This is a genomic window from Gimesia chilikensis (assembly GCF_007744075.1).
GTDB classification, from domain to species: Bacteria; Planctomycetota; Planctomycetia; order Planctomycetales; family Planctomycetaceae; genus Gimesia; species Gimesia chilikensis_A.
In genome coordinates, this window is the sequence record NZ_CP036266.1 from 4,080,547 (window position 1) to 4,311,232 (window position 230,686).

Genomic DNA, 230,686 nt, shown 5'->3' on the forward strand with positions numbered 1-230,686 from the left:
GGCCATAATTTAGGTCTTGGGTGTTTCGCTCTGGGGAGCAAGGGTGACAAACTCAAAAAGATAGTTCGTAACAGATTCGGCCTGTCAGGAACTGAAATTGGGTATTGATCTAGAAATATTTGCCGTTTTAGAGCTGCAGATTGAAATCTGCTTTGACTGTTGGTAGTTTGATTCTTTGGCTGTGCACGATTGTATTTCAGTGTAAATTTGAGAACACGGCTGAAGACTCAACAACAATTGCAGTTAGAGCAACAACTTATGGGCCAAGTAGCTGAGAAGTTAACCCCTGGTCAGATCGCTCGCGTCAGGCAGCGAACTTACCTGGTCGAGGAAATAGTCAAACCCAAACGCGTCGCTGATAGTACTCTGGTTCGCCTTTCTTGTGTCGATGATGATAACCAGGGGCAGCCTCTCGAAGTTCTTTGGGAGAAAGAACTGGATCCCGAAATTCTAACGGGGGAGGCTTGGGAAGAAGTCGCTTCGAAAGGCTTTGACGATACCAGACTCTTCTCCGCCTATCTGAATACGTTGAAGTGGAACTGCGTGACTTCCACTGATCCGAAGCTGTTTCAATCCCCTTTCCGGGCTGGAATTCGGCTCGACGCATATCAGCTGGAGCCCCTCCGCAAAGCACTGCTGCTGCCCCGCGTCAATCTGTTTATTGCTGATGATGTCGGTCTGGGGAAAACGATCGAAGCCGGGCTGATCGCCCGCGAGATGCTGTTGCGCAAGAAGGTCAAAGAAATCTTCGTATCCTGCCCCCCTTCCATGCTCCTGCAATGGAAGGAAGAACTGGAGGCCCGCTTCGGTCTGACTTTTGAAATTCTTGATAAAGAGTACATGAAACGAGTCCGGCGCGAACGGGGCTTCAGCGTCAATCCCTGGGGGACACACACGCGATTTCTGGTCTCGCATCGGTTACTGATTGATGAGACTTATGCCGGCCCGCTACGCGATCATTTGGGAACATTCCGAAGTGGATCACTGTTTATCCTGGATGAAGCGCATCATGCCGCTCCTTCCAGTGGTGCTAAATATGCGATTGACTCCCAGATTACCCGTGCCGTCCGCGACCTGGCTCCTCGGTTTGAGCATCGTCTTTTCCTTTCGGCGACGCCTCATAACGGGCACTCCAACAGTTTCTCTGCGCTGTTGGAAATTCTCGACCCCCAGCGATTCTGTCGAGGAGTTCCTGTCACGGCAAAACATCGAGATGAAGTAATTGTACGTCGTATTAAGGAAGACATCCGCGAAATTCAGGGTGGTTTTCCGAAAAGGAATGTCGTACAGATCAGTATCGACGGCCTCTTGGCTGATGCGCCGGAACTGCGACTTTCACGCTTACTCCAGGAATACCGTCAAACACGCGAGGAACGGCTGAAAAATGAAACAAAACGCAAGCAGGCGGCTTCAGGATTATTAATCACCGGCCTGCAGCAACGTCTGCTCTCCTCGATCGAAGCATTTGCTCGCACCTTGAAAGTTCATCGGAAAACCGTCAAACGGCAGTGGGAGAAACTTCAGGAAGATTCGGCTGCGGATGAGCATGACCTCAGAACATTGGACCTGCTAACGGGAATTGTAGATTCCGATGATGATCGGGCCACTCTCGAAGAAGACCTGCTCCAGGCTGAGGAAGATGCCCAGTTTGAAGCTGTTTCCTCTGCCACGATGGGGCCGCTGGAAGACATGTCGGCAAAAGACCTGTTTGAGCATGAACAGAAACTTTTGGATGAAATGACTGAAGTCGCGGAGCAGTCCCGTGGAAAGTCAGATGCCCGTACTGAGAAGCTGATCGAGTGGGTTCGAGAGAATATGTGTCCGGAACTGGGGAGGCCCGGGGCCGAATGGAATGAAACGCGTGCTCTGATCTTTACAGAATACGATGATACCAAGCGGTACCTGGTTAGCCGCCTGGAAGCAGCAATTAATGGGAGCGATCGGGCTGAGCAGCGAATCCAGATCTTTCACGGTCCTACTCCCCCTCAAAAGCGAGAAGAGATCAAAAAGGCGTTTAATACGGACCCGCGCAAGCATCCGGTTCGCATCCTGATTGCCACCGATGCCGCCCGTGAAGGCCTCAACCTGCAGGCCTACTGTCACAATCTGTTCCATTTCGACGTTCCCTGGAACCCCAGTCGTATGGAGCAACGGAATGGACGTATTGACCGCAAATTGCAATCCAGCCCGGAAGTCTTCTGTCATTATTTTGTCTATCAGCAACGTCCGGAAGATCGCATTTTGCAGGTGTTGGTTCGCAAGACGGAAACGATTAAGGAAGAATTGGGAAGCCTCTCCCAGGTAATCGACTCGAATCTGGCGAAAACGTTGACTCAGGGGATCAGGCATGAATTTCTGGACTCGCTTGAAAGTGAAATCGAATCTGCCGACCTGGATGACTCCCGACGTTCGGCGATCGAGCAGGATTTGGAGTCAGCTCGTCAGCGTCAACAGGACCTGCGCGAACAGATCGACCATTTAAGGACACTGCTGGAAAAATCTCGCAAGAGTATTGGACTGAGTGAAGAGCATTTTCAGGCAGCAATTACCAGTTCCCTGCAACTGCTGGATGTAGAGGGCTTACAGCAGACTCAGGACGAAAATGGACTTGCCTGTTTTGAGTTTCCTGCCATTGATGAAAGATCCGGCGCGGATCCGACCTGGGCAGAGACGATGGACACCCTGCGTGTCCCCCGCAAAAGGGATCAGAAGCTCTGGGACTGGCGGCATTCTTCCCCTATCAGGCCCGTCGTTTTCGAAGATCCGGGCCTGGTAGGAGATGATTATGTCCATATGCATCTCGAACAGCGCGTCGTTCAACGGCTGCTCGGTCGCTTCACGGCCCAGGGTTTTGTCCTGCATGACCTCTCACGTGCCTGTTTCGCGCAGGCGAAAGACTCGATTCCACGCGTGATTCTGCTGGGGCGTTTGTGCCTGTACGGCATGGGAGCAGCCCGCCTGCATGAAGAGCTGATTCCCGTTACCGCCCGCTGGACTGATCCGGAAATACGCAAAAAACCCCTGACTCCTTATGGGAAAGACACGGAAACGAAGACCCTTTCTCTGCTGGATGATTCACTGTTGAAAGCCGGGGGCATGCAGCTGACGCAGGAAATCATCAGCCAACTGCAACAGGCCGCGGCTGGCGATATTCACGATCTCCTGCCCCACTTGGAAACGCGTGGTGCTGAATATGCTGCGGAAGCAGAACAGAAACTGGCCTCCCGTGGAGAAGCGGAAGCAAAAGCCATGCGGGAAATTCTGCAGACCCAACAGAAGCACATCGACTCAACAATCAAACGTATCTCCAAACTGAACCCCAAGCAGATGCAGCTGGATTTCGGCGATGAAGAAGATGAAATCCAGCAGCTGAATGCCAACAAGCGTTATTGGGGTAAACGTCTGGAAGAAATAAAAGAAGAACTGAAGACCGAACCTGCGCGAATCCAGGAACTCTACACGGTCAAAGCCCGTCGCGTTGAACCGGTGGGATTGGTTTATCTCTGGCCGGTGACGGGATGAAGTGATGGCAAAAATATCAATACCCAGGAAGGATGCTACGGAAGAACTGGAGTTCGACTCTTTAGTGATTGTCGGCGCCAATGGATCAGGGAAAAGTAGACTGGGAATTCAAATTGAAGAAAACCATGAAAACGTACACCGAATAAGTGCTCAAAGATCATTAGTATTTAAGGATGAAATCGATGTCCGTTCTGCCAGTGCCGCAGAATCATTGTATCGTTACGGATACTATGGCGATAACACTTCAGCAAGTGAAGCAGATCGATTAAATATCGCAAAACAGCAACGCAGAAATAGACGCTGGAAGAACCGACCTGCATCACATTTGCTGGATGATTTTGATCATTTACTTAGCTTGTTGATAGCGAATGAATACCTTCAAAGTGCCATATTTAAACAACAATATAAAGCTGGCCAACGTCCCGATGAGTATCCAGAATCGCAATTAGATCGAGTTTTGAAAATCTGGCATACAATAATGCCCCATCGGCATTTAAATGTTGCCGATAATCGGCTTCAGGCAACTAATAAGGATGATTCATATCATGGACTAGATATGAGTGATGGTGAAAGAGTTGCATTCTATCTGATAGCTCAGGCGATGTGTGCTCCAGAAAACTGCATCATAATTATTGATGAGCCGGAGTTGCATCTTCATAAAGCTATACAGTCTAAATTATGGGACGCAATAGAAGCTGAGAGGTCTGATTGTTCTATTGTGTATGTGACCCATGATTTGGAGTTTGCCGCATCACGAGTAAATTCTTCGATCATCTGGGTTAAAGAATTCGATGGGAAAGAATGGGACTGGGAGGCGGTTTCAGATGTTGATGGCTTTCCACGAGAGATGATGCTTGAAATTCTCGGGAGTCGTAAGCCCGTGCTTTTTGTGGAAGGAACCAGATCTAGTATCGATACTCAACTCTATAGGAGAATCTATCCTGATTTTCATGTGATTGCACGAGAAGGTTGTACGAAAGTAATTGAATCCACTCGTGCATTACGTAGAGCAGAAGGTTTTCATTCACAAGAAGTATTCGGGATTATTGATCGAGACTTTCGTGCTGAAGAAGATATCGCTGGCTTGTTAAAAGATTGGGTTTACGTAACTTCAGTCGCAGAAGCTGAAAATGGAATCTGTTTACCGATCGTGATTAAGTGTGCTGCAAGACATTTTAGAAAGGTTGATGATGCAGAAGTTATGAGATCTGTTGTTGATGCTGCTTTCGTGCGATTATCGCAACAGCTTAATCATCAGGTCAAAGAAAAGGCTAGCCAGGAAATTCGTCACGCGTTTTCTAAATTTTCATCCAAAAATATTACTGATCGTGAAGGATTTGAAGCTTCAGTCACAGATTTTAAAGTCAGCATTGATGCTATTAAATTTTATGACGAAGCATACCACGAATACAAAAAAGTTATCGATGCAAAAGACTATAGTGGTCTGCTAAGAATATTTAACAATAAAGGACTCGAAGATGTTGTGGCTCGTGAAATCGGATTCAGCAATAAACAAAACTACCGTGAATGGGTAATTGCAGAAATTGACCTTGCTAATATTTCCGAAAACCCTTCTGAACTTGGCAAAGAAATATTAGAAGGCCTTCGAGAAGAGTTTCCTGAGATAGTCATGGAATCTACTCAAGAAACAGGGGGAATCAATGTCTAAATCCCCTGAAGAATACGCTCACATTGAATGGCTTGGCTATGTCCAGCCGGTGGGGCTGGTGGTCTCTGTGCCGGCGCTACTGGAAGCGCAGTGTTATATCAACCAGAACGTCATGGGCCGGCATGCGCAGTTTCTGAACTGCCTGCCCCGCGAAGATGCGGGTGAGATCATTCCCGAAATTCGCGATCTGTCGGAATTCACACAGAAAGTACTCGAGTGGGAAGCAGAAGACCTGCAGGAGATCCCTGCCCGCGGGGAACTGACGGGCACGATGGCGGCTCTGGAAGTGGTCCTGCCGCAATATCATGAGACTCTCCGGCCCACGCGCGCCGTTCCGAAATTCAAACCCGCGGAAGATGAAAATCCGTGGATGATGCTGATCTCGGAACTGCCCACGGGAACCGACCTGGATGATCCGGGGGAAGCGGACAGCAGTCGGCACTGGCACGCGGCCCCGCAGGCGAAATTTGAGCGGCTGCTCCGTGAGACGCAGGTTCCCATCGGCCTGCTCTCCAACGGGCGTCAGTTGCGTCTGGTCTATGCACCACGCGGGGAGACCAGCGGGTATGCCACGTTTAATGTCGATGAAATGATCCAGGTCGCGGGCCGACCAATGTTTGCCGCCTTGTATATGCTGCTCTGCAGCGAGCGGCTGTTTACGCTGGGGGAGAACCAGCGTCTGCCGGCCATTCTGGAAAACAGCCGCAAGTATCAGAATACGGTGTCGACCAAGCTGGCGGAACAGGTGCTGGCGGCGCTGTATGAACTGATGCGGGGTTTTCAGGCTGCCAACGATGCCCGCAAGGGGGAACTGCTCCATGACATCCTGGAAGAGGACCCGAACCACGTCTACGCGGGACTGCTGACCGTCCTGCTGCGGCTGGTGTTTGTTTTGTATGCGGAAGATCGGGATCTGCTCTCCAGCGATCCGCTGTATTCCAATTATTATTCGGTGAGTGGCCTGTTCGATCGGCTGCGCGAGGACGCCGGCCGCTTCCCCGATTCGATGAACCAGCGGCACGGCGCCTGGTCGCAACTGCTCACCCTGTTCCGCCTGATCTACGAAGGGGGACAGCACCACGATTTCAAACTCCCCCCTCGCAAAGGCTACCTCTTCGACCCGGACCGCTACCCCTTCTTAGAAGGCAGATCACTAACAACTAAAAACCAGCAACTAACGACTATCCCAAGAATTTCCGACGGCGTCGTCTTCAACGTGCTGCAGAACCTGCTGATTCTGGACGGGGAACGGCTCAGTTACCGGACGCTGGACGTGGAACAGATCGGCAGCGTGTATGAAACGGTGATGGGCTTTAACCTGGAAGTCGCGACCGGAAAATCGATTGCCATTAAACCGGTCAAAACGCATGGTGCGCCGGCGACGATCGACCTGGAAGCCCTGCTGGAGACCCCGGGCAAAGACCGGGCGAAATGGCTCAAAGACCAGGCCGATCAGAAGCTGGGGGCTGCGGATGCTAAAGCCCTCAAGGCTGCTGCCTCGATCGATGAATTGCTGCTGGCCCTCGATAAGAAGATTGCCAAAAAGGTGACGCCGCGTGTGGTCCCTGCCGAGGCGATTGTGCTGCAGCCCTCCGATGAACGCCGCCGCAGCGGTTCGCATTACACGCCCCGCTCGCTGACCGAACCGATTGTCCGCACTACGCTGGAACCGATTCTGAAACAGCTGTGCGAACCGAATGCGGAACTGCCGGAAGTTTATGAGCCGACGCGGGCCGATAAGAAACGCTTTACGAAAGGTCAACTGGAAGAGCGTGTGCGACAGTCGGAGAAAGCGATTGAACTGGTGCAGGCGGCCCGCGCCGTCGGCACGCCTCACCCTTCCCAGATCCTGGAGCTGAAAGTCTGTGATCCGGCGATGGGGAGTGGTGCGTTTCTGGTGGAGACCTGCCGTCAGCTGGGGGATGAACTGGTCAAGGCCTGGTACGCCCACGATCTGCTGCCGACCGACATTCCCCCTGATGAAGACGAACTGCTGTATGCCCGCCGCCTGGTGGCCCAGCGGTGTCTGTACGGCGTGGATAAAAACGTGATGGCCGTCGACCTGGCCAAACTGTCGCTCTGGCTGGTGACGCTGGCCAAGGATCATCCCTTCACTTTCCTGGACCACTGCCTGCGGGCCGGCGATTCTCTGGTCGGCCTGACCCGCGAACAGATCATCGGCTTCCACTGGGAACCGAAATTACAGAAGCAGTTCGGCGAAGGCCTGATCCAGAAACGGCTTGACCGGGCGACCGCCGAGCGGGCCAAAATTCTGAATGCCCGCGAAGACGCCCCCTATCGCGACCAGGAAGACCGGATGGCGCTGGCGGAAGAGGCGCTGAACGTCGTCCGCCTGACTGGCGATGCCTGTGTAAGCGCCTTTTTTGCGGGCAAGAAAAAGAAGGACCGCGAAACCCGCTGCGACGAACTGTTCGCGCAGGTCTCCGACTGGTACGAAAGCGGCCACGACATCAACAAACGCCCGCCGGTCGCCGCCGCGGCAGCAGAGCTACGACGCGGCGAACACCCACTCTCCCCCTTTCACTGGGAAATTGAATTTCCGGAAGTGTTTTCGCGGGTGAATCCCGGTTTTGATGCATTTGTGGGGAATCCGCCGTTCATTGGCGGAAAGAAAATAAAGACCGTGTTGGGAGCGGTGTTTCGAGATTGGCTTGTTAACTCCAACGAAAAGTCGAATGCCAATTCTGACATAGTTGCACACTTCTTTCGTCGCTGTTTTGACCAACTGCGAAGCGACGGAACCTTCGGCCTTATTGCGACAAATACAATTGCCCAAGGCGACACGCGCACGACTGCGCTATATTGGATACGTACACACTCTGGTACCATCTACTGTGCCAAGACACGTTACAAGTGGCCCGGAGATGCAGCGGTAATGGTTAACATCATCCATGTTGTAAAAGGCACTCCTCAACTGCAGTGCATCCTCAATGAAAAAGATGTTCCGAAGATAACTGCGTTTCTTGTGCCTACCGGAAGCGACGACAACCCGAAAACACTCAACAGCAATCTGGACATCGCGTTTGTTGGATGCTTCCTTCGAGGTCAGGGCTTCACGTTTGACGATTCCAAGTCTGACTCGGATGCCAGCCCCATCGAAGTCATGCACCGCTTACTTGAAAATGATGAAAAGAACCGTGAACGCATTTTCCCTTATATCGGTGGAGAAGAGGTTAATGACGATCCCGCACACTTGCACCATCGCTACGTCATAAACTTTGGTTCGTTAACGAAGGAGCAAGCAAACGCTTGGCCGGATTTGCTTGGACTGCTTGAGGAAACAGTAAAACCTGGTCGTGACAAACTCGGATCCAGCTCAATCGACAAATCCCACAAAAAGAATTGGTGGCGTTTTGCAAACGACCGCCCCGAGATGCACAAAGCGATTTCCAACTTAGACCGCGCGATCGTGATGGCACGAGTGACGCAGCATATGGGCTTTACATTCTTGCCAACCTCGACAGTCTTTTCTGAACAACTCGTTGTGTTTGCAAGAGACTGCTACGGATTGTTCTCGGTTTTGCAGTCGCGAACCCATGAAACGTGGGCGAGATTTTTTGCGTCTTCTCTGGAAGATCGGCTTCGCTACAACCCTAGCGACTGTTTTGACAATTACGCCCGTCCGGACCTTGGCCCCCTGTCTTCAGTCGGAGAAAACTATTTTACTCATCGAAAATCTATCATGGTAAACAACGATGAAGGTCTGACGAAGACTTACAACCGTTTTCATTCTCCTGACGAGCGTGATGAGGGCATCATTGAGCTTCGTCGTCTTCATGACGAGATGGACCGTGCGGTGCTGCGGGCGTATGGCTGGGATGATCTGGCGGCCTCAGCCACGTGTGAATTTCTGCTGGACTACGTGGAAGAAGAGGACGAGGTAGAGGTTAGTTCTCAGTTGTCAGGGGTTAGTAAAAGTAAGAAGTCGAAGAAGAAAAAGCCGTGGCGGCTGCGCTGGCCCGACGAATTCCGCGACGAAGTTCTCGCCCGCCTGTTGGAACTCAACGAACAACGCCACCAGGAAGAACTCCTCGCCGGCGTCGGCACCGCCGAGAAAAAGAAACCCAAACCGAAAACTCCATCTACACGCAAAAAGAAAACAACATCGACAGATCTTTTCCAGCAGGAAACAGAGCGGCAATATCGATATGTTTTACTCATCCTGCGAGCATGGGGAGAGAAGCCATTCACACGCTATGCTCTGAATGCGGCAATGATTCTGATGCTGGACGACAATCTCCGAAACTCGTTGCTTGACCATAAAACCAACAAACGACGCAAACAGGTTAAAAGTGATATTGGCTTAAACCAGATTCTGACAGAGATGCAAATCCAGAACTATGTGGAAATCTGGAAGACTGACTTTCAGCAATTCATCAAAATCGGTTCAAAAAGTCCGGCAATGAAAGGTGTCTCGGAAGAAGACATAGGCCGAGTAAATGCTGTTAAAGAGTTTTTCAGGCGTGAGGCTGAGAAAGGTAACGTCACTCACATTGAGGATGCAATCCATGCCGAATTCGACTTTATTTCAGTTTGAGCGGGAACAGATGCAACCAGCCACAGACCGCAGTGAGCCAACACTGTGGTTGAAACGGCTTGTCATATTATCCACGCTCAATTCAGATTCTATCATCCGAGATATCAAATTTCGTCGTGGATTGAACATCATCCAGACTCATCATATGCAAGTCCAGGGAGGACCAGTCGCCGGCCACAGTGTTGGTAAAACTCTGATGATGAGGTTGATCCGCTATACCTTGGGCGAAAACCAATTCGGAACAGAAGAGACTCAAAATAATATCGCTGCTGTGTTGAAAACTGCCTGGGTTGTGGGGCACTGGTCGATTGCTGGCGCTGATTGGATCGTGGTTCGGCCAATGAAAGAAGCGGATGCAAAAGAATCATTCGCTGCAGACAGTGATGACTGGCAACAGGTTGTGGATTCACAACTAAAAGAATATTCTCATCGCCAGTTTGTTCAGAAGGTAAGCGATGCTGTTCTCTCAGATCTTCCAAAATTCATTCTTCCCCGTGGACGAGAGGCAAAATGGCTGGACGTGCTGGCATGGCTTTCCCGGGATTATCAATGTGGATATCGGAAAGCCAATGAATGGCGTCATGAAGACGCAAATTCCGGTCCCAGCCTCAATCTGGAAGATAACAGCCTGATCATGCAATGGGTGATGGGATTGATGAATACAGATGAGATTGAACAACGGGTAAACCACCACGAACTCTTGAATAACTGCAAGGGGCAAAAGCAGACTCATGACCGAGAACAGAAAAGAATGGATACTCTTTGGCCGGCTCTACGTGACAAGCTGGAGCTGAAAGCAGATATTGAAGTTACTGGAATTCAGAAGACCATGAATTCGGTAGATCCTGTTGATATTGTCAAAGAAAAAATTGCGTCATTGGAGAGACTAAGAACAGAGCGTCTTGCTGAATCACGCATAAAGGAGTTGGAATCAGAACAGCATACCGTACAAGATCAGATCGCTGACACTGAAGCTACTGTTCGGACTTGTAAGAATATGGTTCAGTATATCGAAAAACAGATCGAGGAAATCGAGCGCGATCCCCTACATCCCTATAGGTTGTGTAAGGCAGAACCAGAATGCTGGATGAAAAAGCAGGCTGAAACGATGGCGCATGATCCTGGAGCAGCGGAACATGTGGCCGATCTCAGAAACCAGATTGATGAACAACAAAAAACGTGTGCTTTTTCTCAAAACGAAAAGAAAACACTTCAGAAATCACTCGAAGTGGTAAATAAGCAACTTAAGGAAGAACGTAGCCGCCTGGCTACTGAAATTTCCGGCATCGATGAAAAGATAGGACTTTTAAAAGGCCTTGAGGATGATTCAATTAAAATTCAGGCACTTGCTATATCAGTCGAACGAAGCACGAAGGATGCACTCAAAGCGGAACGCGAAATTGAAGGATCTTTAAAAAAACAGGAAGCCATCCGCCAAAAGCATCGAAATGAGGTCCGTCAGCTTTCTGATGTTTACCAAGGAATCCTTCAGGAAATATTTGGTGTTGAAGATGAAAGTACAGTTCGAATCGATGGAAACGGTCTTCATCCTGTTCCCAACAGGAAATTAGCTCCCGGTGGTGCAGCTCTTTCCGTCATGACATCCGTCCTGTCCTTTGATATTGCCTGCCTCGCCGGAAGCATCTATGGAATCGGCCAGCACCCTCGCTTCCTCATGCACGACAGCCCCCGAGAAGGTGATATGGAAGGTCCTTTGTTTCAGAGGCTCTTCGAGATCGTGCACGAGCTCGAAGCAAAATTCACAAACCCAGACCATATTTCGTTCCAGTATATTATCACCACCACTTCTGCTCCCCCCCAAGCCTTGGCCGATGAAAATGGACCGTATGTTCGACTTACTTTAGATGCCAGAAGCGAGGATGGTAAGCTGCTTGGAATTACATTCTAACTGCTGGGTGGTAGTAAATTACTCTCGAAAGACTAGCTGCTGCTTAATTATGAAGTTGAGCTTATAAAAGATGAAGTTTTACCAGCATATCGACAACGAGGATATCTTAAGGTAAAAATAGCACTAATTGAGAATATCGTATTCTGCAGTTCAACACTTCGTATCGTATTCTGGTTTCAAATGGGGTAACCACTCAATATTGAAAGAGCATGGTATAGCAATGAGTAATTTAGAGAATAATATTGATAAAAAACAGGATGACTCGCTAGCCCCACCCGACATTGGCGAACTAGAAGGTTTAGACGAAGATAGTGACCTCGGTGACTTTCCGATTGATACTCTATTAATTCGAAACGAGACACGATCAACATTTGAAGTTATGCGAAGAATTGAAGCAGGAGGTTATATTATGAATCCTGATTTTCAACGCGATTTCATTTGGGACAAGGTAAAACAAAGTAAGCTGATCGAGTCGGTCATAATGCGTATTCCGCTTCCAGTATTCTATCTAGCAGAGAACTTGGAAGGTAAGGTTATTGTCGTTGATGGACTCCAACGATTATCAACCTTTAAGAGTTTTTTGGATAACGAGTTTCCTCTCAAGCTTCCAGAGCAAGAATTATTGGATGGTAAGCGATTCAAGGACCTGTCAAACAAACTTCAGAATCGAATCGAAGATAGCCAGTTGATTCTATATATTCTAGATGCAGATGTTCCAGATCATGCGAAGTTTCAAATATTTGAAAGAGTAAATGGAGGAGTTCCTCTCACTCGTCAGCAGATGCGAAATTGCCTTTACAACGGTCCAGCGACAGTTTGGTTAAAAGAAGAAGCAAAAACCGAACTCTTTCTGGAAGCTACAGGTAACAGTTTAGATTCAAAGAAAATGCGAGACCGCGAGTTTATCAACAGGTTTTGTGCTTTTCACCTACTCGGATATGATAACTATAACAAGAGCGATATGGATGGATTTCTTGCACGTGCGCTGCAACAGATGAATGAAATGTCAGATGAAGAATTAAAAGAACTCTCAATTAAATTTAGACTCAGCATGCGTAATAACTTGTCTTTGTTTGGGCGTCATGCATTCCGAAAGCATACTTTGGGCTCTGAAAGTCGAAGTGTCATTAATGCTTCTCTATGGGATGTGATGTCCACAACGTTAGCACGTTATTCATTGAAGCAGGTTGATAACAAGGCTGACATAATTCACAAAGATTTCTACCCACTCCTTTCAAATGATAAGTTCAACGACGCGATTACTTATAGCCCAAACAGTACTATAAAAGTGAAAAGGAGATTTGCATTGGTAGAAATGTTATTCAAGGAGGCGCTTGGTGATTACACAAATTGAATTAGAATGTTTTAAATGTTTTGAAGTACTAAAATTGCCGCTTGCACCACTAACTTTGCTGTCCGGCACCAATGCGTCAGGTAAATCAAGTATTCTGCAATCAATGGTTCTCCTGCACCAGACCATTCTCAATCATGAATGGTCTACCCGTTTGCAATTGAATGGTCCAGAGTTACAACTCGGAACTGTTCACGATGTGGTAGACAAAGTACATGGTCGTCGTGAATTTAAGATTGCACTTTCCGATGAAAATTGTTACGTCAAATGGGCTTTTTCCTACGAAGAAGAAGAAGACAAACAAGCAATGTCGGCTGCAGTAGGTTCGGTTGGTGTGAATGGGGATTTTGTTCAATCTCCTGATAAATTACGATTCCTTTTTCCAGCACCATTGAAGACTGCAGAAAACCTCGCAAATAGACTCAAAGAGCTTACGTATCTTACCGCTGAACGTGTAGGACCGCGTGATAGCTATCGTTTACAAGATCCAACTGCAACACAATTTGTAGGTTCGCGAGGCGAAAATACTGTTGGGTTACTATATCAAAGACGAGAAAAACAGGTGTTGTCAGCATTGGTTCTTGATTCTTTCACTCATACCCTGCTACATCAGGTGGAAGCTCGGATGGAGCTTTTTTTTCCAGGTACATCTCTTAAAGTGCAGCCGGTTCCAGAGGCAAATATGGTCACTTTGGGAATAACGAATTCTGGTGAAACCGGTTTTCATCGTCCAATGAATGTGGGGTTCGGGCTAACTCAAGTGCTACCGATCATTGTTGCTGCACTTTCTGCAAAAGAAGGTGATTTACTTTTGATTGAAAATCCGGAAGTACATCTCCACCCAGCTGGACAAGCAATGATGGGTGAGTTTTTGTCAGAGGTGGCTGCTGCGGGGATACAAGTAATTGTAGAGTCGCACAGTGATCACGTCTTGAATGGTATTCGACGTGCTGTTAAGGGGCAAAAGCTGAGTGATGAGAAGGTATCACTCCATTTTTTTAATTCAAGGAAAGATGGACAGCAACAATTCACGAGTCCAACAATTGATGCTTCAGGAAACATAGACCAGTGGCCATCAGGCTTTTTCGATCAATATGATAAAGATCTAAATTATTTTGCCGGATGGGGAGAATGAAATGGATTTTCTTATGAATGACTTGTCCATTCATGGGCAGTTCAACTCGAAATCTGAGTTTTTCAACTCTATTGAAACTGTTATGAAAATTCGAAATTCCATTCGGAAATATGGTCGAGAATTATTTTGCAACAAATCAATGTCTTTTGCACAAGTGACTAGAGATTGTGTGATGCAGCAGTCTATTCAATCGATGCATATTGATAAAAGGCGAGCTTTAATGCAATGGCTTACCCATATTGGTCCCTTTTGGATTGATGAGCGATTACACAAAGAGGATGAGTGGCTTGAAGCACGTGAAGATAGAGACGTTGCAAATTCTGCTGTTGGAGAAGCCGCTTACCGCCGAATACATGGATCTGATTGTGAATTGGTAAGTATGAATCCGTCGGAATGGGTTGAAGAATATGTAAGAGTAAAATGGCTAAAGAATTATGAAGAAACTCACGATATTGAAATTCCAAATCATACCTCGATAGATACTGTATCTAAAACTCTAGAGGAATTACCAGCTACATTCTACGATTGGGACTCTTTGGAGCAATATGCCAAAATTAGATGTGATAAGCTTCATTTTGCTAAAGAGGCATTCACTCCTTTTCGTGGTCATCCTTATGCACAAGGAGTTGCTGAACAAATCATGATCCGGTTGCAGGTCCTGAATCGAATGTGTGAATGTTTTGATAAAAATGGAAATCGAACTAAGGAAGGAGACTTCCTTTATGAACAGCATTTCACCGGCGAGAAAGCCTGGTTTTCCGATTCTGGTAGAGATGAAAAAATCGATTTTAAAAACGATCTTACTTTTCCCCATCCAGAGAAAGCGGGAGAAGTCTTATTTTGTACCTGGCATGGAAAAGTCAAAACTCCACAAATAAGAATCCATTTCTCTTGGCCGATTGCATACAAAACAACTCTTTATGTTGTCTATGTGGGACCGAAGATTACAAAACGTTAATTCAAAAAATAAGGGGCGTTGATGGAAACCGAATCTTCACCTATCGAAGTTCGAGCTGAACTCGTTGACGCATTGCAACTGGACCTCATCGGGCCAACAGAAGGATTGGGTGATCCGCAGGAAATGCTGCCGCAGTCCCCTTCCCGCTGGTATCTGACCGGCTTTCTGGTCCCCACAGAAGCGGATGAAAAGCAGCGGTGCGATCCCACCAGCAATGATGATCTTGACCAGGCGGCAGAACCGGCCGGGCTGGATGATGATAGCACACCGGAGAAAACCGCTGCGCGGCTCTCATTTCTCCCCAGCAGTATGGGAATGAGTGTATTGATTCCCCCACAGGTTGAGAACCTCGAAACTCTGGTGCGTTATGGCGAGTACACACGAGTTGAGCAGGATGAAGGGTATACCGGGCCTCACGAGTGGAGACGGATTCCACGGGAAGAGCATGTCTCTCTCAATGTTGGCGACAGTACGCCCGGGAATGGAAAAGTTGCGGTTCCCAACAGCCGTGGTGTCGAGCTGGTCTGGTCTGTCAGACGTGTTCCCGATACGGGGTTTGAAGGCGGGCTTCCCGACGGGACGCGAAGTCTGTCTGTATTTGTGGTCAATCGCCGTAAACCTGCTCCTGATGAGATTCGCGATGAGGGTTTCATCTTCCAGGTGGATCTGGGGCTGCAAAGCGAAGTTTCTTTCGTCGCCCGACCGAATCTGCACAGCCTGGAAAGTGATGACTGGGACGAGCGCGTGGCTGATCTGCAATATCGCGATGCGTTTGAGTTTTCTGTGGGACACAGCGTTTCCACCGAATCGATGGTCGAACAGGGCGAGTGCAGGAAGGTCAAAACCACCTGGCTGCCCACGGCGGAAGTTGAACGCGTCGCGCCGGCCAAAAAAGAGGGGGTGACCCTCGATATGGGGTTGCTCTCCGTGTTGCGCGATGCCGCGGATGCCCAGGACCAACTGGGGCAGTTCGTTACTTCCTATAAGGAATGGATCAAGAATCAGGGAACATCCCTCGACAGGTTGTCGACGCGCCGCAGGGAAACGGCCCAAGAACTGCTCCATCGTGCGAATCTGGCGGCGGATCGAATTCAATCGGGAATTGACCTCCTGGCAGATCCGCAATGCCTGGAAGCGTTTCGCATCGCGAATAAAGCCATGGCAGCCCAGGGGCGTCGTCGACTGGCTTTACAGTGGAATAAAAAGCCGGAAGAGATCACTCCTGAATGGCGTCCTTTTCAGCTGGCGTTTATTCTGATGAACCTCCGCGGGATTGCCGATCCTACCAGTGACGACCGCGAACTGGTTGATTTGCTGTTCTTCCCAACTGGTGGTGGAAAGACCGAAGCTTACCTGGGGCTGGCAGCGTTCACGCTCGTCTTGAGGCGGCTTCGGAATCCGGGGCTTTCATCCGCAGGATTGAGTGTGCTGATGCGTTATACGCTGCGTCTGCTGACGCTCGATCAGCTGGGACGCGCAGCAGCGTTGATCTGCGCATTGGAACTGGAGCGTCAACAGGATGTAGAAAAGCTGGGCGAGTGGCCCTTTGAGATCGGTTTGTGGGTCGGGAAAGCAGCAACACCCAACCGGATGGGCTCTAAAGGAGATACCGATCCCCATTCAGCGCGCAGGAAAACAATCGCGTTCCAGAACAACGACAAAAAGCCGTCTCCGATTCCCCTGGAAGAGTGCCCCTGGTGCGGTACGAAGTTCAAAGCGACTTCATTTCAACTGCTGCCCTATGCAGACGAACCAACCGATTTGCGCGTTACCTGTGCCAATCGCCGCTGTGACTTTTCGCAGGGGAACAGTCTGCCGATCCTGTCTGTAGATGAGCCAATTTACCGACGTCTGCCCTGCTTCATGATCGCTACCGTGGACAAATTTGCTGCCATGCCCTGGACCGGAGAAGTGGGAGGCTTCTTCGGACGCGTCGACCGGGCTGATTCAGCCGGTTTTTATGGTCCCTGTCATCCTACGGAGGGTGTGCCCCTGCCTGTCGATCGTCTTCCTCCGCCGGATCTGGTGATCCAGGACGAGTTGCATCTGATCTCAGGGCCCCTGGGAACCGTGGTAGGGCTTTATGAGACTGCTCTGGATGAATTATCGGCAATCGATATCGATGGCAAAACGGTTCATCCCAAGATCATCGCTTCGACAGCCACGGTCCGCCGTGCTCAGAGCCAGATCCGCGCTTTGTTTAATCGACGTGATGTGGATGTGTTTCCTCCGCCGGGGCCGGATATTCGCGATTCCTTTTTCGCAGAAACCCATTCGACGGAGGAAAGCAATGCACGAAAATATGTGGGGGTCGCCGCTCAGGGGCGGAGTCCCAAGGTGATTCTCCTGCGAGTCTATATGGCTTTGCTGGGGGCGGCTCAGAAAGCGTACGCTGAAGCCGGTGGTAAGAAGAACACTGAGAATCCCGCAGATCCCTATATGACACTGTTAGGTTACTTTAACAGTTTGCGTGAGCTGGGAGGGGCACGGAGGTTGATTGAAGATGATGTCAGAACGCAGTTGACGGGACGTGGTTCGCGGAAACGGATTGGGGAAACAGAAGGTTTGTTCCTTGATAGAACCATCGCTTATGAGCCAGTCGAACTGACCAGTCGCGTTTCAACAGATAAGGTATCAGAGGCGAAACGCAGACTGTCCCAGCTGTTTAAAGAAAAGGATCATGTCGATGTGGCCATCGCAACGAACATGATTTCCGTCGGGTTGGATATTACTCGACTTGGACTGATGGTCTGTTTCGGGCAGCCGAAAACAAGTGCGGAATATATCCAGGCGACCAGTCGTGTGGGACGTGATGCTGATCGGCCTGGTCTGGTGGTGACCATTCTCAATATCCACCGACCTCGAGACCGTTCGCATTACGAACGATTCACTGCATTCCATAATACGTTTTATCGTAGCGTTGAGGCGACCAGTGTGACCCCCTTCTCTCCTCGTGCGCTGGACAGGGGACTGGCGGGGACCTTGATTGCGCTGGCACGTCTGGGGAATTCAGTAATGACTCCACCGCGCGGTGCCCTCGAAATTCTCAATGAACGGGCCCGATTAGACTCTGCTGTGGATTTGCTGGCTGAACGTGCCCTGGAGACACACGATAAAAGATCATCAGAGGATGCAAAACAGTTAAAGCTAAAAGTACATAAGCAGTGTAATGGTTTACTTGATGCGTGGTATACGATCGCCAAAGAGCTTCATGATGTGGGAGGAGCATTGCAGTACCAGACCGAAACCGGGGGAGCGCAGAGACTGCTCTATGAGTTTTTAAATACTGAATTGAAAACGTTACCAGCGCGCCATAAAAAGTTTCGGGCTAATCGTTCCATGCGTGACGTCGAGCCCAGTGTGAACCTGTGGTTAAAGACCATTGATGGTGTCGATATTGATGAAGAGGAGAAAGATACATGAGTCGACGCCAGCAGAAGAAAGCACCTGGCCAAGTACGTCAGAGCCAACTGATCACGTCCTTTGGCCCCGGAGCGATGATGGATTTGCCTGATCATTCGGTGCTGATCAGTGGCCTGGATGCCTGGTCCTCGGGGGGCGAAGAGATCATTGAACCCCGGCTGACAGACAAGTTGAAAGAATTGTTTGATCCACCTCTGCAAATTTTGCGACTTTTCACCCCTCCCCCAGATTCGGAAGACCCTACAGCGCCCCAGACCGGGATCACAGCCTGGCAGTTTCCGGAATGGTTCATTACACAAGATGTTGACCGAGAGGCCAGCCAGGGGGCTGTCAGAGCCAGGATGCTGGTTCCTCGTCGCATGTTGACGAAGGGGAAATTTGTCGATGATAACAGAAAAAAACGCAGTGTGGTTCCGGTCCGTTTCGTAAGAGCATGTCGAAGTGGACATATCGGCGATATTGACTGGTACACCTTCTCTCACTTTCACGAAACTGATTGTCGTCGTCCTCTATGGATCGAGGAAGTCGGAACGAGTGGGGACATCGCAGAAGTCTATGTGCGCTGTGAATGTGGGAGTCGCAGGCCACTGGCTGAAGCCGTTGGGTTTTCGGCAGGGGCACTCGGACACTGTGATGGTGCCCGTCCCTGGTTGGGACCTTACGCGTGGGAACAGTGTAATGAACTGAACCGTTTGCTGATTCGCCAGGCAAGTAATGCCTATTTTTCCCAGCTGATGAGTGTGATTTCATTGCCTGATCGCAATGAGAATCTGCATGAAGCTGTCAAGTCGGCCTGGGACTTTATTGGTGAAGTCGAAGATACAGAGATGCTCAAATACGAGCGAAAAAAGTCGAAGGTCCATGCGTTGTTGGAAGATTTTCGGGATGAGGAAGTCTTTGCAGAGGTTAAGGTGATCAGGGGAGAGACGCCTCAGATTCCCAAATCAGTCAAGCAGGCTGAGATGGAAACGCTGATTGCCAGTAAAGACGAATTGGGGGATGACAAACCGGACGGTAATTTCTTTGCCAGAACTTTACCACGCGAAGTCTGGGGTCAACCATGGATGAACAGCGTGGAACGCGTCGTGTTGGTTCATCGACTGCGAGAGGTTATGGCTCAGGTTGGATTTACCCGATTTGAAGCTGTATCGCCTGATATTGATGGAGAGCTGGAAATAGGAGTCCGCAGGGCAGCCCTGGCTCGAGAGATTACCTGGTTACCAGCTGTTGAAAACCGGGGAGAAGGCGTATTTATCCAATTCAGTTCAGACGCGGTTGAAAAATGGGTGGCCCGTGAGGATGTGATCGCGAGAGGGACTCGTCTGCTGGCCGGTTACGATGCCTGGAAAGCAGAGCATCATGGCGCGACAAAGAAATTTGTTGAGACGGGAGGTTTACTTCCCTATGTATTATTCCATTCATTTTCTCATATGCTGGTGACGGCGGTTTCGCTGGAGTGTGGTTATCCAGCCAGTTCCATTAGAGAACGCATCTATACGATTCCCGATGTGGGTTATGGAATCCTGCTTTATACAGGAACCTCTGATGCGGAAGGAACCCTGGGAGGCCTGGTTCAAGTGGGCAGGAGAATCCACGAGCATGTTCGAAATGCACTTGAAATGGGAGAGCTCTGCTCTAATGATCCCGTGTGTGCCCAGCATGAGCCTGCCAATATGCATGAACGACGCTTTCTCCACGGCGCGGCCTGCCATGGGTGTCTGTTGATTTCAGAAACTTCGTGTGAACAGCACAATGAGTTTCTGGATCGTGCCTTAGTCGTACCGACAGTGGACAACCTGGGAACCGAATTTTTCAAGATGGCTGCTGAATGAATAATGCCTTTATTAAGCTCGGTAACACGGACCTTGAGACGCTGGCTGCTTATCTGCGTTCTGGTCGTGTGGCGGCCCCTTATACGAGCCTGCAGTTGATGCGTATTCTACCGGCGGGTTTAAGCAGTGAGGTGCTGGAAGGACTGGTTTATTATGACAGTCTCGGGTTTTCCGCAGCTCAAATAGCGACTATTCTGGAACTGGTCGAACAGGATCGAAGAAATGGCCGTTCGGACGAACCGCCGATCGATCTGGTTACTTCCGGACCAGAAGCGCCCGGAATTACAAATCGGGATACCTCTGTTGTTGTTCGTGAACTATTTGCACATGCCAGGAAGTCCGTTCTGGTAGTGGGGTATGCAGTATATCAGGGGCAACGGGTGTTTGAGGCACTGGCGAAACGAATGGAGGAACATCCTGATCTGGACGTCAATTTTTTCCTGAACATCCCCAGGCCAGATCGTGACGAAACGTCCTCTGAGATAATTGTATCTCAGTTCAAACAGCGGTTTAAGCAAACACAATGGCCTGATAGTTCCCGCCTGCCTAATGTGTATTACGACCCGCGTTCTGTGGCGGATGACGCACCAGTCCGCTCTTCTCTGCATGCAAAATGTGTTGTTGTCGATCTGGAACATGTCTTCGTTTCATCTGCTAACTTCACAGAAGCCGGCCAGCAGCGAAATATCGAAGTGGGACTGAATATCAAAAGCGAGTGGTTGGCAGAACGGCTGGTAAAGCATTTCCGCCATTTGCAGGCGGAGGGGCTTTTGGTCAAAGCGTTTTGAGACGGTGGGCTCTAATAAGTATTCATCAACTTTTGGAGTTCGTGTTCATTCCGAAAGCGTCCGAATACACGTTGAATATTCCAATATGGTTCTCTTTTTCTTCGACGTAGTCAGTAATCCTTCCTGAGTTGCCCCCTTATGGCTACCCCAGAAGTCCCTGGTCTTCCCCGGTATGTTGACAGTCCAGCAATTCATTCCTCGGTCAGTTCCACAATCCGATCTACCTCTTCGTCACTGGCCCGGGTATTGCCAGCATGTTCTACCGGGGAAAAGAGAATCCTGGCCTACCGGTCCCCCAGATGGCCGGTCTGGCCCAGAGCCTTGATGACCCGACAAGCGGTCTGGAGATGACATCGGTGGAATGGCTCAAGACCCCGAGTCACCACGTCCGATTCTGGACCACGCCCCGCGAAATTCGTCTACGTCGTATGCGTTAGGTTGGAGCCAGAAAGAAACACGCCCTTCCTTTTCCCCACGATGTGCAAGTTGCCGAACTTTGTCGGGCGTAAGTATGAACGCTGTCGGATCAATTGAAACCTTGTTGACGATTACCCAAAAGTCGCCCATTACTTTATCGAGCGTTTTCCCAAGGGGCACGGGAGCACGCTTGCTGAGTGCCTTCACCTGCACACCAATGTATTTCTTGCCGTCTCCGCTATACGCCACGACATCGATGCCTCTTGCGTTTCTGGCTGTCGGCATCACATTCCAACCGAGGAGGGATAATTGGTAACACGTGAAGTACAATCCTGCATTGCCTACAATTTGGCCGTCTAGTTTCATGCCGTGTTTTCCTTTTCTGATTCTTCGTGGCAGATTTCAGCCAGGCGTTTCCACTATCAACCATTGCGTTATCGAGGTTTACAGAACAAAAGAATGCATGTCGATTGCAATTCAAGATTTTAGTGGTGAGTTTACTCCTGATTTAAAGTTAGCCAATCCAAGATTCAACCAATTTAGCGGCAACTCAACAATTCTGTATCCCTTATTGATATATGAACTTACATCTTTTCAATCATAAATCAGACTATTATTTCGAATATTTCACTAGTTACGTTTATTTCGTTTGCACGATATAATTCTCTAACGACAAGGAGAAATGAAATATGTCAATGCAAACACTAAATGAACCCATTATCCCATCAGTGAGTGAAGTAGGTCTAGCGAAAGCCTCAAGCAGGCGTCTTACACCGTTCGTTAATAAGAATCTAAAAGTACGTATTGCTGAAACAGATGAGCAAATTGAGTTACCAGCCGGTGCTGTTCGGCTACTTGTAGATCTACTTTCAGCAATGGCTGAGGGTAATGCAGTAACGCTCATTCCCATCCATGCTGAATTGACAACACAGCAGGCAGCAGACTTGCTTAATGTTTCAAGGCCATTTCTGATTCGGGAACTGGAATCAGGTGTGATTCCTTTTCGTAAAGTAGGTACTCACCGTCGCGTATTATTTAGCGACCTCATGGAGTACAAACACGAAATTGACAAAAAACGGCATGAAATTCTGGACGAATTGGCGGAACAGACACAAGAGCTAGACATGGGCTACTAATACTTGATTGGTCATGGACGATGGCAACATTCACAGCACTGTACGATGCTTGCGTATTATATCCAGCGCCATTACGTGATTTACTCATGAGACTTGCTTTGACCGATCTTTTCCGCGCAAGATGGACTGATCAGATTCATGATGAGTGGATTCGTAATGTGCTAAAAGATCGGACAGACATCACACCAGATCAGTTGGAACGCACTCGAAGTCTGATGAACTTTCATGTTCGTGATAGTCTGGTACCCTACTGTGGGTCAATCACTTTCACTGCGTTACGAAATCCAGGGAAATCTGATTCGTATCATACCCCTCAATCTTGACACGAACTGGCAAGAAATCCGTCAGCAGTTACTAGATCTTTTAGATCTAAATTCACTGAACGTGGCCCCAATATCATAGATTAAGTTTAATTTTGACTTTCATCTGAGTGCGGATGAATAAATAAACCAACGTCTTCTACATTTAATTAACATTCGCTGCTGAATGCACGAGACCGTCGATGCCCGGACTTTTCAACCTTTTCTCATCTCGATCAAAGAACGTTCAGGAAATATATCCTGGACTTCAAACGGCAAATCAAAGTCATCCATGCGTCTTGATCTGGCAGCGTGTTCCTCCGACGGAGTGCCAGCCCTGGGGACTGGTGGTCGTCTCTGATCTCGGTTATAATTAACGAGGTGTGGTGCAAGAATCTATCGGCCGGCGAGCTGTTGGCTTCCATGTTGCTATTGCCCCTGCTAAGTCAAGTAACAGCAACAACCGTGTAGTAACGGGATAGACGGCCCATAGATATGCACCTGCTTCAAAGCCTAGAAATTCTGTCAATTCAAAAGGGGCGTACTGCATTCACGACATGACAAAGTTGTTCCGTTTGAAATCAGCAAAGAATTTGTTTAATAAAGTAGGCTCACTTCTTCGGCAAGGATCACCGGCCAACTGGCACTGGACGTTTAACTACAATATTAGAGTCGTGCGGGAGAGCAATTATGGAGAATCCCTATGGACCTACCATACCACCACAAGGCCACTCTCATTTGAACCATTGGCTCATGCACACGGCCTCATATCACGAAGCGGCACACGCAGTCGCAGCATACCACTTTCGCTATCCCTTCCATTTCGTAGAGTTGCAGCCAATTACGGATGGCCTAATAGGAGAAAAGGCTCATTTCGTACAGGACACTGATGCCGTAAAGCTCGCCTACGCATACCTTGACGCGAGATCACTTTCATCTATCCAAGCCATTATTAGGCAGTTTGCTGCATTGGAAATTGCAAAAGCAACCAATGTGATGCTTAACGGAATCAATCAGTCACAAGCAGAAATGCACGCCCAGAAAGATCGAGAACATCAAGAGGAGATGTTCACTCTCAATCCCCATCTGGCATCGCATCGACAGAACATTACCAATTTAGCGTATCAAGAGTGCATCCGTCTGTTGAATGACGAAGACTATCAAATTGCAGTGCGTGCTGTTGCAGAACTGCTGATTAATAACCACAAATTGTCGGACAGCGAAGTTAGCCGGGCAATCGAACGGTCAACATCACAAGCATTTATACCAATCGGTGAAGAACCACAACATCGGGATGTCCAAACCGAAGCATTTTTTCTCTCGAAGCGCAGAACTCCCAATGAAGGACCGCTCGGCGATTGGCTTTCTGCGGAAAGAGGCCTTAAGTTCGCTCTTTCGTTTACATCGGAGAATAGGTGAAGGACTTGAGAAACTGCTACATGAATTATTCGGAAGAGCAAATTGCCTCTGAATTACAACAGCATTAATTCAGTCACTGCAGTTTTACCTTCCAAGATTGCTCCCATATCAAGGTATCGTTTTGCCCCCCCAAGCCTCCCAAACCACCATTTTCTGCAAGTGGAGAGTTGGAATGCCACGCCTGCCGGACCTGAAATCGGCCACCCATGCGGCAAGTGGTCTGATCGCGCCTTTGCCGACCCTGCTCACCGAGAAAAACGAGCGAATGAAGCCGATATATCGTGAGGCTCCGGACAGTTTCGTAGCCTCCTCTAGCTCTATCCAAGACCTTCACATACATCAGAATACGGGTTAGAGGCATCTCACCCCCACTAAGCCCCCATGTCTGATGTGTCTGATTTTTACAATTTTTGAGAAAACCCAAAAAACCGTGATTCACACAACACCCTTCCATAATGAAACTTACGGAGACACGTCATCCACAAAACTACTTTCCCGCCGCATCCAATCAATGGCCACTTACCAAAATCAATAAGAGGCCAATTTTATTTATCTTACTGCCCCGTCCCCTGGAAGAGCAGGATCTGCCGGTCTGTCTGAGCATTCTCCGACGCCGACTGGAAGCCAAACTTAGCGAGGCCTGATCCAACTCCCCCAACTGAAGTCAGTCAACCTCACCAGCTGTCAGGTTTCAGAGGAGCAGATCCAACGGCTACAGAAGTCCCGTCCCGACTACAATGTCATCCGGTAAAGACGGTTCTTCTCAGATTCAGAGTTAGACTTTCCCGGAAGGTCTACCTATTATTGTAGAGTCTAAATTTCTGTCCGATAAATTGCCTGAGGAGACATGTATTGCCACAAGTAACCATTTTGAAGAATTTAAATAACACTATTTAAAAGCTCTATCCATCAGGCTGCTCCAGTGCCTTAAAAACGTCTTTTACACCCAGCTCGTCCCCCAACCACAATACAGCCTCATTCAGCAGATCCTGAGGGACCGTGGTGTAGTGCCGATCAGCCATACTAAGGGGTGCGTGATCCAGGAACAGTGACTCCAGTCCCTGGTAGTGGCGGTTATTCCTGATCAGGGAGGCCGATGTTTTCTTGAGCATTTTGAGGGTGAAGTCGATCTCGGCATTCTTGGCTAAGCGTCGAATTGACGATCTGACAGCATCTGTCTTCTGAATTTTATTACTTGCATCAAGGAACTCAGTCTTTAATGCTTTCCCAGTGTTGGTCAGCAGTACTCGCTCTTTATCAGAGCTCTTTTCCTTTTTTAGCAGCTCAAAAGTTGGCTCCCACAATGGATAGCTGACTGTAGGGACTGAGTCATACTTATTCGTCTTACTGCGTTTCCTGGTAATAATACCAGCAGTCCAGTCCACCTCATCCGGATGGAGATCAGACATATCCTGCTGCGTCATAGCACAATTGAGTCCCAGCAACAGATAGAGCTTTGTGCGTTTTGTTGCCTGCTTCAGTATCTCTTGAACCTTCGCAATCTCCAGTACTTTGGTCTGCCCTTTTTTCTTGGCGATCCGCATTTTTTTGTCATCAATATTTTTCGGCAGATGTTCTAATTTATCAGTATTGTTCGCCAGCCAACGCAGGAACGACTTAAAGCTGGAAAGAATGTCATGCGCGTAGCTATTCGAGAACTTGTCTGCAGCAATTTGTTGAAGCAAATGATTACGAAATCCAGAAAGTGTCGCAGCATCAACTTTACATACTGAAGTAGTTCGTCCAGTAAACTGCATGACGATGTCTAAGTGAACGCGTAAAGAATCAGCACGTGCGGCAGTCAGTTGACCTGCGGATACTTCAGTTCGTTTCTCACTCAGGAACGTTTCTACATTTGACGTGAAAGTATCATCAACACCGGTTTGAGAAGTCCTTTTGTTCTGAGCTTCGATGCGGTCCTGCCAGAGAGTCTGCTCGAAAGGAACTGGCCCTTCGACCATTCGCACTGGTTCAAGTCCCTGTTTCACATATTCCGCTTTGAGGTGCTCATCCATCTCGACTGGTGCAGGTCCTGCGAAAAAACGATCTGCCCAACAGAGTGCTGGAGGGACGCGATTGTCCAGTCGTTCAGTGAGATCTTGAAGCTTATCTCTGGCGAGTACTGCAGTAACCTCATCACCGTGATCTACGGACCAGGACAGGACCGTGTTCCATTCTGCTATCACAGCCTCGTATTCTAGCCTGTGAGGCTTATTTCTGATGGCCTCGTGATCAAGCTCAGCTTTGAGACGCTTCCACTCAGACTCAGCATGTCTCTTGGCTTCGCGATCACTTTTTCCCAAGCCTCCATCGAAGCGATATTTCTTACCCCGATATTCGATCTTCCACTTTCCGCGGGCACTCTCCCAGTTCAATTTTGGTTGCCGAGCCATCTGGTAATCCCCTCTGGTCCGTTAAATGGTCCGTTATTCTGTGGTTTTCATTGTAATAACGGATCAGGTGCATTCGCAACCCATTGATATGAAATCACTTATTTTTCGGTACGCATGTTCGGGACGCAGAGGTCGCAAGTTCAAATCTTGTCATCCCGACTCTTAAGTCAAACACAAAAGACCACTTATCGAAACAGGTTCTGTTTCAGTAAGTGGTCTTATTTGTTGTAGATTGAATCCCATTATCAAACCGCTCCGGGCTGTTTAAAAGCGCCCCCCCAAAACGCCCCCCAGTGACCGGCATCCTTTATCTGCATGTCCTCAATTTGTATCCCGAGACTGTATGCGCTATGATTGAATCTGCGTCATTGAGCTTTCCCAGATAACGAGAGATAAACCCCATGGCTAATCGGCCCGTCAGAGAATTAGAAGTCATTCGCACAAGCAGAATCACCGAGCATATGTTGCGAATCACTTTAGGGGGCGCTGCGATGGCTGATTACCCCAGCAATCAGGAAAGTGCTTACGTGAAACTGATGTTTCCGCAAGCAGGTGATAAGCCTTCTCAAAAGCGATCCTACACCATCAGACAACAAAGGCCGATGGAAATCGACCTCGACTTTGTGCTGCATGATCCCCTGGGGCCCGCATCCTCCTGGGCGAAACAGGCGCAACCGGGAGACCGGATTCAGGTCGGCGATCCCGGTCCCAAAAAATTGATCAATCATGACGCTGACTGGTTTCTACTGGTCGGTGACATGGCCGCGTTACCAGCGATCAGCGTCAACCTTGAGCAGTTGCCTGACGATGCCAGCGGACATGTCGTCATCGAGATTCCCAGCGAAACTGAGATCCAGACCCTGAAAGCACCAGCTGGTCTGAAATTCCACTGGGAAGTCAATCCCCAGCCGGATCCTGAGGGAGGTTTTCTGATTTCAAAGGTCAAAGCCTTGCCCTGGCAGGCAGGCCAACCAGCCGTCTGGTCCGCCTGCGAATTCAACAGTATGCGGCAACTCAGGCATTTCTTCAAGGAAGAGCATCAGCTTCCCAACAGTCACTTATATCTGTCGAGCTATTGGAAACTCGGGCAATCCGATGAAGGACATAAGCAGGCGAAAAAACTCGACAACGAGCAGTCTACGGGTGAGTGATATACCGTAGAACTCGGGACATGTCATGAGTCTGTGCTGCTGATTCATTCTTTTCTGATTTAGTATTTCAGTCCTGCATAAGTGTCTGTTTCTTGAAAACGCTAAGAATGCATCCTCCGAATTCTCTCTTAAAACGCTCTGTTTTAATCTTAGAACTAAAAACAAACACTGTCCCTGCCTGTTGACCTTGCAACTTCCCTTCAGTTACGATTCGTCTACGCGGCGAATTGGTCTCTCCAGTGTAGTGTCAGGCAGCTCCGCATAGAAACTCTTTTTGAGGAACAGGACTTAATATGGCTGAAGGCACGATCAAAGTGGTAATGCAGAAGGGCTTTGGATTTATCGATACTGGAACTGGCAAAGACCTGTTCTTCCACTCATCGAATCTCGAAGGAATACCATTCGACCAGCTCCAGACCGGACAGCGAGTGTCATACACTGAAGGACGTGGTCCCAAAGGACCGTGTGCCGAGAACGTGAGACCAATCTGAGGAAACTGAGAACAACTTCGTTTTTAATCTCAGCAACACGAACAGGAGCAAACAGGGCCTTCATCTTGAAGGTCCTGCTGGATCCAAGGTTAACCCGGATTACGAAAACTCGAAATAGAACAGACAGATACACGCTTTTGCCTGTCAGGCGGCTACCTTGAAACGTAAAGAAAGCCGCTCTTCTATGAAACCTCAGTTCTATAAGATACTCGCCTGTCTGCCCACGGATTTCGGCATGCTTTGCTTACGGCAATACGAGTTGTTCTGCAAACCGGGAACGATCGTGACTAGAGTCACATTCAATTATTAGTTCCTGGTGAGTAATTACCTGACGACCTCCGAAAATGCGATGTTGGAGAACGGACTGAGCCCACGTCTCTACTGGATTATTTGCTGTGTCATTAGTGGATATTGAAATTTCAGATCACGGTTTGTCCTTGCCCGAAGAGATTGATATTTTTCTTCGTGAAGCCGATTTACGAGTTAACCAGTTTCTTGAGAATAGCTCACGCCGCACCACTGGCTTTGTCCCCAGTGATTTCAAAACGGTCTATCACGCTCTGCAAGCCATCATCGATGAGAATCTTGCCTCCGGAAATTTGATGTGCGAATGGGGAAGCGGTTTCGGAGTGGTGGCGTCCTTAGCTTCGATGCTTGAGTTTACCGCCTGTGGCATTGAAGTTGACCAGGCCCTGGTTGAAGCATCCCGCAGACTGGCAGATGATTTTGATCTCCCGGTAGAGTTCGCTTTGGGTAGTTTTATCCCCTCGGGCGCCGAATTCCTTGCTGAGGAGGCGTATGTCGACAACAACGCCGCTTATTCCTGGCTCATCACAGATGCGGAAGATGGATACGATGAGCTCCAATGTAGCCTCGAAGATTTTGATGTTGTCTTTGCCTACCCCTGGCCCGGCGAAGACTATCTGATCTCAAATTTATTCGAGAAATATGCCGCTGAGGGAGCACTGCTACTGACGTACGACTACCCTGAAACAATGCGTCTGAGACGTAAGGTGAGCGAACTGCCCTAACCCCTCTAACGGGTTCGAATTCCTGTCTCCCCTACGACAGTCCCCATTTCTGGTCTCGATTTCTGCATCAGCCCCTTTTCCGCCAGGCAAGGGCGCATCACTGCTCCCATTCACCCACTCCCGACTCTGAGCCTGTAGACGTCTGGAGCATCACCTGCCTGGGACGATCTCACACAGAACCCTGAGCCGGTCGAATCATAGCCAGCTCTCAACATCATCTTAATACACACATTTCTTTTATGCAATAGCATTGCATTTGCATCTAAGTGTGATTATATTCGATTCTCACCCATCAGACACAAACAGTACTTGAAGTGAGATTCTACATGGATTACCTGAACCAGATCGTGCCGTCTGCGGGAAACAGTTCCGAGATGGCCCTGCTGCTTGTACTGTATATCGTCGCCTGGGGCAGCCAGTCTGCAGGTCTGGTTGTCTCACGTCAGTGGTACCTGGTTCCTTTTACTGTAGGGCTGGTGGGACTCACAGGCTTTCTGCTGAATCCGATTGCCGATTCCAGAACACTCTTCGATATTAAAACCGCCCTGCTGTCCCGTGATTCGCTGCTCCTGCTCTGTGGGGGACAGCTATTCCTGACAGCAAGCTGCCTGGTGGCCGCTCTTCACTCCGTTTCCAGTTCCTGTCCCGAGCGCTGGCGAACAGCCCTGGGGTTTCTCAGCTGTATTCCCTCACCTGCTGTAATCGTCTTTGCACTCCTGCTGGAATTGCAATGGCTGTCCTCTCAAGCAGGTGCCCGGCCTGAACTGGCAGGTATCGGCGTTGGCGTATTTCTGGCATTGAGCATGTCTCTGCTCTGCTTGTTGGGAGCCTGGTTGAAACAGATCTTCGTATTACGCTTTCACCTTGTCTGCTGTCTGACAACTTGCATTCTCGCAGGATTACTCACCACTCTCGGCCAATCCCTGCCTGCTGTCCAGACGACTCAAACGTTCCGACAGTTAATTCAGGAATCCGGACTGGCGGTGCTGATTACCATGGCTTTAGTTGCAGTTGGCTTCCTGCTGGAACGAAACCAGCAGACGCGTCAGTTTCAAGCTCCGTCAGACGGTAAATCATCCTAGTTTTTCACTCAACACATCCAAAGTTTTAATACCATGAATCAAATCACACATGTATTTTATATCTTGTCCAATGCTCTGCTGATCCCGGTCATGCTGCTGCTGTTATATTCGCTGGTCAGAGTCCTGACCCAATGCGGGCGGACTCTACAGGAATTTCTGAGTCGCAATCAGCATCGCGAGCAGCGTCAGACCGTCGAGCTGGCCATCCAACAAAACCAGGCAGAATGGCCAGAAACCTCAGGTAATGAAGAATTTCTCAGGACGTTGCAACAGATTCGTAATGCAGGCGATGATCTACCGCGGATCGCTTACAGTATTTCCCAAGCTGAAATGCACTGGCAACGGAAAGTAGACCTGCTTCGGGGAATGGTGAAACTCGGCCCCAGCCTGGGTCTGATGGGCACCTTGATTCCACTCGGGCCAGCCCTGGTTGGCCTGGCAGTCGGCGATATTCAGACGATGAGCAATAACCTGGTCATTGCCTTCTCCACCACCGTACTGGGTCTATTCGTCGGTATGCTCGCTGGTTACCTGGTTACGATCCACAAACACTGGTACCAGGCTGATCTCTCTTTACTCAATTTCGCTGCAGAACGACTCTGCGGGCTGTCAGAGCCATCTGAACATCAACAGCAACAGGAAGAAAAGCCGATCAACACTCGGACTCGAGATGCAGGAGACCGGATCCATGTCTGAACAGAGTCATCTCGTCTCCACAAATCAGTCACAGCAGGGGAACCGACTGCAGCAGTTTCGTACCCTGCGAACAGGAACATCTTCCCGGTTGTCAGACGACACAGAGGATGACCCGTTGACAGCCCTGGCCAACCTCTTTGATGTCGCCATGGTTTTCGCGGTTGCCCTGATGGTCTCGCTGATTTCCTATCTGCAGGTCCCCGCCCTGCTCAAGGATAAGGATTACACCATCATCACAGACCCTGGCACACCCGAGATGGAAATCATCGTCAAAGAGGGGCAGGAAATTAAACAGTATGAGGCCTCCCAATCGAAGGGAGCGGGCAAAGGTCAACTGCTGGGACAGGCGTACCAGTTACCAGACGGGCGTGTGATCTATGTGCCTGCAGAGGGTGAGCCGACTGGTACCCCGTAGTTTCTACTGACATTCCATATGGTTGAAGATTAACGATGTTCAAGAAATATTTAACCTCTGTTGTACTGTTGGCCCTTTGTTTTTCAGGCGGACTCTGGGCGTACTATGAATATCTCCGCCCCTTTCGGATTGCCACTATCGGTTTTTCCGACACCGACTGGGCAAACTGGGAAAACGCTTTGCAGCAGACTCCCTATTCGCTGCACCGTTATCCCGATGCAGGCATCGATACTGCCAACCTTCAGAATTACAATCTGGTTTTCATTCGCGGGCAGGGTCTGAATCTCACCCCCGAACAGGTAGCACGAATCGCACGTGCCCGTGCAGCGGGAACGCACTTTTATATCCGAACCGCAACCAATGCCCTGTCTAACCAGCAGAACAGTCTGCCGGAAACACATTGTCAGCATATAGCCGACTATTTAAAGCATGGCGGAGAAGACAACCTCATCGGCATGGCTCATTATGCAGCCCATCACCTGGGGGGCCGGGAAGTCGAAGTCCCCGCGCTGATTGAAGTTCCTCAGTATGGATTTTTCCACCTGGACGGAAAAATCTTTGAGTCACTGGCAGACTATGAAGCGTTTGCTTCGTCCAGAGTATCAGCCAGAGATACTGAAGCACCTCGAGTGGCTCTGTTAGCGGGTTTCATGGATCCACAGGACAAAATGAACCGGGAACCCGTGGATGTCATCATTCGAAAGTTGGAAGCAGGCGGTGCGAAGGTCTATCCCATTTTTGGTCGTACGGAAGCATTCCCTCTTCTGCAGGCTGTCCAACCCGATCTGATACTGACTTTCCCACACGGTCGCTTCTCGTATGGGGGACAGGGAGACCAACTGCTCCGCGAGCTGAACTGCCCGATCGTCAGCGCGCTTCCGTTACTCTCGAACCGTGAACGCTGGCTCAACGACGAACGCGGAATGGAAGGAGGCTTCATGGGTCAGTCGATCACGGCCCCAGAGCTGGATGGCATCATCGAACCGATCGTCGTCTCCTCCATGGAACCTAATGCACGCGGGCTCAATGTTCGGGCTCCCATGGACGATCAGATCGAAAATCGCGTTAATCTGCTTCTGAACTGGCTTAAGTTACGAAAAAAACCAAATTCAGAGAAACGGATTGTCATTGTCTATTACAAGTCTCCAGGCATGGCAGCACTGTCTGCCGGCGGACTGGAAGTCGCTCCTGCGCTCTGGAACACATTACAGCGTCTACAATCTGAAGGTTATGACCTCGGCGGTCCCCTCCCGGAATCACCCGACGCTTTGTTCGCACTCATCCAGGCGAGAGGCAAAACACTCGGTCAGTGGGCCCTGGGTGCCTTCGAGACTTTTCTCAAAGAAGCTGATCCGGAACTGGTTCCAGCCACCCGCTATGCGGATTGGTTCCAAAAGGCACTCTCTCCGAAGCGGCAACAGGAGACCATCAAGCTCTGGGGAGAATTACCCGGCGAAAAAATGGTCACCAGCGTTGATGGCCAACCCCATCTGGTCATCAGCCGCATTCAGTTGGGGAATATCGTGATTATGCCCCAGCCAACCGTAGGTGGAGGCGGCGAGACGGAAGACGAGATCAGCTCAATCCATGGGACAGACCAGGCTGCCCCACACTTTTATCTTGGTGCCTACCTTTGGGCTCGTTATGGATTCCAGGCCGATGCGATCATGCACTTTGGCACGCATGGCTCCCTCGAATTTACGTATGGGAAATCAAACTGCCTGAGCCGAGACTGCTGGCCGCATATTCTTATCGGCGATGTCCCCCATATTTATCCCTATGTGATCAATAACGTCGGCGAAGCCCTGGTTGCCAAGCGGCGTTCCAATGCTGTAATTGTCTCCCATCTGACGCCCCCTTTCATGGAGGCGGGACTCTACGGCGATCTCTCTCTGCTGCACGATAAAATTCATGACTGGGAACAGGTAGAAGATCCGCTGTTGCGCGAAGAGACACTCCGTTCGGTCACGGAACTGGTGAATGAACTCAACCTGGCAGAAGATCTGGGTCTGAATGGTGAAGAACTGACCAATCGATTATTAACCGAAGCAGAACTGACTGAAGTCCACAACTATATTCACCAGTTGAAAGATCAGAGCATCACCGACGGGCTCCATGTCATCGGACGTAACCTGGGAGAGAAACAGATTGAGCAGACGGCGACCGCGATGCTCGGGGAACAAGGCGTCGACCAGTTACTAACGGCATTGGGGAAACCGGTGAACGATGACTCCATGGAATATCGACAGGATCTGGCCCGACAATTCGTCTCCGAAGTACTCACAGACAAACTGAAAACAGATTTACTCTTCAGTGCAGACGAACAGGCGAAAATCAAAGCAGCAGTTGCAGCCGAAAAACAGAGAACGTCTCCCACCGCGGGACAGAAACCAGATGGACTCTCCGGGGCCACTCAGAAAAGCAAAGCAAAACACAAACAACAGACATCCCCCGGAAAAAGCAGTACCCCATCTCATCCGAGAGATCCACAGCAGAAACAAGGGACTCAACCAGCAGGCGCAGAGCCAGTTGATTCTAAACAGCCCCCATTAAACGACTCACCAGCAGATGATCAAAGTTCGCGTTCATTCTCTGCTGCACAACTGATCTTCGTAAGCGCTGATGCTCAGTCCACCGACGATCAACAACTCGCTCCAAGAGTGAAGCTCACAACAGACTCTCCCGTAGCCGCAAGAAAACCCCGGGAGGAGCCTGAAACAAAACGACTCTGGAACTCTGTGGACGAGTTCAAAGCGATGATTGTCAAGTCGCCTCTGCAGCAACAGAAACTGATCGAGCTCATCGAAGCCTCCCAACTGAATGTCCGGAATCTGCAAATCTCTCCGGAACGCGAACTGGAGCAGATTACCGCTGCTCTCAATGCCAGTTTTATCGCCCCATCCAGTGGCGGAGACCCGCTGGTCAATTCTGATGCCATTCCCACCGGACGGAATCTGTATTCGATCAATGCAGAACAGACACCCACGCCGGAAGCCTGGCGGGTTGGTGTCAGACTGACAGATGAGATGCTGGCAGCGCATCAAGCCTCACACGCTGGAAATTATCCCCGTCAGGTTGCGATCTCACTTTGGGGAGGTGAATTTATTCGAGGCAAAGGCACCGCAATCGCTCAGATTCTGTATCTCATGGGGATGCGTCCTGTCTGGAATTCGCGTGGTGTCGTCTACGATGTCGAAGTCATTCCTTCAGACGAACTCCAAAGGCCACGCGTCGATGTGCTGGTCCAGACGTCAGGTCAATTTCGCGACGCTGCCGCTTCCCGGATAAAACTGATTGATGATGCCGTTCAGATTGCCAGTAATCTGGAACAGGAAAAATTCCCGAACTTCGTACGCGAAGGAACTGAACAGACAGAGCAGGCCCTGAAAAAAGGTGGCGTATCAGCTAAAGATGCCCGGGATTTTGCTACGGCCCGAATCTTTGGCTCCGCCTCTAACAGCAGTTATGGTACCCAGATCATGGGCATGGTCGAACGGGGAGATACCTGGGAGTCTGAAAGTCAGGTCGCGAAACGCTACATTCAGAACATGTCGGGAGTCTATCGGGACGGAGACCGCTGGGGCACAGTTCTGCCGGGACTGCTGGAAGCACAAATGCAGGGAGTCGAAGCGGTCGTACATCCCCGCTCATCGAATACGTGGGGGCCACTTTCACTCGATCACGTTTATGAATTTATGGGGGGGATTACCCTGGCTGTTCGCGATACAACGGGGACTGATCCTACAGGCTACTTCAGCGACTTGAGACAACCTGGTCGTGCAAAAGTCACCACATCCATTGGCGCTATCCGCGAAGAAGCCCGTACCGCCTTGTGGAATCCTCGCTTTATTCAGAGCATGCAGCGTGAGGGTCCTTCCGCTGCTGCTTCACTTACTGAAAATGTACGCAATATGTATGGCTGGAATGTCATGCAGCCAGCGGCTATCAGCCAGGATATGTGGGACGAAACGTTTCAGGTTTATATTGAAGACAAACATAACCTGAAGATGCGCGAATACTTTGAAGAGAAAAACCCGTATGCACTGCAGGACATGACTGCGGTGATGTTGGAAACAGCCCGTAAAGGATACTGGACTCCCAACAAAGAAACCCTGCAGAAACTGGCTGCAGTGCATACCGAACTGGTAGCCGAACATGGTGCTGCCTGTTCTTACGAAACGTGTGGCAATCAGGCATTTCATGATTTTTTGAATCAGCAGTTAAATGCCCCAGGCAACGAAACCAGTCCCACTACCCTCTCTGACTATCAGCTCGCATTGTCAGCGGCTCTCCAGCCGACACTGTCATTGCCCGAAGTCGAAGGGATTGAAATGAGTGAAGTTCAGCAAGAGTCCACGGAAGCGGATGTAATTCCCGAACAGAGCCCGGCACTGATGATCCTCGTTTGTTTTGGAGTGATCTGTTTCGTCCTGGGTTCCAGTATTCTGCGTAGAGAAAAACGACAGATCTCATGAATCAATAGTCTGCTCAATTACAACAACGACAGATTCATCAGTTCCTGATATGTATCCGAGGGGAGGCTTCTCTCGGATACAACGCTCTTTGTACGCCCTCCCTTCATAGCTTTCCAGCCCACATTTCCTCTGCGCGTATTAATGTCTAAGGCATTTTTATAAAAAACGCATTATTGCAATTGTTTTGCATTTGCATTATTACGTATATTAATTGTATTGTGCGTAAACAGTCACAGATTCAGGCAAGCCGCCGCCTAACGCCGGATTCGATTCCTCTTTTTCAAAATCCGTTGGAGTATAGAACATGAAACGCAAACATCGTGGTTTCACACTGATCGAATTACTGGTGGTGATTGCCATCATCGCCATTCTCATTGCCCTGCTGCTGCCTGCAGTCCAGATGGCACGTGAAGCAGCCAGACGAACTCAGTGCAAAAATAATTTGAAACAACTTGGTTTGGCGCTCCATAATTACTATTCCACACATTCGCGTCTCCCATTGATGGCCGCCGACTCGCTGTATGGCTACTCCCCTTCAGCTCAGTTGCTGCCTTACATCGATCAGGCTAATCTGCACAACCTGATCGATTTCAGTGAGCCACTGTTATCAGGTCCTCCCTGGGCTGCCACTCTCAACCCGGGTCTGGTGGATGTCGTTAAACAGACAATTCCGATCTTTATGTGCCCCAGTGATGCGGGAAATGTATTCTACACCGATTCAAATGGAGCTGTCTGGGCTGGATCAAACTACCTTGTCAATGGGGGTACCGGGCTCAACCTGGAGTATTGCACAACAGCCAATGATGGCCTCTTCTGGCGTGGTTCCTCGACGCGACTGCGCGATATTACTGATGGAACCACGAATACGATCTTCATGGCGGAAACTCTGTTTGGGGCCAGAGGACCTGACACAGGAACACTCCTGGATCCGAATCGGCAGATGAAACGCGTCTCTGGCGGGGGAGCCTGTAGTGTGAATTCCGATGCTCTCGTTTCCCAAGCTGCTTCGGCCTACGATGGAGGCCGTGCCGGGATGTGGATTCGGGGGCTTGGCTACACCACGCTTGTCCACGGATACTACTCCCCTAATTCACAATCACCTGATGTGGTTCATCATGGGGAGGTCGTTTCAGGAGCCCGCAGCCTGCATGTTGGTGGTGCCAATGTCCTGCTCTGTGACGGAAGCGTGCGGTTTCTGGGGGAGAACATCCATCTGGAGACGCTGCGTAACCTGTTCAGTCGCGCTGATGGTCAGGTCCTGGGTGAATTTTGACCGTTCGCATATCCTTGCTCCCCAGACAGTCTGTTTAGAAACGATGTTTTAACTCCCCGATGAATGCTGTGAACTCTCCCATGCCTGTTAACTCTCATTTTCTTGTTCGACGACACCTTGCAGTGCTTTTGCTGACAGCCCCAGCTCTGTGGACCGCCTGTTCCGGTGAGGAAACAGACCAGAAGAGCCCCACAATTGTCGACCCGCCTGCGGTTCTGGAAATTAATGGGGGGCATTGGCAAAGAGAGACTTCGATTGGCAAGTCAGATGGTGACCTCCTGGCACACTATTTCAAAGCTAACCCAAGTATGGTTGGTAGCCCGGAACTGCAGGGCCCCCCGGAAGTCTATCATGGTACGCAGAGAAAAAGGCGTTTTTACTGGATTAAACACCAGATAAATCAGACCGTCTGGACTTGTGTGGAATATCAGGCCGGATCGTTTCACTTATCACAGGGACAGGGAAGTCCCTTTAAATAATCATCAATATCATTTCTCCGGGCATATGAGGTGAACTATGCATGAACCAGATAAACTGAATGTTCATAAGCAGTCAGAGACTGCTTATTCGTGGTTAGACACCGTCAACACGATGCTCCATTACGATTTCTGCCCCCAGCTCAATCAATGGGTCGACTGGGTCAGAAACCCGTCCTGGTGCCTGGCGATCAGCATTCTGACCGCCTTCATTTGCGGGCTGCTGGTCAATACGGCGATTCTGTATATCGCGGCTGCCCTGGCAATGATCATTCTGGTCGGCGTCTTGTGGCCCTGGGTCAGTGTGCAGGGACTTTCTGCAGAACTCTCCTTTAATAAAGTTCGTACCCGCTGTGGGGAATCTGTCGGTGCCAGACTGGTCGTCAAAAACAGCTGGCCCTGGCCCGCCTGGGGTGTTTACCTGCGACATCCCTTCTCAGAACATGATGACCACCTGTGTGAAGTTGCCATCGACTGCATTCCCGGCTGGAAAACCAGTGAGTATATCTGGGATTTCAGTCCCCGGAAACGAGGTATTTATTCAACCAGCACTGCTTTCCTGGAGACTGCCTTCCCGTTCGGGTTATATAAGAAGAAGATTCCTCTAGCCGTCGATTCCGTATTGATCGTCTGGCCGGAGATCTCCAAGCTGGCCTTTATGCCTGAGTTGAGAGAGGTCACTTCCAGCGAAGACCGCTTTGCTTCGCATCGTGCGGGTGATTACGGTGATGTGATTGGCACCCGCGCTTTCCGACTGGGCGACTCCCTGCGGCGCGTGCACTGGTCGCAATCCGCCAGACAGGGCCAGATGATTGTCACCGAACGCCAGGCAGCGGCGGTTTGTGCTCTGCGTGTGATTCCTGATCTCCAGAGAGCGCATTACCGGCATGGTAATGACGATTCCCTGGAAGCGGTGATTCGCATCACAGCCAGTATCTGTCACTCACTGTTAAATCAGCATGCTTCAGTGGAATGCCTCGTGGGCGACCAGTTGTTTCGCTGCGATGGAAATCAGAGAGACCTGCAGAAACTGCTCGATGAACTGGCTTCCATCCCCAACGGGGGACTCGAGTATTCCGTACGAAAGCACGCTGCTTCTCCCCTGCCTGAATTCATTGTTACGAACAGCAGTGGCTTCGCGCAACGGGTCAATCAGGGAGCGAACCGTCTTCGTTCACGGATGATCGTCGTTCAGGATGCCCCTGCCCGTCAATCGGGGAAAGAACCGAGGTGCGAATGCGAACCCTGGTTACACCTGGACAGCCCGGAAGAGAGTCGCCAAAAAGTATTTACCGACAGTTGGAAGAAAGCGTGCTATGCAGGCTGAACGAACCAAATCTGTGGAGAGCCGGATCCTGCATTACGTCAGCATCGCGATGGTCCTGACGGGGGCATTAGCGCTCTGTATTTCTGACTCTCATGGCAGATATTCCCGCACCTGGATCGTGGTCAACACGCTCATCGAAGTGGCTGTGGCTTTTCTAGGGGCCAGGTACTTCCTCGCGCTCAAAAAACGGGGAGGTACAGAATCGACGGTGAATCTGATCCTGCTGGCCGTCATGTTGCTCAGTCTGGCCTGGGAGCCTGTCCAGCGTATCTCTTTCGGTACTGGCAGACCGTTTGAATTGATCCTGATGTTTGCGGTCAAGAATACCATGCTGGTGATGGCTGCAGCCGGTTGCTGGGGAAAATATCAGCGTTTTGCCACCTGGGGATCGATCTTTCTGATGATCTGTGCCACCACAACTTATTCCGGCCCGGACATGATTGCACTCGCAGGTCTGGAACTAGTACTCGGCTTTTTCTGGCTGTTTTATTCCCACTGGAACAGCCTGAGAATTGCCCTGTTACCGGCAGTCAAAAAACAGAATCTGAGTAAATATCTGCTGCTGTCCGCAATGGCAGTGTTGCTCTTTCTGATCGTCTCGTTTTCCGGTGAGAACCCGATAGTCCATGCGTTCAAGGGAATCATCCCCAGTTCCGGTGGTGACAGCCGAGGCGATCTTCATGCACGAGATGGACTCGGTGATGGCGAGTTGCTGGTGGCCGGCAAGTACGATATTCGCAGCTTTGCTCCCATCGAAAACGCCCCTTTCATGTCATCGGATGACCCGAGCCTCTACGACATCATGTCTGATACGTATGACGAACCAGGGGAAATCTCGAAGAACATTGATCGGGCAATCGGGTTGAAAATGCAGGATCAGAAAATTGAGGAAAAAGAGCTGCCTGATGCCGAGAATATCAATCGTCATTTTTCGACTGCAAGAAATCAGAAACCAGCAGTTGAAAAATCGTCAGCTGGTATTTCATCCGATGCGTTACTGCATGTGTCGGGCAGGACTCCCCTGCACCTGCGCATGGAGACGTACGATATTTTCGACGGAGTGAACTGGTTCAGCGAACCATTAAAAACAGACTTTAAGAAGAGCATTACTCTCAAAGAGCGCTTTGAAAAACCCTGGATCGTTGTGAATGGTAAAGCCCATACGCTGTCCCAGGAGTGCAGGAACGAACTGCACGTGATTACCAATAACCATCTGAAATCGAATCAGCTGCCGGCTCCCCTGCACCTGCGCGAGATCCATATCGACCTGGTTGATCGCATTGACCTGTTTGGCTGGTATCAGGACAGCATTGTGAAACTCGAACGCAAAGAGCTACCCCGTCTGGTCCCCATGCATTTGATCAGTCATTTTCCGGATCAAAAACAGATTCAGTATCGCGATGCCCGCTTCGCTGCCCTGTCACATCAGCAGAAGCATTACATCGCGCTACCTGAAGTACCGCTGATTCCCAAAATTCGCGGACTGGCAAATCAGCTGGTCGCTGACATGGATAATGACTGGGATCGAATTAAGAAGATTGAGCAGTATCACCGCGAACATTTCGAGCAAGATCGCTCAGTCGCTTTTGATGGAAAACAACAGTTGCCCCTGGATGAATTCCTGTTCGAAAGCAAGGTGGGCCCTGATTACCTGATTGCCTCATCCGCCGCCCTGATGTTGCGCTCCCTGGGATACTCGACCAGGCTGGTCAGTGGCTTCTACGCCAGCCCGGACGACTATGATTTGAAATCGGACCACACTCCGGTCTGTGCAGACGATGTCCATTTCTGGGTAGAGGTGAAAGTCGGACCGGGGCCTGACGACTGGTGTACCATCGAGCCCACAGCCGGTTATGCGGTGCTGGGCCCCCCCCTGTCTTTATACGAGAGAACGGTCGAAGCGATTCTGGTCGCTACCTACTGGATTGGTAATCACTTCGTTTTCTGTTGCAGCGCACTCGGAAGCATCATCGGCGCCTGCCTCTTCCGGTATCAGATCAGTGCCTGCCTGATCACGGGCTGGCTCAGACTCTATCGCCCCCGCGATACCCGCCGGTTGATTTTCAGAACCCTCTGGCTGCTCGAATTACGCATCAGAGGCCAGGGACAGAAGCGACCACTGACAATGTCTCTCAACCAGTGGTTCAGGCAGCAAGCAGAACACTTATCGGTCAACGCAAACTGTCTGGCGGAACTGGCTTACTATGTGAACTGGGCCGCTTTTGCTCCCAGCACTGCTGACCATACTCAGATCCCTGGTGGGGAACGGATCAGCGACTGTTGCAATCGAATCATTAACGAAGCCCGCTGGGTTAAACGGACGCCCTGACAGACGCATTTATTCATTTTTATAAGCAGGCACGCATGGCATCATTATTAGAAAAAAATATCCGGATGGATTTACAACAGGAATATTCCAGAGTCGATCAACTGAGAGACAAACTGAATCAGGTGCTCAAGGGGAAAGCGGATGTCATCGACAATGTGATCATCTGCCTGCTTTCCCGCGGTCATCTGCTGCTGGAAGATCACCCCGGTCTGGGCAAGACGATGCTGGCCAAAGCACTCGCCACACTGATTGGGGGCCGGTTTGCCAGAGTGCAGTGCACGCCTGACTTACTGCCCAGTGATATTACCGGCTTCAATATTTTCAATCAGAAGACACATGAATTTGAATTTCGCCAGGGCCCCGTCTTTTCCGACATCATGCTGGCAGATGAGATCAATCGAGCGACTCCCCGCACACAGAGTGCGCTACTGGAAGCGATGGCAGAGCGGCAGGTGACCGTGGATGCGGTTCGCTACCAGTTATCACAGGATTATTTTGTAATCGCCACACAGAACCCGATCGATCAGCATGGTACTTACCCCCTGCCGGAAGCGCAGCTCGACCGGTTTGCGATGAAGTTAACGATCGGGTATCCGGAAGAAAACGATGAAATCCGCATGCTGGCTGCGGCCATCGATCAGAATGCCGATGTTGTTGCTGAACTGGAACCAGTCTTTGGCGAACAGGAACTACTGGAAATGCAACGCAAGCTTGTGGCGATTCCCGTAGCAGAGTCAGTACAACGCTATCTGGTTCAGATCGGAAATGTGACCCGTAAACACGCACAGGTCAGTCTGGGATTGAGTCCGCGCGGTTTACTGACCTGGCAGCGGGTTGCTCAGGCACACGCTTTTCTCCAGCAGAGAAATTATGTCATCCCTGACGATCTGCTGGAAACGGCCCTGCCCGTGCTCAGTGTTCGCCTGGGCGTAAATCAGTCTGAAAACCGGGCACTGATTGAGGAGATACTCAAATCGGTGAAGCTGCCCGAATATACATTGCCGTCCGTTAACTGAATTCATTAGTCAAAGGTTTCTTCTCTTTCGTAATCACAGGCAGACCAATGCAACATCAGTCTCTTTTCAAAAGTCGATTTCCGGTTATTACCATACTGTGTCTGAGTAGTCTCCTCGGTACATTTCAGGCCGGATGTACTCAGACTGGGGAATCAACTGCGGAAGAAGATCATCTGGAACATCATATTCCGGACCATAAGCCTAAAACTTATACCGAGACTGTGAGAGAACTGGACACCCGGATGAGAACTCTGCTGAATCAGAGCCCGACCGAGCTAAAACCGGAAGAAAAACAGCAACTGGAGGAAATCATTGACTGGATCCCCGAACTGGCAGCGGACAGCGAATTGAAACACAAAGACTGGAATGAAGTCAAACAGCTTTCCACTGAGATTAAATCGGTCTTTCAACAGACGGATTTCTCCCAGGTCGACGCCACTCTGGTCGGCCGCTACTTTCTCCTGGTCGACAAATTAAAACAGTATACGGGACGCTCAGAAACAAAGAAGTTTCAAAGTTAACCGACGCAGGGCTCATTTTTTCTGACTTCCCTTTCTGATTCGGAACTTCGTCATGATTCAATACTATCTCTGGGGCTTCGCACTCCGCTTCGTACAGTGCCTGCTGGAAGCCGCTCCCTTCATTTTGGCAGGCTTGTTTATTGCTGCTATCTTTCAGCGATTCTTTGGTTCCGTAGAAACCAGAAGGCTGTTTGGTGAAGGCACCCGATCCTCTCTGTTCCGGGCCTGGGTGATCGGGATGCTGCTTCCGGTCTGTTCGCTGGGCGTCATCCCCGTTGCCCGAGAGTTAAAGAAGGCAGGACTGGCAGGAGGCACGATTATTGCCTTTGCCATGTCCGCCCCGCTGTTTAACCCGCTTTCGCTGCTCTACGGTCTGACCCTTTCCGAGCCGGTCACGATCCTGACTTTCGCACTGTTTTCGCTGGTCATCGTCACCCTGGTGGGAACCATCTGGGATCGGCTGTTCCCTGAGAAAACAGAACAACCAGCCGATGACCAGGCAATCCCCTACGGAATCAAACGCGTCTTATCTGTCGGTTACAGTGCAGCGAAAGAAGCATCAGGGGCCAGCCTGGTATATATCCTGATCGGCCTCTCTGGGGTCGCTCTACTGGGAGCATTTCTGCCACAAGCCAGTCTGCAGAGGTCAGTCAACTACGATAATTCATACGCCCCCCTGCTGATGACCGGTGTGGCGATTCCCGTCTATGCGACTCCCATGCTGGCAATGTCTCAGTTGGGATCAATGTTTCAGCATGCCAACTCGGTCGGTGCCGCCTTCATTCTGCTGGTACTCGGTGCGGGTGTAAATCTGGGCCTGGTGGCCTGGATTGTTCGCAATTACAACTGGAAAAAAACGATGGTCTGGTTTGCCCTGCTGCTGCTGGTCATCGTCGGACTGGCCTATGGAGTGGAGAAACCGCTCTTTCCGACCAATATTGAACCGGCAGATCACACGCATGCGTTCGACATTTATTGCCAGCCGTTCAGTCCGGATACGACCAGCTTCTATCAAAAAGCGAAACAGAAGCTGGGGCATGTCATTGATCCCTATGAAATCTATTCGGCAGGCATTCTAGGGGGCGTGATCCTGATCGGTTTTCTTCTGAGGTTAGTGGATCGCCGTGGACGAATCGAAGACTGGCTGAAAAAAGTGGAACCCGTGAAGTCCGGAAAATATGACATTGTGCTTCCCGGTCCCGTCCTGGGGATTTTGATTCTGGTCGGCCTGATCGTTGCCAGTGGTGTGGGCTGTTTTTCTTATTACCCCTCACCGGATGTGGTGTGCGAAGAGATGACGATTGCCAAGACGGAAGCGCTTTCCGGCGCCCTCTCCGGAAATGTCTCCCACTCGAAATACTGGATTGATATCTATGATGACTGGACCCGCAAACTGGAAGTCGGCGTCTATTTACGAAACCTGAATCTCAGTGAATACCATCACTGGAAGGCTCAATTGCTGCGGGAAAAGCTGGAACTGCTGGCCCACGAGATTGAGGATGAAGAACATGAAGAGATACGTCGTCTGGTCGCTGATATACAACATACACATCGCCGCATGGTGGACGCTTATCTCAGGGACATGAACTAAGTTCGTCGTCTCCAGTCCCGCATCACTACCCTCAGCATGCGCACACCAGGCTTCGTCACGAAGTCACTGATTGATCGCTGCTTGAAATCCTTCCTCTCTGTCAGGTCTCTGACAGCACGGGAATCAATAATACGAATCACATTTTACAGAATGGAGTTTACCCATGATTCAGAGTTCCGAAAACGTTCCTCGCAAACTGCCCGTGACCGTGCTCTCCGGTTTCCTGGGAGCGGGAAAAACCACACTGCTCAATCACGTTCTGGCCAATCGGGCCGGGCTGAAAGTGGCTGTGATCGTCAACGACATGAGTGAGATCAATATCGACGCCGCATTGGTGAAAGAGGGTAATCAGGCTCTGAGCCGTACGGAAGAAAAGCTGGTGGAAATGTCCAATGGCTGCATCTGCTGCACCCTTAGAGAAGATCTGATGGTGGAAGTCAGTCGCCTGGCACAGGAACAGCGGTTCGATTATCTACTGATTGAATCGACGGGCATTTCAGAACCGATGCCAGTCGCCGAGACCTTCACGTTTGCAGATGAAGAGGGCAGAAGCCTCTCGGATTTCGCGCAGCTGGATACTCTTGTAACCGTCATTGATGCCGCTAATTTTCAGCGTGATTATCAGTCCCACGAAGATCTGGTTGACCGGGAGCTGGGACTGAGCGAAGACGATCGACGGAACATTGTGGACCTGCTCATCGATCAGGTCGAATTTGCGAATATCATTCTGATCAATAAAGCAGACCTTGTCAGCAGACAGGAACTCGAACAACTGCATGCTGTCATTCAGCACCTGAATCCCAAGGCTCAAATTCTCGAATCCTCATTCGGAAAGGTCGATTTAAAACAAGTGCTCGGAACAGGCCTGTTTGATATGGATTCGGCATCTGCGCATACAGGCTGGCTCGAAACACCGCGGGGTGAGATTCATTCAGAAGTCGACGAGTATGGAGTGCAGAGTTTCACTTACCAGGCCCGTCGCCCCTTTCATCCGGAACGTCTCTGGCGGGCACTGGACAGAGACGATTCCTGGCTGGAGCATGTTCTCCGCAGTAAAGGCTTTGCCTGGCTCGCTTCGCAGCATAATATTGCCAATCTCTGGTCACACGCCGGTATCTCCATGCGATTTGATCCCGCTGGTTACTGGTGGGCCGCCACAAAGTCTGAGGAGTGGAACATTGATCAAAACCAGAAGAGGGAGATTCTGTCGCGATATGATGGACAGTACGGGGATCGTCGTCAGGAACTGGTCTTTATTGGCCGAGACATGGATGAGACCTTGATTCGTAAAGTCCTGGATCGTTGCCTGCTCCAAGACTCTGAATGGGGTGATGGTCCCGAAGTCTGGTCGACCTATCCCAATCCATTTCAAGTGACTGAGGAGACTCCGATATCGTCATATGAATAAAAAATGAGGCTGGTGTATTTATCTTAGTCAGGATATTACAACTAGAAGAAACAATATTCCGGATCCAGCCCCGAATTGGGGAGCCAGATCCTGGATCCGGATATATTGAATCCCATTTTAACCAGCGCTCATTATCGATTAACGTCTACGTCTTTTGGGTGGCTGGTCCAGAATCTGGTCCAGCTCGTTGGAAGCAAATACTTGATCAAGCACAAGATTACCGGGCTCCCTTGCATCCCCCCTTACCTTTCGAACGGGCTCCTGTCTGGGATGGTGATTGTCTCGCTTTGCCATGAGATGATCCTGCTCTCCTCTCCTCTTATGATGTCGATCGCGATCCTGGTGATCAAGAATGTTGACATCTACTTCTAACCCACCGGCAACCGCGATCGTATCATTCGCGTCCATCCCCTTAAGCACAATCCGCTCCAGTCCTGTATACTCAATCTGAAGGCCGGAAATTTCTACAGAACTTGCATTCACCACAATCGAATCACTCTGATTTGTCCCATTCAAGACTAAAGTATCGGAATGGCTTCTGCCTGATTCTACAACCATTCCCCCCGGCAAGATGGCACTGCTCAGATTGGCAATGGTGATTTGCTGTGGTTCGTGATGACTGCCGGTCAACATTAAACGCTCAATCCCTTCCAGTGACTGACTGCTGATCACGGTTCTGGTTCTGTTGTCAACCACTTCCAGATTTCCGTTTCGTTCGCGAATGGTAACATCATTACTCCCGAGATCTGCAAGGTCGATCTGAAGCACAGACGGTGCAAAGAATACGTTTTCCTGCAGACCGGATACCCCTGAATTGCGTTCGATTACATCGGCGAGTGTCGTATCATGTATTTCTTTCAATACATCACCAGAAAAGATATTCTGATACCAGAAACGATCGCCGTCCCGCAGTCTCTGGAACTGATCGACGATGATAGAGGTGAACGTCTCCCCCATACTCGAGCCCGGTAGATGATCTTCAGCCAGTCCCCCTACCCAGAGATCGATATTATCAACCGTACCGTACAGGGCCTCCAGTTTTGCTGCCACTTCTGGATCTGAACTGATATCTGAGAAACTCTGCACTGCTTCCAGGCCCAAAGCAACCCTGGTCGCGTTATAGTCAGCCAGCCCGTGGTCTCGCCCACGCTGAATATTTAACGATGCCAGATCAAAACCACCGGATCCGGGAGGCCCAAACAAAAAGTTTCGCACATCATCCACCAGTTGATTGTCAATTTCCTGTGCCAGGTTGACTGAGGCGCCTCGTAACAGGGAATCAATCCCATTGGCTTCCAGTTCTCCCGGGTTAAAGAAGGCATTGACCAGCGAGATATTACCTTCGGCAGCAACATCTCCATTTGCATCCAACCGGAGTAGTTCAGACGACAGCATTGTGTGACCGTAACGATAGGCGGCATTGGAAAACTCGTTCGCGATACTGGGATCAACACCGGAATCGTATCCCATGTATTTACTGATAGCATCTTCTCCGAATAACGCAGGTAGATACTCATTAAACGTGATCGCCTGCAATTCACCGATTACAATCTGTCGCGCCTGCTGATAAAGTTCTTCATCGGTCAGGTCGGGATTTTCCAGCGACAGTTCACTTGCGACTCGATTGTGTTCACGTACCCAGAGAGTATGCATTGACGTCAGGGCCACGTTTTCATTAGCCCGAATATCACCTGCCAGAAAGAATCCATCATCTCCGTAAGGCAATAGATCTCCATCGCTGGTTTTCAGCTGTCCCCCACTGAAAGTTCTCAACTGGTCGGCCCGTTCTGCGTCGGACCCGTAGATCATGGACCCGTCAATAAAAGCTGTAATCTGATTGATCTGCTGACGTACGCCGTTTTCGTCCTCTTCAAAGGCACTCCGATTCAGACTGATCACATCATCTCCAGAGCCGTCCGGATCAAAGTAGGGATCACCTGTCGGAACCTCGATTGGAAATGATTCCAACGGGTCACCATATTCATCATGAGCGGCTTCAGTCAGAGTGATATCGTGATCAACAAACTGTCCCCAAACCCAGAACAGATCGGTCAGATAGCGGGAATTTGTCTGTGATGAGTCTGCCGCTGCGATCGCATTACTGATTTCCCGAGCGCTCGGCCTGTCTTCTCCCGCGGGAGTTGACAGGCCATCACTGTAAGCGGCTTCAGCCAGTCGGATCAGCAGCGTCCCGGTACTGCCCAGTTCCGGGTTGTCGATATTATTTCCCGTTCCGTCGATCGACGCATATTCGGGAGTTGTATCTGACATCGAATTTTGATGATTGACTGGCTCTGTAATGAGTGAATTCGCCGCGGACAAAAGTTGACGGGTTTCAAGGTTCTCGACGACTGCGGCATGAGAAGATTTACGAGAAGCCTTGCGTTGATGATTGGTTTTGCGAAAGAGCATGATGGGATCTCCTGAGGCGCGAGGCCACTGGCGCACAGTTCGAACGAACGGCGCTACACCAGTCACCAGGCGCTTGGTTGATTTTTGTATTGACGAAGGCCCGCCCTACAAAATAGTTGATCAACCGGACGGCTCAAGACCTCGAGTCGTCCTTTCAGAGTCTCTAAGAAATAAACGTAAACCCGTCGCGGAAATCCACCGCTTTTGACAATATTTTTTTGTTGCCTGGAATTCGAGTCATAGAGAAATCTGAAGTAACTGATTGAGGCTGTTTTACTCGACGATGACATTCATCAGAGAAATTCAGTCTGTTCACAGAAATTTCACACATGGTCACTGCGATGTTCTGGAACCGGTCGTTTATAATTTGATTACAGACAGGCACACTTCTCATTGCAGATGATGTCTGTTGTGAATACTTCTGATTCTCCCGCCCACCTGTTAACTCGCTCACTCATTAGGATTTCCTCTCCATGGACCTGTCCCGTCATAAAGCATTCATTCTATTAACCGCCTGCATCACAGCCATTTTTACCTGCGAACTCCTCTCCGCTGAACCGCCTCTTGTCATTGATGCTAAGTCGCATCAGGTTGAAGGGAAAAAGGCTTATGAGACAGCTTTCTCTGCTAACGCCAATCAAACCGAATTTACTTTGCTGTTCGACCTGAAGCTACAGAAACAAAGCTCCGGTAGATACTGGAACGTCTTCATCAATGACCAGGACCTGGGGCGTCTTGAAGCAAACACCCGCCAGGTTGGGGCTGATAAACAGTCAGACGGTTTTCAGCGGGTCGGTTTTAAGATTCCTGCAGAAGTTCTCAAAACAGGTGAAAACACCCTGGCAATTACTGGTCGAGGACAACCTGCCGTTCTACGTAATATCGTTTTAGATCCTCGACCTCTGAAGCAGGCGTTGCAGTTGGGGGCCGTGACCGTAAAGGTCCAGACACCGGAAGGTCAGCCTGTCCCCGCACGACTGACAATTGTGAATGCATCAGGTGAACTGTCCCACCTCTATAATGCCAGTCAGCCGAGGACCGCTGTCCGTCCCGGGATTCTATATACGCTGGGCACCGGGGATACATTTGAGTTACCCCCGGGAAAGTATACGCTGTACGCCACGCGAGGGATGGAATGGGGATACGATGAACAGTCGATCGTCGTAAATTACGATCAGCCCCAGTCACATACTATTGTCATTTCACGTGAAGTAGACACCACTGGATTTATTGCCTGTGACAGCCATATCCATACCTTACCCGGCAGCGGTCACGGTAATGCCACATTCGAAGAACGCATGATCACAATCGCCGGCGAAGGAATCGAAGTCGCTGTAGCCACCGATCACAATCATATTTCGGACTACCGTCCGTTTCAGAAATCGACGGGAACACAGTCACACTTCCATGCGATTTCGGGTGATGAAGTCACAACCCGCAATGGACATTTTACGGCATTTCCCTTCGATCCGGACAAGGCCGTCCCCGGTGGCGTAAAGGGACGTAATCCCCTGTTTCTGGAGAATGATAGCTGGAGTGAGCTGATTGCCGACATGCGTCTCAAAGGAGCCGAGGTCATTATCCTGAACCACCCCTACTGGCCCAGTATTCCGGATGGTCCATTCGGTCGGTTTCGTTTCAATCGACGCACGGGGAACCGGGGTGAGGGACCTGAATTCAACTTCAACGGTTATGAAGTTGTTCAGCCTGCAAATAAAATCCCCGATTTTTTCTACGCCCTGGAAGACTGGATGTCACTGCTGAACCGTGGTTCCAGACTGACCGCTGTCGGCGCCACTGATTCCCACACCGTGAATGATCCGGTAGGACAGGCTCGGACATACCTGAAAAGTACAACTGACAAAGTCTCTGAGATCGTTCCCCGAGAGGTGTATGATGCTTTCACACAGGGTCGGGCCGTTGCATCAGCAGGAATCTTTGCAGACCTCAAACTGCAAGGACTGTATCAGATGGGAGACCTGGTACCTGTGAATGCCATCCACGCTGATAAAAAAACAGGTTCAAAGCTGACCGCAACGTTACGAGTCGCTTCCCCATCATGGGTTCAGCCGCGCGAAGCAATGATCTATGTGAATGGAAAACAGGTTGCTCACCAGACCATCAAGGCGAAATCAAACCAGCCTACTGATCAGACGCTGACCTTTTCACTGGAACTCCCTCCTCATGACGCTTATGTCGTTGCGTTTGTATTGGGAGATGGCATTACCCTGCCCGGCTGGACAACTTATGGCAAGGCTTCTCAGGCAATCACTAATCCCATTTTCCTGGATGTGGACGGTGATGGAAGATACAGCGCACCACGCGAGACGGCCCAAAGACTGATTGCAAAATCTCAAAAAGAGGACGGTTCCTTCTCTCCGGCTCAACGAAAAGCGCTGCTTGATTCCGCTGCGGTTAAGGCTGATGCAGCCGTCCTGCTGCATGTCGAGGACCTGCTCAATCAAACGACAACCAGCGATAAGAATGAGTAATTCGCAGACCTGATAGATTTACTCAGACTTTCCGGGCGCTGGCCAGTTGAGCTGCTGGTGCAGGAAATCATAGGCACCCTGTTCGTGGATCGCATGTGGACCTTTGATCCATTCAATGGTGGTTCGATCACCGATCCCCAATTGGGCCTGATACAAGAAGCGTACCTTGGCGAATTCCTGGGCGACCCGGTCATCTGGTTCGACGCCGTCAAAGTGGCCGCGTTCAACCATGAAGGGCCGAGGACAGATCAAGGCTGCCATTTCCGCATAGTTGAAGGTCCCCCCCAGATTCCATTCGAAGATTTCATATTCCCCTTTGTTGACATAGCTGTACCGCAGGGACCGTTGATCGGTGGCTGCATTCTTCCAGACCCATTCTCCAAAATCAGCTGAACAGATCGAAAGTGCATAATTTTCAACGAGTGGCGGTATCCGCATGGCAGATTTTCCACCATAGGAAATCCCATAAAAGCCGATTCGGTTGCCGTCGACGAAGGGCTGTGTTTTCAGCCAGTCTGTAATCTGCTGATGCTGCGGAACCGCAATGGAGAACAGAGTCCGACCAATCGACTGCGCCTTGAACTGCAGGGTCCGAAATCGATCGAACAGGATATACGGGTTCTGGGGAGCGAACGTAATAAAGCCCCGTTCCGCCAGGTGGGTTGAGAAGGATTTATAAGCGGCATATTTTTCTTCCCCCACCGTGTGCCGGGGGCGTCCTTCCAGACCATGCTGGGTAACGACGACTGGACGTTTCTCAGAACCATCCAGCTTGAGATCTTTGGGAAGTGTGAGAATTCCATATGCGGTCACATCAGGAAACACATCCATTTCGACCTGATAGCTGACGGTCTGCGGTCCTTCCTGATACTTGCGAGTCCGGGCGTTGGCGGGCAGCAGCTTTAGAGCAAATTCGCCCACGACATCTTTCTTGAAAATATCACGATATGGTTCGACCGTTTTCTTAAATTCATCTAAAGAGCCAGTCTTGAGATTCTTCATGAATTCGATACGTGACTCATAAGCCAGTTGCAGCAGCCGCTGATTGTGTCTCTCGATTTCTGCCAGTTGCCCGGCATGTCGCTGTGCCGCGTACGAGCGCGTTTTCAACTCGACTGGTTTCACTTCAGTAGAGAGTGTCGCATCATCATCCAGGCTGGAAATCAATGCCTGCAGCGTTTTGTCACCAACAGCCTCATTCGCTTCAATCAATGTGAGACAGGGAGTTCCTGTTTTCAAATCAGCCACAAACTGACGGGCACATGCGAATTCATCCCGGACCTCTTGTTTGTTTGGGACAAGTAGTTTGCCTGGTTTTCCCTTCAGTTTGGGATAGTGATCGTCTATGACCTCCAGATTCCCCTCTGCGGTCGTGCGATAACCGTATTCAGGAAAAGTTCCATTCTCGATAATCAAGGAGCGAGGTGCCACCAGACTGGCAATCTCTGCATCGCCCAGCGAATTGAGTAAACCGAATACATTGCGGTCCGCTGGCTCCTGCCAGAGATTTTCCCGGGGACCAAAATAACCACAGACGGCAGCGACATCAATTTCGGAGTCCAACGCAGCTGCGTAGAGAGCCAGTCGCCCTCCTTCTCCCCAGCCGATAATTCCCACTGGACGAGAGGAATCCCCGCTGGTCTGCTGGAGCAGTTTCACGCCGGCCTGGATTTTCTGAACTTCATAACCCGCCAGGGTTCGTCCCAGTTCGAACGCAGCCCGATGCAGCCATTCCCGCTGACTCAGATTCCATTTGTTGAGTTCACGATTGATTAAAGTCGGAATCAGCACGCGGAATCCAGAGCGAGCCAGTTGCTGAGCGTAGCTGCCTCCAGGCTGTTTTGAGTAAATCAGGTCTTCCGGTGTCTGAGACGCTTCAGGTACCGCAATAATGTCTCCGCGGATCTTCCCCGAGGGAACCAGCAGTAACCCGGCCCCTTGCAGATCATCGAGAACCGGCCAGGTCACCTCATAAACAGCAAAGTCATTTGTAATTTTTTGAGGAGCAGACTCCAGATAAGCAAAACGTCCTGGAACCAGCGGATCTGACAGTCCCAGAATACTAGCCAGTTCCTGCTTCTGAGGGACGATGGACTTTTCGTATGCGGCGGGTGAACTTAAATCGCGATTCCAGTTTTGAGCTCGATTCTCTGCGGCCAAAGCGATTTGTGTTAACAGAAACTGATCGATGCCCTGTATCATTTTTGAACTCAGATCACTCTGATCGGTTAACTGCTGCGTGCCCGGTAAGGGACTTTGATCGGGAGCCGCTTTCAGAACTGCCCAAGGTGGTACATCCTCCGCTTGAAGTACCAATTGACTCGAATTCAACATCAGACTGACCTGCAGGGCCAGTACCAGGAAAGCAGACAGGTTCAGTCGATTCATGATCGTCCTTTGTTGAGAGTCAGAGTGGTCTATCTCAAGATATTTTCATTCAGCAATCGCATGTGTAGCTACAGACGGTCTTCGAGAAGGATGATCCGCCACAATGCACTGGTATTCTAGGCAGGTTGTTTTTCGGTCATGCGATAAACGCGTGCCGCCCCATCTGAGTGGGCAACAGCCAGGTGCCTGCCATCCTGAAACAGGTCCAGCCCCCGGGCTGCCGTTGAAAGCTTCATGGTGTGGAAGAACTCTTCTTCACCCGGCTTTCTGAACCAGAGTTCGCCTTTACCGCTCCTGTTGGCTCCAGCGCCAATCAGGAAGTTCTCCGGATGGAAACGAACCCCCCAGGCGATTCCCTGGAATGTTTTATCTGGCTTGAGTTGTGCTTTGGCTTTTCCAGACTTCCAGTCGAACAACACGATGATGGGATCCTGGACTCCAGCAAAGGAGTTCACGACTTTTGTAATCCCTGCACTGGCCAGTTCGCTGCCATCGGTACTAAACTTGAAATCGCGGGCGCCGCCCATATCTGCGGCAAATTTGTTGTCGTAACCGGTCATGACGCCGGCATCGATGCTGCGTACCTTCTTACCGGTCTGTAAATCCCAGACGTGAATGGTGCCCATCAGATCCTGAGAGGCCAGCTGTTGACCATCCGGATGGAAATCGACCGCATAGACGTGTCGTTCGTGTCCATTAAAGGAATGCAGTAATTTGCCATCACTGACGTTCCAGACTTTCACGAGCAGATCATTGCCACAGGTCGCCAGTTTCGTCTGGTCGGGCGATATCCGAACCCAGCGAGCCGAGCCCTGATGTGCCTGTATGCTCAAGGTAGGTTTGGGTTCTGCATCCGCCAGATTCCAGGCTTTAATCTCTCCTCCCCAACAGGCCGAGTAGAGAGTTTTTCCATCTCGGGAAAAATCAAAACAGCGCACCCAACTGGTATGTCCTTTGAGTGTTCTCTGTGCTTTGGTCTTTAAGTTCCAAACCTGAATTTCCAGTTCTTCAGCTCCCGCCACCAGATGTGTTCCGGTGGGATCGACCTTGCAGGAAGTCAGAGGGAATTTATGTTTGAACTCAGCTGTCTGGTGCGTCAACACCGGATCGACGGCGTTGTAGTCAATGACGGGTTTGGTGGCAACAAGTGGTTCGGTGGTCTGTTGCGGCTTCATGCTAACAACTCCTTAATGGGTTGTGTGGTAGGATCACCGATGGGAATTGAACGTCCGCCGATCTCATGGTCGCGGGTCGAATCAATGCCCAGTGCCTGCAGATAGGTATGAAACAGGTGACCGGCGTCGACTTCTCGATCTGCGACGGCAGTCCCTTTTTCGTTGGTCTTACCAATAATGGCTCCCGGCTGAACACCACAACCTCCCAAGGCGATCGACCACGCAGTTCCCCAGTGATCGCGTCCGTAGCGGACATTGATTTTCGGGGTTCGGCCGAATTCGGAATAGACCATCACCAGCGTACTCTCCAGCATGCCTCGCTCATGCAGATCATCGAGCAGCATGGAAAATGTTTTGTCGAATTCCCCGAGCTGCTCAAGATGGAAATTAAAATTCTCGGCATGAGAATCGTACCCGTGATGGGTCACTTTAACGCAGGTAGCATTATTCTCCAGAAGCTTTCTCGCCAAAAGGCAGTTCCGACCGAAATCATGTTTGCCGTAGCGTTCGAGGTCTTTAGCGTCAGGTGTTTTCTCGAAGAACGACTTACGGGCCATCAATTTGGAGGCCTGCTGAAACGAAGCATCGAAGGTTTCTGTCTGTGCCTTACGGCGTCCCTGTCGAAACTGCTGGTTGAACTGCTGCCGGAGTTGCAGGCGGCGTGTGTTTGCGGTCGCATTCAGGTTTTTGGGTAATCCCAGGTTCTGAGGCGGTTTGACCCCTTCAAATTTCAACTGGGCATGCTGCGCTCCGAGAAATGCTGCCGTCGCGTCGCTGAGTCCTCTTGTCGAGATATGAATATAGCCCGGTAGTTCGCTGTTTGCAGGAGCCAGATACTTTGAGGCGATCGAACCGATATAGGGATACTCGCCAGCCCGTCTCCCTTTCTCCATAAACAGGCGTCCCTGCGAATGGTCGTTCGTCTTAATATTAATGCTGCGAACGATTGAGAGCAGATGCATTCTCTGAGCAGTATGAGGCAGCAACTCAGAAATATGCATGCCTGGAACTGAGGTCGGAATCGCACGAAACGGTCCACCAAATTCAGTTCCCGGTTTCGGATCCCAGGATTCCAATTGGCTGACGCCCCCCTGGAGATACACCTGCAGAATCCGTTTATGCTGGCTCTTCACCGTCTCTGCGTGTGCAGACAGATCCGAGAGCCCCAGGCAGACTGCTCCACCAGCGGCCCCCGCCAGGAACTGTCGCCGGGCAATCTGGTGATCCAGAGAATGGCATCCTTGATTGCGTTTCATACTATGTCCTTTTGCCTCTCAGTGAGAAACTCAGGTGATGGGTTTAATGATTGAAACGAAACTCGTCAGAAGAGAGTGCCGCCCAGATAAGTTGTTGCAGATCCTGGTCGGCAGGCTTCGGGTCGCCTTCCAGAAACAGGGCCACCTGTTTGATTTCTGTTTCGGTGGGGAACCGTGAAAATACGGAAAGATACAACTCCTCTGCGATAGCGGTCGGCTGATCCAGCTTCTTCAGACGGGCCGTCAATTGATTACCAGAGGGAGCGAGCCAGGCCTGGATCGTGTTACCGTTTAACAGAAACAGGGCCTGATCAGCCGAGGCGTCGAAACGTGTGGTCTGTGCGCCGACAATCCCAAATGTCCGGACAAAGGCAGCCACGTTCCCCTTCAAGGCGTCGTGTAATGCCTCTTCCTGCCAGAGAGGGGCATCAGCTTTTTTGGTATTCTGTTTCTCATCGACTTTGCGTTGTTTCGCCTGCAGACGTTCCAAGGTCGCCGAGGTCACTCCGGTGGCCTGCATCATGGACCAGGCGAGTTGTTCGGGGGTCAATGGTTTGAGCAGGCCCATCTGGTAAGCTGATCGCTCGGGGATCTCAGTTTCAGCTGAAACATGACTGCTGCGCTGGTAGGTCTGGGTCAGTGCCAGCTCACGAATCACGTACCGCAGATTAAACTCATGATTCGCTAGCTCTTCACTCAGAAGCGATACGATTTTCGGATGGGTGGGGGGATTGTCCGAGTGCCACATATCCAGTGGCTCGACCAGGCCCTGGCCCATCATCATTGCCCAGAGACGGTTCACAATGTTCTTCCGGAACGCTTCGTTATGCTGACTGGTCAGTGCATCCGCCAGTTGCAAACGTCGACTGTAAACCGGGACCGAACGTACATTTTTCGCAGGTTTGACTTTATAGGCTTTTTTCGCGTCCGCCGGATCCGGAATTTCGGGAAGATCCAGTACCCGGGGGGCGGTCATCCCCTCTTCTTTGGTAAACACGGATGTAAAGGAGACCTGGCCTTCGGCTTTTTCACCGATCGAGGCCTGCTTGGTCTTGGGATCCTTAAAGAGATAACTGCGGCTCAGGAAGGCATCGAGACCATGGTAGTGTCGCTGCAGGTAATCATTCACATTGGGATGATCATGGCACTGGGCACATTGCAGATCGCGTCCCAGAAAGATGCGGCCCAGATCGCGCGTCACGACTTCGGATTTTAATTCCCGATCCAACAGAAAACGGGCCGCGGGTCGTGTTGTCTTATCTGTTCCGTCGACAGTCAGAATTTCATGAACCAGTTCATCCCAGGGACGGTTCTCCAGAAAAGACTGACGCAGGTATTCTTCCCACTCGGCTGTCTTCACATATTTGCCCGGTCGACGCTCCATCAGCATCGTGTCGAACAGATACTGTAACCTTCGGGCGTGTTCTGGTGAGGCAAGTAACTGGTTGATCCGCTGGCTGCGTTTGTCCGGAGACGAATCTGCCACAAAAGTTCGAACTTCATCGGCCGTGGGAATGGTCCCTGACAGGTCCAGGGTCACCCGCCTCAGGAACGTGGCATCATCGGCCAGAGGAGCAGCCTGTTGTTCGAACTGCTGCTTTCCTTCAGCAATGAGCTGATCGATCTGCTGATGCAGTGGAGTCTGGGCAGACACAGTCGATGTGATTCCTGACAGAACCAACACCAGACACGCTACCATTGTGTGGAAGGAACGTAATCTCATAGGGTCACGCTATTTGGGTAGGATGATGCGAGCAGGGACCGACGCATGAACATATCTTGATCGGTAGTCTGATTCTAGCCGATGAATTCGATCAATTCAATCTTTTCTTATGAATCCTAACTTTTTTCAGCAGATCCACTCCAAGTGTGAGATCATCACTCAATACAGGCATTCTGGAGAGAATAATAAGACTCATGAATCAGTTAGCAGCCTTTGCCTTTCCTGTCTTGGCAGGTTTCTTTTTCGGCCGCCAGTTGGGATCTCCGGCGTCTGCAGGAAGACCAGAATTCCATTCGATGACCGCCTGCTGCAAGCGTTTAACCAAATCCGGATGTTGTGCCGCCTGGTTTCGGGTTTCAGAGACATCCTGTTCGAGATCGTAGAGCTGAATGCCTGTCTGATCGTAGTTCATGTAAAACTTCCATTTTCCCGCACGAGCGGCCAGATCCGGATTCGGTTCTTCCCTGGTTCCCGGCCGATCGGGAGGGCGCCTCCAGAACAGCGGTGCCTGCCTGCTCTGTTTTGCTTTTCCCAGCAATGTGTCAGCCAGATCCTCACCATCAAGTTGAACTCTCTGTGGGAGTTCCGTTCCCGTCAGTGAATACAGCGAACGGTTTAAATCCAGGGCGCTGAGTACGGACGTATTGTTTGTTGTGCCAGCAGCTTTCGGATTGATGAGCGACGGCCCCCAGACGATTAGCGGCGAACGCACACCGCCTTCATACAGCCAGGTCTTAGCTCCCCGCAATGGATTGGCAAGACCAGCACCGGTCTCCGGACCATTGTCGGACGCGATCAGAATCAACGTATTGTTTTTCAGTTTCGCGTCATTTCGAATGCGATCAAACAATGCCCCCAACTGTTGATCCATGGCTTTGAGAACCGCGTAATAGAGGGCCCGTTTACTTCCGTCCGTCGCATCGCGCATGACTTCGGGCGGAAAGAACGGAGAATGCACATCATCGGGCCAGAGATTCAGATAGAAAGGCTGGCCTGTCGCTTCAGCCTGATCGATAAAGTTCAGAGCGTCTTTTACAAAAGCGGCCGTTACGACGGAACGATCTTCCCAGCGAATGGGACCGTGTCCGAGGTTGGCGGAACCGAGATCATGTTTCTGGGGAGGCTTTCCATCATAGGCGTCCTTCAGAGGCAAAACACGTGGGCCGAGGCCTTCGAAGTTCGTCAGGCTCTGATCAAAACCGTAGCGGGTGATCAAAGGCGCTTCTCCCACATCCCGCTGGCCGCCCATGTGCCATTTTCCAAAGTGCCCTGTTGCATACCCCGCATGCTTCAGTTCCCGTGCCAGCACAGGTGCCTTGGGATCCAGCCATTGCGCCAGCCCGCGTTCCCGGTTCTTTTTGCGTTGCGCCAGATAAGAATTGATTCGCCAGCGCTGAGGATATTGTCCGGTGGTCAAAGCGACCCGCGACGGTGAGCAGATGGGTGAATTCACATAGAAATTCGTAAAGCGGATTCCCTCGTCTGCCAGTCGATCAATATTTTCTGTTTTGACAGCAGTTCCCTGAAAACAGGAGAGATCCGACCAGCCCATGTCGTCAATGAAGACCATGATCACATTCGGTTTCTCTTGAGCTGCAATCCGCTGTGGTCTGCCGTAGACATTTTTCTGGTCTCCCGTTTCCGCCAGCCAGTCATCGACCTGTTGTCGCAGCATGCGCAGACGTTCCGCCTGTTCAGGTTCATTGACCCGGTTCTGCTGCTCATAGGGATCAGTATTGACCTGGTACAATTCTTCATCCGGTCGTTCGAGATAACGTCGTACTTTCTGTCGTGCCTGGGGATTGGTAATTGCTTTTTGAACCCAACTGTCCCAGTAACCGTTTTTAGCACGTGCATTCGTCACGTGACTGGTAAACCGGAACTCGGGATGCAGATTACGGATGTACTTCCAGCCATCCAGCGTTCGAGCAGCCCGCATCGGGTAGACGTTGTTATCGCCGTCCCCCGAATGCGTGGTGAAGATAACCTCGCGATGTTTGCTTGTTTCCCCTTTCAGGACGGGGAGCAAGCTGCGGCCGTCAATGGAGTCAGGAGGCGTGCCTCCGGCGACATCGATCAGTGTCGGTAGAATATCAATCCACGATGCCATCGCGTCTGTACGAACTCCAGGTTTGATCTGTCCCGGCCAGCTCACAATCAGCGGGGTACGAATCCCTTCGTCATACAGATTCCATTTTCCAAACGGCCACTGTGCGCCATGATCGCTGGTATGCAGAAAGAAGACATCCTCTCCCAGCTTCTGTCGAGCCACGTCATAGACTTGCCCCAGTTCGCGATCCATAGTCTGAATGGCGGCCATGTATTTCGCCCGCCACTCTCGCGTGACCGGCGTATCCACATGATGGGGAGGTACCTGCAATGCTGCGGGATCGATGTCGCCAATCTCTTCCGGCCAGGGAACGTGAGGCCAGTTCGTACCGACAAACAGGCAGAGTGGCCGATTACTGTCGCGCTGCTGGAGCCATTCAATGGCCTTGTGAATGGCGACGTCTTCGTGATAGCGAAAATGACGGGCGATATCGAACCCGTATTCAGGCGTCTGTTTATAATGGCCGACCTTGCCGAATGAGACGACCTCGTATCCCAGTTCCTGCAGGTACGCGGGCAACTTCTTGATTTCAGGCCGCGGCCGGGAGTGATTCGGTTCCGCTCCGTTATTGGCAGGATACAATCCTGTGAGCAACGCGGCGCGACTGGGGGCACAACTGGGAGAAGCCACAAACGCGTTGTTGAACGTCATCCCCCGGGCCGCCAGGCGATCCATATTGGGAGTTTTGATATCGGGAGAGCCATAGACCGAGGAATCACGCCAGGTATGATCGTCTGAGAGAAAGATGACCATATCCGGTCGAGGCGTTTCTGCTGAGACAGCTGATACAAACAGCTGTACCAGGATAAGACAGGTAATTCCAGATAAGCGCATCTGTTAACTCCCCTGATGTGGCACTTTGATGATGTTAAACAGTCAATAGAATGGATTGAATCAGACTGGATACTCTTTTGATAGAAAGTGAATTATAGCCTTCATGCTACGCATATCACAAATATAGAACTGACTCTCAATAGCGATTTCAATATCGGGTCCTCTTACAGCGGGACATCAATCACACTGGACTTGAGTGAAAGTGAGCTGTTAGGATGAAGCTATATCCATCTTACCCCAGCATCCCACCTGCCAGAACGGAAACTTCCGTGAAGTCATTTATTCTCAGCCTGGTCATTATCCTGAGCGTCATTGGTAACGAAGGCCTGGCCCAGAAACCCTATCGCGTATTGCCTCCCCATTTTAATACTGACAAAACACAGCAGATGATGCGCAGCTGGTTGCGTGAACAGAGCCATCAGGCACTTGATCAACGCCGAGCAGAATTCGAGCAGGCACTAAGCTCTCCAGAACGCTTCGCCGCATATCAGCAGAAACGGCGAAAGACATTACGTATGTGTCTGGGAGAGATGCCGCCACGGACTCCTCTGAATCCCATGGTTACCGACACGATCGAAGCCGATGGATTCACGATCGAAAAACTCTACTTTGAGAGCCAGCCCGGTTTTTATGTGACCGCGAATCTGTATCGTCCTGAAGGTCCCGGCCCTTTCCCGGCGATTCTGCATCCTCTGGGACATAGTGAAAACGGGAAAGCATACGAATCTTACCAGAAAGCGAACCAGTTACTGGTCAAACAGGGATTCGTAGTGCTCTGCTTTGATCCCATCGGTCAGGGTGAACGTAAACAGATCATCGATTCTGATGGCGAACCAGCACATCGCGCCAGTCATGAACACCAGGAACTGGGAGTCGCGCCGATTCTGCTGGGACGCAGCCTCGGCGGTTACATGGTCTGGGACGCGGTCCGTGCTCTCGATTATCTCTGCAGTCGCCCCGATGTCGACGCGCAACGTATTGGCTGCACCGGAAATTCGGGGGGAGGTAACCTCACCAGTTTTCTGATGGCCTATGATGAACGCATCCAGGCTGCTGCGCCTGGTTGTTTCATGACCACCCATCGTGAGAAAAATGAGAGCCCCGGCCCTGGTGATGCCGAGCAGAATCTCTATGCGCAAATCCGCGAAGGTTTTGATCACCCGGATTTTATCCTCAGTCGAGCCCCGAAACCAACGCTCATTTTGGCTGCGACGCGTGATTTTGTGCCGATTGAAGGCACCTGGGATGCTTTCAGACAGGCTAAGCGGGCCTACACCCTGCTCGGATATCCGGAACGGATTTCACTGATCGAAGCCAATGAAAAACATGGTTTCAGCCAACGACTCAGAGAAGGAGCCGCCCGTTTCTTTGCACGCTGGTTGCATGGACGTCAGATTAACGTATTCGAGGAGGCCCCCGTCAAGATCTACACAGATCGGGAATTGCAGGTCACACCCAGCGGCCAGGTACAACAACTGCCTCTGGCCCGTTCGCTGCTCGAAGTAAATCAGGCTGAAGAACGGCGACTGGCCCTGAAGCGGCCTCCCCTGACGCGCGACCTGGTCCGCCAGGTAACTGGAATTCGAAAATTGACGCAACTGCCAGAGCCGCGAGTCGAACTCATCGGTTCAAATGGCAGACCTGCGAAATCACAGCAGTTTCAGCCTGGCTCGAACCATGATGAACCTCTGCGACTGATCATCCACCCTGAACCCGGAATTGTCCTCCCTGCGTTGTACTGGCCCGGAGGATCCGCCCCGCCTGTCCTGCTGGCTCCCGCAGCGGGAATGAACAGCGCAGTCATAGAAGCGCGGCAACTGCATCGCCAGGGGCATCCGGTACTCATCGTCGAAGTTCGTGACACAGGCGAAACCACAACCCGCAACTGGCGGTTCTTCGGAGCCGATTATTACATCGCTTACATGCTGGGACGTTCCTGGTTGAGTCTGCGGACAGAAGATATGCTGGTCTGTGCCCGGTGGTTGAAAACCCAACAACAGGCGGAGTCGCTGCGTCTCGTTACCGGGGGAGAACTTACCCCGGCGGGACTTCATGCTGCCGCTCTTGAGCCAGCGCTGATTTCTGAATTAACTGCCAGGGGCGGAATTCCGTCCTGGAGATCGTTAATGAAGACACCGGATGCACACCAGCACATCCACAACGCGGTTCATGCTGGATTGCGTTATTATGATTTACCCGATCTGAAAGCATTGATATCTACTACCCCCTGAGGAGTTTCCCCATGCCTGCCCTGAAGTTTGTTTATACACTGGCGTTCGCGCTGCTGTTCATTTCCCCGGCTGTCCTGTCTGCTGCTGAGTCCCAACCCAACATTCTGCTGATTATGGCAGATGATGTGGGCAGTGACGCCATCGGCTGTTACGGGGGACAGAGCTATCCGACTCCCCACATTGATAAGCTGGCCCAGGGAGGTCTTAAATTTACCCAGGCATACTCAATGCCCGTCTGTCACCCCTCTCGCGTCTGCCTGATGACAGGCCGATATCCGTTCCGGTTTGGTAAAGCTGGCTCGAAATGGGGAGACTTTCCAGACGCTGCCGAGGGGATCTGCATTGGCGATCGCATGCAGCAGGCCGGCTATGCGACTGCTGTTGCTGGAAAATGGCAGCTGTGTTTCATGAAAAACGATCTGGATCACCCCAGTCGCGTCGGCTTTGATAAGTGGTGTCTGTTTGGCTGGCATGAAGGAGGCCGCTATCATGATCCACTGATTTACCAGAATGGCAAGTTGCTGAAAAACACCGAGGGCAAATATGGGCCGGATATTTACACCGATTTTCTGATTGACTTCATGAAAGAGAGCCATAAAGAGGGGAAGCCGTTTTTCGCCTATTACCCGATGGCCCTCTGTCATGATGTAACTGATGACCTGAAAGGAAAGCATGTCGCTTACGCACATGACGGGCACTGGCTGACTTTTGCTGAGATGATGACATCCATGGATGACATGGTCGGTCGCCTAGTGGCTTCCCTGGATGAAATGGGAGTCCGCGATAATACCCTGATCCTCTTCACCACCGATAACGGGACCCCCGCCGCGAGCTACCTGTACGTCAATGAACAGGGGAAGATGGTGCGTCCTAAAGTGGTTTCGGTACAAAACAACACAATCGTCCCGGGCGGCAAGGGTAAACTGGATGATACAGGAACCCGGGTTCCCCTGATCGCAAACTGGCCGGGACACATTAAAGCAGGCCAGGAAGTTAACACCATGGTTGACCTGACCGATTACCTGCCAACGGTCGCGGATGTCGCCGGCCTCAAGGATGATGGCGTTCCCCGGGATGGAGTCAGTTTTGCTGAAGTTCTCGAGGGTGCTTCCGGAAAAGATCGTCGCGATTGGATCTTTATTGAACACCGGGGTAAACGGTGTGTCCGTTCTCTGAACTGGAAACTCTACGATGACGGACGCTTCTTCGATCTCAAACAGGACCCACTGGAGAAGTCTCCCCTGAAAACAGATGCGTTATCAGGAAAAGCAAAACGCAACTATGCTTCCTTACAAGACACGCTTGAGAAGATGCAGGGACCTTTGAAGCCGACCCATTAATCACTTTAGAATCAGGGTGCCCCCAGTTGTTTGAGTTGTTCCTCAGCCTGCTGACGGTGTCCTGAAGATGAGGTCTTGTCCTGCAACACACTCTGGTAAATCTGCTGCGCGGCCTGCTTTTTACCCGCAGCAGCCAGCGTGTGCCCCTTCGCGAGTTGCATTTCATGACGCCAGAAACCTTTGAGTTGATCGATCTCGGCTTTTTCCAGCGCCTGTAATGCGTCGTCGTATTTCCCCTGTTTCGTGAGAATCCGGGCCGCTCCCTCAATTGAGCGGAACTGATCTGCTGAACCTACTCGTCCTGCGCCCTCGTAGTTCTGACGATACGCCTTCAGAGCCCCAGCTTCATCCGCCAGATTGTGTTCTCTGTTTTCTCCCAGCAACAGGAGGATCTGAGATTGGATGCGTGGATCCGGGGTATAATTCAACGCCAGTGTCAGATCGGTCTCAGCAGCCTCTCCCTGCTTCATTCGTAAACGGGCCATTCCCCGCGCCAGAGCGGCTTCTCCGACTTGACTGAATGGCCAGGTCTGAAAATCCTCTGATTGGAACTGCTGAATCAACTCAGTATAGTTTCGCTGTGCCAGCAGGTTCTGCATACGCACTGTCTTCGCCACGGTATCGAGTGGAATTTTTTCAGCCAGCGATTCCGCTTGTGATTCCTGTTTCAGGTGACGGGCACATTCCACCGCCTGCTGGAGTGCCACGGACTTCTGCAGGTCCGTGATCTGTTTTTCTGCAGCCAGGGACAGGAACAGATCTTGAGCAGACTGATACTTGCGGCGCCGCATCAGTGTTTCTGCTTTTTTGCTCGTAATCAGGTAATCTGTCACGCTCGGATCGGCTTCGAACTGGTGAGACAGTCCTCGATAAAAGTAGGCGAATTTCATCGGCTGATGAAAACCGGAAGATCCTGTGGGCGCGAATGCCGAGTATTCAGAACCATTGTCACGAATTCGTTGACGACAGACATTAATGTGCCAGGGAAGGCTCACTGTAGGACGATGTCCGATTACCTGATGCAGAGGATCGTTTTCATCCTGGACAACGGGAATCCGCACTTCAGCAGTCCAGTAGCCGTCTTTAATCTGGGTAGCGACCTCAGCCTGTGAATCCCAGCGGAACCAGTCCTTTTTATCGGCCCCTCGATCCAGATCAATCAGCGCCCCGGCTGGATTGATGGCCAGTTGATAATAACTATGCGACTCTGTGCTGAGCAGAATTTCGATCGCATCACCAAACCAGATTGCCTGATCTTCATTTTTTGTTGAGGTGCTGCGAGGCCGTTCGCCCGGTGCTTCCTCACAACGGATCGCAAAATAGAGATCACGGCCTACCCAGCGTGATTTGATTGATGTGCCATAAACGGGCAAGCGTCCGGTCTGCAGTTCACGCAGACTCCCCGTCGAGGCGGTGGGACAGTTTTCCCAGAGGGGGTCATCGAGTTGCCCATCGATTACAATTTCACCTCGGGGATCACCCACCAGCCTTAAAACTGGAACCGGTCCCCGTTTCTGTGCCAGTTGAACACTTTTATTCCGCAGTCCGTTGAGGAAATTGTCGATGAGTGCCATTCGCCGACCATAAACGGAGTCACTTTGCACTTTCGCTTTCGCGACAGAAAACAGTTCCAGTGCGCGACTGGCCTTCTCAGCCTCTTTCTCCATCTCGCGCCAGTGTTCTTCACAGTAAAGAAAGAAGGTGCGCATCTCCTGAGCAGCGGGTCCGTAAAACAGGTCACAGTACTCGTTGAACAGGGCATCCACATTCTGGTCTTTCCCCCCCCAGTACATCCGCGCGGTGAAGTAAATCAGAAAGTGGTTATAGCCAATCGCATTCTCGCCGAAATCCATCGTGAGCCAGATGTCTTCTCCCTTCGAGATCCCTTTAGTCTCGTTGATGCTCTCGCCCAGTACGTGAGGAATAAAGGCCGGCAGATAGAAGCCACGTCCGGTAAAGGGATAGTTTTCGAAGATAATGATCGGGTTTGCTGTTTTTTTCACCCAGGCGTCACGCAACTGGCGGAGTTCTTCCCGGTCTGCAGACGTCGGTCTTCTTCCCCCCACAATAATCACCTGCACGTTGGGTTCGAGACGGTCGATCTTTTCAGGAGGTTGCGTATAAGTTCCATAGGCACAGTTCGAGATTTTGTGGTCCGGGTGCGTTTTACGAACCTCTTTAGCCACTCGATTCACAAACTCCCAGACATAATCGGAAAACGCGCCGCGGTAACCTCGTTCGGGAGTATCCTTACCTGCACAATGCTCACATTGACAGATCGCGGTATAACCATCGGGGGGCATCACCGACACGACATCCATATCGAAATGATCAAACTGGGCTCGCACATAGCGCACGGTCTGCTGAAACAGTTCCTCATTCGAGTAGCACAGCTGATTCAGGCGTTTCCCCGATTGGGTATCACGTTTTCCACCATAAAGGGCAAACCATTCAGGATGCTTTTCGAGTGTCTCTGTATTGTGCGTCATATGATCAAGACCATGGGCGGCCTGCCGACCGTAGGGTTGTCTTACCCCCAGCCGCATGGCCCACATGGCAGCATCGCGACCATACACTCCGAGACGGAAATTAATCGTCCGCAGCGAAAAATCGGGTTGTACCGTTTCATCGATTACCGGTAATGGAATCGTATTCTGCCGGGGAATGACTTCTCCCAGTTCCCCCGGTAGATACCAGCGCACACCCAGTCCCCGTAAATATCCGCAGACCGCGTTGAAGGAACCCCTTTCGTCAAAGCCCCACACATTGACCTGGCCTGTTTTGTCGACCAGTTGCTCGTTCGGTGTTCCAAACAGACCCGTTGAACCCGTGTAATGCTTGTAAAGCTGAGAATGGGGGTAGCCCCAGTGCTCACCGGTAATCGCATTCCAGGCCGCCTGTACTTTACCACTGGCCAGATCGCGATGATTACGGGGCCAAGGTTCGATCGGTACGAAATTAGTATCGTCGCCGAGCATAGCAAGCCAGTTGTCGCCGGCTACAATCCGGTAGGCTCCTGCTTTCAGTCCGGCAGTCGTGACTCCCCGCTTTTCTGCTTCTTTACTCGCCCCGATCAAAACTTTGACTGGCACAGTAGCCGTCGTCTCAGTGACGATTTCCAGTTTTGCTCCTGAAATCTTTTTAAGGTACTGCTGAAGTTCCCGGGCAGCCAGTCGCGTGCTGCGCTGGGCCGCAGGATCAATCACGATTTCTGCTTCTGCCCGTCCCTCCCTGACCAGATACTGTTCCGCAGCAGTTACCGTATCCAGCACGAAAGTGAAACACCACAGAACGCCAGCCAGCAGAAGTGAAATCCGCATTTTGAACTCCGTCACTGTCTAAGGTGAAATCAGTTGTCAAACTGTAGCGAGCGTACTTTCAGCACCAGCCGGCGGCCGATTACTGTTTGCCGTAAATCGGCGGCTTCCAGTTTTTGGGCAGGCGTCCCTGGGGACGAACACCGTAAGCATCTGCAGAAATCGGATGATCCTCAGCCTGTTCTAAAGGCAGATCGTCTGGCAGATGCTTGATTTTGAAATCCTTGTATTGAATTTTCATCTTCGGTCCAACGTGTACCTGAACGGCCAGCACACCTTCCAGTGCCCGACCTTTGGGATCGAGGTCGATCAGGTCCGCAGTCTTGTGACCGTCAATCCAGTGTTCATGATGATTGCCACGCACCAGCACCCGGAAATCATGCCATTCGTCAGGGGCGAATGTTTTGACGGGCATCTTACCAACCACCCAGGGCTGACCATCGGATGCGATGATGACTTTCTCACCGGTGTGCGAGAGAATTCGACGTCCCTTCTCCTCATACAGCATACCATTGTAATTCGGATTATTGGCCACCACATCACATTGATAGCCGGTTACGATATCCAGTCCGAGATCGGGGCGAGAGGTTCCCCTATACTGAATCCCGCTGTTGCCCCCTTCTGTCACTTTCACTTTGACTCGTAAGTCAAAGTTACGAATTGTGGAATCTTTCCAGGTAATGAAACGATTCATCTTCAGAGAACCATCCGTTTTCCCCGTCAGAGCCCCTGCTTCAACAGACCAGTATTGTGGATCGCCGGTCCAGTGCCGTAGGGTTTTGCCGTCGAAGACACTGACAAAACCATCGTTGTCCGCGCGGGCGCCAACGGCTGCAGAAGCGACCGGATACGGAACCGTGGAATCTCGGAATCCACCGCGCAGTGGATCCAAAGGGCCTCCCAGTTCTTTAACTCGCTCTGTCGTGCGATCTCTGAGCGCCTGAAGCTGCTCTGCATACCTGGGATTTCCCACCAGGTTGACCAGTTCATCTGGATCTGACTCCAGATCGTGCAAATACTCGTAGTTATCATGATCAAAGTAACGCACGTATTTCAGGTTTCCGTCACGAATTCCTTCGAAGGCCGGAATGCGATTGCGTACTGCGAAGTGTTCATGGAATGTTTCAGTCCGCCAGTCGGCTGGTTTCGCTCCCTTCACGACGGGCTGGAGACTCTGTCCCTGGTACCGTTTCGGAACGTCCACGCCAGCCCAGTCCAGAAACGTTGCAGGCAGGTCAAGATTCAGCGCCAGTGCGTCAGTCACTTTGCCCTGTTCTTCTTTCGGAACACGGGGATCCATGACAATCAGTGGTACCTGGAGTGCATTCTCATAGTGTGACCACTTTCCGGCAAAACCGCGATTGGCCATGTAGTAGCCGTTATCAGCCGAATACACGATGATTGTGTTATCAGCGAGCCCGGCTTCTTCCAGTGCTTTCAGGAACCGACCGATTGCTCCGTCGATACCGCTGACCATGCGGTAGTAAGCCCGCATGTTTGTCTGATATTTCTGAGGCGTATTCCAGCGCCAGAAATAACGTTCCCGATTGATCGTGGTCTGCAGGAAATTCGGTTGTGCATTGAAGATCTCAGGATCTCCCAGACGAGGTGGCGCGATTTCAATGTCTTCATACATACCATCGACAGTCCGCGGCCAGGGAAAGTGTCCAATTCCGGGACGTCGGTCGCTGTCTTCTGCGTGACAGGCATTGAACCACAGGTTTAAGGCGAATGGTTTCCCCTTGGGCTGCGATTTGACGAAATCGATTCCGCGATCAACGATTAATTCGGTCTCATGCCGCAGGCTGCCATCCGGTTGCTTCTTGTAGTATGGATTGCGGCTGATCGCTTCGAACTCATCGAAGTGCGCTTCCCGCTTGAAATCTTTCGGCATCTTCGCATGCCATTTCCCATAGAAACCGGTTCGATACCCCTGCTCTCTGAGCAGATCTGTATACAGCGTCTGTACCGCGTCGGGTCGTGCCTGTTCCGGATTAGCGGGAGTTCCGTAACTGCGTCCCGTTAATCCGGTCAGAATTGTGGTCCGACTGACCCAGCAGATTGCCTGGCTCACGTATGCTTTTTCAAAACGAGTGCCCCGTTTAGCGAGTTCATCGATGTTGGGCGTCTGGATTACCTGATTACCATAACAGCCAACCGTGCTGGTGGTTTGATCATCGGCGAAGAAAAAAACAATGTTTGGTCGCTCTGCTGCTTCCGATTTTCCCAAGGAGAGTAAAAGCAGAGCAGTCAGCAGAAGTAAACTTTTGAATTTCCCAATCATGAGGTTCATTTCCAGACTCGCGCCAGAGTCACAGGGAGCATGTGAGGTTTGATCGTGTTGCAGACAAACCGGGCTCAGTTTCAGAAATTTTACGGGGAGATAATCTACCGGAATGAAATAAGTGGTCCCCTTAGTTTAACCGGACAAGCAGGCAAAGGCGACAGTTGAGCAGGAATTTCCTGAGGGGACGTCACCTTCTTAAACAACGTTCACTATCTCTGAAACTCAGCCCTCAGTTTTCAGACAGGGAATTACGGGGATTGATCAATGCCCAGCTCAAGGTTGCGCCCAGATAGATTCCAGCAAAGAGGTAAAGTACCAGATTCCACTCCGGTACCGGCATTTCTTTGATATAGGTGAATAAGGCGCCCACGGCGATGGGTGAGAGATAACCGCCCACGACGCCTGCCATATTCACAATCGCGATAATGACCGATGTATGTCTGCCTCCCAGATCCATCGATGTTACCCAAATCGCCGGATTCCCCATGCCGGAAAGAAACGTTCCACAGGAAATCAGGTAGACGGCATCTTCAGCAGGGACCTGACTGGCCAGTAGAATACAGACTGCACAGATCAGCGCGGATCCGGCACTGAGCAGCGAACGGCTGAAGTATTTATTGCCCGTCCATTGATAAATCAGATCGATCAGACGGCCTCCCGCCAGGGTCCCCAACACGATACTTGTCAGTGGCAGCATCGCCAGCAGTCCTGCTTTCTGCACAGATGCGCCACTGGACTGCTGCAGGTAAGCGGGAAACCAGGTAATGAAAAATGCGTATCCAAACGCCCGGAAGACGGACTGCAGACAGAACAGCCAGAGACTCGCATTAGAGACCATTCGTATGAATAACTGACGAATCGGCGGCGAGCTTGTTGCCTTATTTTCTGAGACGGTATTCCTGTCCGCTGCGTTAATCAGTTCCACTTCAGCATGATTCGTCTTTGGGTGGTCCTGGGGACGATCGCGGAACAACAGGAAAAAGAGTAACATCCAACAGACAGAGAACAGACTGAACAATACCAGGGGCAGACGCCAGCCCAACGGGTCGACCAATGCGGCAGTCACCCCTGTGGCGATGATACTCCCCACGGACATAAAACTGCCCATCAGAGAACTGGCTGTTCCGCGTTTCGCTTCGGGAATCCAGTTCTTAATCACTTGTGCCGAACAGGGAACCATACCGGCCTGTGCCAGTCCCAGTAACAGACGTGAAAACCAGATCAGTCCGAATGAAGCTGCCAGGGCCGTTAACAGATTCGCAATGCCTGCTGTCAACTGGAGCAAAGGTAACGCCAGCCGATTTCCCAGCTTTTGTCCCAGTATGCCTCCCGGAATCTGAAACAGGAAATAACCAGCATAAAAAGCAGCCAGCACGCGTCCCATCTGCAGATCATCCAGACTGAGATCCTGCTGAATCGTAGTCGCCAGAGGAGCCAGTCCCGCGCGTGGCAGATAGGCCAGTAGAAAACCACTGCTTAAACCAGCCAGTACCAGATAACGCACCCGGGTTGGCCTGGAATCATTCAGGGAGAAGCTGTCTGCTGAAGAATCCATCAGTGATATTTTCACTCCACTACAGAGGCTGAGTATTTCTTCCCATCGCCTCTCTTATCAGTGACCGGTTCAGGCTGAGCGCAGTTCATGCTTCTTCATGATGGCACATTTGGCTTCGGGAAAGCAATTAAAAAACCTTCTTATCAAAAAGCCTGTTGTCAGTTTTCCTTCTCCAGATACGTGAACTGCCGGATCAAATCCGCTACTATGAATTCCAACCACATAGACTTGCTTCAGCGTTCCTTATTCAAGAGCAACTAATATGAAACCAATTCTTACACTCGGTTTACTGGTCTGCCTGCTGACCGGTAACCTTCTGGCAAACGATCAGAAACATCCTAATATTGTTGTCTTCCTGGCAGATGACCAGGGCTGGGGAGATGTCAGCCATAATGGCAACACAAATCTGCATACTCCGAATATTGATTCGCTGGTAAAAGAGGGGGTGCGGTTTAATCACTTTTATGTAGGCGCCGTCTGTGCTCCCACACGAGCCGCCTTTCTCACCGGGCGTTACCATGCCCGCACCGGAACGACCGGGGTGTCCAAAGGGGAAGAACGCTTCAATTCCGATGAATTTACGGTGGCCCAGGCGTTCAAGGCAGCCGGCTATGCGACCGGCGCTTTTGGCAAATGGCATAACGGCACTCAATATCCGAATCATCCCAATGCCAAAGGCTTTGATGAGTATTACGGATTCACTTCAGGACACTGGGGACACTACTTCAGCCCCATGCTCGATCACAATGGTACGTTTGTGAAAGGTGAGGGATACATTACCGATGACCTCACCAGCAAAGCGATTGCGTTCATCGATCAGCAGGTGAAACGCGACAAGCCGTTCTTTACCTATCTGCCTTACTGTACTCCTCACTCCCCTATGCAGGTCCCTGACGAATACTGGGATCGTTTCTCAGATAAAAAGCTGAAGATGCATCATCGCGACCCGGAGAAAGAGCAGTCAGATCATCTCCGCGCTGCGCTGGCCATGTGTGAAAACGTGGACTGGAACGTCGGACGTGTCTTGAAGAAACTGAATCAACTCGGAATCGAAGATGAGACCATCGTGCTCTACTTCTCCGATAATGGCCCCAACGGTTTTCGCTGGAACGGGGACATGAAAGGCAAGAAAGGTTCACTTGATGAAGGCGGTGTGCGCTCTCCGTTTGTGATCCGCTGGACCGGACATATCCCCGCAGGACGTCAGGTGAACCAGGTTGCAGGTGCGATTGATCTTCTGCCGACCTTGACCGATCTGGCTGGGATTAAACGTCCCGAACCAAAGCCGATTGACGGCGTGAGCCTCAAACCATTGATCATGGGGGACGCCAATTCCTGGCCGAACCGGATGATCTTCTCCAGCCTGCGTCAGCGAGTCAGTGTTCGTACCGATCAGTATCGGCTCTCTGAGAAAGGACAACTCTATGACATGACTCAGGATCCCGGCCAGCGGAAAGATATCGCCGGTGAACGGCCTGAAGTTACTCAGAAGCTCAAACAGGCAGTCAAAGACTGGAAAAAGTCAGTCTGGCCCCAGGGCTACCCCAAAGATAGCCGCCCTTTCCTGATTGGTTACGGCGGCGCGAAATCGACTCAACTGCCTGCCCGTGATGCCATTTCTCACGGTGAGATCAAACGTTCGTCCCGGCATCCCAACTGCAGCTTCTTCTATAACTGGACCAGCCCACAAGACAGCATCACCTGGGATGCAGAAGTGGTTCAGGCAGGCACCTACGAGGCGATACTCTATTATACCTGCCCTACAGCTGATATCGGTTCGACCGTCGAACTGAGTTTCAAAGACAGTCACCTGACAGGCAAGATAACTGAAGCGCACGATCCTCCTCTCGTTGGTGCAGAACAGGACCGGGCGCAACGATCAGAGTCCCTGGTCAAGGATTTTCAGCCACTGGTCCTGGGGAACATCCAGCTTCCGAAAGGGACTGATGAGTTGACCCTGCGGGCGCTTGAGATCCCCGGCAAGCAGGTGATGGACTTTCGTCTGCTGATTCTAAACCGCATCGATTAACAGAGTCTGATCTATCGACGCCGATTGACTCGGACGCGGAAGGAAACTCTGTTTTATGACTGGAATCATCCCGTTCTCCCAGTCATAATGCTGCCTGACAACCGTTTTCTGGCTATTTTTAAAACACTTTACCTGATGGATAAACTATGAAAGTTCAACTGACACTCACAGCGTTTTGCCTCGCACTCCTGATGAATATCACAACCTATGCTGAAGACAAGGGCTTCAAACCACTGTTTGATGGTAAAACTCTTGACGGCTGGGTCCAAAAAGGTGGGACGGCCAAATATGAAGTCGTCGATGGCACGATCGTCGGCACTTCGGTCCCTAAAACCCCCAATAGTTTTCTGTGTACCGATAGAAATTATGGTGACTTTGAACTCGAAGTCGATTTCAAAGTGGATCCGCTGCTGAACTCGGGAATCCAGATTCGCAGCAATGTCCATGACGATGACAGAACTATCGTCTACAAAGGTGAAGACGGCAAAGAGAAGAAGAAAAAAATTCCCGCCGGTCGTGTACACGGCTATCAGGTAGAAATCGATCCCTCCGATCGCGCCTGGTCAGGCGGAATTTATGACGAAGCACGTCGTGGCTGGTTAAATAACCTGGCTGATAACAAGGCAGCACAGAAAGCCTTCAAGCAGAATGAATGGAATCACTACCGCATCGTCTGCAAAGGAGATTCTATCAAAACCTGGATCAACGGCGTCCCTGCTGCAGATCTCAAAGATGGTCTCACTTCTGAAGGCTTTATCGCCCTGCAGGTACATGGTGTTGGTAACCATCCTGAAAAAGTCGGCAAGCAAGTCAGTTGGAAAAACATCAAAATCAAAGAACTGAAATAGTTCATAAGAACAATTGATATTTCAGAACAGCCATCTGGGTAGGAACTCAGGTGGCTGTTTTAGTGTACCCAGTCAAAAATAGTACCTCTGTTTACGGCATCTTCTATCAGACTTTACTCCCATTAAAAACAGCCCCCGGAAACCTTGGGTTTCCGGGGGCCTGTCGGGACTGTTTGTAACTGGACTGGTTTAATTAGTCCAGCAGCGGGTTGTCTCCGCCGGCGATGCCGCTGAAGAAGTCGTCGAGTTCGTCTGCACTCGGCAGGCGACGTTCGGAGACGTCCAGCGACTCGCTCATCAGGGTACCGTCTGAGTCCAGGTCTTCCAGACCCAGTGTGTGACCCAGCTCGTGCATTACGACTGTCAGCAGATCCATCTGACCGAAGGCGTCGCTGCCGGAACCGGCCAGCAGGCTGCCGTCCAGCAGTGTGAACTCGCTGCTGTCCAGCGGCGTCCCATCGACGAACCAGCCGTAACCGGCGGCGTTGACGTCGATCAGAACCGTTGTACCCGAAGCACCACCGAGCATTGCATCCGGCAGGTCGGTCAGTACGAAGTTCACCGAACCCAGCAGTTCCAGCTGTGCGTCGCTCAGCCCTGCTGTTTCCCAGTAGCCCAGGGCCGCATCTACGACCGAGTCCAGGTCAGACTGGGTGATCGACGGAGCCGCTGTGCTGCTCACACCGGCGGCCGCCATCAGCGGTCCGACCCGCTGGATGCGGATCGCATCAGCGTTGATCGCACCATCAGCCGGACCGTTGTCGCTCAGGGTCACGGTGATCGAACCACCGGGAGCCACCACAACCGCGGCCGTCAGGATTTCCCAGTTGAAGCCGTCGGCGGCAAAGTCATTCGGTGCGACTTGCTGGTCGACCACCACGGGGCCCACGCCGGCAACATTGTACTCGGCGTTCGTGGCCCGTAACGGGTCATTCAGCCAGGTCGCGGAGACGGTATAGGTTCCGGCGGTCAGGTTCGTGAAGTCCCAGGTCGCCGTTCCGCTCTGACCCAGGTTCAGTCTCTGAGCATCACTTTCGAAGTAGCGGGCATCGTAGTACAGCGTGTTCCAGCTGCCGGTGCTGCTGTAACCCACGTCACCATTGTCGATCAGCACCACGTCCGTCATTTCGGCGGTGATGTTGAACGTGAACGGGTTCTCATCGCTGTCGTTCGTGGCGATTTCGACCAGACCAGCAACCACACCGGCGGCTCCGGTGCTGTTGAACGAGATCTCGAAGGTCGTCGACTGACCGGCGAACAGAGTCGTTGTCCCCAGCGGAGACGAGACGGTGTACTCGCCCGATCCTGGCAGAGTAATGGCTCCCAGGTTCAGCGTGTTGGTCCCCGTATTAGTAATCGTGAAGGTCTGCGACAGGGTTTCGCCGAAGAAGGCGGTGCCCAGATCGATGCCGCTCACGCCACTGGTCAGGGCCGTGGCCCCGGCGGCAACATCGATTTCCGGAGCCGTCGATCCGGGAGTCAGCAGTTCCAGCCGCATCGCGTCGGCAGCCAGGTTGCCGTTTGCACCATCGTCCGAGATGGTCACCGTCAGCGTGTTGCCGGCAGCCACCTGGAAGTTACCCAGTTCCTGCCAGATCGAGCCGTCAGCACTGAAGCCCTGCGGGTAGAACCGCTGGTCCAGAGTGACCGTGATCGGTCCCCCTTCGATGCCCGCGATCGTGATCTGGGCATTGGACGCGTATCCGCTGTGGTTCAGCCAGTGCGTAGCCACCTGGTAAGTACCGGCGCCCAGATTATCGAACGTCCAGGTCGCCGTATTGACGCCCGGCAGATCGCCGCCCAGCAGTACATCCTGGTCCCGCTGGAAGTATTGCGTGTCATCACCAAAGGTACGCACTTCACGGTTCCAGGCAGCACCACTGGTGCTGTAACCGGAGTCACCGTTGTCGATGATCATCGAGTCCGCAGCCGAACCGCTGACCGTGAAGTTGAAGGGATTCTCGACTGCCAGATCGCCGCCGAAGCTCACCATCCCGCTGAAGCTGCCGCCCACGCTGGCGTCCATCTGCAGGGTGAAGGTCGTCGAAGCACCGGGGGCCAGGTTTGTATTCCCGAACCCGGAGACCAGGCTGAACCCGGTCGGAACGTTGATGCCGCCCAGGGCCATGTTCCGTTCGCCGAAGTTCGTTACGGTGAAGGTCTTGACCACGGGAGCACCGGTGATCGTGTCTTCGAAGTCCACGGCACCGCTGTCTTCCAGGGTTCCGCCGTCCACTTCGACCTTGATCACTGGATCAACTACCCGGATGATCCGGATTTCATCGGCGTAGACAATGCCGTCCGCATCGTCGCTCAGCATCACGGTCAGCGTGTTGCCGTCGATGACGACTGGATCGCCAATGTATTCCCACCAGGTGCCGTCATCCAGGAAGTCGTCCGAACTGGTCTGATGACTGACCCGGAACGTGTCGACCGGGGTCGCATCCGAGAAGATCGTGTAGGGAGCGTTGGTCGCGGCAGCCCGTCCGTAAGGGCTCACGTCCGGATGGACGTACCAGTGGGCCACGATCTGGTACCGGCCAGGTTCCACATCGAACTCCCAGCTGGCTGTGTTGGCACCACTGCCGCCCACGTAAGGCACTCCCGTATACAGGAACTCCGGATCACCCACAACGCCCGGAATGTGCTCATTCCAGGTGCCGGTGCTGGTGAAGTCGCCATCGTTGATACCGACGGTTGCCGGCCCGGCGGCTCCCGTTACGGTGAAGTTGTAAGGGTTCTCATCCGCGTCACCCGTAGTAAACGAGATCTGACCGAAGGTCGAACCGGTGGTCCCGCCATCGAACTGGATGGTGAAGGTCACCGATCCACCGCCGGGAATGTTCACAGGCACGGTATCTGTTCCGAACGGGGAAGCAGGATCAATGCTGAACCCGGGCGGGAACTCGATCAGGCCGGTCACATCAACCGGATCCGCGGAGAGGTTCGTCACGGTAAAGGTTTTGGAAACCGGAATGCCGGGGATCGTTGTACCGAAGTCAACCACGCCCGTGTCATCGTCGACGACATTACCGTCCACGGTGACTTCCAGGTCAGGAGTCGGCAGGTATTCGATCCGGACCGCATCGGCGATCACGCCGTTGGCCAGGTCGAAGGTATCCCGCGGGGTGCTGCTGGCATCGTTGGTCAGGGTCACTGTCAGCGTGCCGTCAACCACTTCAAAGAAGGTATTCAGATCGAACCAGGCGGCCCCGTTATCAGCGAAGCTGGACGGAATCAGAGTCTGGTTCACGTCAAGGCTGAAGGTGTTTCCACCGCTGGTTACGGTGTAAGGAGCATCGGTCACCCGGTTGTACAGAGCCGACCAGGTCGTGGAGACCCGGTAGAAACCGTTGGCCAGACCGGTGAAGGTCCAGGTTGCGGTGTCGGTCCCGGCCGGAGGCGGAATGAAGCCCGGCTGGTTGGGAATCGCACCCGCGATGTCCCCTTCAAAGCCGGCACTGCCCCGGTTCACGCCCGAGTCATACAGTTCGAAGCCGGCGGTGGCCGAGAAGTCGGCATCGCCGTTGTCGATGATGACCACGTTAGAGACCTGACCGTGCAGCAGCAGGTTGAAGGTCGCTTCATCCACGTCGTTGGTGTCGAACGAGAACAGGCCCGAACGGTCGCCGAAGGAGTTGGAGTCCATCGTGATCTCGAAGCTGATCGTATCGCCGGCGGCCACACTCTGTGCGGTCAGCGTGGTCGTGAATCCGGCAGGAATCACAATGTTGCTGATGTCCAGAGCAGCGGAACCGCTGTTGGTGATCTCGAAGGTCCGCGTCAGGTCGGTCAACAGTTCGGTGGTCCCGAAGTCGATGCCGCCCGGATGACCGTCAACCAGGATGCTCGGCGGGGCCGGGGCATCGGTCACGTCGGTCAGCTGGACTTCCGGACCGGCAGAGACCCGCTCGATGCGAACCGCATCAGCGGTGATCAGGCCGTTGGCCAGGTTGGTCAGCATCACGGTCAGCGTCCGGCTGTTAATGGTGAACGTTCCCAGGTCTTCCCAGAGAGCACCGTCGGCCAGGAAGTCGTCGGGAGCGACCTGCTGATTCAGATCGAAGGTGCCCAAGTCAACCGCCGTGGTGGCAATGTCGTTGCGGGATCCGTCGAACACGGTAAACGGTGCATCGCTGGCCATCTGCGGAATCACAAACGGATTCTCGGAAGCCGGCCAGGTGACTGAAACGCGGTACACGCCCGGAGTCAGACCGTAGAATTCCCAGAAGGCGGCGGCATCACCGTAGTGTGCCGGATCCACCAGCTGCGACTGCACGGTGTGAATGTCGTCTTCATAGCCAACGCCCGTGGTGATCGCTGCGGTGCCCGCCGGATGGTAAGGCCAGTCCCCGCTCAGCGAGAAGCCCAGGTCGCCGTTGTCGACGATCGTGGCTGGATTGTCTTCGAACGGGGTCACTTCTTCGAAGTTGAGGTACTGCACCGTGCCCACACCGTCGGCTGTCAGGGAGTAACCGGTGTCAATCACGGCCTGTCCCTTGGCGTCGAAGTCCAGGATGTCATATCCCCCCCGTCCGTCGGCCGAACGCAGGACCGGTGGTCCGTCGATCGGGAAGTTGCCGTCCTGGGAGAGCGGATCGATGAAGATGTAGTCATCGAACTCACTGCCGACCACGTTTTCCATGAAGCTGGGGTTCGTGTCCGGCTGTTCGGGCTGCAGCTGACGCAGTTCAACCGTGTTCCCCCCGAAGACGTCCTGCGGGGTGTTGATGATATCCACATCGAAGACGATGCCCTGGCTCGCGAAGCGGAAGTCGATCGTGTCGTTGCCGTGGATGTCGGTGATCACGTCGGCACTGCCGCCGGCCCCCGGTTCCATCAGGAACACATCGTTGCCGCCGTTACCGCTGCCGACGCCGTAACCGCCGCCGTCCAGGTTGTCGCTGCCCAGGCCGTCACCCAGGATGTTGTGATCGTTGTCGCCGGTGATATTGTCGTTGCCATCACCGCCGAAGACGTTTTCGATGCTGTTGTCGTCATCGCCGCCACCGGTGCCGGCTACCAGGCCGCCGCCGATATTCGTGGCAGTGCCGGCGAACAGGTCGACGGTCACGCCCGTGGTGTAGTCCCGGTAATCCAGGCTGTCGTTACCGGTGTCCCCGTCGAGGGTGCCGGTCAGACCGGCTCCGTCGCTGAGGTCGAAGCGGTCGTCCTGGGTGCCCCCGATCAGGTTCTGGAAGTCGGTGAAGTCCAGCCGCTCTTCCGGTGGAGTCGCAATCGCATCGCCGGCGATCGTCGGTCGGCCGCTGGCCAGGTTGTTGCGTTCGGCGATAATGAAACCTTCATCGGTCGAAGTCACGCCCCAGTAGTTATTCAGGTTGGGACCTTCCAGCGTGTCGCTGTTGGCTGAACCGACCAGATCGTTGATGTTATCGAAGCCGGTTCCGCCACCGCCGGTACCCAGGATGCTGCCGTTGAGCTCATAGCCCTGGAATCCGTCCAGGCTGCCCAGGCCGGCCAGCTGCACGTGCACGGCGTTCGAGTACGTGGTGTAGTCGATGGTATCGACGTCCCCACCCCCATTGATGAAGCCCCGCAGCACATAGTTGCTGTCGAAGATGAATTCATCGTTGCCGGCCTGCCCGTTGAGGAGTGTATTCACGCCGACCGGGGTGCTGTTCTGCAGGTTGAAGTCGTCATCACCGCCTGCACCATTGATCGTGACGGTGTTCAGATCTTCCTGCAGTCCCAGGTTGACGTTGATCGTGTCGTCGCCGTCGGTGCCGGTGACGTTCAGATCGTCGATGTTGGCAAACGTCACATCGGTGCCGGTAGAGCTGGAGATTCCCTCGATGGTCGTCGAGGTGATTTCGAACGTGTCACCGGTGGCGTCGCCGCTATCGACGATGTTCAGCGTGTCGTTTCCGCCTTCCCCATCCACATCCAGGGCTGCGAAGATGTTGTCCACCGTGCTTCCGGCATCGAAGATCTGGAACAGATCGTCGCCCAGGCCGCCCAGCAGGCTGACGCTGGTGACACCCGCGGGTGTGCTGCGGACACGGATCGTATCGTTGGACACATCGTCAGCCGCAAACACGTCGTCGGCATCCAGTTCGACGCTGGTCAGCGTCGTTGCCGAGTCCAGAGCGATCAGGTCAATCAGTTCCGCACCGGTTCCCGAGACAACCTGCAGTTCATTAAAGCCGTCGAACACCAGTGCGGTGAAGCCACCGTTACCGGTGATCTGGGAGACGCCGTCAGCGGGAGTGCTGTCGTCGTTGATGTTCAATCCGGTGGTCGCCGGTGTGGAAGAAGCGTCGACTCGCAGGCCGCCGTTCGCCGCACCGGAGAACCCGACCCCTTCGACGTTACCGAAGGAGAGTCCCAGGTCGATGTCGGTGTCACCGACGGCAGAACCAGTGATATTACCGCTTCCCAGGCCGTCAATCGTATCCGAGAAGTAACCGGCATTGTGATCAGTGAGGAAGTTCACATTGATCGCGTCGGTTCCGTTCTTACCGTCGTAGTGAATCGTGATATCGTTCACATCGTAAGTCGTGGGAGCGAATTCATCTTCCAGGAACGTTTCCGCAGCCAGGTTCAGGTGTGCCCCGTTAGAACCGGGGATACCTGCGGGAGCGGCTGTCGCGAAGAATGGCAGGCCGCCGGCGGTTTCGTTGATGTTCAACGTATCGTTGTCAGCCGAGCCCAGTACGGTGAAGGAGAGAATATCCGCATCGTTACCGGTGAAGAAGTTGCTGCCATTGATGTCGATCAGCAGGTTCGTGCCGCCAGCATCCAGACCAACGTCGATCGTGTCGTCCGAAGCATCTTCGAAGCCGGAGAAGAACATGTCCAGCACCAGGTGATAGGCACCACTGCCGTTGGTGTTGACGTCTTCAATGCTGGTGTAGTTCACAGCCTGTTCGGTATCGGGAGCCAGGAAGCTGAACTGTCCTGAACCCGGATCTCCACCTAATGTCAAAGCCGGGGCAGCGGCCAGGCCACTGAAATCGAGGTTGAGCACATCGCCGGGACCAGGCAGAGTCGGATCACCGCCATTCACGGTGATCGGTGAATCAACGGTCGGCAGAATGTTAAAGATATCGCTGTCGTCTCCACCGTTGATGGTGGTCTGCGTCGCATTGACATTGCCCAGCAGATCAACGGTAGCTCCGGCCCCATCAGTAATCGGATCAACGTTAATTGTAATGGTTGTGTCTGCGATGACAGAAGCAAAGAGATCCAACAGGAAGTCATCGCCGGAGTTGAGGATGACATCCGCGCCGGTGGATTCAACAGTGACGCCGAGGCTGAGTGACAGGTTATCACCTGCTCCGGCAGAATCGGTTGCTGTCAATGTGACGGTTCCTGCTGCGGTGACGTCACTGTTTACAGTCAAAGGGCTGGAAGCAGTTACCGTTACGTTACCGTTACTTGCCGTTAAACCGTTAAGTGGTAGGATGTTGCCAATGCTCAGTGCTCCTGTGTTATTGATGACGATATCCCCATTAAAGGCAATCGCTGCAAGCGTACTTACGGCTGTATCAATATCTTCATCACCGGTAGATGTTCCGATGCCGGTTTCTGCTCTGAGCAGAAGTTGTCCTGCGGAGACCAGAGCGTCTTCGGCGACTGAGTTGTCTCTGATGTCGCCTGTGAATGAATGGATTTCAACCGTACCGCCGGCACTTTGCAGATCGGAAATCAGAACGTTATCAGTGGCACTCACATAAAGCGTGCCCCCCTGAGCGTTCACCAGCCCCGCACCGTCAGCCTGGGTGAAGCTACCACCTGAGCTGAGGTCACTGTCAGCGAGCAGCGTCACATCTGCTGACAAAGTGGTGTCAACCACTGCAGCAGCATTGAGAATCAAATCATTATCAGCAAACAGGCTAATCTCACTGCCGTTGGTCTGGACGATGGTGTTGACATTGATGTTTCCTGTGCTTTCTACGAGGATTTCGCCATCTGTTTGAATCCCGCCGGTAAAGGTACCGCCGCCGATTGAGAGATTTCCCGTATTATCAATGTAGAAGCCGCCTGTGGCACTTTCTCCGACAATGGTGCCAAGCGTTGTCTCGAGTGAATCTAAATCGGTACCGACTCCTGTGCTACCGCGGAGACGAGCTCCTCCGTCCGCGATTACGTTCGTATCTGCACCATTGCTGTCCAAGATGGCGCCTGCTGTTGACTGGACATCAACCGTTCCACCAGCGACAACCCGGCTGAGCAGGATATCTCCGCTGGCGGTCATTTCGACGGCTCCATTTTCTGATCTGACCCGTGTAGCACCTGCCATCGTGATCGAATCGGCAGATTCGATCAACACGTCGCCGAAAGTCTGAAAATTCTCATCAATCAATAACTGGCCAGTAACGACTAGGCTGATTCCGAAGAGTGCTTCAACACCGACCATGGGGCCGATGCCCCCAATTGTCAGCGGATTGACATTAGTGCTATTGATCCAGATGGTTCCGGATGTAATTGCTTCCAGATTATTAACACTGATGTCCAGAGCATCACCGGCAGTTCCGATGCCAGATGAGGAAGATAAAACGAGCGTGTCTGCTGTCAAAGCATCGGCGGCACTCGATCCACCATCGATGATTGAACCGCCGGTCGCATCGATTACCGCGTTTCCGGTCGTCGTGACATTCTGGTCAAAGATCACGCTCCCCCTGTCTATGGTCAGATCGCCTGAGCCAATGTCGGTGGCGTTGGTCTGGAATGTAGTTGTGTCATCAAATTTGGCGATGATGGTCAGGTCCGCATCAAATGTGCTATCCAGACCTTCGATATTGAGTGCATCAATTCCACCAGTGGCGTTCGTGTTAATGGTCAGCGATGCGGTGGGATGCGTAAAGATAACCGATTCGCCGAGTGTGGAATTAATCATCGATTCTCCATCGCCGAGGTCACCGTCATCTGTAAGTGTGATGGTTTCAGCAGCACCGGTAAAATTAAAGATTCGATTCACTGCATCAATGTTGTCAATGATCGGTTCCAGACCAGTATATGTGATTGTGGCGGTTCCTTCGCCATCGAAGAAGATGCTGCCATCATTTTCATTCACAAAACGATGTTCGACAGAGGTTGCGGTTCCGCCCACGATTTCCAGGCTGTCGCCGAAGATTTCTCCACCCGTACCACCATTGAAAATGATTCCATCTACAGGATCGAAGACGCCACCCACGGGGTTATTGATGACGAGCCGGTCATCGCCGTCCAATCCATTGAACGTAAAGCCAGTAATACCGGAGAAAACAATCACGGGACCACTATTAAGCTGGTAAGTTCCTGAGTCAGCACCAGTCGCATTGATCGTCAGAATATCATCGTCTGCAGTTCCGTCTACAGTGAGGTCTGGCGAGGCAGTGAGCTCATTTTGAGTTTCAATTCCATCATATGTTATATTGGCAAATCCACCTGTCGTGGTAATCGAACCGCTGGAAGCGTCAATGGGGTTCAGTGTTGAAGTTTCTCCGGCAGGAGCTGTATAGTTCAAGACATCCCCGGGCAGTATGGAAGGGGCATCCCCATAAATATCTATTGCGATATCTGAATGAGGGCTAACCTGAATCTGATCAGCACCACTACCGGTTCTGACATCAAGATAATCGATATTCTGCACACCAACCGAGATCAGACTGGGATCAATGGTTGTTGTCAGGATTCCACCAATCGTGTCAATGGTTGTATTATCAGCACCCGATGTCCCATGGACAATTATGTGATCGGAACTGGATGATCCCCTGCCATCAATGAGCAGACTTCCTGAAAGACCGTCAAAGGAAATTTGATTGCTGGTGTTGATATCAGTGATCAGAACCTCTTCTGAAGCGATGGGAGTTACCCCGAGAAAATCATCACCCCCAGCCCGGCCCAGGACAGTCAGATTATCATTTCCACCCGCGGAGCTGATGATGACATCAGGAGCGGATGCTCCCAGTTCGACACTGAAATTATCATCGGCGCTTCCTGATGCCAGAATAATATCAAGATTTGGAGAATTGAAGTTAAAGTCAGTTACTCCGGCCCCCGTCACGTTGCCAATTCCAACACCAGTGTGAGTCACTTCAATTGTATCGCCTGTCAGATCCCCGGAATCATCGAGAATCAATTCATTCATGCCTCCGGCACCATTGAACACAAACGAGGCGGCATTAATTCCGTCTACGGTTCCACCATTGTTGTTTAAGCCGCCATTACCATCGATGATAACGGTATTATTATCATTACCGCCTGCAACAATGATGTCGTTCACTGCATTGAGTGTTCCAAACAGGCTTGCAGTCGATCCGGTGCCAGGATCTGCACCACCTTGATCGATCTGAATTTCAATATGAGCAGCAGAAAATAAGGCGGCTCCGGTTTCAACTTTCAGGTCATCACCAACAATCAGGCGTATGTAGGATCCAGTATTTTGTATCGTGACCCCTGATTGAATCGTGAGATCCTGGTTCGTGGCTGAGTCGAAGGTCGCCAGTAAAATCCACCCACCCGTAGTAATAACGTCTTCTGTAACATCCAGTGTTCCGGTGGAAGTAATTCGTATATTTCCGGCTGCATTCAGGCCAGTCAGACCACCAGATTCACCGATCGTTAAATCTCCGGTGTTATCCAGATCGATAGATCCTCCTGAGCTGACTTCGAGTGTTGTCACCATCGTTTCGAGTGTGAACAAACCAATGCTACCCAGACCTGTAGTGAGAGTTGCTTTGTCGGCCGTAATATTATTAAGAACCGAGTTGTTATCAGCAATGTTTCCTGATGTCGAAGTGACTGTAACATCGCCGGTTGTTGTAATTTGACCCAGTTGGATATCACTACTCGCTACAATGTCGATAGTGCCGGATGTAGCATTGATACTGCCTGCGGATGTAAACGTGACAGTGTTATCTGAATTGAAATCCACATTCCCCGTGGTTGTAACAGCGCCATTGACTTTGATGTCCTCCGTGTTGACCGTGAAGTTTCCACTTCCCAGAGTGACAGAGCCTGTGGCTAGAGTGACAGTATCGTCATCGAGTTCACCATTGATGATGATATCGGCAGTAAAGGCAGTATCCAAAGAGTTGACAATAATCAGGTCATCACCATCCCCGGCGTTGATTGTCAGAGTTCCGGTGGGATTGAAGAAGGTCAATACTTCACCCGATGTCGAGTTGACAGTCGTCTGTCCGCCGCCGGCATCGGTCACCGTGATGGTTTCACTGTCTGCACCATAGTTGAGTGTCACGTTCGTCGCATTCACAGTCGAGGTGATTGGTTCCAGTCCCGTGTAGGTCAGGAAGTTCGTTCCCGAACCGTTTAACTGGACGCTGCCATCAGAGGCATTCGTGAAGTAGTATTCCATGGACGACAGGCTGCCCCCTTCGAACGCGAGGGTGTCATTTCCACCTGCACCACCGTTGAAGATGATTTGCAGAGGAGTGTTTTCGTCGATGCCAGTCATGTCAACAATCAAGGTGTCATCCTGATTGATTTCACCATTGATGGTGAGCGGGCCTCCCACGGCACTCGTGGGGACGTTGTAGATCACTTCTCCTGAATCGACGTCAGTCAGGATCAGGTGAGAGCCTGCCAGCTCGAGTCGATAGTTATTTGGCTGACTATTGACGGGCAGAGTGATTTGTGGTGTCGAATCTTCGACGATAATCGCCACGTCATTGCCGTCTCCGCCCAGGTAAGTCAGGAAGGCGCTTTGGCCGATTACGCCGAGAAAGTCTGTGAATTCATAACCTTCAGCCAGTCCAGCGAAAGTGCCGACGACGGGATCGGATCCATCATTGGCAAGCAGCAGAAACTGATTGCCTTCGACGGGATCAAAACCATCGATCAGGTTCAGACTGGCGCTTCCCAGATTCAGAGTGCCGTTGATGATCATTTGATCGAAACCGGTTCCGGCAGTAGTGCCGTTGATTTCGAGTTCCAGAACATCATCGGCATTCAATGTCAGATTGCCGTTGATGGTGACCTGGCCGGGACTGTTTCCTGGGGCCAGGGTCACACTCTTGTCGATTCCCGTCGAAGTCGTGTCTACGTTTCCTGTGTAGATCCCGCTTTGAATGAAGAGGGTTCCCCAATCGTCGAGCATGTCAATCGCGTTCTGAATGCGAGAACCGTTTGCCGGTTCGCCGCCGAAGGTGTGTACGCTCAAACTGGAAGTATCCGGTTGGAATCCGGGAGCAACGCCGTCTATATCGATGCCACTCGTGAGAATGGTTGAGAAGTCGATCGAACCGTTAGTGTTTCCGCCTCCATCCATCACGCCGACAATGCCGGCTGCAATGATCGCGGCATCAGTCGAGCCCCACCAGTTACGCAGTGCGTCGAGGTTTGCTTGAGAATTCTGCGCGAAGAATATCAGACCGTCGTTATTCACAATACTGTTATCACGCACGATGACGTTGGTGGGGAAGTCGGAAGGGGCTTTGCCGATTCGGATTGCGTAGTTGGTATCGGTGCCGGAGACCGCAGCGAGGTTGTCGTGAATCAAGTTGTTCGTGATCTCGACATTGTCGACGGTTTCACTGACATAAATGGCACCATTATTACTGCTGCTGCCGGTGACTTCATTGCCGCTGACCACAATGTTCGACCGGCCGATGGTGATACCATCCTGCAGGGAATCGATCACAGTGTTGTTGATGATGTACGAGGTCTGAGTGTTATAGGTCCCGGAGAAGTCGTTGACTTTGATTCCGTCATTGTTATTCAGGTGACCCAGATCCAGGTAGTTTCCTTCGATGATGATGGCCTCTGAATCATCCACGAAAATAGAGGCGTTTGTGCTGCGGATGTTACGCATTTCATTGAACCGGACACTGCCGTTGCTGGCGGTGTCGAAGTTGGCACCATCGCCTTCGATATCAAAGATGTAGTTGTATTGGATGGTGGAGTTACTGGCGTTGGCCAGTTGTACGCCTTCGTCGCCGGTTGAATTATGAATGATGTTGTATTGAACCGTGATATTATCGACGGGGTTGCTGCTGCGAACAAGATCGCCTGTACCGTTGGTGATGACCAGACCATCCAGAGTGACATCGTCAGCATCAATCAGGAAAATGCGGCTCAGTGATCCACCGCCATCAATGATAGTCTCGGTGGTGTCATCGGTTTCATCACGCAGCGAACCGGTGCCGGGACGTGGGTCGACGCCGGCTTGTGCGCCTTGAATGGTAAGGGCGTTGGTAAGCGTGATGGTTGAGCTCGGTGTATATGTGCCTGCTGCGATCTGGACGGTACCGCCGGCAGCCGAGAGATCGACGGCATCCTGAATTTCTGCACCACCCGTCGATCCGAGTACATTTACGTTTGTCGCATTTCCGGTAATTGTTGAGGAATTCAGATCGGCATCAAGATTGACGATTGCGACATCAAAGTCAATTGAATTCGCGGTCACATCTTCGGTGACGGAAATCGCTCCGGAACTCTCAACCGAGACGACACCATTTGTTGCTGACAATCCAAGGAGGCCATCATAAGAGCCAATTTCCAGGTCACCGGTGTTGATGATGCGAATGTCGCCCGTCGTGGAACTGGCAGCTAAGAGGTTGACCTGCGTTTCCAGATCGGGTCCATCAAAGCCGATGTCTTCAAAAGCACGAAGCGCTGCACTGTTTGCCGTAATGTTCACTGCCGACCCATTATCGTCAATGATGTGGCCCGTCATCGCCGTGATTACCACATCACCGGTAGTCGTGATATCCATCAGGGCGACGGCGAGTCCAGCGATCAAGGAAATATTGCCAGCCCCTGCGTTGATGGAAGCATTATCAAGCATGACGATTGAACCGTCGGCATTGGCGGTCAGAGCGCCCGTTGAGACCGTATCCCGGAAGACAATAGCGGTATCTGACTGCAGGTCCAGTGTGTATGCACCAGTTATACTACGGAAAAAAGACAGGTCCGATCCAGCATTAATGATCGTGTTTGTTCCGAGGGTCACATCACCAGAATAAGACTGACTACCCCCTGACGTGATACTGCCTCCGTTTAAATTGACTGCTTCGACGGCAAAAACAATTCGGTGTGACTCGCCAATCGACAGGGCCGAGTTCACGTTCAAAGTATCGTTGGCTCCACCTTCACCATAGATGACTAACTCGGCGCCATAATCCGCAGCAAGCGAATCGATGTTGACGGTGTCGTCTCCGTCGCCGGTAAAGATTGCAAATGCTTCAGTGGGGGCAATAAATGTAACCATTTCCCCGGCAGTCGAATCAATAGTTGTCAGACCGCTTCCGGCATCAGTGACCGTGACCGTTTCTGCGGAATCGGAGTATTGGAAGATTCGAACTTCTGCTTCTATCGTGTCAATGATCGGTTCCAGTCCGGTGTAGACAATGGTGGCAGTCATTTCACTGTCGAAGTAGATGCTGCCGTCACTGTCATTCACGAATTCATGTTCGATTCTCTCAGTCACTCCGCCCAGAATTTCGAGGGAGTCACCATTGGTCTCATTACCGTCGCCGCCGTTGAAGATAATGCCGTTAACAGGATCAAAAACTCCACCGGTGGGATTGTTGATCACCAGACGGTCATCGCTGGCCAGCCCGTCGAAAGTAAAGTCGGTGATATTGGCGAAACTGACGATTGGACCGCCGTTGAGCTGGTAAGTTCCGGAGTTAGAATTGGTCGCAGTGATGATCAGTGTGTCATGACCTGAGGTACCAACCAGGTTCAAGACCGGATTGTCGGCGAGTGTCAGACTTTCGATTTCGTCGAATGTGACACTCTGATAGCCACCTGTGGCGGAGATTGTTCCACCATCAGCACCGTCGGGGGAAAGGGAAGCGTTCTCACCAACAGGGGTGAGGTAGGTCAATGTATCGCCAGGAGACATTGCCGGATCACCACCAACGACATTAATCGAAGTATCTGTGCTGGGAGTGACTGTGATATCGTCGGCAGCAGTTCCAGTTGTGAGGGTGATATTTTCCAGTGTCGTATAGTCGAAATCTGCCAGGCCGACTCCTGTAATCGAACCGGCGCCAGCAGGTACTGGAGTTGTTGCCGTTGTGATGGCGATCGTATCCCCAGTGGTATCTCCTGAATCATCCAGGATGAGTGAGTCTGAACCACTGGATCCGAGAATGGTAAATGCATTCTGGATATTATCTACGGTACCGCCGTCATTTGCGGTACCGCCATTGCTGTCGATAATGATCAGGTCATCGTGAGAGCCTCCCAGGATCTGGATTCCGTCTGGTGCGATCAAAGTTCCAGTTAAGTAGGCAATGCCCCCTTCGGGATCGACTAAGCCGGAAGGGTTCGTTCCCGTGTCAATGTAGAAATACATACTGGTCGCTGCATTCAGTGTGACCCCGTTTGTGATATTTAAGATGTCTCCCGCAGTCAGATTGATGTTCGCAGCGTGGCTGGTGATATCCGCATTGATTGTGAGGTCATTCGCTGCTGCGGCGCTATCGTCGACTGTTAAGAATACCGCTTCCTCGGCCTCAATTGTTTCGTTCACATTTAAGAATTCAGAAGAGTGAACTGAAACGATGCCTGTGTTGGATTTGAGACCGGATAATCCATCCACCGTACCGATATTTAACGATCCAGTGTTAATGATCGCAATGTGATAGTCTGCGGTGGCAGCGATTGTATTCACCTGCAAATCAATGCGGTCAGCGCCCATTGATCCGGTAGAGCCGATTCCCGATGCACTGCGTAACACGACATTATTCGCGGTAATGTTATTGGCGAGTCCATTGCTATCAAAAATACCGCTGCTGGTGGAGGTGATGCTGACATCACCGGTTGTACTGATCTGTCCAATTCGAACCAGGCTGCCAGTCAAGTCAATAGAGCTGGCACCTGCATCGATACTCCCGGTCGAATACATAATGAGTGACGAGTTTGTGTCGATCGTAACATTACCGGTCGTTGTGATGGCGTCATCGATAAACACGATACCCGCATCAAAGAGCAACTCACCGGAGCCAATATCGATGGCGCCATTGACTTCGATGACCCCAACATTCACAGTGAGGTCAGCATCAAAGGCCGCATCCAGCCCGTTGATTTCGATTCTATCAGCTCCGAGATTACTATTGATGGTCAATGATCCCGTGGGATTCACGAAGCTGACAGATTCACCGAAAGTAGAATCAATCTGAGTCTGACCAGCCGGACCTGCGTCATTGACCGTAATCGTCTCTGTTCCTGCGGTAAAGGTGAAGACTCGATCTGCAGCGATAATGGTGTCGATGATCGGCTCGAGGCCTGTGTAAGTGATCGTGGCTGTTGCTTCACCATCATAGAAGATGCTTCCGTCACTGTTATTCACAAATCGATGTTCGACTGTGCTGGCAGTTCCGCCTAGAATTTCCAGGGTATCCCCCAGCGTTTCACCGCCGGTTCCTCCATTGAAGGTGAGTCCGTTGAAGGGATCAAACAATCCCCCGGCTGGATTGTTGATGACCAGTCTGTCATCGCCGTCCAGACTGTTAAATATAAAGTCGGTGATATTTGCGAAGTTGACGATCGGTCCGCCATTCAACTGGTAGCTTCCCGAATTCGAATTGGTGGCGGTAATGGTCAGCACGTCATCGCCGGCGGTGCCATGAACAATCAGATTGGCACTGGAATCCATCGTCAGGGTTTCGATTTCGTGGAAGACGACATTTTCATATCCACCGGTCGCAGAAATGGTTCCCCCGTCAGCGCCGCTGGGAGTCAGGGCCGTGGTTTGTCCTGCAGGCGTGAGATAGGTCAGGGTATCACCGGGAGTAGAGGCAGGGTTACCGCCGAAAATGTTGATCGCGGTATCCAGGTTGGGGCTGACGGTGATGTCATCGGCGGCGGTTCCCGTCGTCACGGTGAGTTGATCCATCCCCGAAGTAAACAGGATGTCCGCGATTCCCGCTCCAGTAATGGCACCTGATCCTGAACCTGTTTCGGTGATTGCGATGGTGTCACCGGTGGTATCTCCAGAATCGTCCAGAATAAAGGAATCGGTGCCGCCGATTCCATAGAACGTGAACTGACTCTGGATATTGTCTACGGTACCACCATCGTTTGTGGTTCCTCCATTATCATCAATGATGGCGGTATCATCGCTGACTCCGCCGTAGAGTCGGATGTCGCTGACAGATGTGAGAACGCCATTCAGGTTGGCGATTCCGCCTTCTGCATCCAGTGCTCCTGCGGCCCCAGCATCAATGTAGAGAAAAATGTTTAAGCCAGCGTCCACAGTCGTTCCGGAAGACAGTGTGAGAACATCTCCCGCAGAGAGCCGGGCGGTGTCTGTATTGCTGGTTACATCGGCATTCACGGTTAGATCGTTGCCTGTGCTGACGTCATCGAGAGCTGAGATGTAAACTGTACTGAAAGCGGTCACATTCTCATTTACCACCAATTGTCCTGTCGCAGCGACTGAAACCAGGCCGCCGGTCGATGTAACCCCGGTCAAATCATCAAAACTACCGACTACCAGAGCCCCATTATTCAGGACTGCAATATCTCCGGCTGCTGAGGCGGCCAGGGTATTGACCTGCAGATCAATGCGTTCGTTACCCGGTGATATGTGTGAGCCGATCGCGTCAGCACTACGCAAAGCGACGTGGTTAGCTGTGATATTATTGGCTAAATCGTTGACATCAAAAATACTGGCCAGGGTTGCGGTGACTGTCACATCACCTGTTGTCGTGATCTCAGCCAGATAGACCGAGTTACCTGTCAGATCAATATTGCCCGCACCGGCATCGATGCTTCCGGTGATTTCCATATCCAGGAATCCGACGGTATTGATTTCGACGTTACCCGTGGTCATGAAGGCAGCTGCGAGGTTCGCCAGATCTACATCCAAGTCCAGGTTACCAGCGCCAATGTCAGTTGTCCCTTTCAACTGAGCATAGCCACCATTGATGATGAGGTCAGCATTGAAGGCGGCATCGACTCCGTAAATTTCAACGATGTCAGAACCTGTATTGCTGTTGATCGTGACGGAACCAGTGGGATTCGCGAAGCTGACGGATTCGCCCAGTGTAGAATCAATTAGTGTCTGACCGGAGGTGCCGGAGTTGGAAAGTGTGATCGTTTCATCTGAACCGGCGTAAGTAAAGACTCGGTCTGCAGCGACAATGGTGTCGATGATCGGTTCGAGACCGGTATAAGTGATCGTGGCTGTTCCTGCGCCGTTGTAGAAAACAGTTCCATCACTGTCGTTGGTAAAGCTGTGTTCGACAGTCGTTGCCGAGCCGCTCAGGATTTCCAGTTTGTCGCCGTTTGTTTCGTCTCCTGAGCCGCCGTTGAAGGTGATCCCATTTACGGGGGCGAACAGGCTGCCGGTTGGATTGGTGATCTGCAGCAGGTCGTCTCCGCCACCAGCTTCAAATGTGAACGAGGTCACATTGTCCATGTTCACAATGACAGATGGGACTGCATTGCGAATCATCTGGAACGAGCCTGCATCTGCACTCGTCGCGTTCAACAGGAGCTGTTCACCAAAAGAACCGCCCACGACACGAATATCTCCTTCCAGGGAGACGGTCTCCATCTCGTCAAAATAGATGGAAGCATAGCCGCCTGTTGGAGTGATGACACCAGCATCATCTCCAAATGGCAAAAGCGAAGCTCTTTGTCCGGCGGGAGTGATATAGTTGAAGGTATCGCCGGGAGAAGCGGGAGATATGGGAAATCCAGCTGTGATTCTGATATTGGTTCCCATGCTGGGAGTGACATTAAACGTGTCTGACCCTGAACCAGCATAGATGTTGACTTCTGAGCTGCTGGCAACGGTTCCCAGAAGACTCATATTGCCTCCTTCGGCTTCCGGATCTTCTGCTCCATAGGTATCCATGTGGATTACAAGCGTTGTCGAGGCCAGGATGAAGGATGTCTCATCCAGCAGGAAGTCATCGCCGGCGAACAGGTAGATGCTACTGTTGGTCGACCGCACCCTTGCACCGTTTGTAATTGACACATCTTCGTCGGTCCCTGCAATGTCGCCCGTATCCAGTGATACTTCTTCTCGTGCAATGATATCTTCGGTGACTGAAATCGCTCCCGTGTTCTTGATTGTTACGGCTCCCTGAACTGCAGTCAGCCCCAGGAGTCCGTCAAAGGAACCGATTTGCAGATTACCGGTATTTTCAATGAGAATATCACCCGTATTAGAAACGGCCGCCAGAGTATTGACCTGGGTATTCAGATAGTCCGAGTTCTCGTAAATATTTCCTTGCGCGCGGAGTGCTGCGTTGTTCGCAGTGATGTTGTTGGCATCGCCGTTAATATCATAGATGCTGCCATTGACTGAAGTAATATCAACGTTTCCGGTTGTTGTGAGTGAAGCAAGACCGATCGGTGCGTCTGCGGTTAAGGAAATATCTCCTGCCCTTGCATTGATTTCCACATCTGGTTCCATGTTGAGAAAACCACTGGAATTAGCCGTCAGACCACTCGTAGTGATGTTCTCAAAGAAAGCAATCAAACCGACAGCAGAGGCATCCAGAGTAAAGGCACCGCTTACGGTTCCTTCCAGGAAGAGCTGGTCACCGGCGTCGATTGTCGTATTGGCCCCTAAGACCACATTGCCGGAGTAGTACTGGCTGCCGGCGCTGGTGATGCTGCCGGCGTTTAAGTTAATGGTTTCTGTGTTAAAGGACACAGAGGAGGTTGAAGTGGTTGATAATGCTGAATTGAGATTCAAAATATCGTTGGCACCATCCTGGCCGTTAATTCCCAGGTCCAAATTCAGATCTGCTGCCAGGGAATCGAGATTAATAGTATCGTCTCCCTCCCCCCCTTTAAGTGTCAGCGAACCTGTGATTGCAAAGGGGCCTTCGGCGATATTCGAACCGACGTTGATGGTATCATTTCCCGCACCTGCATCGATCTCAAACGCGATCGGTGCAGGCGGGACAATGCCCAGAGAATCGATATTAATAATATCACTCCCGCCACCAGAGAAGAGATTTAAGAAGCTGGTTGGATTAACGAAGGTCACCAGCTCACCAGCTGTTGAATCAATGGTGGATTGACCACCTCCTGCATCGGTGAGGGTAATTGTTTCTGAAGAGTCGGAGTAGTGAAACTCACGTCCGGTAGCCTCAATGGTATCAATGATTGGTTCCAGGCCGGTATAGACAATCGTCGCATTAAACTGATCGTCGTAATGAATGGCTCCTTCATTATCATTCACAAAGCGATGTTCGACGGTCCCTGCCGTCCCCCCCCGTATCTCGAGAGTATCACCGTTCGTTTCTCCGCCGGTACCGCCGTTGTAAATCACGCCATCTACGGGATTGAACAGGCCGCCTGTGGGATTGTTAATCACCAGGCGATCATCACCGTCGAGACCATTAAAGGTCAGATCGGTCAGATTGTTGAATGCGATGATCGCACCACCATTCAACTGATAGGTGCCGGAATTGGCACTGGTCGCGGTAATAATCAATTCATCATCGCCGACGGTTCCCTCGATGGTCAGATTCTCGGTAACGAGTGTGGTTTCAATTTCATCGAAGACTACATCCTCATAGCCAACCAAGTCGTCTACGATCGTGATCGTACCCCCGTCCGGGCCATTGGGGGTTAAGAGTGCGACTTCCCCTGCGGGAGTAACATACGTCAGTGTGTCGCCGGGAGCCATCGTCGGGTTGCCGCCGAGGATATTGAAGGCGGTGACAGTGTTGGGAGTGAGAGTAATATCATCGGCGCCGCTACCAGTTGCCAGGGTCACCTGATCCACGCCGGAATCGTAAGTAATGTCGATGCCCGGCGATGCCATTCCTCTGATCAGACCTGAACCAGGAGCCAGATCCTGGATCTCAATAATATCGCCGGTGGTATCCCCTGAGTCATCCAGGATGAAGGAGTCGAATCCTAAAAACCCATAGAACGTGAAGGGGAAGTCGAAGGCATCGAGAGTACCGCCGTCATTATTCGTTCCGCCATTGCTGTCAATGATGACCGTGTCATCGTGGTTTCCACCGCGCAATTCCAGGGTAGTACCAAGTAGAGTACCATTTATATTGGCCGTTCCCCCGGCAGTGTCGTTGGATCCTGGTAAGCCAGCATCGATCAACATTTGCACTTCGCCGCCACTGACGGTACTTCCGGTGGCAATTGTCAGAATATCAGCAGCGGAGAGAGTGACAATAGCGGAATAGCTGGTGACATCGGCATTAATCGTCAGGTCTTCGCCCGAGTTGGATGTGTCACCAGTCATCAGATCGACTGCGTCAATAGCATATACAGCATCGTTAACTGTCAGGGCACCATTTGTTATTACATTGACAAGACCTTCGCTGGCGGTGAGGCCTGAGAGTCCATCGACGGTTCCGATGATGAGGTCGCCTGAATTGACGAAACTCAAGTTGCCGGAATCAGCAGATGCTGCCAGTTTGTTGGCATTGATCTCAAGACCTTCCGACCCGGTAACACTGCGTAATACGACCTGGTCGGCGGTAATGTTAACGGAACCGCCGTTGGAATCATAAATGGCAGTCGTATTTGCTGTGAGTGAGACATTTCCTGTTGTGCTCAAGCTTCTCAGCTGGATCCAGCCCCCGGTCAGGTTAATGTCACCTGCTCCCGCATCGATGCTGCCAACAAAGGAAGATGCGAGCATCTGAATTTCGTATGTCGCCTGGATGTTGACATTGCCTGTCGTAGACAAGGCTGCAGAAATTTCCACACTGTCAACATCCAGATTCAAATCACCCGAATTGAAATCCAGGTCTCGAATGAATTCAACGGTTCCCCCGTTGATATTCAGATCAGCATCAAAATCTAGCGACAGGTCAGTGAATGTCAGAGTATCGTCGCCCACCATCGTGTTGATGGTCAGTGAACCGGTCGGTGATGAGAATGAAACAGAAGGACCGCCGTCTGAATCTACAGTGGTCGATAATGCAAATTCACCGTCAGAAATAATGAAATCTTCGTCGCCCGTGTTGTAAGTGAGAATTCGATCTGTCACTGAAACCTGATCGTTTACCGCAAAGACGGAGCCGACCCCGTTATAATTGATCGTAGCGGTACTTTCCCCATCGTAAAACAGACTGCCGTTCGTACTGCTGGACATTCGGTGTTCGACTGTCGTCGCTGCTCCCCCCAGAATATGAATGGTCCCGGTATTGGCATTGTATGTCACGCCGTCGACTGGATCGAAGACACCTCCTGTGGGATTATTTATTTCCAGCAGATCCAGGCCTTGCAGACCGTTGAATGTAAATTCTGTAATATTCGAAAATTGAACAACAGGGCCATCATTAAGCTGGTAACTTCCAGAATTATGATTTGTTGCTGTGATTCGCAAAGTATCACTGTTAAACGTTCCATTCACAATCAAACTCGATGCCCCACTCATCGTCATGTTTTCGATTTCATCGAAGGTGACATCAGCAGTGCTTCCTGTGACGCTGATGGTTCCTCCATCAGAATCGATGGGAGTGAAGCTTGTTGTTTCACCCGTGGGAGTAAGGTAGGTCAACGTGTCACCAGGGGACATGAATGGATTGCCTCCAACGACACTGATGGGGGAGTTCATGCTGGGGGTGATGTTGAACGTGTCTGCATCAGCGCCGCCGGTGATGGTGGTTGCTGTGGCGGAAACGTCTCCGAGCAGGTCAACCGTGCTGCCAGCGGTATCCGGATCTCCGGCGCTGGGGTCGACATTGATGTTGATCGTGGTGCTGGAGGTCAGTGTTGCCAGGGCGGACAGGGTGAAGTCGTCGCCTGAGTTGAGCGTAATGTCGCTGACTGTACTGGTTATGTCGGCGTTGATCGTCAGGTTGTCGCCAGTAGCTGCGCTGTCGACAGTAGTCAGTGTGACCGAATCGCCACTGATGGTCTGATTGACTGTCAACGGGCTGGCGGTGGTAATGATAACGTTGCCGTTGTTAGCGGTGACTCCGTCTAAGGAATCGACGGTGCCGATCTCAAGGGCGCCAGTGTTGACAATTTCAATATTTCCATTCGCAACGGATGCGGCCAGGGTGTTGACACTGGTTTCCAGTGTATTATCAGCATCCCCACCGATTTTCGTTCCGGCGCGGAGGACTGCACGGTCGGCGTTGATGTTGCTGGACTCGTCTGCTGAATAATCTGCGATCTCGCCTGTGACTGCCGTGATGCGGACCTCGCCCGAAGTCGTGATATTCGTAATTGCGATGCTTTCACCTGCGGTCAACTCAACATCATTGGCCCCCGTATTAATGGATCCACTAAGCTGAGCGATGACGGTTCCTGCATTGGCGATGAGTGAGTCGACAGTAACAGAGTTATAAAAGGCGATGAAACCAGCGGTCGTGACATCCAGGGAATAATTGCCACTGACGGTGAAGTCAAAGTAAACAGAGCTTCCGCCGATGTTATTGATGGTCGTGTCAGCGCCGAGGGTAACATCACCATGAAAGGTCTGCCAGACATTACCATTGGTGGTAATGCTGCCGCCGTTCAGAAAGATGTCTTCCGCAGTGAAGAGTAAGAATCGATCGGCGGCCAGGCTCACTTCAGTGTTCACATTCAGAGTATCTTCATCATCACCACCGACGATGCGCAGCTCACCACTGTAGTTGGCTGCCAGTGAATCGAGGTTGATGATGTCGTCACCACCACCCGCATTGATGAGCAGAACATCGGTCGGATCAATGAAAGTCAGCATTTCTCCCGCGGTAGAATCAACCGTGGTCATCCCGCCGCCGGCATCGGTGATGCTGATGGTTTCACTGGAATTACCGTAGTAGAGAACGACATTTTCGCTGTCTACCGTCGATGTGATGGGTTCGAGACCGGTATAGGTCAGGAATTCGTTCATCGGAGTATTCAATGCGATTCTGCCGTCACTGACGTTGTCGAAATAGTAATTCATGGTTACCAGATCGCCGCCCGTCAGATTAAGCGCATCGTTTCCGCCGGTGCCACCATTGAAGACCACCTGTAGAGGTGTGGAATCATCGATACCGGTCAGGTCAATCGTCAGTGTGTCATCCTGACCTGGTTCGCCATCAATGATGAGGGGGCCTCCGAGCGCGCTCAAAGGCACGTTGTAAAGTATGTCGCCCGTTGTATCATCAGAGAGCATGACATGCTCACCGACCAGTTTTAGCGTATATTGATCAGCGGTGCCGTTGACGGGGAGCGAAGTCTGAGGTGTCGAGTCCTCGACAACAATCGCCAGATCATTCCCGTCGCCCCCTTTATAGGTCAGATAGGCACTCTGGCCGGCGACTCCCATGAAGTCGGTGAACTCATAACCCTCGGTAAGTCTGGTGAGTGTACCGTCCAGGAAAAATTCCCCTTCGATGGGATCGATCCCGTCGTTCTGAATCAGGATGAACTGATCGCCTTCGAGGGGGTTATAAAAGTCCTGTAGTTTCAGAAAACTGTTATTGATCGAAACGCTGTCATTCACGACGAACTGGTCGTAACTCGCACCGGCAGTATTGCCTGCGATCTGGAAATCGAGTGTGTCGCCAAAATCGAGACTCAGATCACCGTTCATGACAACCTGGGCTGCGCTGACTCCGATAGCGATTGTGACATCTTTGTCGGTTCGGGATGAAGTCGCATTAGCGTTTCCGAGATAGGTACCCGGGGCGATGAAGATGGTCCCTCCATCGGCAACCTTGTCGATCGCATCCTGAATCCGCGCGAAGGCATCGTAACCAAATTCAATCGCACCTCCAGGTCCATCAGGATCCTGTCCGACAACAGGATTACTGAAATTATCATCTACAAAGACGGTTGGAGAAAGGGGCGATGACGGACCAAACGCATAAGCAGAACCCGTTTTTACGATACCCGTCGTTCCGCCATAATCATGCTCGTGTGCGTTGGCACCGACCACGATGGTGTCACCACTGATGGAAACGCTTCTTCCAAAATTAGTGTGGAGAGTCGGGTCCGAGGGATAAATTTTCTGCACGGGCGCTGACGTCCACCCTCCGGCCCCATTATAGATGTAAGCCGACCCCGCATTGGATATGAGATCATCATCAAAAACATTTCCTACGACAGCCAGATTTCCGCTGATGGAAACCGAATATCCGTACTGTTCATATTGGGCCGCATCAGCGGCTCGCAATTCGGCAACAATCCCCCAATTATTGAACTCGTCTGCTTCCAGGATGTATGCTGACCCTGCATTGACTGGATCCGGACGATAATTAGCTCCAACGATTGCAGTATTTCCGTCGATATCTACCGCCCAGCCGAATTGAGAACCCGCTACATTTGCAGAGACTTTCTGAGTTTCACTCCAGCTGTCATCTGAAACTTGAGGCGTACCCATACGATCTCGACTATAGAAATAAACAGCACCCGTACTTGAATCATCTCTATAAGAACCGACGATGATTGTATTGCCATCCTCAGTCACAGAGACAGAGTTACCGAACCAGTCATCACCCGTTCCATCGGAAGCACGCAGTGTATTAACAGAATGAGAGCTCCAGGAATCGTCAGTTGAAAAAACATAAGTGGCTCCCAGGGGGTATCCAAAACTTCGATCAGAATGGACTCCCAGGACTGCAGTGTTGCCTTTAATGGCGACAGCGTTTCCAAACCCTTCCTGTCCCAGAGGCTCCATATCCTCAGACCTGGACAGAGTTGTCGTATAACTCCACACATCGTCTGTCAAATCATTGAAGGTACCAGAATCCATGCGTGTAAAAATATATGCCGAGCTGGGACTGTCTCCATCTGTAGCAAAAGGGGATCCTACGATGATTAAGTCCCCGTCGATGTCGACTGCGGTACCGAAGTTATCGTACTCGGGATTGGACAAACTGGGAGTAAGGAGAGTCGAATGAAAATCCCATGTATCATCGGTTTCGTTGCCAGGCGTATTGGCATCATTGCGAACATATATATAAACCGCCCCGCTATCGACACCTTGTGACGTATCTGCTTCAGGCGCTCCCACCACCATCCAGTCACCATCAACGGCGACTGCCTGGCCGGTCAAATCCAGGTGCCCCGGATTTGTTGCAGCGTCGGGTAGCAACTCCCCCTGAAACAGGGAGGTGAGCAATGTGCGGTCTTCCAGCGCTTCTGCTGTCGAAATTCTGTTTGTGACAACCGCATTCCAGCGTCGACGGAGGGAACGCCGTTCACGTGAGCGATAAACCAGGCGTTTCAAAATACGGGACGTAAGATTACCCAGCCAGTTCGTAAGCAGCATCCTGTCAACTCCTCAGTCAGTGAGATCTTAGTAAGTTAAATTGGGATGCGAATTCAGCCGGGATTCAATCTGGCCCGCGGATCCCTGTTTGGGCATTCCTTTAAGTGACACAAAATTAGTCAGTTACAGAAACTACCCAGTATGAACATTTAGCACATGTATACACGTATTAATACTCTACCCATATCCAATCACAGGATACATTACTACCCTAACTAGTCCTAAATAACCTATTTTTCATTTTTATTGATACAGTCGATATATGCGCATTCATCCTATTTCAACATGAATTCAGGATACAATCTATCAGATCTGCCAGAGACAATTCGTCCTGATATGCACAAGCGCGTCGGTCTAGTGAACCTGGTGCAGTATGTACGGATCGGGACGACCTGATGGTAAATAAAAAAGCCCCCTGAAATCCGTAGATTTCAGGGGGCGAACGACTATCAACTATTTCATCTTGATAGAGACTTTACTCAGTTGGTCTGAGTATCGTCTCCTTTTGGTTCCGGCAGACGCACCAGTAACCAGGTCTGTGTCTTCTCTTCATTGAAGTGAACGAGCACGTTGGTCTGATCCTGTGTCAGATTATAAACGCCGGTCTCCATGACCAGCCCCGGATTACTGCCATCAGAAAAATGCCAGGAAGCGCGTTGGTTGTCTTTGTCAACCATGCCTTCAACCGGATGCGTCACATCAGAGATGTCGTTGTAGAACGTTCCCGCGATCACGCCTTCCTTGTCCACCGCCAACTGCAGAACCATATTGGTCTCCTCGGAGTCAGCATTCGTAATGGCATAGACTCCCAGCGGCATCCAGTCCGTCTCTTCTGCATTCTGTTGCGAATCCTGAGGAGCGGAATCAGCCAGAGACAATGCCTGCTGATAATATTCGTCCGCAGTGGCAACCGGCTGGTCACCATAATACACGGAGTTGTCCTCGTAATAGATGTTTGATCCATACTCATAATAGGAGGGAGTGTTCCACCAGCCTACGAACCAGGAGGTCATAGCGACAGCGGTTACAGGGCGCCACCAGTATCCGGCCGGGTAACGTCCCCAACCACGCTGATAACGCCAAGCAGGAGTATTCCAGCCGGGACGCTGAGTCCACCAGTCGCGATTGAAGGCGTTCACATGTCTGTTATTCCAGTTATTTCGAACGTTGTTACCCACGCGAACGCGGTTATTGTTGATCTGATTGATCGAAATATCCCGCTTACCGGGACCACGGTTATTGATGGGACGGTCGCCGGGGCGATTTCCGGGACGGTTGCCTGCACCAGGTCGGTTGCCAGCTCCAGGGCGATTTCCATCGCCCGGACGATTCACAACATCAGGACGATTGCCACTACCAGGTCGATTGATGATCTCCGGTCCGTTTCCTCCCCCCGGTCGATTTCCACTGCCCGGACGGTTCACAACATCGGGCCGATTGCCGCTACCTGGGCGATTAATGATTTCAGGTCGATTTCCTCCGCCAGGACGGTTACCACCTCCGTTACCCGGCAGGTTCAAAAAGTCCTGCAACTGTCCCTGGGTGGGACGGTTACTGAAGTCGGGGCGGTTTCCCCCTCCTGGACGATTGCCGAGGTTGGGACGGTTTCCACCACTCGGCCGATTACCTCCTCCGGGGCGGTTCCCCAGATCAGGCCGGTTCCCGCCGCCTGGACGATTCCCCAGATTCGGTCGATTTCCGCCACCACCGCTGGGGCGGTTGCCCAAATTGGGACGGTTACCCCCGCTGGGTCGTGACACATTGGGACGCGAAGGCCGACTCATTGAGGGGCTGGGCCGGGAAATTCCCCCACCTCCGCCCCGGTTAAATCCTCCTCCACCACCACGGGCTCCACCCCCGCCGCGAGCACCGCCTCCTCCTCCACCGCGACCGCCGCGGGAGTAGGCATCGTGCGTCAGTAACGATACAGATAAAAGCGCTACAAAGAATGCAATTTGGGGAGTTCTCATTTTTCCCACCTTATATTAAAGCTGATAATTAGCGATGAATTACGAAACCACTCAGATTACTTGCGGACAATGGTGATTTCGTCGACTCCCGGCAGGAGTTCGCCATCCACCTCGCGTCCCAGAGAACGAAAAGTAAAACTGTTGTCATCGATTTTGGTGATGACGTTAACTCCAGTGGCCTTCTCGCCATTCGCCAGAACCTGCAATGTGCGTACAGTCCAGCGATTCTCAGTTTGGGTCCAGATCCCGACACCAAATCCACCTTCTGAGTCGAATAACCAGGAACGGATGGTCTGTTTATCCGGATCCCAGCCGATGATCTGCGTCCCTTCCAGAGCAACGCGATCCTGGATATGCACCTTGAAAGAACGCGTCATGAAGTTTTTATTTTTGGTCCATTTGCAGACGGTTTCGACGGAACCATCATCGCCTTCATCAACCCAGGTTCCGATCATCCATTCCAGTGATTTCAGCTGTTCGTAGTGTGATTGAGGCACTATGGCCTCTGTTTCTGTTACACTATCCAGCTTCCAGCCAGCGGGCGTTTTCACATGCACGGCCGAGTATTCAGTGACGCTGGGCTCCTGTTCCGGCAGAATGACTTCAGCCACACCGTTCTCAACGGCAACACCTGGTGAGATCAGCCGAATATCGACACTTTCCAGTTCGATTTTAGCGCCAGGCGAATCCTTAAAATACTCTGTGAAACTTTTCTCCAGCGCGGCCTGTCCCTTGATTGTTTCGCCTCCCGGTGGAGTGAATTCCCCTTCGGGTGTCCAGTGGCTGGCAACAGCTTTGGCATCTCCCTTGTCAAAAGCTGTTTTGTAAGAGGAAATCGCAGTGCGAATCAGGCCTTCCTCATCTGGTTTTGCATCGTCCGCATGCAAAAACTGACCCGCTGAACACAGCAGTAAAAGAAGCGGTAGTACTCGACGCATTATTTTTCTCCATAAACGGGGCTTCTCAATCAGAAATTCAGAATGCAAAATTGAATTTCCCGGTCTTACCATGACGATCTCGGGACAAAGCGCCGTGTTGTTTCGCCTGAGAAACTCTGCGATTGCAGACGGTTCAACCACGGAATGAATTCCTGCGGCCCCACAGAAACTCCCATCAGAGAACACTTAGCCTTGCTTTGTCACCTGATTCCATGTTCGCATATTCATTTCGAATCTGCCAGAAGTTCTGATTCTTTCTCTACAGATTTTCATCAAATCGATCTGCAGCCCCCGTAAAGTTTTCAGAGCCTGTATGGCGCAGAGGGAGAATACTCGAAACGCCAGAACTGGCTGCCGGAGCTTGAGATCACACCAGAGAAACTGAGCATCCCCGGGCGGGCAGGAATAATACTGTGAAAACAGCAGTTAGTAACGAGGCGTTTCCCTGAACCGGGCGATTTGTTGCAACGCCTTTTGGATCTCCTGATCATCGGGCGATGTCTTCTGCAGACTCAGGTAACTGGTCTCTGCCTCATCGAGCAGACTGTAGAACAACTGCAGGCGGGCCACCTCTCTCAAGATCTGTGTATCAGAGTCATTGCGATCATGAGCCTGCTGCAATAGTTTGAGTGCCTTGCCCGGAACCCCCTGCTCCTCGTATAGTTTGGCCAGTTTCAGAATCTGACTGGAATCAGGTACCTTAGAGGAATCAGATTCACTGGCCCAGGCAGAGGTAATCATTTTCTCCAGGTCCAGGCGCTGTCGTAGAGCCTGAGCAGCTTCATTGTCCGCATCCTGCACCTGGTTTAATTCCTGAAGCGCCTGTTCCGAATTCCCCTGAATCAGTGCCAGCCGAGCCAGCCAGACGTGACCCTGATCCAATTCAGCGGTTGTAGACTGTTTTGAATCTAGCACTTTGTGCGCAAATTTTTCCGCTTTGTCGAACATGACCAGCTGCCACATGTTGTCAGTCAGTTTCAGATAGCTGCCCGGTTTTTCATGTTGTGATTTCCCCTGATTCTCCTCAGCCGCTTTCCGTCGCTTGAGAGCCAGCTTAATTCCGTCATTCAGGTTGCCCCGGATCAATTTCTGTCCCGGAGTTCGCGTGGCGCGGGCAAATTCTTCCAGCGCCTGGTCGTACTGGCGTTTACCAAGGTATGACCAGCCCAGCATACTCATGAAGCGGGCATCCTGTATCCCGGCCTGTTCGAGATCGCCTATGAATGCGATAATTTGATCATACTCTTCCGCTTTGAGCAGTTGATTGAGATATGTCATACAGACCGATATACGGCGCGGGTTTCGAGCCAGCCGTTTTCGTGCCAGTTCCATAGCCTCATCTTCCCGCCAGTACTGATCCCGGACTGTCCCTTCATAGTTCGGCGTCACTTCAATAACCACGATTCCCTCTTCCTCGTAAACCGGAGTGAAGCGATAAATCAGATCATCATCCAGCAGATATCGGGGAAACATATCATTCGTATGTTTGCCATAAGTGACCAGGTAGCATTGTCCCATGGACTGAATGGCTTTATGCAGCTGTTCGATATTGGACGGTTCGAAATAAAACAGTCTCTGATAACGATGGCTGGCTGTGGAGACTTCTGCCCGCCGTGTTAACACACGCGCATGAGGTGCGGTATTCTGATTCAACCATTCGCCCGCCTTGACGAAGTCGCTGGCAAACATGATGAGGTCCTCGTTAGAAAGTTCCTCTTCACTCTCCGTCTTCATGAGATGATTTGTTGTAATCAGATTGGCATCAACCCAGGTTTGTGAGAACAGCAGAGCAGCGACTCCCGCGACACCTCCCACAGCGAGTGTTTTCAGCAACCCAGCACGATGACTCAGTGAAGACTCTTTGATATAAAACAGGCCTGCAGGAATGAAGACCAGAATCATGGGCAACCAGGGGAGTGAAAAACGTGTCTGCATCCAGGGCCAGACAGAAAGCACTCCCAGCGAAAGACACAAGTAGAGGAAGCAGACTGCACCACCGCGTTTCCAGCAGCGCAGCATGCCTGCCAGCGAGATGACAAGTATCACTACGCTCCCCAGCGAATAGATCAAGGGAGAACCGGGGAGTGCATGATACTCTCCGGAAAGGACTCCACTATATTCAGGCACGGTTCCCGGCAGACCGGGGAAGATTTTCTGACATAATCCGTCGATGTGTACGAGCAGCCGATTCAGCATGCTGATTACTGTGCCGACCACTCCCGCAGTCTTCATTTCCTGGAGCGCGATGGAACTGTAACTCATTGTTTTGAACTGGCTGTTGCGGAACATCCAGAATGCGGTCGTTCCGACCGCGAGTCCCACCGGGATCAGACAGATCCAGCGTTTCCGACTAAAGAGACACCAGAGTCCCACGGCCAGAATCATGGCGACTCCGATGGTTCTGAGAAAGGGAATAAAAACCAGCAATCCGGTCAGACAAACCAGTTTTCCGAGAGACCATTTCTCTTCCTCGGCAGAAAACAGGTAGAGTACTGCCAGCGTGCATGCCATAAAGGGGATCTCGCTCATCACGATTGTGGCATAAACGAGAACATAGGGATTGGTCATCAGGACCAGGCTGACCAGCAGAACCGACCAGCGCAGTGGCGACAATGACTCCGCAGACTCGGGATCTGTACTGGTTATCAGTCGCCAGGCCAGTGTATAGAAGAGCCAGATCATGACGAGGGCGGTACTCAATACCGTCACTTTTGCGGCGATTACATCGTAGGGGGCAATGATTGCAGCAGGCATCAACAGAACCGACATGCCTGGCGGACGCAAAGTGAAGTAAGGCTCCCCTGGTCGATCAAACTGTCGATATTCCTGGAAATCAACAAACCCCCGCGCCATCAGTACATAATCACTACTGTCCGGGTTATAAAAATAGAACTGATTCAGACGTGCCGTGCCTAACACAGCAAAGATGATCAGCAGCAGGATCGGCATTTTCCAAGAACGCGATGTGGGCGACAGATTTTCCTGATTCATTTCACGCAGGTACTTTTTTGAGAGTGGATGACAGTCTTTCCAGTCAGTCTACCAGCCTACTCTACCTATTTTCATACCGGAAAATTGGGTTCTGCTGTATTTTGCGCACTTTCTCTATCCCAGATGTTTACTCCACGGTTGGACGAGGAAAATTGGCACTGCCAAGAGTCATTATTCAAAGCAATTAAAGTCCTGAGAGGTAAGCATTTCCTGTCTAAAATCAGAATGGGACGCGTTACCCGGAAATTTGCTGGTTTCCACTTCCTGTCACCAGTCATTATGCACACATTACCACCACTTCTGTCTCAACGAGTTAGCGGAGGCGCGTGGTTTGTTAAAGAATCTTTACAGTCGCAGCCTGCTCTGTATCTCTTGAAGCGGAATAATCAGACAGCATCAGCACAGCTCATTCATTTCCGGCAGCCACTGATACCAGCCTTCGATATGCCCGCGCATCAGTTTTTCAATCGAGGCTCCATCACCGCTGCGGAGCGTGTCGATCAGTTCCTGATGGCTGTCGATTGTGATTTCCTTGACGCGGCCGGTGATCTGTTCATGACGACGATGTAAAGCGGCGAGCCAGAGTTCCAATGAAGGGCGCAATGAGCGCCAGGTGGCTATCAGCCGGGAACGTCTGCTGGAGGCCACCAGCAGGTCATGAAATTCCATATCCAACAGGCTGATCTCTGCCAGCGTTTTTGTATTCTGCATTGCCTTCATATTCGCTTCGAGTGCAGCATAGTCAGCTGAAGTTGCCTGGGCAGCCGCATGCACAGCGACCATTGGCTCCACTGCGAGACGGAGCAGGTACAGATCTTCGAAGTCAGCGGCGGTCATGGTAGCGACCCGGGTACGCCCGCGTTCATCGAATTCCACGATACCATCCCGCTCCAGGATCAACAGTGCTTCACGGACCGGAGATCGGCTGACTCCGAGTTCAGACGAAAGCACGGGTTCACTAAGCATTGTCCCGGGTTCGTACACGCCTTGGATGATTTCACTGCGCAAGCGGGACTCGACTGCCTGTGTCAGGGTCTGCCGTTTCAGTTTTGGCTGAGCAGCGCCACCTTTCGAAAATTGATCAATACTCATTATTTATTCCTGTCTAGAGACCTGCCAGGCGTTCTGTTGCATCGCCGAACTGATCCAGGTGCAACCCGAAACGGTCCATTAACGACAGATAGAGGCTGCACATTTTTCGATTAGGTTGATCGAGATAATTCAGCACCCGTCCGGTTTCCAGCTTGCCTCCTCCGCGGCCCAGTATTACGACGGGCAGTTTGGTTGCATCATGACTGCCGGTGAGCATACTGCTGCAATACATCAGCATGGTATTATCCAGTGCGGTTCGTTCCCCTTCCTGGATCGCATCCAGCTTGGTTGCAATATAGGCTACCTGCTCGAGAAAGAACTGATTGACCTTGAGCCAGTCATTCGATTCCTGATGTGACAGCAGGTGGTGGATCATGTAATCCACGCCCAGATTGGGAAAGCGTAAAGACGAATGATCGTTGTTCAGTTTCAGGGTACAGAAGCGAGTCGCATCGGTCTGAAACGCCAGTACCAGGATATCGCACATCAGTCGCATATGCTCGGCGATGTCCTGGGGAATGCCATCCGCTGGCCGGGGAACATTCGGTTTATCAAGCGTGGGACGCCAGCCCTGTAATTCCCCTCGCTGCCCTGCCCGATCGATCCGCTGTTCTACTTCACGCACCGAATTAAGATATTCATCCAGCTTCTGTTTATCGCTGCGGCTAATCCCCCGTCGCAAATCACGAGCATCACTCAGGACGGCATCGAGGACACTCTGATCACTCTGACTCGCATCTTTGCGGAACAGTCGATCAAAGGCCAGCGCCGGGTAGACTTCCAGGGGCGTCGGCGTTGTTGGAGAACTCCAGGAGATATGACTGCTGTAAAGCATCGAATAGTTCTTGTGGACTGACGGATTCGACTTTTCGCAGCCCAGGACCAGGCTGGGGACTTTTGTCGTCTGACCGTACTGTTTCGCCAGCATCTGATCGATGCTGATTCCGCTGCGAATGCCGCCCCCTGCTTCGAGCGGCGCCCCCGTGAGAATATTTCCCGTCTGGGAACTGTGAATATTTCCTTTCAGCGCTTCCTCGTTATACAGTCCCTGAATAAACAGCATTTTTTCCCGGTGTGGCAGTAGCGGTTCAAGGACCTTACCCAGTTCCATTGTTTTGCCGCTCCCCTTGGCCCACCAGTGTTCGCGGTGAAAACCATTGCCGGAAAACAGCGCTGCAAACCGAATCGGAGCTTCTCCTTGAACTGCGTTCTTGCCCGCTTCTGCTCCCCAGACCCGCAGCGATTCCAGCCAGGGCAATGCCATGGTTACGCCGAGCCCTCGCAGCATGGTCCGTCGGGTTGTCATAAAAGCGCCCATCTGATAACTCCTTAATATTCAGAATTCGGTATCAGTTCTATTCATCTTTTAGTTTAACAGATTCTATTGAATCAGTCCGCTGTCACGCTGCTGACACTCTGTTGCTCCGCACTGCGAATCATGCGGAACTGCGGACTGAGAACAATGGCCTGAATCGCAGTCGTGATCCGGTAGTCATCCTGTTCGAGTTGAGTCGTCATCTGATCCAGCAGGGGTTCATCAGACAACTGCACCGAGCGTCCCAGGGCATAGCCCAGCAGACGCCGATTAAAGGCCCGCAGGAAATCATCTCGCCGCTCGTTGAGCAGATAATTACGCAGACCGGCGATTCCTGTCACTGCGGTTCCATCGGGTAAAACCGAAGCATCGTCGATCGGATGTCCTTTCGCATCTTGATTCCGCAGACGCCCAATGCCGTCGAATTGTTCCAGAGTGAATCCGAAGCCATCAATGCGCTTGTGACATTTCGCACAGGCAGGATCGGCACTGTGCTGTTCAATCAGTTGTCGCTCGGTCAGGTTTGCAGGAACTTCTTCCGGCAGAACCGGTACGTCTTTGGGAGGACGGGGAAGTTTCTCACCCAGTAGAAATTCCGAAACCCAGTTTCCTCTCAAGATCGGACTCGTTCGTGACGCGCCGGACTGCTTCGAGAGTGTCGCCGCCATCGCGAGGATGCCCCCCCGGGACTGTTGCTGAACTCCCTCTACCCGCTGCCAGTCTGCGCCTGCCACTCCCTGTAGACCATAAAATTCGGCCAGCCGCTGATTCGCCCAGACATAGTCCGCATCCAGGATGGCCAGGAGGGAACGATCCTGCTGTAAAAGATCGGTAAAGAATCGAATCACCTCTTCGTACATATCACTGCGAAGTTCTGTGAACTCCGGGAAATGTCGCTGACTCTTCTCATCAAACTGATCGAAGTTGCGCACGTGTAGCCACTGGCAGCCGAATTCAATCGCCATGCGTCTGATTCGGGGGTCTTGAAGCATTCGCGTTACCTGCTGCTTCAGAACGGCTGGATCACGAAGCTTGTCTTGAGCCGCCAGTTCACGGAGTTCCTGATCAGGCAGCGACGACCAGAGAAAATAACTCAAACGGGAGGCAAGCTCATGATCAGAGACGGGGGCGGGTTGGCTTCCAGAGGGAGCGGCTTCCGTCCGGTAGAGGAAGACTGGAGAGACCAGCACTCGCGCCAGCAGCATCTGGATCGCTTCGGTGTGAGACAGCTTCTGCAGCCGGAGTTGTGTATAGAGCGTTTTCAATTCGGTCTGTTCTGCTGAGCTGAGAGGACGCCGCCAGGCGCGGTCTGCAAATTTCAGGACCGCTTTAATATGCAGGGGCTCAGTTGTCTGAAGTCGGGTGCGGAATACTTCTGCCTGTAGCATGATGCCCTCCCGCATGGGAGTAAAGGCACTTGGATCGGCGTCCTGCGTCGCGAACTGCCAGAGCTGCTCGTAGGCATCCACCTGTCGCAAGGGTGAGCGACTGATATAATGCAGTTCGTCCCACAGTCGATTCAGTTCTGCAGTCTGATCTGGATTCAGCATCAGCCGCTGCAGATGTTCGTCTTCCCGATAGTAAAGCGTCAGAGTGACGACTTCATCAACGGGAACAATGCGCGTGTAACACAAGGCGGCAGGAAACAGATTGCGGAACTCAGCGAACTGTGCCAGGACACGTTCTTTGACCTGACTGTTTTCACTGACCAGTACCGGCGAAATCGGGATCACTGGCTTTTCACTATCGGACCAGGTCGATTTCTTCCCCCCACTCCGAAATGCGCCGGCGTGTAGCTCAGTCAGCGACTCTGGTTTTTCCGTGGAATCTTTAAGTTGTACGGTCCCCTGTTGACTGGTGTCGGCATGTAACTTTCCAGTGGCTGCGAATTCAGCTCCTACAACCAGTTCGGATGGTAAGCGGACTTCAACCACAGCAGGTGCCTGCACACAGAGTGTAGACGGATCTACGGACGTGCCTGCCGGATGTTTGCCAAACAGTTGTGGGTCCAGACCATAGGCTTGTTCCTCAGTCAGTTCTGTGACCGGTTGCCGATCAGGCCGATATTGTTGTCTGAGTGCTTCAAAAGCGGGGCTGCGCAGTGATGTTAGCTGCTGATACAGTTTTCGATCCGGAGCGTTTTCGGGGAGTTGGTCTGGCCCAGCTGTGAGTAGACGCTGTAATTCTGCTGCCAGCTGCTTGCGTGTTTCAACGTCAGCTTCGGTCTGCCAGCGGGCCAGTATCGAGCCTGAAGGAACAGCAATGCGAGAGACAGACTGATCCGGCTCACTGAAGAAGTGCCAGACATTGGGATTGCCCTGCTGATCCGCGTGCGGGTTACCAGCCAGAATATCGGATGAAATCTCACGAGCCAGATTCCATGCTGATGCTCCTGCTGTCCCAGGAGTGATTGTCAGATCAACGTCTGTCAGGTCGCAGGAGTGATTTCCGTCCCGCGGACCGATGCCAAGCAGCAGCATATCGCCGGTTCGTACCTTAAGCGGTTCTTTGATCTCCACGGGAGACGTTTCCCGGGTGGTGGCGTTCCCAGAAGCCAGCATCTGTCTCGTATTGCCGCGCCACAATTCCAGTCGCCAGTCGACTCCATTTCCACAACCGATATGTGCCCGCCTGACAGCACCTTTGACATTGACCGTGCCGGTCATGGGACTTTTCCAGCCAATGATCACCCGCCGCTGGGGTGTGGGATGTACGGCGACATGGTGTGGCAGCATTTCGCCGGGAATTCGCACACCCTGATCGGATGCATTCGCCACAACACTCAAGGCTTGCTCGCCTACCCAGCCTTTGACGAAGTCATAGTTCTGAATTTGCTCAGTCTGCCTGGTAATGTATCCCTCGATAGTCGGCTGTCCGCCATCCAGGCCCAGGCAGGCAAGCCAGGCATGCAGAATTACGGGTTCGATGTCGTGCTTCTGTGCCAGTTTTTCCAGATTGACCGCTGCTGTTGCCGTTTCTACTTCCAGCGCTGCATTCAGACAGGCTGCCGTATGATCCAGCAGACGCTCCCGGTAAGCGGTCAGATACGCGAGATACTGACGGACTTCTTTCAAGGGTAATTCCGGCTGTCCGGGAATGATCAAACGCGGATTCTGCCAGAGCGCGAAGTCTCCCTGATTTCCATCGCCGGCTGTACTGGTTGCCAGATAGAGTGTAACCGACTCTCCGGCTTTCACCTCGGGTAACTTCAAACGCAGTTCCTGTTGCGTGGTGACTGGTTGCACCGGAACCTGCCAGGCCTCGGGGCCGCCCCGTTTGCCGATGTGCCCGACTGTCGTGAACCGCCAGAGTGCTGACTGCCACTGTTGAATCAGCTCTACCAGTTGAGGGGCATCCGTCGGTTCCGCACGATTCCAGAAGACACGGATCTGGTCAAGTACTACGGAGGGAGTTTTATCAGTCAAGGACTGCCAGAGCAGGGTCAGATATTTCTCGTTCAATTCGTATTTACGTGCGACGGACGCCAGGCTTTTCTGCCCCGACTGGAGCGCCTCTTTTTCTTTGAGTGTAGCCTGCAGATATTCTTCGAGGGGAAGTCGTCCTCCGCCATTGGTTTCGAACTGGATCCCCTGCAGGTTGACCGCGGTCGCACCTTTGCTTTCTGTATAACGTGCATAGAATTCGCGAATCGCAGCCAGTTTTTCGTTCGTCCAGTCCCTGCGGGTGGTATTCGAAGAGAACTCGATACCATCCGGCAGCAGGACTGCATGACTGGATATTTTCTTAGCGGCAGCGAAGTATTTCTGGATCAAAGCAGGAGACATCACCAGCGAATTTCCCACGTTTGTGAAACCTTCGCCGGCAGCACTGTCGACGGGAAACTCCTGCGCCGGTTCCAGAGGGACTCCGGTCAGGTCCTGGATCGTATACGTGTACTCGGCGTTATTCAGCCTGCGTAAGACAACGGGTCCGGGATCTCCCGCATTTGCCCGGGCTTCCGCATCGAGAACTGCCTGCACCCACTTTTGCAAGGATGCGAGTTCCGCCTGCGTCGGTTGCGGCTTTGCATCCTCGGGAGGCATCTCCCCATCACGGAGCATCTCCACAACCCGTTGCCAGGGAGTCACATTCCGGCGGAGATCAGACACACTGCGGAACTGTTCCAGATCGAGTTCGCCCTGTTTCTCGGCTGTATTGTGACAGTTCAAACAGTACTTTTTGAGCACAGCCTGCTGCTGTTTCGCGAAAGTTGCCTGCAGGGGAGCAAATGGGTCTGGAGTCTGTGCTGAGAGAGTCTGGCTACAGGCACAAGCCCACACACAGATGAGTAGAAAACAGCAACCAGCGTGATATCCAGATCCCGAACGCATACGACACTCCCTGGCGTTTTACGAAAGCAAACCTCGATCGGGGAATGTGTTCCCCCCGACATGAAAACCTTCAGCTGGATTACAGAGTGTCGACTGTCGACAGGTTTGTCAAGGCCTGAAAAAGCCGACTCAGAAACAAAAGTGTTATTATGAACACACTGGTTTCAGGTCGGCACTTAATTTACTTACTTTTCAAGTCGAAATCGATCTGATTTGGTGCGGTTTTAGAGACTGTGACCTGCATAGTTGTCTGCTCGTTGTACCGGGCGGGTAAGGTTTCGGGACCGGCGACCTCGGCTCCTCCATCGGGCTTGCTGATGCGGACAAGATGCTCGCCGGGGATGGCGCCGCTCGTGTTGTTGTCATACCGCAGGGTATATTTTCCTTCTGTATCCGTAGCGGCGGATGAGGCACGCGACTGACTCTTGTCAGCAGTTGACTGAGGAAAGAAATCGATGATGGCATCGGACAGTGGTTTTCCATCCAGGGTCACCGTTCCTGTTACTTCTGCCAGTTCGGGTTTCTGAGCGGAATTGCCGGAACATCCTGCATTCAAGATCAGCAGCAATCCGCAGACCAGTGGAACTATCTGAACTCGTAGCGCGTTGGTAAACATGGTTCTCTCTTATGCAAAGGGGTAAACGCCGGAAGCATCAGCCAGTTGACTGATGCTTCCGACTGTGAATGATTTCAGAATCGCGTACACTGACTACCGTTTAGAATTCCGGCATGACCTCGCCCCCTTTGATGGAGACGAGTGCCTGAATCACGGTAATTCGATCCACATTCTCACTCAGGAAACGCACACTGCCATCGTTCATCAGCATGTGACATCCCCCGACATGGTGACTGCCGGCTCCCCAGGCATACGGTTTATCGTAGCCGGGATGGTTCTTATTGATCCCATAGGAATAAGGCAGAATCACATTGGTGTGCCGATAGGAATTCCAGAAAGGACCGTAGGAGGAACTGGTCAGCAACAGTGGTGACTCAATGAGCACCATGGTGTTACTCGTCCCATCCTTGATGTCACCGATTCTGGCTGAGCCGTTGAAGCCGAGCGTCCCTTTTAACCGGTTCGAATCAGTTCCATATGTGGTAACGAGACTGTACTCAGTCGTGTATCCGGCACGGCCGTAGCTGGTTTTCTGATAGCTGCCGTAGCTGGTTTGATCCGGATCGGACGGACAAAGAAAGACCGGGTAATTATTCGGAGCGACAGTTAACTGTCCCGAACCGGCAAACGTGGGTCCGACAGAACCACAATAGCTGCCATCAGAGCGTGCTACATGATCCGATGAGGAAAGCGAGAAGTTGTATTTATTGTACAACGGCGCCAGGTCGAGATAGGGTAACAGCAACTGGTAGAACGTGTGGTTCAACAGTTTGGGAGACGTTCCAGCAGACAAACCCAGCACCCGCTCACAGTAGCAGCTGCCCGGGGCAATTGCAGCGGGAGGAAAGACACTGTGGGCGTCATGATAGTTGTGTAACGCCAGTCCCATCTGCTTGAGATTGTTTTTGCAGGAACTGCGGCGGGCTGCTTCCCGTGCCTGCTGGACTGCAGGCAGCAACAATGCGATGAGGATTGCGATAATGGCAATCACGACCAGCAACTCAATCAGCGTAAAACCGCGCGTTCTGAGTCGATTCTGTTTTGATAAATCCATCGTTTAACACTTTCCATAAAAATAAATAAATGCATAAAGGAAGAGGAAATTCTGCAGGACCGACTTGTGGAAAATAAATCTCAAATCAGTACAGCTGATCCTGACACTCCTCTTCCGAAGAACATCTCTTATGGAAAATGCAAAAATGACGCCAATTCTCGATGAAATTTTGAACGATGGGATCACCGGCCGCTGAAATGCCTGAAATATTGAGGATTCGAGCAGTGTACAGGGAAAACGCCGCTGACGCCCCGAGCATAGTTCACCCCACTATCAGACCATCAGAACAGCAATCTGCACAAAATTCAGGCATTACAGAACGGAAGAAAGGGCGCGTAAGATCGCGGTTTTGAAGTCTCAATATCGCTTGATTTGGAGATGTCAGGGAGTTCCCTCGGGTTTAGCTTTGATCAGAGAGAGGTAAGGCTGCGCTTCCGGCCAGCTGCGAACTTCGTCCAGTTTGTCAGCCGGAACTTCGATCGATTCAAAAAAGCGGATCGAAAGCTGATCGTCAAATTTCCCTTCCAGGTAACCGAAGGGAATCTCTTCCGCTTTCATCTCTGTCGATGCCTCTTTGACGCGCGGCGGGATAAACAGGCTCCAGAACTTCTGCGGATCTTTTTCGGTCAACATCTGCGCAAACCGTTCCCGGACCTTCTGACTGGCGGGAGAATCATCCAGGTTCCGCTGGACGAGTATCGCCTGATAAGCGAGAGCCCGGTTCCAATACTGCTCGGTCACGACATAGTTGGCAAAATGCAGACGGTCATCAAATCCCAGACTTAAAGGATTCCAGGGCGACGTGGGCAGCTTGTCTCCGGCAGCGAGCAGGTCTTGCATTTTACGGGCGTCTTTGTGGCGGATGGAGTACATGAAATGCATCCCACTGAAGGGAGTTGCCCAGCCATTCTCCCGTACAGAATCCTTGAGTCGGATAATCACATCCCCATAGCGGGGAGAACCATGGGGTGGCCCGATACTGGCGAAAACCGCATCAAAGGCGCCATACAGAAGATTCTCAACGGCTGGTGTCGTGTGTGATAAACGATTGTGTTCCCGCTGCTGCTCCACGCGCAGGGAAACCAGTGCCTTCTGTTTTAAAATGTCCCGCAGATTCTCAAAATGGAGCCGGTTAACAATGGGTGCCGGCTTAGATTCGATCACCTGCAGCAGCTTCTGTTCCTGAGGTGTAAGCGGCGCGAGAAAGAGTTCAAACTCGGCCATCGTGCAGCGGGAGGTGATCTGCAGCCATTGCTTGAGCCTGGCATCAGTCAAGGGGCGCTGAAAGGGGAGCGCATGAATGGCCTGCCGCCGTGCAGCGGCCAGGGGCGCTCCCGCTTTCTGCAAATCTGCTTTAGACTTCTGTTTGATTACCTGCTGTGCCTGCAGAGTGGAACAACAGGTGACCAGCAGACCAAGACTCAACAGAATTCGTAGGCTCATATTATTGACTCAATTTGATCAGGAAAATGTCATTGCTGCCCCGACTGGTCAGTTCGTGTTTCTGATAGCGGGTCGCTGGTGAAAACGCACCGGAGACGTAGCAGTTATCGTTTTTGTCGACTGCGATCGCATAGCTCAAATCGCTTTTCTCGCCTCCCAGAATTTCCAGCCAGTCCAGATTTCCATTGGGGGCAAAGCGGGCAATGTACAGATCACGGCCGCCGAGTTTCTTGAAATGCTGCCCCTGGAAGTGGACTTCATCGCTGAATTCACCGGTCGCGTAACAGTTGTCGTGCTGATCGACGGCAATTCCCAGTCCGTAGTCGATTTTTTCTCCGCCTCCGGTACAGGCCCACGCAGTCGTTCCGTCTGCATTGATGCGGGCGACGAAAATATCGTGCGTGCCCCTGCTCTTCATGACGGTGTCACCAAAGCGGGCTTCATTCTTGAACATCCCGGTAATGTAGCAGTTTCCGCGACTGTCCACCGCCACGCCGGTGCTCAGTCCGTTCGCCTGTCCCCCGGAATTCACTGACCAGACCAGCTTGCCATTGGGAGAGAGTTTGGCCAGGAAGATGTCCTGTACCGCAGTATCTGTCCCTACCTGCTCTCCCGCCAGTTCAACCTGTCCGGTAATGTAGCCACAGACATAGCAGTTGCCGACCCGGTCTACGCCGATCTGATGGCCGCTCTGACCGCGACCATTTCCAGCCAACTGTGCCCAGAGCAGATTTCCGTTATTGTCATATTTTGCAACGAACAGGGAACGGCCTTTTTTGTTCGGAGCAGTGACATCACCGATTTTGACATCACCAGCGAATGAACCGGCGACACAGCAGTCACCAGCGGGAGTCACTGCGATTCCATGTCCGTAATCATAGCCCGCGCCGCCTTCACTCTGCGCCCAGACAAGTTTTCCGTCCGGATCATATTTGGCAATGAAATAATCATAGTCTCCTCGGTTATAGAGGACCTGATCGCCAATCTGAAATTCCGGGCTCTGGAAATGACCGGTCACAAATGCATTGCCAGCCTTGTCGACTGCTACGGCGTAACCGCGATCAATCAGGGTGCCCCCGGCGGTCTGGATCCAGAGCAGTTTCCCTTCCGGGCTGTATTTGGCGAGCACGAAATCCATGCTTCCCTTGCTGGTGACTTTCTGATCGCCGAACTCGGCGGTTTCAGTAAATTCTCCGGTCACATAACAGTTCCCGGCTGCGTCGACGGTGATCCCGCGGATCTTGTCGTGTTTGAGACCTCCAGCCTGCTGAACCCATTCCACATTCCGGGCTGACTGCTTCTCGTTCTTCCCGGCCGGCTGCCCCGCCTGTAGAGCGCTAGAGAAAAGAAGAGCAGTCAGCGTGACTGCCAAACTGGCGACATGCATATTCATACGACGGGCTGTCCGGTTCATAACAGAGTTAATCCTGAAACATTTTCTAAAAGGTTGTTAAACGTATTCTAATCGACGCAACCGTGTTAACACAGCTCCGATCAACGTCTCATTCTGATTTTGTAAACTGATCGATCACATTCCGCGTGACTCGAGAAATATCGTTGTCGACGAGCATCGAGGTAATCCAGCAGATCGAACCGACAGAGAAGACTTCCCCTCCCGAGTCGGTCTGATAATGAATCATGTCGGCTCCCCCGTTATCCGGGTTGGTTCCCTGCGCAATGAGGTGTACTTGTGGCGGCGAACTGGGAGAGATTTTATCGGTTTCATGTCCCGAAGCGCCGCCGGGTATGCGCATATGCTGACTCTCTGTGCCAAACAAGTCTTCGGCCTTGAGCCCCGTGCCTGCCAGGGACCAGTGATCGGCGTCTATGACTTTGTAGGGCGCCCCAGTCATGATCCCGGCAAAAGAGAAGACGACCCCCAGCAGGTTCGCTTCCGATTCCTGTCTCGCGTGATAACGGCTTTCATAGGTCGACTCCGATTCGGGAATGGGAGGATCCATGGCGACGCCGCACCAGCTTGTGCAGTCGGAATTGTGATAGACAATGCGTTCGTCATCCAGGAACTCCACTTCGCAGTTCAGACCGTTCCCTCCCAGGTAAATCAGACGACCGCCGGACTCGAACACCCAGGACTTCAAACGGTCGTACATCTGCTTCGACCAGTACTCAGGGTGTGAGCTCAGGATAAGGACTTTGTACTGGTCCAGGGGCAGCGTTCCCAGGTGGAACTGTGTTTCACTGTAATAGTCGTAAGGCAGTTCCTGTTCTTCCATCCAGCCCAGAAGACGCCATTCGGAGTGCAGCATGCCGCACCCCATGCGGCTGTAAATGGGGTCCCGCAGCTGCTCATCCAGATCGATGTGCAGGTAGGGTTGCGGTCGTTCCAGCGACAGAGGAGGATATTCTTCGACACAATAGACGCCAAACGAAGGCTTCAGGTAACGTCTCAATTCCTGTCGACTGTTCACGGTGGGAGTTTCCGGCAGTCCGTCCGGATTCAGATAGTTGCTGCGCCCCCCGAAGTTGTTATAAGCATTCCAGGTCAGATCACTGGCCAGAATCGCGATGTCAGACTGCGGCGTTTCCGGGGCCACCACCCAGGGAAACGTAAAATGATCCCCTGACTGATTACGGATATGAAACATATACAGGCCGGATTTTTCCGGTGACGTGACCGACTGGCGCTGCACGGCTCCGCGATAGCCGATGTCGTTCCAGTTGACACCGGTTTGTGAGTAATCCCCGTCGGGGGTGACCTGCAGGTTGGCCAGAGGCGCATGATCGTCAAAGGTGCCAATGCGGCGGATGTATTCTTTTTCTTTCCCATAGCGCCAGAGCTCGACCTGATACTCGGAGGTCGAATGCACACGGAACTCGGAGGCTTCCCCGGCAGTCACACAGCGGGGCCAGGCAAAGCCATACAGTTTTTTCGAGAGCAGGCGAAACTGGTAGACCTGTCCCGCCTGAACCTGCATCTGCACGCGCTTCGGACAATGATCAGTGTGCTGGAGGATCACTGTGTACTCCCCCTCTTGCAAATCGGCGATCACGGCGCCGGAAGCGGTAGAACGCGTGCTGAAAAACTGACCGTCGGACTGAAATTCTACCGCGACATCAAACAACGCGCTGTAATTTTCGTCGCTGACATATCCAATGAGCATGAATCCGGTTCCGTCACATAAAAGGAAAACAGTCGTCTGAGTCGCTTCTGATCACGTTGAGACTGGGTCAGGTTCAGGAAGGATGAGTCACATACTTTTTCGGGACTTTGACCGCCAGTCCGCCTCCCTCATAGTATCCCAAGGAAATTTCTCCCACGTGTGTCAACAGGTCATAGGCCCGCCAGCGATTCCAGCCATGCTCTGATTCCATCCAGAGAATCAATTGCGCGAACGCTTCAGCCGTCGCACGTTCCATGGGGGTCCCGCTGGCAACGGTAATCAGTTCATCGGGCGTTTCAATACGGGGACCGGCGATTGTTTTGCCTTTGATGAGTTCAATCGTCAGTGTCGTGTGAGCGGCCATCTCCAGTCCTGTTGCAGAGAGTTCCCCCTGCCCCATCGCAGCATGAGCGTCGCCCAGGTACAGATATGCGCCCTCAACAAAGACCGGCAAGAAGAGTGTGTTGCCTTCCGTGACTTCGCGAATATCCATGTTCCCGCCATGCGGACCAGCGGGCATTGTACTGGGCATGCCATAAGCGGGAGTTGTGCCGATACACCCCAGCATGGGCTGATAAGGGATCGCGATGTCATCACTCCAGTAAACCAGCCCGTCGCGAATTGGGCAGACATGCGCGCCATCCGGGACATCAGTTCCAAGCCACTGACAGAGCTGCTTGGGATTACCGGTGTAGGTCGCACATTGACCGTCGCGCGATTCGATCTTCTCGATGCGGATCGCGAGGGTATCTCCGGGTTCGGCCTGCTCCACATAAATGGGGCCGGTTACCGGATTGCTATAGGGGACCTTGCTTTTATCACGGCAGTCTCCAGGCTTTCGTATCTGGCCAGAGAGCGCGTCTTCGGTTTCGACACGAATCGTCTCGCCGCTGCTGATTCGGAGTCGCGGTTCCCGTTCGCGGCTGAATTCATAATTCAGATTCCCCAGTGACAGTTCCTGCATATCATTCATCCTGGTTTCAAGTTGTCACATCTTCAGAAAATCAGTCGAGCTGAGACTTCAACCACTGCTTCAGCAGTTCTGCTGCGGAAACGTTTTCTCCGTGAGAACGTTCGACGAGGGTCAGGTCCTGCCCCAATACCAGTTGGCGGGTGAGTTTGTCGTTTTCTGTGACCGGATGTTCTGCATCGAACACGTCCGGATGGAAAACGACACAGTCCCAGCCTCCCGTACCGAAATTGAGTGAGTAATTCATGGTCCACATCATACTGCGGATGAACTCTTCCTGTGATTTGGCCTGTGCATCGCGAGGAATCGCCAGCAGAACCAGATCTGGTTTGGCTGGACGGATGAGCTGTTTTGCATCAGCTTCGATTTGCTTGAGCGTTTTTCCGGACGTATCCCAGGTAGTCACTTCCAGTTTGGCTTCAGGAGCGATTTCCGGTAGCACTGACTTAATCAATTGATCCAGAGGGGGCTGGGCAATGACTTTGATCGGCCGGTTGTCCTTGATGAGACTTCTGGTACGTGGAATCGCGATCTCCAGCGGTTTCACATCATCCAGTGAGACCGTGTTTCCCGTAACGGATGCCGCTAACAGCTCTGCCATTTTTTTGTGGCCCGCCATGTTGGGATGAATCTCATCACTCATCTGCATTCGCCAGGCGAGCGGATCCTGTTTCCGCAGTGCAGAGAGTTGCTGATAGGTATCACAGACAGGCACACCCAACTCTGTTCCCACTTTGCGGACGACATCACAATATTTGACCAGTTTTTCTGCGGGACGACTGGTGGTGGTAATCACGGCATTGGGAGTACAGAGCAGGACTTCCGCACCCGCCTCACGACACTGTTTCACAATCGAGTGCAGGTTTTTCTCATAATCTTCCAGCGGAACCCGCGTCATGTCGTTCAGACCAAACATGACCGTGACCAGGTCAGGCTGATGCTTGAGCACGTCCCGTTCGATGCGCGACAACGCATTGACAGTGGTGTGTCCGCTAATGCCTGCATTGATCATTTCCAGCTGAGAACCCGGAACCGCTTTCTGCAGGGCAATGCCCAGCATGTCAGTATAAGCCCGCCGACTGCCAGTGTGATAATAGACGCCGGTCACGCTGTCGCCGAAACAGACAACCTTCGTCGGCTTGCCTGCTTTCAGTTTGGCGAGCGTTTTGGGAAAATCACTCGAGGGGGAAGCACTCTGCTTCTGCTGGTCGAACCAGTTGGGTGGAACAAAAAGCGACCAGACCTGACTGCTGAGTGGCTGCGCATGGCCGCCGGCCAGCCAGATTTTGTCTTGGAAGACGAAAGCCGAATGCTCGTGTCGCTCTTTCCAGACGACGTCCGATTTCAACTCGGTCCAGTCTTTGCCATCCTGAGAATACCAGACGTCCTGCTTATTGGTTGAGGGATTGTTCGACCAGCCGCCGATCACCCAGATACGATCTCGATAGACAACCGAAGAGAACCAGAGCCGCTCATGCCAGGGTGCATGTGCCGTCTCCTGTCGCCAGTGAACTCCGTCTGCGGAACTCCAGACGTCATTATTCGCATGATATTCGGGGGTGTAATTGCCGCCACCAAACACATAAATTCTATCGTTCAATACAGCGGCCTGGTGATAGGCCCGGGGAGTCCAGCCGGCGTGTTCCGTGGCCAGCTTCCATTCTTTCCCGTCGTCGGAATACCAGACATCGTTTTTGAGGCTTTTCTCATCGCCGAAATAATAGTTCTCGGATCCGCCGAGCAGCCACATCTTGTCTTTGAAGGTGACAAGAGCAGCTGCCAGTCGAGGAGTCCAGTTCGCTTTCTTGGTGACCAGATCCCAGTCTTTTCCATCTTCGGTTGACCAGACCTGATTCCCGGCGGAGTGACCGGGTAGCCGACCATTATACCAGCCTCCCATGAGCCACATCTTGTCTTTGAAGACGACCGTCATCGGCAGGTCGCTGTGAATCCAGGGGGCCTGCTTTGTAACCAGAGACCATTTCTTGCCGTCGGAAGATTTCCAGACATCTCGGGGAGGTGCTTCGTAGGAATTGAACCAGCCTCCAAAAATCCAGAGCTGATCTTTATAAACCAGCTCCCCTTGTGAGTCACGGGGTTGCCAGTCCGCTTTTTCGGTGACCTTCACCCAGTCCAGTTTTCTGTCTTCGGCAAAGCCTGCGGTGGATATCAACAGGAACAACAGCGGCAGCAGGAAGGATCGCAGCATCTCAACTCCATACCTGATTGTGTGCAAAGGGTCACGCGAGCATATCAGTAACAATCTTAAGTAATTATTACCATACCCTGCAGTTTCCTCAGGTTGCAAGCGTACGTCTCCTGTGGCGCATCAGAACTGAAATAAAATTCGCGGGATTTAGAAGCGATACTCTGTTCAGATACCGCGCAGCAGGAGCATACGCAGAGACTGTGAATGTCTGGAACGGCTACCGTCTGCTGTGACAGCGGTGCGTTTAGAAACGGTGCCCTGGTTGGGGACCTTCTTTGGTCAGCGTCAGAATTTCCGGGCCGGTATCGGTCATCAGAATCGTATGTTCGAACTGAGCTGAGAGCTTGCCGTCCTTGGTACGAACAGTCCAGCCGTCGCTGCGGTCTTCAACGGTTTTCCAGGTACCGGCGTTCAACATCGGTTCAATGGTGAAACACATTCCAGGCAGCAGCAGATCGCGTTCTGAGCCTGAGACTGGGTAATGGGGAATGCCGGGGTCGGTATGGAAATCACGTCCGATGCCATGTCCCTGGTACTGCCGGACGACTCCGTAACCGAGTTCCGTCGCAAAATCGTAAATGACTTCGCCGATCTCGATGACACTGGAACCGGGTTTGATCGTATTGATCGCCAGAAACAGGGATTCATAAGTCGCTTGAACGAGCTTACGGGCTTCTTCGGAGACTTCGCCGACCAGGAAGGTTTCCGACTGATCGCCATACCAGCCGTCCACGATACTGGTGATATCCACGTTGACGATGTCGCCTTCTTTCAGCTCGGTGTCATCGGGAATCCCATGGCAGACGACTTCATTGATACTGATGCAGCAGCTCTTGGGAAAGCCATGATAGCCTAAGGTGGCAGGTGTATGACCGTTGGATACCGTGTATTCGTGAACCACCTGATTGATTTCGTCCGTTGTAATCCCCGGTTTGACATACGGGCGCAGATGATCCATCAAACTGGCATTGAAACGGGATGCGATTCGCAGTCGTTCCCATTCGTACGATTTATAAATAATTGGATTTCCGGACAAAATGATCGCCTCTATCTCTTTTCATGTTCGAATGACAGTGATGTGATTCAGAGTGGAGAGAGTTCATGCATTCCGCTAAGATGCGTGCGGTGTGGCCCCACTGCAAACTGATTCCTGTTGCAGGATAATAGTTTCTGTCAAATCGCAGCAATATTCGTTATTCACTGCGATATGCTGAAATATAGAATAAACAAACTTACAAAGAATTCCTATGGTCGGAAAGCATTCTAAAGTAAAGAAAAATAAGCCTCTGCTGGGAAACCACCAGAAATGCTGGATCTGGGGAAGAAATGCAGTTCGGGAAACACTGTCTGCCGGCTTCTGGACGATCTGGGAATTGTTCCTCTCTGACAGACTGCCTGCCGAAGAGCTTGAGGAACTCGAAGCCTGCGCTACAAAGCATTCCGTGCCGGTTGTGATTACGTCAGACAAAACACTGACACAAAAATGCAGAGCCGGTGACCACCAGGGAATGATCGCCAAGATGGCCCCCTTCCCGTATGCAGACCCGGAACAGATTCGACAGCAGACGACAGGCACACCGCTCTACCTGATTCTGGATCGGGTTCAGGACCCGTATAATTTTGGAGCGATCATCCGTTCGGCCGAGATTCTGGGAACGGATGCGATATTTCTTGGTGAGCAGGAGCAATGCGATGTGACCAGCCTCGTCTGTCGCACCTCGGCTGGGGCGGTAAATCATGTTCCACTGGCACAAGTGCCGAATCTGGTCGCATTCTGTCAGCAGTTGAAGTCAGAAAAAATCAACGTGCTGGGAACAGCGATGCAGGCGGAGGAGACGCTCGTCGACTATTCCTTCACACACCCCACGGCTCTGATCGTAGGGAATGAGGGAACGGGACTGCATCCGGATCTGCTTGCCGCCTGTTCGCATCTCATCCGCATTCCGCAACAGGGACAGACCGAGTCGCTCAATGTCGCAGTCTCTGCAGGGATACTGCTCTACGAAGCCAGTCGGCAGCGCGGGTTCCAGTAAAGCAACCCGAGAGATTACATCTCGTCTTTTCTCCACGCGGTGTTTATTTCGCAGGGGGAGTTGACTCGGAGATGATCTTGGAATCCGGTTTGCTGTCGGTCATCCATTCACTCACGATCTGGATCACCACATACATGACAGGCACCATCACCACGCCGAATAATGTAGCAGCGGTAAGACCTGCGACCACCGCGGTACCCAATGCCTGTCGACTCGCGGCTCCGGCTCCCGATGCGATCGCCAGAGGAATCGCCCCCAGAATCGCGGAGAACGCGGTCATCAGAATCGGCCGGAAACGGAGATTACAGGCTTCAATAGCTGCATCGCGAATCGAATTCCCAGCTTCACGCTGCAATTTCGCGAATTCGACGATCAGAATCGCGTTTTTACTGGCGAGTGCAATGAGAAGCACGAAGCCGACCTGGGTGTAGATATTGTTGTCCATCCCACGTAACATGGTCGCGAAAATCGCACCGAAAATTCCCAGAGGAACCGACAGAATCACGGATAGTGGAATCGACCAGCTTTCATACTGGGCACAGAGAAACAGATACACAAAGACCAGAGCCATCGCAAATATGAACGGAGCCATGTTCCCGGCTTCAATCTGCTGATAGGCAATCCCGGTCCACTCATACCCGAAGCCCTCGGGAAGAACTTCATTACAGAGTAATTCCATTCGCTGAATTGCCTGACCGGAACTGTACCCTGGTGCCGGGTTACCGGTGATCGCAGAGGTCGGATAGAGATTGTAGTGATCTACTTCCTGCGGTCCGGCACTGTTATTGACTTTGACCAGGGTATGCAGGGGAACCATGCTGCCACGTCGATCGCGGACTTTGAGCCGCGTGATGTCCGCCACTTTACTGCGGTAGTCTTCATCCGCCTGAACCATGACCTTGAAAGTCCGGTTGAAAAGGTTGAAGTCGTTGACATAGGTTGACCCCAGTTCCGCCTGCAGAGTATCGAAAATGGAATTCAGAGGGATGCCCATCTTGATGGCTTTTTCGCGGTCGATGTCCAGATAGATCTGAGGCACAGTGGCACTGAAACTGGTATTTAAGCCCCGCAGTATCGGATCTGAGTTCCCACGGTCCATGAGATCGGTTGTGGCCATCTGGAGGACATCCATTCCGGCAGCGCTGCGGTCCTGTATCTGAATCTGGAATCCCCCCGCATTACCCAGTCCCTGAATCGCCGGTGGAATAAAGGCGAAGCAGATCGATTCCTGAATCTGGGCCAGTTCCTTCTGTAAGCGCGGCACCAGGGCAAAGACGTGCAGATCGGGAGACTGTCTTTTGTCCCAGTTCTCCAGCGCAATGATGGTTGTAGAATAGTTGGAGGCGTTCGAGTTATTCAACATCGAGAAGCCTCCCATGGTAATCACGTGTGTTGCGGAGGGGAGATCCGCAGCCAGTTTATTAATCCGGTTCTGTACAACGCGGGTCCGGTTCAGAGCGGCACCATCGGGCAACTGCGTATTCACGAAAATATAACCCTGGTCTTCGTTGGGCAGGAAGCCGCCCGGCACGGACATGAAACCGACTCCGGTTGCGCCAAAAATGACCAGCATCGGGATGAGCATAATAAACGCGCGTCGGACACAGGTTTTGACGATTCTCATGTAGACATTCAGTGACCGGTCAAAGCACCAGTTGAAACCACGGAAGAAGAGTCCCTGTCGCTCTTTCGTCTGACGCAACATGATACCGCACATCGCGGGACTGAGCGTCAACGCACAGACGGAGGAAAACAGGGTAGCGATGGAAATCGTCAATGCGAACTGACGATACAGGCGACCGGTGATCCCTGGCAGAACCATGGTGGGTACGAAGACCGCCAGCAGCACGAGGGTAGTCGCAACCACCGGACCGGTGATTTCCATCATTGCTTTTGCGGTCGCTTCCTTGGGAGAACACTTTTCCGTATCGAGAATACGGGTCACGTTTTCAACCACCACGATGGCATCGTCGACGACAATCCCGATGACCAGCACGATTCCGAACAGGGAGAGCGTGTTAATCGTATAGCCCATGGCCAGCATAACCGCCATGGTCCCCAGGAGTGATACGGGGATGGTCACCGCAGGAATCAATGTGGCGCGGAAATCCTGCAGGAAGACAAAAATGGTGATAAACACCAGCAAAAGTGCCATGAACAAGGTTGTGACCACTTCGTCAATCGAGGCAGTTACAAACTCGGTGGAGTCATAAGGGACGGAATATTCCAGCCCTTTGGGAAAGTCTTTTTTGAGACGTTCCAATACCTTACGTGACTTCTCGGCAACATCGAGTGCATTCGCACCGGGTAACTGGTAGATTGCGATCAAAGCGGCCGGTTTGCCATCTAATTGGGAATAACCGGAGTAGTCTTGAGCCCCCAGTTCGACGCGAGCCACATCCTTGATCTGGGTGATCTGCCCTTCTTCGCCGGTTTTGATGATAATGTCAGCAAACTGTTTGGGATCGGTTAATCGACCGAGGGTTGTCACAGTCAGTTGGAAGTCCTGGTTATCGGGATTGGGTTCCTGACCAATTGAACCAGCGGCCACCTGCACGTTCTGCTGTCGAAGTGCATCGACCACGTCAGTCGTGGTGATATTACGGGTATCGAGCTGATTTGGGTTCAACCAGATCCGCATTCCGAAATCCTTGGCATTCACCACATTGACGTCACTGACCCCATCAATTCGTTTCAGCTCGTCGTTGATATTAATAGAGGCGTAGTTGCTCAGGTAGAGTTCATCAAAGGTTTCGTCCGGCGAATTGAGGGCAATTACCAGCGTCATGTTGGTCGATTTTTTCTTGGTGGTAACCCCTTCCCGTTTTACATCTTCGGGAAGTGAGGGATTGGCGATCGCGACGCGGTTCTGCACGAGTACGTTGGCCATGTCGAGATCGGTGCCGACATCAAATGTGACGGTTAATGTCATATTCCCGTCGCTGGTACTGCTGGAAGACATGTAGAGCATATTTTCCACACCGTTGACCTGCTCTTCGATCGGGGTGGCGACGGTATCGGCGACCACGTCGGCATCCGCACCACGATAGGTGGCGGTGACGGCAACCGTGGGAGGTGTGATATCCGGAAAGAGTTCCACGGGTAACAGCGGGAGCGAGATGGCACCGACAATGGCGATGACGATCGAGATCACGCTGGCAAAAATCGGATGATAGATAAAAAACCGGGAAAACATCGTCGTCCGTTTCGTAATAAATATTCAGTCAGACAAATCAGAGAATCAAACTAAATGGCCCTGGTGCGGCTCAGTTCTGCTTGTTGTCAGTTGCAGCGGCAGGTTTGCCCTGCGCATTACCGGTTTTCTTCGGTTCCGCGGCGGGTTTTGCCTGCTGCGGTGCTGCCTGTTTATTCTGCTGCTGACCACCGGCGTTCTGCTGGTTTCCTGCAGGCTGATTATTGGTTATCGTCACCGGTTTCCCGGGACGGGCGCGCTGAATGCCTTCTGCGATATATTTCTCTCCCGGCTTGATCCCTTTCAGAATCACCCGCATGCCGTTATCGAGCTGACCGATTTCCACCTGTCGTTTCTCGACGATGTTATCTTTCCCCACGATCAGCAGGTATTTCCCTGCGAGGTCGGTCCCGATCGAGACGTCCTGCACCAGTACTGCTCCGGGAATCGGATCACCATAGACGCGGACGCGAACATACAGACCCGGATAAAGAAACCCCTCTTTATTCTCCAGTACCGCCCGCACCTGAATAGTACCGGTGCCTGGATCGATTTTATTATTCGCAAAGTCGATAGTACCGATGTGTGGATAGCCCTCTTCGTCTGAGAGCCCCACATGTACCTTCAAGGGGTTTTTATCAGTGGGTGATCTTTTTTTCTTTAAAGCCTGCAGCCAGAGACGCTCACTGGCATCAAAATAGACATAGATTGGATCCATCGTCACGATACTCGTGAGCAGTGTGTTTTCTCCGGAGCCGACCAGGTTGCCGACATCGACCAGGTTACGGCTGATCTTGCCATCAATGGGAGATTTGATTGTGGTATAGCCCATATTAATCTGAGCCTGTTCGATATCCGCCTGCGCTCCCATGACAGCTGCCTTGGCTTTATCACGGGCTGCGGTGGCATCGTTGACATCCTGGGGTGTGACCGCCTGTTTCTTTAACAGTTCAGTATAGCGATCCAAGGTTGCCTGAGCATCGACCAGTTGTGCCTTGGCCGCTTCCATCTGAGCGTTGGCTTTATCCAGAGCCGCCTGGTACTCGTCCTGCTGAATTACAAACAGCAACTGCCCTTTTTTGACATCGTCTGATGGCTGGAAGTCGATCTTTTCCAGGAAACCCGCGACGCGGGCGCGAATATCTACCGAGGCGACGGAAGCCAGTGTTCCAGTGAAATCTTCATTGAAGACCACTTGTTTGACAACCGGTTCTGCAACTGTGACGGCAGGCGGTTTCATCTGCGGTGGTGGAGGCGGCTGATTACAGCCACTAAGCAGCAGCACAAGGGGACACATTAAGATTAAAGATTTGAGAATTGAAAATCGGACGGGTGAATCGTTCACAGTGCTCCCTTTAATCGCTACCAAGACCTGTCATTCGTCTTGAAGTATCTCAGAATCCGGATCATTTCCATATATACGCGGCCCGTAGTAACAGGCATACTACTCACTTAGACACTCTAAATGCAATTCTCATTTGACTTAAAAAGAGATTGAGAACCAAGATGCAGGATTCTTCAGTATTACCGGCGACGTGGAATGTCCCGGCTGAATTTCAAGATCGACTGGGAAAACAGGTCGGGCGACAGAGAACCATGGTTGCAGAAGGACACCTGTTGATCATCCTGCATGCACCTCCTGAGCCGGAAGACAGTTATCGTAAAGGCCGTTTCTTCTGGCGCGAACCGGATGCCACCTGGCACGCCTCTGAGTTCAAAAGCGGCCCCGACGCGTTGAATGCCCACTTCGAAGAGTATGAAACGCTGTTGGAAGACTATGACGAAAAAGTAGACCAGGCGACCAGCTCGCTCGATTACCTCGAAGTGCTGAATCACCTGGGACCTCTGTATCGGGCCCTGGCTCATGCAACGCAGGCCCTGCAGATGGCGCGCGAGGCGATTCCGAAAGACAAACTGCTGATCGACTATCGCGATAACGCCTATCGACTGGAACGAACCGCCGAGCTGTTGATTACCGATGCGAAAAATGCGCTGGAATATATCGTGGCGAAACAGGCAGAAGAGCAGGCTAAAGTTTCTGCACGCATCGAACTTTCGTCGCACCGACTGAATCTGCTCATTGCTTATTTCTTCCCGATCGCCACACTCAGCACGATTTTCGGTTCCAACTTTCGTCACGGCTACGAACAGTACCTGACTCCCTACCCGTTCTGGATCATGGTGGCGACTGGACTGGGGCTCGGTTTTTTGATTCACCTGTTTCTCAAACGGGGTCCGCGGTGACCGACGACTACTTACCAGGCTGAGAACTGTGTAACCAGCCGGTCTTGAAGCCACAGAGTGTTTTGAGCATCTGTTCGCGCAAGACTGGAGTCTGACTCATGACGGGTAAACTGAGATCCCGGCCCCAGCCGCGGAGTACGCCGGGTGACTGAAAGAATGGTGAGAGCCAGCCCGTAATCCGCTGATAGAAACGAAGCTTGCTGCGTCGGCTCGATTCATAGAGGTGACAGGCAGACTGAAAGTCACCCTGCTGCTGCAGGCATTCGGCAAAGACCCAGACATCTTCCAGTGCCAGATTGGCCCCCTGCCCCAGATGCGGGCTGGTGGGATGAGCGGCGTCTCCCATGAAAATGACACGGTCAGCGTGCCAGTTACGAAGTGAGATGCTGCGGTAAGTGGTAAAGGTGTAATCCTGAAAGCCGGTAGTCTGACTCAACAGTTCTTCTGCCAGCGGACAGAGGGCCAGCACTTCCTGCTTCCACTGGTCGAATCCCTGCTGCTGGTAGTGGCTGAACTGGTCTGCCGTCAGTCCCCAGAAAAAACTGCATTCATCCTGCCCGATGGGTAACAGACCGGCCAGCCGATGAGTCCCGGAGACCAGTTGTAACAGATGATCGCGGACCGCGGTGCATTTTCCCGTGGCCCAGAGCGCCCCGTACTCGTATTCGACGCCCCGTTGCGGAATCCCGCTGACCGAGCGCAACTGAGAGCGCGAACCATCGACGGCGATCAGAAAATCGAACTGTTCTTCACACTCTCCCTGTTCCAGTTGCAGGGTCAATCCAGCTGATCCATTCTGATAACCGATCACCCGGGATCCTTCGTGAATTTCAGTGCCCGCCTGTTGAGCGAGATTCAACAGCGCGGTAAACAGTCGTCCCCGATGCACTCCCAGCCCAAACAGATCGGGATGCAGTCGCTGGTATTCCAGACGAATCAGACGCTTGCCTGATTCCCGGACGGCTTCAATCGCATTAAGTCGAGCGGACTCCGCGGCGATCTGTTCATAGAGGCCCAACTGCTGGAGAACCCATTGCCCCACAGGCTGGATCATGATCCCCGCTCCCACAGGACCACAGTGAACCGCCTGTTCAAAGAGCGTCACAGTATGCCCCTGTTGGGCGAGCAGAGCTGCCGCTGCAGTCCCCGCGATTCCACCGCCTGCGATTGCAATCTTCATGTTATCGGCTCAATGTTCGAGAGTTTCTGGAGGAGAGGTCTGACTGGCAGACTCACTACATAATGAAAATCAGACATTCTGAAAAGAGGAAACCAGAGCGTGGATTCGCTTTCTTTTTCTGAAATCTTTAACTATGTTAAATAACACAGATCCGATCTGTACCTCTGGTGCTCATCCATCCCAATAACCTCCCAGGAGTCTTCCTCATGCGAATCGCAACCGGCGGTGTGCTTCATGAAACCAGCACCTACTCTGATCTTCCCACCACGCTGAATGATTTCATCAATGACCGTGGTCTGTTTCGTGGTCAGGAGATCATGGAGACGTTTCCCGGCGCAAATGTCTGTATTGGCGGCTTCATTGATGCAGCCAAACGACACGGTTTCGAACTGATTCCGCTGCTATGGACGTTTGCTTTTCCCAGCGGTCTCATTGAACGGAAGACTTATGACGACCTGCTCGCTGAGTTCCTGGAACGACTGAAAGCGGCTGAAGACGAAGGGGGCCCGGTCGACGGTGTGCTGCTCGACCTGCACGGGGCGATGGTGATCGATGGCATTGAGGATGGCGACGGTCACTTCATTTCGAAAGTACGCGAGTACCTCGGAGACGACCGGCCGATCCTGGTGACTCCAGACATGCACGGCAACCATTCTCCGCTCCGCGTGGAACAGGCAACCGCCATCCTGGGTTACGACACCTATCCGCATATCGACATGAATGAGCGGGGACAGGAAGCAGCAGATCTCATCGTGCGGATTATCAACGGTGAGGTCAAACCGGTGATGACACTCCGACAGATTCCATTGTTCTGGAGCACCGCCTGCCAGGTAACCGCACACATGCCGATGAGAGAGGTCATGGATTACGCGCATGAAATCGAAACCCGCCCCGGTATTCTGGGCGTTACCGTCTCGACAGGATTCCCCTGGGCCGACATCCCTGAAGTCGGCCCGTCCATCATCGTCGTGGCTGACAACGATCAGGAACTGGCAGACAAAACGGCGGACGAACTGAGTGGCTGGATCTGGGAACGGCGACGCCGCTGGTACAAACTGCCCTTCTCGGTCACCGATGCGATCAAAGAGGGACAGGAAATCGGCAAGTTCCCGATCATCCTGGCCGACCACGCCGACAATACTGGTGGTGGTACCGCCGGCGATTCGACTGAGATCCTGCAGACCTTTCTGGACATGAAACTGGACAAGGCTTTAATTCTGTATATCGTCGATCCCGAGGTCGTGGCGCTGGCACAAGAAGCTGGCGTGGGGGACACGATTGAAACTGAGGTCGGCGGCAAGTCTGATCCGATTCAGGGACCTCCGGTGAAGATGAAAGCCACCGTCAAAGCGCTGTCTCAGGGCGAGTTCAAGTACGATGGTCCGATGTATGCAGGACTGACGGGGAACATGGGTCCCTCTGCCTGGATTCAGCAGGATGGCGTCAACGTGGTGGTGGTGACTGCCCGCGAACAGCCTTTCGGGCCGGCGTTCTCCAAGACGCTGGGAATTGATTGTGAATCGATGAATTACATCTCAGTCAAATCATCGGCGCACTTCCGAGCCAGTTTTGAACCATTCGCCGGCTCGATCTTCAACGTGGAAGCCCGCGCGATTCACACGCACGACTTTGCCAAACTGAATCATCAGCGCAGAAAGCAGGATTTCTATCCGGTCGAAATCCCTTACGAATCGGCACCGGATATTTAAACTGCGGGGGCTTCAGCCTTTGACTTTGAAGCCCATCTGCTGGAGAGTCTCGCGGACCCGGTCCAGTTGTTCTCCCTGAATTTCCAGATCTTCGTCCTTGAGTGCGCCGCCTGCGCCACAGCGGTCTTTGATCTGTTTCAAGAGTTCAGGGAGATCATTGCCTTCCGCGGGCAACCCACGGATCACGGTGACGCGTTTCCCTTTTTTGCGTTTTTCGATCGACAGCCGCGCAGTCTGCTGCTCGGGAGGAATCCGAAACGGTGGTTCGGGCGGGCAGATGCACTCCTCTTCCAGCTGATCGCATTTTTCGCAGCGGGGAGGTCGGTCAAAGGGAGTTCCTTCAAACAGACGCATGGTATCTCCTTCGTGGTTTGAATCCACGTTTATTGAACGCGCGATTCCAGTTCTTCCCAGCGTTCGAGCAGACGTTCCAGTTCACTCTGAATCGTTTGCAGACGATTTGAAGCATCCGTGATGATATCGCTACTCTGTTTGAAAAAGTCAGGATCTGACATCGCCAACTGCAGTTCGGTCTGTTCCTGTTCCAGTTCTTCGATCTGTTGAGGAATCTGTTCCAGTTCCCGTTCTTCTTTATAACTCAGTTTGGCTTTCGGCTTGGGATTTTCCGGGCTGGCTACTGATTGGGGTTTTGACTCTGGCTTCTTCTCTTCGACGGCTTTGCTGTTTTCGGACTGTCTGAGATAATCATCGTAACCACCTGCGTATTCTTTGACGCTTCCGTCTTCATCAACGACGAGTGTGGCGGTGACCACATTATTCAGAAAGGCCCGGTCGTGGCTGACGAGCAGCAACGTTGCCGGATGATTGCAGATCAGTTCTTCCAGCAGTTCCAGGGTTTCGGCATCCAGATCGTTGGTCGGTTCGTCCAGCACGAACAGGTTGGCCGGGCGTTTGAAGAGCTTGGCGAGTAATAATCGGTTGCGCTCTCCCCCGGAGAGGAAACGGGCCGGTCGGCGGGCTCGTTCCGGCGTGAAGAGAAAATCCTGCAGGTAACCGTAAATATTGCGGGGCTTGCCATCGATGGTGAGCGTCTCCTGACCTTCACCAACGTTTTCGATCACCGTCTTCTCTTCTTCGATCTGCTCGCGGAGTTGGTCGAAGTACAGGACTTCCAGATTGGTTCCCACCCGAATCGTGCCACTGTCCGGCTGTAAGTCTCCCAGCATCAATTTCAGCAGCGTGGTCTTGCCAGCACCGTTGCGGCCGATGATTCCGATTTTGTCTCCCCGAGAGATGAGTGTCGTAAAGTTGCGAATGACCGGTTCGTCACCATACGAGAAGGAGACGTCTTTGGCTTCGATCACCATTTGTCCCGAGCGGTCGGCACTGGCGACCTGCAGATTGACGTTCCCCACCTGGGTGCGGCGCTGCTTGCGTTCTTCCCGCATTTTCTTTAAGGCTCGGACGCGCCCTTCGTTGCGGGTACGACGGGCCTTGATGCCCTGGCGGATCCAGACCTCTTCTTCTGCCAGCTTCTTATCGAATAATGCGTTCTGTTTTTCTTCCGCTTCGAGAAACGCTTCTTTACGTTTAAGGAAGGTATCGTAGTCGCAGGTCCAGTCATACATGTGACCGCGGTCAATTTCGATGATTCGCGTCGCCAGGGCCTGCAGGAAGACCCGGTCGTGGGTGACGAACAGCAGTGTTCCCTCGTAGGATTGCAGGAACTGTTCCAGCCATTTGATTGCAGGAATATCCAGATGGTTGGTCGGTTCGTCGAGTAGCAGGATGTCCGGCGCCTGCACAATTGCCCGCGCCAGTAATACCCGGCGTTTCATACCCGAGGAGAGGGATTCGAAGATTTCATCGCCGACCAGTCCCATGCGAGCGAGAATCTGATCGACGGCATGATCGACTTCCCAGTCATGCTCAAAGAAGGGGGCCGCCGCTTCCGCGACGAATTCATGGATCTGGTGTGCGCCCCCTGCGGGGACTTCCTGAACGAGTCGTGCCACGCGGAGGTCTTTATCGCGTTTGATGTCTCCGTGGTCCTGATCCAGTTCGCCCGCGATGATTTTCATCAGCGTGGATTTACCGGCCCCGTTACGCCCCAGCAGCCCGATGCGCTCTCCCGCATTGATTTCGAGACTGATGCCATCCAGCAGTGGCGGACCACTCCAGGTAAAGGAGACTTCACTCAAGCTCAACAGTGACATTACTCAGCACTTCCGCTCACATGGATATAAAAAAACCCGACTCACATGGTCGGGAATCGCTTGCACACGGACATGTTAAGTTCAGCTTCCGGAATCTGCAATGCCGGCGCGGAGCGGGATTGATGAGAACCGGGGGATAAACGACCTGTCTGTTTCGGAAGATTAAAGACGTTTGCGACCGGAGAGCAGGCTGAGGACGGATACAAACAGGGACGCCCCGATAATGGACCAGACCACAGGGTAGTTTCGCCCCCCCAGCGGAATCGAAAGAATTTCGGGCAGTTCGAGAGCCATGGCGAGTTTACTGCCGATCAGAGCGCCGATAAATCCCAGCGCAATCGACACCAGACAGCCCCCGCGCGTCGAGCCGGCCAGCGCCCGGGCGATACTGCCACACAGTCCTGAAACTACCAGCAGGATGATCAGTTCCGTTAAATCCATGGAATCCCTTAAGCGTCTAATGAAGCGAGATGAATGGGGAGCAGTCTGTCGGAAGCACAGACTCTGCAACCATACTCTAGGTCAGGTTGGACAGTCTGTCCAGTTCCGGTTCCCGATCAGAGGTTTCAGAACACATTTCACCCTTGCCCGAAAACCGGATTCACATCGCCGTTTGTTGATCTGAATACTCGCCACGGGTGCGTTGATCTGCTAGCATGGCTTCAGTCCCGGTTTGCCTTAAAACCATTGATCCGACATGACGTTCTACCAGCTAATGAGGTCTCATCTTGCGCTCTCTGTTTACCGCCTGCTTCGCTTTTCTGATCACCTGCTCTGTTCTCACTCCAGTCAATGGCTTCAGTGCCGAACCGGATGATCAATCTGATCCCGCCCTGGTTGCTCCGCCAATCAATACGAACCCCGGTCCGGAATACGCGGATGACACGCGGATGTTCCAGGGAATCCCGGGACTGGAACGGTCCAAAGACGGTCGTCTGTGGGCCCTCTGGTATTCCGGTGGTATTACGGAGGGTGAACTGAACTACGTCATTCTGGTAACCAGTGGTGATGATGGCAAAACCTGGTCGGGGCCTAAACTGGTCATCGATCCGCCTGGCCCCGTGCGTGCTTATGACCCCGCGTTATGGCGGGATCCCTCGGGAAAGCTGTGGCTGTTCTGGGCGCAGTCTTACCGCTGGTGGGACGGACGCAGTGGTGTCTGGGCAATTACGACCGATGAAGCCGACAAGGAGAATCCGACTTGGAGTAAACCCCGTCGTATCTGCAACGGGATCATGATGAATAAGCCCACGGTCCTGTCGAACGGCGACTGGCTGCTGCCCGTGGCCGTCTGGAAACAACCGGCTAAAGAGGCGATTGAGCACCGCTTCGATTTACCTGAGGAACGGGGCGGTAACATTATTATCTCCCGGGATCAAGGCAAAACGTTTGAACTGCTGGGACAGACCGATGTTCCCGAGCGTACTTTTGACGAACATATGATTGTCGAACGCAAGGACGGCAGCCTGTGGACCCTGGTACGTACGCGTTACGGCATTGGCGAATCAATTTCCACGGACGGAGGTAAGACCTGGTCTGCCGGGAAAGCGTCGACCATTCCGCATATCAACGCCCGCTTCTTTATTCGTCGCCTGAATTCCGGCAATCTATTGCTGGTCCGTCACAATCCTGCGGACCGCAAGACGCGACGTGATCTGACCGCCTACATTTCAAAGGATGATGGCAAAACCTGGGAGGGAGGCCTGCTGCTGGATGAACGGCCGGGAGTCTCCTATCCAGACGGTGTGCAGAGCAAAGATGGTACGATCTACATCATCTACGATTACTCCCGAACCGGCGATAAGAATATCCTGATGACTACCTTTACCGAGGAAGACGTCCTGGCTGGTAAGCCGGTTTCCGGTAAAGTCCGTCAGCGGGTGCTCATCAATCAGGCAACGGGCGAAAGACCCAAGAAGAAATAAGTTTTCAACGGTCTTTTATTTCAATCAACGACTCGACAACATGAGGTTTTACCGATGAGGTGTCTGTTTTATCTGGTCGTATTATCCGGTCTGTTGTTCGTACCCGCGGAGTCTTTTGCGAAAGCGCGGCAAAATGTACTGATCCTGTTTTCTGACAATCAGAACCAGGAAGACTGTGGCTGCTACGGCAACAAGGTAATCAAGACACCTCATATCGATCAACTGGCCCGGGAAGGGACGCGTTACCAGTATGCATTCGCGACCACTGCTTCCTGCGGTCCCTGTCGCGGTGTGTTTTATACCGGGTTACAGACTTATGCGAACGGGCAGTACGGTCATCCACATGGTGCGCATAATTTTCGACTGAGACCGCATGTCGAGACCGTTTTCGCGCTGCTACACAAAAACAAGTATCGGACGGGGATGATCGGCAAATACCATCTCTGGCCGGAAGATACCACAATCGATTTTCAACCTAAAGTTGGCAGTTACGCGGTCAAGGCGATGTCCGACCTGGCTACCGAGTTTATCCAGCAGGAAAGTGATGAACCGTTCTTCCTGGTGCTGGGTTTTCACGATCCGCATCCGACTTCCCGCACACAACCGGAATGGGGTGTGAGAGCCCCCGAACCCGGAATGCCGGTAGAAGAATACGATCCTGCGCAGATCCAGGTGCCCCGATATCTGCCAGATCGACCTGAAGTACGAGAAGGACTGGCCGGCTATTACCAGCAGATCAGTTATATGGACGCCGGCATTGGTCGTATTCTCAAGGCACTGGAAGAAGCGGGGCACGCGGACGATACGCTGGTCATTTTCACCAGCGATCACGGTTCCTCTGAGCCCGGGGCGATGGCTAACCATTACGATCCGGGCGTACATGTGCCGATGATTATCCGCGAACCGGGACTGCCGACTGAGAAACAGGGAGTCGTCTCAGACGCGATGGTCTCGCTGCTCGATGTCACTCCGACGGTGCTGGACTGGACGCAGACCAAAGGGCCTCGCTACAAGTTGCAGGGACGGAGCATGCTGCCAACGGTCGGTCAGCAGCACACTCCCGGCTGGGACGATGTCATCCTGGCTCATAACTTTCATGAAGTGACCATGTATTATCCAATGCGGACAATTCGCACCCGCGACTATAAGCTGATCTGGAACCTGGAATGGCGATCAAAGTATCCCCTGCCCATCGACACCCTTTCGCGGGCCACCTGGAATGAAACACTGCGTTTGCAGGAACCGACACTCGGGCAGCGGACCGTACACAAATTCCTGTTCCGTGACGAAGTTGAACTGTACGATCTGAAGCAGGATCCGGACGAGGTCATCAACGTGGCCTGTCAGCCCGAAAATCAGGATATCCGCAGAGCGCTCTCGGAAAAGCTGCTGAAATATCTGGAGGAGTCCGATGATTTGTGGCTCAAACAGTATACGCTGCCGATCTCGTGTGAATCGCCTGCAGAGGAACAGGAGGCAGAATACATGCCTCTGTTCAACGGCAAGGATCTGACCGGCTGGACCTTAAAGCGGGCCAACCGCAAAGGATATCACGTTGCCGACGGCAAGCTGATCTGTCCCTCTGATGGAGGGGGCTTCCTGTTTACCGAGAAAGAATTCGGCGACTTCAGTCTGAAGTTCGATTTCAAACTCACCGAAGGGGCCAACAACGGAATTGCCATCCGCTGTCCCCTCGTCGATCAAAGGCCCGCCTATGAAGGGATCGAAATCCAGGTACTGGATAACAAAGGCTACCCGAAGAAGTTGAAGCCAACCCAATATCATGGTTCAGTGTATGATGTGATCCCGGCGAAGAAAGGTGCTTTGAAACCGGCCGGAGAATGGAACCACGAGGAAATTATCTGTCGCGGTTCGAAAATCACCGTGATTGTCAATGACATGCCCGTGCTGCAGACCGACCTGGCGGACATCAAAGACCCCAAGGTGCTCGAAAAGCACCCCGGTCTCAAACGAAAACGCGGTCATATCGGCCTGTTGGGCCATGGCAGTCACGTGGAGTATAAAAACATCCGGGTCAAAGAGTATTGAGCTGCGTAACGCTGCGAATATCGCTTTAACCCGGGCCGTACCAGACAGTACTTACTGCTCCAGAAACTCGTAGAGTTCCATCCAGCGGACTTCCAGTTCGCCGATCTCATCGACGAGGGGCTGCATTTCCTCATGGAGTTCCTGCGCCTGACCTGGACTGGTGGCTTTCAGGAACTTTTCGTTGATGCTGTTCTTTTTCTCATCCAGCTGCGCAATTTTACGTTCGATGGCGGAGAGCTCTTTGCGGGCTTCCTTGATTTTCCCTCCGTAGCCTTTTTCCCGGGGAGCGTCCTGTTTGCTCTGCTGCTCCTGCTTTGCGACCGACTGTTGATTCGCCTCGCGGTGCCCGTCAGCGACCTCTTTCTTAACCCGGTAGAGATAGGCGTCGTAGTCCCCTTCGTAACTCTTGACGGAGCCGTTGGCGACTTCGATCACATCGGTGGCGACTTTGCCCATAAAATGCCGATCGTGGCTGGTGAAGATCACGGTTCCCTGGAAGCCTACCAGAGCGTCTCCCAGTGCTTCGACCGTCTCGACATCCAGGTGGTTGCCCGGTTCGTCGAGAATCAGAATCGAGTAGTTGCCGAGCAGGATTCCCGCCAGGCACAACCGTGCCCGCTCGCCCCCGCTCAAGACCTTGATGTTCTTATCCAGAGCCTGTTCTTTGAAGAGGAAGCTTCCCGCGACATTCAAAATCTGCTGTGCGGTAGTGCCGGGAGCAGACTCGTGTTCGAGGTACTCGCGAATCGTCATTTTATCGGGCAACGATGTATAAACGTGCTGCGCGTAACAGGCGACATTACAGTGATAACCCCAGCGGAGTTCCCCGTCTTTGGGAGACAGTGAACCGGAGATGGTACGCAGGAAGGTGGTTTTCCCCTGCCCGTTGTCCCCCACAATGGCGGCCCGAGCGCCGTGCTCGATTTCAAGAGTAATGTCATCGGCTACCTGCAGATCGGGATAACCGATCGCCAGCTGTTCGCAGGCCAGCGCGACTCCCTGCCGTTTCTCGGTCTGCGGAATCACGATATGCACCGTCGATTCAGCGCTTTCGATCTCGGTGAGTGTCAGGCGTTCCAGCTGTTTCTGTTTGCTGCGGGCCTGTGAGGCGGTGTTGGCGCCCGCTTTGTTCTTGGCAATGAAGGTTTCCAGCTGACGACGTTTGGCCAGCACGGTGGCGTTGGTTCGCTCGTCCCGTTCGCGAAGGATGTCCTGGTTTTCAAGATACTGATCGACATCGCCGTTGAAGAGGGTGAGTTTACCCCGTTTGAGTTCAAGGGTCTGAGAGCAGACGGCTTTCAGAAACGAACGATCGTGGGAGACGACCAGCACAGCACCGCGGTAATCTTTCAGAAAGTCTTCAAGCAGCAGCTGAGTACGCAGGTCGAGGAAGTTGGTCGGTTCGTCCAGCATGAGGAAGTTAGGTTCGTGCAGCAACAGGGCTGCCAGCTTGACGCGGGTCTGCCAACCACCGGAGAGCTCCTTGACGGGACCGTTGAGGAACCGGCCTTTCAACTCAAACTGGCCGGCGACGGCGCCACATTTCCATTCGGGCTGACCACTGTCGCGCATCAGAAAGTCGAGTGCACTTTCCCCCTCCTGAAAGGGATCGTGCTGCCTCAGATAGCCGACGCGGAGATTGGGATGCCGTGCGATCTGCCCGCTGTCGACAGATTCTTCTTCGAGGAGAATCCGTAACAGGGTCGATTTGCCGGCACCGTTGCGTCCGATGAAACCGACTTTCTGATCGTCGGCCAGTGAAACAGAAGCTTCTTTCAGCAGTTCCTGAGCACCGTAACTCTTGGTCACATTGGATATATCAATCAGGGTCGCCATTACTCTACCAGGTCGTATTTTCAGAGGAATTATCAGTAAAACGTATACACGAGGACAGAGAAGATAACGGGAACCTCGAAATGATTCAATTGATCAAACGTGCTGCTTTTGCAGTGATCCCGATTCATCTCACTACGAACTTTCTCGGCCCTTGACGGTTGTAGCAATTATTACAGCCCGGAAAGCGAGGGAAACGTTGAATTCTCGCCACATGCAGCCGGTTCCTGATCTATCTTTTCAGTAAGTGCGCAATGTCAAAATATCCGGATTAGAGAGCGTGAAACTCTGTACCGTTCCGGACATACGGAAACGCGGATTTCCAACTGAATCGAGTTCGATGATTAATCAAGGAAATTCATCCAGTCCTCCTGCCGAGCGGGCCGCTCCCAGTACGAGAATGCCCGATACGCAGAGCATGCGCGCTCAAAACGCGGCCTCTCCACGACGTCGTCGCCCGCTTCCTCAATCAATCATCGGGGGAAATTCGGCTCCCCACAATGCTTATATCCTATTTCTGTTGGTCAACATTAATCTGTTTTTGAGACCCGCGGAGCTGGTTCCGGCTCTGAAGGGACTGCCGATCTATGAGGTGCTGATCCTGTCATCCTTCTTTCTGTCACTGGATCAGATTAAGCGTGTGGTGCAGTTTCCGAACCTGAAACGTCAGCCGATAACGCTGTGCGTAATTGGGGTGCTGGTTGCTGTTGCGATGTCGCATCTATCGCATATGTACCTCTACGGGGTACGGACATCGACGATCGCATTTCTGAAAACACTGATTTATTACATTCTGCTCATCTCCATTATCGATTCACCGAAGCGTCTGAAAGGACTGCTGAAGACGGTGGCGATTTCGTCATCGGTGATGATTCTGCTCTGTGTGATTGACTATGCCGGGATCATCGACTTTGAATTCATCAAACACGTCAGCGACCGTGACGGCGTCTCAGATGCGGGTGAAGTCATTCGCGTCTTCCGAATGCGGGGTACGGGTATCTTCCAGGATCCCAACGACCTGTCCGTACTGATTGTCGCCACCGGTATGCTGTGCCTCTACTTTTTCAACGATCCAGCCAAGAGCCCGTTTCGGTTCCTGTGGATCGTGAGCATGATCATCCTGATGATCGGCCTGCTGGATACCCGCTCACGCGGCGGCCTGTTGACTCTGGGCATCGCAGGTATGGTCTTTGTATTACCGAAATATGGTAAGAAAGCCGCGATTGTCTGCGCAGTCGTGGGTGTTGCCGGTCTGACAGTGCTCGCAGGGCGACAGGGTAATATTGACTTGAACTCCGGTACCGGACACGACCGGATTTTGCTCTGGCGCGAGGGGATCTCTGCCCTGAAGTCAGCGAATCTGTTTTTCGGAATCGGCCAGGGTGAATACTCCGATATGGCGGGGCTCGCGGCTCATAATTCTTACGTGCACGCGTTTACGGAACTGGGGCTGTTTGGCGGTACCCTGTTCATTGGCTGTTTCTTTTTTGCTGGCCTGGGGCTGTATCGTCTGGTGCGATTCCAGATCGCGTCCCGGGGAAAACCAATCATGCGTGATCGGGAACTGGAACGTTACCTGCCTTACGCCTGTGCGATTCTGGCAGCCTGGTGTGGCGGGATGATGTCACTCTCCCGCTGTTACGTCGTTCCCACCTACATGATTGTAGGAGTCTCTGCGGCTTATCTGAACCTGGCGGGAGCCAGTCTGGCGCGACCCACTCCCATCGTTTACTGGAACAAACAACATCAGCTCTGGCTGATTGGCATCAGCGTGGGAATGCTGATCTCGATTGCCATTTTTGTACGAATTTTCGCCGGCTGACCTGTCGTCAGTACGGATCTTCGAAAGAACAAACATGAATCAGCGTCGATCAGTTAAATGGAATCTCTGTGCCAACTGGCTCAACCATGGGGTGAGCCTGTTGATCGGCGTATTCCTTATGCCTTACGTACTGCATATTCTGGGCGACCAGCAGTACGGGAGCTGGATATTCATCAATGCGATCGCCGGCTATTCGGGCCTGCTCTACCTGGGCTTCGGTCAGACGATCAGCCGGTATGTGGCGCATTATCACGCCAAGGAAGACTGGAAACACCTGAACCAGGTAGCGAATGTGATTTTCGCGATTTATCTTGGAATGGGTTTTCTGGCTTTGACGGCAGCCGGCATCATTGCCTGGCTGGCCCCTCACCTAAGTGAATGGGGATCGGTGCCAATCTCCGAAGTCCGACTCGTCATCCTGATTCTGGGCCTGAACGTATTTGTTGGCCTGGCGGGCAGTGTGTTTGGTGGCGTGCTGATGGGGATTCAGCGGTTTGACATTGAACGCGGAGTCAACCTGACCAGTGGGATTCTGCGGCTGGTTCTGACCGTGGCCTTCCTGCGAGCCGAACAGGGACTGCTGATTATCGCCTCAGTGTTCCTCGCGGTCACCCTGTTTGAAAACATCGGGCAGTGCCTGTTTGCGTTTCGGCAGTTGAAACAGTTCCGCATCAGCACAAAGTATATGGACTGGTCGATCCTCCGGGAATGTGGTTCCTTCAGCGGTTTTGCCTTCATCGATGCCATCGCCTGGACCCTGATCGAGGCCACCGATTCCATAGTGATCGGGATCTTCTTCAGTCCAGCCATGATCGTCCCGTATTACATCGCGTTACGACTGACACAATTTATCAATATGCCCATTGCCCAGATCGGCAAGGTCTTCATGCCTCGGGCAGGAGAGCTAAATGCCAACGAAGACCACGGTGCCTTACAGAAGCTGGTTCTGAACGGCGTCTCCCTATCCTTTCTGCTGGTGACCGGCTTTTTCATCGGCGCAGGCTTTTTCGGACAGACATTGATCAACACCTGGGTGGGACCCGGATATCCGGAGAGTCATCTGCTGCTGACAATTCTGCTGGGCGCCCGGATCGTGGCACTGCCGATCTCAATCTTCCGCTCGGTGCTGTACGGCATGGGAAATGTGAAAGTCCCGTCCCTGATTTACATGGGAGAAGCACTGGCCAACCTGATTTTATCGCTGATTTTGATCCAGTATCTGGGACTTGTCGGCGTGGCACTGGGAACCGCGATTCCGATTCTGTTTGCGGAACTCGGCATCCTGCTCCCGTATGCGTTGAAAAAACTGGACATCTCCCGGAGTCGACTGCTGCGTTATGCGATTGGACCGACCATCGCCCCGCTGATGGCTCTGCTGGCGTATTCCTACTGTCTGCCGCATTTCTTTGAGATACGGAATTCGTGGGTAGTCCTGGTCTGTATTGCCTGTGGAGGGGGAGCCTTCCTGGCGGGAACCTGGCTGCTGTTTGAGAAAGGCAGTCCTTTACTCAAACGAACCACGTCCTGAAAACACGGATTTGAATTATTTTATCACTATTAACCCTGACAGGTAATTGAATGACTTTACTCGACTGTTCTCACCAGACGATTGATACGCTTATTAATGCTTCTACGACACTGGAGACGGCACAGACGCTGTCACTGGCTCAGTATGACAGCAGCCAGCGTGCAGCCTGTCTGGAAGTCTGGAAAACAGTAGAAGCACAATTCTCTGAGGTTCCCCTGATGTGTTCACACGTCTGGACGTCAACCTGGATCGAATACTTCGGCGACCTCATCCCCTACTCTTTCGTTGTGGCGACGAAAGACAATGTCCCCTGCGGGGTTTGCCTCGTGACCGAAGGGGTCGCGCAATTCGACGGTCCGCTCTCAGTCAATACGCTACACCTGGGAACGGCGGGGGAACCGGCGTCCGACAGTGCGTGTGTGGAATACAATGCCCTGCTCGTTCCCACTGAAATACAGTCCGACTTCATGCAGGGGTTGATGGGACTGCTCGAGAGAAACAAAACCTGGGATGCGATTCACTTTGACGGATTTGCGAGCGATGAGCTGGAAGCCTGGAACCTGCCCGTTTCCGAAGAGGGTTTCCGTAAAATCGAAAGTCGCTATTTCGACCTGAAATTGATCCGGGAGGAAGAACGGGAAGTCATTTCCGGCTTTGGTTACTCCACCCGTAAGAATCTGCGGAAGAACATGAAATCATACGGCGACCTCAACGGACAATGGGCAGAGAGCGTTGCCGAAGCAGAAGACATCTTTGCAGACCTGGTCGAGTTACACCAGGTACGCTGGCAGAAAGAGGGGGAACCCGGTTCCTATGCCAGCCAGCGATTTACCGACTTTCATAAAGCGCTGATTCAGAAGCTGGTTCCCAGCGGACAGATGGGGTTGTTCCGCGTCAAGCTCGGCAACGACATCATCGGTTGCGTGCAGGTCCTGATCGACCGCAACCGCGTGCTGTGCTATCAGGGTGGTTCTGCTGAATACCAGGGTAAACTGAGCCCGGGTGTGATCGCGGACTATCTGTGTATCGAGGAGTGCTTCCGTCGTGGCTTCGATGCCTATGATTTCCTGGCCGGTAACAGTCACCATAAGCAGAAGATGAGCACACATCACAGCTACCTCACGTGGGCACAGGTGAAGCGTCCCCGCTGGAAATTCACCGCGTTGAATACCCTGCGGAAAATCAAACAGACCATGCAGCTGATTCAGAAATCGAACACCGACGAGGAATGAACTTATCGATATCAAGTTCAGTCGGAATCAATCTCTTATGAATGAAAATAACATGAGTACCATCGAAATCACTTCCAGTAACGAAACGAATGCAGCGGCTCAGAAATCGGCAGCGCGGCTCCGGATCTGTCATCTGAGTCTGACGCTGTGCACGGGCGGACTGGAACGTTTGCTGGTTGATTTTGCCCGATTCCATAATGCAGAGAAGTTCGAACTCGAATTTGTCGCGTTGGGAGAGATGGGAGCTCCTGCGGAAGAGATCCAGAAACTGGGTTGCCCCGTCATTCCCTTTCCCTTGACTGCTTCGGGTAAGCTGGGATGCATCCGTCAGTTGAAAGAATTCTTCCTGGAGAAGAACTACGACCTGCTGCACACGCACAATGCGTACCCACATTTTTACGGCACACTGGCCGGACGTCTCGCCGGGATCCCCGCGATCATCCAGACGCGTCATGGCCGCCGCTTTGGAGAGACCTTTAACGAGCGGCTGCAGTTTGCGCTGGCCAGCCGCCTGGCTGATCGCGTGATTCCGGTCTCGGATGATACGGGAGACCGCTGTCGCTCTGTGGGCTGGTTGAACGAACGGAAAGTGACCCGCATCTGGAACGGAATTGACGTGGATCGGTTTGCCTTTTCCGGCCCAGCGGCAGAGATGCGGGCGATTACTGTCTCGCGTCTGTCGCCTGAAAAGGATCTTGCGACGATGCTGCAAGCGGTGCGGCTGGTCGTTGATTCGATTCCTGAATTCGAGCTGATGATCGTGGGAGATGGTCCCGAACGCGCGAAACTGGAACAAATCACAACTGATCTCAACCTGGAATCCCATGTGCGTTTCCTGGGAGAGCGGAATGACGTCCCTGACCTGCTGACTCAAGCCGGCTTTTACGTTTCCTCTTCTCTGACAGAAGGAATTTCACTGACGCTGCTGGAAGCCATGTCGGTCGGATTACCGATTGTGGCGACGGCCGTCGGTGGAAATCCGGAGATTGTGCAGCAACCGGAAACCGGTCTGCTGGTCCCCGCGGCGAATGCGTCGCTACTTGCGGAAGCCATCTGTCAAATGTGTACTCAGCCTCAGAAATGGCTGACCATGGGCCAGTCGGCCCGCGAACGTGTCGAACAGCACTTCAATGTGCGTTCAATGATTAAAGACTACGAAATCCTGTATCAACAGATTTTGAATCTACAAGTTAAGTGAACCCGCCATGAATATGAATTTAACCTGTACTCACCACGATCTGTCACTCGACCCGGAAATAGAAAAAACCGCGCCGTTTGACGATCTGCAAATCAGTTTCTATGCCGTGCAGATGGAAGACCTGCAACCGATGTCCCAGTTCTACCAGGACTGGCTGGCACTGTTTGAACAGGATCCACACGCACTATTAAACCATCACCCGGATTATCTGCTGTACCTGCAATCGCAGTTACAGAAATCGTTTCCGGATCGCCCCAGTTACGTGATGTTTTGCCGTCACCAGGGCACGCTGGTGGCCGCAGGTATCTGTTGTCCGAAAAACCTCAGCACGAAGACGCTGCGTGGTATAGGGCCGGCACGACTGTTGCCAGGTTATTATTTAAAGGGAAACGGGTTTCTACTGCAGCAGGCATACCAGGATGATTCCGCGTTTCTCGAATTCCTGCTGGAAACCACTTTAAAATTCTTTCAGCAGCAACATGCGACATTTCTGTTTCTGGAAGATGTCCATCTCAACTCGCCTGTGAAAGCCTGTCTGGATCGGCTAGAGGGACGCTGCCTGACCTATTCCCATACGGGATACCAGCCGCGCAGCCTGATCCGGTTCCCGGAAAATGCTGCTGATTACTGGAATCAGTTCCGGTCTAAATCACGTCGTAAGCATCGCAAAATGATCCGGGACAACAGCCATCTCAAGCTGGTGCGGATTACTGAACCAGACCAGATCGCCGACTTTCTGAGTGCGGCTCACCAGGTTTCGAAAAACTCCTGGCAGAGTCAGCGACTGGGGCTGCGTGTCAAAAACAATGACCAGGAAGTCAGCGAGTTGATGTTCTACGCGTTGCACGGTGCCCTGCGTTCTTATCTGCTGATGGACGGGGATCGCCCCGTGGCATTCAAAATCGGCAGTCAGTTTCAGGGAATCTTCAACGATCTCGAATTCGGGTTTGACCTGGATTACGCCAGCGCTTCACCGGGTGAAACGCTGTTACTACTGATCCTGGAAGATCTGACCGAGTACGACTCGCCACGCACTTATGATTTCGGCGAAGGCGATGCGCAATACAAGCAGCGCTACAGCTCTGAGATCACACACAGTGGTGCCGTGATGCTGCTGCCGAATACGTTAAAAAACAAAAGCCTGCTCTGCTATCTGAACACTTCCCGCTGGATCGATCAGACAGCCCGAAACCTGTTGAAAACCTCCGGTATCTATACCGGTCTGCGACAACTGGTGCGATATGGAAAACTGGGCAGCAGGTAAGCTGGACCAGCAGTAGCGCATTGACTATCGAAAGATGGACGACCTATGAAAATCCTGTTCCTATCTAATGTGTTTCCGAATTCCCAGCACCCGGGAAAAGGGACGTTTAACGCTGCGATGCTGCAGTCCCTGGGAGAACTTCACCAAACCCATGTGATCTCACCGGTCGCCTGGGTGGATGAGTGTTCTTCCCGGGTCAGCCAGCGGACTCGACTCGATCCCGACTGGCTGCCTTTTGAAGCGGCTAACGGAATGCGCGTTGAATATCCGCGGTTCTATTATCCACCCAAAATGCTGCACCAGCATTACGGTCAGTTTCTGTACTGGTCGATCCGACCGACTTTAAATCGGGCAATTGCCCGGTTCCAGCCGGACGTGATTCTGTCGTACTGGCTGCATCCGGATGGAGAAGTCGCCGTCAGGGCAGCCCGCGAGCACGGCATTCCCGCGGTCGTCATGACGGGGGGTAGCGATGTCTTGCTGTTGACCCGGAATCGACATCGTCGGCGGGCAATTCAATCAGTCCTGCAACAGTCGGATGCTGTGATCACGGTGAGCCAGGACATCGAAGCCGCGGTGAAAAAGCTGCAGATTCATCCTGAGAAGATTCATACCGTCTATCGGGGCGTGGACCGCAGTCGCTTCTGCCCCGGTGATCAACGGGCGGCCCGCGAGCGGCTGGGGCTCGATCCGGATCGCAAAGTCATCATCAGTGTGGGGCGACTGGAACCCGTGAAAGGACATACGGTTCTGCTGGAAGCATGTAAGAAAATAAGTAAGCAGGGGCCTCCATTTACATGCTATGTTTTAGGTAACGGCTCATTACATTCCCGTTTGAGCCAGAAAGTAACAGAGTACGGATTAGACAAGTATTTCCAGTTGCAGGGATCACAACCACAGTCCCGACTGGCAGACTGGTATCGGGCCGCTGATGTCGTTGCCCTGCCCAGCCTTTCAGAAGGGGTTCCCAATGTGCTGCTGGAAGCGATTTCCTGCGGAAGCCGTTTCGTAGCCAGTCGCGTGGGCGGGATTCCGGAGATCGCCGATCCCCTCCAGGATCGACTGGTGACTTCGAACAATCCACAGCTGCTGGCAGACGCCCTGTCGGGCATGCTGGCGGTGCCTGCGATTCCGGAGCAACGGGTTTTCGAACCTTTGACCTGGCAGGAGTCCGCTGTGCAGCTCAGTCAGATTTTGTCTGACTGCAGTACGCGGTATTCAGCCGGCTTAACAGAACAGCAGAAATCGCGATCGTCCTACCGTCGTAAAAACAGAAAACTCAGACAACCAGTTTGAAATTCGAACATGAACCAGATTCGCCAGTTGATTAAGCGTTCGCTGACTGCAGTCGTCCCACGACGACTGTTTCTGGTTCAAGGTACGTCTCCCCATCCACAACTGTCTCCCGAGTCGCACACGGGTTTACACTCGCAGGCTCCCGTACCGCTGGCGTTGACCTTCGATGATGGTCCGCATCCGGAGTACACACCCCGCCTGCTGGATCTGCTCCTGCAGTATCAGCAACAGGCGACTTTTTTCGTGATCGGCGCCCAGGCACAGCGTCACCCCGAAATCATCCAGCGGATGGTTCAGGAGGGGCACGAAATCGGCAATCACACACTGACTCACAGCGAGCCTGCGCAAACGACAGCCAGACAGTTCCTGGCAGAGATCGATCAGACAGATCGGATTCTGAGGGATATCACCGGCAGCATTCCGCGCCTGGTCCGGCCCCCCAAAGGAAAACTGACCGCGGGCAAAATGCTGGGGCTCTGGCGGCGTCACAAAACCATCGTGCTCTGGGACACCGATCCGCGGGATTACCAGATGATTGAAAACTCACAAATCAACCAGTGGTGCGAACGCTTTGAACCGCAGGCAGGTAATTTCTGCCTGATGCACGACAATCACCCCTACGCGATTGAAGCGGTACGTCAGCTTTCGGAACACACACAATATGATATTCGCTCTCTGGGAGTCAGCCACTGGCTTGCTTCCGGTACAAAACCAGCGCCAGTCAAACAACGGGCTTCTGCCTGAGTGTATACAAAGGAATTTCTGATTTATGTCTACCATCCTCTCTCAACCTGTCGATCTGTCCGATTCGGGAGAACAGCCACGTCCACAGGAGTCACGTAAGCGACTGCTGCTGGTGAGCTATCATTTCCCCCCGGTCGGCGGTGCCGGCGTACAGCGTCCCGTCAAGTTTGTGAAATACCTGAAGCAGTTCGGCTGGGATGTGAGCGTGCTGATGGCTGCCAATCCTTCGGTACCGGTGTTCGATAACAGCCTGCTGGTCGATATTCCTGAGAACACACACCTGGAAAAGGCACGGACCTGGGAACCGGACTACACACTCAAGAAGAATATGGCCCAGAAGCAGGAAGAGGCGCAAAAAGTGAGCCTGTCAGGTTCGCTCAAGTCATCCTGTAAAAAGGTGGTCAAAGCGGGTGCGGGAATGCTGCTGCAGCCCGACGCGCAGATTCTCTGGTATCCGAATGCACTCAAGGCCGGTAAGCGGCTGCTGAAGCGGGTCCCCCACGATGCCATCCTGGCAACCGCCCCGCCCTATTCGAACCTGATCCTGGCCAGCAAACTCAAAAAAATATTCCACCTGCCACTGATTTCGGATTTCCGTGACGAGTGGGACCTGAGCAGCAAGTACCTGGAGAACCATCAGCGGGACCGGATCTCGGATCTGATTCAGACCCGTCTGCAGAAAAAAGTCATGCGTCACTCAGACGCGATTGTGGCTACCACGCAGGCCAGTACGCAGCGTCTGCTGGACCGGGCGGAGCAGTTTGGTGCCTCACCTGTCGGCCAGTGTATCTATAACGGCTACGATCCGGATGACTTTGACACGCCGCATGAGCCGACATCGACCTATTCACCAGAGAGTGGTAGAAAGTTTCGGATTGTCTATACGGGAACGCTCTGGAATCTGACCACGATTGAACCACTGGTGCGGGCGATTGAAGCCGTACATCAGTCACAACCTGCGATCCTGAAGCACCTGGAACTGCAGGTGATTGGGAGAAAGACTCCCGAACAGCGGGAAATCCTGGATCGTCTGAACCAGACGGACTGCACGCTGATTTGCGAAGACTACTGTGCCCACCACGAAGCCTTGAAAAAGATGGCAGCCGCGGATGCACTCTGCCTGCTGCTCAGCGATGTGGAAGGCGCCGACCGTGTGGCACCGGCCAAGCTGTTTGAATACCTGGCAATTCAGCGGGAAATCCTGTCGATCACTCCCGCGGGAGAAACGGCGGGCATTCTGCAGGACTTCTGGCCAGAGGGGAATTTCCGTGCCAGCGAGACGGACAAACTTGCGCACTGGCTGGTCAATCGTCTGAGTGGCCAAACGGTCTCACCGATGCCTCATCCGGAAAAACGGGATCAGTTCCAGCGGGAACACCAGGCAGGACAACTGGCGGAACTGTTAAACCAACTGGTCCATCACCGGATCTGATTAATTCGAATCGAAATGGGCTGAACATGAAATTCTGGGAAGATCTGAAAGCAAAATCAGAATGGTGCTACGGCAGTGTGACTGCGCGGAGCCTGCTGAAAACGTGCCTGACCGACGGCACGATGGCGATGCTCTGGTACCGCCTGATGCAGTGGGCGAGTGCCTGGAAGCTGGCGCCGCTGGCCATGATTTTCAACAAATGCAATGCGATCTTCTGCCAGTGCATCATTGGACGCGGTGCGGATTTCGGTCGCCGCCTGGTGATCATCCATAGCCAGGGAATCGTGATTAACGGTTCCGTCAAGGCCGGCGATGACATCAAACTGGAACACCAGGTAACCATCGGTGCGGAACGTAACACATCTCCTCGACTGGGATCGGACATCTTTATCGGTGCGGGAGCCAAGGTGATTGGTGCGGTGGAAATTGGCTCGCACTCGAAGATCGGGGCGAATGCGGTTGTTGTGAAAGACGTCGCAGCGCACACCACCGTCGGCGGGATTCCTGCAAAAGTGATTAAGGTTCATCAGGAGTCGGAACCTGTCAGCAGACCAGAAATCAATCAGGCCGAACTCCCCTACAAACAACATCAGCCAAAGGTGGCACCATGACATCCACACTCTTCATCAGCCTCTTCTGGGGATCTGTCGCGTTGATCGCCTACGCCTATGTCGGCTATCCACTGCTTATCTGGCTGCTTTCACGGCGTCATTCCCGACGTGCCGAAGAATTCACAAGCAATCAGGGCGAAATGGCAGCGATGGGGGAACTCCCCTTTGTGTCGATTATCATCGCCGCCTATCGGGAAGAGAATGTCATTCTCGATCGTTTGAATAACCTCGCCCTGCTGGACTATCCTGCCGACAAACTTGAGATTCTGATCGGCTGCGACGGGAATGAAGACCTGACCGGCGAACTGGTCACTATGTATGACGATGACTGCGTGCGTCTGCTGCAATTCGAAGAACGGCGGGGCAAGTCATCGGTTTTAAATGACTGTGTACCGGCGGCCCGTGGTGAAATCCTGGTCTTCTCTGACGCCAACACGCACATGGATCCACAGTGCCTCAAACAACTGGTACGACACTTTGCCGATGAAACCATCGGCGGTGTCTGCGGGCAGTTGATTCTCGAAGATTCGGAGACGGGAAAAAATGTGGACGGCCTGTATTGGAAATATGAAAACTTCCTGAAACAGTGTGAAACCAACCTCGGAGCCGTACTGGGTGTGAACGGTGCACTGTATGCCTTACGCAAGTCGATCTACATGCCGATTCCACCGGAAACGATCATCGATGATTTCCTGATTGGGATGCGGGTCCATCTGATGGGGCAACGTCTGATCTATGACGGCAGTGCCTTCGCAACCGAGGAATCTGCCACTTCGGTACAGGCAGAATTCAAACGTCGTGTCCGCATCGGTACCGGCGGTTTTCAGAGCTTACGGCACCTGAAGGGGCTGCTGAGTCCTCGATATGGATACATCGCTTTTGCCTTCTGGTCACACAAACTGTTGCGCTGGTTCTGTCCGGTCTTCATGACCGTGGCGTTGCTGGCGAATCTGTGCCTGTTGAATCAGACACTCTACCAGGTCACATTACTGGGCCAGGGACTGTTTTATCTGTCTGCCTTTGTGGGTATGAAACTCGCGAGTCGAGGGGGCGTGCTCCGTAAACTCTGTCGGGTTCCGGGTATGTTCGTGCAGATGAACCTGGCACTGGGAATCGGCCTGTTCCGCTGGCTCTTCACGCGACAGACCGGCACCTGGGAACGAACCGAACGCAGTGCCACCCGCGTGGTGCCTGTCGATGAAGCGTTTCCGCTGGAACAGCAGAGCGACATCGATCCAGAAACCATTGAGAATCATATTCCCTCTCATCATTCATAAAGATATCTGTCATGAATACATTTCTGTTTGCCTGTATCGCAATGCTCAGCCTGCTGGTGATGGCGTGCGTCGGCTGCGTTTCTCTGGCGATTCGTGCCCGGAACATGCAGTACTGGCTGCCCGCTTATCTGTTTCAGAAGAAGCAGGATCGGCCGGTCAAATTTACTCCGGAACAGCCCCGGCATATCTTCATCGCGGTTTGCGATCACTATGAACCGGAATGGGGAAATCCCCAGAAAGCGGAAGCGATCGCGCGCGTGGACCGCTGGTGTGAAGAATATCCGGCCCGCTTCTCGCGTTTCAGTGATTCGCGCGGACAGGTGCCTCAGCATACGTTCTTCTTTCCACAGGATCAGTATCAGCCCGAGTACCTGGATCGCCTGGCACGACTCTGTAAACAGGGATTCGGCGATGTGGAGATCCACCTGCATCACGACAACGACACGGCCGAGGGGCTGCGTCAGAAAATGAACGATTTTCGCAAGACCCTCTACGAACGACATGGCCTGCTGCGCAAGGATCCCGAAACGGGAGAAATTCTCTACAGTTTCATTCATGGAAACTGGGCCCTGTGCAACTCGCGTCCGGATGGTCGCTGGTGTGGGGTCGACAATGAAATCGATGTGCTGCTGGAGACAGGCTGCTACGCCGATCTGACGATGCCTTCGGCTCCCAGTGACACCCAGACACGTATCATCAACAGCATCTATTATGCGAAGAACCAGCCTGGCAAGTGTAAATCACACGATGCAGGAACGCTCGCGCAGGTTGGTCAGACTCCCAAGCGTGACAGCCTGCTGATGATCCAGGGGCCTTTGGGACTCGACTGGAATCAACGGAAATGGGGATTCATGCCCGGGATTGAGAACTCGGACCTGCACGGTGGGCGTCCGGCAACAATCTCACGTTTCCGGCACTGGCTGGCGGCAGATGTGCATGTGGCAGGCCGGCCCGACTGGACCTTTATCAAGCTGCACACCCATGGCGCCAAACCTGGTAATCTGGAGACTCTGCTGGGACCAGAAACGGAGGCGTTTCATGCAGAATTGCGCCGCGAAGCCGCCCGGCATCCGGAGTGGAAATATTATTACGTGACCGCGTGGGAAATGGCAGCGCTGATTCACCAGGCGGAACAGGGAAACACAACGCCTGATTTTGAAGCGATTCACCCTATTTCCCATCAGGAAACGGCTGTTTCGGTCTGATAAAAAGTGGGGCAGACACCCGTTTCATTATAGAATCCTGTCAGATTCGGATTGACCAGATTTTCGAGATTTGTCAATATCAGCGCCCAGACGGTCCGTGATTCTCAACGGGCTTGTCTTCCCCTGTTTTTCTATCGGTTCTGCGGCTGACAACCGCGGTACTAAAATTGAGTCCTTTCTCTGTTGTCTGACTTGAGTTACCAAATACATCACCCCCTTCTTTGAGCTTCCCTCAAGCGTATTCTGCGGTGAAGTCGCTGCTGGCAGAATAACAACAGGATTTGATTCAGACTCATCATCGTTTCAAGGAGGAAACAACATGAGTGTGATCTTAGTGCACACAGGCGTATCTCATACGCGCATCGAATATAGTATCTGGGAAGCACTGAATCAGACCTGGCCTCATTCCTCCACAATTGCCCGCTTCGGAACCGGTTTTTCCCCGGATAAGGAAGTGGATGTTTCCCGGGCAAATCTGATCATCAGCACGAGCCTCGAAGCAGCCGCCTCGATCAAATGCCAGGATCACCAGTTGCATATGTGCTACCTGGAACCGATCGCCAGCAATCAGCAGCCCATCGATCACCAGCTGGTCAACTCACTGACCGAAGTGGAGTTCGTTGTACCGACCAAAACGCTTTTGAATCAGAACCGGGATCGTTTTACCTCATTTGTACGTCCCCCCGTTGATACTGATTTTTTCAGTTCCGGTTATGAAAGACGGAGTGAGTTCTATCTGCTCGTTGTCGACGGTCCCTGGACTGCGCAGGAACAACTGGCCGTCGATGCCTGTGTGGCTCTCAAACAGAGTCTGTCGATCATCGGGATTCCTGCAGAACAGGTCCCCGCTGCGGTTCACAATGAACCCCAGGTGGAAATCATCGGTGCCGTTGATGATCAGACTCTGCGAGATCAGTATAGGCTCTGCAAAGCAGTGATCTGCCCACGGGATGTTGACTTCGATCTGTCTGCCCAGGAAGCACAGAGCTGTGGTGCCCCAGTGGTGATCTTTGGAGGCTGTGAAGCAGCCCAGTCTGTCATCTGCTTTGAGCAGCATGGACTGGGAAGTGGAATCCACTTCGCCGAACAGAGTGCCGCCTCACTGATCTCAGCCATGCGCGAGCTGGAGCTCCGTCCGCAGCGTTGCCAGTCCGTGATCGGCTGGTGCTGTGCAGCCCAGTTCTCGTATCAGCAGTTCCAGCTGAACTTCAATCAGGCAATTGCCAAAGAGATCGCCTACCGGATTCAGTGTGCTCAACGCCAGAGTCAGGCAGACGATCAACAGGATCAGGGTCCCGCCGAAGAGCGGGCTGCCGCTTAAATCAGATTGCCTGACATAGGCTGCTGCGGAACGTCAACACCGGACATTTACACAGCCTGGCGATATTGCAGAATCTTTTCCGACTGAATGTGTGAATCTGTTGCGCTAAGAACCACGGTTTTCTAAACTACTGCGGATACGGAGCTCTGGCAGGTCTGTTCCAGCTGCGGTACCGAGGCTGCCAGCAGGATTCAGTAGCAAGATCGCTTCGTAATCCTCTATTTTGCAGCAGGTTACTCGCGTCTATTGCTAATGCGAAGGTGTCGTTTGGCAATCCGTTCTGAGCCTCCTTCTTTATAGTTTTGTGGCTTTCATGCCTACATATTGGGGCCCATTGATGGCCGAACCAAACCCATAGCCCCTATTCCCCCTGCCCCGGCCTGTTTATATAACTGGACCTAGAGGGTTCATTCTTGGGCGACTGTAACAGGTGGCTGCTCAGGATCTGGATTGCCGATTTGCGGCAGCCGATATTCATAGGTAGATAGCGCAGCTGAAACACTCTCCTGCTTCAAGTGCCGCTTGAATCAAATGGGTGTTCGAAATTACAACTCACTCGCCTCACAAGGATGTGTCAGGTTCATGACTCAGCAAACCGTCGAAAATCTTGAAGCCCGTGTCAAAGAGCTGGAAGCTCAAGTCCAGGATTACCAGAAGCAGCTCATTCAGGCACAGAAGATGAGCTCCGTGGGTGCCCTGGCTTCATCGATCACGCATGAATTCAACAATATTCTCACGACCGTGATCAATTACGCGAAGCTGGGCCTGCGTCACAAAGAGGAAGAACGCCGGGACAAAGCGTTTACCAAGATTCTCTCCGCCGGTCAGCGGGCCGCCAAGATCACCACCGGCATGCTCTCGTATGCCCGCGGTAATGAGAGTCGCCAGGAACCGGTCGACCTGGTCGTACTGGTCAAGAGCGTGATCGCCCTGGTGGAAAAAGACCTGACGATGAACCGCGTCAATCTGCATACCCATTTCGATGCTCAGCCGGAAGTCACGTTGAATCCGAACCAGATCCAGCAGGTGCTTGTCAATCTGATCGTGAATGCCCGTCAGGCGATGCCCGGCGGCGGCAGACTCGACCTGGCGGTCCGTGTGAATGCGGAATCGAACCTGGCAGAGGTGATCGTGCGCGACAGCGGTTCTGGTATTCCCCCCGAGCAGCTGCACCATATCTTTGAACAGTTTTACACGACCAAAGAAGCAGACGAGAACGGCCAGGGAGGCACTGGTCTGGGCCTGTCACTGGCCAAAGAGGTCATGGAGGCCCATAACGGACGCATCCGTGTTGAGAGTGCCGTCGGTAAAGGGACTGCTTTCACGCTGAAATTCCCACTCTCGGCAGCAGCCATCGAAGCGGCCTGATTCGAGGCCTTTCTCAGGCAACGGGCCATTCTGAGTCGGTCAATGGGATCCGAGTTTTTTAGCTGTTTCCATTGAATTCCATAAAGCGTTATACTATATACTCTTATTCTCAAGCCGGAGTGGCGGAATCGGCAGACGCGCTGGATTCAAAATCCAGTGGGGGTAAACCCCGTGCGGGTTCAAGTCCCGCCTCCGGTACTATGAAAACCCGACAGGAAATGGTGTTACACCTTTCCCGTCGGGTTTTTGTGTTTGAGGGTACCTGAGCCCCGGAACTTCTGCGGAAGTACACAGGACCTTCTGAGACTGTCGGTCCGTTTCCAGTGTTGATTTTTTTTTCGTTACCAGATGCCTGGGATCAGCTTATAGCGCACACGCATCGCGTATTCCCGGTACCCGTTCAATTCAGCCTGCAGGGTCTGGTCTTCCCAGTGCGTTCGCACAATCAACACCAGCGAGGCGATTCCAGCTGGAATCAAGGCCCACACAGAACCCAGCGAGAGTGCCATGCCAAGGGCGGTGAGGATTCCCCCGACATAGCCGGGATGACGCATGATGGCATAGGGACCGGTGTCGATCACTGCATGCCCGCGGTCTGTTTGAATCCGCACGGTGACTTCAAAGAACTTGTTCACGGCTTCGGCCCAGGTGACGATTGCCATCCCCGCCAGCAGGAAGGCGTAGCCAATAATGCAGATCCACCATGGAACCGGAAACCAGTGGAATCGGCTCTCGTCCATGGCCGCTACAGGGACGATGGCCAGCATCGACGGAAAGTAGAAGCCAAGCAGGATTTTGTCCCAGTGTTTCGTTCCTTTGTGGAAGTGACTTCTCGCGACAATGACTTCCGGATTCACACGCTGAAGAACTACGAATCCTGCTGAGACGACCACCAGTAGAAAGAGAATGAACAGCCAGCCCTTGGGCCACGTCCATGTACCCGCAGGCAGGAACATAAATAGAGCGAAGAAGAGAGGCAGGCCAATCAGATCCAGAACCAGACGCCGGCGATTGATGCCTTGAGGTGGTTTGTCCGAGTCACTGTCAGCGGCCATGAATCGTTCCTCATCTCTCGCTTACGAACTCAGCAATCCAGTCTGGATCAAATTAACTCCTGTATCAGGGTTGCTTTGCCAGGTCCAGAAAGACGACGTGCGAGGGGTTACCGACGGCGGCGTAGTGGCCTGTGAAGTGCAGCTTGCCTGTTGCTTTATCGACTTTGAACACGGCCACGCTGTCGGCCCGCTGGTTACAGCAGTAGAGAAATTCGCCGGTCGGGTCGAAGCTGAAGCTGCGGGGATAATTACCGCGAGTCCATTCATCAGCCACCCAGGTCAGTTCGCCGTTTGTGCCGACGGAAAAGATGCCGATGCTGTCGTGCAGACGGTTGCCGGCATAGACGTACTTACCGTCTTCCGAGACCAGAATTTCCGAACAGAAGTTGCTGCCTTTGAAACCTTCCGGCAGTGTCGAGATGGTCTGCCGAGCGGTCAGTGTGCCAGCCTTTGGATCGAAATCGAAGAGTACCAGCGTCGAACCTTCTTCCTGGATTGAATAGAACCAGCGTCCGTTGGGATGGAAGTGGAAGTGCCGGGGTCCGTCGCCGGGAGGCAGAGAAATCGCAGGCTGATCATTCGGCGTGAGCTTGCCCGTTTTTTCATCGAATTTCCAGATGTAGATCTTGTCCAAGCCCAGATCGACATGAAACACGAAGCGACCGGAAGGATCGGCCTGAATCATGTGAGCGTGCGTATGATCGTGACCGCTGAAGGCGAAGCTGCCTTCGGGGGCATTCGTGGCTGTGGTGGGACCGATTTTGCCGGCATCATTTTTAACATCGGTGGCTTCGCCGAGTGAGCCGTCTTTCAGAATGGGGAGTACGGAAATCGAACCGCCGAAATAATTCGCAATCAGCAGATAGCGTCCCGACGGATGAATGCTGACATAGGTTGGTCCGTCTCCCCCCGAGTTAACCTTGTTGAGTTGTGTAAGCGAGCCGTCTTTCCGGTTGACCTTGAAGGCGGAGACGGAACCATGTTTCTCCTGGCCAACCCGATCGGTTTCATTGGTCGAATAGAGGCGTGTGCCTTCCGCGTTGACAGCCAGGCAACTGGGGCTGGTTCCCATCCGCTGAATGCCAGCAGGGGTCATCGCTCCCGTTTTGCTATCGACCTGGAAGAGATGAATACCGCGTCCGTTGCCAGGCGGCAGGTCGACCTGGGTATCGAGCACATCCTGAAGCGGAGAACTGAAGGTGCCGACATAGGCCATCAGGGGTTTGTCGGACGATTTTGATTCCGCGTAGGCCAGTCCAGCGACCAGTGGAAAAGTTCCGGTCAGAGCGAGAGATGTTTTCAGAAACGAGCGGCGGGATGTTTCGGGAGATTGCATGGTGTGAGTTTCTATTATCATCAGGAGAAATTTCAGGTTGTCGGGCTTCGATCATAGCTCTCCTGGGGAGAGAATGCATCTGAAATCGCCGATTCTTTGGGAGACAAAATCGGATCCTGGCGAAAGTGTGTACAGAATTTGTTTGCTCCTTCAGATCGCTTGTCTGTGTGATTCTTTGTCAGCATTTAACTTGCCTGAACCCATACTGCAAGATAGACTTAAATGACTTCTCTCTGATGTCGAAAGACACACGCTCACAGAACGAAGGCAGGCACAAACTTCGCTTCATCAGCGCCCCCATGCGCGCGGGGTCTGATCCGATTTGACTCAGCTGAAAGTTTGCCTACATGTCTGCTACTCGCTTACTCCCTGCTGTTCCGGGAAACTGGAATCGCTGTCTGTCCACATTCTCTCTCTGCCTGTTCCTGCTGCTGGTTTCTGCAGGTTGTCAAAAGCCTCAGCCCAGCGACTCCCAGGCGGAAAAAGACGACTCTTCAGCTTCGTCTACCGAACAGTCATCCTCGAAAGATGCTGCCACTGCGGAAGAAAAGACGATCGATCCCAAAATGGTGACGAAACCGGGGGAACCGATGACGGCCGAACGTTATCAGGAGGTAAAAGCGCGGCTGAAAGCCATCGGCCTGGCCCTGCATTACTCGCATGATAAAAACCGGTCTTTTTTACCATCACAAGAAGAACATCCTGAATATTTCGATGAGAATGGTCAGTTGAAAGTCAGCTGGCGGGTCCACATTCTGCCCTTTCTGAGCCAGAAGCCGCTGTACGATCAATTCAAACTGGATGAAGCCTGGGATAGTCCAGCCAATGCGCCGCTGGCAAAGAAGATGCCTGAGGTTTACCGCTCTCCTGATACCCCGATCGGTTCAGACAAGACCCGCTTCCGTGTCTTTGAAGGACAATGGGGAAAAAATAACAGAGGAAGAGAGGCGCCGTCTACCATATTTCCACTAGGGAAACCGGTCCAGATTCGTAACATTCTGGACGGAACATCAAACACAGTCATGGTCGTTGAAGCGGGACCGGACAAAGCGGTTCTATGGACTCAACCCGGTGGACTGAAAGATGAACATCCCAAGGCTGAATTCGGAGCCGCCGGTCGAGGCATTCCGGTCTTGCTGGCCGATGGTTCAACCCGCTGTTACAAGCGGGATATCGATGAAAGCAAGTGGAAAGACCTGATAAACCCGAATGATGGCAACGTGATTGACGATCGAGAATACACCATTATCCATACCACTCTGAAGCCAGATCAGATCAAGGTCCTGCAACAGCTTCGCGGGATCGTCATGGCGTTTTACGACTATGTCGATAAATACAATCGGTTTCCGCCCGCGGATGAACACCTGGTCGACGGCAAACCCAACCTGAGTTGGCGAGTGTATCTGCTGCCTTTCATGGGACAGGAGGCACTGTATCAACAGTTCAAACTGGATGAGCCCTGGGACAGCCCCCACAACAAAGCCTTAGTGGCGAAAATGCCGGCGATCTATCAGTTTGGTTCCGCAGGTAAGCCGGGCGAGACACGTGTGATGACCTTTTCCGGAGAAAAGACGCCGTTTCCGGGAGGGCCGGGCTCACGCATCAGAGATATCACTGACGGGACTTCCAATACGATCTTCTTCGTGATCGCTGCTGAGGATAAAACGGTACCCTGGACGAAACCGGAAGACCTGCCCTTTGATCCTGCTGCCCCGATCAAAGCCCTCGGTACGTTAACCACGCCTGTGATCCCCGCTGTGATGATGGATGGCTCGACAAGGGGGATTCCTGTGAACATCCCCGCGAAAACGCTGGCGAATCTGATTCAGCCGGCAGACGGTAATGTGATCACAGTTGATCTGCCCTCATACAAACCTGAATAAGATTGGAAACAGGCACTGTTTTTCACCTGTTTTCACTTTCAAGTAAACCTCCCTGACAGAACCATGGAGAAGAGAATGTATATTCATAATCGAATTCTGCTGCTGGTGTTGCTGATGGTAACAGTCACAGTTCCCAGCGGATGCCAGAAACAGCCTGCTGCGAATTCCACAACGGAAGAAGCTGCCACCGAGACTGGTGCACCGGCAGAGACGGCCGCTCAACCGGAAGAGCCAAAGATCGCCCCGGAGATGCTGACCAAAGCGGGTGAACCGATGACCGCCGCACGTTACAAGGCTGCTGGCAATCAGCTCAAGCAGATTGGTCTGGCACTGCATAACCTGCACGATCAAACACAGTATTTCCTGCCGACTCAGGAGAAATATCCTGAATTTTATGACGAGAATGGTCGTTTAAAAGTCAGTTGGCGGGTGCATCTCCTGCCCTATTTGGACCAGAAACCATTGTATGAACAGTTCAAACTGGATGAAGCGTGGGACAGTCCAAATAATGCGCCGCTGGCGAAGAACATGCCTGATGTCTATAAATCGCCGGACACACCCGTCAACTCAAACAAAACCCGCTTTCGTGTATTTGAAGGGAAACGGGAGAAAGATGGTGAGGGAGAGGAGAAAATGACCACATTGTTTCCCCTGGGTCAGCCGGCCCGTATGAGAGATACAAAGGATGGCCTCTCCTATACAATGATGGTCGTTGAAGCAGGTCCCGACAAAGCTATCGAGTGGACGAAACCGGGTGGTCTGAATCCGGCGCAGCCAATCGCCGAACTGGGAGAAACTGCTTCACAGGTTGCGATTCTTAAGGGGGATGGATCCATCTCACTCGTTAAAAAGGATCTGGAAGACGCGCAATGGAAAGAGATGATCGGTCCGCAGGACTTCACGCGGATTGATTGGGATGCTATCGAAGTCAAACCGGGACAGAAAGAATAACTTTCAACGACGAACGGTAATATATCACCACCCAACCCACGTAGTTTTTTATAAGACACCCAGACAACCATGACCATCAGTTTTGAATGCAGGCAGTGCGGTAAGAAATATAAAGTCGGCGACGATAAAGCCGGTAAGAAAATCAAATGCAAAGAGTGCGAAGCGGTGATGAAAATCCCGGTTCCCGCGGGTGATGATTTTCTGGAAGCGTTCGATGAAGAAGAGGAAATGGATTATTCGCCACCGACACGACGACGGAAGAAAAGCCCCGCGAAGTCGGCGAAATCGAAGCAGAAGAAACAGACGGCTTCCAAAGTCAAACCGGGGCCGCTGATCGCGATCGGTGCCGTGGTCCTGCTGCTGGGAGGTGGTGGTTATTTTCTGCTGACCTGGGGTGCCCCGGGAGGCAAGATCATGAAGCGTATCGCCGACAAAGCGGACGACGTGATCAACTCTCAAATGAATGGAGGGAATTCGCAACAGGTCCAGGCGTCAGAGGCAGACCGCATGAAAAAGATCGGGCTGGCCTTTCATCACTATCACGATTCTTTCACGCGATTCCCGTACGCCGATGCGCACCTGACGGATGGCAAACCGAATTTGAGCTGGCGGGTGCATCTGCTCCCGTTTCTGGGACAGACGGAGTTGTATCAGCAGTTCAAGCTGGATGAGCCCTGGGACAGTCCGCATAACAAGGCCTTGATTACCAAAATGCCGGATGTCTACCGGACAGAAAATACCCTGCAGCCGGGCTTCACGTCTGTGATGACCTTCTCAGGCAAGGACACCCCGTTCAGCGGCGGTCAGGGTTTACGCATGCGAAGTTTCACCGATGGTGTTTCCAACGTGATCCTGGCGGTCAAAGCAGGCCCGGACAAAGCGGTTCCCTGGACACAACCGATCGACCTGCCCTTCAATCCTGGCAATCCGATCATCGCACTGGGACAGGCCACTAATGGGGGATTCCTGTGCATCATGGGCGATGGTGCACTGCGAACGATTCCGACCAGTATTTCGCCACAAACGCTCAGTCTGGCAATCCAGCATCGAGACGGTCAGAGCCTGCCGATCTTCTGAGCAACTTTGAAGTACCTTATTCTCTTTGCTGGTCTGTATTTAAAAGCATTTCTGAATGACATTAAATTTTAAAGTAGAGAAGCTGAAAGTTCTGGATACCTCTCTCCGAAACTGATATATTCACGCATACAGATAATTCATTCCTGTATATCAACCCGCTCATTATCTGATTTACCCAACACTTACGCTTAAACTCAACGCCTCAACGTGCGGGCCACGTACGTTTGATCGCAACAGATAGCCAGAAAGCCCTGCCTCGCATGCTGTTGACTAACTGGTTGAAGTCCCTGACTTCACGATACCGAACTGTACGCTCACGTCGTCCCCGTAATCAGCGTTCTCGCTCCCGTCATCGGTATCAGCCGGCCCTGAGCCGACGCCCGATTGCGATCGAAGAGCTGGAAGACCGCACGCTGCTGACCGGATACAGCATTCAAAACCATCTACTGCCCCCTCTAGATTCTGATACCAATCTTGAAGAACAATTTGGCACTGCTGTTGCTGTTGATGAAAACTACCTGGTAGTTGGTGCTCCCGGTAATGATTTCCACGCCGCTTCCGCCGGTTTAGCCTATGTATACAAAAAAGATGATCACGGTACCACAAACAATGCTACGGATGATACCTGGGTATTTGAAACTACTCTTTCCAGCGAAACACTCTTGCAGGCAGATGCTTTCGGTACTTCAGTAGCGATAGATGGAAACACTATTGTAGTAGGTGCATATTCAGTTGATACACCTACATATAACAGCGGTGCTGTGTTTATTTACACAAGAGATGATTCTGGCTGGAAGAACATTCCAGAAACCAGAATTCTTTCTCCAGAAGCAGATAAGCCAACAGGTTCGTCTTTCGGCACTTCCGTCGCGATTGAAGGAAACACAGTTGTCGTAGGAGCTAGTTTTGATGATAGCCAGGCATTTAACAGTGGAGCAGCATACGTCTTTACGAATTCTGGCGGAGGATGGGAGAATGCTAATGTAACAAAACTGACTGCAAGTGACGCTGTGGAAAAATTATATTTTGGGCAAACAGTTTCCATCAGTGATAATACCATAGTTGTGGGAACGAAAAGTTACGTTTCTGCCGCATACATCTTTTCCAATGTCAATAACAATTGGAACTCAGCAGAAGAAGTAAAACTATCCGGAAGTTCGGGAACGTTCGGAACAACTGTTTCTATCTATGGTAATACAGTCGTAGTAGGTGAAGAATTATCTTCTTTAAGTGGCATTCATAATAGCGGTGCAGTCCACCTCTATGTAAAAGGAACTGACTGGCATAATTATCAGGAAACAATACTTACATCACCTGATCCACATACTGACGATCACTTTGGCTCTTCTGTATCTATTCACGATAATATATTAGTTGTAGGTGATGAGAATAAAATTCATGATCAGTTACATCAAGGTTCAATCTATATATTTGAACGTACTGAAACAGGCTGGAATGATGCAACTGTAACTGAAATCTCCCCCCCTGAAATTGAATTAAATCAATTATTTGGTGCAACAGTCTCGTTTGACGGAAATACAATCCTGGTAGGAGTTCCAGCCGGAGATATTAATGGAATTGATAGTGGTGCAGCGTATCTCTTTACCGCAGGGGGTGATGGTTGGAATACTTCAGGACAAAGAATTAGCATCCTAACCGATAATATTTTGAATCACGCCAATGACACCACTGGGGATAATGTAGCAATCGAAGGTAATTTTCTAGTTATTGGAGCCCCGTTAAATCAGTACTCCCCCAATCACTCGGGCGCTGTATATATCTATGAACGAAATACTAATGGTACGCCTGAGACTCATGCTGATGATACCTGGATTTACCACACAACTCTTTTTGCTACCTTAGGTCAAGATGCAAGATTTTTTGGTTCATCGGTAGATATCAATGGAGTTAATATTGCTGTTGGTGCATTTGGCAGCACCGAACTAGGCTACAACAGCGGAGCAGTTTACGTTTTTACTAAAGATGGGGACGACTGGCTCAGCAGAACTGAAAGCAGGATAACTGGATCTGACTTGGCTTACAATTACGAGTTCGGCTATTCCGTGGCAATTGAAGAGAACACGCTTGTGGTCGGTTCTCGAAGGAGTTCTGGTAATCAAAACGTTACGGGGGCAATTTATGTTTTTACAAGCGAAAATAATAATTGGTCAAATGCCGTCGAAACGAAACTTTTCGCATCAAATGGTAAGTCGGGTGATTATTTTGGACATGAAGTCGATATCAATGGTGATTCTATAATCGTCAGCGCCTGGGCAAGGAGTGATATATCGTCCCAAAGTGGAGCAGTATATATCTACCGAAAGGGTGAATCTGGCTGGTCAGATGCTTGGGAAACCGAGTTTACTCCATTTTCCGGATCGAATCAGAGTAATTACGGATACTCGGTTTCAATCAGTGGTGATTCCGTAGCGATAGGGATTCCTGGCGATGATGAAAAAGGAAATAATGTTGGCTCAGCTTATATTTACACAAGATTAAGTGAAAACTGGGATGATTCAGAACTCACGAAAATATATGCACCGGATGGTATGCTGTTTGATGCATTTGGACATTCAGTTTCTATTCACAATGATACATTGCTTGTGGGAACATATGGTGATGATACACGCGGAGACGACAGTGGCTCAGTGTATGTATTTAAAAGAAACGAGTCAGGCTGGGAAAACAGTTTTGATTCAAAACTAATCGCCGATGACGGGATGAGCCAGGATCATTTTGGCTGGAGCATAGCTCATGATGGAACAACATTTGTAGTTGGAGCTCCATATGATGATACATCACATGGCTACAACAGTGGCTCGGTTTATGTGTATGGCCCACCACGCATCAACACTATCTCCATCAATGATGTCCAAATCACGGAAGGAGATAAAGGTACCACGGCAGCGACCTTTACGATTACTCGAACTGGAGTTTTACCCGGTGATCTGAACAAGAATGAAACCGTTGAATTTAAGATAGTGGATGGCACTGCTTCAGTTTCATCTTTGGATTATGAAGCTCAGACGGGATCGATTTATTTTCATGCAGATCCTCAACAAACACTTCAAGTTCAAATAATTTCAGTAGAAATCAATGGTGATCACACTATTGAGGACGACGAATTTTTTCAGATTATTCTTACTCACAATTCTGAAAATTCTACATTCATTAAATCAATTGGGAATGCCACCATCTTAAACGATGATTTCCCTGAATTTGTCCAAACGTTCTCCGCCTTACCTACGGAGATACGGACAGACGATGATCACTTCGGTAATGCGATCGAAGTCAGTGGTGACTATATGGTCGTCGGGGCGATTCATAGTGATATTGCTGCGACGGATGGCGGAGCTGCTTATGTCTACATTCGAAACAGACAGGGAACGCCAGATAATGAGTCAGACGATACGTGGGACTATCATTCCACTTTGACGGCGTTTGATGCTGAAGCTGGTGACCAGTTCGGGACGAGCATTGCCATTGATGGCGACACGATCGTGATTGGCAGTCTCCTCGACGACGACCAGGGGGACGACAGTGGTTCGGCTTATGTCTACAGACTCGTTGACAACGTATGGAGCCTGGAAGAAAAGCTGACAGCCACGGATGGCAGAGAAGGCGACCAGTTTGGTATTTCCGTGTCCATTGAAGATTCTACGATCGTCGTTGGCGCGCGTTACCATAACTACTTCATCTCAGCCTTTGATGATCATACCGGAGCCGCTTATGTTTTTGATCGATCCGGCACAGACTGGACACAAACCCAAAAGCTGACCGCGTCTAATCATAGTGATCAGGATGCGTTTGGGCACGATGTGCTGATCAAAAACGACGCCATCTACATCACCGGTCTGCGGGCAGCTGTAGACGATTCCCCATCGGGTACCGGTGCCATCTATATCTTTCATAACCAGGACGGAGCCTGGACTGAACAACAAATCATAGGCCCTCCCGATGGCGAATATGATGACTGGTTTGGCTATGATATTCATGTGGACGGAAATTTCTTAGGCGCAGTTTCAGCTGCAGATGATGAGTTTAAAGGATCTGTCTATCTCTTCAAAAACAATGCAGGCACCTGGGAATTTCAGCAGAAGCTGACTCCCCCTGTGGGAAATCAACTTGACCGGTCCGCATTTTCCATTCGTATTTCAGGAACAACCCTTGCTATCGGCTCACTGCTGAGCGATGGACAGACAACCGATTCGGGCGCTGTTTTTCTCTACCAGCTAATCAGTGGAGACTGGGTTGAGTCCCAGACTATTTCAGCTCTTGATGGAGCCGAGCAGGATTATTTTGGGCACGCAGTCGCTTTTTCCGGTGACCAGATTATTGTCGGTGCGCCTCAGAACGATGAAGCCGGCAACAATGTCGGGAAGGTCTATGTCTTCCGGACTTTTGCTCCCCAGATCAATATCATTCCCACCAGCCAGAAAGAGGGAGATCAGGGAGAGACGATTTTCACCTTCGAGGTGGAACGCGTTGGTCAGTCTTCTGGTGATTTAGACTTTGAGTCTACCATTGACTTTGAAACAGTAGACTTTAGTGCCACCCTTGCAGATCACGATTATGAATTTCAATCAGGGACAATTACATTCACAGCCGATCCGAATGCAATTCGTCAGACTCAGACCATAGAGATCACAGTCTATGGTGACGACATATTTGAAGGTGACGAAAAATTTGTTGTCAGACTGTCAAACCCATCAGACGCCACCATTCTCGGTAGCAACAGCGTCTTTGGCTGGATCGAAGAGGATGACCATGCAGAACTGGGGATTGAAAACACCACCGTCAACGAATCTACCGGCACATCAAGTATCACAGTTTCCCTGGACAAGCCCGCAATCGGACGGGTCAGCGTAATGTATTCCACCGCTGATCAGACGGCAGACTCTCCAGCTGATTACGCTTCTACTACAGGCACTATCACATTCGAAGCTGGAGAATTGAGCAAAACAATTCAGGTTCCAATTACTGATAATGCCATAGTGGAAGGTAACGAAATATTTCTGGTCAATCTCACAGACCTGGTCGCCGAGGGTTCTGATGTCATCATCAGTCAGGGTCAGGCAGAGGTGACTATCGAGGATGACGACGAAGCGACTATCTCCATCGACGACGTCTCGGTCGACGAATCAGCGGGGACAGTTAATTTAATTGTCACTTTGAGCCAGGCATCTGCAAATACGGTCACCGTAGATTTCAGGCCCATCAATCAGACAGCAACAAAACCCGCTGACTATCTGGACCATACAGGCACGCTGAGCTTTTCACCTGGTGAACTGACCCAAACCATCACCTTCTCTATCGTTGATTCAGACCTCGTCGAGCGGGATGAACAGTTTCTGGTACTGCTCTCGAATATCCAGGCCGGGGGAGGAAACGTCACTTTTGCCCGAGATCGGGCTCAGGTCACCATTCTTAACGACGACCAGGCCAGTATGACGGTTGATGATGTTACCGTCGATGAAGATACGGGCACCGTGGAGCTGACCGTTTCCCTCGATCACCCAGTCGACACCACTATCTCGGTAGAGTATGCGACAGCAGATCTGTCTGCTATTGCCGGAGATGATTACACGCCTCAGACCGGTACTTTGACTTTCAGTCCTTTTGCACTTACCCGGACCATCTCAATCCCGATTGTGAATTCAGATCTGGTGGAACTGGAAAAATCCTTCTTCGTGAATTTGAGTAACCTGCAGGCTAACGGACGCGATGTGATTCTTGCCGACAGCCAGGCTGAAGTGACGATCTCCGACGATGACCAGGCGCTAGTGACCATTGATGACATTACCGTCAATGAAGCCGACGGGACTGCAGAGGTTACTGTTTCGCTGGACAAGCCTGTCGCGAGTGAGATCAGTGTCGACTACACAACAGCCGGGCAGTCAGCCCTGGATACTGAAGATTTTGAATCGCAGTCCGGAACGCTCACCTTCACTGCCGGTCAGCAGACCAGGATTATCAGTATTCCACTGGTGAATAACGAAGATCTGGAATTAGACGAAAGTTTCAGTATCATACTGAGCGATCTGCAGAATCATGGATTTAACGTGGTTCTGGCTGATGCTCAGGCTGAGGTGACCATCGAGGATGACGAACAGGCCCGTTTTTCGATCGCGGATATCGACGTCAATGAAGGAGATGGGACTGCGGTCCTGACTGTCACCCTGGACACCCCCTTACCTGTCACGGTCACCGTTGATTTCACGACTTCGAACCTGACTGCTGTTTCCCCAGATGACTATCAGTCGACATCAGGTATTTTAACATTCCTGCCTGGCGAACTTTCCCAGACGATTACAATCGACATCGTTGATTCTGATCTGCTGGAAATCGATGAAACATTTCTGGTCACACTGTCAAATCTTCAGTCGGGCACCGCGAACGTCATTCTGGGAGACAGCCAGGCGGAAGTGACCATTCATGATGATGATCAGGCCAGCCTGACGATCGATGATGTGACTGTCGACGAGGACGCGGGCTCAGTTCTGTTAACCGTTTCGCTGGATCAGGCAGCGGGTGACACAATCTCGATTGATTATACGACGGCTGATCAGTCTGCAGTGACCAACGATGATTATGCTTCACAGACGGGGACTTTGACATTTGCTCCCGGAGTACTGACTCAGACGATCTCGATCCCGATCGTTGACTCTGACCTGGTGGAACTGGAAGAGTCTTTCCTCGTCAATCTGAGCAACCTGCAGACCAATGGCTGGAATGTCAGCCTGACAGATGCCCAGGCGGTCGTGACGATCTCCGACGATGACCAGGCGCAATTGACTATTGACGACATATCCATCAATGAATCTGAAGGGACTGCGGAAGTGACCGTTTCCCTGGATCAACCCGTTGCAGGTGAGATCAGTGTTCATTTTGAAACAGCAGACCAGACAGCCATTGCAGGCGAAGATTACGAAGGCCAGTCCGGCACGATCGCTTTTTCCGCCGGCCTGCAGACCAGGATCATCAGCATCCCCCTGATCGACACAAATCTCGTTGAACCGGATGAGCAGTTCCTGATCAATCTGAGCCAGCTACAGAACAATGGATATGATGTGATCTTGGCTGATGCCCAGGCAGAAGTCACCATTCGGGATGATGACCAGGCTCAGTTTACGATCGACGACATCATTGTAAGTGAAGCCGATGGCACTGCTGTCTTGACCGTTTCATTGAGTCACCCCGTCACATCGACGGTCACCATCGATTATGCAACGGCTGACGACTCGGCGCTCTCTCCCGAAGACTACCAGGCTCAAACAGGCACTCTGACGTTCCTGCCCGGTGTGCAGTCGCAGAGTATTACCATCGATCTTATCAATTCCGCCCCGATCGAACTCGATGAACGCTTTCTGGTCAACCTCTCCAACATCCAGGCCGGAAGTGCAGATGTTGTGATAGGTGATCATCAGGGAGAGGTTACGATTCAGGATAACGAACAGGCACAGTTGATTGTGAGTGACCTGACCGTCAATGAGGCGGACGGGACGGCTGAAGTCGTAGTCACGCTGGATCAACCGGTAAGCTTTGAAGTTCGGGTGAACTATTCACTGGCCGACGGGAAAGCCAAAAACTCACTCGACTACCAGAGTCAGTCCGGAACACTGATCTTTGCTCCTGGGGAACAGAGCAAAACAATCACGGTTGCCCTGATTGATAATGACAAAGTAGAAGAAATCGAAGACTTTCACGTGAATTTGTCCGGCCTCAACATTCAGAGCGATGTGGTGATCATCGGCCGTTCCCAGGCAGACGTTTCCATCGTTGATGATGACCAGGCCCAGTTTTCAATTACCGATATCACTGTCGATGAAGCAGCTGGAGTCGCCCGACTCTACATCTACCTGACGGATACCGTGTACGCGAACATCTCAGTCGATTACAGCACCGTAGATCAATCCGCTGTCAGCGATTCTGACTACCTGGCCAAATCGGGCAGGCTGACATTCACTCAGGGACAGACGGCCAAGAGTCTTACGATCACCATTACCAACGACCAGATTGTTGAAGGTCTAGAGTCCTTCTACGTTCAGCTTTCGAATATTCAGGCGAACGGGGCGCAACTCACTTTTGCCAATGATTCTGGCGAAGTAACCATTGAGGACAATGACGAAGCCAATCTGACGATGAGTGATGTGACCGTCGATGAATCGGCGGGAGTCGCATTAGTTTCACTGACACTGGACCAACCAGTCGAAGCGGCAGTATCTCTTGATTTCAACACGCTGGACCAGAGTGCCCTGGCGAACGCGGACTACCAGCCTACAGCAGGTACGGTCACGTTTCAGCCGGGTGAAGTCTCACAGGCGGTCAGCATCCCTCTGATCGACACGGATCTGGTGGAACTGACAGAATCGTTCCTGGTTCAGTTCACGAATCTGCAGGCCGGCGGTGCAAATATCGCGCTCAGTCGTAACCAGGCAGAGGTGACAGTAACGGATGACGACCAGTCAAATATCACGATCGACGATATTTCGGTGGATGAGTCCGCCGCGAATGTGCAGGTGACCGTCTCGCTGGATGCCCCCGTCGATGCATCGGTGGTCATCAACTATGCAACCGCCAGTCAGACAGCCCAGTCGCCATCGGACTATGCTCACAGATCAGGTTCGCTGACATTTACGCCGGGAACACAGACGCAGACAATCAGCATTCCAATTGTCGATTCTGGTCTGCTGGAAATTGACGAAACATTTTTAGTGATCCTGTCGGGCCTGCAGGCTAATGGACATAATGTGATTCTGGCTGATGACCGGGCCGTAGTTACGATCCTCGATGATGACAGTGCCTCTGCAGAGGTGAATCTGAGACTGGTCTCCTCCCCGACCCCGACACAGCCGGACGGTTCGATCATCCAGTTACCCGAACATGAGGCGTGGGTCAGTGAGTGGGCCACATGGTGGATTGAAATCTGGGTCCAGACCAACGATCAGACCAGCCAGGGGAGCATCTCTGTCGATGTCGATCTGTCTTACAATTCGGCCGTTGCCTCCGCGATGGAAATCGAATACGGGCCTCGGTTCTCTACAAACCAGACTGGTGATATTGATGATTCAACAGGAACGATCACCGACCTGCATGCGGAAACATCAACGGCTGGACTGCAGGTTAACCGGCGAACGCTGTTTGCCCGGATTCGCTTCACTCCCCAGGCGCAGGATCAGATTGATCTCGATCTGAGTACAAAGATATTGCCTGCTGAAGATTTGGAACTGCAGGCGAATTCCGTCGAAGTTCAGCTATCCAATGCCGCCCCCTTTGTCACGCCGACTGAAGCGATCCCCGCTGTCCAGATCTACGCCAACCCGTATGACCTCAATAACGACGACGCCATTAATTTCCGGGATCTGATTCTGTTTGCCAGTGTGTATAATTCGACTCCCAGCCAGTCTGATTCGGACTATGCCTGGTTTGCAGACTTGAATCAGGATGACCGGGTGCACTTCCGGGATCTGCTGCTGTTTGCTTCCAATTATGGGAAGTCTAAAGCCAATCATTCCATTGTCACCTACCCCTCCAACTTCCCGGATGCCTGGAATCAGCTGCTGGTGGCTGACACGTCGAGTGCACCACAACAGACGGCGACACCACTGACACAAACGGTCGCGACGGCTTCCTTCTCTCGGATTGTCGATCAGGTCAGTGGCAGTCTCTCTGTAGAGCAGAATGTCATGCTGGAAGCCACGACTGTGCAAGTGGTCGATCTGAAAGGAGACGCGCTGGGCCAGATCGCTGGTGGCACAATCTATATTGATGTGGATGCAGCGGGATATGGCTGGTATCTGGAAGGCAGCCCTGCTGCTGATTTTAACTTCGTTTACGACAGCGATCTGAGTCTCATCGCGTTGCCCGGCAGTGATGCGGACGGCCGCTTCGATCTGCAGACTGTACTCTTCCACGAACTGGGGCATCTGCTGGGTTACGAACACTCAGAAGATGGAGTGATGCAGGACACACTCGCTCCCGGTATCCGGCTGCTGCCCGACTGGGAACTCAACTTCGAATTCGACCCGGGGCTCTCCCTGGAGGATACCGATGAATTCTTTCTCGACATTCAAGACGAAACGGAACTGATGCCGTTTAAGTGAGCGGAACTGTCGGAAGCCGACTAGAGGGCAGTGAGTTCTTCGAGCAGGTTGATCTGAATCGACGGACAAATATTGATCCGCAGGCAGTTCTCGCTCTCTTCCGTGAACTGGATGGATTTGGCAGGAAATTGTCTATACGGTGTCTGACTAAGCACCACATTTTTACCTCGCAAGGGGAAGTAATGATCTTCCAAGCCTGCCTCTTCGAGCGTCATAAAGATCAAGACGCCGTTTTTAATTTTGGCCCCTTGCACGCGCGTAAACAGCAGGGACTGTTTTCCGGGAGGCTGATCTGATATCTCATTCGACTGCTCTGTAGAAAGGGCGGTTCTGGCAGCGGTGGGTTCCGCCAGAAACAGCACCGACAGGCTGAACAGAATCACGAAGATCGATGAGACGGTTGTGAGCAGATCTTTCATTTTACTCCCCCTCCCACAGGCTCGCTGCTTTTTTCAGTAGTTTGTGACTTAGCCTGTTGTCGCTGCTGGAATTCGGGGTCAACGAGCCGCCAGGTTTTCTCTGATTGTCCCGGCACGATCAGTTGTTTCCAGTCAGGCTGCTTGATATCGGAGAAAATCTCTTCCAGTGACTTTAGCTGGCTGTTGGACGACTTATCCAACTCGATGACATTTCCGAAGATCTTAAGGAGCGTTGTTTCCGGAACATCGGGCTTGCCGTCTGCGAATGCTTGCAACAGTTCCTGAACCACTTTTGCCTGCTGTGCTGAAAAGTCGAATTCCATACCGACGCCCTGCTTGGGATTCGGCCAGTGGAAGTAGAAGTGCTCGTCAGCGGCCCAGTCGCGATGATTCGCGGCCAGCTTTTTGAAGTCGTAGTGCAGCGTTTTCTCGACCGATTGATCAGCTTTCAGATTCAATTCTGAGTCAACATAGCGTGCGGATCGTCCATTGGTGGCCCAGCCGACGAGTTGCGTGCTAACCGTGACAGCGTACTCACCTGGCGTCACTTCGAAGGTACTCGCGCCGCGTTGCACGCGTTTCATGATCCGCGTGCCGGAATCGTTCTTGAGTGGGGCCAGATCGATACTCATACCCGGGTCTTTGCCGAAGAGGACAACCGATTTGTAGGGTGTTCTCGCGGGACGAGGTTTTGTCGCCTGGACTGGTTGTTGACTGAATGGGTTCTGCGTTCCCTGTTTCTGTTCGGGAAAAGAGTGCTGCTGAGACTGAGTGCGATTGTTTTCGAATGTGCCTCCACCGAACGGGTTTGTGACTCTGCTACCGAATCCGTCCCCCAAGCCACCGCCACCCATCGACTGAACAGGCTGGTTCAGTTGCTGTTCTGTCAGCCGCCAGGTCCCTGTGGTCTTGCCGGGGATGATCAGCGATTTCCAGGCGGGGTGCTGCCCGTTGTTGAAAATCGCTGCCAGCGTCTTGGGCGGTTCCGCCTTATTGTTCTCCGCGGCGACCTTCAGCAGAGCCGATTCAGCGACATCCGGTTTCCCGTCTGCGTAGGCCTGTAACAGTTGCTGCACGACCAGGGCCTGGGGTAGAGAGAGCGTATAGATCTTGAGACTGTAGCGGTTCGTTTTCGCCCAGTGAAACTTGAAGAGCCCTCCTCGGGACCAGTCGGGGTGGTTTTCGGCCAGTTTCCTGTAATCCGGCTTGATTGTGACCGAGACGATTTCGCCCGGTTTGACTTCGACTTCTTTAAGATCGTACTGGGGTGTACTGTATTCCCCTTCCCAGCCCGCCAGCGTGCTAGCGACCCGGATCGTATATTTGCCGGCGGGCACTTCATGTGTCATGGGCTCCAGGGTGAAGAACCGTTCGGCAAAGCCGAGAGGCCCTGGAGATCTGAACTCACCAGACATACCCATGCCCGACATATCCCCACCGCCCATCTCCATACTTGCCGCGTCCGGTGAATATATGGTAAAGATACCAGCGCGAAGAAACGGTGTCTGTCCGCTGATGAGAATGGCTCCCGGGCCGCGGAGTTCTGCTGGTGTCGGTTTTTGTAAATTGCGCGTCATCGCGACAATCTGGCTTGTCAGATCAACCAGTAAGGGTTCTCCCGGCTGTTTGTCGATCTTTTTCGTGAATTTGACGAGTTGTCCCGAGGCGGTGAAACTGACTTTAATATATTGCACGCCCGGTTCCACGATCAGTTCATAGGGCCAGGATTGAACCTGATAGTAGCGGTCGGCTTCCACAACTACCTTGCTGATGGGAGTTGTCCCACTGTATTGTAGAATGACCTTCTCATTAGCCGGATTCCTCAGCGTCGGCAGTAAGAGACTGAGTAACATCAGGCAGGCCACCAGGATCGTCACCCATTCCATGAAGACCCACGGATTTCGATTCGCTGCAGCAGCCCCTTTGCGACGAATAAAGTAAGCAGCGATGAGCATCGCCGAGACCACAACCAGATTCAGCCCCCAGCTCAATATAAAGCCCTGCTCGGTCGGATTCAGGTGCCGCCAGATCTGTACCACCAGAATCGAGCTTAACTGCAGGAGGATGCCGACCAGCACGCCGATGATGACCCGCTTGTTGGAGCGCCGCTGCTCCTGGACAAACGGGTCACCTTCGGGGGCAGGTTGTTGCTCGAGTGTTCCTGCCGCACGTGCATCGCGCCGTTTCAGATAGCGGGCAATGTAGAGTAAAATTCCAACCGGACCGGCAAACAGACAGGCCAGCAGAAACAGTCCATCCAGCACCTTTTCCGAACGTGAGTCGGGTTCGACCAGATTCTGTGCCCCACAGATCATGACCAGCAGCCCGACGGGGACAAAAAACAGGGATGAGACCAGAACCATCTCCGCCACACTGTAGGTAAAATGCAGTCCGGTAGAGATGCCAAAGAGCCAGATCAACAGGGGCAGGATCAGCAGGACGGCACCGACACCGACCACAATCCGGTCGAACTGCGACCCGCGTTTTCCCTGTGGGGCCATGACCGTTTCAGGGATTTCCAGCGCGTCCTCAGCGGTTAGCCCCAGTCGTTTTTTGAGGTTCTGATCGAGCCAGAAACCGACGCTGAGACAGAGTCCGCCCAGCAGAGCGAGTACAATTACCGGAACCATCTGCCAATCCTTGGAGATCGACAGCATCGCAGGTATGATTCCCGTCGCTTCAGCCCAGTTCCAGAGCACCAGCAGCACCCAGATTCCGATCCCCATGATGGTAAACAGCCAGGCATCGCGTTGCTGCATCGCATTGAACTGGCCGGGCTCCAGTGACTGGTAAAAACGCCAGAGTTGATAGACGGCGAATCCGCTGACGCCGAGCAGCGCGATCAGCGAAGCCAGCAGAACCTGGTACATATCGGGTTCCACGTTCAGCAGGGGGACCTTCATGCGGACCATCAGAGTGATCACAAATGACAGGAAGAGCGTCAGATTCAGCGAGGCGAGACAGAGAAACCAGGTCGTCGCCGGGAGTCGCCGTCCTTCAGTTCCCCGCACCAGATAGATGATTGTCGAGAACACCATGATCGCCACCAACGTGCCCGAAACCTTGACGACTTTGTCCAGCAAATGGACTTCCTCAAGTTGTGGACCGGTTCTCATCAACGAAAAGGCCAGGAAGATTCCGACGCCGACTGCCAGCAGCATCCCCCCGACCAGATTGCCGGGAGTCTTATGCCTGAGCTCCGGTTCCAGGTCCGCGACAGTTTCGACGGGTTGTGGTGCCTGCGGGACTTCAATCTTTTGTCGTGGCGCGGGTCGTGCAGCGCGGGGAGGACGTGCCTCCGGTGTGTATCCCGGGTGCTGCAGGCGGGCGAGGTGCGTTCCCAGCAGTTCGGCGATTTCGGCTGCGGTCTGAATGCGATGTTCGGGCTGTTTTTCCAGCAGGCATTCGATGATTTCGATCAACCACTCGGGGATGTCTTCGTTGACTTCCTGAATCGGTCGGGGTGTGTCATCGCAGACGCGGCGGACGACGGCGGCCAGGTTACTGGCCCGGAAGGGGGAGCGGCCGGTACACATGGCATACATGACCGCGCCCAGGCTGAAGAGATCGCTGCGTTGATCGACGCGGTCTCCCGAGGCCTGCTCGGGGGACATGTACTGCGGAGTGCCTGAGACTTCACCCGTCCTCGTGATCGTGACATCATCGACGGCACGAGCCAGACCGAAATCGGTAATCTTGACCCGTTCGACACCATTTTCCAGGAGGATATTGGCAGGCTTGATATCGCGGTGAATCAATCCCTGCTTGTGAGCGGCAGCGAGCCCCTCGGTGATCTGATTGCCAATGCGGAGTATTTCGGTGACTTTGAGTGAGCCGACTTTATCGAGTTTCTCCTGCAGTGACTGCCCCACCACGTATTCCATCACCAGGTAGGGGAGCGTCGCTTCGTCGACGGCATGAATGGTGACGATGTGCGGATGGCTGACTGCAGCGGCGGCCTGCGCTTCCCGCAGGAAGCGTTTGCGGGCATTGGGATTAACGGCCAGGAGGGGGGACATCACCTTGATGGCGACGATCCGATTGAGCTTGGGATCCAGGGCCCGAAAGACGATGCCCATCCCCCCCTGCCCGATGACTTCCTGAACCTGGTAGTCTCCCAGGGTCCCTAACAGACTCGGGTCGTCGGAAGGGGTAAGAAAATCGAGTGACAAAGGCTCTGCTGTGCCGGAACCGACGGGGGACTTTTCCAGGAAGCTGCCCGCGTCGTCGTAGGCCAGGAGCAATGCTTCCACACGACGACGCTGTTCGAGATCTGCACCGCAGGTTTCATCCAGAAACTGTGCCCGTTCTGCCGGGGTCTTCTTTTCGAGTGCCGCCAGGAAGAGGCCCTCAACCGACTGCGGGTTCACATTCTCGCGCGTGGGCTCCGGTTCCGGATTGTCAGCAGCAGGATCAGACATGAGACTGTTTTCTGTTAAACGTTATGTCCCGGGAACCACGCCAGTCCCCTTCTATCATTACATGCGACAGCACGGTGCCTGGCGCCTCATCCTCACGGTCAATAAAACGCATTATTCTGCAGATTTAATGAAAGCGGGCCGACTTAGATTGCCCTAAGCTGCTGTAGTTAAACGAGTTGATCGGTATCGCCCCGCATCTGGTGATAGAGCCAGGCACGCGAATAAGCCCAGTGCCGGGCCGCGGTCGCCCGGGAGATGCCCAGCACATCCGCCGCTTCCTGTTCACTGAGACCGGCGAAATAACGGAGCTTCACGAGCTCTGCTTTCTGGGGGTCCTCTTCGGCGAAGAGCGTCAGCGCTTCATCGAGGGCCAGCAGATCATCGGGTTGTTCGAGGGCCGGAGCCGAGATTTCGGGGAGATCGACACGCTCGTGGTCGCCGCCGTGCTTAAGTCGTTTTTTGCGTCGCGCATTTTCGATTAATATCCGCCGCATCGACTCGGCTGCCGCTGCGAAGAAATGGCCCCGGTGATCCCACTCCTGTTCCGCGGACTGTCCGACCAGACGCAGGTAGGCTTCATGGACCAGCGCGGTTGCGGTCAGGGTCTGTCCGGGTGCTTCGTGCGCGAGCTTCTGTCGCGCCAGTCGCTGGAGTTCGGCATAGACGACAGGCAGCAATTGATCGGTGGCTGCCAGGTCTCCTGCTTCCAGGGCCTGTAAGATGTGTGTGATATCCTGCATGCGTTGCGCTCTTACGCGATTAAGATTTGTTCGACTGATTAATAGAAATGTTGCTATCTGCCAGTGTAACCTGTGGGACCGCCGATGCAAATCAGAATTGTGTTTCCCAGCAGTGTATCGATCCGTTAATATGGAAGTGAAATGACAGTCGTTGCCTTCCGGGAAGTCATGTTCCCTCAGAGAAAGTTCCGAAACATGCTGCGTGTTCTCCGAGATTTCGTCTGGTGCCTGCTGTTCCTGGGTCTGGTTACTCAACAGAGTCCGTCAGTGCAGGCAGCCGAGTGGGGAAGTCTATCAGGCAAGTTTGTCTATACCGGCCCTCCTCTGAAACAACAAAAGACCCCGTTCCCGGAGCCTCCGTCACTGGTCGTCGGACCACAGGGAGGCATCAAGAATATCTTTGTGTATTTAAAGGAAGGGAATTTCAAACCGGAACGGATTCACCCTGACTTTCGAAAACTGCCGAATCTGGTGGTGATTGAACATCGAAACCAGCGTTTCGAACCGCATGCTACCGCCCTGTGGCAACCACATCAGAAGCTGGTAATCTCCAATCAATCACCCCGCGTGCACGTAACGCAATTATTTCCACTCAAAAATCAGCGTCCGGATCTCTCTGCCATTGGTCCGGGGCGTAAAGAAACCATTCCGTTTGAATACCCGGAACTACTTCCCATCCAAATCAAATGTGATATTCACCCCTTTGAAACCGGTTACCTGCTGGTTTTAGACCATCCGTACGTGTCTATCTCCGATGAAACGGGGGCATTTCAGATTAAGAATCTGCCTGTCGGGGAATGGGAGTTTCGCGTCTGGCACGAGCAGGCTGGATATCTGGCAGCTCGAGAGGAATGGCAGAAGGGTCGGATCAAGATCCAGATTAAGCCGGGCGAGAATGACCTGGGAGAGATCAAGGTTTCTCCCGAGATGCTTGAGTCCGGTAAACGCTGATCAAACAAGCGTGTCTCTTAACCAGAGTTTTTCCAGAATGAGCGAAAAGTCACCAGCCATGCGAACTACTATCTACCTGAATTTAATGGCCTGTTTATGGTTCGTCTGCTCCATCGGTTCGGCCACGCAGGTACAGGCGGCCGAGTGGGGAACGTTGGCCGGGAAGATCATCTATACTGGCAAACCTGTCAAACCGGCCCAGTTGGAGATCACCAAGGATCGTGAAGTGTGTTGCCGGGACAAGGCGGTGCACCTGGACGATTCGTTTCTAGTCGGTAAGCAGGGAGGCTTGAAAAACGTGTTCGTTTATCTGCAGAAGACAGACTTCGACCAGGCGCTGGTGCATCCCATGTATCGAAAACTGCCGAGTACGGTTGATTTATCTGTAAAGTCCTGCACGTTTCATCCACATGCAACCGGTGTCTGGTATCGACTTCAGAACGTCTCTGTAGAAAATCAGGATCCGATCGCCCACAACACTCATTTTTTTTACTTCAGGAATACGCCGACATCCTTTATAGCTTCCCCACTCGGCTTGAAAAAGCCCCTTGAATTCGACACAGCAGAACCGTTGCCGACGTTAGTCACTTGTGATATTCACCCCTGGGAAAAGGCTTACGTCCTGATACAGGATCACCCTTACTTTGCCATCACCGATGAAACTGGTGCCTTCGAGATCAAAAACATTCCGGTTGGTAAATGGAAGTTCCAGTTCTGGCACGAAGAGGGGGGCTATATTGTCCATGAGGGAAAGCCCAGGCGTGGCGGAAAGACGCTGCAGATTAAGCCTGGCAATAATGATCTGGGGGTGATTGAAGTGCCTCCCGAGGAGTTCGATCGCAGAGTGGCTGCCCCAGAACTCCCTGCCGCAGGAGTGGTCCTCACGTTTGACGACCGGAATATGAATCAGTGGGTCAAACAGATTCCGTTGTTCCAGAAGTACAATGCGCAGGTGACCTTCTTTGTCGATCACTTTCATACTTTAACGCCGCAACAGATTGATGCGTTGAAACAGCTCAAAGCGGCTGGACATGCGATTGGCTGTCACGGGGCCAGGCATCGCAAGGCGGTCGACTATGTGCGTGCGCATGGAATGGAGCGATATCTCGAAGATGAAATTGATCCGGCGGTGAAACGGATGACCGACGCCGGCTTTCCGCCGACCTGCTTTGCTTATCCAAGCAGTTCGCGGAATGCCGAGATTGACCAGGCTCTGCTGAAAACGTTTCGTCATTTGCGGGGCGGGACCGGGTTACCTGCGGGGCAGCGGATGCGGGATCTGAAATCGATTAATGTGCCGGTTGATCAGATTGCCGACCGCGGATGTCTGATCGGTACGGGCATCGATTACGCGGGAACGGAGAAGCGGCCCGATTACCTGCTGGAGATCAAAGACGCGATGGATCATGCGCAGCAGCGGGGTGAGATTGTTGTCTTTTACGCGCACAACATCAGTGACAAGGGGCCCGGGCATCATCTGCAACCACGGGTGCTGGAGGCGATTCTGGCACATGCGCAGCAGATCGGTTTGGCGACGCTGACTTATGATGATCTGCCTTGAGGTTGGTGATCGCAGTTGAATGGATTTGAGCTCAGCAGGTGAGGTTTGTCTCTCGTCCAGCGCACGCTTGCTCTGAGACCTCTTGTTGTCTTTGACAACCTCGAATTTCATTCGAGGCCACCCTGATGTTTTTCTTTTACTGGTGGGGGAATATGCGCTGGTTATTCTTGCCCTGGCTCTGGGTGTGCCGATCTGTATGATTTTCTGGATTTTGGACGGCTGCTGATCGGTGCTGCAGATAGCTCTGTAATTGATACAGACCACAGGCTGTTTTAGTGGCTGGCGTTTCAACTGGCGGGAGGACACATGGGTCCTCCCCTACAACTCTTTTTATCTCCAGACAGTTGAGGAGCTCGTGATGGATTTGGTGCCCGCGATTTTGATTGATGGCTTTGATTTTGCTGAACGGCGTCGGGGAGTCAAGACAGAATTTTGTCCCAATGTGGCCGGATTTTGTCCTGGAGTGACCGGAAATTTGTCCTGGTATGGCCGGTTTCTGTCCTGATGTGCCCTGTGTCAAACGTGGATTCAAGTAACAGCTGCGGGATGTTTCCGTGAACAGGAAGTGAAAATCGATGGTTTTTCAGGTGGATGTGGGGCACTGGTGCGTTTTGTTTGCTGGTGTCGCTTTCCCGTCTCGCGCGCGCGAGCCAGATTGGGAACAGGATACGGGGAAGCAGGAGCCGATCAAGGTGAGTTTATTCAGTTGTTGGTGGGGGAAGTTCAGTATGGGGTTGAGAGTTTTCTGAGGCAGTTCGGATTGTTGCTCTGTCAGTTTCCTGCTCGCGTTGCTCGCCCCGAATTACATTCGGGGTTACCCAATGGAGGTGGTGATTGATGAAAGGAGTTGGAAAGTTGAATGTGGATTGTCTGTTTGCACTGAAACCTCCTGTTGCCTGCGGCAATCCCGGATTTTATCCGGGACCACCCGGTGGATCGTGGAATGGGGTCTGTTCCTGTTCGCAACAGCGAAGTCTTGCTCAAGTACCGGTGGCTAGTGCCATTCCGCTCAGGAGAAAGAGCGCTTGATGACTTACTGTGTTTTAGGATTATTGAATTCCCTATTTCGATTTACTCTTGGCGTTCAACTCCACTTTGTTGGCCCAGGTGAACCAGTCTTGTGCCATCTGCTGGACGCGTTCGGGGTGCTGATCCGCGAGGTTGTTGGTTTCGCAGCGGTCGGCACTGATGTCGTAGAGCTCCCATTGCTTGACGCCTTTATCCCAGACCAGCTTCCAGGGTCCCTGTCTGAGTGCCCGGTTGCCGGACCAGTACCAGGCCAGCGAATCGTGCAGCGTTTTATGCTCACCTGCGAGCAGGCTGAGCATGCTGGTGCCTTCCAGGGGGAGCAGTTCGTGACCCTGGTAAGACTGGGGGTACTCGGTCTGCGCGATTTCCAGAAAGGTGGGCAGAAGATCGATGATATGCGCGGGGCTGCGATTGATGCTGTTCGCGGGAACCTTGCCGGGCCACCAGGCGATACAGGGAGTGGAGATGCCCCCTTCGTGAACCCAGGACTTGTATCTGCGGAAGGGGGAATTCTGAGCCCAGCCCCAGGCGGGACCGACGGCGACGTAATCGTCTTTCGGACCGGGGCGGCGGACGTTGGGATCGCGTCCTCCCGGTTCTTCACTGCAGCCGCCGTTATCGGAAAGAAACACGATCAGTGTATTGTCGAGTTGTCCGGTTTCTTTCAGTGTCTCTCTGATGCGGCCGATGTTCTGATCCATGCAGTCGATCATCGCGGCATAGACGGCCATACGCAGATCTTCGAAATCCTGGTTCGCGGTCTCCCAGTCATAGCTGCGACTGTCACCCTCGGAGAGCGACCAGTTCTCGCCGGCGATGCCGAGTTCCTGCAGACGTTCCCAGCGGTTCTTACGCAGCTGGTTCCAGCCCATTTTGAATTTACCGACGTACTTCCGGATGTCTTCCGGTTTGGCGTGCAGAGGGTAGTGGGGCGCGGTGTAACAGAGGTGAATAAAGAACGGTTGCTCATTCTGGCTGTAGCTGCGGATCATCCCCAGGGTGTGGTCGGTGAAGGCATCGGTGGTGTAATAGCCGTCTTTGAACTCGGTGACAGCTTTGTCGTCATGACCGAAACTGCGGATCCCTGCTCTTTTATACGGGGGATCGGAGATGGTCGGGTCGAAAAAGTTACAGCAGCCATCGAGCACGCCGTAATACGAGTCGAAGCCACGGAAATAGGGATGCGTTGTTTTGTCGTAGCGGTCGAGCCAGCCTCCCGGGACTTTGCTCTTGGCGTAACCTTTGGTCTTCATCAGGTGCCATTTGCCGCTCAAGCCGGTCTGGTAGCCGGCGACTTTCATCGCTTCCCCCAGCGTGACCATGTTCTGTCTGAGATGTCCCCCTTTACCGAAGCGGGGATACAGGCCGGTCAGTATCGAGGCGCGGGTCGTCGTGCATTTGGCATTGTTATAGAACTGGGTGAACCGCATGCCTTCCCGGGCGAGCTGGTTCAGATGAGGCGTATCGACTTCGCCTCCGTAACAGCCGATATCCGAAAAGCCCATGTCGTCGCACATGATCAGAATGATGTTCGGTCGTTTGGCGGCCTCAACAGCGCCGGTAGCAAGGAAGAGTGCCAGCAGCGACAGACAGACGGTGAGATAACGAAGGGAGCGCGGATGGACCATGGCGGCATTACTTCTGTTAAAGGAGATAAATCGATCGGATTCAGGTTTTATTGTAAGGATCGACGAAAGCAGACTCAACCAGAGATTCAGAGTGTCAGGAAGCCTTCACAAGAAATGCGGGAACCGACGGGTTCCGAATTGATCTGGGTTCTACCACCGGGTACATTTAATAAACCCCATTGCCGAATTCCTTTCTTTCCAGAGCAGCACGGGAACCAGTAAATGTCAGCTTCAAATCAGACGCGTCGCGACTTTCTTAAAACCACCGCAGCCGGAACAACGGCTGCTTTGTTCGGAGCCCCAGCGATTCACGCCGATTCCAAAACGGATTCGCGGATCGTACTTGGTACGGGCGATTACCAATATGAGGTGACCCACGACTGGGCCAGGCTCCCTTCGAAATTCACCTGGCAGACCACACATAACGTGGCCATCGATAAGGACGGCTTCGTCTACGTGATCCATGAAGGACGGGCGGACCAGAAAGATCATCCTTCCATCTTCGTGTTTGACCCCAAGGGGAAATTTGTGCGTGCCTTCGGCAACCAGTTCCAGGGGGGCGGGCATGGACTGGAAGTCCGCCAGGAGGGGAAGGAACAGTTTCTGTACGTGACCGGGTATCAACATCTGAAAACTTTTGCCAAGCTCGATCTCAAAGGAGAAACGGTCTGGCAGAAATACGCACCGATGGTGTCGGGGTTTTATGCTTCCGGGGAAGCAACGCGTCCTGAGAAGGTCTGGGGCCGGGACCGATTCCTGCCGACCAACTTTGCCTTCCATCCGGACGGGGGCTTCTTCCTGGCCGACGGTTACGGGGCGTACCAGATTCATCGCTTCAGTAAAGACGATAAATGGCTGTCCGCATTTGGGGGACAGGGGAAAGAGGACGGAAAGTTCAATCTGCCCCACGGTCTTTGGATCGACGATCGGCCGGGCCGCGAGGCTTCCGTGGTCGTTGCGGATCGGGCGAATGCTCGTCTGCAATGGTTCACGCTGGATGGCAAGCACCTGGAAACGATGACCGGCTTCATTCTGCCTGCGAATCTCGATACTTATAAAGATCTGCTGCTGGTTCCTGACCTGGCGTCGCGCATTACATTGCTGGACGGTAAGAACAAGGTGATCACACACCTGGGACAGGATCCGGACTGGGCCAAAGCGATGAAGAGTGCCAAGCCACGGATGCGGGAGACTCCCGAAAAATGGCAGGCGGGTCGCTTCGTGCATCCGCATGATGCCTGTTTTGATCAGGAAGGCAACATCTTTGTCGCAGAATGGGTGGCCACGGGCCGGATCAGTAAACTGAAACACCTTGGATAGTCTGTTAATCAAAAACTCCTACTTACAGTAAGCGCACGTTATCTCTCTCCTCGAATTAGAAATCACACCATGATGAAACGTACCCTCCTGCTGTTGACGCTTGTTTTCACTCTCGGTTCCTTCGCGCTGGCGGACGCCGGCTCTCCGCAACCGAAAATCAAGCTCAGTCCGGAAACGGAAAAGAAATGCCTGGCCGTACTGCGTGAAGCGATTCAGAGTGATGAGTTCTGGCCTTCAATGCACGCTGCCGAGGCGCTGACTCTCGCCGGGAAGGGAGCGGAGGTCCGCAAGATTGTGGAGCCGAAACTGAAGACCGACAAAGACGACCAGCATCGCTGCGGTCTGGCCCGGGAACTGGTGCGTGCGGGAGACCGTTCGAAAGCGGCCATCATGTTTCAGATCCTGGCAGGTAAGAATCCTTACGGACACGTGCATGCCTGCGAGTCGCTTTACAAAGTCAACGAACTGGGTGACGGGACGCTGATTCGAGAAGCCATGAAATCCGAGGATCCGAAGAAAGCGATGATGGCCGCCGCCCTGCTCTGTCGCTGGGGAAATCCCGAGGGGTATAAGGTCGTTCGCAAATATCTGGAAGATCCCGATGTCAAACTGGCGAGTATCGCTGCCTGGATCATTGCCCGGGTGGGAGACAAGCAGGATATCCCGGCTCTCAAAGCCAACCTGAAGCGGACCGACGATGCGTTTACCCGCTGCTATTTTGAATGTGCCCTGGCAATGCTGGGTGATGCCGAAGGGCTGGCAGCGGTCAAGCGGAACCTCTCCAGTGAGGATGCCGCGGTGAAGACGTACTCGGCCATCTTCGCGGGCGAAGCGGGTGCCAGTAACCTCAAAGACAAGCTGATTAAACAGCTGGATGATGAGACTCTGGATGCACGCGTGCGGGCAGCCCAGGCACTGATCGTGCTGGCGAAAGCTGAGCCACCGAAAGACGAGATCATCGTCACCGACGTGTATGAAGCGTCGAAAGAGTATCCCCGTTATAGTGAAGGATCGATCCTGCCTTTAAACGATGGTTCGCTGCTCTTCGCAACGACACAGTTTATCGGCAGCGGCTCCGATTTCGCGACGGCCCGGATCATTGCGAAAAAGTCGACCGACGGGGGACGCACCTGGAGCAAACCACGCGTCCTGCAGGAAAATACGGGAAAGAAGAATGTTATGTCCGCCACGCTACGTTACCTGGCGGGCCCCGAGCATGAACAGCGACCGATTGGTCTGTTCTACCTGAAAAAGAATACGCTGTCGGATCTGAAAGCGTACCTTAAGATTTCCAATGACAACGGGAAGACGTTTGGCCCGCCGACTGAGATTACGACTCCCCCCGGATATCACGTGATGAACAATGACCGGATTACGATTCTCTCCACTGGACGCTGGCTGGCCCCCGTGGCTTCGACAGCCGACGTACATAAAGAGAATCATTTCGTCTGCACCTGTTTCATCTCAGATGACCAGGGTAAAACCTGGCGACAGTCGAAAGGGAAAGTTGATTACGCCCGACGCGGAGCGATGGAGCCGGAAGTATTTGAGCTGAAGGACGGCAGGGTTCTCATGATTTTCCGCACGCAGTTCGGGCATATCGGCTCGAGCGTGTCTGGTGACGGAGGTAACACGTGGAGCACGCCTGCTTCCTGGGGCGTTCGTGCTCCCGAAGCACCGGCGACACTGCGACGTGTGCCTTCAACGGGCGATTTAATGCTGATCTGGAACGACAACTACGATCCAAAGGCGAAGAGCCATGGAGGAACGCGATCGCCGCTGACTGTTGCCATCAGCGATAATGAGGGGCATTCCTGGAAAATCAAACGGAATCTGGAGACAGAAACCGACCACGGTTACTCGTACATCAGCCTGATCTTTTACCAGGGACGGGCGATCATGAGCTATTACGTCAGCGATCCCAACCGCAAGATTTCGTCCCGCTTCCGTTCGATTCCGCTGGCCTGGTTTTACGAGGAGACATCCGACTAACATAACACGACTTCCCCGTCACTCAGCACCGGTGACGGGGATCATGAGTTGCTTACTTACTGCCGAGGCAGTAGAGCATTTCCTGTCGTTTCCCATCAACTTCTTCAGTCACCCGCATGAAGATGCGACTGTCGACGATGGTGGGAGTCGCGAAGACTTCGGTGCCGAGTTTATTTTCGGAGATCATGACGAACTTATCGGGGTTGGCACGGAAGATATAGGTCTCGCCGGCTTCGTTGGTAACATAGATTCGCGTGCCAACCAGCACGGGTGAGGAACTGAATGTTCCGCCCAGACGGCCTTTCCAGCGTTCTTTGCCGGTTTTGATATCCCAGCAGATCGCGACGCCGTTGTCGGTTACAGAATAGATATAATCGTCTTTCACGAGCATGGAGGGAACGTAGACACGAGTGCTGTTCTCCCAGACGACTTCGCCGGAGCCATCGGCTTTGACGGCGGACATGTGATTTTTGGGGTAACCGCCGCTGGTGAGAATGAGTTCGCCGTTGGAAACAGTTGAGGTGACACATTCGGTGGTCGCCCCGTCTATTTCCCAGAGGATCTTCCCGGTCAGTGGATTCATGCCGGTGACGAGGTTGCAGCCGGTCATCAGCAGTTGCTCTTTACCGGCGACATTCAGGATGATCGGCGAAGGGTAGTTCGGTGTTTTGGGGCGTTCATTTTTCCAGACGATTTTACCATCGGTACGGTTCAGGCCGGCAATGGCACCGCCGCCTTTGTTGTCGGCGGAGACAATTACCAGCGGTCCGTAAATCGCGGGAGAGGAACCGTAGCCCTGGTGGATGATGTAATCGGTGATCTTCGTCTGCCAGAGCTGTTTGCCGTCCAGAGAGAGTGCCGTGGTGTAAGCGGCGCCGTTGTTGATGAAGTTAATGAAGACCCGTTCGCCGTCACAGGCGACGGTCGAGGAGGCGTGTGTTGATTTCTTATTTCCCTTGGTACTGAGGCCCCCTTTGAAGACGTCCGTCTTCCAGAGTTTTTTGCCAGTCTGGCGATCATAGCAGAGGACGAATTGCGTTTCCTGTTCGGTATCAGCCGAGGCGAGGAAGACCTGATTGTTATAGACGGTAGGTGAACCATAGCCTCTGCCGGGGACGGCTGATTTCCAGATTACGTTTTCCGTGGCGCTCCATTTCACTGGTGGATTCTGGCTGGCGCTGGCAACGCCATTGCGGTGCAGGCCACGCCACCAGGGCCAGTCGCTGGCTTGAAACTGGGGCAGATCAGCGGCGGAGAGAATCGCAGACGGACATAACAACAGCGTCAGACAGACCAGCAGAGTTCGAGACATCAGGATGCTTTCTTCGGGTATGAATGTCGGAGAGACGGAATCGATTCAGCTGAACCGACGGGCAAGAAATCAGTCATTCATTGTAAACCGTCTGAGGCAGACCGCAAGTAAAGTCTGCAGAATCTGAAGTTTGCTGTCTGACACCCCGCCGGTTATCATGAAACGACCATCACTGATGATCAGGTTCTGCCACATACTTTCAAACCAGGATAACACCATGCGAATCTTCTCCCCTGCTCTCTGGCTGCTGATGCTCTGCTGTGCTGTCTCAACGATTCAGGCGGGAGATCCGAAACTTCCCGAGCAGGATTCGCCGGACTTTCAGATTCAGCTGAGCAGAGCCACCAAAGGGTATGATGGGAAGACCTGCTGGGTGCATGCGCGAGCCGGTGCGATTCCCGTTGACGCACCGGGGAACCCGCATAAACTTCCGATCGTTGTGATGACCATGCAGAAGCTGCTGCTGACCGGAAGCGATGTCTTCTATGCGTTGAATTCCATGCGAACCGATAATCTGGGTCAAACCTGGGAAGGTCCGTTCGAACAGAAGAACCTGGGGCGACACGATCTGGCCGATGGAGGCGAGGTCGTCGTCTCTGACTTCTGGCCGCAGTGGCATGCCAAATCAAACACATTGCTGGGCATCGGTCACACGGTCCGTTATTACAATAACCGCATTGATCACAAGAAAAATATCCGCGTGTCTTCATATGCGACGTATGATCCTGTCAAGAATGTCTGGTCGGACTGGCAGTCCCTCAAACTTCCGGAGGGCCCAGAGTTTGCCAGCAGCGGTGCCGGTTCGGTTCAGCGATATGATCTCCCCAATGGGGATATCCTGCTGCCGGTCTATTACAAACGACCAGAGAAGAAGCGTTCCGACGTGATGGTGCTCCGCTGTCGCTTTGATGGCAAGACACTAAAATACGTTGAACATGGAAACGAACTCTCCATTGACGTCAAACGGGGCTATGCGGAACCTTCGATTACGAAATTTGGAGACTGGTTTTACCTGACGCTCCGCAATGATGATGCCGCCTATGTCACCCGCAGTAAGGACGGACTGCATTTCGAGCCTCCGCGAAAATGGACGTTTGAAGATGGTACTGACCTGGGCAGTTATAACACGCAGGCGCACTGGGTGACGCACTCTGGTGGTCTGTACCTGGTCTACACGCGACGCGGCGCGAACAACGACCATGTGATACGACATCGGGCTCCGTTGTTCATCGGACGCGTTAATCCGGAGAAGCTGGCTGTCGTTCGCGACTCAGAGTGTATTCTGGTTCCCGAACGGGGCGCCCGCCTGGGTAACTTCGGTGTGGTGGATGTGAATGAAAATGAGACCTGGGTGATTGTTACCGAATGGATGCAACGCTTCGGCCCCGATTATGTCATGCCCGTCGACAACAAGTACGGCGCTGATAACAGTGTTTACGTTTCGAAGATTCTGTGGAAGAAGCCGAACCGGTTGATGAAGAAATAATTTAACTCAAGGAAAACGAGAGACGGAAATCGAAATTTACTTGCACCCGAATTCCGGTTTGCTAACTTGGTGAACAGATCCGTATTCGACAGGCACAGCTGATATAGTTCATTATTCGCAGCCGGTGGGGAAACTGCTCACAGTGCTCCCCGGCAGATCGGAAATCCCATGATGATGATCGTGTATGTGGCGTTGGGGGTTGTGTTAGGGTTTGTGCTGCTGATTCTGCTGGCCTGGTTCTGGCTGAAATGGAAGTTTCGCAGTTTCGCTGCCCGATTTGCGGATGAATTCGCGAGTGCGATGGCTCAGATGGGCGGCATGGCACCGCCGTTACGGATCGATCTGGAACCGATGCAGGAGGCTGACTGGTCTGACGGCGACAAGGCAGATTTGATTACCGAGACGCTGATAGAGCTGGGCTATGAACCGGATGGGCTGTTTGAAGCGTATGCCCCCTTGCAGATTGAGATCCAGGGTTTCAGAAACAGCCAGTCTTCTTCGCTTGCGGCATTATATGAAATCAAACAGGTGGATCGACTTTGTCTGGACCTGGTTGCCGATTTATCCGACGGCACTCACATCACGGTCTCGAATGCTGAGGATAAAGGTCTGGATCATCCCCAGTTTTCAAGGCTGATTCGACTGGATCATCTGGACCTCTCAGAACCAGAGCAGGTCCGAGAGATGCATGCACGTCTCTTAGAAGAATTGCAGGGAGAGACGACTGTCGATCTGACGGGCCAGAAATTCGAAGACAATTTTGAATCCTTCTGGGCCAGGGAAATGGACTGGCGAATGGAACGGGGAGGCGTGACCACCGAGGAAGTCATTCGCATCTCTGCAAAGAACGGTGAGCCTGAACCGAGCGAAGAAGAGATTGAACTGGCCAAACGCCCCTGGAAGCAGCAGATTGACAATTTCATTACCGACCAGATTCGGAAAGACTATCTCAACAACACGAACATGTCGGGCAAGGAGTGGGAAGAGACTCTTGATCGTCTGGTGATTGTCCATGAACATTCAGAAGCGTCTCACCTGATCGATACACTCACAGACACCATCTGCTATGAAAGTGATCTAGATGATGAAGATGACGACGATCAAGAGGACCCGTATCTCAAAGCAGAACAGGAATTGAATCAAATCTTTCGGTCTGAAGCATGCGTGATGAACGCCTTCCACCGGGCTCTGGATTTGTTACCCTCCGATCGAAAATACACACTGCAGACAACAACCGAGTCTCCCTGGAAGAGTGAGATTTATCTCTCCCCGAAATACTACGATGAGTATTAACATCAGCCAGCCCCTTTTACATCAACCCCGCTTGATACATCATTCTCCTGCATGGTAGGATGAAGACCTGCGATTTGCGTCCGTACTCGAAATCAAAACCCCGTCTGAGGAGATTCGTTATGACTCACGTCAATCGTCGCACATTCATGGGTGCTTCCCTGGCTTCGATGAGCCTGGCCTCTCTGAGTCAGGCTGCGGTCTCCGCGAATGAAAAGGTGAATGTCGCCCTGGTGGGATGTGGCGGTCGCGGACGTGGGTTGGGAAGCTGGTTTGCGAAACTCCCCGAGAGCAATCTGGTCGCGGTCTGTGATCCCGATCAGAATCGGAGTGGCCAGATGGCAGAGCAGGCTGAAAAGGCCGGCGCAAAGCGACCGCGCCAGGTGGAAGACTTCCGCAGCCTGCTGGACGGAGAGGAGATCGATGCCATCGTGATTGCGACTCCCGACCACTGGCACACTCCCGCGGCGATCATGGCCTGCCAGGCCGGCAAAGACGTGTATGTCGAAAAGCCCTGTTCGCACAACATTCACGAGGGTCGCCAACTGGTCAATGCCGCCCGTAAATACAAGCGTGTGGTGCAGCACGGAACGAATCTACGGGCGACTCCCGTCTATCAGAAAGCGTGGAAGCAAATCCAGGACGGTGCCATCGGGAAGGTCATGATGATCAAGGCGATCAACAATCAGCGTCGGGCCCTGTATCCGCCACGTCCCGATGAAGCGGTTCCTGAAGGTGTGAATTATGATCTGTGGCTGGGTCCGGCCCAGAAGCGGCCCTTCAATCGCAATTGTTTTCATACGTCCTGGCACTGGAACTGGGATTTCGGCACCGGGGACATTGGCAATGACGGAGTGCATCAGATCGACATTGGTCGCTGGGCGTTGAATCTCAAGGCACCGAATGCGGTTTCCTGCAGTGGTGCGAAGCTGGGTTCCAAAGGGGATGCCCAGGAAACTCCCGACACGATGGTGGTTACCTGGGAGTATGACGATCTGCTCTACGTCTATGAGCAGCGCGACTTCACCCCCTACCGGATGCAGGCTCATCGCCACGATAACGATAACATCATTTACGGCGACAAAGGGTTCATGATGGTTGATCGTTCCGGGTATCGGATCTTCTACAAGCATGAACGCGGCCCGGCTTTCGAACAGAAATGGCAGGACACGGGAGCTCATTACCAGAACTTCCTTGACTGCGTCAAAAACCGCAAGTCGCAGGAACTGCTGGCAGAGATTGAGGAAGGTCACTATTCAGCGATGCTCAGCCACCTGGGGAATATCGCATACCGCACCGGACGCCGTCTGGTCTTCGATCCGGAAACGGAGACCTTCCCGGAAGACAAAGACGCCAATCAGTATTTGACAAAAAATTATCGTGACGGCTACGAACTGCCGCAGGTATGATGCATTAGAGATCACAGCAACGCACATCAGAAGAAAGCAGAGACATGGCAGATAAAGCAACAGTCGCGCTCATCATCAGTGAGACGTCGCCTCACCTGGGCGCTTATTTCCCGGCGCTGGCTTCCTCAGAGGACATCAAGGAAATCGTCCTCTCCGACGAAGGACACAAACACACGGCCCTGGCCAAAGAGAAGCTGGGGGACAAACTGACGAGAGTGTATGACAACCCCAGCCAGCTGTTTGAAAAAGAGAAACCGGACATGGCGCTGGTCACGCTGGAAGCCATCAAGGCTCCTACGGCGATCGATATGGCGCTGGAACATGGCTGCCACGTATTCGCAGAAAAGCCGGCCTGCACGAGTATCGAACAGTTCGAAGCGCTGGTTCAGAAAGCAGACAGCAAGCATCTCAACCTGATGCTCGCACTCGCCAATCGAAGTAATCCGGAAGTCAAAGCGGCCCGCCGCATGATTCGCAAAGGAGTGTTCGGCAAGATCTATGCGATTGAACTCAACTACATTGCCGACCAGACGCGGCTCACGAGCAAAAGCTATCATCAAGGCTGGTTCGCCCAGAAAGATCGGGCTGGCGGTGGGCATCTGATCTGGCTGGGCATTCACTGGCTCGACCTGGGGATGTACCTGACCGATACCAGAATCAGTGCCGTGAACGGGTTTGTCACCAACATCGGAGGTCAGCCGATTGACGTCGAAGACTCGGTGGCGTTAAGCCTGAAGTTCCATAAAGGTTTTCTGGGCACGTTGTCGTCGGGCTATTACACGAATCGTGGGAAACAGTCGCTGATCAAGATCTGGGGTTCCAAGGGCTGGCTGGAGATGGATTATTCTACGGGTCGTTACCTGCAGTGGCATCTCAACTCGGACAAGCCGGGAACGATTCATAAATTTGAAGAATCGGTGCAGCCACGAGGTTACACGCCTTTCGTGCATTCGGCGATCCGCTCTGTGCTCGACAAGGAACCGCCTCCTCTCGACAGCCACGACAGTCTACAGGTTCTGAGAACGATATACGCAGCCTATCAGGCCTCTGCTACAGGTGAGACGCAACAGATCCCCATCGAGTGAGCGACTCTGTCCCGCCGGTTCAGTCGTAACTGTGTCCCAGATCATTCGTGCGGACTGCCTTGAGCTTCTCAGTCATCCGTTGTTTGAACTGGGCCACCACCTTTTCATAACCCGGTTTTTCGGCCAGGTTCGTGTACTGTTTGGGATCGTTTTCCATATCGAACAGCTCGATGCCTCCCGAAGCGTCTTCCCGGTATTGAATATAAGCCCAGCGATCATCGCGGAGCAGAAAGCCGCGATTGCCTTTATTGCGTGGATCAACACTGAAGGCAGCTTCGCGGACACTCAGTGTGGGGTCATCCAGAAGCGGAGCCAGATTTTTGCCCTGAATGCCTGCAGGTACCTGCAGACCACATAAGCTGCTGATCGTAGGATAGAGGTCGAGCAGTTCGGCGAGTGAATTACAGACGGCGGTTGATTTACCGGGGACGCTGATAATCAATGGTACGGCAGCAGACTCTTCATGCAGGCTGACCTTCGCCCAGAAATCGTGTTCTCCCAGATGGTAACCGTGATCGCTGGTGAAGATCACAATGGTCCGGTCTGCAATCCCTGCCTGCTCCAGGGCATCGAGGACTTTCCCGACCTGACGATCCATGTAGGCAACTGAGGCGAGGTAACCGCCGACCGCCTTTTTCTGTCGCCGGATATCCATCTGCATGCCTTTGCTGGTTTTATAATTGATCCCCAGTTTGGGAATGTCATCCCAGTCACCGGGGACTTTTTCCGGCAGGACATGTTTGCTGTAAGGCTTGTAAGGCGGGAAGTACGTCCGGGGCGCGACAAAGGGGACGTGGGGGCGAACAAAGCCGACCCCGAGGAAAAACGGTTCGTCTTTGTGCTGCTGAATCAGTTCGACAGCCTTGCGGGCGGTCTTTCCGTCGGAATGCACGAGGTCATCTCCGTCCGCTTCCACAACCACGAAAGTATTACCGCCCACGGCCGGCTTTTTGCCATCCGGGTTATTCTCGAGTGTCTCTCCATCCCCGGGAGCAGCCCACTCGGGCCCCTGGCTGTTAAAACGTTCGGTCCAGGAAGCCGGATCGTCGGTGCCGTCATTCCCCTTTTCAATGTCACCGGGGACCCCCATGTGGTAAATCTTGCTGACTCGCGTGGAGTAGTAGCCGTTGTTCTTGAAGAGTTGTGCCCACGTTGGTTTCTCGCCAATGTAGGATCGCGGACTGACATACCCGAAGGCTTTGGTCGCATGGGGATAATAGCCGGACATGAAAGACGCCCGCGAGGGGCCGCAGTAGGTCGCCTGACAGTACGCGTGGGTGAAGCGTGTTCCTTTAGCAGCGATGCGATCGATGTTCGGTGTCTGGCAGACCTGATTCCCGTAACAGGAGAGTGCCGTCGCAGTCAGGTCGTCGGAGATGATAAACAGCACATTCATCTTCTGCTCGGCTGCAGAAGCTGGAGAACTGTGTGCCAGCAGAAATAAGAGACAGAGCAGAGGTAACGTGCGGGGGAATTTCATCGATGGACACCCATGGCATGAGGACTAAGTTGCGCAGTCAATCTGAATGATTACAGATTTATTCTACGATTCCCCGCAGGCAGCCACAACTCTGATCCCGAGACAAGACATGACTTATTCGTTGTCGTCATGTTCACTGGCGGGAATCACATCGACAAAAGATACGCCGACGCGGATCTCGTCGAAGTCCGTCGAATAGCGACTGACGATCTTGACCCGTTCGATGCGGAGATCGGGGGCCATCAGCCGTAGATCGACTTCGTCCAGTTCGGGAATCTTATTCAGCACGGGGTTCAACCAGAGATCAACCTCTTCTGCGCCGGGACGAAACAGAATGCGACCTACAATCAGAACGGCCTGTCCCGAGAGTACTTCACTGGAAGCAGTATTGATCTCGGTACCATTGACCTGTCCGGCGGCAGCCCAGTTGCCACGAATGGCAGAGGACAGCTTTCCGATCCGCAGGCTCGACTCTTCGTTACCCAGATCGATGTAGGCATAACGTCCGTCGCCTTCATTGTCGTACGACTGGGCCATGAAACTGAACCAGAGAATTTCACCATCAGCGCCAAAGCCTTTGTCATCAGAGAGTGCATGCGGCACCTGCTGCAGATCGATGTGTCGCACTGAGACGGACTGAGAAACCTGGCCAGTCCGATACTGCCCCCCTTTAGTGAGCAGCATATTCCCGTACTGGTCAGAAAAACCGAGCGTGCCGAACAGTCGCATGTCGTTCTTGCCCAGGTTTTTCTTTTTCGTATCGTGTACGATCGAAGCGTAGACGGGACCTTCATCGATCCAGGGCCCTGCCCAGCCGACACCACCGTCGAGCCCATTAACGCCTTCGGCCTCTTTGTCCAACAGTTCTTTTTTCGAATAATCGAAGCCTTCATAGAGGAAGGGCTGTGCTGCCACTCGCGCCATCAGGAAGGTCTTCTTCATGTAATCAGAATCGAAATTGATGGGCTGCTCGAAGGCTTTCTCTTCGTCGTAAGGGATCTGGAAGTCTTTGATGAACAGGACAGCCAGATTGAACGTCGACACGAGTCCAATCCCAATCAGCAGAAACCAGCGCCAGGTCAGCAGCGGATGCCGCCGAGGTTTCAGGGGGGCGGTCTTCGTTTGCGGCTGAGGTTCGGGTTTGATTTCAATTTCCGACTCAGATGGCAGGATCAGCGGTTCCTGCTTACGAGATTCCAGTTCCCTTGCCTGTCGTTCGCCTATGGCCCGTGTCTGGAAACGCTGACGCAGATAGGAGTGCAGAAACACGCGGCGGAAGGCCTGATCAGCATTTTCACTGTCGGTCTTGATCCACTGTTCAAGCTTGTGAGCTTCTTCTTCAGAAAGCTCTTCTCCATCCAGATAGGCGTCGATATTCTCGAGCGCCGTACTCTGTTTGTATTCGCTAAGATCCGACATTCGCTTCACCGGCCGCCCGCTTTTGAACACATTCCATTAACGTCGTGCGAATGCGGGAGAGAGTCACACGCACGGAACCGGTTGAGGTGCCCAGTTCTCCGGCAATCTGTTTCGGTTTTAAATCTTCGGCATACCGCAGGCCCAGCAGTCGCCGCGAACGTTCTGTCAGCTGATCCAGACAGTACTCCAGCAGATCCCGTTCTTCGGTCATCAGCTGTTGTACCCGGGAACAGGCGTCTGCCAGGGCGTCCATTGCTTCCCCCATGAACAGCACCCGGTCTTTACGCTTACCGCGATAGAAGTCGGCAATTTTTATTTTGGCAATCCACAAGGCCCAGGGAAGAAAGGGCCGCGTGTTATCATACTCGTCGTAACGAATTGCTATTTCTGCTGCGACTTCCTGCAGCAGATCTTCTGCATCACTAAACTGGGGAGTCGATGCTACAACGAAAGCCATCAAAGAAGGTTGAACTTTAACCCAGTTTCGAGCCAGCTCAGCACGGCTTCGCGCAGTTTCAGTTTGGAGTGAGGTCGTTTGTGTCGCATCCATCGTGCAAGTGCGTCTTTTCTTTCTGCAGTATGTTTTCTTATCTTAAGAATTCAGAATTCCATCGTGGAAAACTGTAAGATCTTCTTGCTGGAAATGTTATCGAGTAATTCATCTACGGCAATATTTTATATTGTAGAGAAATCTATTAAGAATTGATGAAGATCAGAAACAAGTTTGGTTCATTACTATAAAAAGTTTTGTTTCTAACGAATTTGATTATTTTTGAAATTCGTTGTTAACGTTTTGCCCCTTTCTGCGATATACAATAAAGGGCAGACTCCCTTCAGTTTTTAAAACCACATTTCACAGGGCATTCAGCTACAGACAATCGTAACTGGCCCGATTAGACGCGTGGTTTAACGCAGAGTGGAGCCTGTTTTGAAGCCCCTCAAACGCCGCTTGTTTTCGCTCTGGTGTATTTCAGCTCGCCCGAATCTCACATTCGGTGATTTCTCCAACTTTCTCTAATCGTTGGAATGTTCTCCCGTTCGAGAATCCTGCTTGAGTCCTTCCCCCCCAATCTGGTATAAACATACTTTGATTTGTACCAGGCGCGTCATGAACCACAGGGAAGCGATTTCGCGTCGATGAATGACCTCTCGAGGGAAAAGGGATATTCATGCTGAAATTTCTGAGCGCACAGAGTCAGCAACATTCACAGACTACACGCCGCGATTTTCTGAAACTCGGCACACTCGGTCTGGCAGGACTGACACTGTCGGATTTACTGCGACTGGAAGCACAGGCGGGGATTCAGCACTCTCGCAAAGCGATCATCAATGTGCATCTGGACGGTGGTCCTCCGCACATGGACACCATCGACCTGAAACCCGAAGCCCCCGTTGAAATCCGAGGCGAATTTCAGCCGATCTCTACCAGCGTGCCCGGGATTCAGCTCTGTGAACTGCTACCCCGGATGGCAGCTCAGGCGGATCAGTTTGCGTTCGTGCGTTCTCTGGTCGGTTCCGCCGGGGCACACGATGCCTTCCAGTGCCAGTCCGGATTCCGCAAAAAAGACATGCAGTCCGTCGGCGGACGTCCCGCGCTGGGATCTGTTGTCTCAAACCTCAAAGGTTCCCCCCGCGACCGAGCACCACTGTTCGTTGATCTCATGCAGGGACGCGGACAGGTGAGGAACAGCGCACGCCCCGGATTCCTGGGCCCCTCGTATCAGCCCTTTCGACCTGATATCTCAGACCTGTTTGAACGACAGCTGGAAAAAGGGATGCAGAACGAGCTCAAACGGCTGGGTGAAGAGCATCAGGTCAGTCTCAAACTCAATCCCAGCCTCTCGCTGGAACGCCTGGAAAACCGGACAACGTTGCTCTCCGAACTGGACACCATCCGCCGCAAAGTGGATGCGAGTGGAATGATGGACGCCATGGATCGTTTTTCACAACAGGCCGTCAGCATTCTGACTTCAGGACGACTGGCGGATGCACTGGACCTGGAACAGGAAGACCCAGCCGTATTGGAGAAGTACAGTCTGGGTGTTGCATCTGAAAATCAAAAGTTTTACACCAGTGAGGGTCCGGGGGCGACACGCAAATTTCTACTCGCCCGGCGGATGATTGAAGCCGGCGTACGATGCGTGAGCATCTCGATCAGTGATTTCGACACACATTCCAGTAATTTTTCCCGCATGCGGCAGCTGCTCCCAATTGTCGACCATGGCCTCGCCACCCTGGTATCAGACCTGAAAGAAAGAGGCATGCTGGACGATGTCACAATTATCGCCTGGGGTGAGTTTGGTCGAACGCCGCGAATCAACTCCAAAAACGGGGGCCGCGATCACTGGCCGCGCGTCGGTCCCGCAATTCTCGCCGGGGGTGGCATGCGTACCGGCCAGGTCATTGGCGCAACCGATCGCACTGCCAGCGCTGTCACAGATCGTCCAGTGTCTTACAAGGACATCTTCACTACGCTGTATCACAATCTGGGCATCGATCCTCACGCCATCACGATTAACGATCCGCATGGGCGCCCTCAATATCTGCTTGACGAGGGAGAGCGTCTTTCCGAACTGGGGTGAGATTCGTAAGACGACTCAGACTGCTGTCACCGCCGCAATCTGCTTGTATCGCGATTCGGCGAGCGGTATGATCAAATCTGAAATGTGCCCTCGACTCACATACGCCTACCTGAAATCAGCGGTTCCCCACAGGAGACCTCATCATGCAGAAACAACGTGCGACCCTCTTTGGATCTTTCCTGGCTTTGTGCTTACTGACCAACGTGATTCAGGCAGCAGACCTGCCTCAATATAAGCCGCTGTTCAACGGAAAAGACCTGACCGGCTGGGTGAATGTGAATACCGACAAAGATACCTGGTATGTCAAAGATGGCATGCTCGTCTGCACGGGACATCCGATTGGCGTAATGCGAACCGATAAACAGTACGAGAATTTTCTCCTGCATATCGAATGGCGACACATGGAAGCCGGCGGTAATTCGGGTGTCTTCGCCTGGAGTGAAGGGACTGTTCCCGAAGGTCGACGCCTGCCCAAAGGGATGGAAATCCAGATGCTCGAACTCGACTGGGTCAATCAACACAAAATGAAAGACGGCACCCTGCCCCCCATCGCTTACGTACACGGCGAACTGTTCGGCGCCAATGGTCTGATCACCACTCCCGACAATCCCCGCGGAACCCGTAGCAAGTCGATTGAAAACCGCTGCAAAGGCAAAGGGCAATGGAACGTGTACGACGTGGTCTGTGTGGACGGAACCGTTAAGTTGTCTGTAAACGGCAAATTCGTGAACGGCGTCCGCAATGCCTCGATCAAAAAAGGCTACCTCTGCCTGGAATCCGAGGGAGCCGAAATCCAGTTCCGCAACATTCAGATCATGGAACTCCCGCCCGGAGTCACTACCAAAGCACAGACGGCTCCGGTCCTGAAATGAACATCTGCTGCGCATGAGTTTCTATCGGAAAATATAAGACTGACCACGGGAGACAGCCAGAACGTCACCCGTGGCGATTTCAGCGGCAAAACAGAGCTCTTCCTTAACTAACCTCAGTAATTCAAACGATTTGGAGCAATTCCCAATCCTTGACGAATGCCTGGGGAGCGAATATAATAAGGATAAGGTAATCCACTAACCGATGATGTAGGTTACCGGTACGTGTTTTCGCCACCTTTGAAAATGCGAACTCCCTCCTGCTTTTCCTGCCTTAATATGTGATGCCTGGTATGATGATCATCCCTCAATACCGACGCTTTCCCGTATCCGCGATCACGTTGTTGATCTGTGGTATGTTCTTGAGTTCTGCTGATGCCGCCGACAAGAAAACGGTGACCGGTGCGCAGATTTATCAAAAGTTGTGCATCGAATGCCATGCAAAGAATGGCCAAGGTGTCACGGAAAAAGCCAATCCGTTTCAGGGGCAGAAGAGCCTGGCTGAACTGACCATGCTTATTGAAGAGACCATGCCGGAAGAAGATCCGGAGCTCTGTGAGGGTGAAGATGCGAAGCAGGTCGCTCAGTATGTGTTTGACCGCTTCTTTTCCCCGGATGAGCAGGACCAGAGCCAGGCCTCCCGGATTCAGCTCTCGCACATGACGGTCCGCCAGTATCTCTATACGACCGCCGATCTGATGTCGCATTTCCTCGGAAATGCGCGTGTCACGAATAAAGAGAACGGTCTGCGGGCTGAGTATTTTTCTACTCGGAATTTCAAAGGGGACAAACGCGTTGAAAAACGAATCGACCCCGTTGTCAGCTTCCAGTTTGGAGATAAGGCCCCCCACGAGAAAATCAAGAACGCCGAAGAGTTCTCCATGAAATGGGAGGGTTCGGTCTACGTGGAAGAGACCGGCGACTACGAATTCATCATCAAAACCGAGAACGGGGCACGGCTCTGGGTCAATGAGCAGGAACCGATCATTGATGAATGGGTCAGCTCTCAGGGACGGGCCAAGGAACATAAAGCGACGATCCGCCTGCTGGGTGGTCGCCCTTATACGCTCCGCCTGCACGTTTTCAAATACAAAGATAAGTCTTCTTCCATCAGCCTGGAGTGGAAACCGCCGCATAAGGCTCAGGAAGTGATTCCACAACGGCACCTCGTCCCGCAACAGGTTCCGGGAACCTTTATTGTTTCGACCGAGTTCCCACCGGATGACAGTGTTTCCGGGTATGAACGCGGGGTAGCGGTCTCCAAGTCCTGGGATGACGCAACGACGTCTGCGGCTCTTGAAATCATGACGGGGGTGATCAAGCACCTGGATCGTCTGGCCGGAACCAAACCCGAGGCTAAAGACCGCCGGGATAAAGTCCAGAAGTTCTGTCATCGCTTTGCCGAGCTCGCTTTTCGCCGGCCTTTGACAGCAGAACAGAAAACGTTCTTTGTTGATCAGCACTTTCAGCCTGAGCTGAAAACAGAGTTGGCAGCCAAGCGATCCGTCCTGCTGATTCTGAAGTCACCCCGCTTCCTGTATACCGACCGCGAATTCGCACAGCCGGACGATTTCACAATCGCATCCCGCCTCTCGTACGGCTTGTGGGATTCCATGCCGGATCGCCAGTTGTATGATGCCGCCAAGGCGGGACGCCTCAACAAGCCGGAACAGATTGCCCAGCAGGCCGAACGCATGCTGAATGATACACGGGCCCAGGCCAAGCTGCGCTACTTTTTCCATCACTGGTTACAGCTGGATGAAAAAGAAGAGCTGGCGAAAGACAAAGCCCTCTTCCCCGAATTCAACGATCACGTGGTCGCCGATCTGCGGACTTCGCTGGATATGTTCATCGACGACGTCGTCTGGAACGGATCGTCCGACTATCGTCAGTTGCTGCTGGCCGATTACGTTTACATGAATTCGCGACTGGCCAAAGTGTACCAGGTTGAGATGCCGGAAGGAGAATCATTCCAGAAGGTCTCTCTCGATAAAGACAAAAGAGCCGGCGTCCTGACGCACCCGTACCTGATGGCCAACTTCGCTTATCACAACTTGAGCTCACCGATTCACCGTGGCGTGTTCGTCACGCGTCGTCTGCTGGGACGTTCCCTGAAGCCGCCACCACAGGCAACAGAATTTAAAGATGGCGATTTTCATGCGGGAATGACGACCCGCGAAAAGGTCGCCCAGATCACGAAACCGTCCGCCTGTATGTCGTGCCATAGCATCATTAACCCGCTCGGATTCAGTCTGGAGCACTTTGACGCCATTGGTCGATACAGAAAACAGGAAGTCAAAAAAGACATTAACGCCTCTGCAGAGCTGGTTTTACTCACCGGTGATACCGTCAAGTTTAATGGTGCCCGCGATCTGGCAGAGTATATCTCGCAGGATCAGAACGCCCATGCCGCCTTTGTAGACCAGCTGTTCCATCAGGCTGTCAAACAGCCGATTAATGCCTATGGCGAAAAAATCCGTGACGATTTGACCACCCGATTCGAAAAATCCGGATATAATATTCAACAACTGCTCGTAGAAATCATGAAGGTTGCTGCCCTGCACCAGCCTCAATCCTGAGAAAGAGCCTACCAATGAGATATCAATCCCGCCGCCAGTTCCTCAAAAAACTCGGACTCTCTTCTGCAGTCCTGCCGCTGGTTTCGCATCTGCCCAGCCTCGGTTTTGCCGCCGATGCTGGCATTCGCAAAAAGCGTATGATCGTAATGTTCAGCCCCAACGGCATTGTTCCCAAAACTTACTGGCCCGATGAGACCGGCGATAAATTCGAACTCAAGGAAATCATGCAGCCCCTGAAGAAGTACCAGGACCAGATGCTGGTGATTAAAGGGGTCGCAGACCGCGTCCGGGGAGACGGCGACAGTCACATGCGTGGTATGAGCTGTCTGTTGACCGGAATCGAATTACTCCCCGGTAACATCCAGGGGGGATCACACACTCCGGCTGGCTGGGCCAGCGGACTGTCGATTGACCAGGAACTCAAACGGTTCCTGCAGAGCAATAAAGAGACCCGCACCCGTTTCGGTTCGCTGGAATTTGGTGTGAACGTTCCGCATCGTGCCGACCCCTGGACCCGTATGGTTTATGCAGGTCCCAACAAACCGGTCGCGCCAATTGACGATCCCTACCTGATGTTTGAAAAGATCTACGGTCAGATGAAAGATCGTAAGAGTCTGGCCAGCATTCTGGACGACGTCCGCGAAGACCTGAAAAAGGTTCGGTCTCAGCTGAGCAGTTCCGACAAGCAGTTGCTCGAAGAGCACGAAAGCTACGTCCGCCAGATGGAACAGGAACTCAAAGCCAGTGCAGAACAGAAACTGGCCGTCAAAGTTCCGGTGCAGGAAGTGGGTATCAAGAACGATAACGACCACATGCCGGTCACCAGTAAAATGCAGATCGACCTGATGGTCAACAGTCTGGCCAACGATATGGCACGCGTCGCTACGCTGCAGTATACGAATTCGGTCGGTCAGGCACGGATGAAGTGGCTGGGAATCGACGATGGTCACCACTCGCTCTCCCATAAACCAGACAGCGATGAAGATTCTCAGGAAAAGCTGACCAAGATCAACAAATGGTTCTGCGAACAGCTTGCTTACCTGGTTGAAAAACTCGACTCAACTCCCGAGCCCAATGGCGAAGGAACCCTGCTCGATAACACCACGGTCGTCTGGACCAACGAACTGGGTAAAGGGAACTCCCATACGCTGAACGATGTGCCGCTGGTACTCGTCGGTAAAGGACTTGATTTCAAAATGGGACGTTCATTACAGTTCAAGAACATTCCCCATAACCGTCTGCTGATGTCGCTGGCCCACGGCATGGGTCATCACATCGAGACCTTCGGTAAACCCGACTTCTGCGGCGACGGTATCATTTCTGAACTGACCTGATCACATCCGCAGAGCAATAATCAACAAACTCGAGTGAGCACCAGTCTCCCCAGGCTGGTGCTCACTTTTTTTAACTCAGTCTCGGTACAACCTGTTGTAAACCGGCCCCGATACTTTCATTCAACGTGATTGGTCTTTATGATTTGGCTTCAGGCAATTTGCTGACGACAATCAATGCACATGAAAGGATACACGCATGGACCACATCACCCGCCCCCAGGAACAAGACGAATACTACTTTGAGGAAGGGTGCTATATCCTGGAGATGTCTAGCCCGGATGTGGATCCTGAAGTCTCCCTGGCCCGTGCCCGCGTCGAGCCTGGCAAGCGAACCCGGTTCCATCGCCTCAAGGGGACCTTCGAGCGCTACATCATGCTCTCGGGTACCGGACTGGTCGAAGTGGGCGACTACGCCCCCACGGAAGTGTATCCTGGCGATGTCGTGCGGATCCCCCCTGACACTGATCAGAGAATCACCAATATTGGCAAAGACGATCTGGTATTTCTTGTCGTCTGTAATCCGCATTTCCTCCGCTCCTGCTACACAGACTCAGAAGATCTTCGCACTTCGGGGTCATAAAATCCTCATATTGCGTAAGGAGTTCCTCTGCAATTCCTTACATCAAGGTAAGATGTACTCAGATTGCATTTTCTTAACATAATTTACTTGTGCAGTCTCCCCCTTGCGATTTAAAATGCTATTCCACTGAGCATGCCTCTGCTTTCCCACCTTTTATTCCTTCCCAGTTATATTTCCAAAAGGTTACCAATGTTGAATTACCCGCCGCGTGTCACGCGCAAATCTGGTTTTACGCTCATCGAGCTGCTGGTTGTGATTGCGATTATCGCGATTCTGATCGCGCTGCTCCTGCCCGCCGTGCAACAGGCCCGCGAAGCTGCCCGCCGCAGTCAGTGCAAAAACAATCTGAAACAAATGGGTCTCGCGCTCCACAATTATCACGACGTCTATCTCAAGTTCCCCATCGGGTCCCGTGCCCCCAATGATGGCCCCCACAACTGGCGTTTCGCTCTGCTGCCTTACATGGACCAGGCGAATATTTACGAACTCGCCAAGAACAGCCCCACCAGCGACGTTGATTTCTGGGAAGGCGGAGGCGGCTCTTACAACGGCGACACACTGCTCTTCAAAGACAAAGTCATTACTCCCATTTACATGTGCCCTTCCAGTTCAGACCCGGCCATCAGCTATGCCAATGGCGAACCGCAGCAGGGTTCCCAATCGCATCAGTATGTCGGCATCATGGGTGCATACCCTGACCCCGCAGGTCGCACGAATGTCTCTTATGAAACTCAGTATAACAGTTTCGCCACGAACACGGGCTGTCTGCTGATCAACGAGTGCAAAGGCATGCGGGACGTGACCGATGGATCGTCGAACACGATCATCATTGCCGAACAGTCGCGGATCTCAGCCAGCAACCCGGTTCTGAAGCGTTCCGATTACACTTCAGGCTGGGCAGGCACCAGTTATGCCGGCACTGTCACTCAGTGGATTGCCAGCGGAGCCGGACAGCACCGTTTCGGTACCGGAGTGACGTCGGTCTTCCACAGTCCCAATCCGAAATCGACGGGTGCGGAAGCCAATGCCCAATGGGACTGGAACACCCCCCTGACCTCCTACCACACCGGCGGTGTGCATGTGCTGCTCTGCGACGGAGCAACCCGTTTCCTGAGCGACAACGCAGACCTGCTACTGATCCAGAAACTCTGTGTCCGCGATGACGGCCAGACCATCGGCGAGTGGTAAGCCACGACGTCTGGTTCTATTTTCTTTTCCCATAGATTTGAGTGACGTATGTGATACCAGTCACGTACGTCACATTTGATTCAGGATTTTCATAATGTATCGTCTATCACTTTTCAGTTGCCTGCTGGTCGCTGTGCTGCTGGCTCAGGGGTGTTCGGGAGATCCGAATGTCCGTCCCTCAGTGGAGATCTCAGGAACCGTGACCCTCGATGGAGCACCGTTGCAACAGGCAAGCATCCAGTTCACTTCTTCCAAATCCGGCGAAAGTGCGTACGCCAATCTGGATGAGAACGGAAATTATTCGGTCTCGTTTCCCCAGGCAGATGTCGGCTCTGCATACGAAGTCACCATCAGTCCGCCTGTCGTCGAAGAAGAAAACGCGATGGCTCTCGCAGAGAAGCCGCAGGAAAAATCGACCGTAAAGATTCCCGCGAAATACACGAAGCGCACCACCAGTGGACTGATCGCCCAGGTCAATGAACCGGGTGAGAATAAAGCCAACTTTGAGTTGAAGAGTAAGTAAGCAGCTTCAGACCAAAACCAGCCTGCAACAGCCATTAATGCACTGTTGCAGGCTGTTTTTTTTAACCTGCCATTTTAATTAAGAACTCTAAGTATCTCCATTTCGTTCTGTAAATCCAGCGGATATACTCGAAGTCTACGGTAATGAAACTTCAAACCCGCAGTTGGCTGTCATTACAAAGGATCCTCACATGAAACCGACTCTCGCCCCCCTCCTGCTCGCCTGCCTTGCTTTGCTGATCCCGGAACGTTCCTACGCGGAACTGCAGGTCGGCGCCACCATCATGGATGTCACCCCGGTGAAACTCCCCGTCCTCGTTAATGGCAGTATGAAGAGCCGCAGCGTCGATAAGGTTTACACCAAAGTCAATGCCCGGGCGATCGTCGTCGCCGATGGCGAAGACCGCCTGGCAATCGTCGTTGTTGACAGTTGCATGATGACGCGTCCCTTTCTGGATGAAGTCAAAAAACTGGCCGCACAGAAAACCAAGATCCCGGCCGACCATATGTTGATCTCCGCCACTCACGCACACTCGGTGCCTTCCAGCATGGGCTGCCTGGGAACCAGTGCCGATCCGGAATACACGCCTTTCCTCCGCGGTAAGCTGGTCGATGCCATCGTTGCAGCCGAAGCAAAACTGGAACCGGCTCAGATTGGCTGGGGTGTCGGGAACGCCGCCAAGTTCACCGCCCTGCGTCGCTGGATCAAGCGTCCCGATCGCATCAGCAACGACCCGTTCGGCAACCCGACCGTGCGGGCCACCATGCATGCAGGTCGGAACTGGGATGATGTCATCGGCGAATCCGGTCCCGAAGATCCTGATCTGTCCCTGATCTCGTTTCAGTCGAAAGACGGTCGCCCGATCGCGCTACTGGCGAACTTTTCGATGCACTACTTCGGTGCCCCTTCACTGAGCGCCGACTACTTTGGTCTCTACTGTAACGGCCTGCAGGAAGAAATCGGTAAGAAACTCCCCAAGGATGCTCCCGAGTTCGTAGCGATCATGTCGCACGGCTGCAGTGGTGACATTTACCGCCGCGACTATACCAAGCCGCAAGATCAGTGGTCATTCACCGATGATATCAACGAATATTCCAGCGAACTCGTTAAACTGACCATGGGAGTCTACAAAAACATTACGTATCGCAAAGACGCCGACGTTGAAATGGCTGAGAATCGGATGCAGTTGAACTACCGGGTTCCCGATAAACAGCTGCTCGAATGGTCTCAGCGGATTGTCGAGAAAATGGGCGATAAGCTGCCCGAAACGCAGGAAGAGATCTACGCTCGCGAACAGATCATGCTGCACGAAAGCCAGTCAACCGAGGTCGTCACGCAGGCCCTCCGCATTGGTGACATCGCGATCGCGACCACTCCCAATGAAACCTATGCCCTTTCCGGGCTGAAAGTCAAAGCACAAAGTCCGCTGCCACAGACCATGGTCATTGAACTGGCCAACGGGGGCGACGGTTACATTCCGCCTCCCGAACAACATCTGCTCGGCGGATACAATACCTGGGCCGCCCGTTCCGCAGGCCTCGAAGTCCTGGCCGAACCTCGTATCGTGGAATCGGATATTGAACTGCTCGAGAAAGTTTCCAATCAGCCCCGCCGCTTCTATGAACAGAGCCGTGGTCCTGCAGTGGAAACGATCCTGGGCTTCAAGCCGTCTGCCTATTGGCGACTGGACGAGTTCAATGGTCCCCGGGCCCGCGATCTCTCCGGCAATCAGCGGGACGGCATTTACGAACCGGCCATCGCTTACTTCCTCGAAGGAGCCCGTTCGAAATCGTTCTGCACGGGAACCGAAACCAACCGGGCCGTTCACTTCGCTGGCAACCGTCTGCAGACCCGCGTGAATGACCTGGGCGATCAGTTTACCGTCTCGCTCTGGATCTGGAACGGAATTCCCCTCGACGCCCGCGACATCAGCGGCTGGATGTTCTCACAGGGACCGAACCACGGACTGGCCGCCTATGGCGATCACCTCGGACTGGGAGGCAAACAGCATCCCGGCAAGCTGGTCTATATGAACGGTACGGACCGCAAACTGCACGCTGGTAAAACCGCCGTCGAACGCTGGACGTGGAATCACGTGGCTCTCGTTCGCGATGGTGACAAGTTGACTGTCTACCTGAATGGCAAACCGGAAATCGAACTCGAATCGAAACCGGGGGCATCAGGCGTGCTGCTGGAACAGCTGTTCTTCGGCGGACGGACGGATAATGACTCCAACTGGGAAGGCCGCCTGGATGAAATCGCGGTTTTCGATCGGGCCCTCAATGCAGGTGAAGTCAGTCAGCTGGCAAAATAAACCTGTCTGAAACGAGCTATCAGTTATCTTCGAAAGCCCGGTCGAACCTGCGATCGGGCTTTTCTATTGGGAATGATTCGTTTTTTATCGCGAATCGACGATCTGACGCGTATGAGAAGAGACAGACCGCTCGAATTACGGAATCTCCGCCCGATGGGGGGTTCCTGCATATTCACAGCCCGCGCGGGACTATATAATCAAAGGGAGTTCACGTCCTAATCGTCTGATGTAATTGACTTTATCACATTTCCGTTCCAGTGGCTCAACCCATGACTGAACCTGACCTGTCGACAACAGATCGGAGACTGCGCCGCCTGTTTCTGCTGATTGTCACCGCCAGTTTCGTACTGACGCCAATTGCTGCGCCGGATGTCTGGTGGCAGTTGAGCCGGGGTCAGACAGTGCTGGCCGAGCTGGCAGTTCCGGGGCCAATCCTGGCGGCAGGCAATCCGACAGCGGAAGCAGACTGGCTGGGCGGGTTCCCTTTCTTTATGAGCTGGCTGATCGCCGGCTTTTCGGGACTGATGCTACTCAAGTTCTACGGCACCTTTCTGTTACTCTATCTCCTCATGCGACGGTTTGAGCCTCAACTGCAGTGGGCCGCGTTTGCATTGGCACTGGTCACGTTGCTGGCCGCGAATACTGCCTGGCAACCGACGCCTCGCCTCTGGGACTGCTGGTTTCTTTTTCTGACCTGGATCGCCACGGTCCGCTGGAGCCAGTCCCCGACGAAACAGAATGCGGTCCTCGTGCTGATCTCCCTGGTAGTATGGGCCAATCTCGCGCCGCTCTGCCTGTTGGGAATCGCTGTGGTCGCGATCGTCCCCTGGTTGACCGGCATCCAGACCGAGCCCACCGTCACCCGCAAGCAGGCCGGTCTGCTCGTTGCATCATCCGTATTAGCACTGATGCTCACCCCGCGTGGCTGGTTTACGCTCTCCGATTCACTGACTCAACTCCTCCCCGGCCTGTTCTACGCCCGGGACCTGCTGGCCACAACGGTCTGGCAGCCGACGTTCGCACAGGGACTGACAGTCGAAACAGCCGGGCTGGGTATCCTGACTCTGGTCACCGTGTGTTACCTCATTTTTTACTCCACCGGCTGGCTGGAAAGTTTTGCATTCCTGATCTTCGCGGTTCCAGCCTGGCTGAATGCCGATGCAGTTCCCCCCTGTGCAATAGGTATTGCCCTGCTGCTGGGACGCAGCCTGGTGGCACATCCCTATCCAATTCAACTACTCAAAACCAAAGATCTGCTTTCACCCGCTCTGGGACGCCTGCTACTGGGACTGGGCCTGCTTCTGCTCAGTGGGAAAGCAGCAGCCGGGACGCTGCCCGGTCAGTCACAGCGACTGGGCTGGGGCCTCGCTCCCGAGCTGGATATCACGCTGTTAAACCAGGCGATCGGACCACTCGAATATGAGGGAACGGCCCACTGCATGGACATCACTTCTGCAGGCATGTTGTGCTGGATCAAGGCGGATCATAAAGTTCGCCCCTACCTCACTCACAGACAGGCGCTGAAACAGGGACGCTTATTCGAGGAACTCTCCCTGAACGCGGAACTTTCTGACGGCTGGATGTTGCAGAAGCCACGCATGAGTGGTGGCTGGGGTGGCTGGTGGGTCCGCCTCAAGGATCGGAACTGCCAGTTGCTGCTGGTTCCCAATGGTCAGGTCCGGACAATTCGTGCCTTGTTCGACAGTCGCTGGCAGCCAATGTCGGTCGACGCTGCAGTCATTCCTTATGGCTGGTCGGGCGAACAACTCAGTACGCCGCAGATCATCAAGCTACTCCCCGTCAAAGAGTTTCTGAATCGCCAGCAGTGGACCTATTCCCTGCCCGATCCGAGTGGCACGCCGGATTGCTCAGACTGGTGGGGCATGCTGACTGGTTCTCCCAATCTGGAACCGGCGCTGCTGCAGGCGCGAACGTTTCGTGCGATGCAGCTCTATACAGCCGCATTGCGTGTGCTGCATCCACTGTTGCAGCATTACGACTCGCCTGAAGTCAAACGGGAGTTCGAACTCTGCCAGAAGGAACTGGCTTATCAGGAACAGCTCGACACGGGTGCGCCCAGCCAGTTACGCCTGCAGGCCTATCAACAGACCAGCCCGACAGACGCATTCCCTCTTGCCCAGGCAGGCCCGGGATTCCAGGGCGACCACAGTCCACCCGCAGCGGTTTCAGAAACTCTCGCGCGGGCGATTAACGAATACATTCACGGCGACTGTTCCGAAGCCATTGCCGCTTTGACTGCTGATGACAGTGAGAGCCTGTATGCAAAAGCCCAGATTCAGTTGGAATCCGGTGATCCCGCGAATGCCGCGTCGACCTTTCGTCAGTTAATTGAACAGCATCCCCAGGACCGACTGGTCGTCCCCAGTCAGAACATGTTAGATGCCCTGCAATGATCCAGAAGTACCCGTTTCTCATCCCCCTGTCGATCCTGTTACTGGCCTGCCTGTCAGGTGCAGGCCTGTTTCTGTACGGATCACAGCAGAAAACGGAGTTCGTTCCGCATGTCCGTTCGGTGCATCAGCCGGTCCCGTCGCGTTCCTGCTGTGAATGTCACGACAAATTCTGTCAGCAGTTCGAAGGCGCCCCTCATCTGCGGACCCTCCGCAAAGCCACCGATCCAGGCGTACTTGAAAAATTTGTTGACCGGGAAGTCACCCTCAAAGAGAACGGGCATACTTACCGGTTCTTCAAAGAAGATGATGCGCTGTGGGTCGACTGCGACAGTTATCCGGCACCCGTCCGGATCGACTGGGTCTTCGGTTCCGGCATGCATGCGATGACACCGGTTTCGCTGTTTCCGAATGAAAAGGGAGAGTCAGAACTGCTGCAGCACATCGTCTCCTGGTATCCCTCCAGCAAACTGGGAATCACACTCGGTCTGCAGGAACTGGCCCATGAGCAGACCGGCATCAACGCGCTGGGAGAAGTCAGCGACCATGCTAAAACTCAGAACTGCTTTGGCTGTCACGCGGCCTGGCTGGGGGATTCGCCAGGTGAAATCAAATCGGACGTGATCATTCCGGGGGTCTCATGTGTCCGCTGCCACTTGAATGGCGAAGAACACATCAAAGCCGTCGAACGTGGGGATAAAGATCTCAAGCTGACCAAATGGAGTTCACTGACCCCTCTGGAGTCGATCAATCGCTGTGGAGAGTGCCATCGCCGCTTCGATCAACTGGAGGCGGATGAAATCCATCCTGCGAATGATCTGCTCTATCGTTTTGCCCCCGTGGGAATGTCGCAGAGCCCCTGCTTCCTGAAGCAGACCGACGTCAAACTGGCGGACGGCAATACGGCCCGCTTTGACTGTACCACCTGTCACAATCCGCATCAACAGGCCAGCCGCGATCCGGAATATTACCGCCAGATCTGCCTGAACTGTCACAGCGATCTCAAGGATCATGCACCGGTGTGTTCCAAAGAGTCGATGCAAAGTCAGTGCCTGCAATGTCATATGCCGGCAGTGGAAGTTCACGACAACCTCTCCTTTACCGATCACTGGATACGAGTCCGCGAGCGCGACAAAGAACGCTTCCCCGAATTTCAGATGCGGCAGGCGAAATGATGTTGTCTTGAGACTTGGGAACGACTAGGATGAGAAGGAACTAGTAAGAAGAAGGTTATTTGTGACTGAGAAGCTGTTTTCATTTCTGTGCTCCCTGATGATTCTGGCCTGCCCGTTAAATTGCATGCCAGCCGGCGCAGAATCTACAGACGCCGTCAGCACTGGCTGCTGCAGTCACTGCCAGCCCCCGACTTCAGAAACACCACTCTCCCCAGAGCATGCCTCTGATGAATGTTGCCAGTGCTTCTGTTTCGGAGCGATCCATGATAAAGCCGATCAACTGGATCTGACATTGCTGACTCCCCTCTGGATCGCGCCTGTCCTTTCAGAGACCGAATCCCTTCTCTCCGACATTCACTCGGTTTCCCGACCGCTTTCTTCCGCGCCGCCCCCACCCGCCGGTCGTGCGCTGCGCTGTGCGCAGATGTCGTTTCTCTGCTGATCTGCTCCTGAATCAGCACTACCTGCGTTAATTCCACTTGCTTCACGTATGTCCTGCTGCGCGCTGACTCGATTTGTTGTGCCGCGCTGCAGATACTTCAAAAGAATCATTCATGCTCCGTTTTTCATTAATCCCCTGGGAATATGGCGTACGGAATCTGTTCCGTCGCCCCCTGCGTACCCTGCTCACGCTGACCGGTCTGACGACCGTGATCGTACTGGTGTTTATCGTAGTCGGTTTCATCCGGGGGCTGGAACACAGCCTGTCCGCCAGCGGTGATCCGGATGTGGCTATTCTGTTTTCGTTGGGCATGGGGGAGAATCTGGAATACTCATCGATTCCGATGCGGACGAGTGAACTCGTTGCCGCCAGTGTGGGTGGCATTAAAGAATTTCACGGCCGAAAATACGCGTCTCCCGAATTGTATCTGGGAACACAGATCACCCTGCCCGAACAGGAGCGAACTGCGATGGGGCTGGTGCGCGGTGTGACGCCGGCGATACTCCTGGTTCGTCGTAAAGTCGAACTGGAATCGGGTCGCTGGCCCGAACCGGGAGAAGTCCTGATTGGCCAACTGGTCGCTACCAAGCTGGGACTCTCCCCCGAACAGCTGGCGACCGGGCAGGCAATCGAACTGGAGGGGCGCAGCTGGAAAATCAGCGGTATCTTCTCCGCAGGTGGGTCTGCATTTGAATCGGAGATCTGGTGTCGTCTCGATGAGCTGCAGCAGGCAATGAAACGCCAGGACCTGAGTCTGGTTGCGGTCACCCTGGACTCACCCGATGTTTACCCTGATCTGGATCTGTTCTGCAAAGAACGCCTTGACCTCGAATTGCAATCGGTCCGCGAAGTCTCCTACTATCAGGGGCTTAAAAAAGATTATGGTCCGATTCGGATGCTGGCCTGGCTGATTGTGTTTCTGGTCTCCGGCGCCGGTGTGTTCGCCGGTTTAAATACGTTGTACGGTGCGGTCGTTGGCCGCACCAGTGAATTATCGATGTTGCAGACACTCGGCTTTGTCCGCCGGGCGATTGTGATCAGCCTGATCCAGGAGGGCATCCTGCTCTCGACGGCTGCCAGTCTGATCGCAGCCTTGATCGCGGTACTGCTGATCAATGGGGTCGCCGTCCGTTTTACAATGGGCGCATTCTCGCTGCAGATCGATACGGTCTCACTGTTGATCGGTTCGGGAGTCGGAATTCTGCTGGGCCTGCTGGGCGCGATCCCACCGGCCCTGCGGGCACTGCGACTGCCGATCGTCGATGGTCTCAAATCTGTTTAGTAATGCTTTTAACCTGTTGAATACTCATTTTTAAAGGATTGAATTCAATGAAACATTTGATGTTTTCCGGCCTGTTCCTCTCCGCTGTCTGTTTTACTGCAGTGGGCTGTGGCCAGTCTTCCACCGAACCAACTGCATCTTCTGATGCGAACTCCGCAGCCGAGTCTGCTACAGAACCGACGGCTGCTGCCTCAGAAATTATTTTAACCAGTGAGCCGGCAGGCGCGAAAGAAGTGATTGCAGCCCGCGAGTCATCCCAGGATGAAGAAGAGGTTGTCGTGGTAGGACGGATTGGCGGGAGCGAAAATCCCTGGATTGACGGCCGGGCCGCGTTTTCCATCGTAGATAATTCACTGAAAGCCTGCAGTGATATTCCCGGCGATGGTTGTGAGAAACCCTGGGACTACTGTTGTGAAACCGACAAGCTGCCCGGTGCGACTGCCCTGGTCAAAGTCGTCGATGCAGACGGCACGCTGATCAAGGAAGATGCCCGCAAGCTGTTGAATCTGAAAGAACTGCAGACGGTTGTCGTCAAAGGGAAAGCCAAACGGGACGACTCCGGCAATCTGACCGTCTTCGCTAACCAGGTTTTTGTACGGAAGTAAATCATGTCTCAGGTTGATTTATCCCAACTGGCCCTGGATCGCAGTGCCCCCCCTCAATTGCGGGGGCACACGCGATTCCGGTTACTCACGCGCTATCTGCTGCCCGGCACCCTGCTGATCGGATTTGCTGCGCTGATCGCCTACGCCTCCCGTGATTTGATCTTTCCTCCCCAACCAGTAACGGTGATGCCGGTGATCGTCTCGCAGGCCCAGGTCCGCAGCGCCGGCACGCCTCTGTTCCAGGCGGCTGGCTGGGTGGAACCGCGGCCGACCCCCATTCGGGTCGCTGCACTGGCTCCCGGTGTAGTGGAAGAGTTACTGGTTGTCGAGGATCAGAAAGTCAAACAGGGGGAACCGATCGCACGACTGGTAAAAGTGGACGCCGAGTTGGCATTGAAGAACACGATTGCCACGGAAAAGCTGCGGGAAGCAGAACTGCAGCAGGCCCGCGCCACGCTGAAAGCTGCTGAGGTGCGTCTGTCACAACCCGTGCATCTGGAAGCGGTACTCAGTTCGGCGCAGGCGGAACTGGCAAAGATTCAGACACAGCTAAAGAATCTGCCTTTCATGACCCGTAGAGCCAAAGCAGATCTGGAATTCGCGCGGCTGGATTTTGAGCGTAAGAAATCAGCCCGCGGTGCAGTCACACAGCGAAGTATTGACGAATCGAAGACCGAGGTTGAATCGACGACTGCGGCGTATGAAGAGTTGATGGGCCGTAAGGAATCCCTGATTTCAGAACAAAAGGCCCTGCAGGCGCGGTGCCAGGCACTGCAGACAGAGTTGACACTGCTCACAGCGGAACAGAAAGCCCGGGATGAAGCCCAGGCGCAGGTGGCTGCAGCCGCCGCACGTCTGGAACAGTCCCAGGTGGCCGTCGACCAGGCACGACTTGCTTTGGAGCGTATGACGATCCGCGCCCCAGTCGCGGGACGCGTGTATCAGCTTGTAGCGCATCCCGGATCCAGTGTCGGAAACATGCTGACTCAGATGACTAAATTCGATGGCAGTACGGTCGTCACCATGTATCGTCCGGAATGGCTGCAGATTCGTGTCGATGTGCGTTTTGAAGATATTCCCAAGGTTTCGTTGAATCAACCGGTTCAGATCGACAACCCGGCACTCAGCGAACCAGTGCGTGGTAGCGTCCTGTTTATCAGTTCGGAAGCAGATATTCAGAAAAATACGCTGCAGGTCAAAGTCAAAATTGATGAACCGACGCCGCTGCTGAAGCCTGAGATGCTGGTGGATGTAACCTTCCTCGCTCCGAAACATGAGCAGACAGAGAAAGACCAGGACCGGGAATCCCGAATTTACGTCCCCAGAAAGATGGTACAACAGAACGCCGCCGGTCAGTCCTGTGTCTGGATTGCAGATCAAAGTCGCCAAATCGCCCGCCAGCAGGTCATTGAAACCAGCCCGCATGCAAACGGCCCTCTACTGGAGGTCACACAGGGGCTGAATGTATCGAGTCGACTGATTGCTTCCCCGACATCCGAACTGCAGCCACACGAGCGAATTACTATCACCGGCGAAACCAATCATGAAGGAAACTGAAAATGCCACTGGTTGAAATTCACAATCTGACCAAACAGTATCACAAGGGGGGCGAGACCATCACCCCACTGGACCAGGTCTCCCTCGACATTGAACAGGGCGAATTTCTTTCGCTGATGGGATCGAGCGGCACCGGGAAATCGACGCTGCTGAATCTGATTGCCAGCATCGATCGCCCCGACTCGGGTACGATCATCGTGGATGGGGTTGAGATTACGTCATTATCGCGAAGCCGCCTTGCTCACTGGAGAGCCGCCCACCTGGGTTACATTTTCCAGACACATAACCTGGTTCCCGTTTTGACCGCTTACGAGAATGTCGAACTCCCACTTTTGCTGCTTCCGCTCTCGCGGAACGAGCGACGCAAACGGGTGGAAGTCGCACTGGAAGCCGTCGACCTGCTGGACCGGGCCGATCATTATCCGCGACAGATGTCAGGTGGACAGGAACAGCGGGTCGGGATTGCCCGGGCAATCGTCAAACATCCCCTGATTGTCGTGGCTGACGAACCAACGGGGGACCTGGATCCCGAGTCCTCAGAACAGATTCTGAATCTGCTCAAACGTCTGAACCGGGAACTGGATATCACCATGCTGATGGTCACTCACGATGCGGAAGCAGCGACCATCGCAGACCGACAGTTCTATCTGGATCACGGCAAACTGGTACAGCGAAACAACGAGCCAGAGACGGCGCTGGCCGGATCAGGCGTGAGTATCGAGGAGACCCCATGAAACTATTGGGATATGTCGTGAAATCATTGTGGGGGCATCGTTCCCGGACCATGCTGACGGTGGCCGGCTCCGCGGTGGCTCTGTTCGTGTTCTGCTTCATCCAGTCCATCCAGGAAGGTATGCGCGATCTCAGATCACGGCAGGAAGCAAATGGCTCATTGATCGTATTCCAGGCCAATAAGTTCTGCCCTGCCACGAGTCACCTGCCTCAGGATTACGATCAGCAGATTCTACAATTTAACGGAGTCGAAGACGTCATTCCAATTCAGGTCTTCACCAACAACTGCCGGGCCAGCCTGGATGTGGTCGTTTTTTACGGCGTCCCCCCACACAAACTGCGCACCGCACGGGACTTTGAATTCATCCAGGGAGACTGGAACGAATTCGAGACTCATCAGGATGCCGCTATTGTGGGTCAGGCGGTCGCGGCGCGACGAGGAATTGAAGTGGGTGATAAATTTTCCATCGGCGATCTCTCGGTAGATGTGGCGGGCATCTATCGCTCAAACAACCCGGCTGAAGAAAATTACATCTACAGTCACCTGGAATTCCTGCAGCGGCGACAGGGAGCGAACCTGGTGGGGACCGTGACACAACTGGAAGTCATTCTGCAACCAGATGCAGATCTCGAAGCGGTCAGTACCCGCATCGATGACCTCTACCGGGCCGGTCCTGTGGAAACCAATACCCGTTCTAAAGGGGTGTTCCAGGCGAAGAGCCTGGGGGATCTGTCACAGTTAATCGAGATGGCACACTACCTGGGTCTGGCTTGTGTGGGACTGGTACTGGCACTTGTGGCGACGACCACGCTGATGTCGGTCGAAGATCGGATTCAGGAACATGCGGTACTCCGCACACTCGGTTTTTCAGGCAGTAAGGTCTTCGGCGTGGTGCTGGCGGAAAGTACGCTCTTGAGCCTGGCGGGCGGAATTCTGGGAGTCGGGATCGCTTTGATCACTCTCAAACTCAGCAGCCTTTCGGTGGGTGCGGAAGCAGTGACCGTCGCGTTCATTCCCTCATTCCGGCTGGCGGGCATCGGCCTGCTGCTCGCACTGGTCACGGGAATGGGCGCGGGGGTTGTCCCGGCCTGGTATGCTTCACGAACCGAGATTGTTCCGGCCCTGCGAAGCGTTTAACCTGCCTGCTTTCCATACGTATCAGGTGAGCCCCGGAATAGGTTCGCCTTCGTAGATGTAGTGCGGACGGTCGACATCGTCCTGCCAGAAAGCGGTCTGGGGCAGGCCCAGTGCTTTGTAGATGGTCGCAGCAAAGTTTTCCGGTTTCTGCGGCTGATCGATGGGGAAGCCGCCGATCTTGTCGGTCTTCCCGACAACGCGGCCCCCTTTGACTCCGCCTCCCGCCAGCAGAATAGACTGGGTCGCTCCCCAGTGATCCCGGCCCGGATTGGCATAGACTTTGGCCAGTTGAGAAATCTTAGGGGTGCGACCGAATTCACTGCACATGACAACGAGGGTGTCTTTAAGCTGTCCACTTTCGTGCAGATCATCCAGCAGAGCGGAAACGGCACGGTCGGTGGGAGGCAGAAGCTTATCCTTGAGATGCGGGAAGATGTTTCCGTGCGTATCCCAGGATTCGTTGTTACCCAGATTGACCTGCACCAGATTCACGCCCGTCTCGACCAGGCGTCGCGCCATGAGCAGAGACCAGCCAAACGAGTTTTTGCCGTAGCGTTCCTGAATCTTATCGTCTGCACTGGTGACATCCATCGCATAATGCACTTTGTCGTCATTCAGCAGAGAGATCGCTGCGGCGCGGTAGCGGTCGAAACTTTCGACCTGCCCTGCATTGTCCAGCATCTGCCGCTGTGCTCCGAGTTCCTTCAGCAGTTGAATGCGATTACTCATCCGGCTGTGCGTCATCCCCTGGGAGAGTTTGAGGTGCGGAGTCTTGAAGACCCGCTTGTCTGTACCGCCTCGCTGCTGATGGTCGAATGCGTAATCCGGAAAAGCACCGTAGGACTGCGCGTGGAAGGGAGAAGCTTCGATGATCCAGGGATCACGATTGGACCCCATGCGTCCGGCGAACTGTCCGGGAATGACGCGACCGCTGCGATGCACGATTTTATCCGGCAATACGATGGCAGGGGGGAGATTGGTTCGCGAACGGAGTACATCCCCAGCGATGGCGGCAATCGAAGGATGATCGGTGGTCATAGGACGCCCGGGATTGAATCCAGTGGGGATATCCGATCGACCGGTGAGCATGATATGGTGACCCATCGAATGTTCGTTCGTCCCATGCGACAACGTACGACAGACGGACCAGAGGTGACTGCGCTGCGCGAGCATCGGCAGATGTTCGGAAACCTGCACGCCCGGAGTGCGGGTGGCGATTGGATCGAACTCACCGCGGATCTCCGCGCTGGCATTCGGCTTCATATCAAAGCTCTCGTGCTGTGAGAGACCGCCGGAGAGGAAGATGAAGATACAGGACTTTGCAGTACGGTGTTTCGTTCCGCCGGCTGCTTGTGCCCGGAGTGCATCCAGGTGATTGATTCCCATCCCCAGCAGACTCACCGAACCGACTTCGAGTGCGGTTCGACGAGAGATCAGAGGATGGCGGGTGGGACTGTGGGCAGGCATGGTAACTCTCCTGAATCCAAGAGATTGACTCGACAAGCGCAAGCTGATATTCCGGTGTACCTTATATCACATCAATATAATTTAATGTAACAGGCAGTTAAAGTCCAATTGCAACAAAATCATCAACGTTTGTATTTATGTTTTCGTATCCTGAAGCACCGTCTCTGCGGTCAAAAATTTTTCGACCCTGAATACCAGCAGATTTGGCTGATCGACGATGAATAAACTGAACTTGCCTCAAATTTTGATTGACGATCGACGATAAGCCTTATATGCTTTGCCCGTGTTGATTCCCTCCCCATTCACCTGGTGGTGGCCGCGTGTGACTCGCTGAAGGAAGTCACTTTTTGAATCATTGCGTTTTTCTTCTTCAAGACCTGTATAGGAATCCGGGTCTGATTCTCAAGGATGATTGTGGGCTCTTTCTGCGCCCTCAGCTGCGCATGTGATGCGCAAGGAGAAATCAATGAACCAGTATCTCACCGATCGTGAGCAGAATATTCTGGACTATATAACTCGTGAAATTGACCGGACCGGAATCTCTCCCTCGGTCCAGCAAATCGCTTCTGAATTCGCCATTCCCTCTCCCAACCGGGTCACCCGTTATTTGAATGCGCTGGAAGGAAAGGGCTGGATCAGCAGTCATGGCAATACCGCCGGCGGAATCTCGTTGATCGAGAATGATCGGAACTACCGCCTCTCCCTCTGTGGTGATGTAGAAGAGGGCCGGATCGACTTTAAAAAACGCTTTTAAAGTCGCTAAGTACGCAGGTATTGCTGTCACAAAGGGGCATCTTTGGGGCTCTTCCCGTTTCTCCATTAGAATACGGGTACGAACCGGCGAATTTCTTAATTTTCTTTTGTTTTCAGCCGATTCTTCTATTCAAACGTCTTGCATTGGTTTACGCTTATATGAGAGGTAACCTGTTACAGGTGCAAGCGTTAGTTAGTAGATGGTTTGGATTCACTGAAAGGGAGCATTGATGCTCAGGCTAGAAGATCAGTCAATTCGTTTATGTGACCGCATGCCCCGCCGCTCTTTCATGCAGATTGGTGGCCTGGCAATGGGGGGAATGTCCCTGCCCCAGATTCTGAAAGCGCAGGAACAGTCGGGGAAGCGTTCTTCACACAAAGCCGTCATCATGATCTTCCTCGCCGGTGGTCCGCCGCATCAGGATATGTTCGACCTGAAACCAGACGCACCGGATGAAGTCCGCGGTGAATTCAAACCGATCGACACCAACGTCCCCGGGATACAGATCAGCGAACTGATGCCCCGCGTCGCCGGTATGATGGATAAGTTTTCGATCATCCGCTCGCTGGTCGGCGCAGAAGGTCGCCACGATTCGTTCGAGTGCTGCACCGGTCATCACTTCCGCAGTTCTCAACCTCAGGGAGGCTGGCCCTCTCTGGGATCGGCTCTCTCCCGTGTGGCAGGCCCCGTACATCCGACGGTTCCTCCCTACATTGATTTGTCACATACGATGGCCCACGATCCCTGGAACATCAAAGGTCCCGGCTATCTGGGACTGACACATGCTCCATTCCGTCCCGATGGACGCGTGATGGAGAACATGACGTTGAATTCAATCAACAAAGGACGACTCTCCGAACGAACGCGACTGCTGGAAGACCTGGACCGTTTTCGCAGGACCTCCGAAACCGGTCTGACCGACGGCACCTACGATGGCTATACGCAGCAGGCACTGGATGTCCTCTCTTCCTCACGTCTGGTTGAAGCACTGGATCTGGAACGCGAAGATCCCAAAGTCCGCGCCCGTTATGGAAAAGATGACCCCAAGGTACTCAGCTACAAACTGGATATGGGATACCAGGCAATCATGTCCCGCTTTCTGCTGGCCCGACGGGCAGTGGAAGCAGGCGCACGCTGTGTCACCTGCAGCTTCGCTCACTTTGACTGGCACGGTAATAACTTTGGTCATGCCCGCAAGGTCGTTCCCCTGCTCGACCAGGGAGTCGCGGCCCTGGTTCAGGATCTGCATGATCGCGGCATGGATAAAGATGTGACCGTTTTGGTCTGGGGCGAATTTGGTCGCACGCCCAAGATCAACAAAAACGCTGGCCGTGATCACTGGCCCCGCGTGCACGCCGCCCTGATGGCAGGCGGAGGCATGCAGACAGGCCAGGTGATCGGTTCGACTAACCGACTGGGTGAGGAAGCCGTTGATCGCCCCGTGCATATGCAGGAAGTCTTCGCGACGCTGTATCACAATCTGGGCATCGATGTCGCGTCCACGACAATCGAAGATAACAACGGACGTCCTCAGTACCTGATCGATCAGCAGACTCCCATCCGCGAACTCGTCTGATCCTGCAATCTACTGCTGTTTATCAGACGGGTACAGTCTCGCGGCACTGTGGATAATTTTGACAGCCCCAGAAGCGAGTCCCCCGGCGTGTCCCTTTGGACGCAGTTCGCTCAACCATTTTGATACCACATTTGGGACAGATGGGAACTCCCTGATGAAACTGTGGTTCTACTAGCGGACTGTTTTCACCTTGTGCCAGATTCAGATGAATCTGCTCTGTTATTTCCAGCACGCTGTAGGTTCGCGTCGCAGGCACTCGTAATAATGGTAACTGCGCAGCCTCAAAGACCGCCTCTACCAGTTGATCACGTTCCTGCCTTTTCTGTTTTGCGTGACTGGAATCGTCCAGTTCGATCCCCAGACGCGGTCGCATCGTGGCGGGCTCACAGAGTAGAAAGTCAACGTGTTTGCGATCGATTTTATTTCGCCAGGCCTGACTGCCCTCGGCTTGAGGGACCATGAACAGATCGGCCAGTCTGACTTTCGGGCAGATCACCAGATCTTCTTTGACCGACTGCTGCAGAACTCGAAAAAAAGAGAGCTCTGCGGCAGATAGAAAATCATCGCGTAACCGGTAGGGATGTTTTTGCTGTCCCTTACCGAGGTCAATACCGATCAATTTGAGCAAAACGGTCAGGCACCCCTGGGGTTGCTGCTGTGTCCTGGTGGGCATCTTGCGTCCTCTCTCGCTGTCAATCATGAGTCAAGCAGCTGTAATCACAGAAATCATGGAGACTTAAGGGAATCAGAAAAATGTCCGACCATTCTAACTTCACTCTTCCGCTTGTACAGTCAACCAGGCCACGAATTTTAATGGATACTCAGGGCGGTTTACACCTGAAGAAATCAAGAATCGGAGACCAATCAGCTGACAGCATCAACGTTCCAGAGGGATTGCACTCAAATTGAAATTAAAGAAATTGTGGCGGGAAAATACATTCTATCTTTTCAAAAGACAACCTGTTTTTAAATGTAATTCTGCGTCAATGGTTGAGTGATATGTTTCCCGTTTCTGAGTAAAGTCGTGTGCGATGAACTGGCTGATTCTACTCGTTGATGATGATCCTCTGATCCTAAAGTCCATCCGGGGAGCGCTGCGTCCACTGGAACAAACGGGGACTCAGATCTGGAGCTGTCATTCCGCAAAAGAGGCGATTCAAATTCTGGAAGAGTCACCGATAGATCTGATCATTTCGGATGAAAACATGGGGGAGATGAAGGGAACGGAGCTATTGAGTTGGGTCAGCGGACACTCCCCGGAGACCAGACGCATCATTCTGACTGGGGATCACAGTCTGTCCCCACTGATAGATTCACATTCTCCAGCAGGCGTTGATGCCTATCTGACGAAACCATTCAAGAATCAGGACGTATTGTCAATCGTCGTCTGGCTGATGACGAATTGAATTCCTTTGATATAGCAGGGAGCTGTCCGAGTAGAAAACAAATTGGAATCCCGGAGAGAGTGGAAGCGTGCTGATTCCACTCTCCCGCATGTAATCTAAATCATCCTACTCAGGGGCTAAAGTTTGTCGATTCCCTGCCGTCCGCGGTTCCGAGTTCCAGGTAGACGCGGGAGCTCATGTTTTCGCTGAGAAAATGGACTGAGCCATCCGCGAAACCAAAATGGGCGCCCCCTTCATGATCGGAACCGGCTGACTGATAGAAACCATTGTTAAAGCCGCCTGCAGTTCCCCCGGAAATCCCGGTATCGAACATGGTGGCCACACCACCAGCGGCCCAGCAGTCCTGGCTCGATTTGGGAGCACTGGAACTGTGCAGCTTCTGCAATTCTCCGGCCATGATGGTATTAGAAGTGCCATCGTCGACGTCGCGAATCGCGGTATCACTATTCACGGAGAACATACCCAGAAAGGCACCGCTGCCTCCTCCGAACGTGCCGATCAGTGAATCGGTACGGTGCGTCAGGTGAAAGTAATCACCATCGGCCCAGCCATTTCCACCGCCGATACAGGTTCCGTAATCGGAGCCCCCTTTGACAAACCGATTCGAAGGCAACGTCGAACCCGCTACCGGATTTTCACCAAGCATAATTCTGTCGTCAACCTTGCGAACCTTACTGCGACGCGTGGGGCAATAGAACAAAGAAATGTCGTTCTCTGCCAGACTGCGATTCCCCATCACGTTGGTATTGAAGTTCCATTTATTGTAGAGCGGAGCCTGGTCTACATATGGGAGAATCTGGACCATCCAGCTTGTCCCATGTAAACCGGTTCCAGGAGTTTTGCCCGCATCCCCCCAGACATTGTAAGCACTGGAGGTCGTCGTTGTGGCGATTGCTCCCGGCGGAAACAGTCCATGTGTTTCGTGATAATTGTGGAGCGCGAGCGCCAGCTGCTTCATGTTATTTTTACAGGTACTGCGGCGAGCGGCCTCACGCGCCTGCTGGACAGCAGGAAGTAGAAGTGAGATTAAGATAGCAATGATCGCGATGACCACCAGCAGTTCAATGAGCGTAAAGCCCGATCTTCGATAGCGCATTACAGGGCCCTTTAGATAAAAAAGAAATGAATATGAGCAGAATGCAATTGCTTTATCTAAAAAGAATATTTGAGTCGTTGGATTATCGCTGTTGAGTAGAAGTCTCCTCGCATATCATTTTGATGAGAGATCAAAATTGATTTCATTCTCTCCGGATTTCACCTGAGCAGTCAGTTCCGTTTCGTCACTGTAATTCGGAGGGATGGTCTCTTTTTCATTGACCAGTTTGCTGACGACTACCTTATGGTCCCCCAGGGCTGCGCCTTTTTCATCACGAATATAGACCAGCTCATATTTGCCGGCACTGTCGGTTTTACCGGATGATGCGCGGACGGTATCTGGCATGAACGTGACATAAGCATCCGCCAGCGGCGCTCCGTCCATGGTAATGGTACCTGTCACATTTCCCAGGTCCGGCGAATCACTGCCGCCACACGCGGTGCATAACAGCATCATTCCCAGACACAAACCGGCCGACCAGATCATTTTCATTTTCTGCATATTTCGCTATCCTTTTCAGGCTGTATTATTGAGACTGCAGGCAGACACAGCTCCGCGAGGGAGTGCTGTGCCTGCCTCCATCAGGCTACGTCATTAACGACAGCTAAACGGTTTAGAACTCACCGGCAACTTTATTCCCGTCGGCCGTACCAATCCGGTTAAAGGTGGTATTATCAATGTTCTCACTGATAAACCGGACGGAGCCATCGGCCATGCCGAAATGAGCGCCCCCTACATGATCGCTGCCAGGCGCCTCGTACTGGCCGCCATTGATTCCTCGATTATTACCGCTGCCGTTCTCTGAACTGCTGCCTGCCGTATCGGTGTCGAAGATATTCGCAACTCCCCCCGCGGCCCAGCCGTCCAGACTCAGCGAAGCGTCGTTTCCGCGCAGACGCTGCATTTCACCTGTCATCAGGGTATTAGTAGTCCCGTCCTTCACGTCGCGTATCTGGGTATCGCTGTTGGGATAGAAAATGCCCAGGTGTCCGCCCGAGAATGTTCCCATCCATTCACTGCTGGCTCCGACCCCCAGCGATTCATGACCAGTCCCACTGAAACCGTCACCGAAGCCGTTGCCAGAACCTTTACACCCGCCGTAGTCGTTCCCCCCCTTCTGGAATGGGTTGGTGATCGTGGTGGAACCGGGTGTTTCATCCAGTTGCAGTTTCTGATCAACTTTGCGAACCTTACTGCGGCGGGTCGGACAGTAAAAAATTGGGATGTCTGTTTCCGCAACCGCACGGTTGCCCATCACGTTGGTGTTGAAATTCCACTTGTTATAGACATTAGCCTGATCGACAAAGGGCAGGATCTGCAACATCCAGCTCGTACCGTGATAGCTCACGGGAGACATGCTTCCGGCCTCCATCCAGTCCCGCCAGCGGACCGTGTTACCACTTCCCCCATTGGTCAGAGTGACAATGGATCCTGGAGGAAAGACGCCATGTGTCTCATGATAATTGTGCAGCGCCAGTCCAATCTGTTTCAGATTGTTTTTACAGGTACTGCGGCGCGCTGCTTCACGCGCTGACTGCACCGCCGGCAGTAACAGGGCGATCAAGATTGCAATAATCGCGATCACCACCAGAAGTTCAATCAGAGTAAAGCCCTTTTGGTATTTCCGCTCGTTTGTCATCAACATAACGCCTCCCGCACCAAGGAATAGAAAAAGGAAAAATAGAACCACACCACATCTGGTGAGTTAAGAAAAGCAATCGAATTTTTGAATTAAGAAATGAAAGCTGAAAGGCTCTAACACCAGGCAATCCTTACCGACCATGTACATCACATCCAATAGAACACTATTAGTTGAACAGTAGTGTTTTTATTTAAACAAATAATTTCGAATAATCAAAATATTTAAACCGAAATCTTCGTAAAACATTAATTTCCAATAACTTACTTAACATTAATTACTGCATTGTTTATTAATGGTTTCTTAATATGTAGTTAAGACCACACTTGCCAACTACTTAGGACCGCAGACACTGTTCACTATTTCTAATTTTTGATAGAGGAGTCAGCGATAGAAGATACGGGCATTGATCAGTTTCTTATACTGCTTAACCCGCTGGAATATCTCGCCTTAAACTTGCATCTCTCTGTTGAATTAAACACAGTTAAAGTCGCGATCTGAATCGGAGGTCTCTGATTTCAAAACTGTCCATTTCACCGAAGTCTGCTGGAATTGAGACTCAAACGCGCACCAGGATGATCTGCAGCGTGCAGACAGGTATAATCGGGATATGGAATTTCAACACGTTGGGACTTGATGTCTTTACGATGGTCTCTCTTCTGCTGCCGCCAACAATAAGGAACACTCACACATGCTTTTGCGATTTTTCTCCTGTGCCGCCCTCGTCCTATTCAGCACCGCGCTCGCTTCCGCGGAAGACTGGTCTCAATGGCTGGGGCCGGACCGCTCCAGCGTCTGGGATGCAGAGGATATCGTTGAATCGTTTCCACAATCAGGACTGAAAGTCGAATGGCGTGTGCCTGTCGGCCTGGGCTACAGCGGTCCTGCTGTCGTCGACGACAAAGTCTACGTGCTGGACTATGTCAAAGATTCAGGCGAAGTGGTCAACAACCCCGGGGGGACTTCCAAGATTGAAGGTAAGGAACGCGTGCTCTGCGTTTCTGCTGAGAATGGCAAAACGATCTGGGAATATGACTACAGTTGCCCCTACGATATTTCCTATGCAGCTGGCCCCCGTTGTACTCCTACCGTGGCAGACGGCAAAGTCTATGCTCTCGGAGCAGAAGGAAATCTCACCTGCCTGGACGCCGCTACTGGAAAGTTTATCTGGAGCAAAGATTTCAAAAAGGAATATCAGTCTAAAACACCGTTCTGGGGACATGCTGCCAGCCCGCTTGTAGATGGCGAAGCGGTTTACTGCCTGGTTGGTGGTCCGGGTTCGGTTGCAGTGGCGTTTGATAAAAACACCGGCAAAGAACTCTGGCGGGCTCTGGACAACGACGATATCGGTTACTGTCCTCCAACCATGATTACACACGAAGGTGTCAAACAACTGTTGATCTGGCATCCGAAGTCACTGAATTCGCTCAATCCTGAAACGGGTCAGGTCTACTGGTCACTCCCTCTCAAGCCGCAATACAACATGTCGGTGACGGTTCCCCGGAAACAGGAAGATTTTCTGTATGTCTCCGGAATTGGCGACGAAGCGGCATGGATCGAACTGAAGGGAAAAGCCAAACCTGAAATTGCCTGGAAGGGTAAAACCCGCGAAGCACTCTTCTGCTGCAACAGCACACCGTTCATTGTGGGAGACACAATCTACGGCAGTGACATTCAGTCGGGCGACTTTGTCGCAGTCAGCCTTAAAGATGGCAAACGCCTGTGGGCCTCCAAGGAAGTGACTCAGGCTGGTCGTCGGGACCGTCACGCGACCGCCTTCATCGTCAAACACGACGATCATTTCTTTCTATTTACCGAGAAGGGAGACCTGGTGCTCGCTGACCTGTCGCCCAGCGGATACAAGGAAATCAGCCGCTTCCACGTGCTGGAGCCGACGAATGAGGCCTTCGGTCGTCCCGTCGTCTGGAGCCATCCCGCGTTTGCAAATCAGTCGCTGTTCGCCCGCAACGATAAGGAACTGGTTCGCGTGAGTCTGAAGAAGTAACCTTCTTCGAACCATTGTTGAGACGTATTCGCCGCCTGCTGTTTCCACGAACGGATTTCAGCAGGCGGCTTTTTTAGTGTCCTTGAGCGAAACTGGTTACATTCACTATCCATAATTCTGGTTACTTGGTTACTGCCGCAGGTGCTTTCCAGACCGTCACTCCCAGATGATAACCTTGATGCAGGGGCGAATTGTTCGAATACCAGGCGGTCACAATGTCGCCGTTCGCTTTCTGAACGCTGGAGGGATAGCCACAGTCCCCACCATCGGCAGTATGGGCCAGGCGCAGGGGACTGCTCCAGGTCTGACCGTCATCGCTGCTGAGTTTGGCACAGACACCACGCTTGCCGTTTACCCGGACACCGTAACTGAGCAGTAATCGCCCGTCCTTTAGTCGCAGCAGGTGCCCGTTGATCTCGTTGCGTTCGGTCACCGGCAGCGGTTTCTGCCATGTCGCTCCATTATCGTCACTGCGAATCAACTCCATCTTGTCCACACGGGCTGCGGCCAGCCACTTGTTTTCGCCCAACGGAAACAGGTCCGTCTCATTGTGTCGGTCACCGATAATGGACACCGGCTGCCAGGTCCAGCCGTCGTCTTCACTGCGAAAATGCCAGGAACGCCAGCCACTGGTACGAGTGGACTGGGTGGGATCTTTGAACTTTCCCTGATAGCAGGAAACGTGCAGAGCACCATCACTGCCCGCCCAGATATCACCAAAGGGAATAAATTCCGACCAGCCGGGCTCGGCAGCTGGAAAGACATCCCGCTGCTCCCAGGTGCGTCCCCCATCCTGGGAACGCAATACCCAGTTGCGCATAATGTCATCGCGAAACGGGGCCTGCTTGGGTCGTTCAGGTTGCTTGTGATTGGTCCAGCCGGAACAGAGCACAACCAGATCGCCGTTGTGGGCGACTCCCGCTGCGTGATTCATCCGCACCGTCCCCGGTTTGTGCCGGGTGATGGTACTCCGCTTCTCCCATGCGATGCCATCGGAGCTGGCCCAGCAATCAATGTCCCCTTCCTGCTGTCCATGACTGGGTTGATTGTGGAATATCACAACGATCGTTCCATCGGGGAGCAGCGTCAGATTAGGCCAGGCGCAAACGTTCTTGACGGCAACGACCTGTTTGACGATTTCCGGTTCTACTGCAGGTTCTGCTGAATTAGTAATCCTGGCACTGAACCAGGTAGTCAGAACAATCAGGGTAAAATGCAGGCAATGACGCATTATCTCTCCCGGGATTTCAGTTGATTGAAGAAAGGCTTTACCAGCCTTGATCGTAATCAATCACACACCGGGATGCACGAAAACTCTCAACGAATTATCGCAAAGCGGGTAAGCGGTCTTTGAGCTTCGAGAAGAGTGTGGAGCCCTCTCCTTCGGGAACCGGATCCTCTACACCTGCCCGCAAGGGGCAGTTGCGACACATCACCAGTATGTAAGCCGAGGGGATAAAATAGAGTGCCAGTAAGGTCGCCCCACCGACGCCCCCTGCGATCGTAATCGCCAGGGGAGGCCAGAAGCCGCCTCCCGCCAGCACCAGGGGAATGAATCCAGCGACCGTCGTCAGGGAAGTCGCGACGACGTGCCGTGTTGAACGCAGAACGACATCACGGACGACAACCCGATCCCCTTTGCTGGCCCGTGGATTCGCACGGAGCTCCGCCAGCACCACGATGGCATCGTTAATCGCCACCCCCGCCAGCCCCATCGAGCCGACGATCGCCATAAAGCCGAAGGGGAAGCCAAACAGCCAGAGCATACCCAGTCCCAGACCGATCGAAAGGATCCCCACGGCGCCCACCAGTCCTGCGACCCGAAATGAGGAAAACGAGAGCACCAGTGTGGCAACCATCAACACCATCAACACGCCGACGTTAGCCATCAGGTTTCCGACAGCATCATCCCGCTTGGAAGCCTCCCCGCCCCATTCCAGGCGATAGCCGGGCGGGAGTTCATAGCCGGCCTGCTGCAGTCGTTTCTGAAAATCAGCCAGCACCTTTGCGGGTAGGACACCGGCTTTAATATAAGCTTGCACCTCGTTCATGCGTTCCCCGTTGAAATGGGAGATCGCTGCGATCTCGGACGACATCCTGACGTCGGCAATCGCAGTCAAAGGAACATACTGTGCCTGGCCGTCAGGGGTCTTCTTACTGGAGATCAGCTGCAGTGATGCAATATTATCAAGCGATCCCCGGCGGTCGTGAGGTACGCGAATTCGCACGGGCAGCTCTTCGGTCTCTTCCAGGATGCTGCCCCCCAAAGCCCCTTCGAGGGCCGCATTGAGTTGCCGGGAAACCTCAGCATGATCCAGCCCCGCGAGCCGTGCCTGCTCTTCATCGATCTTGAGTGTGAGTTTCGGAAGCGGGTCGGCTAACTCCGCTTTGTGGTGCAGCACATCAGGTGTCTGACTGAGTATAGTGCGAAGTTCATCGCCACTCTGGCTGAGTTGATGTAAATCGGGTCCGAACAGCCGGACTTCAATCGGCGCATCGAAAGGTGGCCCCTGCTCCAGTTGACGGACAAGGACCCGCGAATGCGGTACTTTTCGATCTAACTCCTGCTGCAGTTCGTGAATCAGCTCCTGTCCGCCG

133 protein-coding genes, 1 tRNA gene and 1 pseudogene (1 of these 135 cut by a window edge) are annotated in these 230,686 nt (G+C 52.6%); 84 read left to right on the plus strand and 51 right to left on the minus strand.

Translation table 11 applies throughout. The features are described from left to right. Positions 1-258: 258 nt before the first annotated feature. The 10 genes from drmD to drmC all read left to right on the plus strand — a co-directional run bounded on the left by drmD (position 259) and on the right by drmC (position 21,145). Positions 259-3,522: a DISARM system SNF2-like helicase DrmD gene (gene drmD / locus HG66A1_RS15555; RefSeq protein WP_145185698.1), complete on the plus strand. Its 3,264-nt coding sequence runs from the start codon at positions 259-261 to the stop codon at positions 3,520-3,522. A 4-nt stretch (positions 3,523-3,526) separates the two neighbouring features. After that, a complete protein-coding gene (locus HG66A1_RS15560) occupies positions 3,527-5,191 on the plus strand; it encodes a DUF4435 domain-containing protein (protein WP_145185700.1) in 1,665 nt (554 codons plus the stop codon). Then, positions 5,184-9,749: an Eco57I restriction-modification methylase domain-containing protein gene (locus HG66A1_RS15565; RefSeq protein WP_145185702.1), complete on the plus strand. Its 4,566-nt coding sequence runs from the start codon at positions 5,184-5,186 to the stop codon at positions 9,747-9,749. The genes HG66A1_RS15560 and HG66A1_RS15565 overlap by 8 nt, the downstream gene beginning before the upstream one ends. Next, positions 9,721-11,658 (plus strand): hypothetical protein, encoded by a 1,938-nt coding sequence (locus HG66A1_RS15570; protein ID WP_145185704.1) that lies wholly within the window; start codon positions 9,721-9,723, stop codon positions 11,656-11,658. Before HG66A1_RS15565 ends, HG66A1_RS15570 begins: the two co-directional genes overlap by 29 nt. Positions 11,659-11,878: 220 nt before the next feature. Beyond that, positions 11,879-13,012, plus strand: a complete 1,134-nt coding sequence (locus HG66A1_RS15575) for a DUF262 domain-containing protein (protein ID WP_145185705.1) — start codon at positions 11,879-11,881, stop codon at positions 13,010-13,012. After that, the gene (locus HG66A1_RS15580) at positions 12,996-14,144 is read left to right on the plus strand and encodes an AAA family ATPase (protein ID WP_197997161.1); all 1,149 of its coding nucleotides are present in this window, start codon (positions 12,996-12,998) and stop codon (positions 14,142-14,144) included. The genes HG66A1_RS15575 and HG66A1_RS15580 overlap by 17 nt, the downstream gene beginning before the upstream one ends. Positions 14,145-14,157: 13 nt before the next feature. Then, positions 14,158-15,102 (plus strand): hypothetical protein, encoded by a 945-nt coding sequence (locus tag HG66A1_RS15585; RefSeq protein WP_145185709.1) that lies wholly within the window; start codon positions 14,158-14,160, stop codon positions 15,100-15,102. 21 nt (positions 15,103-15,123) lie between these two features. Further along, positions 15,124-18,525 carry a DISARM system helicase DrmA gene (gene drmA, locus HG66A1_RS15590; RefSeq protein WP_145185711.1) on the plus strand — a complete coding sequence of 1,134 codons (3,402 nt, stop codon included), beginning with the start codon at positions 15,124-15,126 and terminating at the stop codon, positions 18,523-18,525. Next, positions 18,522-20,357 (plus strand): DUF1998 domain-containing protein, encoded by a 1,836-nt coding sequence (drmB, locus tag HG66A1_RS15595; RefSeq protein WP_145185713.1) that lies wholly within the window; start codon positions 18,522-18,524, stop codon positions 20,355-20,357. The genes drmA and drmB overlap by 4 nt, the downstream gene beginning before the upstream one ends. After that, positions 20,354-21,145, plus strand: a complete 792-nt coding sequence (gene drmC, locus HG66A1_RS15600; protein ID WP_145185716.1) for a DISARM system phospholipase D-like protein DrmC — start codon at positions 20,354-20,356, stop codon at positions 21,143-21,145. The genes drmB and drmC overlap by 4 nt, the downstream gene beginning before the upstream one ends. 366 nt (positions 21,146-21,511) lie before the next feature. Here the strand turns inward: drmC and HG66A1_RS15605 are convergent, their stop codons facing one another. Continuing rightward, complete coding sequence (locus HG66A1_RS15605) at positions 21,512-21,928, minus strand: hypothetical protein (protein ID WP_145185718.1); 417 nt, start codon at positions 21,926-21,928, stop codon at positions 21,512-21,514. 323 nt (positions 21,929-22,251) lie between these two features. Between HG66A1_RS15605 and HG66A1_RS15610 the strand changes: the two genes are divergently transcribed. The 3 genes and pseudogenes from HG66A1_RS15610 (at position 22,252) to HG66A1_RS15620 (ending at position 24,416) form a co-directional block, all read left to right on the plus strand. Beyond that, positions 22,252-22,698 carry an excisionase family DNA-binding protein gene (locus HG66A1_RS15610; RefSeq protein WP_197997162.1) on the plus strand — a complete coding sequence of 149 codons (447 nt, stop codon included), beginning with the start codon at positions 22,252-22,254 and terminating at the stop codon, positions 22,696-22,698. A 20-nt stretch (positions 22,699-22,718) separates the two neighbouring features. Next, positions 22,719-22,943 (plus strand): annotated as a pseudogene (locus HG66A1_RS32820) (PIN domain-containing protein); the annotation flags it as partial. A 744-nt stretch (positions 22,944-23,687) separates the two neighbouring features. Continuing rightward, the gene (locus HG66A1_RS15620; protein ID WP_145185721.1) at positions 23,688-24,416 is read left to right on the plus strand and encodes a hypothetical protein; all 729 of its coding nucleotides are present in this window, start codon (positions 23,688-23,690) and stop codon (positions 24,414-24,416) included. A gap of 902 nt (positions 24,417-25,318) precedes the next feature. Here the strand turns inward: HG66A1_RS15620 and HG66A1_RS15625 are convergent. Further along, positions 25,319-26,809, minus strand: a complete 1,491-nt coding sequence (locus HG66A1_RS15625) for a tyrosine-type recombinase/integrase (protein WP_145185724.1) — start codon at positions 26,807-26,809, stop codon at positions 25,319-25,321. Between the two features lie 401 nt (positions 26,810-27,210). Between HG66A1_RS15625 and HG66A1_RS15630 the strand changes: the two genes are divergently transcribed. From HG66A1_RS15630 to zigA, 14 genes are all read left to right on the plus strand, one after another. Then, entirely contained in the window at positions 27,211-27,960 is a 750-nt protein-coding gene (locus tag HG66A1_RS15630; RefSeq protein ID WP_145185727.1) for a siderophore-interacting protein, read from the plus strand. A gap of 293 nt (positions 27,961-28,253) precedes the next feature. After that, positions 28,254-28,451 carry a cold-shock protein gene (locus HG66A1_RS15635; RefSeq protein ID WP_145185730.1) on the plus strand — a complete coding sequence of 66 codons (198 nt, stop codon included), beginning with the start codon at positions 28,254-28,256 and terminating at the stop codon, positions 28,449-28,451. Between the two features lie 404 nt (positions 28,452-28,855). Further along, positions 28,856-29,482: a hypothetical protein gene (locus HG66A1_RS15640; protein WP_145185733.1), complete on the plus strand. Its 627-nt coding sequence runs from the start codon at positions 28,856-28,858 to the stop codon at positions 29,480-29,482. Between the two features lie 326 nt (positions 29,483-29,808). Further along, positions 29,809-30,564 (plus strand): hypothetical protein, encoded by a 756-nt coding sequence (locus HG66A1_RS15645; protein WP_145185736.1) that lies wholly within the window; start codon positions 29,809-29,811, stop codon positions 30,562-30,564. A gap of 33 nt (positions 30,565-30,597) precedes the next feature. Further along, positions 30,598-31,260: a MotA/TolQ/ExbB proton channel family protein gene (locus tag HG66A1_RS15650; RefSeq protein ID WP_145185739.1), complete on the plus strand. Its 663-nt coding sequence runs from the start codon at positions 30,598-30,600 to the stop codon at positions 31,258-31,260. Next, entirely contained in the window at positions 31,253-31,675 is a 423-nt protein-coding gene (locus HG66A1_RS15655; protein ID WP_145185742.1) for a DUF2149 domain-containing protein, read from the plus strand. The genes HG66A1_RS15650 and HG66A1_RS15655 overlap by 8 nt, the downstream gene beginning before the upstream one ends. 35 nt (positions 31,676-31,710) lie before the next feature. Then, complete coding sequence (locus tag HG66A1_RS15660) at positions 31,711-36,150, plus strand: cobaltochelatase subunit CobN (protein ID WP_145185745.1); 4,440 nt, start codon at positions 31,711-31,713, stop codon at positions 36,148-36,150. A 304-nt stretch (positions 36,151-36,454) separates the two neighbouring features. Beyond that, on the plus strand, positions 36,455-37,423 hold the full coding sequence (locus HG66A1_RS15665) for a DUF1559 domain-containing protein (RefSeq protein WP_145185748.1): 969 nt from the start codon (positions 36,455-36,457) through the stop codon (positions 37,421-37,423). A 516-nt stretch (positions 37,424-37,939) separates the two neighbouring features. Further along, positions 37,940-39,226: a DUF58 domain-containing protein gene (locus tag HG66A1_RS15670; RefSeq protein WP_145185751.1), complete on the plus strand. Its 1,287-nt coding sequence runs from the start codon at positions 37,940-37,942 to the stop codon at positions 39,224-39,226. After that, positions 39,216-41,555, plus strand: a complete 2,340-nt coding sequence (locus HG66A1_RS15675; RefSeq protein WP_197997164.1) for a transglutaminase-like domain-containing protein — start codon at positions 39,216-39,218, stop codon at positions 41,553-41,555. The genes HG66A1_RS15670 and HG66A1_RS15675 overlap by 11 nt, the downstream gene beginning before the upstream one ends. A 35-nt stretch (positions 41,556-41,590) precedes the next feature. Then, positions 41,591-42,571, plus strand: a complete 981-nt coding sequence (locus HG66A1_RS15680; RefSeq protein WP_145185757.1) for an AAA family ATPase — start codon at positions 41,591-41,593, stop codon at positions 42,569-42,571. A gap of 242 nt (positions 42,572-42,813) precedes the next feature. Continuing rightward, positions 42,814-43,092, plus strand: a complete 279-nt coding sequence (locus HG66A1_RS15685; RefSeq protein ID WP_145185760.1) for a hypothetical protein — start codon at positions 42,814-42,816, stop codon at positions 43,090-43,092. A gap of 52 nt (positions 43,093-43,144) precedes the next feature. Continuing rightward, positions 43,145-44,683 (plus strand): permease, encoded by a 1,539-nt coding sequence (locus tag HG66A1_RS15690; protein ID WP_145185763.1) that lies wholly within the window; start codon positions 43,145-43,147, stop codon positions 44,681-44,683. Between the two features lie 163 nt (positions 44,684-44,846). After that, positions 44,847-46,091 carry a zinc metallochaperone GTPase ZigA gene (zigA, locus tag HG66A1_RS15695; protein WP_145185766.1) on the plus strand — a complete coding sequence of 415 codons (1,245 nt, stop codon included), beginning with the start codon at positions 44,847-44,849 and terminating at the stop codon, positions 46,089-46,091. Between the two features lie 138 nt (positions 46,092-46,229). On the opposite strand, the gene HG66A1_RS15700 is transcribed toward zigA, so the two are convergent. Continuing rightward, positions 46,230-48,503, minus strand: coding sequence for a peroxidase family protein (locus HG66A1_RS15700; RefSeq protein WP_145185770.1), 2,274 nt, complete (start codon positions 48,501-48,503; stop codon positions 46,230-46,232). Positions 48,504-48,976: 473 nt separating this feature from the next. Between HG66A1_RS15700 and HG66A1_RS15705 the strand changes: the two genes are divergently transcribed. Continuing rightward, positions 48,977-50,995 (plus strand): CehA/McbA family metallohydrolase, encoded by a 2,019-nt coding sequence (locus HG66A1_RS15705; RefSeq protein WP_145185773.1) that lies wholly within the window; start codon positions 48,977-48,979, stop codon positions 50,993-50,995. Positions 50,996-51,013: 18 nt separating this feature from the next. On the opposite strand, the gene HG66A1_RS15710 is transcribed toward HG66A1_RS15705, so the two are convergent. The 5 genes from HG66A1_RS15710 to HG66A1_RS15730 all read right to left on the minus strand — a co-directional run bounded on the left by HG66A1_RS15710 (position 51,014) and on the right by HG66A1_RS15730 (position 60,481). Further along, on the minus strand, positions 51,014-53,383 hold the full coding sequence (locus HG66A1_RS15710; RefSeq protein ID WP_145185776.1) for a dienelactone hydrolase family protein: 2,370 nt from the start codon (positions 53,381-53,383) through the stop codon (positions 51,014-51,016). Between the two features lie 116 nt (positions 53,384-53,499). Continuing rightward, positions 53,500-54,558, minus strand: coding sequence for a WD40 repeat domain-containing protein (locus HG66A1_RS15715; RefSeq protein ID WP_145185779.1), 1,059 nt, complete (start codon positions 54,556-54,558; stop codon positions 53,500-53,502). Beyond that, positions 54,555-55,814 (minus strand): DUF1501 domain-containing protein, encoded by a 1,260-nt coding sequence (locus HG66A1_RS15720; protein WP_145185782.1) that lies wholly within the window; start codon positions 55,812-55,814, stop codon positions 54,555-54,557. Before HG66A1_RS15720 ends, HG66A1_RS15715 begins: the two co-directional genes overlap by 4 nt. Positions 55,815-55,857: 43 nt before the next feature. Next, a complete protein-coding gene (locus HG66A1_RS15725; protein WP_197997165.1) occupies positions 55,858-57,468 on the minus strand; it encodes a DUF1549 domain-containing protein in 1,611 nt (536 codons plus the stop codon). Positions 57,469-57,736: 268 nt separating this feature from the next. After that, positions 57,737-60,481, minus strand: coding sequence for a sulfatase-like hydrolase/transferase (locus HG66A1_RS15730; RefSeq protein WP_145185785.1), 2,745 nt, complete (start codon positions 60,479-60,481; stop codon positions 57,737-57,739). Positions 60,482-60,750: 269 nt separating this feature from the next. On the opposite strand from HG66A1_RS15730, the gene HG66A1_RS15735 reads away from it, so the two are divergent. Together HG66A1_RS15735 and HG66A1_RS15740 are read left to right on the plus strand one after the other, a co-directional pair. Continuing rightward, on the plus strand, positions 60,751-62,712 hold the full coding sequence (locus HG66A1_RS15735; RefSeq protein WP_197997166.1) for an alpha/beta hydrolase family protein: 1,962 nt from the start codon (positions 60,751-60,753) through the stop codon (positions 62,710-62,712). 11 nt (positions 62,713-62,723) lie between these two features. Then, complete coding sequence (locus HG66A1_RS15740; RefSeq protein WP_145185791.1) at positions 62,724-64,052, plus strand: sulfatase-like hydrolase/transferase; 1,329 nt, start codon at positions 62,724-62,726, stop codon at positions 64,050-64,052. Between the two features lie 11 nt (positions 64,053-64,063). Here HG66A1_RS15740 and HG66A1_RS15745 read toward each other — a convergent pair whose 3' ends face one another. The 3 genes from HG66A1_RS15745 to HG66A1_RS15755 form a co-directional block, all read right to left on the minus strand. Then, the gene (locus tag HG66A1_RS15745; RefSeq protein ID WP_145185794.1) at positions 64,064-67,372 is read right to left on the minus strand and encodes a DUF4838 domain-containing protein; all 3,309 of its coding nucleotides are present in this window, start codon (positions 67,370-67,372) and stop codon (positions 64,064-64,066) included. A gap of 79 nt (positions 67,373-67,451) precedes the next feature. After that, positions 67,452-69,653, minus strand: a complete 2,202-nt coding sequence (locus HG66A1_RS15750; RefSeq protein ID WP_232106582.1) for a sulfatase-like hydrolase/transferase — start codon at positions 69,651-69,653, stop codon at positions 67,452-67,454. A gap of 232 nt (positions 69,654-69,885) precedes the next feature. After that, positions 69,886-71,211, minus strand: a complete 1,326-nt coding sequence (locus HG66A1_RS15755) for an MFS transporter (RefSeq protein ID WP_145185799.1) — start codon at positions 71,209-71,211, stop codon at positions 69,886-69,888. 262 nt (positions 71,212-71,473) lie between these two features. Here HG66A1_RS15755 and HG66A1_RS15760 point away from each other — a divergent pair, with 262 nt between their 5' ends. Together HG66A1_RS15760 and HG66A1_RS15765 are read left to right on the plus strand one after the other, a co-directional pair. Then, entirely contained in the window at positions 71,474-73,240 is a 1,767-nt protein-coding gene (locus tag HG66A1_RS15760; protein ID WP_145185802.1) for an arylsulfatase, read from the plus strand. A gap of 146 nt (positions 73,241-73,386) precedes the next feature. Continuing rightward, a complete protein-coding gene (locus HG66A1_RS15765) occupies positions 73,387-74,088 on the plus strand; it encodes a DUF1080 domain-containing protein (protein WP_145185804.1) in 702 nt (233 codons plus the stop codon). Positions 74,089-74,281: 193 nt separating this feature from the next. Here the strand turns inward: HG66A1_RS15765 and HG66A1_RS15770 are convergent, their stop codons facing one another. From HG66A1_RS15770 to map, 15 genes are all read right to left on the minus strand, one after another. After that, on the minus strand, positions 74,282-100,195 hold the full coding sequence (locus HG66A1_RS15770; RefSeq protein WP_145185807.1) for a choice-of-anchor D domain-containing protein: 25,914 nt from the start codon (positions 100,193-100,195) through the stop codon (positions 74,282-74,284). A 479-nt stretch (positions 100,196-100,674) separates the two neighbouring features. After that, positions 100,675-102,165, minus strand: a complete 1,491-nt coding sequence (locus HG66A1_RS15775) for a hypothetical protein (protein ID WP_197993493.1) — start codon at positions 102,163-102,165, stop codon at positions 100,675-100,677. Positions 102,166-102,221: 56 nt separating this feature from the next. Beyond that, positions 102,222-103,103, minus strand: a complete 882-nt coding sequence (locus HG66A1_RS15785; RefSeq protein WP_187782050.1) for a YybH family protein — start codon at positions 103,101-103,103, stop codon at positions 102,222-102,224. Between the two features lie 426 nt (positions 103,104-103,529). Next, entirely contained in the window at positions 103,530-106,094 is a 2,565-nt protein-coding gene (locus HG66A1_RS15790; protein ID WP_145185816.1) for a hypothetical protein, read from the minus strand. 396 nt (positions 106,095-106,490) lie between these two features. Beyond that, positions 106,491-107,186: a GntR family transcriptional regulator gene (locus tag HG66A1_RS15795; protein ID WP_145185819.1), complete on the minus strand. Its 696-nt coding sequence runs from the start codon at positions 107,184-107,186 to the stop codon at positions 106,491-106,493. Between the two features lie 13 nt (positions 107,187-107,199). Beyond that, positions 107,200-108,504: a DUF1552 domain-containing protein gene (locus HG66A1_RS15800; protein ID WP_232106583.1), complete on the minus strand. Its 1,305-nt coding sequence runs from the start codon at positions 108,502-108,504 to the stop codon at positions 107,200-107,202. Positions 108,505-108,575: 71 nt separating this feature from the next. Then, positions 108,576-112,832, minus strand: a complete 4,257-nt coding sequence (locus HG66A1_RS15805) for a DUF1592 domain-containing protein (RefSeq protein WP_145185822.1) — start codon at positions 112,830-112,832, stop codon at positions 108,576-108,578. A gap of 181 nt (positions 112,833-113,013) precedes the next feature. Continuing rightward, the gene (locus HG66A1_RS15810) at positions 113,014-113,448 is read right to left on the minus strand and encodes a carboxypeptidase-like regulatory domain-containing protein (RefSeq protein ID WP_145185825.1); all 435 of its coding nucleotides are present in this window, start codon (positions 113,446-113,448) and stop codon (positions 113,014-113,016) included. A 100-nt stretch (positions 113,449-113,548) separates the two neighbouring features. After that, positions 113,549-114,502 carry a DUF1559 domain-containing protein gene (locus tag HG66A1_RS15815; protein ID WP_145185828.1) on the minus strand — a complete coding sequence of 318 codons (954 nt, stop codon included), beginning with the start codon at positions 114,500-114,502 and terminating at the stop codon, positions 113,549-113,551. A 381-nt stretch (positions 114,503-114,883) separates the two neighbouring features. Then, entirely contained in the window at positions 114,884-115,945 is a 1,062-nt protein-coding gene (locus HG66A1_RS15820) for a hypothetical protein (RefSeq protein ID WP_145185830.1), read from the minus strand. Between the two features lies 1 nt (position 115,946). Beyond that, on the minus strand, positions 115,947-117,359 hold the full coding sequence (locus HG66A1_RS15825) for an SBBP repeat-containing protein (RefSeq protein ID WP_145185833.1): 1,413 nt from the start codon (positions 117,357-117,359) through the stop codon (positions 115,947-115,949). 88 nt (positions 117,360-117,447) lie between these two features. Then, positions 117,448-119,067, minus strand: a complete 1,620-nt coding sequence (locus HG66A1_RS15830) for a N,N-dimethylformamidase beta subunit family domain-containing protein (RefSeq protein WP_145185836.1) — start codon at positions 119,065-119,067, stop codon at positions 117,448-117,450. 73 nt (positions 119,068-119,140) lie between these two features. After that, the gene (locus HG66A1_RS15835; protein ID WP_145185840.1) at positions 119,141-120,031 is read right to left on the minus strand and encodes an acetamidase/formamidase family protein; all 891 of its coding nucleotides are present in this window, start codon (positions 120,029-120,031) and stop codon (positions 119,141-119,143) included. Positions 120,032-120,071: 40 nt separating this feature from the next. Beyond that, positions 120,072-122,246 carry a GDSL-type esterase/lipase family protein gene (locus tag HG66A1_RS15840; protein ID WP_145185843.1) on the minus strand — a complete coding sequence of 725 codons (2,175 nt, stop codon included), beginning with the start codon at positions 122,244-122,246 and terminating at the stop codon, positions 120,072-120,074. 244 nt (positions 122,247-122,490) lie between these two features. Further along, positions 122,491-123,288: a type I methionyl aminopeptidase gene (gene map, locus HG66A1_RS15845; protein ID WP_409999482.1), complete on the minus strand. Its 798-nt coding sequence runs from the start codon at positions 123,286-123,288 to the stop codon at positions 122,491-122,493. A gap of 205 nt (positions 123,289-123,493) precedes the next feature. On the opposite strand from map, the gene rlmB reads away from it, so the two are divergent. Continuing rightward, positions 123,494-124,279, plus strand: coding sequence for a 23S rRNA (guanosine(2251)-2'-O)-methyltransferase RlmB (gene rlmB, locus HG66A1_RS15850; RefSeq protein WP_145185848.1), 786 nt, complete (start codon positions 123,494-123,496; stop codon positions 124,277-124,279). Positions 124,280-124,322: 43 nt separating this feature from the next. Here the strand turns inward: rlmB and HG66A1_RS15855 are convergent, their stop codons facing one another. Together HG66A1_RS15855 and HG66A1_RS15860 are read right to left on the minus strand one after the other, a co-directional pair. After that, entirely contained in the window at positions 124,323-127,475 is a 3,153-nt protein-coding gene (locus HG66A1_RS15855) for an efflux RND transporter permease subunit (protein ID WP_145185851.1), read from the minus strand. 70 nt (positions 127,476-127,545) lie between these two features. Next, positions 127,546-128,757 carry an efflux RND transporter periplasmic adaptor subunit gene (locus HG66A1_RS15860; RefSeq protein WP_197996611.1) on the minus strand — a complete coding sequence of 404 codons (1,212 nt, stop codon included), beginning with the start codon at positions 128,755-128,757 and terminating at the stop codon, positions 127,546-127,548. A 221-nt stretch (positions 128,758-128,978) separates the two neighbouring features. Between HG66A1_RS15860 and HG66A1_RS15865 the strand changes: the two genes are divergently transcribed. Then, a complete protein-coding gene (locus HG66A1_RS15865; RefSeq protein ID WP_145185857.1) occupies positions 128,979-129,716 on the plus strand; it encodes a CorA family divalent cation transporter in 738 nt (245 codons plus the stop codon). A 7-nt stretch (positions 129,717-129,723) separates the two neighbouring features. On the opposite strand, the gene HG66A1_RS15870 is transcribed toward HG66A1_RS15865, so the two are convergent. Beyond that, a complete protein-coding gene (locus tag HG66A1_RS15870; protein WP_145185860.1) occupies positions 129,724-130,896 on the minus strand; it encodes an FAD-dependent oxidoreductase in 1,173 nt (390 codons plus the stop codon). Between the two features lie 206 nt (positions 130,897-131,102). Here HG66A1_RS15870 and HG66A1_RS15875 point away from each other — a divergent pair, with 206 nt between their 5' ends. Next, entirely contained in the window at positions 131,103-132,605 is a 1,503-nt protein-coding gene (locus tag HG66A1_RS15875; protein WP_145185863.1) for a M81 family metallopeptidase, read from the plus strand. A gap of 12 nt (positions 132,606-132,617) precedes the next feature. Here HG66A1_RS15875 and HG66A1_RS15880 read toward each other — a convergent pair whose 3' ends face one another. The 3 genes from HG66A1_RS15880 to HG66A1_RS15890 all read right to left on the minus strand — a co-directional run bounded on the left by HG66A1_RS15880 (position 132,618) and on the right by HG66A1_RS15890 (position 135,223). After that, positions 132,618-132,959, minus strand: coding sequence for a translation initiation factor (locus tag HG66A1_RS15880; protein ID WP_145185866.1), 342 nt, complete (start codon positions 132,957-132,959; stop codon positions 132,618-132,620). Positions 132,960-132,988: 29 nt separating this feature from the next. Continuing rightward, on the minus strand, positions 132,989-134,782 hold the full coding sequence (locus HG66A1_RS15885) for an ATP-binding cassette domain-containing protein (protein WP_145185869.1): 1,794 nt from the start codon (positions 134,780-134,782) through the stop codon (positions 132,989-132,991). Positions 134,783-134,944: 162 nt separating this feature from the next. Beyond that, positions 134,945-135,223 (minus strand): hypothetical protein, encoded by a 279-nt coding sequence (locus tag HG66A1_RS15890; RefSeq protein ID WP_145185872.1) that lies wholly within the window; start codon positions 135,221-135,223, stop codon positions 134,945-134,947. A gap of 287 nt (positions 135,224-135,510) precedes the next feature. Between HG66A1_RS15890 and HG66A1_RS15895 the strand changes: the two genes are divergently transcribed. Together HG66A1_RS15895 and HG66A1_RS15900 are read left to right on the plus strand one after the other, a co-directional pair. Next, positions 135,511-136,707, plus strand: coding sequence for a sialidase family protein (locus HG66A1_RS15895; RefSeq protein ID WP_197996612.1), 1,197 nt, complete (start codon positions 135,511-135,513; stop codon positions 136,705-136,707). Between the two features lie 54 nt (positions 136,708-136,761). Beyond that, on the plus strand, positions 136,762-138,756 hold the full coding sequence (locus HG66A1_RS15900) for a family 16 glycoside hydrolase (RefSeq protein WP_145185874.1): 1,995 nt from the start codon (positions 136,762-136,764) through the stop codon (positions 138,754-138,756). A 51-nt stretch (positions 138,757-138,807) separates the two neighbouring features. On the opposite strand, the gene HG66A1_RS15905 is transcribed toward HG66A1_RS15900, so the two are convergent. Beyond that, on the minus strand, positions 138,808-140,592 hold the full coding sequence (locus HG66A1_RS15905) for an ATP-binding cassette domain-containing protein (RefSeq protein ID WP_145185877.1): 1,785 nt from the start codon (positions 140,590-140,592) through the stop codon (positions 138,808-138,810). A 337-nt stretch (positions 140,593-140,929) separates the two neighbouring features. On the opposite strand from HG66A1_RS15905, the gene HG66A1_RS15910 reads away from it, so the two are divergent. The 14 genes from HG66A1_RS15910 (at position 140,930) to HG66A1_RS15975 (ending at position 157,085) form a co-directional block, all read left to right on the plus strand. Next, a complete protein-coding gene (locus HG66A1_RS15910; protein ID WP_145185880.1) occupies positions 140,930-142,411 on the plus strand; it encodes an O-antigen ligase family protein in 1,482 nt (493 codons plus the stop codon). A gap of 34 nt (positions 142,412-142,445) precedes the next feature. Continuing rightward, entirely contained in the window at positions 142,446-143,939 is a 1,494-nt protein-coding gene (locus HG66A1_RS15915) for an oligosaccharide flippase family protein (RefSeq protein ID WP_145185883.1), read from the plus strand. Positions 143,940-143,989: 50 nt separating this feature from the next. Beyond that, positions 143,990-145,171 (plus strand): GNAT family N-acetyltransferase, encoded by a 1,182-nt coding sequence (locus HG66A1_RS15920; RefSeq protein ID WP_145185886.1) that lies wholly within the window; start codon positions 143,990-143,992, stop codon positions 145,169-145,171. A 52-nt stretch (positions 145,172-145,223) separates the two neighbouring features. Beyond that, on the plus strand, positions 145,224-146,369 hold the full coding sequence (locus HG66A1_RS15925) for a glycosyltransferase (RefSeq protein ID WP_145185889.1): 1,146 nt from the start codon (positions 145,224-145,226) through the stop codon (positions 146,367-146,369). Between the two features lie 7 nt (positions 146,370-146,376). Continuing rightward, positions 146,377-147,633, plus strand: a complete 1,257-nt coding sequence (locus tag HG66A1_RS15930; RefSeq protein WP_145185891.1) for a GNAT family N-acetyltransferase — start codon at positions 146,377-146,379, stop codon at positions 147,631-147,633. A gap of 45 nt (positions 147,634-147,678) precedes the next feature. Continuing rightward, entirely contained in the window at positions 147,679-148,929 is a 1,251-nt protein-coding gene (locus tag HG66A1_RS15935) for a glycosyltransferase (RefSeq protein WP_145185894.1), read from the plus strand. A gap of 9 nt (positions 148,930-148,938) precedes the next feature. Further along, positions 148,939-149,673 (plus strand): polysaccharide deacetylase family protein, encoded by a 735-nt coding sequence (locus tag HG66A1_RS15940; protein ID WP_145185897.1) that lies wholly within the window; start codon positions 148,939-148,941, stop codon positions 149,671-149,673. A gap of 25 nt (positions 149,674-149,698) precedes the next feature. Next, positions 149,699-151,105 (plus strand): glycosyltransferase family 4 protein, encoded by a 1,407-nt coding sequence (locus tag HG66A1_RS15945; RefSeq protein ID WP_145185900.1) that lies wholly within the window; start codon positions 149,699-149,701, stop codon positions 151,103-151,105. Between the two features lie 26 nt (positions 151,106-151,131). After that, entirely contained in the window at positions 151,132-151,716 is a 585-nt protein-coding gene (locus HG66A1_RS15950) for a serine O-acetyltransferase (protein WP_145185903.1), read from the plus strand. Further along, entirely contained in the window at positions 151,713-152,993 is a 1,281-nt protein-coding gene (locus HG66A1_RS15955; protein ID WP_145185905.1) for a glycosyltransferase family 2 protein, read from the plus strand. The genes HG66A1_RS15950 and HG66A1_RS15955 overlap by 4 nt, the downstream gene beginning before the upstream one ends. 11 nt (positions 152,994-153,004) lie before the next feature. Further along, a complete protein-coding gene (locus HG66A1_RS15960) occupies positions 153,005-154,198 on the plus strand; it encodes a hypothetical protein (protein WP_232106584.1) in 1,194 nt (397 codons plus the stop codon). Positions 154,199-154,517: 319 nt separating this feature from the next. Next, positions 154,518-155,519 (plus strand): glycosyltransferase, encoded by a 1,002-nt coding sequence (locus HG66A1_RS15965; protein WP_145185908.1) that lies wholly within the window; start codon positions 154,518-154,520, stop codon positions 155,517-155,519. 582 nt (positions 155,520-156,101) lie between these two features. Continuing rightward, on the plus strand, positions 156,102-156,887 hold the full coding sequence (locus tag HG66A1_RS15970) for a sensor histidine kinase (protein ID WP_145185911.1): 786 nt from the start codon (positions 156,102-156,104) through the stop codon (positions 156,885-156,887). A 113-nt stretch (positions 156,888-157,000) separates the two neighbouring features. Then, positions 157,001-157,085, plus strand: a tRNA-Leu gene (locus HG66A1_RS15975). A gap of 143 nt (positions 157,086-157,228) precedes the next feature. Here HG66A1_RS15975 and HG66A1_RS15980 read toward each other — a convergent pair. Beyond that, complete coding sequence (locus HG66A1_RS15980; protein ID WP_145185914.1) at positions 157,229-157,942, minus strand: methyltransferase family protein; 714 nt, start codon at positions 157,940-157,942, stop codon at positions 157,229-157,231. Between the two features lie 64 nt (positions 157,943-158,006). Beyond that, positions 158,007-159,278: a lactonase family protein gene (locus tag HG66A1_RS15985; RefSeq protein ID WP_145185917.1), complete on the minus strand. Its 1,272-nt coding sequence runs from the start codon at positions 159,276-159,278 to the stop codon at positions 158,007-158,009. A gap of 347 nt (positions 159,279-159,625) precedes the next feature. Between HG66A1_RS15985 and HG66A1_RS15990 the strand changes: the two genes are divergently transcribed. The 3 genes from HG66A1_RS15990 (at position 159,626) to HG66A1_RS16000 (ending at position 163,189) form a co-directional block, all read left to right on the plus strand. Further along, positions 159,626-161,161 (plus strand): DUF1559 domain-containing protein, encoded by a 1,536-nt coding sequence (locus HG66A1_RS15990; RefSeq protein WP_145185920.1) that lies wholly within the window; start codon positions 159,626-159,628, stop codon positions 161,159-161,161. Between the two features lie 75 nt (positions 161,162-161,236). Continuing rightward, entirely contained in the window at positions 161,237-162,112 is an 876-nt protein-coding gene (locus tag HG66A1_RS15995) for a DUF1559 domain-containing protein (protein ID WP_197996613.1), read from the plus strand. A gap of 69 nt (positions 162,113-162,181) precedes the next feature. Next, a complete protein-coding gene (locus HG66A1_RS16000) occupies positions 162,182-163,189 on the plus strand; it encodes a DUF1559 domain-containing protein (RefSeq protein WP_145185926.1) in 1,008 nt (335 codons plus the stop codon). A 314-nt stretch (positions 163,190-163,503) separates the two neighbouring features. Here the strand turns inward: HG66A1_RS16000 and HG66A1_RS32645 are convergent, their stop codons facing one another. Then, positions 163,504-163,632, minus strand: a complete 129-nt coding sequence (locus tag HG66A1_RS32645; RefSeq protein ID WP_261344689.1) for a hypothetical protein — start codon at positions 163,630-163,632, stop codon at positions 163,504-163,506. Between the two features lie 3 nt (positions 163,633-163,635). Here HG66A1_RS32645 and HG66A1_RS16005 point away from each other — a divergent pair, with 3 nt between their 5' ends. Beyond that, entirely contained in the window at positions 163,636-173,292 is a 9,657-nt protein-coding gene (locus HG66A1_RS16005) for a Calx-beta domain-containing protein (RefSeq protein ID WP_409999483.1), read from the plus strand. 20 nt (positions 173,293-173,312) lie between these two features. On the opposite strand, the gene HG66A1_RS16010 is transcribed toward HG66A1_RS16005, so the two are convergent. Together HG66A1_RS16010 and HG66A1_RS16015 are read right to left on the minus strand one after the other, a co-directional pair. Further along, positions 173,313-173,711 (minus strand): hypothetical protein, encoded by a 399-nt coding sequence (locus tag HG66A1_RS16010; protein ID WP_145185932.1) that lies wholly within the window; start codon positions 173,709-173,711, stop codon positions 173,313-173,315. After that, positions 173,708-178,132 carry a serine/threonine-protein kinase gene (locus HG66A1_RS16015; protein WP_145185935.1) on the minus strand — a complete coding sequence of 1,475 codons (4,425 nt, stop codon included), beginning with the start codon at positions 178,130-178,132 and terminating at the stop codon, positions 173,708-173,710. The genes HG66A1_RS16010 and HG66A1_RS16015 overlap by 4 nt, the downstream gene beginning before the upstream one ends. On the opposite strand from HG66A1_RS16015, the gene HG66A1_RS32025 reads away from it, so the two are divergent. Beyond that, positions 178,131-178,289: a hypothetical protein gene (locus HG66A1_RS32025; RefSeq protein ID WP_197996614.1), complete on the plus strand. Its 159-nt coding sequence runs from the start codon at positions 178,131-178,133 to the stop codon at positions 178,287-178,289. The genes HG66A1_RS16015 and HG66A1_RS32025 overlap by 2 nt on opposite strands. Positions 178,290-178,299: 10 nt before the next feature. Here the strand turns inward: HG66A1_RS32025 and HG66A1_RS16020 are convergent, their stop codons facing one another. After that, complete coding sequence (locus HG66A1_RS16020) at positions 178,300-178,872, minus strand: ECF-type sigma factor (protein WP_145185938.1); 573 nt, start codon at positions 178,870-178,872, stop codon at positions 178,300-178,302. A gap of 141 nt (positions 178,873-179,013) precedes the next feature. Here HG66A1_RS16020 and HG66A1_RS32030 point away from each other — a divergent pair, with 141 nt between their 5' ends. Continuing rightward, positions 179,014-179,823 carry a hypothetical protein gene (locus HG66A1_RS32030; RefSeq protein WP_197996615.1) on the plus strand — a complete coding sequence of 270 codons (810 nt, stop codon included), beginning with the start codon at positions 179,014-179,016 and terminating at the stop codon, positions 179,821-179,823. Between the two features lie 58 nt (positions 179,824-179,881). Continuing rightward, positions 179,882-181,384, plus strand: a complete 1,503-nt coding sequence (locus HG66A1_RS16025; protein ID WP_197996616.1) for a polysaccharide deacetylase family protein — start codon at positions 179,882-179,884, stop codon at positions 181,382-181,384. A 1,061-nt stretch (positions 181,385-182,445) separates the two neighbouring features. Here the strand turns inward: HG66A1_RS16025 and HG66A1_RS16030 are convergent. Then, entirely contained in the window at positions 182,446-184,041 is a 1,596-nt protein-coding gene (locus HG66A1_RS16030; RefSeq protein ID WP_145185944.1) for an arylsulfatase, read from the minus strand. Between the two features lie 222 nt (positions 184,042-184,263). On the opposite strand from HG66A1_RS16030, the gene HG66A1_RS16035 reads away from it, so the two are divergent. Further along, the gene (locus HG66A1_RS16035) at positions 184,264-185,361 is read left to right on the plus strand and encodes a twin-arginine translocation signal domain-containing protein (RefSeq protein ID WP_145185947.1); all 1,098 of its coding nucleotides are present in this window, start codon (positions 184,264-184,266) and stop codon (positions 185,359-185,361) included. 69 nt (positions 185,362-185,430) lie between these two features. Next, the gene (locus tag HG66A1_RS16040) at positions 185,431-187,353 is read left to right on the plus strand and encodes an exo-alpha-sialidase (protein WP_232106586.1); all 1,923 of its coding nucleotides are present in this window, start codon (positions 185,431-185,433) and stop codon (positions 187,351-187,353) included. Positions 187,354-187,405: 52 nt separating this feature from the next. Here HG66A1_RS16040 and HG66A1_RS16045 read toward each other — a convergent pair whose 3' ends face one another. Then, positions 187,406-188,665, minus strand: coding sequence for a PQQ-binding-like beta-propeller repeat protein (locus tag HG66A1_RS16045; RefSeq protein ID WP_145185950.1), 1,260 nt, complete (start codon positions 188,663-188,665; stop codon positions 187,406-187,408). Between the two features lie 217 nt (positions 188,666-188,882). Between HG66A1_RS16045 and HG66A1_RS16050 the strand changes: the two genes are divergently transcribed. The 4 genes from HG66A1_RS16050 to HG66A1_RS16065 all read left to right on the plus strand — a co-directional run bounded on the left by HG66A1_RS16050 (position 188,883) and on the right by HG66A1_RS16065 (position 193,935). Then, on the plus strand, positions 188,883-190,151 hold the full coding sequence (locus HG66A1_RS16050; protein WP_145185953.1) for a sialidase family protein: 1,269 nt from the start codon (positions 188,883-188,885) through the stop codon (positions 190,149-190,151). A 168-nt stretch (positions 190,152-190,319) separates the two neighbouring features. Further along, positions 190,320-191,444 carry a hypothetical protein gene (locus HG66A1_RS16055; RefSeq protein WP_145185956.1) on the plus strand — a complete coding sequence of 375 codons (1,125 nt, stop codon included), beginning with the start codon at positions 190,320-190,322 and terminating at the stop codon, positions 191,442-191,444. Positions 191,445-191,563: 119 nt separating this feature from the next. Next, positions 191,564-192,850, plus strand: coding sequence for a Gfo/Idh/MocA family protein (locus HG66A1_RS16060; RefSeq protein ID WP_197996617.1), 1,287 nt, complete (start codon positions 191,564-191,566; stop codon positions 192,848-192,850). A 44-nt stretch (positions 192,851-192,894) separates the two neighbouring features. Continuing rightward, the gene (locus tag HG66A1_RS16065) at positions 192,895-193,935 is read left to right on the plus strand and encodes a Gfo/Idh/MocA family protein (protein WP_145185962.1); all 1,041 of its coding nucleotides are present in this window, start codon (positions 192,895-192,897) and stop codon (positions 193,933-193,935) included. Positions 193,936-193,954: 19 nt separating this feature from the next. On the opposite strand, the gene HG66A1_RS16070 is transcribed toward HG66A1_RS16065, so the two are convergent. The 3 genes from HG66A1_RS16070 to HG66A1_RS16080 all read right to left on the minus strand — a co-directional run bounded on the left by HG66A1_RS16070 (position 193,955) and on the right by HG66A1_RS16080 (position 197,384). Continuing rightward, positions 193,955-195,415, minus strand: coding sequence for a sulfatase (locus HG66A1_RS16070; protein WP_145185965.1), 1,461 nt, complete (start codon positions 195,413-195,415; stop codon positions 193,955-193,957). Between the two features lie 114 nt (positions 195,416-195,529). Next, complete coding sequence (locus HG66A1_RS16075; protein ID WP_145185968.1) at positions 195,530-196,834, minus strand: hypothetical protein; 1,305 nt, start codon at positions 196,832-196,834, stop codon at positions 195,530-195,532. Further along, positions 196,821-197,384 carry a sigma-70 family RNA polymerase sigma factor gene (locus tag HG66A1_RS16080; RefSeq protein WP_145041456.1) on the minus strand — a complete coding sequence of 188 codons (564 nt, stop codon included), beginning with the start codon at positions 197,382-197,384 and terminating at the stop codon, positions 196,821-196,823. Before HG66A1_RS16080 ends, HG66A1_RS16075 begins: the two co-directional genes overlap by 14 nt. Before the next feature lie 619 nt (positions 197,385-198,003). Between HG66A1_RS16080 and HG66A1_RS16085 the strand changes: the two genes are divergently transcribed. The 16 genes from HG66A1_RS16085 to HG66A1_RS16160 all read left to right on the plus strand — a co-directional run bounded on the left by HG66A1_RS16085 (position 198,004) and on the right by HG66A1_RS16160 (position 218,145). Next, entirely contained in the window at positions 198,004-199,416 is a 1,413-nt protein-coding gene (locus HG66A1_RS16085; RefSeq protein WP_145185971.1) for a DUF1501 domain-containing protein, read from the plus strand. A gap of 143 nt (positions 199,417-199,559) precedes the next feature. Next, positions 199,560-200,288, plus strand: coding sequence for a DUF1080 domain-containing protein (locus tag HG66A1_RS16090; protein WP_232106587.1), 729 nt, complete (start codon positions 199,560-199,562; stop codon positions 200,286-200,288). Between the two features lie 290 nt (positions 200,289-200,578). Next, positions 200,579-202,864, plus strand: a complete 2,286-nt coding sequence (locus HG66A1_RS16095; protein ID WP_197996618.1) for a DUF1592 domain-containing protein — start codon at positions 200,579-200,581, stop codon at positions 202,862-202,864. A 14-nt stretch (positions 202,865-202,878) separates the two neighbouring features. Beyond that, positions 202,879-204,198 carry a DUF1552 domain-containing protein gene (locus tag HG66A1_RS16100; RefSeq protein ID WP_145185977.1) on the plus strand — a complete coding sequence of 440 codons (1,320 nt, stop codon included), beginning with the start codon at positions 202,879-202,881 and terminating at the stop codon, positions 204,196-204,198. Positions 204,199-204,394: 196 nt separating this feature from the next. Continuing rightward, positions 204,395-204,778 carry a cupin domain-containing protein gene (locus HG66A1_RS16105; RefSeq protein ID WP_145185980.1) on the plus strand — a complete coding sequence of 128 codons (384 nt, stop codon included), beginning with the start codon at positions 204,395-204,397 and terminating at the stop codon, positions 204,776-204,778. A 189-nt stretch (positions 204,779-204,967) separates the two neighbouring features. Beyond that, the gene (locus HG66A1_RS16110) at positions 204,968-205,966 is read left to right on the plus strand and encodes a DUF1559 domain-containing protein (RefSeq protein WP_145185983.1); all 999 of its coding nucleotides are present in this window, start codon (positions 204,968-204,970) and stop codon (positions 205,964-205,966) included. A 94-nt stretch (positions 205,967-206,060) separates the two neighbouring features. Then, entirely contained in the window at positions 206,061-206,489 is a 429-nt protein-coding gene (locus HG66A1_RS16115; protein WP_145185986.1) for a carboxypeptidase-like regulatory domain-containing protein, read from the plus strand. A gap of 190 nt (positions 206,490-206,679) precedes the next feature. Continuing rightward, positions 206,680-208,803: a LamG-like jellyroll fold domain-containing protein gene (locus HG66A1_RS16120; protein ID WP_145185989.1), complete on the plus strand. Its 2,124-nt coding sequence runs from the start codon at positions 206,680-206,682 to the stop codon at positions 208,801-208,803. Positions 208,804-209,072: 269 nt separating this feature from the next. Then, positions 209,073-211,217, plus strand: a complete 2,145-nt coding sequence (locus HG66A1_RS16125; RefSeq protein WP_145185992.1) for a tetratricopeptide repeat protein — start codon at positions 209,073-209,075, stop codon at positions 211,215-211,217. Next, positions 211,214-212,389 carry a multiheme c-type cytochrome gene (locus HG66A1_RS16130; RefSeq protein WP_145185995.1) on the plus strand — a complete coding sequence of 392 codons (1,176 nt, stop codon included), beginning with the start codon at positions 211,214-211,216 and terminating at the stop codon, positions 212,387-212,389. The genes HG66A1_RS16125 and HG66A1_RS16130 overlap by 4 nt, the downstream gene beginning before the upstream one ends. A gap of 61 nt (positions 212,390-212,450) precedes the next feature. Further along, complete coding sequence (locus tag HG66A1_RS16135) at positions 212,451-212,831, plus strand: hypothetical protein (RefSeq protein ID WP_145185998.1); 381 nt, start codon at positions 212,451-212,453, stop codon at positions 212,829-212,831. Between the two features lie 112 nt (positions 212,832-212,943). Further along, entirely contained in the window at positions 212,944-214,113 is a 1,170-nt protein-coding gene (locus HG66A1_RS16140) for an ABC transporter permease (protein WP_145186001.1), read from the plus strand. Between the two features lie 47 nt (positions 214,114-214,160). Continuing rightward, positions 214,161-214,718 (plus strand): hypothetical protein, encoded by a 558-nt coding sequence (locus HG66A1_RS16145; protein WP_232106588.1) that lies wholly within the window; start codon positions 214,161-214,163, stop codon positions 214,716-214,718. Positions 214,719-214,721: 3 nt separating this feature from the next. Further along, positions 214,722-216,275 carry an HlyD family secretion protein gene (locus HG66A1_RS16150; RefSeq protein WP_145186004.1) on the plus strand — a complete coding sequence of 518 codons (1,554 nt, stop codon included), beginning with the start codon at positions 214,722-214,724 and terminating at the stop codon, positions 216,273-216,275. Positions 216,276-216,277: 2 nt separating this feature from the next. Next, on the plus strand, positions 216,278-217,009 hold the full coding sequence (locus HG66A1_RS16155) for an ABC transporter ATP-binding protein (protein ID WP_145186007.1): 732 nt from the start codon (positions 216,278-216,280) through the stop codon (positions 217,007-217,009). Continuing rightward, on the plus strand, positions 217,006-218,145 hold the full coding sequence (locus tag HG66A1_RS16160) for an ABC transporter permease (RefSeq protein ID WP_145186010.1): 1,140 nt from the start codon (positions 217,006-217,008) through the stop codon (positions 218,143-218,145). Before HG66A1_RS16155 ends, HG66A1_RS16160 begins: the two co-directional genes overlap by 4 nt. A gap of 21 nt (positions 218,146-218,166) precedes the next feature. Here the strand turns inward: HG66A1_RS16160 and HG66A1_RS16165 are convergent, their stop codons facing one another. Beyond that, complete coding sequence (locus tag HG66A1_RS16165) at positions 218,167-219,612, minus strand: DUF1501 domain-containing protein (RefSeq protein WP_145186013.1); 1,446 nt, start codon at positions 219,610-219,612, stop codon at positions 218,167-218,169. A gap of 466 nt (positions 219,613-220,078) precedes the next feature. On the opposite strand from HG66A1_RS16165, the gene HG66A1_RS16170 reads away from it, so the two are divergent. Further along, the gene (locus tag HG66A1_RS16170) at positions 220,079-220,366 is read left to right on the plus strand and encodes a hypothetical protein (RefSeq protein ID WP_197993502.1); all 288 of its coding nucleotides are present in this window, start codon (positions 220,079-220,081) and stop codon (positions 220,364-220,366) included. Between the two features lie 229 nt (positions 220,367-220,595). Next, complete coding sequence (locus tag HG66A1_RS16175; RefSeq protein WP_145186019.1) at positions 220,596-221,942, plus strand: DUF1501 domain-containing protein; 1,347 nt, start codon at positions 220,596-220,598, stop codon at positions 221,940-221,942. Between the two features lie 22 nt (positions 221,943-221,964). Here the strand turns inward: HG66A1_RS16175 and HG66A1_RS16180 are convergent, their stop codons facing one another. Further along, positions 221,965-222,615: a DUF2726 domain-containing protein gene (locus HG66A1_RS16180; protein ID WP_145186021.1), complete on the minus strand. Its 651-nt coding sequence runs from the start codon at positions 222,613-222,615 to the stop codon at positions 221,965-221,967. 358 nt (positions 222,616-222,973) lie between these two features. Here HG66A1_RS16180 and HG66A1_RS16185 point away from each other — a divergent pair, with 358 nt between their 5' ends. Continuing rightward, positions 222,974-223,348, plus strand: a complete 375-nt coding sequence (locus tag HG66A1_RS16185) for a response regulator (protein WP_145186024.1) — start codon at positions 222,974-222,976, stop codon at positions 223,346-223,348. Between the two features lie 109 nt (positions 223,349-223,457). On the opposite strand, the gene HG66A1_RS16190 is transcribed toward HG66A1_RS16185, so the two are convergent. The 3 genes from HG66A1_RS16190 to HG66A1_RS16200 form a co-directional block, all read right to left on the minus strand. After that, positions 223,458-224,444 (minus strand): DUF1559 domain-containing protein, encoded by a 987-nt coding sequence (locus HG66A1_RS16190; protein WP_145186026.1) that lies wholly within the window; start codon positions 224,442-224,444, stop codon positions 223,458-223,460. Positions 224,445-224,558: 114 nt separating this feature from the next. Next, complete coding sequence (locus HG66A1_RS16195) at positions 224,559-224,945, minus strand: hypothetical protein (RefSeq protein ID WP_145186028.1); 387 nt, start codon at positions 224,943-224,945, stop codon at positions 224,559-224,561. Positions 224,946-225,057: 112 nt separating this feature from the next. Then, on the minus strand, positions 225,058-226,083 hold the full coding sequence (locus HG66A1_RS16200) for a DUF1559 domain-containing protein (protein WP_145193806.1): 1,026 nt from the start codon (positions 226,081-226,083) through the stop codon (positions 225,058-225,060). A gap of 691 nt (positions 226,084-226,774) precedes the next feature. Between HG66A1_RS16200 and HG66A1_RS16205 the strand changes: the two genes are divergently transcribed. After that, positions 226,775-228,088 carry a PQQ-binding-like beta-propeller repeat protein gene (locus HG66A1_RS16205; protein ID WP_145186030.1) on the plus strand — a complete coding sequence of 438 codons (1,314 nt, stop codon included), beginning with the start codon at positions 226,775-226,777 and terminating at the stop codon, positions 228,086-228,088. A 121-nt stretch (positions 228,089-228,209) separates the two neighbouring features. Here HG66A1_RS16205 and HG66A1_RS16210 read toward each other — a convergent pair whose 3' ends face one another. Continuing rightward, on the minus strand, positions 228,210-229,319 hold the full coding sequence (locus HG66A1_RS16210; RefSeq protein WP_145186032.1) for a sialidase family protein: 1,110 nt from the start codon (positions 229,317-229,319) through the stop codon (positions 228,210-228,212). A gap of 94 nt (positions 229,320-229,413) precedes the next feature. After that, a protein-coding gene (locus tag HG66A1_RS16215; protein ID WP_232106589.1) for an efflux RND transporter permease subunit crosses the window boundary here: on the minus strand, positions 229,414-230,686 show its 3' portion. Its footprint extends 1,910 nt past the window's final position; 1,273 of the gene's 3,183 nt are visible here — the last part of the coding sequence; its start codon lies beyond the right edge, outside the window; its stop codon occupies positions 229,414-229,416.

What these genes read in the sequence shown, in the direction of transcription:
- drmD (WP_145185698.1), top strand. Translation starts at nt 259, where the DNA reads ATGGGCCAAGTAGCTGAGAAGTTAACCCCTGGTCAGATCGCTCGCGTC.
- HG66A1_RS15560 (WP_145185700.1), top strand. Translation starts at nt 3,527, where the DNA reads ATGGCAAAAATATCAATACCCAGGAAGGATGCTACGGAAGAACTGGAG.
- HG66A1_RS15565 (WP_145185702.1), top strand. Translation starts at nt 5,184, where the DNA reads ATGTCTAAATCCCCTGAAGAATACGCTCACATTGAATGGCTTGGCTAT.
- HG66A1_RS15570 (WP_145185704.1), top strand. Translation starts at nt 9,721, where the DNA reads ATGCCGAATTCGACTTTATTTCAGTTTGAGCGGGAACAGATGCAACCA.
- HG66A1_RS15575 (WP_145185705.1), top strand. Translation starts at nt 11,879, where the DNA reads ATGAGTAATTTAGAGAATAATATTGATAAAAAACAGGATGACTCGCTA.
- HG66A1_RS15585 (WP_145185709.1), top strand. Translation starts at nt 14,158, where the DNA reads ATGAATGACTTGTCCATTCATGGGCAGTTCAACTCGAAATCTGAGTTT.
- drmA (WP_145185711.1), top strand. Translation starts at nt 15,124, where the DNA reads ATGGAAACCGAATCTTCACCTATCGAAGTTCGAGCTGAACTCGTTGAC.
- drmB (WP_145185713.1), top strand. Translation starts at nt 18,522, where the DNA reads ATGAGTCGACGCCAGCAGAAGAAAGCACCTGGCCAAGTACGTCAGAGC.
- drmC (WP_145185716.1), top strand. Translation starts at nt 20,354, where the DNA reads ATGAATAATGCCTTTATTAAGCTCGGTAACACGGACCTTGAGACGCTG.
- HG66A1_RS15605 (WP_145185718.1), bottom strand. Translation starts at nt 21,928, where the DNA reads ATGAAACTAGACGGCCAAATTGTAGGCAATGCAGGATTGTACTTCACG.
- HG66A1_RS15610 (WP_197997162.1), top strand. Translation starts at nt 22,252, where the DNA reads ATGTCAATGCAAACACTAAATGAACCCATTATCCCATCAGTGAGTGAA.
- HG66A1_RS15620 (WP_145185721.1), top strand. Translation starts at nt 23,688, where the DNA reads ATGGAGAATCCCTATGGACCTACCATACCACCACAAGGCCACTCTCAT.
- HG66A1_RS15625 (WP_145185724.1), bottom strand. Translation starts at nt 26,809, where the DNA reads ATGGCTCGGCAACCAAAATTGAACTGGGAGAGTGCCCGCGGAAAGTGG.
- HG66A1_RS15630 (WP_145185727.1), top strand. Translation starts at nt 27,211, where the DNA reads ATGGCTAATCGGCCCGTCAGAGAATTAGAAGTCATTCGCACAAGCAGA.
- HG66A1_RS15635 (WP_145185730.1), top strand. Translation starts at nt 28,254, where the DNA reads ATGGCTGAAGGCACGATCAAAGTGGTAATGCAGAAGGGCTTTGGATTT.
- HG66A1_RS15645 (WP_145185736.1), top strand. Translation starts at nt 29,809, where the DNA reads ATGGATTACCTGAACCAGATCGTGCCGTCTGCGGGAAACAGTTCCGAG.
- HG66A1_RS15650 (WP_145185739.1), top strand. Translation starts at nt 30,598, where the DNA reads ATGAATCAAATCACACATGTATTTTATATCTTGTCCAATGCTCTGCTG.
- HG66A1_RS15655 (WP_145185742.1), top strand. Translation starts at nt 31,253, where the DNA reads ATGTCTGAACAGAGTCATCTCGTCTCCACAAATCAGTCACAGCAGGGG.
- HG66A1_RS15660 (WP_145185745.1), top strand. Translation starts at nt 31,711, where the DNA reads ATGTTCAAGAAATATTTAACCTCTGTTGTACTGTTGGCCCTTTGTTTT.
- HG66A1_RS15665 (WP_145185748.1), top strand. Translation starts at nt 36,455, where the DNA reads ATGAAACGCAAACATCGTGGTTTCACACTGATCGAATTACTGGTGGTG.
- HG66A1_RS15670 (WP_145185751.1), top strand. Translation starts at nt 37,940, where the DNA reads ATGCATGAACCAGATAAACTGAATGTTCATAAGCAGTCAGAGACTGCT.
- HG66A1_RS15675 (WP_197997164.1), top strand. Translation starts at nt 39,216, where the DNA reads ATGCAGGCTGAACGAACCAAATCTGTGGAGAGCCGGATCCTGCATTAC.
- HG66A1_RS15680 (WP_145185757.1), top strand. Translation starts at nt 41,591, where the DNA reads ATGGCATCATTATTAGAAAAAAATATCCGGATGGATTTACAACAGGAA.
- HG66A1_RS15685 (WP_145185760.1), top strand. Translation starts at nt 42,814, where the DNA reads ATGAGAACTCTGCTGAATCAGAGCCCGACCGAGCTAAAACCGGAAGAA.
- HG66A1_RS15690 (WP_145185763.1), top strand. Translation starts at nt 43,145, where the DNA reads ATGATTCAATACTATCTCTGGGGCTTCGCACTCCGCTTCGTACAGTGC.
- zigA (WP_145185766.1), top strand. Translation starts at nt 44,847, where the DNA reads ATGATTCAGAGTTCCGAAAACGTTCCTCGCAAACTGCCCGTGACCGTG.
- HG66A1_RS15700 (WP_145185770.1), bottom strand. Translation starts at nt 48,503, where the DNA reads ATGCTCTTTCGCAAAACCAATCATCAACGCAAGGCTTCTCGTAAATCT.
- HG66A1_RS15705 (WP_145185773.1), top strand. Translation starts at nt 48,977, where the DNA reads ATGGACCTGTCCCGTCATAAAGCATTCATTCTATTAACCGCCTGCATC.
- HG66A1_RS15710 (WP_145185776.1), bottom strand. Translation starts at nt 53,383, where the DNA reads ATGAATCGACTGAACCTGTCTGCTTTCCTGGTACTGGCCCTGCAGGTC.
- HG66A1_RS15715 (WP_145185779.1), bottom strand. Translation starts at nt 54,558, where the DNA reads ATGAAGCCGCAACAGACCACCGAACCACTTGTTGCCACCAAACCCGTC.
- HG66A1_RS15720 (WP_145185782.1), bottom strand. Translation starts at nt 55,814, where the DNA reads ATGAAACGCAATCAAGGATGCCATTCTCTGGATCACCAGATTGCCCGG.
- HG66A1_RS15730 (WP_145185785.1), bottom strand. Translation starts at nt 60,481, where the DNA reads ATGCGCTTATCTGGAATTACCTGTCTTATCCTGGTACAGCTGTTTGTA.
- HG66A1_RS15740 (WP_145185791.1), top strand. Translation starts at nt 62,724, where the DNA reads ATGCCTGCCCTGAAGTTTGTTTATACACTGGCGTTCGCGCTGCTGTTC.
- HG66A1_RS15745 (WP_145185794.1), bottom strand. Translation starts at nt 67,372, where the DNA reads ATGCGGATTTCACTTCTGCTGGCTGGCGTTCTGTGGTGTTTCACTTTC.
- HG66A1_RS15750 (WP_232106582.1), bottom strand. Translation starts at nt 69,653, where the DNA reads ATGATTGGGAAATTCAAAAGTTTACTTCTGCTGACTGCTCTGCTTTTA.
- HG66A1_RS15755 (WP_145185799.1), bottom strand. Translation starts at nt 71,211, where the DNA reads ATGGATTCTTCAGCAGACAGCTTCTCCCTGAATGATTCCAGGCCAACC.
- HG66A1_RS15760 (WP_145185802.1), top strand. Translation starts at nt 71,474, where the DNA reads ATGAAACCAATTCTTACACTCGGTTTACTGGTCTGCCTGCTGACCGGT.
- HG66A1_RS15765 (WP_145185804.1), top strand. Translation starts at nt 73,387, where the DNA reads ATGAAAGTTCAACTGACACTCACAGCGTTTTGCCTCGCACTCCTGATG.
- HG66A1_RS15770 (WP_145185807.1), bottom strand. Translation starts at nt 100,195, where the DNA reads ATGCTGCTTACGAACTGGCTGGGTAATCTTACGTCCCGTATTTTGAAA.
- HG66A1_RS15775 (WP_197993493.1), bottom strand. Translation starts at nt 102,165, where the DNA reads ATGAGAACTCCCCAAATTGCATTCTTTGTAGCGCTTTTATCTGTATCG.
- HG66A1_RS15785 (WP_187782050.1), bottom strand. Translation starts at nt 103,103, where the DNA reads ATGCGTCGAGTACTACCGCTTCTTTTACTGCTGTGTTCAGCGGGTCAG.
- HG66A1_RS15790 (WP_145185816.1), bottom strand. Translation starts at nt 106,094, where the DNA reads ATGAATCAGGAAAATCTGTCGCCCACATCGCGTTCTTGGAAAATGCCG.
- HG66A1_RS15795 (WP_145185819.1), bottom strand. Translation starts at nt 107,186, where the DNA reads ATGAGTATTGATCAATTTTCGAAAGGTGGCGCTGCTCAGCCAAAACTG.
- HG66A1_RS15800 (WP_232106583.1), bottom strand. Translation starts at nt 108,504, where the DNA reads ATGGGCGCTTTTATGACAACCCGACGGACCATGCTGCGAGGGCTCGGC.
- HG66A1_RS15805 (WP_145185822.1), bottom strand. Translation starts at nt 112,832, where the DNA reads ATGCGTTCGGGATCTGGATATCACGCTGGTTGCTGTTTTCTACTCATC.
- HG66A1_RS15810 (WP_145185825.1), bottom strand. Translation starts at nt 113,448, where the DNA reads ATGTTTACCAACGCGCTACGAGTTCAGATAGTTCCACTGGTCTGCGGA.
- HG66A1_RS15815 (WP_145185828.1), bottom strand. Translation starts at nt 114,502, where the DNA reads ATGGATTTATCAAAACAGAATCGACTCAGAACGCGCGGTTTTACGCTG.
- HG66A1_RS15820 (WP_145185830.1), bottom strand. Translation starts at nt 115,945, where the DNA reads ATGAGCCTACGAATTCTGTTGAGTCTTGGTCTGCTGGTCACCTGTTGT.
- HG66A1_RS15825 (WP_145185833.1), bottom strand. Translation starts at nt 117,359, where the DNA reads ATGAACCGGACAGCCCGTCGTATGAATATGCATGTCGCCAGTTTGGCA.
- HG66A1_RS15830 (WP_145185836.1), bottom strand. Translation starts at nt 119,067, where the DNA reads ATGCTCATTGGATATGTCAGCGACGAAAATTACAGCGCGTTGTTTGAT.
- HG66A1_RS15835 (WP_145185840.1), bottom strand. Translation starts at nt 120,031, where the DNA reads ATGCAGGAACTGTCACTGGGGAATCTGAATTATGAATTCAGCCGCGAA.
- HG66A1_RS15840 (WP_145185843.1), bottom strand. Translation starts at nt 122,246, where the DNA reads ATGCTGCGATCCTTCCTGCTGCCGCTGTTGTTCCTGTTGATATCCACC.
- rlmB (WP_145185848.1), top strand. Translation starts at nt 123,494, where the DNA reads ATGGTCGGAAAGCATTCTAAAGTAAAGAAAAATAAGCCTCTGCTGGGA.
- HG66A1_RS15855 (WP_145185851.1), bottom strand. Translation starts at nt 127,475, where the DNA reads ATGTTTTCCCGGTTTTTTATCTATCATCCGATTTTTGCCAGCGTGATC.
- HG66A1_RS15865 (WP_145185857.1), top strand. Translation starts at nt 128,979, where the DNA reads ATGCAGGATTCTTCAGTATTACCGGCGACGTGGAATGTCCCGGCTGAA.
- HG66A1_RS15870 (WP_145185860.1), bottom strand. Translation starts at nt 130,896, where the DNA reads ATGAAGATTGCAATCGCAGGCGGTGGAATCGCGGGGACTGCAGCGGCA.
- HG66A1_RS15875 (WP_145185863.1), top strand. Translation starts at nt 131,103, where the DNA reads ATGCGAATCGCAACCGGCGGTGTGCTTCATGAAACCAGCACCTACTCT.
- HG66A1_RS15880 (WP_145185866.1), bottom strand. Translation starts at nt 132,959, where the DNA reads ATGCGTCTGTTTGAAGGAACTCCCTTTGACCGACCTCCCCGCTGCGAA.
- HG66A1_RS15885 (WP_145185869.1), bottom strand. Translation starts at nt 134,782, where the DNA reads ATGTCACTGTTGAGCTTGAGTGAAGTCTCCTTTACCTGGAGTGGTCCG.
- HG66A1_RS15890 (WP_145185872.1), bottom strand. Translation starts at nt 135,223, where the DNA reads ATGGATTTAACGGAACTGATCATCCTGCTGGTAGTTTCAGGACTGTGT.
- HG66A1_RS15900 (WP_145185874.1), top strand. Translation starts at nt 136,762, where the DNA reads ATGAGGTGTCTGTTTTATCTGGTCGTATTATCCGGTCTGTTGTTCGTA.
- HG66A1_RS15905 (WP_145185877.1), bottom strand. Translation starts at nt 140,592, where the DNA reads ATGGCGACCCTGATTGATATATCCAATGTGACCAAGAGTTACGGTGCT.
- HG66A1_RS15910 (WP_145185880.1), top strand. Translation starts at nt 140,930, where the DNA reads ATGATTAATCAAGGAAATTCATCCAGTCCTCCTGCCGAGCGGGCCGCT.
- HG66A1_RS15915 (WP_145185883.1), top strand. Translation starts at nt 142,446, where the DNA reads ATGAATCAGCGTCGATCAGTTAAATGGAATCTCTGTGCCAACTGGCTC.
- HG66A1_RS15920 (WP_145185886.1), top strand. Translation starts at nt 143,990, where the DNA reads ATGACTTTACTCGACTGTTCTCACCAGACGATTGATACGCTTATTAAT.
- HG66A1_RS15925 (WP_145185889.1), top strand. Translation starts at nt 145,224, where the DNA reads ATGAGTACCATCGAAATCACTTCCAGTAACGAAACGAATGCAGCGGCT.
- HG66A1_RS15930 (WP_145185891.1), top strand. Translation starts at nt 146,377, where the DNA reads ATGAATATGAATTTAACCTGTACTCACCACGATCTGTCACTCGACCCG.
- HG66A1_RS15935 (WP_145185894.1), top strand. Translation starts at nt 147,679, where the DNA reads ATGAAAATCCTGTTCCTATCTAATGTGTTTCCGAATTCCCAGCACCCG.
- HG66A1_RS15940 (WP_145185897.1), top strand. Translation starts at nt 148,939, where the DNA reads ATGAACCAGATTCGCCAGTTGATTAAGCGTTCGCTGACTGCAGTCGTC.
- HG66A1_RS15945 (WP_145185900.1), top strand. Translation starts at nt 149,699, where the DNA reads ATGTCTACCATCCTCTCTCAACCTGTCGATCTGTCCGATTCGGGAGAA.
- HG66A1_RS15950 (WP_145185903.1), top strand. Translation starts at nt 151,132, where the DNA reads ATGAAATTCTGGGAAGATCTGAAAGCAAAATCAGAATGGTGCTACGGC.
- HG66A1_RS15955 (WP_145185905.1), top strand. Translation starts at nt 151,713, where the DNA reads ATGACATCCACACTCTTCATCAGCCTCTTCTGGGGATCTGTCGCGTTG.
- HG66A1_RS15960 (WP_232106584.1), top strand. Translation starts at nt 153,005, where the DNA reads ATGAATACATTTCTGTTTGCCTGTATCGCAATGCTCAGCCTGCTGGTG.
- HG66A1_RS15965 (WP_145185908.1), top strand. Translation starts at nt 154,518, where the DNA reads ATGAGTGTGATCTTAGTGCACACAGGCGTATCTCATACGCGCATCGAA.
- HG66A1_RS15970 (WP_145185911.1), top strand. Translation starts at nt 156,102, where the DNA reads ATGACTCAGCAAACCGTCGAAAATCTTGAAGCCCGTGTCAAAGAGCTG.
- HG66A1_RS15980 (WP_145185914.1), bottom strand. Translation starts at nt 157,942, where the DNA reads ATGGCCGCTGACAGTGACTCGGACAAACCACCTCAAGGCATCAATCGC.
- HG66A1_RS15985 (WP_145185917.1), bottom strand. Translation starts at nt 159,278, where the DNA reads ATGCAATCTCCCGAAACATCCCGCCGCTCGTTTCTGAAAACATCTCTC.
- HG66A1_RS15990 (WP_145185920.1), top strand. Translation starts at nt 159,626, where the DNA reads ATGTCTGCTACTCGCTTACTCCCTGCTGTTCCGGGAAACTGGAATCGC.
- HG66A1_RS15995 (WP_197996613.1), top strand. Translation starts at nt 161,237, where the DNA reads ATGTATATTCATAATCGAATTCTGCTGCTGGTGTTGCTGATGGTAACA.
- HG66A1_RS16000 (WP_145185926.1), top strand. Translation starts at nt 162,182, where the DNA reads ATGACCATCAGTTTTGAATGCAGGCAGTGCGGTAAGAAATATAAAGTC.
- HG66A1_RS32645 (WP_261344689.1), bottom strand. Translation starts at nt 163,632, where the DNA reads ATGGTTTTGAATGCTGTATCCGGTCAGCAGCGTGCGGTCTTCCAGCTC.
- HG66A1_RS16010 (WP_145185932.1), bottom strand. Translation starts at nt 173,711, where the DNA reads ATGAAAGATCTGCTCACAACCGTCTCATCGATCTTCGTGATTCTGTTC.
- HG66A1_RS32025 (WP_197996614.1), top strand. Translation starts at nt 178,131, where the DNA reads ATGAGACTGTTTTCTGTTAAACGTTATGTCCCGGGAACCACGCCAGTC.
- HG66A1_RS16015 (WP_145185935.1), bottom strand. Translation starts at nt 178,132, where the DNA reads ATGTCTGATCCTGCTGCTGACAATCCGGAACCGGAGCCCACGCGCGAG.
- HG66A1_RS16020 (WP_145185938.1), bottom strand. Translation starts at nt 178,872, where the DNA reads ATGCAGGATATCACACACATCTTACAGGCCCTGGAAGCAGGAGACCTG.
- HG66A1_RS32030 (WP_197996615.1), top strand. Translation starts at nt 179,014, where the DNA reads ATGACAGTCGTTGCCTTCCGGGAAGTCATGTTCCCTCAGAGAAAGTTC.
- HG66A1_RS16025 (WP_197996616.1), top strand. Translation starts at nt 179,882, where the DNA reads ATGCGAACTACTATCTACCTGAATTTAATGGCCTGTTTATGGTTCGTC.
- HG66A1_RS16030 (WP_145185944.1), bottom strand. Translation starts at nt 184,041, where the DNA reads ATGGTCCATCCGCGCTCCCTTCGTTATCTCACCGTCTGTCTGTCGCTG.
- HG66A1_RS16035 (WP_145185947.1), top strand. Translation starts at nt 184,264, where the DNA reads ATGTCAGCTTCAAATCAGACGCGTCGCGACTTTCTTAAAACCACCGCA.
- HG66A1_RS16040 (WP_232106586.1), top strand. Translation starts at nt 185,431, where the DNA reads ATGATGAAACGTACCCTCCTGCTGTTGACGCTTGTTTTCACTCTCGGT.
- HG66A1_RS16045 (WP_145185950.1), bottom strand. Translation starts at nt 188,665, where the DNA reads ATGTCTCGAACTCTGCTGGTCTGTCTGACGCTGTTGTTATGTCCGTCT.
- HG66A1_RS16050 (WP_145185953.1), top strand. Translation starts at nt 188,883, where the DNA reads ATGCGAATCTTCTCCCCTGCTCTCTGGCTGCTGATGCTCTGCTGTGCT.
- HG66A1_RS16055 (WP_145185956.1), top strand. Translation starts at nt 190,320, where the DNA reads ATGATGATGATCGTGTATGTGGCGTTGGGGGTTGTGTTAGGGTTTGTG.
- HG66A1_RS16060 (WP_197996617.1), top strand. Translation starts at nt 191,564, where the DNA reads ATGACTCACGTCAATCGTCGCACATTCATGGGTGCTTCCCTGGCTTCG.
- HG66A1_RS16065 (WP_145185962.1), top strand. Translation starts at nt 192,895, where the DNA reads ATGGCAGATAAAGCAACAGTCGCGCTCATCATCAGTGAGACGTCGCCT.
- HG66A1_RS16070 (WP_145185965.1), bottom strand. Translation starts at nt 195,415, where the DNA reads ATGAAATTCCCCCGCACGTTACCTCTGCTCTGTCTCTTATTTCTGCTG.
- HG66A1_RS16075 (WP_145185968.1), bottom strand. Translation starts at nt 196,834, where the DNA reads ATGTCGGATCTTAGCGAATACAAACAGAGTACGGCGCTCGAGAATATC.
- HG66A1_RS16080 (WP_145041456.1), bottom strand. Translation starts at nt 197,384, where the DNA reads ATGGATGCGACACAAACGACCTCACTCCAAACTGAAACTGCGCGAAGC.
- HG66A1_RS16085 (WP_145185971.1), top strand. Translation starts at nt 198,004, where the DNA reads ATGCTGAAATTTCTGAGCGCACAGAGTCAGCAACATTCACAGACTACA.
- HG66A1_RS16090 (WP_232106587.1), top strand. Translation starts at nt 199,560, where the DNA reads ATGCAGAAACAACGTGCGACCCTCTTTGGATCTTTCCTGGCTTTGTGC.
- HG66A1_RS16095 (WP_197996618.1), top strand. Translation starts at nt 200,579, where the DNA reads ATGATGATCATCCCTCAATACCGACGCTTTCCCGTATCCGCGATCACG.
- HG66A1_RS16100 (WP_145185977.1), top strand. Translation starts at nt 202,879, where the DNA reads ATGAGATATCAATCCCGCCGCCAGTTCCTCAAAAAACTCGGACTCTCT.
- HG66A1_RS16105 (WP_145185980.1), top strand. Translation starts at nt 204,395, where the DNA reads ATGGACCACATCACCCGCCCCCAGGAACAAGACGAATACTACTTTGAG.
- HG66A1_RS16110 (WP_145185983.1), top strand. Translation starts at nt 204,968, where the DNA reads ATGTTGAATTACCCGCCGCGTGTCACGCGCAAATCTGGTTTTACGCTC.
- HG66A1_RS16115 (WP_145185986.1), top strand. Translation starts at nt 206,061, where the DNA reads ATGTATCGTCTATCACTTTTCAGTTGCCTGCTGGTCGCTGTGCTGCTG.
- HG66A1_RS16120 (WP_145185989.1), top strand. Translation starts at nt 206,680, where the DNA reads ATGAAACCGACTCTCGCCCCCCTCCTGCTCGCCTGCCTTGCTTTGCTG.
- HG66A1_RS16125 (WP_145185992.1), top strand. Translation starts at nt 209,073, where the DNA reads ATGACTGAACCTGACCTGTCGACAACAGATCGGAGACTGCGCCGCCTG.
- HG66A1_RS16130 (WP_145185995.1), top strand. Translation starts at nt 211,214, where the DNA reads ATGATCCAGAAGTACCCGTTTCTCATCCCCCTGTCGATCCTGTTACTG.
- HG66A1_RS16140 (WP_145186001.1), top strand. Translation starts at nt 212,944, where the DNA reads ATGCTCCGTTTTTCATTAATCCCCTGGGAATATGGCGTACGGAATCTG.
- HG66A1_RS16145 (WP_232106588.1), top strand. Translation starts at nt 214,161, where the DNA reads ATGAAACATTTGATGTTTTCCGGCCTGTTCCTCTCCGCTGTCTGTTTT.
- HG66A1_RS16150 (WP_145186004.1), top strand. Translation starts at nt 214,722, where the DNA reads ATGTCTCAGGTTGATTTATCCCAACTGGCCCTGGATCGCAGTGCCCCC.
- HG66A1_RS16155 (WP_145186007.1), top strand. Translation starts at nt 216,278, where the DNA reads ATGCCACTGGTTGAAATTCACAATCTGACCAAACAGTATCACAAGGGG.
- HG66A1_RS16160 (WP_145186010.1), top strand. Translation starts at nt 217,006, where the DNA reads ATGAAACTATTGGGATATGTCGTGAAATCATTGTGGGGGCATCGTTCC.
- HG66A1_RS16165 (WP_145186013.1), bottom strand. Translation starts at nt 219,612, where the DNA reads ATGCCTGCCCACAGTCCCACCCGCCATCCTCTGATCTCTCGTCGAACC.
- HG66A1_RS16170 (WP_197993502.1), top strand. Translation starts at nt 220,079, where the DNA reads ATGAACCAGTATCTCACCGATCGTGAGCAGAATATTCTGGACTATATA.
- HG66A1_RS16175 (WP_145186019.1), top strand. Translation starts at nt 220,596, where the DNA reads ATGCTCAGGCTAGAAGATCAGTCAATTCGTTTATGTGACCGCATGCCC.
- HG66A1_RS16180 (WP_145186021.1), bottom strand. Translation starts at nt 222,615, where the DNA reads ATGCCCACCAGGACACAGCAGCAACCCCAGGGGTGCCTGACCGTTTTG.
- HG66A1_RS16185 (WP_145186024.1), top strand. Translation starts at nt 222,974, where the DNA reads ATGAACTGGCTGATTCTACTCGTTGATGATGATCCTCTGATCCTAAAG.
- HG66A1_RS16190 (WP_145186026.1), bottom strand. Translation starts at nt 224,444, where the DNA reads ATGCGCTATCGAAGATCGGGCTTTACGCTCATTGAACTGCTGGTGGTC.
- HG66A1_RS16195 (WP_145186028.1), bottom strand. Translation starts at nt 224,945, where the DNA reads ATGCAGAAAATGAAAATGATCTGGTCGGCCGGTTTGTGTCTGGGAATG.
- HG66A1_RS16200 (WP_145193806.1), bottom strand. Translation starts at nt 226,083, where the DNA reads ATGACAAACGAGCGGAAATACCAAAAGGGCTTTACTCTGATTGAACTT.
- HG66A1_RS16205 (WP_145186030.1), top strand. Translation starts at nt 226,775, where the DNA reads ATGCTTTTGCGATTTTTCTCCTGTGCCGCCCTCGTCCTATTCAGCACC.
- HG66A1_RS16210 (WP_145186032.1), bottom strand. Translation starts at nt 229,319, where the DNA reads ATGCGTCATTGCCTGCATTTTACCCTGATTGTTCTGACTACCTGGTTC.